The sequence below is a fragment of the Klebsiella electrica genome, assembly GCF_006711645.1.
Classification (GTDB): Bacteria; Pseudomonadota; Gammaproteobacteria; order Enterobacterales; family Enterobacteriaceae; genus Klebsiella; species Klebsiella electrica.
In genome coordinates this window covers 114350-345035 of sequence record NZ_CP041247.1, presented here as the reverse complement: position 1 = coordinate 345035, position 230686 = coordinate 114350, and the positions used below count along the sequence as shown (strand labels likewise).

General features: G+C 57.1%; 190 protein-coding genes, 1 tRNA gene, 6 pseudogenes and 1 riboswitch (2 of these 198 cut by a window edge). Of the genes and pseudogenes, 96 read left to right on the top strand and 101 right to left on the bottom strand.

Annotated features, from left to right (window positions below):
* Nucleotides 1-1083 carry the 3' portion of a glycerol-3-phosphate dehydrogenase gene (gene glpD, locus Electrica_RS01550; RefSeq protein WP_131049149.1) on the top strand. The gene continues 426 nt to the left of window position 1, outside the view, so 1083 of the gene's 1509 nt are visible here — the last part of the coding sequence; its start codon lies off the left edge, out of view; its stop codon occupies nucleotides 1081-1083.
* A gap of 68 nt (nucleotides 1084-1151) precedes the next feature.
* On the opposite strand, the gene Electrica_RS01545 is transcribed toward glpD, so the two are convergent.
* On the bottom strand, nucleotides 1152-2276 hold the full coding sequence (locus Electrica_RS01545) for a glycerol dehydrogenase (protein WP_100684456.1): 1125 nt from the start codon (nucleotides 2274-2276) through the stop codon (nucleotides 1152-1154).
* Between the two features lie 328 nt (nucleotides 2277-2604).
* Between Electrica_RS01545 and Electrica_RS01540 the strand changes: the two genes are divergently transcribed.
* Genes Electrica_RS01540 through Electrica_RS01530 form a run of 3 tightly spaced genes read left to right on the top strand, consistent with a single transcriptional unit; the run spans nucleotide 2605 to nucleotide 6600 of the window.
* Entirely contained in the window at nucleotides 2605-3939 is a 1335-nt protein-coding gene (locus Electrica_RS01540; RefSeq protein WP_100684457.1) for an MFS transporter, read from the top strand.
* On the top strand, nucleotides 3936-5651 hold the full coding sequence (gene ilvD, locus Electrica_RS01535) for a dihydroxy-acid dehydratase (RefSeq protein ID WP_100684458.1): 1716 nt from the start codon (nucleotides 3936-3938) through the stop codon (nucleotides 5649-5651). Before Electrica_RS01540 ends, ilvD begins: the two co-directional genes overlap by 4 nt.
* A gap of 43 nt (nucleotides 5652-5694) precedes the next feature.
* Complete coding sequence (locus Electrica_RS01530; RefSeq protein WP_131049151.1) at nucleotides 5695-6600, top strand: dihydrodipicolinate synthase family protein; 906 nt, start codon at nucleotides 5695-5697, stop codon at nucleotides 6598-6600.
* A gap of 179 nt (nucleotides 6601-6779) precedes the next feature.
* On the opposite strand, the gene Electrica_RS01525 is transcribed toward Electrica_RS01530, so the two are convergent.
* From Electrica_RS01525 to asd, 7 genes are all read right to left on the bottom strand, one after another.
* A complete protein-coding gene (locus tag Electrica_RS01525; protein WP_100684460.1) occupies nucleotides 6780-7535 on the bottom strand; it encodes an IclR family transcriptional regulator in 756 nt (251 codons plus the stop codon).
* A 189-nt stretch (nucleotides 7536-7724) separates the two neighbouring features.
* A complete protein-coding gene (glgP, locus tag Electrica_RS01520; RefSeq protein WP_131049152.1) occupies nucleotides 7725-10172 on the bottom strand; it encodes a glycogen phosphorylase in 2448 nt (815 codons plus the stop codon).
* A gap of 17 nt (nucleotides 10173-10189) precedes the next feature.
* Nucleotides 10190-11623, bottom strand: coding sequence for a glycogen synthase GlgA (glgA, locus tag Electrica_RS01515; RefSeq protein ID WP_100684462.1), 1434 nt, complete (start codon nucleotides 11621-11623; stop codon nucleotides 10190-10192).
* On the bottom strand, nucleotides 11623-12918 hold the full coding sequence (glgC, locus tag Electrica_RS01510; protein WP_100684463.1) for a glucose-1-phosphate adenylyltransferase: 1296 nt from the start codon (nucleotides 12916-12918) through the stop codon (nucleotides 11623-11625). The genes glgA and glgC overlap by 1 nt, the downstream gene beginning before the upstream one ends.
* 80 nt (nucleotides 12919-12998) lie before the next feature.
* Nucleotides 12999-14975: a glycogen debranching protein GlgX gene (gene glgX / locus Electrica_RS01505; RefSeq protein WP_131049153.1), complete on the bottom strand. Its 1977-nt coding sequence runs from the start codon at nucleotides 14973-14975 to the stop codon at nucleotides 12999-13001.
* Nucleotides 14972-17158: a 1,4-alpha-glucan branching enzyme gene (glgB, locus tag Electrica_RS01500; protein WP_131049154.1), complete on the bottom strand. Its 2187-nt coding sequence runs from the start codon at nucleotides 17156-17158 to the stop codon at nucleotides 14972-14974. Before glgB ends, glgX begins: the two co-directional genes overlap by 4 nt.
* Nucleotides 17159-17405: 247 nt before the next feature.
* Nucleotides 17406-18512: an aspartate-semialdehyde dehydrogenase gene (asd, locus tag Electrica_RS01495; protein WP_100684466.1), complete on the bottom strand. Its 1107-nt coding sequence runs from the start codon at nucleotides 18510-18512 to the stop codon at nucleotides 17406-17408.
* Between the two features lie 104 nt (nucleotides 18513-18616).
* Here asd and Electrica_RS28625 point away from each other — a divergent pair, with 104 nt between their 5' ends.
* On the top strand, nucleotides 18617-18940 hold the full coding sequence (locus Electrica_RS28625) for a hypothetical protein (RefSeq protein WP_208764235.1): 324 nt from the start codon (nucleotides 18617-18619) through the stop codon (nucleotides 18938-18940).
* Here the strand turns inward: Electrica_RS28625 and gntU are convergent.
* The 5 genes from gntU to Electrica_RS01465 all read right to left on the bottom strand — a co-directional run bounded on the left by gntU (nucleotide 18937) and on the right by Electrica_RS01465 (nucleotide 23969).
* A complete protein-coding gene (gntU, locus tag Electrica_RS01485; protein ID WP_100684467.1) occupies nucleotides 18937-20277 on the bottom strand; it encodes a gluconate transporter in 1341 nt (446 codons plus the stop codon). The genes Electrica_RS28625 and gntU overlap by 4 nt on opposite strands.
* Nucleotides 20277-20807 (bottom strand): gluconokinase, encoded by a 531-nt coding sequence (gntK, locus tag Electrica_RS01480; RefSeq protein ID WP_004868532.1) that lies wholly within the window; start codon nucleotides 20805-20807, stop codon nucleotides 20277-20279. The genes gntU and gntK overlap by 1 nt, the downstream gene beginning before the upstream one ends.
* A gap of 185 nt (nucleotides 20808-20992) precedes the next feature.
* A complete protein-coding gene (gntR, locus tag Electrica_RS01475) occupies nucleotides 20993-21988 on the bottom strand; it encodes a gluconate operon transcriptional repressor GntR (RefSeq protein WP_100684468.1) in 996 nt (331 codons plus the stop codon).
* A 126-nt stretch (nucleotides 21989-22114) separates the two neighbouring features.
* The gene (yhhW, locus tag Electrica_RS01470) at nucleotides 22115-22810 is read right to left on the bottom strand and encodes a quercetin 2,3-dioxygenase (RefSeq protein ID WP_100684469.1); all 696 of its coding nucleotides are present in this window, start codon (nucleotides 22808-22810) and stop codon (nucleotides 22115-22117) included.
* A 121-nt stretch (nucleotides 22811-22931) separates the two neighbouring features.
* Nucleotides 22932-23969: an oxidoreductase gene (locus Electrica_RS01465; protein ID WP_131049155.1), complete on the bottom strand. Its 1038-nt coding sequence runs from the start codon at nucleotides 23967-23969 to the stop codon at nucleotides 22932-22934.
* Nucleotides 23970-24311: 342 nt separating this feature from the next.
* On the opposite strand from Electrica_RS01465, the gene yhhY reads away from it, so the two are divergent.
* Entirely contained in the window at nucleotides 24312-24800 is a 489-nt protein-coding gene (gene yhhY, locus Electrica_RS01460; protein WP_100684471.1) for an N-acetyltransferase, read from the top strand.
* Nucleotides 24801-25063: 263 nt separating this feature from the next.
* Here yhhY and ggt read toward each other — a convergent pair whose 3' ends face one another.
* Complete coding sequence (gene ggt, locus Electrica_RS01455; protein WP_141963194.1) at nucleotides 25064-26806, bottom strand: gamma-glutamyltransferase; 1743 nt, start codon at nucleotides 26804-26806, stop codon at nucleotides 25064-25066.
* Between the two features lie 116 nt (nucleotides 26807-26922).
* On the opposite strand from ggt, the gene Electrica_RS01450 reads away from it, so the two are divergent.
* The gene (locus Electrica_RS01450) at nucleotides 26923-27246 is read left to right on the top strand and encodes a DUF2756 family protein (protein WP_100684473.1); all 324 of its coding nucleotides are present in this window, start codon (nucleotides 26923-26925) and stop codon (nucleotides 27244-27246) included.
* Between the two features lie 18 nt (nucleotides 27247-27264).
* On the opposite strand, the gene ugpQ is transcribed toward Electrica_RS01450, so the two are convergent.
* The 10 genes from ugpQ to livK form a co-directional block, all read right to left on the bottom strand.
* Entirely contained in the window at nucleotides 27265-28005 is a 741-nt protein-coding gene (gene ugpQ / locus Electrica_RS01445; protein WP_100684474.1) for a glycerophosphodiester phosphodiesterase, read from the bottom strand.
* Nucleotides 28002-29072, bottom strand: coding sequence for a sn-glycerol-3-phosphate import ATP-binding protein UgpC (locus Electrica_RS01440; RefSeq protein WP_141963192.1), 1071 nt, complete (start codon nucleotides 29070-29072; stop codon nucleotides 28002-28004). Before Electrica_RS01440 ends, ugpQ begins: the two co-directional genes overlap by 4 nt.
* A 269-nt stretch (nucleotides 29073-29341) precedes the next feature.
* On the bottom strand, nucleotides 29342-30187 hold the full coding sequence (ugpE, locus tag Electrica_RS01435) for a sn-glycerol-3-phosphate ABC transporter permease UgpE (protein ID WP_100684476.1): 846 nt from the start codon (nucleotides 30185-30187) through the stop codon (nucleotides 29342-29344).
* Complete coding sequence (gene ugpA, locus Electrica_RS01430; RefSeq protein WP_131049159.1) at nucleotides 30184-31071, bottom strand: sn-glycerol-3-phosphate ABC transporter permease UgpA; 888 nt, start codon at nucleotides 31069-31071, stop codon at nucleotides 30184-30186. The genes ugpE and ugpA overlap by 4 nt, the downstream gene beginning before the upstream one ends.
* Nucleotides 31072-31174: 103 nt before the next feature.
* Nucleotides 31175-32491, bottom strand: a complete 1317-nt coding sequence (gene ugpB / locus Electrica_RS01425) for a sn-glycerol-3-phosphate ABC transporter substrate-binding protein UgpB (protein WP_141963190.1) — start codon at nucleotides 32489-32491, stop codon at nucleotides 31175-31177.
* A gap of 270 nt (nucleotides 32492-32761) precedes the next feature.
* Nucleotides 32762-33475, bottom strand: a complete 714-nt coding sequence (livF, locus tag Electrica_RS01420) for a high-affinity branched-chain amino acid ABC transporter ATP-binding protein LivF (protein WP_004868545.1) — start codon at nucleotides 33473-33475, stop codon at nucleotides 32762-32764.
* Between the two features lie 2 nt (nucleotides 33476-33477).
* Nucleotides 33478-34245, bottom strand: a complete 768-nt coding sequence (livG, locus tag Electrica_RS01415) for a high-affinity branched-chain amino acid ABC transporter ATP-binding protein LivG (protein WP_032690417.1) — start codon at nucleotides 34243-34245, stop codon at nucleotides 33478-33480.
* Nucleotides 34242-35519, bottom strand: a complete 1278-nt coding sequence (gene livM, locus Electrica_RS01410; RefSeq protein ID WP_131049160.1) for a branched chain amino acid ABC transporter permease LivM — start codon at nucleotides 35517-35519, stop codon at nucleotides 34242-34244. Before livM ends, livG begins: the two co-directional genes overlap by 4 nt.
* A complete protein-coding gene (gene livH, locus Electrica_RS01405; RefSeq protein WP_004868550.1) occupies nucleotides 35516-36442 on the bottom strand; it encodes a high-affinity branched-chain amino acid ABC transporter permease LivH in 927 nt (308 codons plus the stop codon). Before livH ends, livM begins: the two co-directional genes overlap by 4 nt.
* 53 nt (nucleotides 36443-36495) lie before the next feature.
* Complete coding sequence (gene livK / locus Electrica_RS01400) at nucleotides 36496-37605, bottom strand: high-affinity branched-chain amino acid ABC transporter substrate-binding protein LivK (protein ID WP_100684480.1); 1110 nt, start codon at nucleotides 37603-37605, stop codon at nucleotides 36496-36498.
* Nucleotides 37606-38025: 420 nt separating this feature from the next.
* Between livK and panM the strand changes: the two genes are divergently transcribed.
* Nucleotides 38026-38415, top strand: a complete 390-nt coding sequence (gene panM / locus Electrica_RS01390) for an aspartate 1-decarboxylase autocleavage activator PanM (RefSeq protein ID WP_131049162.1) — start codon at nucleotides 38026-38028, stop codon at nucleotides 38413-38415.
* 104 nt (nucleotides 38416-38519) lie between these two features.
* Here the strand turns inward: panM and livJ are convergent, their stop codons facing one another.
* Together livJ and Electrica_RS01380 are read right to left on the bottom strand one after the other, a co-directional pair.
* Entirely contained in the window at nucleotides 38520-39623 is a 1104-nt protein-coding gene (gene livJ / locus Electrica_RS01385) for a branched chain amino acid ABC transporter substrate-binding protein LivJ (RefSeq protein WP_015585591.1), read from the bottom strand.
* 404 nt (nucleotides 39624-40027) lie between these two features.
* Complete coding sequence (locus tag Electrica_RS01380; RefSeq protein ID WP_100686599.1) at nucleotides 40028-41293, bottom strand: 4-aminobutyrate--2-oxoglutarate transaminase; 1266 nt, start codon at nucleotides 41291-41293, stop codon at nucleotides 40028-40030.
* Between the two features lie 118 nt (nucleotides 41294-41411).
* Here Electrica_RS01380 and pdxR point away from each other — a divergent pair, with 118 nt between their 5' ends.
* Complete coding sequence (gene pdxR, locus Electrica_RS01375; protein ID WP_131049164.1) at nucleotides 41412-42935, top strand: MocR-like pyridoxine biosynthesis transcription factor PdxR; 1524 nt, start codon at nucleotides 41412-41414, stop codon at nucleotides 42933-42935.
* A gap of 51 nt (nucleotides 42936-42986) precedes the next feature.
* Here pdxR and rpoH read toward each other — a convergent pair whose 3' ends face one another.
* The 4 genes from rpoH to ftsY form a co-directional block, all read right to left on the bottom strand.
* Nucleotides 42987-43841 carry an RNA polymerase sigma factor RpoH gene (gene rpoH, locus Electrica_RS01370; protein WP_100686597.1) on the bottom strand — a complete coding sequence of 285 codons (855 nt, stop codon included), beginning with the start codon at nucleotides 43839-43841 and terminating at the stop codon, nucleotides 42987-42989.
* Between the two features lie 259 nt (nucleotides 43842-44100).
* Complete coding sequence (gene ftsX / locus Electrica_RS01365; protein WP_141963188.1) at nucleotides 44101-45162, bottom strand: permease-like cell division protein FtsX; 1062 nt, start codon at nucleotides 45160-45162, stop codon at nucleotides 44101-44103.
* On the bottom strand, nucleotides 45155-45823 hold the full coding sequence (ftsE, locus tag Electrica_RS01360; RefSeq protein WP_004868565.1) for a cell division ATP-binding protein FtsE: 669 nt from the start codon (nucleotides 45821-45823) through the stop codon (nucleotides 45155-45157). Before ftsE ends, ftsX begins: the two co-directional genes overlap by 8 nt.
* 2 nt (nucleotides 45824-45825) lie before the next feature.
* Nucleotides 45826-47397, bottom strand: a complete 1572-nt coding sequence (ftsY, locus tag Electrica_RS01355) for a signal recognition particle-docking protein FtsY (RefSeq protein WP_141963186.1) — start codon at nucleotides 47395-47397, stop codon at nucleotides 45826-45828.
* Nucleotides 47398-47588: 191 nt separating this feature from the next.
* Between ftsY and rsmD the strand changes: the two genes are divergently transcribed.
* Together rsmD and Electrica_RS01345 are read left to right on the top strand one after the other, a co-directional pair.
* Nucleotides 47589-48185 (top strand): 16S rRNA (guanine(966)-N(2))-methyltransferase, encoded by a 597-nt coding sequence (rsmD, locus tag Electrica_RS01350; protein ID WP_141963184.1) that lies wholly within the window; start codon nucleotides 47589-47591, stop codon nucleotides 48183-48185.
* The gene (locus Electrica_RS01345; protein ID WP_141963182.1) at nucleotides 48175-48453 is read left to right on the top strand and encodes a DUF1145 family protein; all 279 of its coding nucleotides are present in this window, start codon (nucleotides 48175-48177) and stop codon (nucleotides 48451-48453) included. Before rsmD ends, Electrica_RS01345 begins: the two co-directional genes overlap by 11 nt.
* Nucleotides 48454-48463: 10 nt before the next feature.
* Here the strand turns inward: Electrica_RS01345 and Electrica_RS01340 are convergent, their stop codons facing one another.
* Complete coding sequence (locus Electrica_RS01340; RefSeq protein ID WP_141963180.1) at nucleotides 48464-48823, bottom strand: DUF2500 domain-containing protein; 360 nt, start codon at nucleotides 48821-48823, stop codon at nucleotides 48464-48466.
* Between the two features lie 141 nt (nucleotides 48824-48964).
* On the opposite strand from Electrica_RS01340, the gene Electrica_RS01335 reads away from it, so the two are divergent.
* Together Electrica_RS01335 and zntA are read left to right on the top strand one after the other, a co-directional pair.
* Nucleotides 48965-49591 carry a lysoplasmalogenase gene (locus Electrica_RS01335; protein ID WP_100686592.1) on the top strand — a complete coding sequence of 209 codons (627 nt, stop codon included), beginning with the start codon at nucleotides 48965-48967 and terminating at the stop codon, nucleotides 49589-49591.
* Nucleotides 49592-49669: 78 nt separating this feature from the next.
* Nucleotides 49670-51868 (top strand): Zn(II)/Cd(II)/Pb(II) translocating P-type ATPase ZntA, encoded by a 2199-nt coding sequence (gene zntA, locus Electrica_RS01330; RefSeq protein WP_131049167.1) that lies wholly within the window; start codon nucleotides 49670-49672, stop codon nucleotides 51866-51868.
* Nucleotides 51869-52561: 693 nt separating this feature from the next.
* Here the strand turns inward: zntA and tusA are convergent.
* The gene (gene tusA / locus Electrica_RS01325; RefSeq protein WP_004868581.1) at nucleotides 52562-52807 is read right to left on the bottom strand and encodes a sulfurtransferase TusA; all 246 of its coding nucleotides are present in this window, start codon (nucleotides 52805-52807) and stop codon (nucleotides 52562-52564) included.
* A 212-nt stretch (nucleotides 52808-53019) separates the two neighbouring features.
* On the opposite strand from tusA, the gene Electrica_RS01320 reads away from it, so the two are divergent.
* Together Electrica_RS01320 and Electrica_RS01315 are read left to right on the top strand one after the other, a co-directional pair.
* A complete protein-coding gene (locus Electrica_RS01320) occupies nucleotides 53020-53685 on the top strand; it encodes a 7-cyano-7-deazaguanine/7-aminomethyl-7-deazaguanine transporter (protein ID WP_141963178.1) in 666 nt (221 codons plus the stop codon).
* 73 nt (nucleotides 53686-53758) lie between these two features.
* Nucleotides 53759-54316: a DcrB family lipoprotein gene (locus Electrica_RS01315; protein WP_131049169.1), complete on the top strand. Its 558-nt coding sequence runs from the start codon at nucleotides 53759-53761 to the stop codon at nucleotides 54314-54316.
* On the opposite strand, the gene Electrica_RS01310 is transcribed toward Electrica_RS01315, so the two are convergent.
* The 9 genes from Electrica_RS01310 to Electrica_RS01270 all read right to left on the bottom strand — a co-directional run bounded on the left by Electrica_RS01310 (nucleotide 54317) and on the right by Electrica_RS01270 (nucleotide 64301).
* The gene (locus Electrica_RS01310; RefSeq protein ID WP_141963176.1) at nucleotides 54317-55537 is read right to left on the bottom strand and encodes an MFS transporter; all 1221 of its coding nucleotides are present in this window, start codon (nucleotides 55535-55537) and stop codon (nucleotides 54317-54319) included.
* A 507-nt stretch (nucleotides 55538-56044) separates the two neighbouring features.
* Nucleotides 56045-56428, bottom strand: coding sequence for a 4-amino-4-deoxy-L-arabinose-phosphoundecaprenol flippase subunit ArnF (gene arnF / locus Electrica_RS01305; RefSeq protein WP_131049171.1), 384 nt, complete (start codon nucleotides 56426-56428; stop codon nucleotides 56045-56047).
* On the bottom strand, nucleotides 56428-56766 hold the full coding sequence (gene arnE / locus Electrica_RS01300) for a 4-amino-4-deoxy-L-arabinose-phosphoundecaprenol flippase subunit ArnE (RefSeq protein ID WP_131049172.1): 339 nt from the start codon (nucleotides 56764-56766) through the stop codon (nucleotides 56428-56430). The genes arnF and arnE overlap by 1 nt, the downstream gene beginning before the upstream one ends.
* Nucleotides 56763-58418 carry a lipid IV(A) 4-amino-4-deoxy-L-arabinosyltransferase gene (gene arnT / locus Electrica_RS01295; RefSeq protein ID WP_141963174.1) on the bottom strand — a complete coding sequence of 552 codons (1656 nt, stop codon included), beginning with the start codon at nucleotides 58416-58418 and terminating at the stop codon, nucleotides 56763-56765. The genes arnE and arnT overlap by 4 nt, the downstream gene beginning before the upstream one ends.
* A complete protein-coding gene (gene arnD, locus Electrica_RS01290; protein WP_141963172.1) occupies nucleotides 58415-59317 on the bottom strand; it encodes a 4-deoxy-4-formamido-L-arabinose-phosphoundecaprenol deformylase in 903 nt (300 codons plus the stop codon). Before arnD ends, arnT begins: the two co-directional genes overlap by 4 nt.
* Nucleotides 59314-61299 (bottom strand): bifunctional UDP-4-amino-4-deoxy-L-arabinose formyltransferase/UDP-glucuronic acid oxidase ArnA, encoded by a 1986-nt coding sequence (arnA, locus tag Electrica_RS01285; RefSeq protein ID WP_131049175.1) that lies wholly within the window; start codon nucleotides 61297-61299, stop codon nucleotides 59314-59316. Before arnA ends, arnD begins: the two co-directional genes overlap by 4 nt.
* Entirely contained in the window at nucleotides 61296-62279 is a 984-nt protein-coding gene (gene arnC / locus Electrica_RS01280) for an undecaprenyl-phosphate 4-deoxy-4-formamido-L-arabinose transferase (protein WP_100683031.1), read from the bottom strand. Before arnC ends, arnA begins: the two co-directional genes overlap by 4 nt.
* A 1-nt stretch (nucleotide 62280) precedes the next feature.
* Nucleotides 62281-63420: a UDP-4-amino-4-deoxy-L-arabinose aminotransferase gene (gene arnB, locus Electrica_RS01275; RefSeq protein ID WP_131049176.1), complete on the bottom strand. Its 1140-nt coding sequence runs from the start codon at nucleotides 63418-63420 to the stop codon at nucleotides 62281-62283.
* Between the two features lie 353 nt (nucleotides 63421-63773).
* On the bottom strand, nucleotides 63774-64301 hold the full coding sequence (locus Electrica_RS01270; protein ID WP_160704471.1) for a phenolic acid decarboxylase: 528 nt from the start codon (nucleotides 64299-64301) through the stop codon (nucleotides 63774-63776).
* A gap of 96 nt (nucleotides 64302-64397) precedes the next feature.
* Between Electrica_RS01270 and Electrica_RS01265 the strand changes: the two genes are divergently transcribed.
* From Electrica_RS01265 to Electrica_RS01230, 8 genes are all read left to right on the top strand, one after another.
* Nucleotides 64398-65258 carry a LysR family transcriptional regulator gene (locus Electrica_RS01265; RefSeq protein ID WP_141963170.1) on the top strand — a complete coding sequence of 287 codons (861 nt, stop codon included), beginning with the start codon at nucleotides 64398-64400 and terminating at the stop codon, nucleotides 65256-65258.
* A gap of 196 nt (nucleotides 65259-65454) precedes the next feature.
* On the top strand, nucleotides 65455-67023 hold the full coding sequence (gene nikA, locus Electrica_RS01260) for a nickel ABC transporter substrate-binding protein (RefSeq protein WP_141963168.1): 1569 nt from the start codon (nucleotides 65455-65457) through the stop codon (nucleotides 67021-67023).
* Nucleotides 67023-67967: a nickel ABC transporter permease subunit NikB gene (gene nikB / locus Electrica_RS01255; RefSeq protein WP_100683026.1), complete on the top strand. Its 945-nt coding sequence runs from the start codon at nucleotides 67023-67025 to the stop codon at nucleotides 67965-67967. The genes nikA and nikB overlap by 1 nt, the downstream gene beginning before the upstream one ends.
* On the top strand, nucleotides 67964-68797 hold the full coding sequence (nikC, locus tag Electrica_RS01250) for a nickel ABC transporter permease subunit NikC (protein WP_141963166.1): 834 nt from the start codon (nucleotides 67964-67966) through the stop codon (nucleotides 68795-68797). Before nikB ends, nikC begins: the two co-directional genes overlap by 4 nt.
* A complete protein-coding gene (gene nikD, locus Electrica_RS01245; RefSeq protein ID WP_141963164.1) occupies nucleotides 68797-69561 on the top strand; it encodes a nickel import ATP-binding protein NikD in 765 nt (254 codons plus the stop codon). The genes nikC and nikD overlap by 1 nt, the downstream gene beginning before the upstream one ends.
* Complete coding sequence (gene nikE / locus Electrica_RS01240; RefSeq protein WP_141963162.1) at nucleotides 69558-70349, top strand: nickel import ATP-binding protein NikE; 792 nt, start codon at nucleotides 69558-69560, stop codon at nucleotides 70347-70349. The genes nikD and nikE overlap by 4 nt, the downstream gene beginning before the upstream one ends.
* Nucleotides 70337-70753, top strand: a complete 417-nt coding sequence (nikR, locus tag Electrica_RS01235) for a nickel-responsive transcriptional regulator NikR (RefSeq protein ID WP_131049182.1) — start codon at nucleotides 70337-70339, stop codon at nucleotides 70751-70753. Before nikE ends, nikR begins: the two co-directional genes overlap by 13 nt.
* A gap of 115 nt (nucleotides 70754-70868) precedes the next feature.
* Nucleotides 70869-71052: riboswitch (M-box (ykoK) riboswitch) on the top strand.
* 56 nt (nucleotides 71053-71108) lie between these two features.
* On the top strand, nucleotides 71109-72125 hold the full coding sequence (locus Electrica_RS01230) for a magnesium transporter (RefSeq protein WP_131049183.1): 1017 nt from the start codon (nucleotides 71109-71111) through the stop codon (nucleotides 72123-72125).
* Nucleotides 72126-72166: 41 nt separating this feature from the next.
* Here the strand turns inward: Electrica_RS01230 and Electrica_RS01225 are convergent, their stop codons facing one another.
* Nucleotides 72167-73360: a BaiN/RdsA family NAD(P)/FAD-dependent oxidoreductase gene (locus Electrica_RS01225; protein WP_141963160.1), complete on the bottom strand. Its 1194-nt coding sequence runs from the start codon at nucleotides 73358-73360 to the stop codon at nucleotides 72167-72169.
* Between the two features lie 230 nt (nucleotides 73361-73590).
* On the opposite strand from Electrica_RS01225, the gene pitA reads away from it, so the two are divergent.
* On the top strand, nucleotides 73591-75090 hold the full coding sequence (gene pitA, locus Electrica_RS01220; protein ID WP_131049185.1) for an inorganic phosphate transporter PitA: 1500 nt from the start codon (nucleotides 73591-73593) through the stop codon (nucleotides 75088-75090).
* 76 nt (nucleotides 75091-75166) lie between these two features.
* Here pitA and uspB read toward each other — a convergent pair whose 3' ends face one another.
* A complete protein-coding gene (gene uspB, locus Electrica_RS01215; protein ID WP_100683018.1) occupies nucleotides 75167-75502 on the bottom strand; it encodes a universal stress protein UspB in 336 nt (111 codons plus the stop codon).
* Nucleotides 75503-75879: 377 nt separating this feature from the next.
* Here uspB and uspA point away from each other — a divergent pair, with 377 nt between their 5' ends.
* Nucleotides 75880-76317, top strand: coding sequence for a universal stress protein UspA (gene uspA / locus Electrica_RS01210; protein WP_141963158.1), 438 nt, complete (start codon nucleotides 75880-75882; stop codon nucleotides 76315-76317).
* Nucleotides 76318-76376: 59 nt separating this feature from the next.
* On the opposite strand, the gene rsmJ is transcribed toward uspA, so the two are convergent.
* From rsmJ to Electrica_RS01195, 3 genes are all read right to left on the bottom strand, one after another.
* Nucleotides 76377-77138, bottom strand: coding sequence for a 16S rRNA (guanine(1516)-N(2))-methyltransferase RsmJ (rsmJ, locus tag Electrica_RS01205; protein ID WP_141963156.1), 762 nt, complete (start codon nucleotides 77136-77138; stop codon nucleotides 76377-76379).
* Nucleotides 77139-77145: 7 nt separating this feature from the next.
* Nucleotides 77146-79188: an oligopeptidase A gene (gene prlC, locus Electrica_RS01200; RefSeq protein ID WP_141963154.1), complete on the bottom strand. Its 2043-nt coding sequence runs from the start codon at nucleotides 79186-79188 to the stop codon at nucleotides 77146-77148.
* Nucleotides 79189-79446: 258 nt separating this feature from the next.
* Nucleotides 79447-80718 carry an acid phosphatase gene (locus tag Electrica_RS01195; RefSeq protein ID WP_141963152.1) on the bottom strand — a complete coding sequence of 424 codons (1272 nt, stop codon included), beginning with the start codon at nucleotides 80716-80718 and terminating at the stop codon, nucleotides 79447-79449.
* 193 nt (nucleotides 80719-80911) lie between these two features.
* On the opposite strand from Electrica_RS01195, the gene Electrica_RS01190 reads away from it, so the two are divergent.
* Both Electrica_RS01190 and gorA read left to right on the top strand, forming a co-directional pair.
* Nucleotides 80912-81754, top strand: coding sequence for a 23S rRNA (adenine(2030)-N(6))-methyltransferase RlmJ (locus Electrica_RS01190; RefSeq protein ID WP_100683014.1), 843 nt, complete (start codon nucleotides 80912-80914; stop codon nucleotides 81752-81754).
* A 97-nt stretch (nucleotides 81755-81851) separates the two neighbouring features.
* Nucleotides 81852-83204: a glutathione-disulfide reductase gene (gene gorA / locus Electrica_RS01185; RefSeq protein WP_141963150.1), complete on the top strand. Its 1353-nt coding sequence runs from the start codon at nucleotides 81852-81854 to the stop codon at nucleotides 83202-83204.
* Between the two features lie 75 nt (nucleotides 83205-83279).
* Here gorA and Electrica_RS28740 read toward each other — a convergent pair.
* Nucleotides 83280-83414, bottom strand: a pseudogene (locus Electrica_RS28740) (serine hydrolase domain-containing protein); the annotation flags it as partial.
* A gap of 305 nt (nucleotides 83415-83719) precedes the next feature.
* Nucleotides 83720-84343, bottom strand: a complete 624-nt coding sequence (locus Electrica_RS01175; protein WP_141963148.1) for a glutathione S-transferase family protein — start codon at nucleotides 84341-84343, stop codon at nucleotides 83720-83722.
* A gap of 122 nt (nucleotides 84344-84465) precedes the next feature.
* Between Electrica_RS01175 and Electrica_RS01170 the strand changes: the two genes are divergently transcribed.
* From Electrica_RS01170 to Electrica_RS01160, 3 genes are all read left to right on the top strand, one after another.
* A complete protein-coding gene (locus Electrica_RS01170; protein ID WP_131049190.1) occupies nucleotides 84466-85614 on the top strand; it encodes an iron-containing alcohol dehydrogenase in 1149 nt (382 codons plus the stop codon).
* Nucleotides 85615-85861: 247 nt separating this feature from the next.
* Complete coding sequence (locus tag Electrica_RS01165) at nucleotides 85862-87514, top strand: alpha,alpha-trehalase (RefSeq protein WP_141963146.1); 1653 nt, start codon at nucleotides 85862-85864, stop codon at nucleotides 87512-87514.
* Nucleotides 87515-87582: 68 nt separating this feature from the next.
* Nucleotides 87583-88122, top strand: a complete 540-nt coding sequence (locus Electrica_RS01160) for a GNAT family N-acetyltransferase (protein ID WP_131049192.1) — start codon at nucleotides 87583-87585, stop codon at nucleotides 88120-88122.
* Between the two features lie 42 nt (nucleotides 88123-88164).
* Here the strand turns inward: Electrica_RS01160 and Electrica_RS01155 are convergent, their stop codons facing one another.
* Nucleotides 88165-88923 (bottom strand): SDR family NAD(P)-dependent oxidoreductase, encoded by a 759-nt coding sequence (locus tag Electrica_RS01155; protein ID WP_141963144.1) that lies wholly within the window; start codon nucleotides 88921-88923, stop codon nucleotides 88165-88167.
* A 119-nt stretch (nucleotides 88924-89042) separates the two neighbouring features.
* Here Electrica_RS01155 and Electrica_RS01150 point away from each other — a divergent pair, with 119 nt between their 5' ends.
* From Electrica_RS01150 to Electrica_RS01140, 3 genes are all read left to right on the top strand, one after another.
* Nucleotides 89043-89942, top strand: coding sequence for a LysR family transcriptional regulator (locus Electrica_RS01150; RefSeq protein ID WP_131049194.1), 900 nt, complete (start codon nucleotides 89043-89045; stop codon nucleotides 89940-89942).
* Between the two features lie 107 nt (nucleotides 89943-90049).
* On the top strand, nucleotides 90050-91081 hold the full coding sequence (yhjD, locus tag Electrica_RS01145) for an inner membrane protein YhjD (protein ID WP_100683006.1): 1032 nt from the start codon (nucleotides 90050-90052) through the stop codon (nucleotides 91079-91081).
* Between the two features lie 269 nt (nucleotides 91082-91350).
* Nucleotides 91351-92673: an MFS transporter gene (locus tag Electrica_RS01140; protein WP_100683005.1), complete on the top strand. Its 1323-nt coding sequence runs from the start codon at nucleotides 91351-91353 to the stop codon at nucleotides 92671-92673.
* A gap of 44 nt (nucleotides 92674-92717) precedes the next feature.
* On the opposite strand, the gene Electrica_RS01135 is transcribed toward Electrica_RS01140, so the two are convergent.
* Nucleotides 92718-94769 carry an AsmA family protein gene (locus Electrica_RS01135; protein ID WP_141963133.1) on the bottom strand — a complete coding sequence of 684 codons (2052 nt, stop codon included), beginning with the start codon at nucleotides 94767-94769 and terminating at the stop codon, nucleotides 92718-92720.
* Between the two features lie 194 nt (nucleotides 94770-94963).
* Here Electrica_RS01135 and kdgK point away from each other — a divergent pair, with 194 nt between their 5' ends.
* Nucleotides 94964-95893 carry a 2-dehydro-3-deoxygluconokinase gene (kdgK, locus tag Electrica_RS01125; RefSeq protein ID WP_141963131.1) on the top strand — a complete coding sequence of 310 codons (930 nt, stop codon included), beginning with the start codon at nucleotides 94964-94966 and terminating at the stop codon, nucleotides 95891-95893.
* Nucleotides 95894-95947: 54 nt separating this feature from the next.
* Here kdgK and Electrica_RS01120 read toward each other — a convergent pair whose 3' ends face one another.
* From Electrica_RS01120 to bcsR, 9 genes are all read right to left on the bottom strand, one after another.
* Nucleotides 95948-97441 (bottom strand): M16 family metallopeptidase, encoded by a 1494-nt coding sequence (locus Electrica_RS01120; RefSeq protein ID WP_131049197.1) that lies wholly within the window; start codon nucleotides 97439-97441, stop codon nucleotides 95948-95950.
* A gap of 220 nt (nucleotides 97442-97661) precedes the next feature.
* Entirely contained in the window at nucleotides 97662-98948 is a 1287-nt protein-coding gene (locus Electrica_RS01115) for a dicarboxylate/amino acid:cation symporter (protein ID WP_141963129.1), read from the bottom strand.
* 156 nt (nucleotides 98949-99104) lie between these two features.
* Nucleotides 99105-101114 (bottom strand): biofilm formation regulator HmsP, encoded by a 2010-nt coding sequence (hmsP, locus tag Electrica_RS01110; protein WP_131049198.1) that lies wholly within the window; start codon nucleotides 101112-101114, stop codon nucleotides 99105-99107.
* Between the two features lie 299 nt (nucleotides 101115-101413).
* Entirely contained in the window at nucleotides 101414-104893 is a 3480-nt protein-coding gene (gene bcsC, locus Electrica_RS01105) for a cellulose synthase complex outer membrane protein BcsC (protein ID WP_141963127.1), read from the bottom strand.
* Nucleotides 104875-105981, bottom strand: a complete 1107-nt coding sequence (gene bcsZ / locus Electrica_RS01100; protein ID WP_131049200.1) for a cellulose synthase complex periplasmic endoglucanase BcsZ — start codon at nucleotides 105979-105981, stop codon at nucleotides 104875-104877. Before bcsZ ends, bcsC begins: the two co-directional genes overlap by 19 nt.
* A gap of 6 nt (nucleotides 105982-105987) precedes the next feature.
* Complete coding sequence (bcsB, locus tag Electrica_RS01095; RefSeq protein WP_131049201.1) at nucleotides 105988-108351, bottom strand: cellulose biosynthesis cyclic di-GMP-binding regulatory protein BcsB; 2364 nt, start codon at nucleotides 108349-108351, stop codon at nucleotides 105988-105990.
* Nucleotides 108352-108361: 10 nt separating this feature from the next.
* The gene (gene bcsA / locus Electrica_RS01090; protein ID WP_141963125.1) at nucleotides 108362-110980 is read right to left on the bottom strand and encodes a UDP-forming cellulose synthase catalytic subunit; all 2619 of its coding nucleotides are present in this window, start codon (nucleotides 110978-110980) and stop codon (nucleotides 108362-108364) included.
* Nucleotides 110977-111714 (bottom strand): cellulose biosynthesis protein BcsQ, encoded by a 738-nt coding sequence (bcsQ, locus tag Electrica_RS01085; RefSeq protein WP_141963123.1) that lies wholly within the window; start codon nucleotides 111712-111714, stop codon nucleotides 110977-110979. Before bcsQ ends, bcsA (Electrica_RS01090) begins: the two co-directional genes overlap by 4 nt.
* 11 nt (nucleotides 111715-111725) lie before the next feature.
* Nucleotides 111726-111914, bottom strand: a complete 189-nt coding sequence (bcsR, locus tag Electrica_RS01080) for a cellulose biosynthesis protein BcsR (protein WP_131049204.1) — start codon at nucleotides 111912-111914, stop codon at nucleotides 111726-111728.
* A 165-nt stretch (nucleotides 111915-112079) separates the two neighbouring features.
* On the opposite strand from bcsR, the gene bcsE reads away from it, so the two are divergent.
* The 3 genes from bcsE to bcsG are packed head-to-tail and all read left to right on the top strand — an operon-like array spanning nucleotide 112080 to nucleotide 115497.
* Nucleotides 112080-113636, top strand: coding sequence for a cellulose biosynthesis protein BcsE (gene bcsE, locus Electrica_RS01075; RefSeq protein WP_141963121.1), 1557 nt, complete (start codon nucleotides 112080-112082; stop codon nucleotides 113634-113636).
* A complete protein-coding gene (gene bcsF / locus Electrica_RS01070; RefSeq protein ID WP_131049206.1) occupies nucleotides 113633-113830 on the top strand; it encodes a cellulose biosynthesis protein BcsF in 198 nt (65 codons plus the stop codon). The genes bcsE and bcsF overlap by 4 nt, the downstream gene beginning before the upstream one ends.
* Nucleotides 113827-115497 (top strand): cellulose biosynthesis protein BcsG, encoded by a 1671-nt coding sequence (gene bcsG / locus Electrica_RS01065; protein ID WP_141963119.1) that lies wholly within the window; start codon nucleotides 113827-113829, stop codon nucleotides 115495-115497. The genes bcsF and bcsG overlap by 4 nt, the downstream gene beginning before the upstream one ends.
* Before the next feature lie 133 nt (nucleotides 115498-115630).
* On the opposite strand, the gene Electrica_RS01060 is transcribed toward bcsG, so the two are convergent.
* The 16 genes and pseudogenes from Electrica_RS01060 to Electrica_RS00980 all read right to left on the bottom strand — a co-directional run bounded on the left by Electrica_RS01060 (nucleotide 115631) and on the right by Electrica_RS00980 (nucleotide 138391).
* On the bottom strand, nucleotides 115631-116623 hold the full coding sequence (locus tag Electrica_RS01060; RefSeq protein ID WP_141963117.1) for a glycosyl hydrolase family 8: 993 nt from the start codon (nucleotides 116621-116623) through the stop codon (nucleotides 115631-115633).
* 11 nt (nucleotides 116624-116634) lie between these two features.
* Nucleotides 116635-117111, bottom strand: coding sequence for a cellulose biosynthesis protein BcsD (gene bcsD, locus Electrica_RS01055; RefSeq protein WP_160704469.1), 477 nt, complete (start codon nucleotides 117109-117111; stop codon nucleotides 116635-116637).
* Nucleotides 117111-121163: pseudogene (locus Electrica_RS01050) on the bottom strand (cellulose synthase subunit BcsC-related outer membrane protein). The gene bcsD and the pseudogene Electrica_RS01050 overlap by 1 nt, the downstream one beginning before the upstream one ends.
* Nucleotides 121160-123640, bottom strand: a complete 2481-nt coding sequence (gene bcsB, locus Electrica_RS01045; protein ID WP_141963113.1) for a cellulose biosynthesis cyclic di-GMP-binding regulatory protein BcsB — start codon at nucleotides 123638-123640, stop codon at nucleotides 121160-121162. The pseudogene Electrica_RS01050 and the gene bcsB (Electrica_RS01045) overlap by 4 nt, the downstream one beginning before the upstream one ends.
* Entirely contained in the window at nucleotides 123637-125748 is a 2112-nt protein-coding gene (gene bcsA, locus Electrica_RS01040; protein WP_141963111.1) for a UDP-forming cellulose synthase catalytic subunit, read from the bottom strand. The genes bcsB (Electrica_RS01045) and bcsA (Electrica_RS01040) overlap by 4 nt, the downstream gene beginning before the upstream one ends.
* Before the next feature lie 19 nt (nucleotides 125749-125767).
* A pseudogene (locus Electrica_RS01035) lies at nucleotides 125768-126560 on the bottom strand (cellulose synthase operon protein YhjQ/BcsQ).
* Between the two features lies 1 nt (nucleotide 126561).
* Nucleotides 126562-127134: a cellulose biosynthesis protein BcsO gene (gene bcsO / locus Electrica_RS01030; protein WP_141963107.1), complete on the bottom strand. Its 573-nt coding sequence runs from the start codon at nucleotides 127132-127134 to the stop codon at nucleotides 126562-126564.
* A gap of 492 nt (nucleotides 127135-127626) precedes the next feature.
* Complete coding sequence (dppF, locus tag Electrica_RS01025; RefSeq protein WP_131049367.1) at nucleotides 127627-128640, bottom strand: dipeptide ABC transporter ATP-binding subunit DppF; 1014 nt, start codon at nucleotides 128638-128640, stop codon at nucleotides 127627-127629.
* Nucleotides 128637-129620: a dipeptide ABC transporter ATP-binding protein gene (dppD, locus tag Electrica_RS01020; protein ID WP_141963105.1), complete on the bottom strand. Its 984-nt coding sequence runs from the start codon at nucleotides 129618-129620 to the stop codon at nucleotides 128637-128639. The genes dppF and dppD overlap by 4 nt, the downstream gene beginning before the upstream one ends.
* A gap of 10 nt (nucleotides 129621-129630) precedes the next feature.
* Nucleotides 129631-130533, bottom strand: a complete 903-nt coding sequence (dppC, locus tag Electrica_RS01015; RefSeq protein WP_100682983.1) for a dipeptide ABC transporter permease DppC — start codon at nucleotides 130531-130533, stop codon at nucleotides 129631-129633.
* A gap of 9 nt (nucleotides 130534-130542) precedes the next feature.
* Nucleotides 130543-131562 carry a dipeptide ABC transporter permease DppB gene (dppB, locus tag Electrica_RS01010; RefSeq protein WP_004868763.1) on the bottom strand — a complete coding sequence of 340 codons (1020 nt, stop codon included), beginning with the start codon at nucleotides 131560-131562 and terminating at the stop codon, nucleotides 130543-130545.
* A gap of 107 nt (nucleotides 131563-131669) precedes the next feature.
* Nucleotides 131670-133277, bottom strand: a complete 1608-nt coding sequence (dppA, locus tag Electrica_RS01005) for a dipeptide ABC transporter periplasmic-binding protein DppA (protein ID WP_131049366.1) — start codon at nucleotides 133275-133277, stop codon at nucleotides 131670-131672.
* 805 nt (nucleotides 133278-134082) lie between these two features.
* Nucleotides 134083-134159: transfer RNA gene (locus Electrica_RS00995), tRNA-Pro, on the bottom strand.
* 91 nt (nucleotides 134160-134250) lie between these two features.
* A complete protein-coding gene (eptB, locus tag Electrica_RS00990) occupies nucleotides 134251-135942 on the bottom strand; it encodes a kdo(2)-lipid A phosphoethanolamine 7''-transferase (protein ID WP_100682979.1) in 1692 nt (563 codons plus the stop codon).
* A 362-nt stretch (nucleotides 135943-136304) separates the two neighbouring features.
* Nucleotides 136305-137507 carry an L-lactate MFS transporter gene (locus Electrica_RS00985; protein ID WP_131049365.1) on the bottom strand — a complete coding sequence of 401 codons (1203 nt, stop codon included), beginning with the start codon at nucleotides 137505-137507 and terminating at the stop codon, nucleotides 136305-136307.
* 239 nt (nucleotides 137508-137746) lie between these two features.
* Nucleotides 137747-138391: an autotransporter outer membrane beta-barrel domain-containing protein gene (locus tag Electrica_RS00980; protein ID WP_131049364.1), complete on the bottom strand. Its 645-nt coding sequence runs from the start codon at nucleotides 138389-138391 to the stop codon at nucleotides 137747-137749.
* 229 nt (nucleotides 138392-138620) lie between these two features.
* Between Electrica_RS00980 and tag the strand changes: the two genes are divergently transcribed.
* Nucleotides 138621-139202, top strand: a complete 582-nt coding sequence (gene tag / locus Electrica_RS00975; RefSeq protein WP_100682976.1) for a DNA-3-methyladenine glycosylase I — start codon at nucleotides 138621-138623, stop codon at nucleotides 139200-139202.
* Complete coding sequence (locus Electrica_RS00970; protein WP_100682975.1) at nucleotides 139180-139620, top strand: N-acetyltransferase; 441 nt, start codon at nucleotides 139180-139182, stop codon at nucleotides 139618-139620. Before tag ends, Electrica_RS00970 begins: the two co-directional genes overlap by 23 nt.
* Here the strand turns inward: Electrica_RS00970 and Electrica_RS00965 are convergent.
* On the bottom strand, nucleotides 139589-141919 hold the full coding sequence (locus tag Electrica_RS00965; RefSeq protein WP_141963103.1) for a molybdopterin guanine dinucleotide-containing S/N-oxide reductase: 2331 nt from the start codon (nucleotides 141917-141919) through the stop codon (nucleotides 139589-139591). The two genes, Electrica_RS00970 and Electrica_RS00965, sit on opposite strands and share 32 nt — an antisense overlap.
* Before the next feature lie 166 nt (nucleotides 141920-142085).
* Between Electrica_RS00965 and Electrica_RS00960 the strand changes: the two genes are divergently transcribed.
* The 6 genes from Electrica_RS00960 (at nucleotide 142086) to ghrB (ending at nucleotide 148051) form a co-directional block, all read left to right on the top strand.
* Nucleotides 142086-142748 carry an OmpA family lipoprotein gene (locus tag Electrica_RS00960; RefSeq protein ID WP_100682973.1) on the top strand — a complete coding sequence of 221 codons (663 nt, stop codon included), beginning with the start codon at nucleotides 142086-142088 and terminating at the stop codon, nucleotides 142746-142748.
* Nucleotides 142749-142871: 123 nt separating this feature from the next.
* Nucleotides 142872-143888: a LacI family DNA-binding transcriptional regulator gene (locus tag Electrica_RS00955; protein WP_131049362.1), complete on the top strand. Its 1017-nt coding sequence runs from the start codon at nucleotides 142872-142874 to the stop codon at nucleotides 143886-143888.
* Nucleotides 143889-143998: 110 nt separating this feature from the next.
* Nucleotides 143999-144748, top strand: coding sequence for a sugar phosphate isomerase/epimerase family protein (locus Electrica_RS00950; protein WP_141963101.1), 750 nt, complete (start codon nucleotides 143999-144001; stop codon nucleotides 144746-144748).
* A gap of 3 nt (nucleotides 144749-144751) precedes the next feature.
* The gene (locus Electrica_RS00945; protein WP_141963099.1) at nucleotides 144752-145690 is read left to right on the top strand and encodes a sugar kinase; all 939 of its coding nucleotides are present in this window, start codon (nucleotides 144752-144754) and stop codon (nucleotides 145688-145690) included.
* Nucleotides 145691-145774: 84 nt separating this feature from the next.
* On the top strand, nucleotides 145775-147055 hold the full coding sequence (locus Electrica_RS00940) for an MFS transporter (protein WP_141963097.1): 1281 nt from the start codon (nucleotides 145775-145777) through the stop codon (nucleotides 147053-147055).
* A gap of 24 nt (nucleotides 147056-147079) precedes the next feature.
* Nucleotides 147080-148051, top strand: coding sequence for a glyoxylate/hydroxypyruvate reductase GhrB (gene ghrB / locus Electrica_RS00935; RefSeq protein ID WP_141963095.1), 972 nt, complete (start codon nucleotides 147080-147082; stop codon nucleotides 148049-148051).
* Nucleotides 148052-148108: 57 nt separating this feature from the next.
* Here ghrB and Electrica_RS00930 read toward each other — a convergent pair whose 3' ends face one another.
* Nucleotides 148109-148819: a DUF3053 domain-containing protein gene (locus Electrica_RS00930; RefSeq protein WP_100682967.1), complete on the bottom strand. Its 711-nt coding sequence runs from the start codon at nucleotides 148817-148819 to the stop codon at nucleotides 148109-148111.
* A gap of 440 nt (nucleotides 148820-149259) precedes the next feature.
* On the opposite strand from Electrica_RS00930, the gene Electrica_RS00925 reads away from it, so the two are divergent.
* The 3 genes from Electrica_RS00925 to cspE all read left to right on the top strand — a co-directional run bounded on the left by Electrica_RS00925 (nucleotide 149260) and on the right by cspE (nucleotide 151624).
* Nucleotides 149260-150618 (top strand): MFS transporter, encoded by a 1359-nt coding sequence (locus Electrica_RS00925; RefSeq protein ID WP_141963093.1) that lies wholly within the window; start codon nucleotides 149260-149262, stop codon nucleotides 150616-150618.
* A gap of 241 nt (nucleotides 150619-150859) precedes the next feature.
* Complete coding sequence (locus Electrica_RS00920; RefSeq protein WP_100682965.1) at nucleotides 150860-151150, top strand: HTH-type transcriptional regulator; 291 nt, start codon at nucleotides 150860-150862, stop codon at nucleotides 151148-151150.
* Between the two features lie 261 nt (nucleotides 151151-151411).
* Nucleotides 151412-151624 (top strand): transcription antiterminator/RNA stability regulator CspE, encoded by a 213-nt coding sequence (cspE, locus tag Electrica_RS00915; protein WP_000014594.1) that lies wholly within the window; start codon nucleotides 151412-151414, stop codon nucleotides 151622-151624.
* A gap of 101 nt (nucleotides 151625-151725) precedes the next feature.
* On the opposite strand, the gene Electrica_RS00910 is transcribed toward cspE, so the two are convergent.
* Nucleotides 151726-153345: an ABC-F family ATP-binding cassette domain-containing protein gene (locus Electrica_RS00910; protein WP_141963091.1), complete on the bottom strand. Its 1620-nt coding sequence runs from the start codon at nucleotides 153343-153345 to the stop codon at nucleotides 151726-151728.
* Nucleotides 153346-153725: 380 nt separating this feature from the next.
* Between Electrica_RS00910 and Electrica_RS00905 the strand changes: the two genes are divergently transcribed.
* Both Electrica_RS00905 and Electrica_RS00900 read left to right on the top strand, forming a co-directional pair.
* Nucleotides 153726-153935 (top strand): YdgH/BhsA/McbA-like domain containing protein, encoded by a 210-nt coding sequence (locus Electrica_RS00905; protein ID WP_131049357.1) that lies wholly within the window; start codon nucleotides 153726-153728, stop codon nucleotides 153933-153935.
* Nucleotides 153936-154010: 75 nt separating this feature from the next.
* Complete coding sequence (locus Electrica_RS00900) at nucleotides 154011-154199, top strand: hypothetical protein (RefSeq protein WP_100682962.1); 189 nt, start codon at nucleotides 154011-154013, stop codon at nucleotides 154197-154199.
* A 98-nt stretch (nucleotides 154200-154297) separates the two neighbouring features.
* Here Electrica_RS00900 and glyS read toward each other — a convergent pair whose 3' ends face one another.
* The 3 genes from glyS to Electrica_RS00885 form a co-directional block, all read right to left on the bottom strand.
* Complete coding sequence (glyS, locus tag Electrica_RS00895; RefSeq protein WP_141963089.1) at nucleotides 154298-156367, bottom strand: glycine--tRNA ligase subunit beta; 2070 nt, start codon at nucleotides 156365-156367, stop codon at nucleotides 154298-154300.
* Between the two features lie 9 nt (nucleotides 156368-156376).
* On the bottom strand, nucleotides 156377-157288 hold the full coding sequence (gene glyQ / locus Electrica_RS00890) for a glycine--tRNA ligase subunit alpha (protein ID WP_004205014.1): 912 nt from the start codon (nucleotides 157286-157288) through the stop codon (nucleotides 156377-156379).
* 137 nt (nucleotides 157289-157425) lie between these two features.
* The gene (locus tag Electrica_RS00885; protein WP_141963087.1) at nucleotides 157426-157731 is read right to left on the bottom strand and encodes a YsaB family lipoprotein; all 306 of its coding nucleotides are present in this window, start codon (nucleotides 157729-157731) and stop codon (nucleotides 157426-157428) included.
* Between the two features lie 179 nt (nucleotides 157732-157910).
* Here Electrica_RS00885 and Electrica_RS00880 point away from each other — a divergent pair, with 179 nt between their 5' ends.
* Nucleotides 157911-158906 carry an acyltransferase gene (locus Electrica_RS00880; RefSeq protein ID WP_100682959.1) on the top strand — a complete coding sequence of 332 codons (996 nt, stop codon included), beginning with the start codon at nucleotides 157911-157913 and terminating at the stop codon, nucleotides 158904-158906.
* A 38-nt stretch (nucleotides 158907-158944) separates the two neighbouring features.
* Here the strand turns inward: Electrica_RS00880 and xylB are convergent, their stop codons facing one another.
* Both xylB and xylA read right to left on the bottom strand, forming a co-directional pair.
* The gene (xylB, locus tag Electrica_RS00875) at nucleotides 158945-160402 is read right to left on the bottom strand and encodes a xylulokinase (RefSeq protein ID WP_131049354.1); all 1458 of its coding nucleotides are present in this window, start codon (nucleotides 160400-160402) and stop codon (nucleotides 158945-158947) included.
* Nucleotides 160403-160490: 88 nt separating this feature from the next.
* On the bottom strand, nucleotides 160491-161813 hold the full coding sequence (xylA, locus tag Electrica_RS00870) for a xylose isomerase (protein WP_131049372.1): 1323 nt from the start codon (nucleotides 161811-161813) through the stop codon (nucleotides 160491-160493).
* A gap of 374 nt (nucleotides 161814-162187) precedes the next feature.
* Here xylA and xylF point away from each other — a divergent pair, with 374 nt between their 5' ends.
* From xylF to xylR, 4 genes are all read left to right on the top strand, one after another.
* On the top strand, nucleotides 162188-163180 hold the full coding sequence (xylF, locus tag Electrica_RS00865; protein ID WP_131049353.1) for a D-xylose ABC transporter substrate-binding protein: 993 nt from the start codon (nucleotides 162188-162190) through the stop codon (nucleotides 163178-163180).
* Nucleotides 163181-163244: 64 nt separating this feature from the next.
* Entirely contained in the window at nucleotides 163245-164786 is a 1542-nt protein-coding gene (locus Electrica_RS00860; protein ID WP_131049352.1) for a xylose ABC transporter ATP-binding protein, read from the top strand.
* Entirely contained in the window at nucleotides 164764-165945 is a 1182-nt protein-coding gene (gene xylH, locus Electrica_RS00855; RefSeq protein WP_131049351.1) for a xylose ABC transporter permease XylH, read from the top strand. Before Electrica_RS00860 ends, xylH begins: the two co-directional genes overlap by 23 nt.
* A 125-nt stretch (nucleotides 165946-166070) precedes the next feature.
* Nucleotides 166071-167249, top strand: a complete 1179-nt coding sequence (xylR, locus tag Electrica_RS00850; protein WP_100682953.1) for a D-xylose utilization transcriptional activator XylR — start codon at nucleotides 166071-166073, stop codon at nucleotides 167247-167249.
* Nucleotides 167250-167310: 61 nt separating this feature from the next.
* Here the strand turns inward: xylR and Electrica_RS00845 are convergent, their stop codons facing one another.
* Nucleotides 167311-168129, bottom strand: a complete 819-nt coding sequence (locus tag Electrica_RS00845) for a protein bax (RefSeq protein ID WP_100682952.1) — start codon at nucleotides 168127-168129, stop codon at nucleotides 167311-167313.
* Between the two features lie 315 nt (nucleotides 168130-168444).
* Between Electrica_RS00845 and Electrica_RS00840 the strand changes: the two genes are divergently transcribed.
* Together Electrica_RS00840 and avtA are read left to right on the top strand one after the other, a co-directional pair.
* Nucleotides 168445-170478 (top strand): alpha-amylase, encoded by a 2034-nt coding sequence (locus Electrica_RS00840; protein ID WP_141963085.1) that lies wholly within the window; start codon nucleotides 168445-168447, stop codon nucleotides 170476-170478.
* Between the two features lie 174 nt (nucleotides 170479-170652).
* Entirely contained in the window at nucleotides 170653-171909 is a 1257-nt protein-coding gene (gene avtA, locus Electrica_RS00835) for a valine--pyruvate transaminase (protein ID WP_141963083.1), read from the top strand.
* Nucleotides 171910-171932: 23 nt separating this feature from the next.
* Here avtA and Electrica_RS00830 read toward each other — a convergent pair.
* A pseudogene (locus tag Electrica_RS00830) lies at nucleotides 171933-172418 on the bottom strand (4Fe-4S dicluster domain-containing protein); the annotation flags it as partial.
* 121 nt (nucleotides 172419-172539) lie between these two features.
* Nucleotides 172540-173355, bottom strand: a complete 816-nt coding sequence (gene yiaJ, locus Electrica_RS00825; protein ID WP_100682948.1) for an IclR family transcriptional regulator YiaJ — start codon at nucleotides 173353-173355, stop codon at nucleotides 172540-172542.
* Nucleotides 173356-173578: 223 nt separating this feature from the next.
* On the opposite strand from yiaJ, the gene Electrica_RS00820 reads away from it, so the two are divergent.
* The 12 genes from Electrica_RS00820 to araD all read left to right on the top strand — a co-directional run bounded on the left by Electrica_RS00820 (nucleotide 173579) and on the right by araD (nucleotide 185886).
* On the top strand, nucleotides 173579-175099 hold the full coding sequence (locus tag Electrica_RS00820; RefSeq protein ID WP_141963080.1) for a sugar ABC transporter ATP-binding protein: 1521 nt from the start codon (nucleotides 173579-173581) through the stop codon (nucleotides 175097-175099).
* Between the two features lie 13 nt (nucleotides 175100-175112).
* On the top strand, nucleotides 175113-176183 hold the full coding sequence (locus tag Electrica_RS00815) for an ABC transporter permease (RefSeq protein WP_131049347.1): 1071 nt from the start codon (nucleotides 175113-175115) through the stop codon (nucleotides 176181-176183).
* 63 nt (nucleotides 176184-176246) lie between these two features.
* Nucleotides 176247-177314 (top strand): ABC transporter substrate-binding protein, encoded by a 1068-nt coding sequence (locus Electrica_RS00810; protein WP_224742589.1) that lies wholly within the window; start codon nucleotides 176247-176249, stop codon nucleotides 177312-177314.
* A 1-nt stretch (nucleotide 177315) separates the two neighbouring features.
* Complete coding sequence (locus Electrica_RS00805) at nucleotides 177316-178179, top strand: SMP-30/gluconolactonase/LRE family protein (RefSeq protein WP_100682944.1); 864 nt, start codon at nucleotides 177316-177318, stop codon at nucleotides 178177-178179.
* A gap of 113 nt (nucleotides 178180-178292) precedes the next feature.
* Nucleotides 178293-179291: a 3-dehydro-L-gulonate 2-dehydrogenase gene (gene yiaK / locus Electrica_RS00800; RefSeq protein ID WP_100682943.1), complete on the top strand. Its 999-nt coding sequence runs from the start codon at nucleotides 178293-178295 to the stop codon at nucleotides 179289-179291.
* Nucleotides 179292-179302: 11 nt separating this feature from the next.
* Nucleotides 179303-179770 (top strand): YhcH/YjgK/YiaL family protein, encoded by a 468-nt coding sequence (locus Electrica_RS00795; RefSeq protein WP_100682942.1) that lies wholly within the window; start codon nucleotides 179303-179305, stop codon nucleotides 179768-179770.
* 45 nt (nucleotides 179771-179815) lie between these two features.
* Complete coding sequence (locus Electrica_RS00790) at nucleotides 179816-180751, top strand: DUF4862 family protein (RefSeq protein WP_141963075.1); 936 nt, start codon at nucleotides 179816-179818, stop codon at nucleotides 180749-180751.
* Between the two features lie 53 nt (nucleotides 180752-180804).
* Entirely contained in the window at nucleotides 180805-182124 is a 1320-nt protein-coding gene (locus tag Electrica_RS00785) for an MFS transporter (RefSeq protein ID WP_141963073.1), read from the top strand.
* Nucleotides 182125-182178: 54 nt separating this feature from the next.
* Nucleotides 182179-183684 (top strand): FGGY-family carbohydrate kinase, encoded by a 1506-nt coding sequence (locus tag Electrica_RS00780; RefSeq protein WP_141963071.1) that lies wholly within the window; start codon nucleotides 182179-182181, stop codon nucleotides 183682-183684.
* Nucleotides 183681-184334 carry a 3-keto-L-gulonate-6-phosphate decarboxylase UlaD gene (gene ulaD / locus Electrica_RS00775; protein ID WP_141963069.1) on the top strand — a complete coding sequence of 218 codons (654 nt, stop codon included), beginning with the start codon at nucleotides 183681-183683 and terminating at the stop codon, nucleotides 184332-184334. The genes Electrica_RS00780 and ulaD overlap by 4 nt, the downstream gene beginning before the upstream one ends.
* 2 nt (nucleotides 184335-184336) lie before the next feature.
* The gene (locus Electrica_RS00770) at nucleotides 184337-185197 is read left to right on the top strand and encodes an L-ribulose-5-phosphate 3-epimerase (protein ID WP_131049343.1); all 861 of its coding nucleotides are present in this window, start codon (nucleotides 184337-184339) and stop codon (nucleotides 185195-185197) included.
* Entirely contained in the window at nucleotides 185191-185886 is a 696-nt protein-coding gene (gene araD / locus Electrica_RS00765) for an L-ribulose-5-phosphate 4-epimerase (RefSeq protein ID WP_100682936.1), read from the top strand. Before Electrica_RS00770 ends, araD begins: the two co-directional genes overlap by 7 nt.
* Nucleotides 185887-185968: 82 nt before the next feature.
* Here araD and Electrica_RS00760 read toward each other — a convergent pair whose 3' ends face one another.
* Nucleotides 185969-186787 carry an AraC family transcriptional regulator gene (locus Electrica_RS00760; protein ID WP_131049342.1) on the bottom strand — a complete coding sequence of 273 codons (819 nt, stop codon included), beginning with the start codon at nucleotides 186785-186787 and terminating at the stop codon, nucleotides 185969-185971.
* Between the two features lie 261 nt (nucleotides 186788-187048).
* On the opposite strand from Electrica_RS00760, the gene Electrica_RS00755 reads away from it, so the two are divergent.
* Together Electrica_RS00755 and Electrica_RS00750 are read left to right on the top strand one after the other, a co-directional pair.
* The gene (locus Electrica_RS00755) at nucleotides 187049-188449 is read left to right on the top strand and encodes an MFS transporter (protein ID WP_100682934.1); all 1401 of its coding nucleotides are present in this window, start codon (nucleotides 187049-187051) and stop codon (nucleotides 188447-188449) included.
* 10 nt (nucleotides 188450-188459) lie between these two features.
* Nucleotides 188460-190421, top strand: a complete 1962-nt coding sequence (locus Electrica_RS00750) for a glycoside hydrolase family 127 protein (protein ID WP_141963067.1) — start codon at nucleotides 188460-188462, stop codon at nucleotides 190419-190421.
* Between the two features lie 85 nt (nucleotides 190422-190506).
* Here the strand turns inward: Electrica_RS00750 and selB are convergent, their stop codons facing one another.
* The 4 genes and pseudogenes from selB to Electrica_RS00730 all read right to left on the bottom strand — a co-directional run.
* Complete coding sequence (gene selB, locus Electrica_RS00745) at nucleotides 190507-192345, bottom strand: selenocysteine-specific translation elongation factor (RefSeq protein WP_141963065.1); 1839 nt, start codon at nucleotides 192343-192345, stop codon at nucleotides 190507-190509.
* Nucleotides 192342-193726, bottom strand: a pseudogene (gene selA / locus Electrica_RS00740) (L-seryl-tRNA(Sec) selenium transferase). Before selA ends, selB begins: the two are co-directional and overlap by 4 nt.
* Before the next feature lie 105 nt (nucleotides 193727-193831).
* Entirely contained in the window at nucleotides 193832-194440 is a 609-nt protein-coding gene (locus Electrica_RS00735; protein ID WP_141963063.1) for a glutathione S-transferase, read from the bottom strand.
* Nucleotides 194441-194516: 76 nt separating this feature from the next.
* A pseudogene (locus tag Electrica_RS00730) lies at nucleotides 194517-194699 on the bottom strand (hypothetical protein); the annotation flags it as partial.
* Between the two features lie 376 nt (nucleotides 194700-195075).
* Between Electrica_RS00730 and Electrica_RS00725 the strand changes: the two are divergent.
* The 3 genes from Electrica_RS00725 to mtlR all read left to right on the top strand — a co-directional run bounded on the left by Electrica_RS00725 (nucleotide 195076) and on the right by mtlR (nucleotide 198867).
* A complete protein-coding gene (locus tag Electrica_RS00725) occupies nucleotides 195076-196986 on the top strand; it encodes a PTS mannitol transporter subunit IICBA (protein ID WP_141963061.1) in 1911 nt (636 codons plus the stop codon).
* Between the two features lie 136 nt (nucleotides 196987-197122).
* Nucleotides 197123-198271 carry a mannitol-1-phosphate 5-dehydrogenase gene (gene mtlD, locus Electrica_RS00720; RefSeq protein ID WP_141963059.1) on the top strand — a complete coding sequence of 383 codons (1149 nt, stop codon included), beginning with the start codon at nucleotides 197123-197125 and terminating at the stop codon, nucleotides 198269-198271.
* Nucleotides 198268-198867: a mannitol operon repressor MtlR gene (gene mtlR / locus Electrica_RS00715; protein WP_100682926.1), complete on the top strand. Its 600-nt coding sequence runs from the start codon at nucleotides 198268-198270 to the stop codon at nucleotides 198865-198867. Before mtlD ends, mtlR begins: the two co-directional genes overlap by 4 nt.
* Before the next feature lie 6 nt (nucleotides 198868-198873).
* Here mtlR and Electrica_RS00710 read toward each other — a convergent pair whose 3' ends face one another.
* Complete coding sequence (locus tag Electrica_RS00710) at nucleotides 198874-199080, bottom strand: hypothetical protein (protein ID WP_100682925.1); 207 nt, start codon at nucleotides 199078-199080, stop codon at nucleotides 198874-198876.
* A 275-nt stretch (nucleotides 199081-199355) separates the two neighbouring features.
* Here Electrica_RS00710 and Electrica_RS00705 point away from each other — a divergent pair, with 275 nt between their 5' ends.
* The 5 genes from Electrica_RS00705 to trmL all read left to right on the top strand — a co-directional run bounded on the left by Electrica_RS00705 (nucleotide 199356) and on the right by trmL (nucleotide 204320).
* Nucleotides 199356-199718, top strand: a complete 363-nt coding sequence (locus Electrica_RS00705; protein ID WP_100682924.1) for a YibL family ribosome-associated protein — start codon at nucleotides 199356-199358, stop codon at nucleotides 199716-199718.
* Between the two features lie 426 nt (nucleotides 199719-200144).
* On the top strand, nucleotides 200145-201800 hold the full coding sequence (gene lldP, locus Electrica_RS00700) for an L-lactate permease (protein ID WP_131049336.1): 1656 nt from the start codon (nucleotides 200145-200147) through the stop codon (nucleotides 201798-201800).
* The gene (lldR, locus tag Electrica_RS00695; RefSeq protein ID WP_100682921.1) at nucleotides 201797-202570 is read left to right on the top strand and encodes a transcriptional regulator LldR; all 774 of its coding nucleotides are present in this window, start codon (nucleotides 201797-201799) and stop codon (nucleotides 202568-202570) included. The genes lldP and lldR overlap by 4 nt, the downstream gene beginning before the upstream one ends.
* The gene (gene lldD, locus Electrica_RS00690; RefSeq protein ID WP_100682920.1) at nucleotides 202570-203754 is read left to right on the top strand and encodes an FMN-dependent L-lactate dehydrogenase LldD; all 1185 of its coding nucleotides are present in this window, start codon (nucleotides 202570-202572) and stop codon (nucleotides 203752-203754) included. Before lldR ends, lldD begins: the two co-directional genes overlap by 1 nt.
* Before the next feature lie 92 nt (nucleotides 203755-203846).
* The gene (gene trmL, locus Electrica_RS00685; RefSeq protein WP_100682919.1) at nucleotides 203847-204320 is read left to right on the top strand and encodes a tRNA (uridine(34)/cytosine(34)/5-carboxymethylaminomethyluridine(34)-2'-O)-methyltransferase TrmL; all 474 of its coding nucleotides are present in this window, start codon (nucleotides 203847-203849) and stop codon (nucleotides 204318-204320) included.
* A 160-nt stretch (nucleotides 204321-204480) separates the two neighbouring features.
* Here trmL and cysE read toward each other — a convergent pair whose 3' ends face one another.
* The 5 genes from cysE to Electrica_RS00660 all read right to left on the bottom strand — a co-directional run bounded on the left by cysE (nucleotide 204481) and on the right by Electrica_RS00660 (nucleotide 207719).
* Nucleotides 204481-205302, bottom strand: a complete 822-nt coding sequence (cysE, locus tag Electrica_RS00680) for a serine O-acetyltransferase (RefSeq protein ID WP_004106845.1) — start codon at nucleotides 205300-205302, stop codon at nucleotides 204481-204483.
* An 80-nt stretch (nucleotides 205303-205382) separates the two neighbouring features.
* Nucleotides 205383-206399 carry an NAD(P)H-dependent glycerol-3-phosphate dehydrogenase gene (gene gpsA, locus Electrica_RS00675; protein WP_100682918.1) on the bottom strand — a complete coding sequence of 339 codons (1017 nt, stop codon included), beginning with the start codon at nucleotides 206397-206399 and terminating at the stop codon, nucleotides 205383-205385.
* Nucleotides 206399-206866: a protein-export chaperone SecB gene (secB, locus tag Electrica_RS00670; RefSeq protein ID WP_004868904.1), complete on the bottom strand. Its 468-nt coding sequence runs from the start codon at nucleotides 206864-206866 to the stop codon at nucleotides 206399-206401. Before secB ends, gpsA begins: the two co-directional genes overlap by 1 nt.
* A 58-nt stretch (nucleotides 206867-206924) precedes the next feature.
* Complete coding sequence (gene grxC, locus Electrica_RS00665; RefSeq protein ID WP_100682917.1) at nucleotides 206925-207176, bottom strand: glutaredoxin 3; 252 nt, start codon at nucleotides 207174-207176, stop codon at nucleotides 206925-206927.
* Nucleotides 207177-207287: 111 nt separating this feature from the next.
* The gene (locus Electrica_RS00660; protein WP_100682916.1) at nucleotides 207288-207719 is read right to left on the bottom strand and encodes a rhodanese-like domain-containing protein; all 432 of its coding nucleotides are present in this window, start codon (nucleotides 207717-207719) and stop codon (nucleotides 207288-207290) included.
* A 245-nt stretch (nucleotides 207720-207964) separates the two neighbouring features.
* Here Electrica_RS00660 and gpmM point away from each other — a divergent pair, with 245 nt between their 5' ends.
* From gpmM to Electrica_RS00645, 3 genes are read left to right on the top strand one after another with little or no spacing between them, the layout of a single operon-like run.
* Nucleotides 207965-209509 carry a 2,3-bisphosphoglycerate-independent phosphoglycerate mutase gene (gene gpmM / locus Electrica_RS00655; RefSeq protein WP_141963057.1) on the top strand — a complete coding sequence of 515 codons (1545 nt, stop codon included), beginning with the start codon at nucleotides 207965-207967 and terminating at the stop codon, nucleotides 209507-209509.
* A 9-nt stretch (nucleotides 209510-209518) separates the two neighbouring features.
* Nucleotides 209519-210790: a murein hydrolase activator EnvC gene (gene envC, locus Electrica_RS00650; RefSeq protein WP_131049334.1), complete on the top strand. Its 1272-nt coding sequence runs from the start codon at nucleotides 209519-209521 to the stop codon at nucleotides 210788-210790.
* Between the two features lie 3 nt (nucleotides 210791-210793).
* Nucleotides 210794-211744 carry a divergent polysaccharide deacetylase family protein gene (locus Electrica_RS00645; RefSeq protein WP_160704216.1) on the top strand — a complete coding sequence of 317 codons (951 nt, stop codon included), beginning with the start codon at nucleotides 210794-210796 and terminating at the stop codon, nucleotides 211742-211744.
* A 136-nt stretch (nucleotides 211745-211880) separates the two neighbouring features.
* Here Electrica_RS00645 and tdh read toward each other — a convergent pair whose 3' ends face one another.
* Together tdh and kbl are read right to left on the bottom strand one after the other, a co-directional pair.
* Nucleotides 211881-212906, bottom strand: a complete 1026-nt coding sequence (gene tdh / locus Electrica_RS00635) for an L-threonine 3-dehydrogenase (RefSeq protein WP_100682912.1) — start codon at nucleotides 212904-212906, stop codon at nucleotides 211881-211883.
* Nucleotides 212907-212915: 9 nt separating this feature from the next.
* The gene (kbl, locus tag Electrica_RS00630; protein WP_141963053.1) at nucleotides 212916-214109 is read right to left on the bottom strand and encodes a glycine C-acetyltransferase; all 1194 of its coding nucleotides are present in this window, start codon (nucleotides 214107-214109) and stop codon (nucleotides 212916-212918) included.
* Nucleotides 214110-214322: 213 nt separating this feature from the next.
* Here kbl and rfaD point away from each other — a divergent pair, with 213 nt between their 5' ends.
* From rfaD to Electrica_RS00600, 6 genes are all read left to right on the top strand, one after another.
* Entirely contained in the window at nucleotides 214323-215255 is a 933-nt protein-coding gene (gene rfaD / locus Electrica_RS00625; protein ID WP_131049332.1) for an ADP-glyceromanno-heptose 6-epimerase, read from the top strand.
* Between the two features lie 8 nt (nucleotides 215256-215263).
* The gene (gene rfaF, locus Electrica_RS00620) at nucleotides 215264-216322 is read left to right on the top strand and encodes an ADP-heptose--LPS heptosyltransferase RfaF (protein WP_100682909.1); all 1059 of its coding nucleotides are present in this window, start codon (nucleotides 215264-215266) and stop codon (nucleotides 216320-216322) included.
* A gap of 3 nt (nucleotides 216323-216325) precedes the next feature.
* Nucleotides 216326-217288 carry a lipopolysaccharide heptosyltransferase RfaC gene (gene rfaC, locus Electrica_RS00615; protein ID WP_141963051.1) on the top strand — a complete coding sequence of 321 codons (963 nt, stop codon included), beginning with the start codon at nucleotides 216326-216328 and terminating at the stop codon, nucleotides 217286-217288.
* Nucleotides 217288-218451 carry a glycosyltransferase family 4 protein gene (locus Electrica_RS00610; RefSeq protein ID WP_141963049.1) on the top strand — a complete coding sequence of 388 codons (1164 nt, stop codon included), beginning with the start codon at nucleotides 217288-217290 and terminating at the stop codon, nucleotides 218449-218451. The genes rfaC and Electrica_RS00610 overlap by 1 nt, the downstream gene beginning before the upstream one ends.
* A 109-nt stretch (nucleotides 218452-218560) precedes the next feature.
* Complete coding sequence (locus Electrica_RS00605; protein ID WP_228267383.1) at nucleotides 218561-219694, top strand: O-antigen ligase family protein; 1134 nt, start codon at nucleotides 218561-218563, stop codon at nucleotides 219692-219694.
* Nucleotides 219687-220670 carry a glycosyltransferase family 2 protein gene (locus tag Electrica_RS00600; RefSeq protein WP_141963045.1) on the top strand — a complete coding sequence of 328 codons (984 nt, stop codon included), beginning with the start codon at nucleotides 219687-219689 and terminating at the stop codon, nucleotides 220668-220670. Before Electrica_RS00605 ends, Electrica_RS00600 begins: the two co-directional genes overlap by 8 nt.
* A 1-nt stretch (nucleotide 220671) precedes the next feature.
* On the opposite strand, the gene Electrica_RS00595 is transcribed toward Electrica_RS00600, so the two are convergent.
* Entirely contained in the window at nucleotides 220672-221625 is a 954-nt protein-coding gene (locus Electrica_RS00595) for a polysaccharide deacetylase family protein (protein WP_141963043.1), read from the bottom strand.
* Between the two features lie 111 nt (nucleotides 221626-221736).
* Here Electrica_RS00595 and rfaQ point away from each other — a divergent pair, with 111 nt between their 5' ends.
* From rfaQ to coaD, 8 genes are all read left to right on the top strand, one after another.
* Nucleotides 221737-222813 (top strand): putative lipopolysaccharide heptosyltransferase III, encoded by a 1077-nt coding sequence (gene rfaQ, locus Electrica_RS00590; RefSeq protein WP_141963041.1) that lies wholly within the window; start codon nucleotides 221737-221739, stop codon nucleotides 222811-222813.
* Nucleotides 222810-223937, top strand: a complete 1128-nt coding sequence (locus Electrica_RS00585; protein WP_141963039.1) for a glycosyltransferase family 4 protein — start codon at nucleotides 222810-222812, stop codon at nucleotides 223935-223937. Before rfaQ ends, Electrica_RS00585 begins: the two co-directional genes overlap by 4 nt.
* A 2-nt stretch (nucleotides 223938-223939) precedes the next feature.
* On the top strand, nucleotides 223940-225034 hold the full coding sequence (locus Electrica_RS00580; protein ID WP_141963037.1) for a glycosyltransferase: 1095 nt from the start codon (nucleotides 223940-223942) through the stop codon (nucleotides 225032-225034).
* A 30-nt stretch (nucleotides 225035-225064) separates the two neighbouring features.
* Nucleotides 225065-226051 carry a glycosyltransferase gene (locus Electrica_RS00575; RefSeq protein WP_141963035.1) on the top strand — a complete coding sequence of 329 codons (987 nt, stop codon included), beginning with the start codon at nucleotides 225065-225067 and terminating at the stop codon, nucleotides 226049-226051.
* 51 nt (nucleotides 226052-226102) lie between these two features.
* Nucleotides 226103-227203: a glycosyltransferase family 9 protein gene (locus Electrica_RS00570; protein WP_100682899.1), complete on the top strand. Its 1101-nt coding sequence runs from the start codon at nucleotides 226103-226105 to the stop codon at nucleotides 227201-227203.
* A 66-nt stretch (nucleotides 227204-227269) separates the two neighbouring features.
* Nucleotides 227270-228544 carry a lipid IV(A) 3-deoxy-D-manno-octulosonic acid transferase gene (gene waaA / locus Electrica_RS00565; protein WP_100682898.1) on the top strand — a complete coding sequence of 425 codons (1275 nt, stop codon included), beginning with the start codon at nucleotides 227270-227272 and terminating at the stop codon, nucleotides 228542-228544.
* Entirely contained in the window at nucleotides 228544-229314 is a 771-nt protein-coding gene (locus Electrica_RS00560; RefSeq protein ID WP_131049321.1) for a glycosyltransferase family 2 protein, read from the top strand. The genes waaA and Electrica_RS00560 overlap by 1 nt, the downstream gene beginning before the upstream one ends.
* A gap of 2 nt (nucleotides 229315-229316) precedes the next feature.
* On the top strand, nucleotides 229317-229793 hold the full coding sequence (coaD, locus tag Electrica_RS00555) for a pantetheine-phosphate adenylyltransferase (RefSeq protein ID WP_100682896.1): 477 nt from the start codon (nucleotides 229317-229319) through the stop codon (nucleotides 229791-229793).
* A gap of 120 nt (nucleotides 229794-229913) precedes the next feature.
* On the opposite strand, the gene mutM is transcribed toward coaD, so the two are convergent.
* Nucleotides 229914-230686: the 3' portion of a bifunctional DNA-formamidopyrimidine glycosylase/DNA-(apurinic or apyrimidinic site) lyase gene (gene mutM / locus Electrica_RS00550; protein WP_100682895.1), read on the bottom strand. The gene runs 37 nt beyond the window's last position; only the last 773 of its 810 coding nucleotides appear in the window; its start codon lies beyond the right edge, outside the window; its stop codon occupies nucleotides 229914-229916.

Genomic DNA, 230686 nt, shown 5'->3' with positions numbered 1-230686 from the left:
GACTGCTGGGTAGACGATGCGCGTCTGGTACTGGCTAATGCGCAGATGGTGGTCCGCAAAGGTGGCGAGGTCCGGACCCGTACCCGGGCAATTTCGGCGAAACGCGAAAACGGCCTGTGGATTGTCGAGGCGGAAGATATTGATACCGGCGAGAAATTCAGCTGGCAGGCCCGTGGCCTGGTCAATGCGACCGGCCCGTGGGTCAAACACTTCTTTGACGAAGGGATGCATCTGCGCTCGCCGTACGGCATCCGCCTGATTAAAGGCAGCCACATCGTGGTACCGCGCGTGCACACCCAGAAACAGGCCTACATTCTGCAAAACGAAGACAAACGTATTGTGTTCGTGATCCCGTGGATGGATGAGTTCTCGATAATCGGTACCACCGACGTTGAGTACAAAGGCGATCCGCAGAAAGTGGCGATCGATGACCAGGAGATTAACTATCTGCTGAACGCCTATAACGCGCACTTCAAAAAGACGCTGTCCCGCGACGATATCGTCTGGACCTACTCCGGCGTCCGTCCGCTGTGCGATGACGAATCGGATTCGCCGCAGGCGATTACCCGCGATTACACCCTGGATATTCATGACCAACAGGGCCAGGCGCCGCTGCTGTCGGTCTTTGGCGGCAAGCTGACGACCTATCGCAAACTGGCCGAGCACGCGCTGGAAAAACTGACGCCCTACTACAAAGGCATCGGTCCGGCCTGGACCAAAACGGCCGTGCTGCCCGGCGGCGATATCGACGGCGACCGCGACGATTACGCGGCCAAACTGCGCCGCCGGTTCTCATTTATCAGCGAATCGATGGCGCGTCACTATGCCCGCACCTACGGCAGCAACAGCGAGCTGATCCTTGCAGAGGCGGCCTCGATAGCGGATCTGGGCGAAGATTTTGGCCATGAGTTCTATGAAGCCGAGCTGAAATACCTGGTGGAGCATGAGTGGGTACGCACTCTTGAGGATGCCATCTGGCGGCGGACGAAACAGGGAATGTGGCTGAATGACCAGCAGCAGGCGCGAATCGGCGCATGGCTGGCGCAGCACACGGGAAAGTCTGAGCTTTCGCTGGCGTCGTAAATTGACATCACACGCGATATAAGGGGGGAATCACCCCCCTTATGCGCATTAACGGACGCTTTCCTCAATCACTTTCCGCCAGAGGCCGCAACGCCAGCCGCTTTTTTCCGCGCCTGACCAACGGCATCAGCGGCTCGCAATGCCGCCAGCACCGCCTCCGGGGTGATGGTAAACGGCTCGTTATGTATCGTTTCCCCCGTCTGACAAGACGCCCGGGCAACGGCCAGCAGTTCATCATCGCTAACGCCGGCCAGACCAATATCGGCCAGCGTAGTTGGCAAGCCGATATCTTCGCAGAACTGATACACCTCCTCGATCAGCTCAGGCGCTCTATCGGTGAGCATGAGCATTGCCAGCGTGCCAAAAGCGACTTTTTCACCATGCCAGTATTTGTGCGTGGCGGGTAGCACGGTCAGACCGTTATGAATGGCGTGTGCGGCCGCCAGCCCGCCGCTTTCAAAACCGAGCCCGGATAACAGCGTGTTCGCTTCAATAACGTGTTCGAGCGCTGGGGTAACCTGATGTTGTTCGCAGGCCAGTTTCGCCAGACGCCCATAGCGCATTAACGTAGAGTAGCAAAACCGCGCCAGCTCAAATGCGGTCATCGGCCCTGGCCTGGTCGTCATATTCCCGGCCCCTTTGATCCGACAATCTTCCGCTTCAAACCAGGTTGCCAGCGCATCGCCGATCCCAGAAATCAAAAAGCGTACCGGCGCGGCGGCAATAATGCCGCTGTCCACCAGCACAAGCGTCGGGTTACGCGGAATCATCAGGTAGCGTTTGAATTTCCCTTCCGGCGTATAGATAACAACCAGTGAACTGCATGGCGCATCCGTTGAGGCCAGCGTCGGAACCACAGCAATAGGCAGCCGCAGGCTGGCACCGGTCGCTTTCGCCGTATCCAGGGTTTTTCCACCTCCCATACCGACAATCACATCGGCACCGATTTCCTGCGCGCGTGCGCAGATGCGAGCAATTTCCTCATCGCTGCACTCGCTACTGAACACCTCGATATCAAAATCAATCACCCCGTGGAGTGCCGTTGCAACCGTATCCCGGTAGCCATTATGGACAACAGGATCCTGCAAAATCAGTGCCTTATGACCGAGCGCGGCCAGTTCCTGCGGGAGATGCGTTGTCAACGCCCCTTTTCCCTGCACATATCGTGACGGAAAGATCGCGGTAGTAACCATTGTTTCTCCTTAAAAGACAATAAAGTTCAATATATGGAACAATATTTCCATATAAAGAATTTAATGCCGTTTACTCTGAACATACAATGACCAGGTGAGAGCATAATTTTATCCTGTGAGGCAGCGCACAATTTCAGGCCAGCAGGCACTATTCACTAGCTTACCCACTCTTTTTCACCCTGTTTCCGCTCATTTTTGAAGCAAATCACAAAACATAACCTTACTTAATATATGGAATTGACGCTATATGAATACATCATCATATTATCAATATACAGAACATAAGTTCTATATACAGAACAATAATTTTTAATACTAAAGGGATGCAATGATGAGCATTGAAACAGAGAAACCGACCACACGAGGGCGCTGGCTGCATATTATCCCAGCCACGATCCTCGTTTATATCGTGGCCTATATGGACAGGACCAATATCGCCATTGGGATCGCAGGCGGCATGGATGAAGATTTAGGCATGACCGCTTCTTTTGCCGGTCTGGTCGCCGGGATCTTCTTCATTGGTTATATCTTCCTGCAAATTCCCGGCGGTCAGATAGCCGAGCGTCTCAGCGCCAAAAAATTAATTGCCTGGACTATTGTCGCCTGGGGCGGTTTTGCACTGCTGACCGGCTTTGTTCAGACGCCAACGCAGCTGCTGATTATTCGCTTTGTGCTCGGCGTGGCGGAAGGCGCTGTATACCCCGCTATTCTGGCGCTGATTGGCCACTGGTTCCCCAATGAGGAGCGCGCCAGGGCCATCGCCTATTTCCAGATGAACCTGGCCGCCGCCTCCATCATTACCGGGCCGCTTTCCGGCTGGCTTATCGAAACTTACGGCTGGCGGGAGATGTTTATCATCGAAGGTTTGCTCTCTCTGGGGCTGCTTTTTGTCTGGCTGCCTCTGGTTTCCGATCACCCGCATCAGGCGAAGTGGCTGGATCCGAAAGAGCGCGCCTGGATCGAACAAAAGCTGCTGGCCGATCGCGCATTGAGTATTGGCGGCGAGCAAAGCAGTGTTCGCGGAGTATTAAAAAGCGTCAATCTGTGGAAGCTTGTCGGTATCTATTTCTTCGTACAGGTCGGCTTCTATGGCTTCGCGCTGTGGATGCCTAATCTGATTAAACACCTGACCGGCAGCGGCATGACCATCGTTGGGGCGCTTACCGCAGCGCCTTATGTTCTGTGCATTATCGGTCAGTATTACATTGCCAAATGGTGTGATAAAACCATGAATCGCCGCCTTTACACGGCTATTCCTCTGCTGGGTTTCGCGGTCTGTCTCGCCCTGTCCTTATTACTGAAAGATAACGTCTGGCTCGCCTACGGCATGATGGTGATTTGCGGATTCTTCCTGCAAGCCTATGCCGGCCCATTCTGGACGCTACCCCCCTTACTCTTCGCCCCCAACGTACTCGGCGGCGTGCGTGGCACCATCAACGCGCTCGGCAATATCGGCGGCTTTATCGGGCCCTACCTCGTAGGGCTGTTAACGGTGACGTTCTCGCAAACGGCAGGGATGACCGTACTGGTTGCCGCTCTGCTTATCGCCGTCGGACTGCTTTTCAGCTTGCCTTCTGTTACCGCACGCCCTGCTGGTAGCAGCAACACACCTGACACCCCGACGCCGGGTGCCTCACTTAAACAGGAAGGAATCGCCAAATGAGCCAGAAATGTCAGCATGCTCGCGACCTGTGGTCACAGCTTGACGCCCTGCGTCTTGGAATGAATTACAGCAAAGAAGATGTCAATAAACGACAAATCCTTGTCGATGACTGCTATGGCGAAAGCCATCCTGGTAGCTTCCATCTTAACCAACTGGGTGATGAAGCCGTACTGGGCGTGCATGAAAGCGGGGGGCGTGCGGTCCGTCACCATGTGACGGATATCTGTGATGGCTGGGGCCAGGGCCACGATGGGATGAACTACATCCTGGCGTCTCGCGAAGCCATTGCCAACATGGTCGAAATTCATGCCTCAGTGGTGCCTTATGATGCCGCGATTCTGATCTCAAGCTGCGATAAATCGATCCCGGCACATCTGATTGCCGCCGCACGCCTCAATCTGCCGCTGCTGCATATTCCCGGCGGCTCCATGCGTCCTGCCCCGAATATGAGTACTTCTGACCTCGGCGGGATCACCGCTAAGTTGAAGAAAGGCGAAATCAGCATTCAACAAGTGGAAGCGATGCAGCAATGCGGTTGCCCTACCGCCGGAGCCTGCCAGTTTATGGGAACCGCCAGCACTATGCAGTGTATGTCGGAGGCATTGGGGCTGGCCCTGCCTGGCAGCGCTTTGCTGCCATCGACCCTGGCGGAAATTCGCCGCGTCGCCCGCACCGCAGGCCACCAGGCGCTGTATCTGGCGGAGAAAAATATCACCACCCATAAGATTCTGACCCCTGCGGCGTTTGAAAACGCGATCAAAGTCCATGCGGCGATCGGCGGCAGCACCAATGCGATGATCCACCTTCCGGCTATCGCTCACGAACTGGGATGGGAGCTTAAGCCTGAACTGTTTGATCGGATCAATAATGAAATCCCTTATCTGACCAACATTCAGCCCAGCGGCGAGTACGTTACCGAAATGATGTGGTTTGCGGGCGGCGTGCCAATGGTGCAGTGGTATCTGCGCGATTATCTGGATCTTGATGCACTTACCGTGACGGGCCGTACGCTCGGTGACAATCTGGAAATGCTCCATCAATCCGGCTTCTTCACCCGCAATCACGGCTACCTCAGCAATTACAAAGTCAGCCCGGAAGAGGTGATTCGGCCACCCGAAAATGCCACTAAGAAAGGGTCGATTGCGGTACTGAAGGGCAACATCGCGCCTGAAGGAGCAGTCATTAAATATGCCGCCTGTGCGCCGGATATGCACCACCATACCGGCCCGGCCCGCGTCTTTAACTCCGAAGAAGATGCCCAGCAGGCGATCATTCATAACCATATCGAACCCGGCGATGTCATTTTTATTCGCTACGAGGGGGCAAAAGGTTCTGGCGCCCCGGAAATGCTGATGACCACCGATGCCATTGTGTATGACAAGCGCCTCGACGGAAAAGTCGCGTTGATTACCGACGGTCGTTTCTCCGGCGCTACCAGCGGGCCATGCGTCGGACACGTTTCGCCGGAAGCGGCCGACGGCGGGCCGATTGCCCTGGTGGAAGATGGCGATTTAATCGAAATGGATGTCAAAGGCCGCAGGCTCAATATCGTTGGCATCGACGGGGTGCACAAAACGGAAGAAGAAATACGCCGCTGCCTTGAAGACCGGCGGGCAAACTGGCAGAAACCCGATTATTCGAACCGTCGCGGTGTCTTTAAACAATTCACTGCTAACGCCGCATCATTAATGGCCGGAGCCTGGCTTAAATAATATCCCTGGCGGGCTTCGGCTCGCCTGTTTTAAGGATCGATACATGACTCAGATTACGAAATTTCACGGCGTATTTCCGCCAGTCCCGACTATTGTTAATGCGCAAGGAGAGTTAGATAAAACCGGTATGGCGACGTTGCTCGATCATCTTATTGCAAGCAAGGTCAACGGCGTATTACTGCTGGGCAGCGGGGGGGAGTTTTGTCATATGACCAAGGCACTGCGCCTGGAAACCGCAGAGTTTTGCGTTCGTCATATTAACCGCCGTATTCCGGTGCTGCTCGGCATTAGCAGCACCAGCACGCAGGAAGTGATTGAGTATGGTCAGCATGCCGACCAGCTCGAAGTCGATGCGGTCCTGGTACTGAATCCGTACTATGCCAGATTAACCGATGAGTATATTTATCATCATTTCAGCACCGTGGCTAATCACAGCAAAAGCCCGATCATTCTCTATAATTTCCCGGCGTTAACGGGGCAGGATCTTAGCGTTGATTTAATTACCCGGCTGGCGCAAGACCACCCCAATATTATCGGCATTAAGGATACCGTTGATAATATTAGCCACATCCGTGAAATCATCAATAATGTCAGGCCAGCGCGTCCGGATTTCGTTATTTTCTCCGGCTATGATGAATATATGATGGATACGCTTATTTTAGGCGGCAACGGCGGGATCCCGGCGACGGCGAATTTTGCGCCGCAGCTCACCTGCGGGATCTACCGTGCGTGGTGTGAAAAAGAGTACGAGACGATGTTTGGCTTACAGCGCAGACTGTCCGCACTTTCTACTATTTACAGCCTGGATTCACCTTTCTTCGGGATAATCAAAAAGGCGATTCAGCTGAGCGGAGTTGATATTTCTCCCCACGTGATGCCGCCCGTTTTACCGGCAAATGAAGGTCATATTGTTAATCTGAAGCAGGTATTGCTGCGTGCGGGGTTATAAAAGCCTGTATTCGATATCGGGCTGATATTTCTGCCGGGTGGCGGTTGACCCCTTACCCGGCTATCAACATGCGATAAGGTATCTGTAGGTTCATGTAAGCGAAGCGTCGCGGGCTCATTCCTGAGAAGCACGCTTCCTCAGTGCTCTGGGCGGGCTTTACTGTCCGCGCTATGATGATTTCAGCACAGCAGGTGAGTCAGGCTACGGCTGGCATCCATCATTAATGTCGCGAGCGACTCGCGTTTATCGTCAGGGATCTGGAACGCAACGCCTGATACGCTCAACGCGGCAATCACTTTCCCCTGCGCATTGAATACCGGTACCGCAATACAGCGCACGCCAAGGGAGTCCTCTTCGTTGTCATAACCCCAGCCGCGGCGGCGGATTCCAGCAAGCTCCTGCTTGAGGATATTCACGTCCGTGATCGTCGTCTGCGTAAAACGCGTCAGTATTTGATCCGAAGGCAGCAGCTCTTCCAGCTCCTCCTCGCTCAGCCATGCAATCAGCACTTTTCCCAGACCTGAGCTATGTAATGAGAGACGCTTGCCTTCCCAGCTTCGTATCACAATAGCCTGCGGACTTTCGACTTTCAGAAGATAAATTGGCGCATCGCCTTCCAGCACGCCAAGATGGCAGGTCAAGCCGGTGTTATCGCGGATCTCTTCGAGAATCGGTAAAGCGATTTTTTTAATGTCATACTGTTCCGCCGCTTTATTACCTAATTCATACAGGCGTAACCCCAGATAATACTTATCTTTTTCCTGGCGTAATAACCCATGTTCCACCATGCCATTCAGCAAAGATGAGGTGCTGCTTTTCGCAATCCCTGAATTTTGATGGATCTGGGTAAACGTTGCGCCGCCGCACTCCAGAAGATAATCAAATACACGCATGGTTTTATCGAGGGCCGGAATAGATGTGGTAATTTTTTTCATATTATTATCAATTAATTATGAATTGTTCTGCTAATACTATACACCAGTACTCAACCCTTTTTCCATCACAGCAGCCAAATGCCGCCGACAGATTCAGCAGACGAATAACCAGCAGCCCGACGTCAAACGCATATTTATAGACCGCGATAAAAAACGGGGCCAGTGGCCCCGTTGTGACTGCGTGACCGGCTACAGCCGTACCGGGTCGATATGCCAGATATGATCGGCATATTCCTGAATCGTACGGTCAGAAGAGAAATAGCCCATATTGGCGATATTATGCATCGCCGTCATCGCCCACTCTTCCGGATGACGATACAACTCATCCACCTTATCCTGGCAATCCACATAGCTCCGGTAATCAGCCAGCACCTGATAATGGTCGCCAAAGTTGATCAGCGAATCCAGCAGGTCGCGATAGCGGCCCGGCTCCGACGGACTGAACAGCCCGGTGCCAATTTGTGTCAGCGCCTGATGCAGCTCCGGATCCTGCTCGTAAAATTCCCGCGGCTTATAGCCGTTACGACGCAGCGCCTCAACCTGTTCCGCGGTATTGCCGAAGATAAAGATATTATCCTCACCCACGTGCTCCAGCATCTCGACGTTCGCGCCGTCCAGGGTACCGATGGTCAAGGCACCGTTAAGCGCGAATTTCATATTACTGGTTCCGGAAGCTTCGGTACCCGCCAGCGAGATCTGCTCTGAAAGATCCGCCGCCGGAATAATCAGCTGTGCAAGGCTAACGCTGTAGTTCGGAACAAAGACCACTTTGAGCTTCTCGCCAATCTGCGGATCGTTGTTCACCACCGCCGCCACGTCGTTAATGAGGTGAATAATGTGCTTGGCCATGTAATAAGCCGAGGCGGCTTTACCGGCAAAGATATTCACGCGCGGCACCCATACGGCGTCGGGATCGGCCTTAATACGGTTGTAGCGGGTAATGACGTGCAGGATGTTCATCAGCTGACGCTTGTACTCGTGGATACGTTTGATTTGCACGTCAAACAGCGCTTTCGGGTTCACCACCACATTCAACTGATGGGCGATCGCGTTTGCCAGCCGCTGCTTGTTCTCCAGCTTCGCCTGACGCACAGCCTGATTCACCGTCGGATAGTCAATGTGCTGCTCCAGCTCCTTCAGCTGGCTCAGGTCGGTACGCCAGGTACGGCCGATGTTCTCGTCCAGCACCTTTGATAAAGGCGGATTCGCCAGCGCCAGCCAGCGGCGCGGCGTCACGCCGTTGGTGACGTTTGTAAAGCGCATCGGGAAAATCTTCGCGAAGTCGGCAAACAACGACTCCACCATCAGTCGGGAGTGCAGTTCGGAAACGCCGTTTACTTTATGACTAATCACCACCGCCAGCCACGCCATGCGCACGCGACGGCCGTTGGATTCGTCGATAATCGATGTGCGGCTCAGCAGCGCGGTATCATTGGGATACTGCTCCTGTAGCGTCTTCAGGAAGTAGTCATTGATCTCGAAAATAATCTGCAAATGGCGCGGCAGAATTTTGCCCAGCATATCGACAGGCCAGGTCTCCAGCGCTTCGCTCATCAACGTATGGTTGGTGTAGGAGAACACCTGGCAGGTGACTTCAAACGCTTCATCCCAGCCGAACTTATGCTCATCAATCAGCAGGCGCATCAGCTCCGGGATCGACAGCACCGGATGGGTGTCGTTGAGGTGAATCGCTATTTTGTCTGCCAGGTTAGCGAAAGATTTGTGCAGTTGATAATGGCGGCTGAGAATATCCTGCACCGTAGCGGAGACGAGGAAATATTCCTGACGCAGGCGCAGCTCGCGCCCGGAGTAGGTCGAGTCGTCCGGATACAGTACCCGGGAGACGTTTTCAGAATGGTTTTTATCTTCTACCGCCGCGAAGTAATCACCCTGATTAAATTTACCAAGGTTAATCTCGCTGCTGGCCTGAGCGCTCCACAGACGGAGCGTGTTGGTCGCATCGGTATCAAAGCCCGGGATAATCTGATCGTAGGCTTCCGCGAGGATCTCTTCGGTTTCAACCCAGCGCGACTGTTTGCCTTCCTGCTGAATGCGCCCGCCGAAGCGCACTTTGTAACGCGTATTATGCCGCTCAAACTCCCACGGGTTGCCGTACTCAAGCCAGTAATCCGGGGACTCTTTCTGCCGCCCGTCAACGATGTTTTGCTTAAACATCCCGTAGTCATAGCGGATACCGTAGCCACGACCAGGCAGGCCTAACGCCGCCAGCGAGTCGAGGAAACAGGCGGCCAGGCGCCCAAGGCCGCCATTGCCCAGCCCCGGGTCATTCTCTTCGTCAATCAGCTCTTCAAGGTTCAGCCCCATCTCTTCCAGCGCGCAGTTCACATCCTCATAGATGCCCAACGACAACAAGGCGTTAGAGAGCGTACGACCAATCAGAAACTCCATCGACAGGTAATAAACCTGGCGAACCTCCTGAGAAAGCTGAGCGCGATTAGAGCGCAGCCAGCGCTCCACCATACGGTCGCGAACGGCAAACAACGTGGCGTTGAGCCACTCGTGCTTATTGGCAATAGCGGGATCTTTACCAATGATAAACATCAGCTTATAGGCAATAGAGTGCTTTAACGCCTCAACGCTCAGCGTGGGTGATGCGTAGCTAAAGGGTACATTCATCGCAATGACTCCTGTGGTTACATCAAGCGTTGATAAAGTTCTCGATAAGAGTTCGCCGCGACCTGCCAGCTAAAATCCATATTCATCGCCTGACGCTGAACGTAACGCCAGAGCGACGGGCGCGACCACAGCACGAACGCGCGCCGAATAGCCCGCAGCAGCGATAGCGCATTGCTGTCTTCAAAGACAAAACCGCTGGCTACGCCATCGGCCAGGTTTTCCAGCGAACTGTCGGTCACGGTATCCGCCAGCCCCCCGGTACGCCGCACCAGCGGCAACGTGCCGTACTTCAGGCCATACAGCTGTGTTAAGCCACAGGGCTCGAAACGGCTGGGAACCAGAATCACGTCGGCACCGCCCATAATGCGGTGTGAGAAAGCCTCGTGATAACCAATCTGCACACCAACTTTGCCCGGATGCTCGGCGGCCGCGGCCAGGAAACCTTCCTGCAGTACCGGATCCCCTGCGCCAAGCAGCGCCAGTTGCCCACCCTGCTCAAGCAGGCCCGGCAGCGCTTCGAGAACTAAATCCAGCCCTTTCTGGCTGGTCAGACGGCTGACCACGGCGAACAGCGGGGCTTTGTCGTCGACTTGCAACCCCATCGCAATTTGCAGCTGGCGCTTGTTCTCCGCTTTGTCTTCAAGGCAATCGCGATCATAACGCGACGCCAGCAGCAGGTCGCTTTCCGGGTTCCAGATACCCGCATCCACGCCGTTCAGAATCCCCGATAGCCGCCCCTCGTGCTGACGCTGACGCAGCAGCCCTTCCATGCCGTAGGCAAATTGCGGTTCGGTTATTTCACGCGCGTAGGTCGGGCTGACCGCCGTAATATGATCGGCAAAATAGAGGCCAGACTTAAGGAACGAGATCTGGCCGTTGAACTCCAGACCATGCATGTTATAGAACGACCACGGCAGCTCTATCTCATTCATATGCCATGAATAGAACATGCCCTGATAAGCCAGGTTGTGTACCGTAAAGACCGATTTCGCCGGTCGTCCACGCGCTGCCAGATAGGCAGGAGTCAGGCCCGCATGCCAGTCGTGAGCATGCACGACATCAGGACGCCAGAAAGGGTCCAGCCCGCAGGCCATCTCGCTACCTACCCAACCCAGCAGCGCAAAACGCAGCACGTTGTCGGTGTAAGCATGTTGGTTAGTGTCGTGGTAAGGGCTCCCTGGGCGGTCGTAGAGATGCGGGGCATCAATCAAATAGATCCCCACGCCGTTATAGTGACCAAACAGCAGCGTCATGCGTCCGGCAAAGGTCTCTCTGCGCGTCACAACCTGCGCATCGGTGACGCCACGGCGAATATCCGGGAACGCCGGCAGCAGCACGCGCGTATCAATACCCTCAGCGATTTGCGCCGCAGGCAGCGCGCCGATTACATCCGCCAGACCGCCGGTTTTTAACAGCGGGAACATCTCTGAACATACATGTAAGACCTGCATTATCGCTCCTGTTTATGCCCCAACTTCCGCAACATATCACGCGTAACCAGCACGATACCTTCCTCCGATCGGTAGAACCGACGCGCATCCTCTTCCGCGTGTTCGCCAATCACCATGCCCTCAGGAATCACACAGGCGCGATCGATTATGCAGCGGCGCAGGCGGCATGAGCGCCCCACCCACACTTCTGGCAATAAGACTGCCGAATCAATGTTACAGAATGAATTCACGCGCACGCGCGGGAACAGCACCGATTGCACCACCACCGAACCGGAGATAATACAGCCGCCGGAAACCAGCGAGTTCAAGGTCATACCGTGACTACCAGAGCGGTCCTGAACGAACTTCGCGGGCGGCAGAGACTCCATATGGGTCCGAATCGGCCAGTTCTGATCATACATATCCAGCTCCGGCGTCACCGAGGCCAGGTCAAGGTTCGCTTTCCAGTAGGCTTCAAGCGTCCCCACATCGCGCCAGTACGGTTCCGCATCCGGATCAGACTGCACGCAGGAGAGCGGGAAAGGATGTGCATAAGCCATGCCAGCTTCGGTTATCTTAGGAATAATATCTTTGCCGAAATCGTGGCTGGAGTTTTCGTCGTCGTCATCTTCAGTCAGTAGTTCATAAAGATAATCAGCATCAAAGACATAGATCCCCATGCTGGCCAGCGATTTGGTCGCATCGCTCGGCATCGCGGGCGGAGTCGCGGGTTTTTCGACGAATTCGATAATTTTATCGTTTTCATCCACCGCCATGACGCCAAAGGCGGATGCCTCTTCAATGGGCACCGGCATACAGGCCACGGTGCAGCGAGCTCCTTTTTCGACGTGATCGATCAACATGCGCGAGTAGTCTTGCTTGTAAATATGATCGCCGGCGAGGATCACCACATACTCCGCTTTATAGCGGCGAATGATGTCGAGGTTCTGCGTCACCGCATCAGCCGTGCCGCGATACCAGTTTTCGCCATGTACCCGCTGTTGCGCTGGCAGTAAATCCACGAACTCGTTCATTTCTTCGCTAAAAAATGACCAGCCGCGCTGGATATGTTGTACCAGAGTGTGCGATTGATACTGGGTGATAACGCCGATACGGCGAATACCTGAGTTAATGCAGTTAGATAATGCGAAATCGATTATGCGAAACTTACCGCCGAAATGGACAGCCGGTTTTGCACGCTTAATAGTTAAGTCCTTAAGCCGGGTACCGCGCCCACCCGCAAGAATCAATGCAACGGTTTTGATGGGGAGCTGACGCGCCAGCATCAACGGATCGTTCTTTTCTAGCCTAACCATGATTAACTCCTTTTTACATCCCAGCCTTCCTGTCCCTCTCGCCGCGCAGCGGCCGCGAGAGCAACCGGAAGCTTCAGGGCTTACGACCTTTGAAATACGCACACTCCGTGCGCGGGCCCGTGCCAGACAGCCATGACGACCGGATTATCCTCTCCGGCGAAAGGAGGAACGGCATGCCACTCCCCCTCAGGTAATTCCATATGCGCCACCTCAGCGGTGGCATTCACCGTCATTAACCAACGGCCAGACAGCAAAATTTGCAGACGCGCGGTGCCATGCTGCCATTCATCAGCAGTTAACGGTTGCGCATACTGGTTTAGCCAAACAACGTTATCATCCCCTTCCTGCCACCAGCGATTGCTGGTTAATGCCGGTATGCATCGACGCAGGTGAATAAGCGCAGCGGTAAATGCCGTCAGCCCGCTATTTGCCTGGTTCCAGTCAAGCCAGGTCAATGCGTTGTCCTGACAATAGGCGTTATTGTTGCCGTGCTGGCTATGACCATGCTCGTCACCCGCCAGCAGCATCGGCGTGCCCTGTGCCAGCAGCAGCGTCGAGAGCAGGGCATGAACGCTGTCCCGACGCCGTTCAAGCACATCAAGACTGCCTCCTGTTCCCTCTATACCATGATTGCTGCTGTAGTTATTGTTAGTCCCATCGCGATTCTCTTCACCATTCGCCTCATTATGCTTCTGATTGAAGCAAACGCAGTCACGTAGGGTGAAACCATCGTGGGCGGTGATCAGATTCACCGCCGCAGCGGGCTGGCGACCGTTACGCGAAAAGAGATCGCTGGAGGCGGCAAAACGCCGGGCAAACTCGCCCAGCGACACGCTTTGCTGTAACCAGAAGCGCCTCGCGACATCGCGAAAATGGTCATTCCATTCGGCAAACAGCGGCGGGAAGTTCCCCACCTGATAGCCGCCGGCGCCAATATCCCAGGGTTCAGCAATCAGCTTCACCGCCGCCAGATGCGGATCGTTACGGATCGCTTCAAACAGCGGCGCATCCTGGCGAAATTCCGGCGTGCGTCCCATCACCGAGGCTAGATCAAAGCGAAAGCCATCGACATGGCACTCATCGACCCAAAACCGCAGACACTGGCGGGCATACTCCACCACGTTCGGCTGACTGAGATTGAGCGTATTGCCGCAGCCGGTCCAGTTGTAGTAATCCCCGTCTTCTCTGATCCAATAATAGTTACGGTTATCGATTCCGCGCAAAGAGAAGGTCGGCCCCTCAAGGTCAATTTCGGCGCTGTGGTTCAGCACTATGTCGAGGATCACTTCGATACCCGCCGCATGCAGCGCCTTTACCGCATCGCGAAACTCATCCAGCGCACGCGCAGGCTCGCTGGCATAGCGCGGATCGAGCGCGTACATCGCCATCGGGTTATAGCCCCAGTAGTTGCTTAATCCCATTCTCTGCAAGCGCGGTTCACTGGCAAACTGCGCCACCGGCATCAGCTCCAGCGCCGTAATGCCAAGGGTCCTGAAGTAATCGATCATCACCGGATGGCCCAGCGCTTTATAGGTGCCGCGAATAGACTCCGGCAACCCGGGATGCAGCCAGGTCAGCCCTTTGACATGGGCTTCATAGATAACCGTCTGGCCCCAGGGCGTTCCCGGCGGCGCATCGTTCTGCCAGTTGTAATACAGATCCACCACCTGCGACTTTGGCGCAATCGCCGCGCTGTCGCGACGATCGGGAGAAAGATCGCCGCCGTGGAGGCGCTCATCATCGTGCAGTTCGCCCTCAACCCGATGACAGCACGGGTCGAGCAGCAGTTTGGCCGGATTAAAGCGGTGCCCCTGCGCCGGATCCCACGGCCCATGCACGCGGTAGCCGTAGCGCAGACCCGGCCCGGCGGCAGGAAGCCAGCCGTGCCAGATATCGCCCGTGCGCGCGGGTAAATCGAACCGCTGCTCATTGCCTTGCGCATCAAACACGCAGAGCTCCACCCGTTCGGCATGGGCGGAAAAGAGCGTGAAGTTCACGCCCTTTCCGTCATAGCTTGCGCCCAACGGCGAGGGTTTTCCGGCCGCCAGTGTCGTCATTCTGCCTCCCGTACCAGCCAGACGGTCGCCAGCGGCGGTAGCGTAATTGAGAGAGAATGTTCCCGCCCGTGGCTGGCGATAGCCTCGCTTTCCACGATGCCGCCGTTACCGGTATTGCTACCGTGGTAGTGCATCGAGTCGGTATTCAGTTCTTCTCGCCAGCGTCCTGGCTGGTTAATCCCGAAACGATAGTCGTGGCGCGGCACCGGAGTGAAGTTGCTGGCAACGATGATTTCATTCCCGGCTTTATCGCGACGTACAAAGATAAAGACCGAGCGCTCGTGATCATCCACCACCAGCCATTCAAAGCCGTAGGGGTCAAAATCCAGCTCGTGCAGCGCTTTATGGTGACGATAGGTATGGTTCAGATCGCGAACCAGACGCTGGACGCCGTGATGCCAGTTATCGCCGCCTTCCAGCAGATGCCAGTCCAGGCTGCCGTCGTGGTTCCACTCCCGCCCCTGGGCAAATTCATTGCCCATAAACAGCAGTTTTTTCCCCGGGAAGGCAAACATCCAGCCGTAGTAGGCGCGCAGGTTGGCAAACTTCTGCCAGGCATCACCGGGCATCCGGTCAAGAATCGATTTTTTGCCGTGAACCACTTCATCATGTGACAGCGGCAGCACGAAGTTTTCGGTGTAGTTGTAGAGCATCCCGAAGGTCATCTTGTCGTGATGATGACGACGATAGATGGGATCGAGCTTCATGTAGTCGAGGGTGTCATGCATCCAGCCGAGGTTCCATTTGAACCAGAAGCCAAGACCGCCCGTCGAAGAAGGTCGTGAAACCCCGGCGAAGTCGGTAGACTCCTCGGCCATCGTGATTGCCCCCGGCGTCTGTTCGCCGAGCACGCGGTTGGTATTACGCAGGAACTCAATCGCTTCGAGGTTTTCCCGACCGCCGTACTCGTTGGGCACCCACTCGCCCTCCTTGCGGCTGTAGTCGCGGTAGATCATTGACGCGACTGCATCCACCCGCAGAGCGTCGATACCAAAACGCTCAATCCAGTACAGCGCGTTCCCGACCAGGAAGTTGCTGACTTCACGGCGACCGTAGTTGTAGATCAGCGTATTCCAGTCCTGGTGATAACCTTCTCGCGGATCGCTGTGTTCATACAACGCGGTGCCGTCAAACGATGCCAGCGCAAAGTCATCCGACGGGAAATGGCCCGGCACCCAGTCAAGGATCACGTTCAGACCCGCGGCATGGGCGGCGTTCAGGAAGTAGCGGAAGTCTTCACGAGTACCGAAGCGGCGGGTCGGCGCGTACAGGCCGGTCGGCTGATAGCCCCAGCTGCCGTCGAACGGATGTTCGTTTACCGGCAGCAGCTCCAGATGGGTGAAGCCCATCCACTTCGCGTAGGGCACCAGTTGATCGGCCAGTTCGCGGTAGCTTAACCAGAAGTTGTTATCGGTATGGCGGCGCCAGGAACCCAGATGGACTTCATAAATCGAAATCGGCGCATCAAACTGATTGGCCTGCTTGCGGGACTCCGGCTGTTCGACCTTTTCCGGCAGACTACAGATAAGCGATGCGCTTTCCGGGCGCATCTGCGCTTCAAAGGCATAAGGGTCGGACTTCACACGCAGGTGGCCGTGGGCGTCAATCAGCTCAAATTTATACAGCTGGCCGTTATGCGCGCCGGGCACAAACAGCTCCCAGATGCCGGACTCTTTGCGCAGGCGCATCGGATGACGGCGGCCATCCCAGTAGTTGAACTGCCCGACCACGGAAACCCGGCGGGCGTTTGGCGCCCAGACAGAAAAGCGCGTACCGGTGACGCCGTCCATCGTGTCGGCGTGCGCTCCCAGCGTTTCATAAGGCCGTAGATGAGTCCCTTCCGACAGCAGCCAGACATCAAGATCCTGCAGCAGCGGCCCAAAGCGATAAGGGTCGTCAATCAGGTTTTGCTGGTCGTGCCAGGTGACCGCCAGCTGGTAACGAAAAGTATTTTTGCGACGCGGCAGAACGCCGCTGAAGAATCCGCGTGAGTCGAGGCATTCTAGTTTGCCGACTTTGCGCCCGGTTTTCGGTTCAATAACCCAGACATCGGTGGCATCGGGTAATAATGCGCGTACTTCCAGCCCGGCAGCGGTTTGATGCATACCCAGTACGGAAAAGGGATCCGCAAAATGGCCGGAGATAAGCGCATTAATCACGTCTCTATCGATACGATTAGACATGGTTTCATCCTGTTGTAAGTGTCGCCCTTTCCTGTAGCTGACGACTTTTTTTGACCTGAACGGTGCAGCACACCGTGCTTTCTCCTGCTCCGTCCCACCTTCAGGTAAGGCAACGTTATCGTTCCTTACTTAAAGCATAGCCAAGGCTGTCTTACCTCCGTTGGAAAAAATCTAACATCCGCGTTTACTCCTTGTATTACGCAAAAAAAAGGAGGTGTAAGACACCCCCTTTTTGTTCATCCAGTTATCAAGCCAGCTGGCGCAGCATGCGTCGCAGCGGCTCGGCGGCGCCCCACAGGAGCTGGTCACCGACGGTGAAAGCCGACAGGTATTCCGGCCCCATATTCAGCTTACGCAAACGGCCCACTGGCGTGGTCAGGGTGCCGGTAACGGCAGCCGGGGTCAGTTCACGCATCGTAATATCACGATCGTTTGGTACCACTTTGGCCCACGGGTTGTGTGCGGCCAGCAGTTCTTCAACGGTCGGGACAGAGACATCTTTTTTCAGTTTGATGGTAAATGCCTGGCTGTGGCAACGCAGCGCGCCAACGCGGACGCACAGACCATCGACCGGAATAACGGACGAGGTGGCCAGAATTTTGTTGGTCTCAGCCTGACCTTTCCACTCTTCACGGCTCTGGCCGTTGTCCAGCTGCTTGTCGATCCAGGGGATCAGGCTGCCTGCCAGCGGCACACCAAAGTTATCCACCGCCAGATCGCCGCTGCGGGTCAGCGCCGTCACTTTGCGTTCGATATCCAGAATGGCGGATGCCGGGTTCGCCAGCTCAGTCGCCACGTGGCTATGCAGCTGGCCCATCTGAGTCAGCAGCTCGCGCATGTGACGCGCCCCGCCGCCAGATGCCGCCTGGTAAGTGGCCACGCTAACCCACTCCACGAGATCCTGGGCAAACAGGCCGCCGAGGGACATCAGCATCAGGCTAACGGTACAGTTGCCGCCAACAAACGTTTTCACGCCGTTATTCAGGCCAGCGGTAATCACGTCCTGGTTTACCGGATCAAGAATAATGATGGCGTCGTCTTTCATGCGCAGCGAAGAAGCGGCATCAATCCAGTACCCCTGCCAGCCGCTCTCACGCAGCTTCGGATAAACGTCGTTGGTATAATCCCCGCCCTGGCAGGTCACAATAATGTCCAGTGCCTTCAGCGCGTCCAGGTCAAAGGCATCCTGAAGCGTACCGCCGGCGCTGCCACCAAAGGATGGAGCCGGCTGCCCCAGCTGAGAGGTGGAGAAAAAAACAGGGCGAATGGCGTCGAAGTCGCGCTCTTCAACCATGCGTTGCATGAGTACAGAGCCGACCATTCCGCGCCAGCCGATAAAACCAACATTTTTCATAACGTATTTCCTGGGAGATGTGTGCTGTTTGTGCCTAGCCAGTTTCCTGCTGGATCATCTCTCACATTACAAAATGCTGCTAAAGTCGCAAGTGAAATTAATCAATGATTGCACGGCAATCAGAAAAGCAACTTATTGAACGCAGCTTCTGTCGGTATCAGTCTCCAGAAAAACCTCGAAGATTATCGGGGGAATTGCCTCAGGAAGGGAATATTTTCCGCCGCTTTTTTATTGATCTGGATTATGGATCTGCGCAGAAATCTAGCGATATCGCGCCGGGGAGGAAAGCGGAGGAAACCAGGCCTGATGCGGCCTTACGAGGCGTAATCCTTTTGTCTTATCGCTCAGCAGAGAGGGATTTTGCCGGTATCAGGCGGGTGATATGCCCGGCCTCGCGTCGCTCGGCCGGGCAATATTTCGCCGTTTAGCTTAACAGCGTAAACGCGATCATACCAACGATGGCACCGGTGGTGCCGAGGATAGTTTCCATCATCGTCCAGGTTTTCAGCGTCTGCGCTTCGCTGGCGCCGGTAAATTTCCCGAACAGCCAGAAACCCGCATCGTTGACGTGGCTCACTACGATGGAACCGCCCGCGATACAGATGGAGAGCGCCGCCATCTGCGCGCCGCTGTAGTTCAGCTGCTCGATGACCGGCATCACCAGCCCGACGGCGGTTAAGCAGGCGACGGTTGCGGAACCCTGGATAATACGTACCGCGGCCGCCAGCACGAAGCAGGTAATAGCGACAGGCAGACCCATGCCCGTCAGCGCTTCGCCGAGCGCCGGCCCCACGCCGGAGTCAACCAGCACCTGTTTGAACACGCCGCCAGCGCCGATAACCAGCAGGATAATCCCCGCAGGCTGCAGCGCATGACCGCAGATCTCCATCACCCGATCTTTCGCCATCCCCTGACGTACCGCCAGGCCATAGATAGCCACCAGACAGGCTATCAGAATCGCGGTGAACGGATGGCCGATAAACTCAAACCATTCGTAAGCGCTGGAGCCAACCGGCACAAAGCGCGCGGCGATTGTTTTCAGCCCCACCAGCACCAGCGGCAGGAGAATCAGCGACAGGCTAAAGGCAAAGGACGGCATCTTGCCTTCACCGAGGCTTGGTTCGCTAATATCGTCAGGAATATGCAGCTCAACGTAGCGGCTGATGAAGTTGCCCCACAGCGGCCCGGCGATAATCATGCCCGGAATCGCCGCGCACAGGCCAATCAGGATCATCCAGCCAAAATCAGCGTGCATTTGCGATGCCAGCAGCATCGGCGCCGGTCCGGGCAGCAGGAACGCCGCCGCGGCCGCCACGCCCGCAAACAGCGGGATAACCAGTTTCACCAGGTTAGTACCGGTATGGCGCGCCATGGAGAAGGCCACGCTGATCAGCAGCACGATCGCCACTTCGAAAAACAGCGGCAGCGCACAGATAAGACCGGCGAGGCCAATCGCGTAATGGGCGCGGCTGTGGCCGAAAGATTTCAACATCTTCACGGCAATCTGATCGACAGCGCCGGTTTCATGCAGGATCTTGCCGAACATCGCTCCGAGTGCCACGACGATCGCCAGGAAGCCCAGCGTCCCACCCATCCCTTTTTCCATCGTCGCCGCGATTTTATCCAGCGGCATTCCGGAAAAGAGACCCGCGCCAATAGAAACCACCATCAAAGCCACGAAAGCATGCATACGCGCCTTCATGACTAAAAACAGCAGCAGCAAAACGGAGCCAACTGCTGTTAAAACAAGCGTTAATGTACTCACTAGTTACTGCCTTTGTTGATCACCTCAATGGTGCTCGCGACCACGCCTTCCAGCGATTGATCAATATCGACGATTAAAACGTCGCCTTCGTCTGCGCCAGGTTCCTGCAGCGTTTCAAACTGGGTCACCAGCATCTGGGTTTTAAAGAAATGGCCTTTACGCGCCTTCAGACGGCTTTCGATCAGGTCAAAATCGCCTTTCAGGTAGACGAAAGAGAGATTCGGGTTGCCCTTGCGGAGAATATCGCGATAGCTCTTTTTCAGTGCGGAACAGACGATCAGCGAGACTTTATTTGTACGCTGCATGGCAAAAGCGGCGTCGTTCAGCGCCTGCAGCCACGGCGTACGGTCATCGTCGTTTAACGGCTCGCCGGAGGCCATCTTGTTGATGTTGCTACGCGGATGCAGAAAGTCACCATCGAGAAACGCGGCATGCAGCTGATGCGCCACTTCGCTGGCGACAGCGGATTTACCACTGCCGGAAACGCCCATCAGGACATAGACGTGGTGATCATGGTTAGTCGTGCTCAAAGCTTCCTCCCACTGGACACATATACGAAGCCGTACTGGCTGCAAGAATACAGCGTGAAGGCTCGTATGCAGATTGATTGTTACGGGTAACTGTTATCGGTAACATTGTCATGCCGGATTTAGGGATAAGCAATCACCATTCGTGCCAGAAATGAATATGTGTGATCTACTTCAAACTTGTCAGTCTAAATTGATCCGCCCGGTGACAATGTGAAACCTAAATCTAACATCTTAGGCGTCACAACTTCACCCCGAATGCGGGCCAGCAGCCGCTCGGCACCAATGCGCCCCATTCGCTCGCGCGGAGTCAGCACGCTGGCCAGTCGCGGCTCCATCACCTGACCAATATCATGGCCGTGGAAACCGGCTATCGCCATATCGTGCGGAATTTTCAATCCCAGGCGCTGGCACTCAAAGGCGGCGCCGACCGCAAGGTCATCGTTGGTACAGAAGATGCCATCGAGCTGCGGATATTCGCGACGCGCCTGGCGCATCAGCTCAATCCCTGACGAATAGGATGAAGATTGTTCAACCATCACGCTATACGGCGTCATGCCGGCATCGCGCATCGCCTGTTCGTATCCCTTTTGCTTGATGATAGTACGTTCATCGAGGCGCGCCCCCAGATACGCCACGTGGCGATGGCCGCGAGCAATAATCGCTGCGGTCATCTGGCGCGCGGCATCGAAGTTATCAAAACCGACGGCGATATCGAGGCACGGCGACTGGCTGTCCATCAGTTCCACCACCGGGATACCGGCAACTTCGATCATTTTCAGCGTGCGAGGAGTATGGGTACGTTCGGTGAGAATCAGGCCATCAATGTTCCATGAGAGCATGGATTCAAGACGCTTTTCTTCCATTTCCGGCTTATAGCCGTAGTGCGCCAGCATCGTCTGGTAGCCGAAGGCATCGGTGACGCTTTCAATTCCGCGCAGCACTTCCGAGAAGACCTGGTTGGTTAACGAGGGCAGCAGCACGCCAATGGCGCGACTGGTGGCATTAGAGAGGATATCAGGCGCACGATTGGGGATATAACCCAGTTCATCGAGAGCAGCGGCAATCTTGCCACGCAGGGCCTCGGAAACCTGTTCCGGGTTACGTAAAAAGCGACTGACCGTCATTTTGGTCACGCCGACAAGATCGGCTACATCCTGAAGTACGGGTCTTTTCTTTTTCATCGTCCTGACTGTGATTCCTGACTGTGATAACGGGGAGACATTTTCTCAGTTTATCACGGACAAAGCGCAACCTTCCCAAACATCCGGGAAGGTTGCGCAATTTATTTAAACATCTTCAGAACCGCATCAGACCGGCGGCAGATCGAACAGCAGGATCTCACTATCGCTGTCGGCGTGAACCGAAATCGCCTGCTCGTCCCAAATCGCCAGGCCATCGCTGGTGGTCGCTTTGGTACCGTTAATCGTCACTTCGCCTTTCACCACCTGAATCCACACGCGGCGTTCCGCGGCAATCTGATGCACCGACTGTTCATCTTTCAGCAGCGCCCAGCGGTACAGTTCCATATCCTGGTGCACTTTTAGTGAACCGTCACGGGCATCCGGCGACAGCACCAGCTGTTTGCCCTGCAGAGCATCAAAGCGACGCTGTTCGTAGCGCGGAGTGATGCCGTTTTCTTCCGGCATAATCCAGATCTGATACAGATGCAGTTTTTCCGTGTTGCTTGGGTTGTACTCGGAGTGACGGATCCCGGTACCGGCGCTCATGATCTGGAACTCGCCCGCCGGAACCTGCTCTTTGTTACCCATGCTATCCTGGTGCTCCACCGCCCCTTCCAGCACGTAGGTCAGGATTTCCATATCTTTGTGCGGATGGGTACCGAAGCCCTGGCCGGCATCAATCACGTCATCGTTAATCACGCGCAGCGCTGAGAAGCCCATAAAGTTCGGATCATAATAGTTCGCGAAAGAGAAAGTATGCCAGGAATCCAGCCAGCCATGGTTAGCGTGACCGCGTTCGTTAGCTTTGCGTAAGTAGATCATGTTGCACCCCCGTATGTTTTCGATGGAGTCAGTGTGGACTCAATCCACTCACGATCATAGAGGGTGAAAATTGACTCCTCTGTTCAAAAAATATGAACAATTGCAGAGGAGCCAGGAGGGCTTATTTATCGAGGGTTATTGTGGCCGGAGAGGGCTGTTCAAACCCGCGTCCGAGGATCTCCATATTCGTGAGAACGTCAGATTCCTTGACGTAATTTGGCTGACCGTTAACGAGGGTTTCATGCAGCGCATCATAGACCCGCCCATAGTCACCGGTTTCAAGCGGGATCTCTTCCCGCACGGTTTCACCCGCCTCATTGACGTACTCCAGCAGGCCAAACGTATCGTCCGCGCCGAATCCCGGCTCACCCGGCATAATATTGGCTTTCAGGCTGGTTTCCTGCCGATCGATACCGTATTTGATAAATGAGCCTTTATGGCCGTGGACGATAAACTTCGGATACGGCAGCTTCACCAGGTAGCTGGTTTTGACAATCGCCTTCAGGTCGCCGTAGAACAGCTGGGCTTCAAACGTATCGTCCGGATTGGCTTTGTTACGCAGGCTGCGGATGTCATAGGTCACGCGGTCCGGGCGGCCAAATAACGAGATAATCTGATCCATCGTATGCACGCCAAGACCGTAGAATGCGCCATCCTGCGGCACTCCGGGCTGCGTTTCTGCGACCGGGCGATAGAGGTCAAAATGGCTCTCAACCTCCACGATCTCGCCCAGTTTGCCGCTCTCAATCACCTTTTTCATCGTCAGGAAACAGGAATCAAAGCGGCGGTTCTGGTATGGCGTCACGGTCAACCCCCGGCTTTTCGCCAGCGCAAACAGCGCTTTCGCCTCGGCTAACGTCGAGGTAAACGGTTTTTCTACCAGCACATTTTTACCGGCCTCTAGCGCGCGCTTTGCATACTCAAAATGGCTATCCGCATGGGTACAGACAATGACCAGCTTCACCTGCGGATCATTGAGCACCTCATCAAGTTCGCTGGTGAAATGGATATGTGAGTACTGCGGCGCTTGCTCCTGCGGCTTCGCGCTACGACGATAGATATGCGCGACGTGCCAGTGGTCTTTACGGTGCAGAACATACGGAAGGTGGTAGCGGGTAGTGCTTTTGCCAAATCCAATAAATGCGCAGTGCAGAGTCATAACGCCGTCCTGTGTTGAGGTTTCTGCTGCTAACCATAGCGCACCCCGGCGATGAACTTAACGCCTGACCCATTCAGGATGGTGGAAACGGCCGGCAAAAAAGCAAAAAAAAGCCAGCGCGTGGCTGGCTAAAGTAATACTGGAAGCAATGTGAGCAATGTCGTGCTTTCAGGCTTTCCGCAAGGGTCTCCCTGAATGCAGTACAATAATAATCATTCTCATTCGCACTTGTCTACCCCTTTTTGCAAAAATTAGGCATTGACGCATTTTTTAAAGCCAGGGATGTTTAAAAGACCCATAAAGTAGATCAAGACCGCGATGCCGCGGCACAGGAGAAGAGGAATGAGTGATATCGTGATACGCCACGCTGAACCGCGTGATGCAGAACCTTTACGCCAGCTTACTGCGCATCCGGAGGTCTATCACGACACGCTACAGCTACCTCATCCCTCGATGGAAATGTGGCAGGAACGCCTGCTACCGAAACCCGGTAGCCGTCATCTGGTCGCCACTGTCGACGAACAGGTGGTGGGCCACCTCAGGCTAAGCGTCGAGCCCAGCCCTCGTCGCAGCCACGTAGCGACCTTCGGTGTGAGCGTTGCGGCGCAGGCGCGCGGTCGTGGCGTCGGCAGCGCGCTGATGCGCGAGATGGTTAATCTGTGTGATAACTGGCTACGCGTCGATCGCATTGAGTTAACCGTGTTTACAGACAACCCCTCCGCGATAGCGCTTTACCGCAAATTTGGCTTTATTGTGGAAGGGACCGGTAAGAGATTCGCCCTGCGCAACGGCGAGTATGTGGATGCGCATTTTATGGCGCGCCTCAAGTAAGCGCTAAGTATTGCCCGGCGGCGCAACGCTTGCCGGGCCTGAGACCCCGCATCATCCTGTAGGCCGGGTAAGGCGTCAGCCGCCACCCGGCATTTTATCCGCAGCTTCCCGCCATCTCCTGCGCTACCGGCCCATCGATAAGCCGGAGGAGGGTAAATACCCCCGTTCAGCCCATCGGGGATTTGCCCGGCGGTGCAACGCTTGCCGGGAGACCCCGCATCATCCTGTAGGCCGGGCAAACGCAGTGCCGCCCGGCAAATAAATCAGTACCCCGCCGTCAAATCACCGGGCGAGCGCGGATCGGAGGCGCCATACAGCGTCCCGTCCGGGCCCACCATAATGCTCTGGGTACTGCCCATCGCCTCTTTCAACGCCACTTTCTGCCCTTTCTGCTCCAGCAGCTTCAGCGTATCCGGGCTAAACCCCTTCTCCACCCGCAGCTCATCCGGCAGCCACTGATGATGGAAGCGCGGCGCATTGGTGGCTTCCGCCACGTTCATACCGAAATCGATGGTGTTGACCACCATCTGCAGTACGGTGGTAATGATACGGCTACCGCCCGGGCTGCCGGTCACCAGCCAGGTTTTCCCCTCTTTCACCACAATAGTCGGCGACATCGACGACAGCGGACGCTTTTTCGGCCCGACGGCGTTGGCATCGCCGCCCACCAGCCCGTAGACATTGGGCACGCCCGGTTTCGCCGAGAAGTCATCCATCTGGTTGTTCAGCATGATCCCGGAACTCCCCGCCACAATACCGGTCCCGAAGGTGGTATTCAGCGTATAGGTCACCGCCACCGCGTTACCCTCTTTATCCACTACTGAGAAATGGGTGGTCTGGTTACTTTCATACGGCGCCAGTTTACCCGGACGAATCTGGCTCGAAGGTTTGGCTTTGTTGATATCAATCTGTTCAGCAATCGATTTGGCGTAGGCTTTGTTGGTCAGCGCCTGCCACGGCACTTTGACGAAGTCCGGATCGCCGAGATACTCCGAGCGGTCGGCATAGGCATGTTTTTCAGCTTCCGCCATCACCTGCATGGCGTCTGCGCTGCCGAAGCCATATTTATGCATGTCGAAATTTTCGAGGATATTGAGGATCTGTACGATGTGGATCCCTCCGGACGAAGGCGGTGGCATCGAAAACACCTGATAACCGCGATATTCGCCGCTTATCGGCGTACGCTCGACCGCCTTATAGCCGGCAAGATCGGCTTTGGTGATAAGCCCACCGTTTTTGTGCATTTCATCGGCAATCTGCTCGGCAATCGCCCCTTTATAAAACGCATCCGGACCGTGCTCCGCGATCAGCTCAAGACTTTTGCCCAGCTGTTTTTGCACCAGCTTGTCGCCTTTCTGCAACGGCTCGCCGTTTTTCCAGAAGATGGCTTTACTGTTCGGGTGGCTGGGGATGACTTCGCTCCCGTAGGTCTTCAGATCGTCGGCCAACGCATCGTTCACCGTGAAGCCCTCTTCCGCCAGCTTAATCGCCGGACGGATCACCTTGTTCAGCGGCATGGTGCCGTATTTTTCCAGCGCTAATGAGAAGCCCGCTACGGTACCCGGCGTACCAGAGGCCAGATGTGAAGTGAGCGATTTTTTGCTATCCGGGTTGCCCTGATCGTCAAGGAACATATCCCGGGTAGCCTGCTCAGGCGCCATTTCGCGAAAATCAATTGCCGTCGTTTTACCGTCTTTGGTGCGCAGCATCATAAACCCGCCGCCGCCAATATTACCGGCCTGCGGATGCGTGACCGCCAGCGCATAGCCCACGGCCACCGCGGCATCGACCGCGTTGCCGCCCTGGCGCAAAATATCCACCCCGACACGGGTCGCCATCGCATCCACCGAGGCAACCATCCCCTGCCGGGCACGAACCGGGTGAAAGACATCTTCTTCTACACCATAAGAAACGGGCGGCGGGGCGGGATTTGCCGCGGCGGTAAAACTTCCGCCGGCCAGCAAAGCAGCGATGACCACCTGACGCCATGAACGTGTGTTTATCATTGTCTGACTCCTGAAGTATTTTTCCCCGCTTAAGCCTGGCTGATAAGTCCTAAAAAATCATTGTTATGCTGAAAAGGAGGTACACTTAAGTGATCCCACGCAGGGAGGAGAGAACCATGAAAGCACTGTTATTTCTGGCGGCGCTGATGCCGCTGAGCGTTCTGGCGCAGCCGCTCAATACGGACAACAACCCCAACCAGCCGGGGTACGTCATCCCCAGCCAGCAGCGGATGCAAAATCAGATGCAGGTCCAACAGCAGCAACAGCAAAGCATGTTGAAGCAGGATATGCAGAACCAGGCGCGCGCCCAGCAGCAGCAACTCCAGACGCAGCTCAACAACAACCAGCAGCGGGTCATCCAGAGCGGTAATTTGAATTCGTCACAGCAGATGTTGCCGAATACCAACGGAGGGATGTTACAGCGGCAGACGACGCCATAGCGGTCGTCTGCCGGCGGATCAGGCCTGGAAGTCAGGACCGATGACATCAATGGCATCGGTACAAATGCAGTCCACGCCCCAGCGCAACAGCTCAGCCGCCCGCTGGGGTTTATTGACGGTATAGACGAGAATGTGCAGACCCGCGGCTTTCAGGCTTGCTACTCGCGGCTCATCCAGCAGTTGATGGTTAAGGTGGATCGAAACGCACCCCAGCCGCGTGGTCAACTCGCGCCAGTCCTCGCGCCACTCATCCAGCAGCAGCCCGCGCGGCAGCTCGGGTACCGCCTGCTGCGCCGCCTCCAGCGCGTCAATTTCAAACGATGAGAGCAGCGGCGGCGTCATGCCCTGCCACAGCTCACGAGCCGCCAGCGCCACCGCTTTCCCGGTGAGCGGCCCGGTGCCGGTCGTCGGTTTAATCTCGATATTCGCCATCATGCCGTGCTGACGACAACGATCGGCAACCTCGGCCAGCAGCGGCAGCGGTTCGCCTTTGAATTCATGGCTATACCAGCTGCCGGCATCGGCTTTCAGCAGTTCGCTCCAGGCCAGCTCGCCGGCGACGCCCCAGCCGTTGCTGGTGCGCTCAAGGTTGTCATCGTGCAGCAAAAAAATCTGTCCGTCTTTCGACAGCTTGGCGTCAAACTCGATCATCGTATGCCCGAAACGGGCGCCGACATCGATGGCCGCCAGCGTATTTTCCGGCGCCAGTTTCCCGCCGCCACGATGGGCGACGATGTGAGGATAAGGCCAGTGGCTCATGCGCGTTGTCCTGTTTCACCATCAAAGAGGTGCAGATGATCCTCGGGCAGATGCAGCCACAGCGTGCTGCCTGCCGGCGGACGCTGCTGATGCGGCAGCCTGACCACCAGTTTCTGCTCGCCCCAGCGACCGTGGGCAAGGTTATCGGCACCTAAAATTTCCAGCGTATCCATCACCAGCGGTACGCCACCTTCCGCCTGGGAGTTTAATGCAAAATGCTCCGGGCGGATACCTAACGTCATCTTACGCCCGGCATGCCGGCGATGCTCGCCATTCATCGGTAAACGCAGACCGCCTTCCAGTTCAAAACGACGACCATCTTCACTGATGCGCCCGTCCAGCAGGTTCATCGCCGGACTGCCAATAAAGCTCGCCACAAATCGACTGGCCGGTTTCTCGTACACCTCGACCGGGGTGCCAATTTGTTCGGCAATGCCTTTGTTCATCACCATCACCCGCTGGGCAAGCGTCATCGCCTCCACCTGGTCATGCGTGACGTACAACGAGGTGGTTTTCAGACGACGATGCAGCTGCTGGAGTTCAAGACGCATCTGGACGCGCAGCTTGGCATCGAGGTTCGACAGCGGTTCATCAAACAGAAAGACCGCCGGGTCGCGCACGATGGCGCGTCCCATCGCCACACGCTGGCGCTGACCGCCGGAGAGCTCGCGCGGACGGCGCTTGAGCAGGCCATCCAGCTCCAGAATACGTGCCGCTTCCTGCACCCGTTCGTCGATCAGGCCTTTGCCCATACCGCGTATTTTTAGCCCCCAGGCCATGTTCTCTTCCACGCTCATGTGCGGGTAAAGCGCGTAGTTCTGAAACACCATCGCGATCCCGCGATCCTTCGGTTCCATCTCGGTCACGCGCTGGCGGTTAATCCAGATATCGCCGCTGGTCACCCGTTCAAGCCCGGCCACCATGCGCAGCAGCGTTGATTTGCCGCAGCCGGATGGCCCGACCATGACGATGAACTCGCCGTCGGCGACATCCAGCGTCAGCGGTTGAATCACCTGGGTTTTGCCATCCCAGCTTTTGGTTACAGCTTGTAGTTTTAAACCTGCCATAAAAGGTTGAATCCCTTAATTGTTCATGAACGTCGCTGGCGGCTATTTTTGCTCGGGGCAAGGCGCAAACGTCGCAGTTTGGTGGGCCCAAATAAGACGCGAGTAACGCGGTACCGGGCAAAAATGGCCCCAGCCCTTCGGGACGCGTGCCGAAACCGCGTACTCTGCGTTGTCGGATTTGGACATAGGCCCACTATGTCCATCATCCTCCGCCTTGATTACGCGGTTTCGGCTCAGCGTCGACGCCACGAATAATCAAGGGATACAACCTACTTCTCACTGTCCACTAAACCACGCACAAACGCACGCTGCATGGCTAAAACGATAACAACCGGGGGAATCAACGTCAGCAGCATCGCGGCCATCACCTGGTTCCACTGCGTGGTGCCTTCTCCGATGGCGATCATGCCTTTGATACCCGCCACTGCGGTGCCAAGATTCACATCCTGAATAATCAGCAGCGGCCACAGATACTGGTTCCAGCCGTAGATAAAGGTGATAACAAACAGGGCCGCAAGATTGGTTTTCGACAGCGGCAGCACGATGTCGCGGAAAAAGCGCATCGGTGAGGCGCCGTCGATACGCGCCGCTTCAATCAGCTCGTCCGGCAGCGTCATAAAGAACTGGCGGAACAGGAAGGTGGCGGTCGCCGAGGCCATCAGCGGCAGCGTCAGCCCGGCATAGCTGTCGAGCATCTTCAGGTTCGCGATGACTTCCACGGTGGGAAAGATACGTACCTCAACCGGCAGCATCAGGGTAATAAAAATCATCCAGAAGAACAGGTTACGCAGTGGGAAACGGAACCAGACGATGGCGAACGCGGAGAGCATCGAGACCACGATTTTCCCGACCGTGATACCGAAGGCCATGATGAAGCTGTTCAGCATCATCAGCCAGAATGGCGCGCTGTTCGCACCAACGCCCTGGGTCCAGATAGTCGCCATATTTTCCAGCAGATGGCCGCCGGGAATCAGCGTCATCGGCGTCTCAAAAACGGCTTTGTTATCCAGCGTCGCGGCAACAAACGCGACATACAGCGGGAACAGGATGACGGCGATCCCCACAATCAGCATGATGTGGCTGAAAATCGTCAGCCCGCGACGGTTCTCAATCATTGGTAGCGCACCTTACTTTCGACGTAGCGGAACTGAACGACTGTCAGCACAATCACCAGCAACATCAGAACTACCGACTGGGCGGCGGACGCCGACAGATCGAGCCCGGCGAAACCTTCGCGATAGATCTTATAAATCAAGGTCGTGGTCGCCTGTACCGGGCCGCCACCGGTGGCGGCATCGATCACCGGGAAGGTATCGAAGAAGGCGTAGACCAGGTTGACCACCAGCAGGAAGAAGCTGACCGGCGCAATCAACGGCAGCGCCAGTTTAAAGAAGCGGCGAATCGGCCCAGCGCCGTCAATGGCGGCCGCTTCGACCAGCGAGCGCGGGATCGACTGTAATGCGGCGAAGAAAAACAAAAAGTTATAGCTTATCTGCTTCCACACCGAGGCAAAGACCACCAGGAACATCGCCTGGCCGCTGTTTTGCGCATGGTTCCAGTCGTAGCCCATCTCGCCGAGGAAATGGGTTATCAGTCCACGGCCGGGGTTAAAGAGGAAAATCCATAATACCGCCGCCACCGCTGGCGCCACGGCATAGGGCAGCAGCATCAGGGTTTGATAAAAGCGGCTGCCGCGCACGACATAATCCACCAGCGCAGCAAAGAACAGAGAAATAATCAGCCCGCTGAAGGTCACCATGCTACTGAACTTGATAGTGGTCCAGAATGAGTCCAGATAGTACGGGTCGTGGAACAGGGTCACGAAGTTGTCCAGGCCAACGAACTGGCTGGAAAGGCCAAAAGGATCAACGCTTTGTAGCGAATACCACAGCGCTTCGCCCGCGGGCCAGATAAAGAAAATAATCGTGATAATCAGCTGCGGCGCGACCAGCACATAAGGCAGCCAGCGCGAGCGGAATACCGGACGGGATGATGACATAGATGGACTCTTTTCCAGACATCGCCGGGTGGCGACTGCGCTCACCCGACCTACATATGACACGTCGTAGGCCCGGTGGATGAAGCGCCACCGGGCATTGCTATTACGATTTAGTGGATTGCTCGAAGCGGCGCAGCAGCTGGTTACCACGTTCAACCGCTGAATCCAGCGCCTGTTTTGGCGTCTTCTTCCCGGTCCACACGCTTTCCAGTTCCTCATCCACAATGGTGCGGATCTGCGGCATATTGCCCAGACGCAGGCCTTTGGTGAACGGCAACGGCGGCTTGTTCAACATCTGACGAGTGGCAATATCCGCGCCCGGGTGCTTATCGTAGAAGCCCTGCTGACGGGTCAGGTCATAAGCGGCGGTGGTAATCGGCAGGTAGCCGGTTTTCTGATGCCATTCCGCGGCAATTTCCGGTTTAGCGAGGAATTCGAGGAATTTCGCCACGCCGGTGTAAGTCTCTTTATCTTTACCCTGCATCACCCACAGGCTGGCCCCGCCGATAATGGCGTTCTGCGGCGCGCCCTTCACGTCGGCGTCGTATGGCATCATCCCCACGCCATAATTGAACTTCGCGTACTGGCGAATATCGGCCAGCGAGCCGGAAGAGGCGGTGGTTATCGCGCAGTCACCGTTATAGAACTTCTCGGTAGACTCATCTTTACGCCCGAAGTAGCTGAAGTCGCCCTTCTTGTTCATCGCTTCCAGCATGGCGATATGTTTGATCTGCTCCGGCTTGTTGAACTCCAGAACCGCGTCGGTACCGTCAAAGCCGTTGTTTTTGGTTGCCACCGGCAGACCATGCCAGGCGCTGAAGTTTTCAATCTGAATCCAGCCCTGCCAGCCGCTGGCGTAACCGCATTTCATTCCGGCGGCTTTCAGCTTATCGGTATAGGCAGCCAGCTCCTGCCAGGTTTTCGGCGGCTGATCCGGGTTTAAGCCAGCTTTTTTGAAGGCATCTTTGTTGTAGTACAGCACCGGCGTGGAGCTGTTAAACGGCTGGGAGAGCAGATGGCCGCTTTTGGAATCGGTGTAGTAGCCGGAAACGGTCGGGACGAACTGCGACTCATCAAACTTGATACCCGCATCGCTGAACACCTGATACACCGGTTTAATGGCTTTGGAAGCCATCATTGTCGCGGTACCCACTTCATAAACCTGCAGGATAGCCGGCGCGTTACCGGTACGGAACGCCGCAATGCCGGCGCTCAGGCTCTGTTCATAGTTACCTTTGTACACCGGCGTAATTTTATAATCCGGATTGGCCGCGTTGAAACGTTGCGCCAGAGAATCAACTTCTTTACCCAACTCCCCTTCCATTGAATGCCAGAACGGAATATTGGTCACTGCCAGCGCCTGACCGGCACATGCCAGGCTGAGCGCCAGTCCTAAAGCTGTATGTCGTAACGATATCATCGGTTATCTCTCTTGTTGTTCCAGATGCGCGATTTCACGCGTTTTATGTTCGCGGGGGTAACATGACATGCTCGAATTACAGAAAAATAACTCTTTTATTACAAAAAAAAGATAGTAACGCGTCAGAGAGATGGCAAGACGATGAAGGATTGGAGACAGGAAAGTGGGCGCTGAGGCACATACAGGGGATAATTCCCGGCCAGCGGCGTCAACACTCCGTTCTGGCTAAGGAATATCCCGGCCGGGCGGCCGGGAATAAGAGCGAGGTGATTAGCCTCCCAGATAGGCGCTACGCACCGCCTCGTTCGCCAACAGCGCATCGCCGGTGTCTTCCAGCACCACGTGACCGTTTTCCAGCACATAGCCGCGGTCAGCCAGCTTCAGCGCCTGGTTAGCGTTCTGCTCGACAAGGAAGATAGTCATCCCCTGCTCGCGCAGCTGTTCGATGGTGTTGAAAATCTGCTGAATGATGATCGGCGCCAGTCCCAGAGAAGGCTCATCAAGCAGCAGCAGGCGCGGCTGGCTCATCAGCGCCCGACCAATCGCCAGCATCTGCTGCTCGCCGCCGGACATGGTGCCCGCGCGCTGAATACGGCGTTCAAGCAGGCGCGGAAACAGTTCGTAGACCCACTTAATACGGGTCTGGAACTGGTCTCGATCGGCAAAAAAACCGCCCATCGCCAGATTCTCTTCCACCGTCATGCGCGAAAAGACCCGCCGCCCTTCCGGAACAATCGCCACCGCTTCGCGCATGATTTTTGCGGTCTGCCAGTCGGTGATATCTTTACCATCAAAGACCACTTTCCCGCTGGAAGCTCGCGGATCGCCGCACAGGGTGCCCAGCAGCGTGGTTTTCCCCGCGCCGTTGGCGCCAATCAGGGTCACAATTTCTCCCTGATTAATATGCAGACTGACGTTATGCAGCGCCTGAATCTTGCCGTAGTGGGCGCTTACGTTGTCAAAAGATAACATCACTTTTTCCATACTTATGCCTCACCAAGGTATGCGCGGATCACGTCCGGGTTATTGCGGATCTCTTCCGGCGTACCGTTAGCCAACGGCGTGCCCTGGTTTACCACATAAATACGATCGGAAATGCCCATCACCAGCTTCATATCATGCTCAATCAGCAGGATGGTGGTGTTGTGATGACTGCGCAGCTCGGCGATCAGCTCGTCCAGCTCTTTGGTCTCTTTCGGGTTCAGACCCGCAGCGGGTTCATCGAGCATCAGGATTTCCGGCTGGGTGACCATGCAGCGGGCAATCTCCAGACGCCGCTGGTCGCCATAGGCCAGGTTGCTCGCCTGACGGTTCGCATGCTCCAGCAGGCCGATGCGCTCAAGCCAGGTCGCGGCGCGATCCAGCGCTTCGCTCTGCGCGCGGCGGAATGACGGAGTTTTCAACAGCCCGGAGAAGACCCCGGTTTTCAGCTGCTGATGTTGCGCCACCAGCAGGTTTTCAATCACCGTCATTTCGCGGAACAGACGCACGTGCTGGAAGGTACGAACAACGCCCATCCGGGCGATCTGCTGACCCGGCAGCCCTTCCAGGTGCTGATCGCGCAGCATGATGGTCCCGCCGGTCGGCTTGTAAAAACCGGTCAGGCAGTTGAAGACCGTGGTTTTCCCGGCGCCGTTAGGGCCTATCAGCGACACGATCTCCTGCGGGCGCAGCTCCAGCGACACGTTGTTGACCGCCAGCAGGCCGCCAAAGCGCATCATCAGGCCGCTGACGGATAATAATGGCTGACTCATGCCTGCTCTCCTTTCGCCTGACCTTTTTTCAGCTTCAGCTGCGGACGCGTCATCGGCAGCAGACCCTGCGGACGCCAGATCATCATCAGTACCATCAACCCGCCGAGCATCAGCATGCTGTATTCGTTGAAATCACGCATCAGCTCGCGCGATACCACCAGCAGCACCGCGGCGAGAATGACCGCAAACTGCGATCCCATCCCGCCCAGAACCACAATCGCCAGCACGAAAGCCGACTCGGCAAAGGTGAAGGATTCCGGGCTGACAAAGCCCTGGCGCGCGGCGAACAGCGTACCGGCAAAACCGGCAAACGCGGCGCTGATGGTAAAGGCGGTCAGCTTGATGCGCGTCGGGCTCAGGCCCAGAGAACGGCAGGCGATTTCGTCTTCACGCAACGCCTCCCATGCCCTGCCCAGCGGCATACGCAGCAGGCGGTTGATCACAAACAGCGACAGCACAACCAGCAGCAGCGCCACCAGGTAGAGGAAAATAACCCGATCGCCCGGGTCGTACTTCAGGCCGAAGAAGTTACTGAAAGTATCCCAGCCGCCTTCGCGGGCGCTGCGGCTAAACTCAAGGCCAAACAGCGTCGGTTTAGGGATCTGGCTGATGCCGTTGGGGCCGCCGGTGATGTCGGTGTTATTAAGCAGCAAGATACGCACGATTTCGCCGAAGCCAAGCGTGACGATCGCCAGATAGTCGCCGCGCAGACGCAGCACCGGGAACCCCAGCAGGAAGCCCGCGGCTGCAGACACCAGCCCGGCCAGCGGCAGACAGGTCCAGAAGCCAAGACCGTAATAGTGGTTCAGCAGCGCAAAGGTGTAGGCGCCGATGGCGTAGAAGCCGCCATAGCCCAGCACCAGCAGGCCGGACAGCCCCACCACCACGTTAAGCCCAAGGCCGAGAATGATATAGATCATAGTCAGCGTGGCGATATCCACCGTCCCGCGCGACACCATGAACGGCCACGCCACGGCGATGACCAGCAGCGCCATCAGGAACAGCTTCTGCTTGACCGTCGAACCGTCGATGGCCGGCATAATAAACTTCGGCCCGGAGACGTTTTTCAGGGTTTTCTGGAACAACGGACGCATCAGCTGGAAGAAGAAGACCACCGCGGTGCCGATGAAGATCCACTGCCAGCGGATATCGGCTGCGGTATCGACAACCAGTTTGGTGCCGTCCAGCTCCAGCTGCACGCCCATAAACACACCGGCGAGGACAAAGAACATCGCCGCTGACAGCAGCGACATAGCAATATGCATCGGTTTCATACTTTCTCGACCTCCGGGCGGCCCAGAATGCCGGTAGGCATCACCAACAGCACCAGAATCAACAGGGCAAAGGAGACGACGTCTTTATATTCCGTGCTGAGGTAGGCGGACGAGAGCGCTTCGGCAATACCCAGAATCAGGCCACCGATCATCGCGCCAGGAATGCTGCCGATACCGCCCAGTACCGCTGCGGTAAAGGCTTTCATCCCGGCCATAAAGCCGATATACGGGTTGATGACGCCGTAAAACTGGCCCAGCAGCACGCCCGCTACCGCCGCCATCGCCGCGCCGATAACAAACGTCAACGCAATCACCCGGTCGGTATTGATACCGAGCAGGCTCGCCATTTTGAGATCTTCTGCGCAGGCGCGGCAGGCGCGGCCCATGCGTGAATAGCGGATAAACAGCGTCAGTGCCAGCATCGCAACAAAAGTCACGACCCAAATCACCAGTTGCATTGTGGTCACGGTGGCGGCGAAGTTTTCGCTGCTGCCGATAATCCACTGGCCATTAAACAGACTCGGCAGCGCGATATCGCGCGAACCTTCCGTCAGGCTGACATAGTTTTGCAGGAAGATGGACATCCCGATGGCGGAGATCAGCGCAATCAGGCGCTTGGAGCTGCGCACCGGTCGATAGGCCACGCGCTCAATGCTCCAGCCGTAGGCGCTGGCGATAATAATCGCCCCGATAAACCCGGCGGCCACCAGCAGCCAGCTGGTATCAATCCCCATCATCATGAGGGCGGCGATGATCATGAAGGAGACGTAGCTGCCAATCATGTATACCTCGCCGTGGGCGAAGTTAATCATGCCGATAATGCCGTACACCATCGTATAGCCGATGGCGATCAGCGCATAGGTACTGCCCAGCGTGACGCCGTTAAACATCTGCTGCAGAAAGTAGAGAAACTGCTCGGACATAAGGTAACCTTTTTCATGCCGCCCGCTTCACACGGGCGGTGGGATAACGCATCTTATTTTGCGACAGAGGATGATCCATCCGCATGCCACTGGAAGACACCAAACTCAAATCCCTTCAAATCGCCTTTTTCGTCCCAATTCAGCGGCCCAATCACGGTTTTCGCCCCGTGAGCTTTCAGATCTTTGATTAAGTCCAGCGGCTCCTGGCTGCTGCTTCTGTCCATCGCCTGCGCCAATGACTGCACGGCAGCGTAGGTGATCCAGACATATGGACCGCTCGGATCTTTTTTCTCTGCTTTCAGCGCGTCAACGATAGCGCTGTTGGCCGGATCCTGGTCATAACGTTTCGGCATTGTTACCAGCATGCCTTCCGCCGCTGCGCCGGCAATATTCGACAGCGATGCGTTGCCGACGCCTTCAGGCCCCATGAAGACAGTTTTCAGCCCTACGGAGCGTGCCTGACGCAGCATCTGCCCCATTTCAGGGTAGTAGCCGCCGTAATAAACGAAGTCGATATTTTCTTTTTTCAGACGTGCCAGCAGCGCGGAGAAATCTTTCTCCCCGGCGGTGATGCCATCAAAGAAGACGATATTCGCCTTGCCTTTCTTCAGGCTCTCCTGGACGGAGCGCGCCAGACCTTCGCCATACTGCTGTTTGTCATGAAGGATGGCGATACGCTGCGGTTTCACTTTTTCGAGGATGTATTTGGCGGCGGTCGGCCCCTGTGCGGAGTCCAGGCCAGCGGTACGCATGATGTACTGATAGCCACGTTGGGTCAGTTCCGGGTTCGTCGCACCCGGAGAGATCATCAGAATGCCTTCGTCTTCATAGATATCGGAGGCAGGCTGGGTAGAAGAGGAACACAGATGGCCGATGACGTACTTGATGCCTTCATTCACAATTTTGTTGGCGACCGCCACGGCCTGTTTCGGGTCGCAGGCATCGTCGAACTCAACGCCAACCAGCTTATCGCCTTTAATGCCGCCCTGCGCGTTAATGTCTTTAATGGCCTGCCGCGCGCCGTTGAACTCCATGTCGCCCCACTGAGCTACCGGGCCGGACATCGCGCCAACGACGGCAACTTTAATATCCTTAGCCATGACCGCGTGCGACATCGTCAGTGCAACGAATCCCGCAATAATGGTTTTTGCGTTCCTTTTCATGCTTCAGAACCCCGTTCGTGATGTGGTGTAAATATTTTGTATTTTTATGGTTAAAAAGCATTCTGTGCTTTTATTAAACAACGCTACTTTTACCATTATCTTTAATGGTTTAGCGATGTTTTTTACCTGAATTTAGATTAAAATCTCTATTTTTCAGGCGATTAAGCAAATATAATATTCTGTATTCAAGCGAAGATAAACAAAAAAAGTCCTCTTCACAGCATAAAATAACGATACATAAGGCGGAATAAAACGCTACGCATTAGGCTAAAATCCTGCTTATTTTTCGATCCGTGACGTATTGCTCTACTCTGAACTCGCCAGAAGAACGAATCCCCTAATGAACGGATAAAAAACAGCGCCCTGCAGACAGCAAATTTGGGTACACTGCCCTATTCGTTCTGACTGGACTTGTCGCGCATGAAACTGACCATTATTCGATTACCGCTTTTCAGCGATCAGGATCGCATCGACTTAGGGAAAATCTGGCCGTCGCAGGATCCCGACGCGATCCCTCTGGACGATCATCACCGACTTTACGCCGCCCGTTTTAACGAACGTCTGCTGGGCGCCGTGCGCGTCACGCTGCACGGCAATGAAGGCGAGCTCAGCGCGCTGTGCGTACGCGAAGTCACCCGTCGGCGCGGCGTCGGGCAATATTTAGTCGAAGAAGTGTTGCGCAATAATCCGGAAATCAGCCGCTGGCAGGTCAGCGATGCGGGGGTGGAAGATAACGCGGTGATGTCCGCCTTTATGCAGGCGCTGGGTTTTAGCGCCCGACAGAATGGCTGGGAAAGGTCGCTCCGCTAAACGCCTTACCCGGGCTACCTCTGACCGTAGCCCCGGTAAGCGCAGCGCCACCGGGGTTAAGTCACGCAGCCAACACACCCACCGCGTAAAAGACGACGGTTAAGTTATTTGGCGTCGGTTGCCGTACCATCAGCATGCCAGGTAAACACGCCGAACTCGAAGCCTTTCAGATCGCCTTTCTGATCCCAGGACAGCGGTCCCATAACGGTATCGACGGAGTTGGCCTTCAGGTATTTCGCGATCGCCGCCGGGTCTTCGGACTGATTCAGGCCAGCCTGCAGCGACTGGATTGCCGCGTAGGTTGTCCAGACGAAGGCGCCGCTCGGATCCTGTTTCTTCGCTTTAATCGCGTCAACAATCGGTTTGTTCGCCGGGACCTGATCGTAGTTCTTCGGTTTCGTCACCAGCATGCCTTCCGCAGACTGACCGGCAATGTTAGACAGGGAGACGTTAGCGACGCCCTCCGGCCCCATAAACTGCGTTTTCAGACCTGCCGCGCGGGACTGACGCAGAATCTGCCCCATTTCCGGGTGGTAGCCACCGTAATAGACGAAGTCGATATTTTCTTTCTTCAGACGCGCGACCAGGGTAGAGAAATCTTTCTCCCCGGCGGTGATGCCATCAAAGAACACCACGTTAGCGCCGCCCTTCTTCAGACCATCCTGCACCGCGCGCGCCAGGCCTTCACCATATTGCTGCTTGTCGTGCACGATAGCGATACGCTGGGGTTTCACCTTCTCGATGATATATTTTGCCGCCGTCGGACCCTGGTCAGAATCCAGACCGGTGGTACGCAGAATCATTTTATAGCCGCGTGCGGTCAACTCCGGCGCGGTGGCGGCCGGGGTGATCATCAGAATGCCTTCGTCTTCATAGATATCGGACGCCGGCTGGGTAGAGGACGAGCACAAATGGCCGATAACGTACTTAATGCCATCATTAACCACTTTGTTGGCGACGGCCACCGCCTGTTTCGGGTCGCAGGCATCATCATATTTAACGATCTGCAGCTTATTGCCCTTGATCCCACCCTTCGCGTTAATATCAGCAACCGCCTGCTCAGCACCGGTAAACTCCTGGTCACCGTACTGTGCCACCGGGCCAGACATCGCGCCAACTACGGCAATTTTGATATCTTCCGCCAGCGCGGCATTGCTCATAATTAAGGCGATACATCCTGCCAGTAACGCTTTACCCTTCATGTTCATCCTGAGGCTCCCCATTATTATGGTTTTTTGCATTCGTTGTGATGTTGTTTATTAGCGCATTATTCTAATTTACGTCATAAAAAAAGCATATGACATCTACTTTTAGGTTTGCCGCCTGCGCTTTTGCAGCACACTATGCTAAACATACCGCCATTCAGGAGAATTTGAAATGACAAAATTGGGGTTATGTAACAGATAAGTGACAAATAAAAAACCGCGTCAGGATGAACCGGACGCGGGAGAGTCAGGAGCCAGATTAGCCGCCAGCAGATGGTCTATCCACGCCGGACGGGTCCAGCCAGGCGTGATATCAGGGTGATACAGCACTCACGCTGAGTATAAAAACTCGTGTGCGGCATCCGGTTTTTTCTGGCTTCCCGGTCGCCGCACAGGAGTCGGGCGCATCACCCTTTCAGGATGCGCGCCAGAATATCCAGCGCTTTTGTAAACTGCGCATCGGGGATAGTTAACGGATACAGGAAACGGATAACGTTGCCATAGACGCCGCAGCTCAGCAGCAGCAGACCATTTTCCTGCGCCTTTTGCTGAATGTGGCGGGTGAACTCCGGTGACGGCGCGCCGGTCTGCGGATCGTTAAACTCCACGGCCACCATCGAGCCCTGCCCGCGGATATCAACAATCGCCGGGCAATGCTCACGCGCCTGGTTCAGCACTTCTTTCAGATGGCGACCAAGCTGTTCCGCACGCTGACACAACTGCTCTTCTTCAATGACATCAAGGACGGCATGAGCCGCCGCCACCGCCAGCGGGTTACCGGCATAGGTGCCACCCAGCCCGCCCGGCGCCGGGGCGTCCATCACCTCGGCACGCCCCACTACGCCGGACAACGGAAAACCACCGGCAAGGCTTTTCGCCATCGTCATCAGGTCCGGTTTGACATCATAGTGCTGCATGGCAAACAGCTTGCCGGTGCGGGCAAAGCCGGTTTGCACTTCATCGGCAATCAGCAGGATACCGTGGGTATCGCACAGCGTACGCAGCGCCTGCATAAACCCGGCAGGAGCAACGTTAAAACCGCCTTCGCCCTGAATCGGTTCAAGGATAATGGCCGCCACCTGATCCGGCGCGATATCGGCTTTAAAGATACGCTCCAGGCTTTTCATCGCCTCATCGGTGGTAATGCCGTGGACAGCATTCGGGTAGACCCCGTGGTATACCGATCCAGGAAACGGCCCAAAACCAATTTTGTAAGGCGCGACCTTACCGGTCAGCGCCATGGTCATAAAGGTACGGCCATGAAAACCGCCGCCAAAAGTAATCAGCCCCGGACGGCCGGTATAAGCGCGGGCAATCTTCACCGCGTTTTCGACGGCTTCCGCCCCGGTGGAGAAGAAAGCGGTTTTGGCTGGTCCCTCAACCGGCGCCAGCGCGTTAATGCGCTCCGCCAGCGAGACATAGCTTTCGTAAGGGACGATCTGATACGCCGTATGGGTAAAGGCCTCCAGCTGCTGCGCGACGGCGGCAACAATTTTCGGGTGGCGATGGCCGGTATTGAGCACGGCAATTCCCGCAGCAAAATCAATCACCTCGTTGCCTTCCACATCCCACAGCGTGGCATTCTCCGCCTTCGCAACAAAGTAATCGCACATTACGCCTACGCCGCGCGGCGTCGCCTGCTGGCGACGTTGATTCAGTTCTGAACTTTTCACCCTCGAATCTCCTGTCATGTATGTCACGCTATCGCAACAATATCGAAACGATGACGTTTATTTACACAGGAGTTGGCTCTATAATCGAGTACCAATTCAGATTATCTGAGGGATCCAATTGCGTTCACTCGTCGGTGACCTTGTGCTGGTCAGATTGCAGGAAGAGACAGACCCGCTGTTGCATAAACGCTTATATAACGCGGTTCGTCGCTCGATTCTGGACGGTTCTTTAGCGCCCCATAGCCGCCTGCCCCCTTCACGAGATCTGGCCGGGGAGCTCGGCGTTTCAAGAAACACCATATTAACAACTTATGAACAACTGCAGGCGGAAGGATATGTGGTTTCCCGTCGCGGCAGCGGCACATTCGTCGCGAAAACCGCGCCGGATATTGCTCTTTCTGCTGGCAGTGTCACCGAAAACAGCAGCGATGTGACGGCAACACAATTTTTATCCCGTCGCGGCCAACAGTTGCTCAGCCGCGTCAGCGCCAGTCCGCGCCAGTGGGGGGCCTTTATTCCCGGCGTGCCGGACGTCAATGCCTTTCCCCACCCGCTGTTCAGCAAGATTCAGGCCCGTATCAGCCGCCGCCCGAAACCCGAGCAGTTAAGCTACAGTTGTAACGGCGGCACGCCGGAACTGCAGCAGGCGTTGGTGGATTATCTTCGCGTGTCCCGCGGCGTCCATTGTCAGGCAGATCAAATTCTTATTACGGAAGGGATCCATCAGGCAATCGACCTGGTGACGCGCATGCTCTGTGATGGCGGCGATCTGGCGTGGGTCGAAGAGCCCTCCTACTGGGGGATCCGCCACGTGCTGGCGATGAATGATATACGGATCAATCCGATTACCGTCGATGCCAACGGCCTGCGCCCGCCTGAGACGGTTGAGGAGGCGCCGCAGCTGATTTTTGTCACCCCATCGCATCAGTATCCGCTGGGGGCGGTGATGAGCCTGGAGCGCCGTCAACGTCTGCTGGCCCTGGCGCGCCAGCACGGCAGCTGGATCGTCGAGGATGATTACGACAGCGAGTTTCGCTTTTCCGGCCAGCCGATTCCGGCGCTACAGGGACTGATTGCCGACTCGCCGGTGGTCTATATCGGCACGTTCAGTAAGACGCTCTATCCGGGGCTACGGCTGGGGTATGTCGTGTTGCCGCGCCCGCTGGTCGGCTATCTGAAAAGCGCCCATGCCGAGCTCTATCGCGGCGGCCATTCGCTGATTCAGATGGCGCTGGCGGAATTTATCAACGCCGGCCATTACTCCGCCCATATCCGCCGAATGCGCCTGCTGTACAGCCGCCGTCGCGCCTGCCTGACCGAACTGATTCAGCGTTATTGTCGTCCGCAGGCGCTGTCAGATTTCAGCGATAACGCCGGCCTGCATCTGATTCTCAACCTGCCTGATGACGCGGACGATGTCGCGATCGCCAGACAGGCCAACGCGCACAATATTCTGGTGCGCCCGCTCTCACGCTACTATCTGACGCAAGAACGTAAGCAGGGACTATTGATGGGCTTTGCCAGTCTGGCAGAGACACAAATGGAGCCGGCCTTCCATATCCTGCTGGCATGTCTGCAGACGTTATGCCCGCAGGTGCTGGTCAAAAGAGAAGGCGCAGAAAAACAAAACGCCCCAACGTAATGTGGGGCGTTATCAGGTGCCTGCACAGAGGCGGGCATGCAGATTGCTGCGTTATGCTTCGATGGCAGTACGCAGTTTCTTCATCGCGTTCTTTTCCAGCTGGCGCACACGCTCAGCCGACACGCCATAGCGATCCGCCAGTTCCTGCAACGTCGACTTATTGTCTTCGTCCAGCCAGCGGGCGCGAATGATGTCCTGGCTACGCTCGTCCAGGCCCTGCATCGCGTCAGTCAGCTTGTTGGCCGCCTGCTCTTCCCAGTTATCATCTTCAATGCCATCGGCAAAGTTAGACGTTTTATCCTGCAGGTAGAGCACCGGCGCCATCGGCTGGCTATCGGACTCGTCATCCGACGACATGTCGAAGGTCATGTCCTGCGCCGCCATACGGGATTCCATTTCACGTACGTCTTTGCTCGTCACGCCCAGCTCGCGGGCCACCATCTCGACTTCATCCTGGTTAAACCAGCCCAGACGCTGCTTAGTTTTACGCAGGTTAAAGAACAGCTTACGCTGTGCTTTGGTGGTGGCGACCTTCACAATACGCCAGTTACGCAGCACGTATTCGTGAATTTCAGCCTTAATCCAGTGCACGGCGAAGGAAACCAGACGCACGCCCACTTCCGGGTTGAAACGACGCACGGCTTTCATCAGGCCAATGTTGCCTTCCTGAATCAGATCCGCCTGCGGCAGGCCATAGCCCGAGTAATTACGAGCAATATGAACAACAAAGCGCAGGTGAGACAGGATCAGCCTTTTCGCTGCTTCCAGATCGCCCTGGTAATGCAGCTTTTCAGCAAGCTCCCGCTCTTCATCAGCCGATAACATCGGCCAGCTGTTCGCAGCCCGGATATACGATTCCAGGTTACCAACGGGGGCTAAAGCTAAAGTTTGCATATCTTTGGTCATTCAAATCCTCTCAATCGATATCGTCTGACGTGATGGTTCCCATGAGATGAGCAACAAACATGCCAGCGTTTATGAGCAACGAGAATATCACCCACATTAATATCAGACAGTGATTTTATCCACAAGTTCCATGCAACGATGTGAATAGATTACGCACAAAATGTGACATGGAAATGAAAACACAGGGAAGAGACAACAGGGACTCTTTCCCTGCAGAGAGACATTCATCAGTGCAGGGAAAGATTATACCAGACTTTTTTTAATCGGGGGTAAAGTGACGTAAATGTTGAACCGTAGCCAGCCAGGCCGCAACCCAGCCGATCATCGAGCAGACAATCAGCATCAGCAGACACTCGTCGAAACCTAACCCGCTGAGTTCAAACCTGGTTCCAAACACCTGCGCGACTTCCGTCACCGCGGACGACAGCCGCATCACCATAATTTCCGATAAAATCAGCGACAAAAAGGCACCGCAGAAGCCCAGCAGCGCACCGCCATACAGGAACGGACGCAGAATGAAACCGTCGGTCGCGCCAATCAGTTTTTGCACGTTAATGGTATCGCGACGGGCAAAAATGCTCAGGCGTACGCTGTTGCCGATAACAAGGAACACAGCCGCCACCATCAGCACGCCAATCAGCGCCGACACGCGGCCCACCAGCCCGGTCAACGAGGAGAGGCGGGCAAACCAGCTGTCATCCATACGCACTTCGTCCACGCCCTGAATGTGCGTCACGCGATCGCGCAGCGTATTCAGCGCATTGGTGCTCTGGAAGTCCAGCTTCGGCACCACAATCGCGACGGCCGGCAGCGGGTTCTCTTCCAGCATATCCAGCGCGCCACCAAAACCAGACCAGTTGCGGAACTCGCCAAGCGCCTCATCCCGCGACAGGTAGTTTACCTTCTCCACGCCTTGTTCCGCCTGGAGCTGACCAACTACCCGCGCCGCCGCGTCATCATCCAGCGTTTTCTCAAGGTAAACGGTGATCTGCGGCGACGGATAGTACTGCGCCGCCGCGCTGTTGACGTTTTTGTACACCATGTAGCACACGCTGGGCAGCGTCAGCGAAATGGCGATAACCATAATGGTCAGGAAGGTCGCCAGCGGCGTATTTTTTAAATCCTGGACCGCGCCATGCCAGGCATAGCGGACCTGTTCGTTAAAGACGTTGCTCTTACGGGAAGCCGGGCCCGGTGCCGCTTTTGGCCGCTTCGGCGCATTACGCCCGCCGCTACCACCGCCCGCGCCTGCGCCATTGCGGAGGCGATCGAGCCGGCTACCGAACTGGCGAATCTGGTTTATTGCGTCGCGCTTATTCACCCCAATGGCCTCCATGCATATGACCGTCGCTCAGGGTCAGCATGCGGTACGAGCGGCTGGAAATCAGCCCCAGGTCGTGCGTCGCCATCAGAACCGTGACCCCTACGCGGTTAAACTCTTCAAACAGGCGTAAAATCCCTTCCGAGAGCGCCTCATCGAGGTTACCGGTGGGTTCATCCGCCAACAACACCGCAGGCTTGTTGACCACCGCGCGGGCAATCCCCACGCGCTGCTGTTCACCGCCGGAGAGTTGGATTGGCAGGTTTTTCGCTTTGTCCAGCAGCCCGACCTTGTCCAGCGCCGCCGACACGCGACGGCGAATGTCATCGCCGCTGGCGCCGGCAATAATCAGCGGAATAGCGACATTATCAAACACCGTACGGTCCATCAGCAGGTGGTGATCCTGGAAAATCATGCCGATCTGACGGCGCAAAAACGGCACCTCACGGCTTTTCAGGCGGCTGATATCGTGGCCGCCGAACAGGATTTTCCCGGCGCTCGGCCGTTCAATACCGCAGATAAGCTTAAGCAGGGTACTTTTCCCCGCGCCGGAGTGGCCGGTCAGAAATGCCATCTCGCCCGACTGCAGGTGGAAATTCACCCCCTGCAGCGCTTGTCTCCCACCGAGATAGGCTTTGCTGACTTGTTCAAAGCGAATCATGATTAATCCTCTCGGGCAAAAAGTGCCTCAATAAAGTCGCCCGCATTAAACGGACGCAGATCCTCAATACGTTCACCGACGCCAATGTAGCGAATCGGAATACCGAACTGGTCGGCGACCGAGAAGATAACCCCACCTTTCGCGGTGCCGTCCAGCTTAGTCAGCGTGATGCCGGTCAAGCCAACGGCCTCATGGAACAGTTTGGCCTGGCTAATTGCGTTCTGCCCGGTGCTGGCATCGATGGTCAGCATGACCTCATGCGGCGCATCTTCGTCCAGTTTTTTCATCACCCGGACAATTTTCTTCAGCTCTTCCATCAGGTGCGATTTGTTCTGCAGACGACCCGCCGTATCGGCGATCAGCACGTCAACGTTGCGCGCCTTCGCGGCCTGGATGGCATCGAAGATAACCGATGCCGAGTCCGCGCCGGTATGCTGAGCAATCACCGGAATGTTGTTACGCTGACCCCAGACCTGCAGCTGTTCTACCGCTGCGGCGCGGAAGGTATCCCCGGCCGCCAGCATCACCGATTTACCCTGCTGTTCGAACTGACGCGCCAGCTTGCCGATAGTGGTGGTTTTACCCACGCCGTTCACGCCCACCATCAGGATAACAAATGGCGTTTTCCCTTCAACATTCAGCGGCGCATCCACTTTCGCGAGGATATCGCCCATCTCTTCTTTCAGCAGGCCATACAGCGCTTCCGCGTCACGTAGCTGTTTGCGGCTGGCGCCTTCGGTCAGATTGGTAATGATCTTACGGGTCGTTTCCACGCCGACGTCGGCAATCAGCAGCTGTTCTTCCAGCTCTTCAAACAGATCATCGTCGATTTTTTTGCCGCGGAACAGACTGATAAATCCGGAACCGAGGTTCTGTTTGGTTTTAATCAGGCTGCGTTTCAGGCGGGCGAAAAAGCCCTCCTTCGTCGGTTTTTCCTGCTCCAGTTGGGCAGCGTCATCCGGCTGGCTTTCTTCTTCCTCTTCAATAACCGCTTCATCATCAAGAGGTTGTGAGGCCAGCGCCAGAGCTTCAAGCTCCTCATCAGACAGTGCAGGTTCCTCACCGCGCGTCTCATCACTCAGCGTATCGTCCCCGGCAGCGACTTGCGGCTCATCCGTCAGCGCTTGCGGCGTCTGCCCGGCTACCGCTTCCGCGACAACCGGTTGCGCGATAGCTTCTTCGACCAGCGGCTCCGTGGCGGCCACCTCTTCCGCCGGCAGCTCTGCAGCGACAGCCTCTGCAATCGCCACGCGAGGGGTTTCTTCGGCTTCGGCCGGGACTTCAACCGCAGGCGTCACCGGCGCAGAATGCGGTAATTCGCTCTCAACAACCTGTTCAGTCACCTCAACGACATCGGCCGCAAAAGCTTCCGCGTCCTCTTTCTCCACCGGAGAAGCGCTGACCGTATCCGCTTCTGGTGCCGCCACCGACTCAGCAGGCAACTCTGCGGCCGAATGCTGTTCGGCAACCTCGGTTTGCCCTTCTACTTTCTGTTCGGTCTCGGTTTCCTGCGCCTGTTCTTTTTGTCCAAAGCCCAGCCAGGAAAAGAAGCCACGTTTTTTCTCTTTTGCCATTTGCGACGACACTCCCGCTGTTTATTCATGGCACAGCTTCGGCATAACAATAGCGGAAGCTGAAAAATGATGAAATTAGTCGGATAGTCTATCACTTAACTTAACTCGCATCACCGCCCCCGGATTAAGGTTTCGTCATCCGCGTTCGATCGCTAGAATAGCGGGCTGAAAGTGGAGACCTGAGCAAAGAGATGAAGAAACCAAACCACACGGGCAGCGGCCAGATCCGTATTATCGGTGGGCAATGGCGGGGCCGGAAATTACCGGTGCCGGAGAGCCCGGGCCTGCGCCCGACCACCGACCGGGTCCGTGAAACCCTTTTTAACTGGCTGGCGCCGGTTATGGTCGATGCGCACTGCCTGGATTGCTTTGCCGGCAGCGGCGCCCTCGGGCTGGAAGCGCTGTCGCGCTATGCGGGCAGCACCACGCTGCTGGAAATGGAGCGCGGCGTCGCCCAGCAGCTGCAAAAAAACCTGGCGACCCTGAAAGCCAGCCATGGCAAAGTGGTCAATATCAATACGCTCAACTACCTTAATCAGCCCGGCACACCGCACCATATCGTGTTTGTCGATCCGCCTTTCCGTAAAGGTCTGCTGGAAGAGACGCTGCGTCTGCTGGAAAATAACGGCTGGCTCGCCGATGAAGCGCTTATCTACGTTGAGAGCGAAGTCGAAAATGGTTTACCGCCGGTGCCGGCATGCTGGCAGCTGTATCGTGAGAAAGTGGCCGGACAGGTCGCCTATCGTCTCTATCAACGTGAGGTAAAAGGAGAAAATCGTGCTGATTAATTTTGGCCGCGTGTTGATGCTGTGCGTCTGGGCACTTTTGCTGTTAAACCTGTTTCAGCCTTTCCCGAAACCGCTGAACATCTTTGTTAACGTTGCCCTGATCTTTATGATCCTGATGCACGGCCTGCAGCTGACGCTGCTGAAGGCCACGCAACCGAAAGATGCCCCGCCGCTGAGCCGCTTCGAGCAGATTCGCATTTTTGTCTTCGGCGTGTTCGAACTGGTGGCCTGGCAGAAAAAGCTCAAGGCCACGCTGCGTAAGAAGTAATCCCGTGGGCTCAAGGTTCTGGCGTAAACGCGACAAACCTTGAGCCTTTGTAGCTCAGCGTTCCCCGATCGCCGACGCTCAGCGCATGATATTGCGCCGCCTCTAGTCGAAAACTAACCTCCATGCCACCGGCTTGTGGCCTGAAGCTCGCGTCATAACGCATATCGCTACCGGCGGGCGCAACGCTTTGCTGGCGCGAACGGCGATCGTTGAGCACTTTCTCCCGCTTGTTACTCACTACCACCCGCTTTTGCAGCAGCGGCGCGGCGTCGTTATCCATATTTTCCCGGCGTTGCTGCATATAGCGCACCGAGGCGGCTACCACAATGAGGGCAACGACGATAATAAAAAACAGCGGAACCTTGCTCATTCATCTAACCCATAAAAATTCTCAGGAATAAGCATACCGCGCCTTGATTAACATTGTCATCTGCCCACCCGAACCACTACACTAAGTTTTAGCACCGCCAATACACTACTCACTTAATAATAACAGATACAAGGACTTACTATGCTTTGGTCGTTTATTGCTGTCTGTTTCTCCGCATGGCTTTACGTCGATGCATCCTATCGCGGCCCCGCGTGGCGGCGCTGGGTTTTTAAACCCGTCACGCTGATCCTGCTCCTGTTGCTGGCCTGGCAGGCGCCAAAGTTCAACGCTATCAGCTACCTGGTCCTCGCCGGGCTGTGCGCTTCGCTGCTGGGCGATGCCTTAACACAGCTGCCGCGCCAGCGGGTGATGTATGCGGTGGGGGCCTTTTTCCTGTCGCATCTGCTGTATACGATCTGGTTTGCCAGCCAGATGACGATGTCATTTTTCTGGCCGCTGCCGCTGGTGCTGCTGGTTATCGGCGCGCTGCTGCTGGCGGTTATCTGGAGTCGGCTGGAAGATCTGCGCATGCCGGTCTTCACCTTTATCGGCATGACGCTGGTTATGGTCTGGCTGGCCGGCGAGCTGTGGTTCTTCCGCCCGACGGATACCGCGCTCTCAGGCTTCGCCGGCGCGACATTCCTGCTGTTGAGTAATATCGTCTGGCTGATCAGCCACTATCGCCGTCGCTTCCGCGCCGATAACGCTCTCGCCGCCGCCTTCTACTTTGCCGGCCACTTCCTGATCGTCCGCGCGCTGTATCTGTAATTTTGCGCTTGACTCTGGAGTCGACTCCAGAGTGTATCCTTCTGGTAATGAGAAAATTATCATTACCGGGAGGGTCCCATGTCGACTCCAGAAACGCAGGATAAAAAAGTCCCACAGTTCTCGTCATTCAAATTAAAGCCGGTTGTCGCGCAGGCTGACAGCTGCTGCACCGAGTCTGGCTGTGCTACCAATAACGCCGCCGACAACGAGGCGTTAAACGAGGCGCGCTATAGCTGGCTGGTTGAAGGCATGGACTGCGCCGCCTGCGCCCGTAAAGTCGAAACCGCGGTGCGCCAGGTACCGGGCGTCAGCCAGGTACAGGTTCTGTTTGCCACCGAAAAACTGCTGGTCAACGCCGATGCCGATATCCGCACGGCCGTCGAAAGCGCGGTACGTGCCGTGGGCTATACGCTGCGCGATGAAAGCGCCCCGCCGCCGGAAACCTCGCCCCTGCGCGAGAACCTGCCGCTGATAACCCTGGTGCTACTGATGGCACTGAGCTGGGGTCTGGAACAGTTCAACCACCCCTTCGGCGAGCTGGCATTCATTGCCACCACGCTTGTCGGCCTGTGGCCCGTCGCTCGCCAGGCTCTGCGCCTGATCCGCAGCGGCAGCTGGTTTGCCATTGAAACACTGATGAGCGTCGCCGCCATCGGGGCACTGTTTATCGGCGCCACGGCCGAAGCCGCGATGGTGCTGCTGCTGTTTATGGTTGGCGAGCGCCTTGAAGGCTGGGCCGCCAGCCGCGCCCGCCAGGGGGTCAGCGCGCTGATGGCGTTAAAACCCGATACCGCCACTCGCCTGCGTGATGGCGTGCGGGAAACCGTCGCCCAGCGCGATCTCCGCCCCGGAGACGTGATTGAAGTCGCAGCAGGTGGTCGCCTGCCCGCCGATGGCCAGCTGCGCACGCCGTTCGCCAGCTTCGATGAAAGCGCCTTAACCGGTGAGTCGGTGCCGGTCGAGCGCCGGTCTGGTGAACGCGTGGCGGCAGGCGCCACCAGCGTCGATCGCCTGGTGCAACTGACGGTCATTTCCGAGCCGGGCGACAGCGCCATTGACCGTATTCTGAAGCTGATTGAAGAGGCGGAGGAACGCCGGGCGCCGATTGAGCGCTTTATCGATCGTTTCAGCCGGATTTACACGCCGGCCATTATGGTCGTTGCCCTGCTGGTCGCCATCGTGCCGCCGCTGTTCTTTGCCGCCGCCTGGCTGCCGTGGATCTACAAGGGTCTGACGCTGCTGCTGATCGGCTGTCCTTGTGCGCTGGTGATTTCCACTCCGGCGGCCATCACTTCCGGGCTGGCGGTGGCATCACGCCACGGCGCCCTGATTAAAGGCGGCGCAGCGCTTGAGCAACTGGGTCGCATACGTCAGGTGGCTTTTGATAAGACCGGGACGCTAACCGTTGGTCAACCGCGTGTTACCGCCGCCATCGCCCTGAATGACGTGGATGAAAATGGCCTGCTGGCCCTGGCGGCGGCAGTGGAACAAGGCTCCAGCCACCCGCTGGCGCAGGCTATCGTGCGCGAAGCCCGGCAGCGCCAGCTGACGATTCCGTCTGCCCACGGTCAGCGCGCACTGGCGGGTTCGGGCATTGAAGCCGAGGTCGACGGCCGTCGGATACTGATTTGCGCGGCGGGCAACGACGCTGCGGCAGAGCATGAGGCGCAGATTCAGCAGCTGGAGAGCGCGGGTCAGACGGTGGTGCTGGTACTGCGCGAACAGTCTCTGCTCGGTATTCTGGCGCTGCGGGATACGCTGCGCGACGACGCCCGCCAGGCGGTCGACGATCTGCATCGTCTGGGGGTCCAGGGGGTCATTCTGACCGGCGATAACCCGCGTGCGGCGGCGGCCATTGCCGGGGAACTGGGGCTGGAATTTCGCGCCGGGCTGCTGCCGGCCGATAAAGTCGAGGCGGTCACGGCGCTCAATGCCGCTGCGCCGCTGGCGATGGTCGGTGACGGTATCAACGATGCGCCGGCGATGAAAGCGGCGACCATTGGCATCGCGATGGGCAGCGGCACCGACGTGGCGCTGGAAACCGCCGATGCGGCATTGACTCACAATCGCCTGACCGGGCTGGCGCAGATGATTTCGCTGGCCCGCGCCACCCACGCCAATATCCGGCAGAACATCGCCATCGCGCTGGGCCTGAAGGGGATTTTCCTCGTCACCACCCTGCTCGGCCTGACCGGCCTGTGGCTGGCGGTACTGGCGGATACCGGGGCGACGGTGCTGGTCACCGCCAACGCGCTGCGGCTGTTACGTAAGAAATAAGCGCAAAGCCCCGGTGCTTACCGGGGCTACGGGAGCGTGTGGTCTCTGGCATTCGTCGCCCGGACAGGGGCGCAGCCCAGCCTCCGGGAGGACGGTCTGCGGCAATCGCTCCGTTTATCCCCCGGTGGCGCGTTGCTTACCGGGGCTACGGGAACGTGCGGTCTCTGGCATGGGTAGCCCGGACAAGGGGCGCAGACCCGCCTCCGGGAGGACGACTTGCGGCAATCACACTGTTTATCCCCCAGTGGCGCGTTGCTTACCGGGGCTACGGGAGCGTGTGGTCTCTGGCATGGGTAGCCCGGACAGGAGCCCAGCCTCGCCTCCGGGAGGACGACTTGCGGCAATCGCACTGTTTATCCCCCGGTGGCGCGTTGCTTACCGGGGCTACGGGAGCGTGTGGTCTCTGGCATGGGTAGCCCCGCCTCCGGGAAGACGGTCTGCGGCAATCGCTCCGTTTATCCCCCGGTGGCGCGTTGCTTACCGGGGCTACAGGAGCGTGTGGTCTGGCATGGGTCGCCCGGACAAGGGGCGCAGCCCCGCCTCCGGGAGGACGGCCTGCGGCAATCGCTCCGTTTATCCCCCGGTGGCGCGTTGCTTACCGGGGCTACGGGAGCGTGTGGTCTGGCATGAGTCGCCCGGACAAGGGGCGCAGCCCCGCCTCCGGGAGAGGCAGTGAGGCACGCAAACCCGTGCTTAATGGCTTTTACGAATCAGATAGCGGTAGGGCAGCGCCGCGGTTTCTTGCGCCAGCAGCTCATGCTCCATAAAGCGGCAAAAACCCGGGATATCGCGGGTTGTCGCCGGATCGTCGGCGATAATCAGCAGCGTTTCACCCACCGGCATGGTACGTACGGTCTTACGCACCATCATTACCGGCTCCGGACAACGCAGGCCCTGAGCGTCCAGAGTGTGGTCAGGGCTGGAGAAAAGTTCGGTCATTTTCATCTCACATCAACAAAACGGCCCTAGTTTACCCCCACTTTTGCGCTACGCAAGTCAGGTTAACGTTTGCGTGAAAAACAACCATTGCAATACTCGCTCAACGCAGTATCATTCTGCCGCTTCAAACTGGTACTCGCGTATTGGCAATGCCACAGCGCGAGTATTGATTTATTGGGTTCCCTCACCCCAATCACTAAAAAGGTCACAATATGAGTCCATTTACAACGTCACAGCGTCAAAAAGCGCTGGTCTGGCTTTCTCTTTTCCATTTGCTGGTGATCACCTCCAGCAACTATCTGGTGCAGCTACCGATCGCCATTTTTGGTTTTCATACCACCTGGGGCGCGTTCAGCTTTCCGTTTATCTTCCTCGCCACCGATCTGACGGTGCGGATTTTCGGCGCGCCGCTGGCACGACGCATTATCCTGGCGGTGATGATCCCGGCACTGCTGATCTCCTACGGCATCTCGTCCCTGTTTTATATGGGCGAGTGGCAAGGCTTTGCCGCGCTGACCCACTTTAACCTGTTCGTCGCCCGTATCGCCGCCGCCAGTTTCATGGCCTACGCGCTGGGCCAGATCCTCGATGTCCACGTCTTTAACCGCCTGCGTCAAAACCGCCGCTGGTGGCTGGCGCCGACCGCCTCGACCCTGTTCGGCAACGTCAGCGATACCCTGGCCTTTTTCTTTATCGCTTTCTGGCGGAGTCCGGACCCGTTTATGGCGGCGAACTGGGGCGAAATCGCCATTGTCGACTACAGCTTTAAGGTACTGATTAGCATTGCTTTCTTCCTGCCGATGTATGGCATGTTGTTGAATATGCTGCTGAAAAAACTGGCAGATAAATCTGATTTATCCGCATTGCAGCCAAGTTAAGAGTACTCGCAGATTGATGTGATAAGATAAGCGCATGAGCCGTTAATGGCCGTTTATCGAAAGGAAGATGTCAATGCGCAATTTGGTTAAATATGTCGGTATTGGCCTGCTGGTGATGGGGCTTGCTGCCTGTGATAACAGCGATACAAAAACGCCGACTGCCGGGGCCGCTGCGGAAAGCAACGCCAGCGGACAGAATATCAGCCTGCTGGACGGTAAGCTGAGTTTCTCCCTGCCTGCAGGAATGACCGACCAGAGCGGCAAGCTGGGTACCCAGGCCAACAACATGCACGTCTATTCCGACGCCACCGGGCAGAAAGCGGTGATCGTGATTGTTGGCGACAGCACCAATGAAGAATTGAGCGTGCTGGCCCAACGCCTGGAAGATCAGCAGCGCAGCCGCGATCCGCAGCTGCAGGTTGTCACCAATAAATCGATTGATATCAAAGGCCACACGCTGCAGCAGCTGGACAGCATCATCTCCGCCAAGGGCCAGACCGCGTGGTCTTCCGTCATTCTCGGCAAGGTTGACGATAAACTGCTGACCCTGCAGATCACGCTGCCGGCAGACAACCAGCAGCAGGCGCAAAGCGCAGCTGAAAGCATCATCAACACCCTCGTCATCCAGTAACTACTGACCTGACGCTGCGGCCTCCGGCGCAACAACCGGGGGCCGTTTTTTTAACCGCCAGCACAGCAGCAGCGCCACCGCCACCAGTCCCGCCGCCGCCAGATAAATCGTCGAAATCCCGGCCCACGCCATCAGCAGCCCGGCCAGCGGACCGGTAATGCCTAAAGACAGATCCATAAATACCGTATAGGTCGCCAGCGCCGAGCCCTGATTCTGCTGCGGCACCGCCTTCACCGCCACCACCCCCAGCGCAGGGAAGACCAGGGAAAAACCGGCGCCAGCGAAGAAGGTGCCGACTTTGGCGATCGACGAAGTCTCAGCCAGCCCCACCAGCAGAAGCCCGATAATCTCAACGCTAAAGCACAGCATAGCGACATTCAGTCCCCCCAGACGATGAATGCCGTTGGGGAACAGCAGACGCGCGCCAACAAACGCGCAGCTGAATAGCGTCAGCGCGAACGCCGCGCCATCCCAGCCTTTGGCGTCGTAAAACAGGGTAATAAACGTCGCGATGGTGCCAAACCCGGCGGACGCCAATGCCAGCGCCATCCCATACAGCCAGACCCGGCCCAGCACGGCGCGAAACGTCATCGCTTTGCCCTTCGTCGCCTTAACCGCCGCCCTCGGCAACGCGCACAGAATAGCGACCAGCGCCACGGCCATAATCGCCCACGCCAGCCCCGATAACCCGACAAGGGAATAGCAGAGCACGCCAAGCGGCGCCCCCATCGCCATCGCCCCGTAAGTCACGATGCCGTTCCACGAAATCACCCGCCCGATATGCAGCGACCCCACCACGCCCACGCCCCATAGCGTTGAACCGGTGCCAGCAAAGCTTTGCCCGATGCCGAGAATCACGCGGCCAAGGCACAACAGAGCCAGGCTAAGGATCGGCCAGCCGCTTCCGGCGGCCGCCAGCAGATAGCTCAACCCGCTGAGAAAACAGCCGCACAGCCCGAAGATTACGATCTTTTTCGGACCAAGGAGATCGGCGTAGCGTCCGGCATGAGGGCGACTGAGGAGCGTGGCAAAATACTGCAGGCTAATGACCAGGCCGGCCCAGAACGCGCTGAATCCCATCACGTCATGGACATAGCCCGGCAGAACGGCCAACGGCAGGCCAATTGTCAGGTAGCTGGCAAAATTAAACATCACCACGGAGACAATCCGCAGATTAAGGCGCAGTCCATTGAGCGCCGGTTCGTCAACGGGTTCGGGCATGGGGTCCACCAGACTTTTACAACAGTGTTTCACTATTATCACGTCGTCTGCGCAAAAGCAGCCTGCCGCGACAAAAATCACGCTGTTCGACTCGCCGGAGGCGATATTTATCGGTCAGCAAATTCGCGGCCGTGTCTGGCAACCGCCTCCCGATCTCTTCGTTGAAAAGCTATTTTGATCATGCGCCGGCGCCGGAACCCTGGATGGGCCTGCAAATGGTCTGGGAAGGCTGCTTTGCCCCTGCGCTCAACTTGCCACCCGGCCCCACGGTGCAGAGAGCCGGATTACATTATGGGAGAGGCCCACCAGATTGACGGCGAATTTTTACCGGTAATCCCTCCGCTTTTGGCAGGATAATATATCAATCAGTATTCCGCGCTGATCCTGATATATCGAATCGGCATGATTCGCCACAACCAACTGGCGCAGGCTGGCTACCGCCGTATTCCGTCTCGGGGAACATGCGGAGGTGAAAGCAGAGCATTCGGGCCGACGGGATTCGCTGACTCAGGTTTTGCGCTTCGCCGGCCAGAAGATAGTCAGCACGCCGGCGATGATAATCAGCACGCCCAGCAGAGAACGCCAGTGGAAAGGTTCATGCCAGCCGGGCAGCCAGATAGCGGCGGCCCAGACCAGAATGTAGCTCAGGCTGAGCAGGGCGTAGGCTTTGGCCAGCGGCAACTGGTGCAGCGCAAAGTACCAACAGACCATCGACAGCAGATAGCCGCTCAGCCCCAGCACCAGGCCGGGAGTTCCGGCCCGCAGATGGAAAAGATGATTCAGAAACGCGAACAGGTCACTCAGCGGCGGCAGCTCGACCATCGCCCCGCGCAGCAGAAGCTGTGCGGCGCTGACCAGCCCGACGCTGAATAACGCCCAGATTAACCCCATCAGACGCTACTCCCGAGCACCACGATGCCGACCACAATCAGCCCTACGCCAACCCAGTGCCGCCCGGCCACCGGCTCGCGCCAGATCCCCCAGGCCGCTAACGTCACCCAGACAAAATTGAGGCTCAGCATCGGATAGGCGACGCTCACCGGAATGGATTGCAGCACGCTCAACCACAGCAGCATACCGCCGCCAAGCGCCAGTAGCGCAAGGCCCAGCCAGCCGAGAATATGGCGACCGCGCCGCCGTGACTTAGACGGGCGCGTCGCCTGTTTCTGGCACAACTGCCCGACGCAGCTTAACAGGCTCGCCAGCGCCAGGCAGATCCAGGTACTCATTGCGGCAGATACTGGAGAAACACAACCCGCTCTAACACATAGGCGTTGTCAGGTTTCGGTAGGGGTAAATCGGCCATGTTTTCTCCTTTGTCCATCAGCAGCACCAGCGATATCGGTCCTTCCTGGCGATGCGCTGCCAGCCAGCCGGCAAACTCACCCTGGCTCACAAAGCTATTCTTCGCATCCGGCCAGTCTAAACCGTACTGCAGCTCACCCTGCTTATCATACATGATGATATCGTTACGCTTGAGTTCCCACGCCAGACCGGCGGCAATACCGACGTTGTTGCTCAGCACATAGCGGCTTGGCGCCAGCGATTCACTAATAATATCCACCATGAACTGCGGCTGCTTGCTATCGATCACCCGGTCAGGAATGGCAAAGCCAACCAGCAGCGCCAGCCCCAGGGGACAGCAGGCGGCTAATGTCCAGCGCCGACCGTTATCTTTCATCGCCAGCCAGCCCATCAGCGCCCAGACGGCAAACGCAATCGCCGCCAGCAGACATTTATACAGCTCAATCTGCGTCCAGACCGGTTTATGCATCACGCCCCACGGCGACACCACCAGCACGGCGATCAGACCAACCAGACCAAAGATGAGGTTGATAAGGCCGTTAATGCGCAGCGCCTTCGCTCCCGCCTTCGCCGCATCCAGCGCATAGCGGGCCATCAGAATCGACAGCGGCCCGAAGCACGGCAGAATGTAGGTCGGCAGTTTCCCTTTGGCGATGCTGAAAAACAGGAACGGCATCGCCACCCAGCCCAGCAGATACAGCGCGCCGCGCGCGTCATCGCGCTCGCTCCAGCCGCGCTTCAGCGCTCCGGGCAGCAGCGCCAGCCACGGCAGACTTCCGGCGATCAGGAACGGGATGTAATACCAGAACGGCGCCTTGTGCTGGGCATCTTTCTCGGCAAAGCGTTGAATATGCTCCACCCAGAAGAAGTAGCGCCAGAAGTCCGGTTCGCGTTTGGCGATAGCCAGGCCCCAGGGCAGGACCACCAGGACGCAGACGCCCACTGCCAGCCAGCCGTAGGTCAGCACTTCACGCCAGCGTTTGCGGGCAATCACCCACGGCAGAACCCCGATAACCGGCACCGCCAGCGCCAGGAAGCCTTTGGTCATGACGCCCATGCCGCAGGCCGCCCCCAGCAGCGCGTAGCCGATGATTTTACCGCTTCGGCTCTGCGCCTGAGCGACGCCCCAGAAACTGCACATCGCCAGCGCCATCCACAGGGTGATCATCGGATCCAGCACCGCATAGGTGCCAATACTGTAGACCAGCAGCGCGGTCAGGAAGATCACGGCGGACAGAATCGCCACCCGTTTGTCCTGCCAGATTCGCCATGCCAGCCACGCAATCAGCAGCGCGGTGACGCTGATGGAGAAGACCGAGCCAAAGCGCACGGCAAAGTTATTGTGACCAAACAACCACTGCCCGATGCTGTTAATCCAGTATCCGGCAATCGGTTTTTCAAAATAGCGCAGCCCAAGAAAATGCGGCACCACCCAGTCACCGGACGCCAGCATCTCGCGGCTGATCTCCGCATAGCGCGTTTCATCAGGCTGCCAGAGCAGGCGAAAATTCAACGGCAGTAGGTAATACAGCGCAAATAACACCACTAAAGAGACGCTATAACGAATGCTTTTCATACGTCCTGACTCAATAATTGTTCACGCCCAAGCCAGCCTTCCCGGCCAGCCAATTCACCGCGAACCACTTTACCCAGCGGCAGCTCGCTAAAATCTGCGGGCAGCAGTTGGCTCAGCGGGCAAAACTGGATTTCTTCCTGTGCCGCCATCGTCAGCAGTTGATCAAACTGCTGGGCGAAGGCAATCCCTTCCACTTCAGCATGAATGGTGTAGACCGGCGTACCGCTATCCCGGTGAATGCAATCCAGCAGATAGCGATTGAAGCCCCCGGCATCGACGCTACTGCCGACCACTTCATCCCAGGTAGGCAGCGTAACGGGGATCTGCACCGTACCCGTCATCTTGTCGCCCAACAATGGCAGGAAGGGACGCGAGCCACGACAGTCGCTGTTGTAGAGGAAATTGAAGGACTCTTTGGCTTTAATCACCCGCTGATCCGCGCGCCAGCCCGCCACGGCGGAACAGGTGACCGACCGGCCGATGATCCGCTCCAGCTCGAGCAGGCCGCGTTCGACCTCCAGCGCCAGCCGCTCCTGTGGCCAGACGCCGCTCCATGCCTGCCAGCTGTAATGATCCCAGGCATGCAGACCTACTTCATGCGTCTGCGCCGTCGCACGGATAACCTCTTCATTACCCGCGCCAATCCGTCGCCCAGGCCAGGCGGTGCCGGCCAGCAAAATATCCCAGCCGTACAGCGAAGCGGCGTTTGAACGCAGCATCTTCCACAGAAACTTCGGTTTTATCAGGCGCCATAAATGGCGCCCCATATTGTCCGGCCCAACGCTGAAGAAGAAGCTTGCCTGAACCCCGTGCTGGCCCAGCAGACTCAGCAGGCGCGGTACCCCGTCCCGGGTACCGCGAAAGGTATCGACATCTATGCGTAAGCCGACCTGTTTCATGATGTCTTGTCGTCCACCAGCTCAACCGTGCGCAGGAAGAAGTCGAGCGTATGCTCCACGGTTTCTTCCATCGGCACCGTCGGCGTCCAGTTCAGGCAGCGCTTCGCGTTACGAATGCTCGGCTTACGATGCTCCACATCCTGGTAGCCTTTACCGTAGTAATCGCTGCTCTCAACATCGCGGAAACCGGCGAACGGCGGGAAGTTGTTGCGCAGCGGATGACGCTCGAAGCACGCCAGCAGCATCTCCGCCAGCTCTTTGATGCTGGCTTCGTTTTCCGGGTTACCGATGTTGATAATCTGCCCGTCGCAGCGGCCATCTTTGTTCTCGATAATGCGGAACAGCGCTTCGATACCGTCGCTAATATCGGTGAAGCAGCGTTTTTGTTTACCGCCTTCAATCAGTTTGATCGGCGAACCTTCAACCAGATTCAGGATCAGCTGGGTAATCGCCCGGGAGCTGCCGATACGCGCGGCATTCAGGTTATCCAGACGCGGTCCCATCCAGTTGAACGGGCGGAACAGCGTGAAGCGCAGGCCGGACTTGTCGCCGTAGGCCCAGATAACGCGGTCGAGCAGCTGCTTCGATACCGAGTAAATCCAGCGCTGTTTGTTGATCGGGCCGACCACCAGGTTTGAGGTGTCTTCGTCAAAGTTGTTGTCGGTGCACATGCCGTACACTTCGGAGGTCGACGGGAAGATAATGCGCTTATCGTATTTCACGCAGTCGCGGATGATCTTCAGGTTCTCTTCGAAGTCGAGCTCGAACACGCGCAGCGGATTGCGGGTATATTCGATTGGCGTCGCGATGGCCACCAGCGGCAGTACCACGTCGCATTTCTTAATGTGGTATTCGATCCACTCGGAGTGAATGCTGATATCGCCTTCAACGAAGTGGAAGCGCGGGTTGCCGAGGAAACGACCGATCGCGTCCGACCCGATATCCAGACCGTAGATTTCGTAGTTGTCGTCGGCGAGCAGACGCTCGGTCAGGTGGTTACCGATAAAACCGTTGACGCCAAGAATCAGCACGCGGGTACGGCGTTTAATCGCCACAACCGGTTTGCTGCTTATTACCGCGCCGGATACCAGCCCCAGCGCCTGCGCCAGCTGCGTACCCTGCATGTAAACGCCGCGCTCGGTTTGACCGGTGACTATCTCCAGCGCGCCATCCTGACAAGCGACCACCAGCGGAGAGGTGGAAATGACCGTTCCCGGCTTCGCCGCGGCCAGGTCCTGGCGCACGCGGGATTTCCAGACGATAAATTTATTCGCGCCGGCATAGCCAAACGCCCCCGGCCACGGATCGGACACCGCGCGAACCAGGTTATGCAACGTCAGCGCCGGTTTTTCCCAGTCGAGACGGCCATCTTCCGGCGTGCGGCGACCAACGTAGGTGGCCTGGCTTTCATCCTGGGCACGCTGCTGGGTTTTCCCTTCACGAATCGCCGGCAGAGCCTGACTCAGCAGCTCTGACGCCGCGGCGCACAGCTTGCGATGCAGGGTCAGCGCGGCATCATCAGCGCCGATAGCAACCGTCTGCTGCGCCACGATATCGCCGGCATCCGCACGGCTGACCATGCGATGCAGGGTCACGCCGGTTTCCGTTTCACCGTTGACCAGCACCCAGTTCAGCGGCGCGCGGCCGCGATATTTCGGCAGCAGAGAACCGTGCAGATTAAAGCCGCCTTTTGGCGCCAGGCTGAGGATATCGTCGCCCAGCATGTTGCGATAGTAGAAAGAGAACAGGACGTCCGGCTTCATGTCGCGGATGCGTTCGATCCACAGCGGGTGGTTAACATCTTCTGGTGCCCACACCGGGATACCTTGTTCCGCAGCAATACGCGCAACCGAGCCAAAGAAATGGTTTTCGCCAGGGTTATCCGGATGGGTGAAAATAGCGGCGATTTCATACCCGGAATCCAGCAGAGACTGAATGCCGGCACAACCCATATCGTGATAAGCGAAGACTACAGCTTTCATGAACGATCTTCCTCTTGAGACGCCGTTTCCGGCTGACGTACAACACGTTGAATAAAGTAGCGGGGACGGGCGCGGACATCGTTATAGATGCGTCCGATATACTCCCCGAGTAGCCCCATGCCGACAAACTGTGCACCGATGAACATGAACAGCACGGCAAACAGCATGAATACCCCTTCCGCCGCCCACTGTGGGCCAAATACCAGGCGCAGGAACACCAGCAGGAAGGCAAAAGTAAAGCCCAGCAGGGCAATCACGCTGCCAAAGACGCTAAGCAGACGCAGCGGCGTGGTGGTCAAACAGGTCACCAGGTCGTACATCAGATTAATCAGGCGCATAAAGCTGTATTTGGAATCGCCAAATTCACGCTCCGCGTGCATCACCGGGATCTCAACCGCCCGCCGCGCGAAGGTATTCGCCAGAATCGGGATGAACGTGCTGCGCTCATGGCAATTGAGCATCGCATCGATGATGTGGCGACGATAGGCGCGCAGCATGCAGCCGTAGTCCCCCATCGCTTTACCGGTGGTACGCTGAATCAGGCGGTTGATCATCTTCGACGCGCTTTTGCGAAATACGGTGTCCTGGCGGTTCTGCCGCACGGTACCAACTACGTCGTAGCCTTCGTCCGCCTTCGCCACCAGGCGCGGAATCTCTTCCGGCGGGTTTTGCAGGTCGGCATCAAGGGTAATAATCAGATCGCCGGTCACATGGCTGAAGCCCGCCATAATGGCCGAGTGCTGGCCATAGTTGCGGTTAAGCAACACCGCGACCACATGGCTGCCTTCGGCTTCTGCAGCCTCGGTCAACATGCGGGCAGAATCATCGCTGCTGCCATCGTCGACCAGCAGAATTTCATACTGGCGACCCAGCGTCGCGCAGGCGGTATCCGTACGGCGAATCAGCTCGGGCAGGCTCTCCTGTTCGTTATAAACTGGAATAACGACCGAGACCTTTTTCACGGGAGAGTAAGTAAACATATCAACATCCTGACAGCTGGTGCAGCGCAGAAATGACCCGAGTGACGTCATCGTCGGTCATATCCGGGAACAAAGGGAGTGAACAGATACGTGCGCTGTTCCATTCCGTATTCGGTAAGGAAAGCGTCGGGAAACGCTCGCGGTAGTATTTTTGCGTGTGCGCTGCGCGGAAGTGCAGGCCGGTGCCGATGCCCATGGCTTTCAGTTTTTCCATTAACGCATCGCGGCTGATCCCGCAGGTGGCTTCATCCACGCGGATAATAAACAGGTGCCAGGCGTGCTGGTGTTGCCACTCCGGTATCGCCAACGGCTTAAACGGCGTATCCGCCAGCTCGCGCAGATAGCGCTGGGCAATCTCGCTCCGACGCTGGTTGGCATGGGCCAGTTTATCCAGCTGCACCAGCGCCAGCGCGGCGTTAATATCAGCCAGATTGTATTTGAAGCCCGGCGAAATCACCTCCGCCTGCGGCGCCCGACCATGCGTCTGGCGGTCATACGCATCGACGCCAAGGCCGTGGAATTTCAGGCTACGTATGCGCGATGCCAGCGCATCGTCATCGGTGACGATCAGTCCGCCTTCGGCGCAGGTCATATTTTTGATGGCGTGGAAAGAGAAGATCGCGCAGCCGCGTCCACCCACGTGTTTGCCCTTGTAATAGGTCCCCGCCGCATGCGCGGCATCTTCAATCACCGGGATACCGTGACGTTCCGCCACGGCGCGAATCGCGTCGATATCCGCAGGCGCGCCCGCGTAGTGCACGGGAATAATCGCTTTGGTGTTGGGGGTAATCGCCGCGGCAACCGCCTCGGCGGTAATCATCAGATTGTCGCGATCGACATCGATCATCACCGGTGTCGCGCCCAGCAGACAGATCATGTTCAGCGTGGAAACCCAGGTCTGGGAGGGCGTGATGACTTCATCGCCAGGGCCAATGCCCAGCGCCATCAGCGTAACGTGCATGCCGCCAGTCGCCGAACTCACCGCCACGGCGTGACGGTTGCCGGTCAGCGTGCAGAATGCCTCTTCCAACGCCTGGTTTTTCGGTCCGGTCGTGATCCAGCCCGATTGCAAAACTTCACGCAGCGCAGCCAGCTCTGCGTCGCCCATCGACGGGCGCGAAAACGGCAAAAATTCGCTCATCATTTTCCTGTTCTGTATATGACCCTTTCAGGGTTACGGGTCGATAGAAAAAATATCCTGCGCCAGCGGACTTAAACAAAATGAAAATGGAATCTCTTCAATGCCACTTTTCATTCCAGGGTATTTGACGTTATTAAATTTAGACGGAGTTGCTTAGGATAATCTTAAGAAATTAATATAATTTACCAGAAGGAAAATAATCAATTGTTTTTAAAAGAAATTTACAGGAAATGAGGCAGGGGTAAAGCGGGAAAATGGCCCCCGTTTATGGGCAAAACAGGAGCGCGGTGCAGTAAAGTAAACAAACATTAAACAGTCAAACAACAAACAGAATTTTAAAAACCTACCTTAGATCACAAATCATTTCCGGAAGATGACAAATTTGCAGGAAAGTCAGTCGCTAATTGATTAGCAGGGCAATTAATGACGCTGTTATTATCTGCACCGCAATCGCGTATGAAGGTGATCGTGGCGAACTCGTCAATCACTTCCGTCGGATAAGCCGGTCCGGCTTCACGGTAAGAAACCATCAGCGGGATGTGTTCGTTCTGGAAGCAGACGGTTTTTTCCGGGTTGTTGATCACCCAGCGGGGGAAAAAGATGGTGCCATGGAACAGCTTATCGCCCAGGTTCACAATCAGACTCACGTCGGTACCGGTCGGCTCCGTCCACGAAATTTTATAAATGCTCTCCCCTACCCGCACAATCCAGGCCTGCTGATCCTTCACCCAGCGGTTCCCGACAATACCGCTGTGAATCCGGTAATCCAGGGTGTTGCCGTTTTTGACGTAAATTTCGTAATTCCACCCGTTATCGTAGGTATAAACCAGATGTTTGCCGATAAAACCGCGCAAATCATGTTTATCAAAAGTGCTCATAATGATTTCTCCTTTGCTGTTGAGACTCAGCATACGGCTTTAAAAAATGAATGAATAACGCTATGTTTTGATGAAATTCATTCACTTTTTCGATAAATAATGCACAAAACGACGCTGGAACAATGGTCCTTGCTGGAAAAAGTCATTGAGCTGGGTAGCTTCGCCAAAGCGGCAGAAGAGACCCATCGCAGCCAGTCTTCGGTGAGCTATAACCTCGCCCTGCTGCAGGAAAGGCTGGGCGTCGCGCTGCTGCACCCTGCTGGCCGCCGCGCGGTACTCACCCCGGCCGGGGAGCTGCTGCTAAGCCAGGTAAAACCGCTCCTGCAAGCGTTTTCATACGTTGAAACCCGCGCGGCGACCCTGCGCAACGGCGCGCGGACCCGTCTGGACCTGGTTGTGGATAGTATTTTCCCCCGCCAACGACTGTTTGCCATTCTGCGCCAGTTTCAGCAGCGCCATCCGCAGACTCAGGTGAGGCTGACCGAAGTCCTCGAAAATATGAAAGATGAGCAGGAGGCCCGCAGCGAGGCCGACGTGATGGTACTCACCCGCCGCCAGGATATTAGCGGACGCGGCGAATGGTTGATGAACATTGATTTTGTCGCCGTTGCCCACCGGGACCATCCGCTTGCCAGGCTGAGCGGCCCTCTCGACGACAGCGCGCTGGCCCCCTGGCCGCTGGTGCGTATCGCCGATCGCAGCGACGACCCGCAGACAGGCCGCGATGCGTGGACATTTTCCACCATTGATGCCGCTATCGATGCCGTGCTGTATCAGGTCGGCTTCGGCTGGCTTCCCGAAGAGCGCATCCGCTCCCGGCTGGAGCAGGGTGTGCTGAAAATCTTGCCGCTCAGCCACGGCGCCCGACGCGCCACGCCGCTGCATCTGATCGTCAAGCGCGTTCTGGCTCCCCTCGATGAACAGCTCGAAACGCTGCTGGCGCTGTTCAGGACACCGTGAATCGCCCGCGTGCGCGGGCCTGCGGGCACACGAATCCTTCAGGCTATCGCGACCCGGCTAACCGGCAGACAACCGGAAGCACGACGTGTATATATGAAATTCTTATACTTTCCGGTCTGACATTGATCCAGGTTAGGCCTGAAGTATGATGAATTATTAAAATCATCATACCTTCCGTCCAGTTGAGATAAAGACCTTGTCTATTTTCCGCACCGCGCTGCTGGCGCTTCTCGCCTGCGCACCTCTGCTGACCGCCGCCGCCTCATACGATGTCACTACCGCCTGGCCGGTGAACGTGGGTCCACTGAACCCGCACCTGTATACCCCCAACCAGATGTTTGCCCAAAGCATGGTGTATGAGCCGCTGGTAAAGTATCAGGCGGATGGCTCGGTAAAACCGTGGCTGGCCACCCACTGGGGCCACTCTGCGGACGGGAAAGTGTGGCGCTTTACTCTGCGTAACGACGTGCAGTTTTCTAACGGCGAGCCGTTCAATGCGCAGGCCGCGGTCGCCAACTTCCAGGCGGTACTGGCTAACCGACAGCGCCATGCCTGGCTGGAGCTGACCAATCAGATTACCGACGTGCGGGCGCTCAGCGATACGCAGCTGCAGATTACGCTCAAAAGCGCCTACTCCCCTTTCTTGCAGGAGCTGGCGCTGCCGCGCCCGTTCCGTTTTATCGCCCCTTCGCAGTTTGTTGAAGGGGGAACGCAGCACGGCATCAAAGCGCCGGTCGGCACCGGCCCCTGGGTGCTGAAAACCTCGAAACTTAACCAGTATGATGTGCTGGTACGCAACGACCGCTACTGGGGCGACAAACCGGCAATCCGCCAGGTGACCGTGAAAGTGATCCCGGACCCGATGACCCGCGCCGTCGCCTTTGAAACCGGCGAGATCGATCTGCTTTACGGTAACGAGGGCCTGCTGCCGCTGGATACCTTTGCCCGTTTCAGCCATAACCCGGCCTGGCGTACCCAGCTCTCTCAGCCTGTCGAAACGGTGATGCTGGCCCTGAACTCCGCCAGAGCCCCCACGAACGAACTGGCGGTGCGTGAAGCGCTGAATTACGCGGTGAATAAAAAATCGCTGATCGACAATGCGCTGTACGGTACGCAACAGGTGGCCGACACGCTGTTTGCCCCCTCCGTGCCGTACGCCGATATTGGCCTCAAACCACGCCACTACGACCCGCTGCGGGCCAACACCCTGCTGGAGAACGCCGGTTGGATCCGCCCTGCCGGCAAAGCGATTCGCGAGAAAAACGGCCAACCGCTGCACATCGAACTGTCGTTTATCGGCACCGATGCCCTGAGTAAGTCGATGGCGGAGATAATCCAGGCGGATATGCGCCAGGTCGGGGTGGACGTGGCGCTGGTCGGTGAAGAGGAGAGCAGCATTTACGCCCGCCAGCGCGACGGCCGCTTTGGCATGATTTTTAACCGTACCTGGGGGACGCCATATGACCCGCACGCGTTTATGAGCTCAATGCGCGTCCCCTCGCACGCCGATTATCAGGCCCAGCAAGGGTTAGCAGACAAGCCGCTGATCGATAAAGAGATTGGCCAGGTGCTGACCACCAGCGACGCAACGCAACGTCAGGCGCTGTATCGCGATATTCTGACCCGTCTGCACAACGACGCGGTCTATCTGCCCGTCAGCTATATCTCGATGATGGTGGTGGCGAAACCCGAACTGGGGCCGATTCCTTACGCGCCGGTTACCGCTGAAATTCCGTTCGAACAGATCCAGCCGGTGAATCCCTGATGCAACGCTATCTGCTGCGGCGCATTCTGCTGCTGATTCCGATGATTTTTGCCGCCTCGGTGATTATCTTCCTGATGCTTCGCCTCGGCACCGGCGACCCGGCGCTCGACTACCTGCGGCTGTCAAACCTGCCGCCGACGCCGGAGATGGTGGCCTCTACGCGAACGATGCTCGGGCTGGATCAGCCGCTCGTCGTCCAGTATGGCCACTGGCTATGGCGCGCGCTACATCTCGATTTTGGCGTATCATTTGCCACCCAGCGTCCGGTGCTTGACGATGTGCTGCGCTTCCTGCCCGCAACGCTGCAGCTGGCGGGCGCGGCGCTGGTGCTGATCCTGCTGACCTCCGTACCGCTGGGCATCTGGGCCGCACGCCACCGCGAGCATTTGCCGGATTTCATCGTGCGGCTCATCGCCTTTCTTGGCGTGTCGATGCCAAACTTCTGGCTCGCCTTTTTACTGGTGCTGTTCTTCTCGGTCTATTTACAGTGGCTGCCCGCTCTCGGCTACGGCGGCTGGCAGCATATCGTCCTGCCGGCGGTGTCGATTGCGTTTATGTCGCTGGCGATTAACGCCCGTCTCCTGCGCGCCAGCATGCTGGACGTGGCCGGACAGCGCCATGTCACCTGGGCGCGCCTGCGCGGCCTGAATGCCAGGCAAATCGAACGTCGCCACATTCTGCGCAACGCCTCGCTACCGATGATTACCGCCGTGGGCATGCACATTGGCGAACTGATCGGCGGGACGATGATCATCGAAAATATCTTTGCCTGGCCGGGCATCGGCCGCTATGCCGTCTCGGCGATCTTTAATCGCGATTATCCAGTGATTCAATGCTTTACGCTTATCATGGTGGTGGTATTCGCCCTGTGCAATCTGGCGGTCGATCTGCTCAACGCCGCGCTGGACCCGCGTATTCGTCGTCATGAAGGAGCGCACTCATGAGCTTTTTCTTCTCAGCGCGCGGTTCGGTGCGCGCGGCGCTGGTCATCATCGTCCTGCTGACGCTGGTGGCGCTCACCAGCCAGTGGTGGCTGCCGTATGATCCGCAGGCCATTGATTTACCTTCCCGTCTGCTGTCGCCGGACGGCCAGCACTGGCTGGGGACCGACCATCTGGGCCGCGATATTTTCTCCCGTCTGCTGGCGGCGACCCGGGTGTCGCTGGGAGCGGTGATGGCCTGTTTACTGCTGGTTCTGGCGCTGGGGCTCCTCGTTGGCGGCTGTGCCGGACTCATGGGCGGGCGGGTCGATCAGCTCACCATGCGGGTGGCCGACATGTTTATGACCTTTCCAACCTCCATTCTGTCGTTTTTTATGGTCGGCGTGCTGGGAACCGGGTTGACCAACGTCATTATCGCCATCGCGTTGTCTCACTGGGCCTGGTACGCGCGCATGGTTCGCAGCCTGGTGGTCTCCCTGCGCCAGCGCGAGTTTATTCTCGCCGCACGGCTGAGCGGAGCGAATCGCTGGCGGCTTTTCCTCGATCACCTGGCCGGCGCGGTAGTGCCTGCGCTGCTGGTTCTCGCCACCCTCGATATCGGTCATATGATGCTGCATGTCGCCGGGATGTCGTTCCTCGGCCTTGGCGTCAGCGCGCCGACGGCGGAATGGGGGGTGATGATCAACGATGCGCGGCAGTTTATCTGGAGCCAGCCGCTACAGATGCTGTGGCCCGGTCTGGCGCTGTTTATCAGCGTGATGGCCTTTAACCTGGTGGGCGACGCACTGCGCGATCGTCTCGATCCTCACCTGATCGCGGAGCACAGCCACTGATGCCGCAAAAGATCCAGTTAGAACAATTGACGCTGTGCGCCGGTCAGCCGCTGGTCACGGACCTGTCGTTAACCTTACGTCGCGGGCAGGTACTGGCTCTGCTCGGCAGCAGCGGTTGCGGGAAATCGCTGACCTGCGCCGCCGCGCTTGGCGTGCTGCCCCCCGGCGTCCGGCAAACCGCCGGGCATCTGCTGCTGGACGGCATTCCGGTGCACGGCGAGCAGCTGCGCGGCGGCACCGTTGCCACGATTATGCAAAATCCACGCAGCGCCTTTAATCCGCTGTACACGATGGCGACCCATGCACGAGAAACCTGCCGCGCCGCCGGCCAGCCGGCGGATGATGCGGCGCTGATTGCCGCCATGGCCGCCGTCGGTCTGGAAAACCCGTCTCAGCTCCTGAAACGCTATCCCTTCGAGATGAGCGGCGGAATGTTACAACGCATGATGATCGCCCTCGCCCTGCTGAGTAAGGCGCCGTTTATCTTCGCCGATGAACCCACCACCGACCTCGATACCGTGGCGCAGGGGCGCATTCTGGATCTGCTGGAAGAGATTGTCTCCAGCCGCGGCCAGGGCCTGCTGCTGGTCACTCACGACATGGGCGTAGTGGCGCGACTGGCGCACGAAGTCGCGGTGATGGACCACGGGCGCATCGTCGAGCATTGTGACGTCAACACCCTGTTCAGCGCTCCCCGGCATCCGGTGAGTCAACGGCTGCTGGCGGCACACCTGGCGCTGTACGGAATGGAGTGTGCAGAATGAGCCTACTGAACGTGACCGACGTCAGCCACGATTACCCGCACCAGTCGGGCGTGCTGCGCGACGTCAGCCTGAGCATCCAGACGGGTGAAACGGTAGCGCTGCTTGGACGCAGCGGCTGCGGCAAAAGCACCCTGGCGAGGATGCTGGTCGGCCTTGAGACACCGGATAACGGCGAGATAACCTGGCGCGGGACGCCGATTCAGACGCTAAAAGGCGACGCGCAGCGGGCGTTTCGTCGCGATATCCAGCTGGTTTTCCAGGATGCTCAAAGCGCCGTGAACCCGCGTAAAACGGTGAATGAGATCATCAGCGAACCGCTGCGCCATCTGTTTCGCTTCACGCGCGATGAGCGCCAGGCACGAGTCGAAGCGATGATGCAGGCGGTGGATCTTTCCCCTCTCCTGCTCGACACACGTCCGCAGCAGCTTAGCGGCGGGCAGCTACAGCGCGTTTGCCTGGCGCGGGCGCTGGTTGTGCGTCCCCCGTTACTGATCCTCGATGAGGCCGTCTCGAATCTTGACCTCGTTTTACAGGCGGAGATCGTTGCATTGCTGAAGCGTCTGCAAGTACAGTTTTCTACCGCCTGCCTGTTTATCACGCACGACCTGCGGCTGGTAGAGCGCTTTTGTCAGCGGGTGATGGTGATGGAGAGTGGGCAGATTGTTGAAACCACCGCGGTCAACACACCGCTGCGTCTGCAGTCAATGGCGGGCCGGACACTCCAGCGTGCGGTCCTTCCCGCTTTTCCACCTACCCTTTCTAAAGAGAAACGACCATGCAGCGCGTAACCCTGACTCTTGATGACGATCTTCTGGCCACTCTGGACGCGCTGAGCGCCCGGCGCGGCTATCACAACCGTTCGGAGGCGGTGCGCGATATCTTGCGCAATACGTTGATGCATGAGCATGCGCAACAGCCCGAACAGCGCGGCTACGCGGTGCTTTCCTATGTCTATGAACATGAAAAGCGCGAGCTGGCAAGCCGACTTATCGCCACGCAGCATCACCACCATGACCTGTCCGTTGCGACGCTGCACGTGCATATCAGCCACGACGACTGCCTGGAGATTGCCGTCCTTAAAGGCGAGATGGGCGAGGTGCAGCATTTTGCCGATGCGGTGATTGCCCAGCGCGGCGTACGTCATGGTCATTTGCACTGCTTAACGGCTTCAGACGAGCATACGCCGCGCTGAAGGGCGATACCGTTCTGAAAAACCACGATATTTATCGTGGTTTATCAACAGTTGATAAACCACGTAAATGATACGCTTTCACCGCCCCCCGGCTTCCCTATAATGGCCGCTCATTTAACGATCTCGTTATGGCGAGGCTCCTGCACAAATACAAGTTACCGCCCTGCTGGTATCGAGAGAGACCACTCAGGGAAATACAGGCATCCATCGAATCAAGGTGTTGCCAAGGTAACTTCTGACGGCGTTCATGCCGGACAGATACGTTGTGCAGTGCTAAAACCAGGACGTAGGGATCTGCCTGTGCTCATCCTGTCTTGTTCGCCCCTATGAGTGATTTTTTATAGGGAATTACACCATGTCTTCAATGCAACACTGCGCCGCACACCTGGCTACCGCCGCCTTCGATGGCGATGCGATCGCCCAGTATATGCGTACCGATTTTATCACTCTGCCCGAGCACCTCAGCGTCTATGAAGCGCGGGAGCTCTTTGTCTCGCAGCTCGCCAGCGATGATATTCCAGGCCAGGTCTTTGTGGTGGCCGGAAAGAAGCTGCGCGGCAGTTTATCGATTAAAAAGCTGCTTCAGGAGAGCGATACGGCGCAATCCATTCGCTATTTAATGGACAGCTGCCTGTTCCGCGTGAAGCCCGATGATGAGCGCCAGGAGGTGGTCGCCGAACTGAGCGAACGCGGCCTCGATCTGGTGCCGGTGGTGGAAAAAGGTGAACTGGTCGGCTGCCTGATGGAAAAAGAGATTGCCCATCTGCTGGCAGATGACGTCACCGAAGATGTTCATCGCCAGGGCGCCACGCTCCCGCTGGAGAAGCCCTATCTGGAGATCAGCCCGTGGACGCTGTGGAAGAAACGTTCGGTATGGCTACTGCTGCTGTTCGTGGCGGAAGCCTACACCAGCAGCGTGATTCAACATTTTGAAGAGGCGCTGGAATCCGCCATTGCGCTGGCCTTCTTTATTCCGTTGCTGATCGGCACCGGCGGCAACAGCGGGACGCAGATCACCTCCACGCTGGTCCGTTCCATGGCGCTCGGCGAAGTACGCCTGCGCGATGTGGGGCGAGTGATTCGTAAAGAGATGACGACATCGCTGCTGATTGCCCTCACTCTCGGTCTGGCGGGCTGCCTGCGTGCCTGGATGATGGGTATCGGCCTGGAGATCACCCTGATTGTCAGCCTGACGCTGGTCTGCATTACGCTGTGGAGCGCGGTGGTCTCGTCAGTGATCCCGCTGACGCTCAAGCGCGTGGGTATCGACCCGGCGGTGGTCTCCGCGCCGTTTATCGCCACGCTGATTGATGGTACCGGGCTGATTATCTACTTCAAAATCGCCCAGTATTTTCTGGGTCTGAACGGATAAACCGGAGGGCAGCCTGCCGTCACCGGAGGCTGCCCTCTGTTTTACGCCTCTGCCAGCGCCTGGGCGCAGGCCCAGGCGGAAGACCAGGCCCACTGGAAGTTATAGCCGCCCAGCCAGCCGGTCACATCCATCACTTCACCGATAAAATAGAGCCCCGGTACCTTGCGCGCTTCCATGGTCCGCGACGACAGTTCGTGAGTATCTACGCCGCCGAGCGTCACCTCCGCCGTACGGTAGCCTTCGGTGCCGTTGGGCTGCACGCGCCAGGCGGTCAGCGTCTCCACCAGCATTTCCTGCTCGCGCACGTTGAGCTGTTTTAGCGTGACGTCCGGAATTTGTCCCAGCTGCTGCAGGCACTCCACCAGCCGCTTCGGCAGCTGCATGGCGAGGGTGTTTTTCAGGCTTTGATTCGGATGTTCGCTACGCTGCGCGTTAAGGAAATCATCAAGATGGCAATCCGGCAGCAGGTTGATGGTGACAAACTCGCCCGGCTGCCAGTAGCTGGATATTTGCAGCACCGCCGGCCCGGAGAGCCCGCGGTGGGTAAACAGCAGATTCTCGCGAAACAGCGTGCCGTTTTCCGCGGTAATGGTCGCAGGTACCGACACGCCGGAGAGCACCTGTAGCGGCTCAAGCAGCGGTTTGTGCAGCGTAAAAGGCACCAGCCCGGCACGGGTCGGCAGCACCTTGAGGCCAAACTGCCCGGCAAGTTTATAGCCAAACGGCGACGCACCAAGGCCCGGCATCGACAGGCCGCCGGAGGCCACGACCAGTTTTTTCGCCGCCACCTCGTCGCCGTTGAGCTGTAACCTGTAGCCTTCATCGTCGCGTTCTACGCCGATAATTTCGCTACGCAGGCGAATTTGCACGCCGCCTTTCTCGCATTCGGCCAGCAGCAGGTTGACTATCTGCTCCGCGGAATCATCGCAAAACAGCTGGCCGAGGGTCTTCTCATGCCAGGCAATGCCGTGTTTGCCCACCAGTTCGATAAAATCCCACTGGGTATAGCGCGCCAGCGCAGATTTGCAAAAATGCGGGTTCAGGCTGAGATAGGCTGCCGGCTCAATATACATATTGGTAAAGTTGCAGCGGCCGCCGCCGGACATCAGAATTTTACGGCCCGGCTTTTTGCCATTATCCAGCAACAGCACGCGCAGCCCGGCCTGGCCCGCCTGCGCCGCACAAAACATTCCCGCCGCCCCGGCGCCGATTACAATGGCATCAAACCTTTCCACACAACCTTCCTCATATCCCGATTGTCGGGAATTGTAAATTTTTCACGCTGGTCGCACCAGCACGAAAATCCATGTATTCATGTACCTTATTGAAAGATATAGGATTACTCTTAAGTGGGTAAAATACAGACCGGAAGAAAATCAAAAAAATTCCATATTTCACTTTGCCCACGCCGCTAAAGTCACTGATAATGCGCCGCGTTCATGTCCTCAAAATGGCGTAACGTCCTATGCTACATTTATTTGCCGGTCTGGATTTACATACCGGGCTATTACTATTGCTTGCTTTAGCTTTCGTGCTGTTTTACGAAGCGATTAACGGTTTTCATGATACCGCAAACGCTGTTGCTACTGTGATTTACACACGCGCAATGCGGTCACAACTTGCTGTTGCGATGGCGGCCCTCTTCAACTTCTTCGGTGTTCTGTTGGGGGGTCTTAGCGTCGCTTATGCCATCGTGCATATGCTGCCGACCGACCTGCTGCTTAACATGGGTTCCGCACATGGCCTCGCCATGGTGTTCTCTATGCTGCTGGCAGCGATTATCTGGAATCTTGGTACCTGGTATTTTGGCCTTCCGGCCTCCAGTTCGCACACGCTGATCGGCGCTATCATCGGGATTGGTTTAACCAATGCGCTGATGACCGGGACATCCGTGGTTGACGCGCTGAATATCCCGAAAGTCATCGGTATTTTCGCCTCACTGATCGTTTCACCTATTGTCGGTCTGGTGATCGCTGGCGGCCTGATTTTCATTTTGCGTCGTTACTGGAGCGGTACCGTAAAACGCGCCCGTATTCACATGACGCCCGCAGAACGCGAGAAGAAAGACGGTAAGAAAAAACCGCCATTCTGGACCCGTATTGCCCTGATTCTGTCCGCCATTGGCGTATCGTTCTCCCACGGCGCTAACGACGGCCAGAAAGGCATTGGCCTGGTCATGCTGGTACTTATCGGCGTGGCGCCGGCAGGTTTCGTCGTGAACATGAATGCCTCCGGCTATGAGATTACCCGGACCCGCGATGCGGTGAACAACGTGGAAACCTTCTTCGAGCAGCGCCCTGAGCTGCTGAAAAAGGTCACCGGCGTTGAGCAACTGATTCCTTCTCCGGAGGCCGGAACGGCCGCCAGCGGCGGTGAGTTCCATTGCCATCCGGCGAATACCATCAACGCGCTGAGTCACGTGAAAACGGCGCTGACCGGTATTGAAAGCTATGACTCGCTCTCCGTGGATCAGCGGAGTCAACTGCGTCGCATCATGCTGTGCATTTCCGACACCACCGACAAAGTCGCGAAGCTACCGGAAGTGAATGCTGACGATCAGCGCCTGCTGAAGAAACTGAAAATCGATATGCTGAGCACCATCGAGTACGCGCCAATCTGGATCATTATGGCCGTGGCGCTGGCGCTGGGTATCGGCACCATGATCGGCTGGCGTCGCGTGGCGACCACTATCGGCGAGAAGATCGGTAAGAAAGGCATGACCTACGCGCAAGGTATGTCCGCCCAGATGACCGCGGCGATTTCGATTGGCCTGGCGAGTTACACCGGTATGCCGGTATCGACCACCCACGTGCTCTCCTCCTCCGTGGCGGGGACGATGCTCGTCGATGGCGGCGGCCTGCAGAAAAAGACCGTCACCAGTATTCTGATGGCGTGGGTGCTGACCTTGCCGGCAGCAATCCTGTTGTCAGGCGGGCTGTACTGGCTAGCCCTCAAGATTATCTAAGTTCAGGTCATTACCGCTGAGCGAGCAACCCTAAACGGGTCAGGAAACTGGCCCGTTTTTTTTACCTGTCATCCGGCTAGTGCCAAATCAGTAACGCGATCAGACTCACCACCACCAGGCCGCACAGGGCGCTGGTCAGGATAAACAGCCGCCGAACCCGCTCGCAGCGACGAATAAATTCATCATCGTGATGATCGCGATAACGTTGGGCGTAGATGTACCAGACCAGGCGCACCTGTTTGCCCGGCTGCCCATGCGAAGTAAAAAAGCCTCCGCCATCAACATATTGATAAAGCAAGGGATCGCAACCACGTAGCACAACCAATAATGCACGCAATGAAGAGAAGTAACGTGCCATATTCACCACACAAACGATACACAGGGCCCAAAACAGCGCAATAGTGCTGATCATACGTCCTCCCCGGCGACCCGCCCTCGGAGACATCTCCGGAGCTAGCGCTTCCCAATACCCAACCCAACACAATACGAGAGTGCGATTCCGATCACGTTTATTTATCCGATCGGCTCATTAAATAGTGTAGGAGATCAGTCAATTTTTTTACCACAAGGTTAATCGTTATCAATGCGTAAGATGAATATATTTGTTTAACTTTTGGTGAATCAGGTGCATTGACGGAGCATGAGGGGCGCTATAAGGTAGAAATATCTTCTACAATTAAGTCCTTAAAGGACTGTACCCCCGCGGATTAGCACGCAGGACGCGGGCGAAGCAGCAGCACCCGCTGTCTGGTCCAATGGTCATCGACAACTTATGGAAGGAGTAACACTATGGCTTACAAACATATTCTTATCGCAGTAGACCTCTCCCCGGAAAGCAAAGTTCTGGTAGAGAAAGCCGTTTCTATGGCGCGTCCTTATAATGCCAAAGTCTCTCTGATTCACGTGGATGTTAATTACTCCGACCTGTACACCGGTCTGATCGATGTCAACCTGGGCGACATGCAGAAACGCATTTCCGAAGAGACGCACTACGCCCTGAGCGAACTGTCCACCAACGCGGGCTATCCGATTACCGAAACCCTGAGCGGCAGCGGCGATCTCGGCCAGGTACTGGTTGATGCGATTAAAAAATACGATATGGATCTGGTGGTTTGCGGTCACCATCAGGATTTCTGGAGCAAGCTGATGTCTTCCGCGCGTCAGCTCATCAATACCGTTCACGTCGATATGCTGATTGTGCCGCTGCGCGATGAAGAAGACGAATAACCGTTCGCGCGGTTAACCAGCAGAATGCCAACGCCCGCCTTTGCGGGCGTTGTTATTTTTCACCAACGCGACTCGGGCGTCCCGGCGTAAATATCGAAACGGTGGCCTTTGGTGACCACCGCGTTCGGCGTATCGACATCCGCCAGCGGCGGCGCATAGTCCGGACGTTTCACCACCACCCGTTTGGTCGCCAGCTGACGCGCTGGCTCCAGCAGGCCGTCGGCATCCAGATCCGGCCCGACCAGCGACTGAAACACGCGCATCTCTTTTTTCACCAGCGCACTTTTCTGCTTATGCGGGAACATCGGATCAAGATAGACCACCTGCGGGCGCGGCGTAATGTCGGTCAGCGCCGTCAGGCTGGAGGCATGGATCAGCTGCAAACGCTCGCGCAGCCACGGGCCGATTTCCGGGTCGGCGTAGCCGCGAGCCAGCCCGTCATCAAGCAGGGCCGCCACGACCGGATGACGTTCCAGCATGCGTACGCGGCAGCCCACCGAGGCCAGCACGAAGGCATCGCGCCCCAGTCCCGCCGTCGCATCCACCACATCCGGCAGGTAGTCGCCTTTGACGCCCACCGCTTTCGCCACCGCCTCGCCGCGACCGCCGCCAAATTTACGCCGGTGGGCCATCGCCCCGCCGACGAAATCGACGAAGATGCCGCCAAGTTTTGGCTCGTCGCGTTTACGCAGCTCGAGATGCTCGCAGGTCATGACCAGCGCCAGCGGATTGTCATCGTCCTGCATCAGGCCCCAGCGAGCGGCAAGAACAGATAAGGCGCCGTCTCCGGCGCCCGTTTCATCAATTAAGCAGATCTTCACAGCGGACTTAACCCTTAATACCGTAATGCTCCAGCATCGCATCCAGCTGCGGCTCGCGACCGCGGAAGCGTTTAAACAGTACCATTGGCTCTTCGGAACCGCCGCGGCTCAGGATGTTATCGAGGAACGACTGGCCGGTTTCACGGTTGAAAATCCCCTCCTCTTCAAAGCGCGAGAAGGCGTCCGCCGCCAGGACATCGGCCCACAGATAGCTGTAGTAACCTGCCGCATAGCCCCCGGCAAAAATATGGCTGAAGGCATGCGGGAAGCGGCCCCAGGACGGACCCGGCACCACGGCGACCTGCTTTTTGATTTCCGCCAGCGTTTCGAGGATTTTCGCCCCTTGCTCCGGCTGGTACTCCGCGTGCAGGCGGAAGTCGAACAGGCCGAACTCCAGCTGACGCAGAATGAACAGCGCGGCCTGATAGTTTTTCGCCGCCAGCATTTTTTCCAGCAGCGCCTGCGGCAGCGGTTCGCCGGTTTCATAGTGACCGGAGATAAACGCCAGCGCTTCCGGCTCCCAGCACCAGTTTTCCATAAACTGGCTCGGCAGCTCGACCGCATCCCACGGTACCCCGCTGATGCCGGAGACGCCGGCGGTATCGATACGGGTCAGCATATGGTGCAGACCGTGACCAAATTCGTGGAACAGGGTGATCACTTCATCGTGGGTGAACAGCGCGGGTTTGCCGTTCACCGGGCGGTTAAAGTTGCAGGTCAGGTAGGCGACCGGCTTTTGCAGTGAACCGTCGAGTTTACGCATCTGCCCGACGCAGTCGTCCATCCACGCCCCGCCGCGTTTGTGCTCGCGCGCATACAGATCGAGATAGAAGCTGCCGCGCAGTTCGTTGTGCTCATCATACAGCTCGAAGAAACGCACTTCCGGGTGCCAGACATCCACATCGGCGCGCTCTTTCGCGGTAATCCCGTAAATACGTTTCACCACTTCAAACAGGCCGTTAACCGCTTTATTTTCCGGGAAATAAGGGCGTAGCTGCTCATCGCTGATGCTGTAGAGATGCTGCTTCTGTTTTTCACTGTAGTAAGCGATATCCCACGGCTGGAGTTCGTCGACGCCAAACTCCGCCTGCGCAAAGGCGCGCAGCTGAGCCAGCTCTTTCTCCCCCTGCGGACGAGCGCGTTTCGCCAGGTCGGTCAGGAAGTCGAGCACCTGCTGCGGGTTTTCCGCCATTTTGGTCGACAGCGATTTGGAGGCATAGCTGTCAAAGCCCAGCAGCTGGGCCAGTTCGTGGCGCAGCGCGAGAATTTCCGCCATCACCGGGCTGTTATCCCATTTGCCGGCATTCGGCCCCTGGTCTGACGCGCGGGTGGAGTAAGCGCGATACAGCTCTTCACGCAGCGCCTGGTTGTCGCAGTAGGTCATCACCGGCAGATAGCTCGGAATATCCAGCGTCAGTAGATAGCCTTCCTGTTCTTTCGCCTGGGCCTGAGCCTCGGCTGCCGCCAGCGCGCTTTCCGGCATCCCGGACAGCTCAGCGACGTCGGTCACCAGCTTGCTCCAGCCCATGGTGGCGTCGAGCACGTTGTTGCTGTACTGGTTGCCAAGCTCAGACAGGCGCGCGGCGATTTCGCCGTAGCGTTTCTGCTGCTCTTTCGCCAGGCCAATCCCCGACAGCTCAAAATCGCGCAGCGCGTTATCCACCGCTTTTTTCTGCGCGGTGTTTAGCGTGGCGTAATGGTCGCCGTCGCGCAGATCGCGATACGCCTGATACAACCCTTCATGTTGACCGACCCAGGTGCTGTATTCCGACAGCAGCGGCAGGGTTTGCTCGTAGGCTTCACGCAGCTGGGGGCTGTTCTTGACCGAGTTCAGATGGCTGACCGGCGAGAAGATACGTCCCAGCACATCATCCACTTCAGCCAGCGGCTGGCAGAGCGTTTCCCAGCTGTACGGCGCGCCTTGCGCCACCACGCTTTCTACCGCCGCCCGGCAGTCGTCCAGCGCTTTGGTCACCGCAGGGACGACGTGTTCCGGCTTGATCGCAGAAAAAGGCGGCAATGAAAAAGGCGTCAATAATGGATTGGTCATATGCGCAGTCCTGTTGAAAAGGGTGAATGAAGCGCGCGGTCTGGCGCTTTAGCATGAGATCTAGAATGGGGGATCGTAACGGGAATTTCAATGTCACACCGTGCCAGGTGCCGGGTATTGCTGCAATAAGCATTTGCCGGGCATCGGCCGAAGGAGACGCCAGGCGCCCCGCAGGCAGGGGCGACGCCGCATATGACGCATTGCAGGGGCGATGGCGACGCCTTCCTGCAACGCGAAGGATTTACGCGACGGGTGCCATTAGCGCGTTTTCTGCGCCATCTGCCAGGCCGCAGACAGATTCACACGCTGCCAGAACTGCTGGTCGGCGGTCTCGCCCGACAGCGGATAGCCTGCCGGCAGCGCGGTTTTCACCAGCAGCGCCCGGCGCTGGGCGGCGGACAGATGAGGCAGCGCGGTTTCCAGCAGGACTTCCGCCCCTTCCGGCACTTTCAGGCTCTGCTTCTCGCCCTTCTGCTGCGGCAGGTCATAGGTCATCGTGAAACGGTAGAAATCGCGCATCGCCGGATCGCGATACGGGTCGTCTTTTCCGGCCGGCTTCGCGCATTCCGCCAGCGAGGTACCGCACTCTTTTTCCAGCGCGGCGCGCAGCTGATCGCGCGCCTCATTAAACAGCGCACGGTACTTCGCGTCGTTGAGGTAATGCGCGACGTTGCGCTGCGCCACCATCCGTGATCCCATGACATCCAGCGGGTAGTGAACGCCAAGCACGATGCGGGAATAGCCGTAGCGCGCGCCGCGGGTGACCAGCGCATCAAAGCGTTCCGGGATCATTTCCGCCATCAGCAGCGCATCGGTGTAGCCGGTGTTGGTGTGTCCGCTGGGGAAGGAACCGCCGTCGGCGGTGTAAGGCTGGTTGTCCTTGATAACCACATCGTCCGGCACCAGATGAATGGTATTGCCCTGAATCAGAAACGGACGCGGGTTGTTAAAATGCTTTTTCGCCGCCCCGGTGCTGACTTCACTGGCCTTAATCAGCGCCGCGGCTTTCCCCAGCTCACCTTTGTCGTAGGCCGTGAGGAACGCTTTGCCGAGCCGCGGGCCCAGCGCATCGCTGAGGAAATAGAGATAGCTAATCCCCTCCGCATCCGCCAGCGCCTGATGGCGGGTAGCCTGCGTCGCATCGCGGTTAATCGCGGTCACCGTCGCCAGGTTATCCTTCACCACCGAATCCGGGAGCTTGCTGAAGGCGCCAAGCAGCGCGATGCCCGCCTGCTGATTCGCTTTCTCCTGGAAGTCATAGCCGCTGGCCTTCAGCCAGGCCTTATCCGCCTGGGTTTTGCTCTGTTTCGCATGGGCGAGCTGACCGCGGGTGAGCGTGGCGGCATCGCCCTTCAGCGCAGCGCGCAGCTGCGCCAGCGCCTGACCTTCGAGACCGTCAAACGCCGGGCTGGCCGCCGCGGGCGTCACGCTGGCCGCGATCGCCGCCGCCTGATTCAGCGGAACCTCTTTCGCCAGAGCCGGCAGCGCCAGGATTAACGCCGGGGTCAGGAGTGTTATTTGCAGTTTCATTATTTTTCCTTTTATTCAAACAATTACCTTGTCTTCACGCGACGCTAGCGCTGATATTTGACGTTTTTATGACACGGTCATGTTTTGCAACGCTTTTGACCTCATTGAAACAGCTCGGCGCTACAGCGGTAATCTGCACGGATCTGCGGTAAACTATCGGTCATCTTGTTTAATTCCCGGAATCTCTGCATCCATGCTCAGTTATCGCCACAGCTTTCACGCAGGCAACCACGCCGACGTCCTTAAACACACCGTTCAGAGTCTAATCATTGAATCGCTGAAAGAGAAAGAAAAACCGTTTCTCTATCTGGACACTCACGCCGGCGCGGGCCGCTATCAGCTGAGCGGCGAGCACGCCGAGCGTACGGGTGAATACCTGGAAGGCATTTCCCGTATCTGGCAGCAGGACGACCTGCCGGCCGAGATGGCAGCCTACATTTCCGTCATCCAGCATTTCAACCGTAGCGGCCAGTTGCGATACTACCCGGGCTCTCCGCTGATCGCCCGCCAGCTGCTGCGCGAGCAGGACAGCCTGCAGCTGACCGAGCTGCACCCGAGCGATTTCCCGCTGCTGCGCTCAGAATTCCAGAAAGACGCGCGCGCGCGCGTGGAAAAGTCCGATGGTTATCAGCAGCTGAAGGCTAAGCTGCCGCCGGTGTCCCGTCGCGGCCTGATTCTTATCGATCCGCCGTACGAGATTAAAAGCGACTACCAGGCGGTCGTGACCGGTATCCACGAAGGCTACAAACGCTTTGCCACCGGCACCTACGCGCTGTGGTATCCGGTGGTACTGCGCGCGCAGATTAAGCGCATGATCAAAGATCTGGAAGCGACGGGCATTCGCAAAATCATGCAGATTGAACTTGCCGTGCGTCCGGACAGCGACCAGCGCGGCATGACCGCTTCCGGGATGATCGTCATTAACCCACCGTGGAAGCTGGAACAGCAGATGAACAACGTTCTGCCGTGGCTGCATAAGAAGCTTTCGCCGACCGGCATCGGACACGCCACCGTCGGCTGGATCGTACCGGAGTAATCACAGCCATCGGTGGAACCTTTTACGCCTCGCGCTACAATCGCGGTCATTTAACGATTAAGGGCCTACCAGGATAGGTCTTCTAAGGATACAGGCTATGAGCAAACATTATGATTACATCGCTATCGGCGGCGGCAGCGGCGGCATCGCCTCCATCAACCGTGCGGCAATGTATGGCCAGAAGTGCGCGCTGATTGAAGCTAAAGATCTCGGCGGCACCTGCGTCAACGTCGGCTGCGTGCCGAAGAAAATCATGTGGCATGCGGCGCAAATCCGCGAAGCTATCCATCTGTATGGCCCGGACTACGGTTTCGATACCACCATTAACCACTTCGACTGGGACAAACTTGTGGCCAGCCGCAGCGCATATATCGACCGGATCCACACCTCCTACGACAACGTATTAGGCAAAAACAAGGTGGATGTCATCAAAGGCTTCGCCCGTTTTGTGGATGCCAACACCGTGGAAGTGAATGGCGAAACGATCACCGCCGATCATATTCTGATCGCCACCGGCGGCCGCCCGAGCCATCCGTCTGTTCCGGGTGCTGAGTACGGCATCGACTCCAACGGCTTCTTTGAGCTACCGGCTCTGCCGAAGCGCGTCGCCGTGGTGGGCGCGGGCTATATTGCCGTTGAGCTGGCGGGCGTGATTAACGGCCTCGGCGCCGAAACGCACCTGTTCGTGCGTAAACATGCGCCGCTGCGCAGCTTCGATCCGCTGATCGTCGATACCCTGGTGGAAGTGATGAACACCGAGGGGCCGCAGCTGCACACGCACGCCATCCCGCAGGCGGTGGTGAAAAACGCGGACGGCAGCCTGACGCTACAGCTGGAAGATGGCCGGAGTCAGACCGTGGATTGCCTGATCTGGGCCATTGGTCGTGAGCCGGAGACCGATAATTTCAACCTCGCAGCCGCTGGCGTAAAAACCAACGACAAAGGCTATATCGTGGTGGATAAATTTCAGAACACCAACGTACCAGGGATCTACGCCGTGGGCGATAACACCGGGGCGGTGGAGCTGACGCCGGTGGCGGTAGCCGCGGGTCGCCGGTTGTCCGAACGCCTGTTCAACAACAAGCCGCAAGAGCATCTGGATTACAGTAATATCCCGACCGTGGTCTTCAGCCATCCGCCGATCGGCACCGTTGGTTTAACCGAGCCGCAGGCGCGCGAGCAGTATGGCGATGACGCCGTGAAGGTGTATAAATCGGCCTTTACCGCGATGTATACCGCCGTCACCTCGCACCGCCAGCCGTGCCGCATGAAGCTGGTATGCGTCGGTCCTGAAGAAAAAATTGTCGGTATTCACGGCATCGGCTTCGGCATGGATGAAATGCTGCAGGGCTTTGCGGTAGCGCTGAAAATGGGCGCGACCAAGAAGGACTTCGACAATACCGTGGCGATTCACCCGACCGCTGCGGAAGAGTTCGTGACCATGCGTTAATCTCTTCGGCCCCGTGTTCTCACGGGGCTTTTTTATGCGCTCATCGCCTGCCGTCCAGGTCGATTTCGCGCCCTGGTGTTGCAAAATCGCGTGCCCGATGTAGTTACTCCAGTTAAAGCTGTTTTGCAGTACCACCACCGCATTCTGATTCGCCTTATCAAAACCGATATAGCCCACCTGGTAGGTGATTTTTTGCCCGCCGAGCGTATCCGCCGTGATGGGATAGCGGTTTTTGGCGTCGGTCACGCCGTAGCAGTGAAACTCCGCCCGACCAGCGCAGTCGCCTCAGAGGGGGCGCTCATTTGCGAGAGTGTTCCGGAGCATCCTACAAGCAGCAGAGACGCCAATAGCACAGGGCTCAACTGCCTGTTCAAACCATACCTTCCTGTGGTACTGAAACCAATGAGGGGAATTAAAGACGCCGGGATCGTAGCGGCTGTCAACGATCATTGCAAAGCGAACAGGCTGAAATCATCCGCGCAATGACGCCCGTCCGGCCATCTTTACCTTCGCCCTCAGGCGGTACCATTATTGCCATGACGCATAAACGCCGGTCGCTGATTGAGCGTCCGGTACCAGCGCTCAACCGCCGGCAGCTCCGGATGGGCAAACGGCGTCATTTTCCAGCGGTGCACCGACAGACCCAGGACGATATCCGCCAGCGTAAACTGCGGGCCGGCTATCCATGCGCCGGTACGTTGCAGCTGTGATTCCACGATCTGTACGCAGCGGGTCCAGGCGGCAATACTCTCCTTCATCGCCGCCGGGTCCTGAAAACGCGGATCTTTGCGCACCAGGCCCATAAAAGCATAGCGCCAGGCATTGTTAAACTCCGTGGCCTGCCAGTCCATCCAGCGCTCGATATCCGCTGCGCCCTGTGGCGTAAACGGTAGCAAATCCTCACGCCCGGCTTTACGCGTCAAATAGCGGCAGATGCTGTTTGACTCCCACAGCACGAAATCATCGTCCAGCAGCACCGGCACCAGGGCGTTTGGGTTCAGGGCACGAAATTCGGCGGTATCGACCGGCTGGAAACCGCTGCCGTAATCCTCCTGCTGATAAGTCAGACCGACTTCATCGCAGGTCCATAACACTTTACGCACGTTAATTGATGAGCGTTTGCCCAGTATTTTTAGCATCGTGACATCCTTAAGCGAAGGAACGTGACTTCCACCCTACTCTATCCGGCGACAAAGAGGCAGCCTGCCGGATAATGTGTATAGTTGATTGCAGCCTTTTTTGCTGACACAGGGAACCCGCCATGCTGACTCCGTTTACTGTTTTCACTCCGGGCAACATCCGTTTTGGCCGGGGTCTTGCCGGGAGCGCCGCCCCTTGGCTGGCCCAGCGCGCCGCGAAAGTGCTGCTGGTCCACGGCGCCAGCCCGCAACGGGCCGCATTGTTGCTGGCCGAACTGCGCGCGCATCATCTGGCGGTCGTCACACTCGCCGTTGCCCATGAACCGACGCTGGAAGATATTGAGCAGGGGGTGCGTCTGGCGCGCGAGCATGCCATCGACGCCGTCCTGAGCCTTGGCGGCGGCGCCGTTATCGATGCCGGCAAGGCTATCGCCGCGCTGGTGCCGGCATCGGGGCCGATCGTTGACTATCTGGAAGTGGTGGGCAATGGCCGGATACCCGAAGCGCATCCGCTGCCGTTTGTCGCCATCCCGACCACCGCCGGTACCGGGGCAGAAGTGACGAAAAATGCGGTGATCAACGTCACGCAGCAGCGGCGGAAAGTCAGCCTGCGCGACGATCGGATGCTGCCGGACCTGGCCATCGTCGACCCGGCGCTGACCGACAACGCTCCGCGCGCGGTGACGCTCGGCTCCGGCCTTGACGCGATAACCCAGCTCATTGAGCCCTGGCTCTGTACCCGCGCCAATCCTTTTACCGATGCGCTTTGCCGGGCCGCTATTCCACGGGGAATCAAAGCGCTGCGCACGCTGATGGAAAAAGAGTGCCCGGACAGCCGCGATGAGATGGCCTGGGTCAGTCTGTGCGGCGGCCTGGCGCTGGCCAATGCCGGTCTTGGCGTCATTCATGGACTGGCTGGCCCGCTGGGGGGGCTGAGCAATGCTTCCCATGGCGCGCTCTGCGGCAGCCTGCTGCCTTACGGCCTGGCGCTCAATGAGTCACAGGTCAGCAACAGGGCTATCCGCGGGCGCTTCGCTGAAGTCCGCCAGTGGCTGGCGGACGGGCTTGACGTCGAGCCGGCGACCGCCTGGGATAGCCTGCGCGAATGGAGCCGCGGCGCCGGGCTGGGGAATCTGCGCGAACTGGGCGTGCCGCACGAGGCCCTGGAGCCTGCGGCGCTGGCAGCCAGCAGCTCCTCCTCAATGAAAGCGAATCCGGTGCCGCTGGATAGCGAGCAGTTGCTGGAGATGCTGGAAGCGGCGTGGGAGTAACGCCGCTCTACCCGGCAGTATTAGATTTTGTTGCAAAACGATTGCTCCGAATTTCTCTCTTTGCTTCGGGGCAATTTACTTTAAAAAATCAATAAATTAATAATCCTGGCACGTCAATGCACCGTTAAAAATCGTGACCTGACGCACACTTTTATTTCCAGACACCGAAGCGAGTGACTACGCTTAATAGTCAGGCCGGGAGAGGCCCGGCGCCCTGAACTGACGCGATCCGGAGGTCCATATCACGATGTCCAGCCAGATATTACGCAACGATAATGGCGATAAACCGAAGATCGAGCGCGATCTGTGCTATGAAGCCGATCCGTATGAGTTAAAACTGGATGAAATGTTCGATGCCGAACCGGAGCCGGAGATCATCGAAGGCCTGCCGGCCTCTGATGCTCTGACGCCTGCCGACCGCTATCTGGAACTGTTTACCCACGTGCAGAAATCGCGGATCTTCGCCGACAGCAAAACCTTCCCCGACTGCGCGCCAAAGCAGGATCCGCTGGATATCTTGATCCACTACCGGCGGGTGAAGCACCAGCCAGGATTCGACCTGCGCCAGTTTGTTGAAGAGCACTTCTGGATGCCGGACAACCGCACTGACGACTACGTGTCCGATCCCCGGCTATCGCTGAAAGAGCATATCGATAACCTCTGGCCCGTTCTCACCCGCGAGCCGCAGGATCATATTCCCTGGTCATCGCTGCTGGCGCTGCCGCAGTCCTATATCGTGCCCGGCGGACGCTTTAGCGAAACCTACTACTGGGACTCCTACTTCACGATGCTGGGGCTGGCGGAAAGCGGCCGCGAAGACCTGCTGAAATGTATGGCGGACAACTTCGCGTGGATGATTGAGACCTACGGCCATATTCCCAACGGCAACCGCACCTACTATCTCAGCCGCTCGCAGCCACCGGTGTTTGCCCTGATGGTAGAGCTGTTTGAGGAGGATGGCGTGCGCGGTGCGCGGCGCTACCTCGATCATCTGAAGCTGGAGTACCAGTTCTGGATGGACGGCGCTGACTCATTGATCCCCAACCAGGCCTATCGCCACACGGTACGTATGCCGGACGGCTCGTTACTCAATCGCTACTGGGACGACCGCGATACGCCGCGGGATGAATCGTGGCGGGAAGATGTCGAAACGGCAAGACACTCGGGCCGCCCGGCCAACGAAGTGTACCGGGACCTGCGCGCCGGCGCGGCCTCCGGCTGGGACTATTCCAGCCGCTGGCTGCGTGATATCACCCGGCTGGCGAGCATCCGTACCACCCAGTTTATTCCGATCGATTTAAACGCCTTTTTATTCAAACTGGAAAACACCATCGCCAATCTTTCCGGCCTGAAAGGCGACCGGGAAACGGAAGCGGCTTTTCGCCAGAAGGCCAGCGATCGCCGGTCAGCGGTAAACCGCTATTTATGGGATGAAGAGGGCGGCTGTTTTCGTGATTACGACTGGCGACGCGAACAGCAGGCGCTCTTCTCCGCCGCCAGCATCGTCGCGCTGTATGTCGGCATGGCCACGCACCAACAGGCAGAGCAGCTCGCCGATGCGGTACGTGCTCGTCTGCTGACCCCCGGCGGCATCATGGCCACCGAATATGACAGCGGCGAACAATGGGATAAGCCCAACGGCTGGGCGCCGCTACAGTGGATGGCGATCCAGGGGTTTAAACTGTACGGCCAGGACCCGCTCGGCGACGAAATTGCCCACAGCTGGCTGCAAACGGTGAACCATTTTTACAAGCAGCACCATAAGCTGATTGAGAAGTATCATATCGCCGGCGGGGTGGCCCACGAAGGCGGCGGCGGCGAATATCCGTTACAGGATGGCTTCGGCTGGACCAACGGCGTGGCGCGTCGGCTGATAGGACTGTACGGGGAACCCTTATAACCAGGTGCTGTTCCGACCATTCATGTCCTGCTATGGTCATAGCATCTCACTTCGCAGGAATTGTTTTCATGACCGAATTGCTTACGCCACGGCTGCACTGTTCACAGCTGAAGCAGGAGGACTGGTCTTTTTTTCTCGCTCTGCAAAGAGATCCGCAGGTGATGCTGTATATCGCCGATTCACGCCCGCTGTCTGAAATACGCGAGGCCTTCGATTCGCGTATTTTACCGTGGTCGCCAGGGGCAAAACAGTGGCTGAGCCTGGTCGTGCGCGACAGGGTAACCCGCATACCGCTGGGGCTGACCGGCTACCAGCACCATGAAGGCGGTTGTGCCGAAGTGGGTTTTTTATTTACTCCGACCGCGCAGGGATGCGGCTATGGTTATGAATCCCTGCGCGCGCTCTGTGATTTTGCCTTCAGCACCGGAGGCGTGCGTAGACTGACCGCCACGGTCACCGCCGGAAACTTAGCGTCGCGAAATCTGCTGCAGAAAACCGGTTTCCTGCAGGAGGGTGAGCTGCGCGAATGCTACTGGCTGAACGGACGCTGGCATAATGACTGGCTGTTTGGCCTGCTGCGTCGCGATTATCACACGCTGAACCTATAAGCGGGACGCAACGCCTCTTCGCAGCGGGAGAGGCGGTTACGATTACAGGAACATGCCGCCGGAAACTTCCACGCGCTGCGCGTTCATCCATCTCAGGTCATCGCTCAACAATGCCGCAATCGCATCGCCGATATCATCTGGCAACCCGACCCGTCCCAGCGCCGTTTGCGCCGCAATATGCTGATTAACCTGAGCATTATCGCGCACCATTCCGCCGCCAAAATCGGTTTCTATCGCCCCTGGCGCGATAATGTTGACCGAAATCCCGCACGCGCCCAGCTCCTTCGCCTGATAGCGGGTCAACACCTCCATCGCCCCTTTCATCGCCGCATAGGCGGCATAGCCCGGCAGCGCGAAACGGGCCAGCCCGCTCGACACGTTAAGGATACGTCCCTTATCCGCCAGAAGCGGCAGCAGGCGCTGGGTCAGGAAGAACGGGCCTTTAAACTGAATGTTCATCAGCTCATCAAATTGTGCTTCGCTGGTCTCAGCAAAGGGGACGTTTAAACCGATTCCGGCGTTGTTTAATAAATAATCAAAGGTGTCGCGCTGCCAGCGCTGTTGCAGCAGCTGAGCCACATTCTGCGCGAAAGTGTCAAAGCTCGCCGTATCACCGACGTTCAATGCCAATGCCGCCGCTTTTACCCCTTGTTGCTCAATTTCATCCACCACTTGCTGGGCAGCCTGCGGGTTGCTGTGCCAGGTGAGAATAATATCGGTTCCCTTCTCTGCCAGCTTCAGCGCTGCATTTTTTCCCAGTCCACGGCTGCCGCCGGTCACTAAAGCGATACGTTGTGTCATCAGAAAGCCCCTTCTCAGTTGCGTTTGTCTGGTTAAAGAGCTTATTAGCTGCCAGTAAAACAATAAATGCGCTAAATTACGTTTTACTGTTCCAGTATTAACAATAATAGAGTTTCGGTATGGATAAAATTCACGCAATGCAGCTGTTCATCCGCGTCGCGGAGCTGGAGAGTTTTTCCCGCGCCGCCGAAACCTTAAGCCTGCCGAAAGGGAGCGTCTCGCGCCAGGTTCAGGCGCTGGAAAACCATCTCGGCGTGCGCCTGCTGCACCGCACCACGCGCCGGGTACAGCTCACCCAGGACGGAATGGTCTATTACGAACGCGCCAGGGACCTGCTCAGCAACCTCGATGAACTGGACGGCATGTTTCAGCACGATCCGGCGACCATCAGCGGTCGCCTGCGGGTGGATATGCCGGTCGGACTGGCGAGGAAACTGATCATTCCGCGCCTGCCGGCTTTTTTGCAGCAGTACCCGGGTATCGAGCTGGAGCTGAGCAGTAGCGACCGGCTGGTGGATGTGATTCGCGAGGGATTTGACTGCGTGGTGCGCGTCGGTACGCTGAAAGACTCCGGCCTGATCGCCCGCCCGCTGGGTAAGCTGACGCAAATTAACTGCGCCAGCCCGCACTATTTATCACGCTTCGGCTACCCGACCACGCTCGACGATCTGGCCGATCACGCCCTGATCCACTATGCCAGTACTCCCGGCGCCCGCCCGCTGGGGTTTGAGGTGATGAGAGATGGCGTCGTCCAGTGGGTGAAAACCGGCGGTACGCTCACCGTTAACAGCACGGAAACCTATCAGGCCGCCTGCCTGGCCGGGCTGGGCATTATCCAGGTTCCGCGCACCGGCGTCCGCGAGGCGCTGCGTACCGGCGAGCTGATTGACATCCTGCCGCAGTACCGCGCGGAACCGCTGCCGGTATCGTTAATCTATCCGCACCGACGCAACCTTTCCCGCCGGGTACATCTGTTCATGGAGTGGCTGGGGAGCGTGATGAAAGAGTACGTCGATTAAGCGATGCCGCCCTTTACCGACGGCGTCTGGACGCTTCGCAGGTCTATGAAGGATTTTACGTATATAATTTTGAAGAATCTCGCTGTAAAGAAAGGAAGAAATTACTCATGACATCGGAAAACGACGCCAAACGCCCGACCCAGGATCCGGGCCAGCCGCCGGAAAAAAGCAAAAGCCCACTGGCCGCCATCAACGACTCTGCCGTAGCGCAGAAGGCGAATCAGGCGTTAAAAACCGTCACCGGAACAGCAGAAAAAGTCCAGCGGAACCCGATTATTGCGCACCTGCTGCGCGCCGCCGAACGCTTTAACGACAGGATGGGAAACCAGTTCGGCGCGGCCATCACCTACTTCTCGTTTCTGTCGATGATCCCGATTCTGATGGTCTCCTTCGCCGCCGCCGGTTTTGTGCTGGCCTGGCACCCGACGCTGCTGCAGGATATTTTCGATAAAATCCTGCTGAATGTCAGCGACCCCACGCTGGCCGCCACCCTTAAAAACACCATTAATACCGCCATCCAGCAACGTACCGCCGTTGGCCTGGTCGGTCTGCTGGTCGCGCTCTATTCCGGTATTAACTGGATGGGCAACCTGCGGGAGGCGATTCGCGCCCAGTCGCGCGATGTCTGGGAGCGAGCGCCGCAGGACCAGGAAAAGATCTGGATGAAATACTTCCGCGATTTTATCTCGTTGATCGGCCTGCTGGTGGCGCTGGTGGTGACGTTATCGATAACCTCCGTCGCCGGTTCCGCGCAGCAGATGATCATCTCCGCGCTCTATCTCGATAATATTGAATGGTTGCAACCGGCCTGGCGACTGATCGGCCTCGCTATCTCCATCTTCGCCAACTATTTGCTGTTTTTCTGGATCTTCTGGCGTCTGCCGCGCCACCGCCCGCGGCGCAAAGCGCTGATTCGCGGTACCCTGATTGCGGCTATCGGTTTTGAAATCATAAAAATGATCATGACCTGGACACTGCCCGCGCTGGTGAAATCGCCTTCCGGCGCCGCCTTTGGCTCCGTATTAGGCCTGATGGCCTTCTTCTATTTTTTCGCCCGCCTGACGCTGTTCTGCGCGGCGTGGATAGCCACGGCCGACTACAAGGATGACCGTCGCATGCCGGGCAAAGTCCACGATTGATGCCGTATCGGGCTGAAGAAAGGGACAAAATTCAGCCCGAATCATCATTTCAGCAGATAAATCCAATATGTAACTTTTATTTAACTAAATACTGGTTTTATCTACTATAATTTTATTTATGTGAAGCATTTCATAGAAGTTATTTTTCCGGCACGCAAATTATCCGCTTTTTGACCATTTTTTCGCCTCTCGCGCGCTCTGTTACAGATTGAAATGTCCCTTTTGCTGTGGCTATATGGCCTTTCGTTCGCTAAAAATAAGAAAGATCTATGCAAGCCACAGCCAGCACACTCGACAAGACCCAGGAAACCGCTCCGGTTAACTCGCGCAATAAAGTCGTCGTCGCCTCCCTCATCGGCACCGCCATTGAGTTCTTCGACTTTTATATCTATGCCACCGCCGCGGTGATCGTCTTCCCGCATATTTTCTTCCCGCAGGGTGACCCGGCCGCAGCCACGCTACAGTCGCTGGCGACGTTCGCCATTGCCTTCATTGCCCGTCCGATTGGTTCCGCCTTATTCGGCCACTTCGGCGATCGCGTCGGCCGTAAGGTCACGCTGGTCGCTTCGCTGCTGACTATGGGGATCTCCACGGTGGTTATCGGCCTGCTGCCCGGTTACGAGAGCATTGGTATTCTTGCGCCGATGCTGCTGGCGCTGGCGCGCTTCGGCCAGGGTCTGGGGCTGGGCGGTGAATGGGGCGGCGCGGCGCTGCTGGCGACCGAAAACGCCCCGCCGCGCAAGCGCGCGCTGTACGGTTCTTTCCCGCAGTTGGGCGCGCCAATCGGCTTCTTCTTCGCCAACGGCACCTTCCTGCTGCTCTCCTGGCTGCTGACCGACGAGCAGTTTATGGCATGGGGCTGGCGCGTACCGTTTATCTTCTCCGCCGTACTGGTGATTATCGGGCTGTATGTACGCGTGTCGCTACACGAGACGCCGGTGTTCGCCAAAATCGCCGCCGCGAAGAAACAGGTCAAAATCCCGCTGGGTACCCTGCTGACAAAGCATGTGCGCGTCACCGTCCTCGGTACCTTTATCATGCTGGCGACCTATACCCTGTTCTATATCATGACCGTCTATTCCATGACCTTCAGTACCGGCGCTGCGCCGGTGGGTCTCGGCCTGCCGCGTAATGAAGTGCTGTGGATGCTGATGATGGCGGTGATTGGCTTCGGCGTGATGGTGCCGGTGGCGGGTCTGCTGGCCGATGCGTTTGGTCGCCGTAAGAGCATGATCGTGATTACCTCGCTGATCATCCTCTTTGCGCTGTTCGCTTTTAAACCGCTGCTGGGCTCCGGCCAGCCGGCGCTCGTCTTCGCCTTCCTGCTGCTGGGCCTGAGCCTGATGGGGCTGACCTTCGGTCCGATGGGCGCGCTGCTGCCGGAGCTGTTTCCGACGGAAGTTCGCTACACCGGCGCATCGTTCTCGTATAACGTGTCGTCGATTCTCGGCGCCTCCGTCGCGCCGTATATTGCCGCCTGGCTACAGGGTAATTATGGCCTGATGGCGGTCGGCCTCTACCTCGCGGCCATGGCCGGGCTGACGCTGATTGCGCTGCTGTTGACCCACGAAACTCGCCATCAGTCGCTGTAGTCCCTTGCTGCCCGGCGCGATGCGCCGGGTACGCTTCTTACGCTTTACTTTTTCATCTGCGCTAAAATCTCCCGACACTGATTCGCATCCCCTTGCGCTGGCGATACCAGCGCCAGCAGCGCTGCCGCCGGCGTGACTAATGTTGCCAGCGCCGCCGCTACCGCGCCGCGCGCAATCAGCGGGCCAGCCTTCACTCCGGCATTCGGCGATTGAAAGGTCCCGCGCACGTACAGCGGAGAGCGTAGGGTAATAATACGCACCCCCTTACTCTCCGGGTCGATGGTCAGGTCGAGCTGTTCCGTAGCGAAGCTGGCGGTGCCGGTGACGTTAATCAGCGCATTTTCGGTATCAAAGGCAAAAATCTGCGGCCGCGCCACGCCGTTCGTCACATTGATGTTCGCCGCCGCGCAGTTCACCCGGACCTCATCATCGCCAAATATCTGCCCGATAACATAGTTACCGACGTTCAGGCCGAGGATTTCCATCAGGTTACGGCTAATCAGACCGTCGTTCATCAGCAGCTTCAGATTGCCGTTGCTGTTGCCCAACAGCGCCGCCACCGAGTTACCGCTCCCACGTAGCTGTACGTCGCCATTCATCTCCCCGAGCGTCTTCTGCATCATCTCGACTTTCGGCATCAGGGCCTTCAGCTTCAGACGCCGCGCCTGCAGACTGGCTTCTCCCTGCAGCGGTTTTTTATTGCCCTGCAGATGGACGCTGCCGGCAATGGTGCCGTTCGCCAGGCCAAAGCGCAGCGGCTGCAGGCGCAGATCGCCCCGTTCAAGCAACACATGGGTAGAAAGGTCGCTAATTGGCAAGGTGCCGCCGTGCTCAATCCGCCCGCCCTTAAAGCGTACATCGGCGTCCATCAGCTGCCATTTATCGGTGTCAAAGCGATCGTACGGCAGCACTTTCCCGGCAGGCTGCGGCGAAGCCGTGCCTTTACGCTGCTCGCTTGCGGCAGCTTTTGTGCCCGCATTCACGCCAATGAGCGGGCCGAGATCCGCCAGCCGCAGCTGTTGTGAAGCGACATCGCCCTCCAGCTTCGGCCGCGGTTTGCCGGTACTGTAGGTTAAGGAACCGTGGATATCACTCTCGCCAATACGACCGTTAAAATCACGGTAGGCGAAACGCGCGCCGTTCGCCCCCTGGAAAGTGGCTCGCAGGTGGCCGTCGGTCGAGAAGGCCGGCGTATCCGGCAGCACCACCCCGGTCAGCTCGTACAGGTCGCGCAGCGACGCCCCGGAGAACTGCAAGCGCAGATCCACGCCCCCGAGATTGAGGGGATCGCTGACCGTGCCGCTAAAGGCGACCCGGGTACTGCCGGAGCGAAAGTCCCCCTGCAGCGGGAACGGTTGCCCCTCGCTGCGCAGCGCCAGCATACCGCCGATTTTACCGCTGCCCTGAAGCAGCTGCCCGTGATAGGTCCCCTTCGCCTGCAGGCCAAAAATATAGTCTCCGGCTGCTGGCGCCCCCTCTTTGCCCTTCTCACCGCTGACCTCGCTGAAGGGCAGCGGCTTGCCGAGCGGATCGACCTGGATCGTGATATCCGCACGCGTCACCTTGTCATCAATGGCGATCCGCGCGCGATCGAACAGAATATTATCCAGGCGCAAAGACCAGCCGGAAGAGGCGGGCCGTTCGGTAGCAGCGGCGTCGGAGGCCAGCGTAAAGGTCCAGTTATTGTTTTTTTCCGACAACCGGATCAGGCGGGCATCGGGCTGTTCCAGCTTAATCCACGGCAGATAAACGGTTCTGGTAAGCAATGCCAGCGGCGCCAGGGTGGCTTCGACCCGCGGCAGATGCACCATGGTGACCTGAGGGATAGCCGGCGGGTTGCCGAGGACGATATCTTCGGCATGGACGTGCGGCCAGGGGATCCAGCGCCGCCAGCCGCGCTCATCAGGCTGGCGCGCCCAGACAACGCCGAGGTCGCCGCGAATCGCGAACGGACGATTCAGCTCGGCTGAGACCTTCTGGTTGATCGCCGGTTTCAGGCGATTCCAGTCAAAAGTCGCCAGCACGATGAACAACAGAACGATCGCGACGAGTATCGTTCCCGAGATAATGGCAATCGTTTTACGGGTTCTGGTCATTCCCTCTCCGCTCCTTTTGCGTCTCGTCAGTCCTGAATATAGTCGAAAAGCCCATCTTGCTCTGACAAATGCGCTTTTCGTCACATTCCACGCGTCAGGTCAAAAAAATAATGGAACATTGTTTTAATATAATTGACCATAAAAACAGCCCGGCGCACACTAGCGCTCATTCGATTCCATCTCAGGTCATGATTATGTCTAAAAAAATTGCCGTCATTGGCGAATGTATGATTGAGCTGTCAGAGAAAAACGCGGCGGTAAACCGCGGATTTGGCGGCGATACCTTAAACACTTCCGTCTATATTGCGCGTCAGACCGACGCCGACGCGCTCGCCGTCCACTACGTTACCGCGCTGGGTACGGATGGATTCAGCCAGCAGATGCTGGACGCCTGGCAGCAAGAGAACGTCCACACCACCCTGATTCAACGCATGGCCGATCGTTTACCCGGCCTGTACTACATCGAAACCGACGATACCGGCGAGCGCACGTTTTACTACTGGCGCAACGAGGCAGCGGCAAAATTCTGGCTGGAGAGCGAGCAGGCTGACGCAATCTGCGAAGAGCTGGCCACCTTTGACTATCTCTATCTCAGCGGAATCAGCCTGGCTATCCTCAGCCCGGCCAGCCGTAACAAGCTGCTGACGCTGCTGGGCGCATGCCGCGCCAACGGCGGGAAGGTCATTTTTGATAATAACTACCGTCCACGTCTGTGGGCCAGCCAGCAAGAGACCCGCCAGGTCTATCAACACATGCTGGCCTGCACCGATATCGCCTTCCTGACGCTGGATGACGAAGATGCGCTGTGGGGTGAAAAGCCGGTCGAGGAGGTAATTGCCCGTACTCATGCCGCAGGTGTGCAAGAGGTGGTGGTCAAGCGCGGCGCGGATTCATGCCTGGTGGCGATCGCCGGGCAGCCGCTGCTGGAGGTACCGGCCGTGAAGCTGGCAAAAGAGCGCGTAGTGGATACCACCGCGGCGGGCGATTCGTTTAGCGCCGGCTATCTGGCGGTGCGTCTGACCGGTGGCGATGCGGAGTCTGCCGCCAGACGCGGCCACCTGACGGCCAGCACGGTCATTCAGTATCGTGGGGCGATTATCCCGCGCGACGCGATGCCGCAGTAATCCCGGAAGGGGCTTCACGCCACGGCCCGGAGACATTTCCGGGCCGTGAACGACTTACTGCGCTGGGGGAATATCCGAAGCGTCGTTACGCGCTTCAGCCGCGCCGCCGCTGGTTGCCGCAGCCGGAGCTGGCGCCATCAGCCTTTCCCATGTCGCCTTCAGATCCTTCATATTGTATTCCGGCTCACCCTGCGGCTGTTGCAGCACCAGCGCCATATCCTGCGACAGCTGCTGGCGCAGATACTGGTTCAGCATGTCCGCGGTCAGAGAGTCCAGAAACTCCTGACGCAGCTTCTGATACTGCTCCGGCGCGATATCCACCACCTGGTTTTGCAACGAACGGATACGCTGGCTAATCAGAATGTCGGTATCGGTGCGCGCATAGGTGGCAAACAGCTTTTGCAGCTCCAGGCTTTTCTGCGCAATCAGCGCATCAAACTCTTCTTCCGGCAAGCCGTTATCACGTACCTTCGCCAGCTCGCGGGAGACGGTGGTCAGGTTTGCGTTGAGTTTGTTGCCCGGGGATTCAATATTAATGGCGCACTGGGCGCGCTGATACAGCACCCGGCAATCAAAGCCGAGGTTCACGTCTTTGGCGTTGCTCCTGCTCAGGCTCTGTTGCACATGCCAGAACAGCGCTTCGCGCGCCAGGTCGTCACGCCAGTAGCGCTGCAGGGCCACCGAGTCGCGAATCGGCTGCCACGGGGAATCCCACATGATCGACAGCTTGTCCTGACGCACCGTCCTGGTCATGATGCTCACAGGCCTGGTCGGGAGCGGCGCCAGCGTCGGCACCGCCGCCGGCGTTTCGCGTTTGCCTTTCAGCTCGCCGAAGGTCTTGTTGATCTGCTCTGCCACGCCGCGGCTGTCGACATTACCCACCACGATCAGCGTCATGGCGTCCGGGGTATACCATTTCTGGTAGAACGCCTTCAGCTGCGCGATATCGACCGGTTTTTTCAGCGCGGCGCCAGGATCATGGCCCAGCATCGTGGAGCCTTTCAGACGATAGCGCCACCAGCCATCTTTGGTGTCCAGCGGCCAGGTCGCCACCATGTCTTCCCCCAGCAGGGCATGGTTCACCGATTCCGGCGTCACGACCAGCTTGCCGCTGGTATCCGACAGCCAGTTCAACGCCTCTTTCAGCAGATCATTGCGGTTATTCGGCAGGCTAAGATTAAACATGGTGTAGTTATACGAGACAATCGCGGGCGGCATCGGACGGTTGGGGTCGATGCTTTGCTGCCATAGCGAACGCGCCTGCATTGTCGGCAGACTGCCGCTCTGGGTCAGCGCCAGACGAGGGATAAAGTGGCTAAAGCCGCTCTGCTGAGTGCTTTCACTCAGCGAGCCAATATTGACGAACAGACGGACTTCAATACGATCGCTAGGGCGCTGCGGCGTGGCTAAAACCTGCCACTGAAGTCCATTAGCGAGAGTCCCCTGTTGCCAGGCCGGGTCCGGCTGGAGCGCTTCTGCTTGCACATAACCGGCTGCTGCCATCATCAGCAAACCACCCGTTAACAGTCGAATTTTTGTGCCCTGCATGTGAACCCCTGATGAACATTCCTGGTTACAAAAGCAACCCGCGCACGGGCTGCCAAAAAAGATGGTGAGCAAAGTACGTCGGTTAGACCACGCGGAGATAAAAATGTCGCACGGAGACGTAAAATAATCATTTAGTATCATTCCCCTGCCTCGGGGAATGATACCTAATTATGCGCAGGAGCCCGGAGTCCAGCAAGGACAACGGGCCTAACAGAAGGATTTAAGAGGATAATTCGTGCGATTTGTTGGCTGGCTCGCGGTTATTCAGGACATCGTCCAGCTGCTTGCTGTCCAGCTCTTTCACCCATTTTGCCACCACGATAGTCGCCACGCCGTTGCCCACCAGGTTGGTCAATGCGCGGGCTTCTGACATAAAGCGGTCAATCCCGAGGATGAGCGCCAGCCCGGCAACCGGCAAATGCCCGACCGCAGAAATCGTTGCCGCCAGAACGATAAAGCCGCTTCCCGTTACCCCCGCCGCTCCTTTTGAGGAGAGCAGCAGCACAACCAGCAGGGTAATCTGGTGGAAAATATCCATATGGCTGTTCGTCGCCTGAGCGATAAAGACCGCCGCCATCGTCAGATAGATCGAGGTGCCGTCAAGGTTAAAGGAGTAGCCGGTTGGAATGACCAACCCCACGACCGATTTACGACAGCCCAGCTTCTCCATTTTGTCCAGCATACGCGGCAGCGCCGATTCGGACGAAGAGGTGCCAAGAACAATCAGCAGCTCTTCACGGATGTAGCGGATGAACTTGAAAATGCTGAACCCGGTCACCCGGGCGATAGAACCCAGTACCACCACCACGAACAGGATACAGGTGATATAGAAACAGACGATCAGCTGACCCAGTTGCACCAGGGTGCCGACACCGTATTTCCCGATGGTGAAGGCCATGGCCCCGAAAGCACCGATTGGCGCAAGGCGCATAATCATGTTGATGATGCCGAAGATCACCTGTGAGAAACTTTCGATGACGTTAAAAATGAGCTGGCCTTTGCTGCCGAGGCGATGCAGCGCAAAACCGAACAGCACGGCAAACATCAGCACCTGCAGGATATTACCGCTGGCGAAAGCGCCAATCACGCTGCCGGGGATAATATCCAGCAGGAAGGCGACAATGCCCTGATCTTTTGCCTGCTCGGCGTAGATCGCCACGGCCTTCGCATCGAGGGTCGCCGGATCGACGTTCATGCCAGCGCCGGGTTGCACCACGTTAACGATAATCAGGCCGATAATCAGCGCAATGGTACTGACCACTTCGAAATAGAGTAGCGCTACCGCCCCGGTACGACCGACGGCTTTCATACTTTCCATCCCGGCAATGCCGGTCACAACCGTACAGAAAATAACCGGCGCGATAACCATTTTTATCAGTTTAACGAAGGCATCGCCGAGAGGTTTCATCTGCGCGCCCAGTTCCGGGTAGAAATGGCCCAGCAGAATACCGATCGCAATGGCCGACAAAACCTGCACATAGAGGCTTTTGAAGAGAGAGGTTTTCATAGGGTGTCCTTTGGGTAAAACCACAGATCCTGAAGGGGTATGGGCTATCTGTGGCTTAAAAGTAACACCCTGTAAACATTTCAGAAATAACTAAGCGTAAAAGTGCAACGGAATTGTTAAAAACTTTGAGCTGACACGCACAAGTTCGCACTCGCGTTACAAGCTTGCACCCGCTTCATCCTTGCCTCGCAGGAACTGCGTCATAAAGGATTCCTGCGACAAGGCGCAACCAAACAGGCCCCCCTGGACGACATCCACGCCGGCCGCCTGCAACCAGTGATACTGCGGCGCCTTTTCGACCCCTTGCGCCACGATGCGCAGATTAAGACCGCGCGCCAGCTGGATAATCGCCGGAACCATGCGGGTATCCTCGGGCAACATATCAATAAACGCTTTATCGATTTTCAGAATATCGACCGGCAGCGATTGCATATGCTGGAGCTGACGCAGACCGGCGTAACCCATGCCAAAATCATCCAGCGCGATCCGCACGCCGGCCTCATGCAGCGGACGCAGCAGCGCCGCCACCGTCTGCGGGTCGTCCAGATGGCGGCTTTCCGTCATCTCCAGCACCAGCGTCCCAGGCGCGATGCGATAGCGATCGAGTAACGTCAGCATCCCGGTGCCGCGATCGTGGTGCAGCAACTGCAGCAGCGAAACGTTCACCGACAGCGGCAACATGATGCCCAGGCTTTGCCATGCGGCCAGCTGACGACAGGCTTCTTCCATCACCCAGTAACCCACCGGCACCATCAGCCCGCAGGCTTCAATGCGTTCAGTCAGATCCGCAGGGAGCAACCAGCTACCGTCAGGCTGGCGTTGCCGCAGCAGCACTTCCGCGCCGCAGACCTCGCCGCTGGCGGCATCAACCTGCGGCTGGAGCCAGATTGCGAACTGATGATTATCCAGCGCGGTGAGGATGTCGTGTTCTTCCATCAGCCGACGCTGGGCTTTTTCCATCTGGGCCGGATCGAAGAATTCAATCTGGTTTTTACCTTTGTGCCGCGCGGCGGTGGCGGCAGAAAATGCCCGGCGATAGAGCTGTTCCGCACTCAGCTCGCCGTTAAACATCGCAATACCCACGCTGGCGCAGGGGCGCAGCTGGATCCCCTGCAACGGCAGCCGTTCATTTATGACAGTGAGCACTTGCTTACTTAATGTCACCGCGTGCCACGGCTCGCTCATCCCGTGGGCCAGAATCGCGAAGTCATAGCCGCTAATCTGGGCCAGCACCATCCGCGACGGGATAATCCCCCGCAGCTTCTCCACCAGCGTCAGCAGCAGGATCTCGCGCTGGGTCTCTTTCAGCACCCCCGCGGTATCCTGCAATGTTTCGCAGGCGATAACCAGCAACGCCGCACTTTGCGGCCGGGCGACGGTTTGCTCCAGCAGAGCCATCAAAAAGGCCTTATTCGGCAGCTCGGATACCGGGAAGCGGGTGGACTGTAACGTCAGTTCATCGTGCTGGCGCAGCAGGGTCTGCTGATTCCGGTTATAACTGCGCACCAGCAGGCCAATTTCATCATCATGGTGCAGACGCGGCAGCGTCAGCTGGTGCCCGAGCCGGTCCTGCGGGGCGACGTCATCGAGCTCACGAGCCAGCTTGCGCAACGGGCGGACGATCAGACGGTTGATACACCATGTGATAGCCACCGTCAGAACAAGCACCAGCAAGAAGTAAGCAGTCACTAACGTAGAAAGTACGCTCATGACGAATTTGTAGGTCTGCCAGGAGTCCGCCTGCAGCACCAGATAGGCGATCGGCTGCGGGTTGGCGGGCCTTTCCAGCGAGTAAACCGGCAGCGAGATCTGTACCGGGAGCTCGAAAATGCGGGTGACCATCACCGGTACCGGACGCTCCGGAATAAAACGCATCCGCAGCGCCTGAAATTGGTTGGGCAACACCACATCGGCCCGGCTGACAATACCAGCAGGCTGAATACGCCCCAGAATGGCTTCCGCCTCGGGGATATCCGCTTTCAGGATAGCCGCCGACAGGGGTTCGCGAACGGAACGAGCGATACTTTCTAATTGCGTGGCCGTAATGAAGCGACTCTGTTGCACAAAGTGAAACAGCAAAATAGAACAAAACACCAATACAAACGCCATGGACACGCCCGCGACCATCGCCATCTGTTTAATTGTAAGTGAGCGGCTGACGCGCAACTGGGTTCTCCACTGATACTTAACGCCTACCCGGTTTCATTCCATCAACACCGGTCGTTTTCAGGCTGATTATATACTCAAATCCTTCGCCCACGTCCGCAAGGCGTGACGCTTCTCTGCGGGTTATTTTCCCGGATTGCCGCTGACCCCTTACCGGGGTCAGGCGACTGTATCGGTCTGTCGCCCCGGCGCATAGCGCTACCGGGGGAGAGAGAATTGACACAGACGGGCGAAGTTTGACGAGTATACGCGAACCGGCGGGTGGAGTGACGCCAGATCGCGTAATTCAGGCTATTCTGCTACCAGTCCGCATAAGGCACCAGCGGCTGTGGCGGCATATCCATGTCGCCCTGCCAGCCGGCGGCCGAATAGCGTACGTAGAGCAGCGCATGGCTCGGGGTATAATCCTTCGCCTGTTGAATATCCACCGCCGCCCCCACGAACCAGTTGCCGGTAACTCGTCGCTCAACCAGCGCCCGGGCGGTGTAACCAAAGCCCTGACTGCTGCCGCCTTGTTCCGTCAACGGACTGGCATCGGCCCGGTAGTCCGCGGGAATCAAATTCAGCAACGGATAGCGCGGCATGGTTTTGGTACGCGAGTGGGACCAGGAGACGGACCCTCCCAGTTCCCATGACCAGTTTTCCGTGCGCTGACGCCAGGTGACCGGTACCGCGAACGAGAGATACTCCTGCGGACTATAGTAGCCGCCCTGGCCGAGGGTATAGCCGCTCAGGTCTTTGTCATAGTGCCAGAGCATATTGTTCAGGCCCACGGTGACGCGGCGGTTATCTTCATTGATGACTTTATAGTAGTAACCGCTCATCCAGCGCACGCGCCAGTTGTCGGCCACGTTTTTCCCCGTGAGCCGATCGACGCCCAGCGAAGACCAGACGCCGTTAGCCTCGCCCTTATCGTAGCTCATGCTCACGCCGCCGCCGTCAGCGCGGACGCCGCCCCAGGTTGTCCCGGTATGGCTGCTGCTGTCCTGCTGTCCGCCAAAAGCGAGTAGCGAGCTGGAAACCGGCCGGCGATGCATATTGAGGGTGTAGCCGAACGGCCCGAGATCGTTGCTGTAGCTCAGTCCGCCCACCACATCAACCACGTTGAAACCCATCGGCGTCGTGCCGATATCCGCGCTCCAGGTCTCATTCTTCCAGCCTACCGCGACGCTGGCTCCCCCGTCGGTCTGGTTCTTGCTACCGCTGGTACAGGCGATTTCCCCGCAGGTTCCCCAGTTTGGCGAATAGCTGCCGTCGCTTTTCGTCGCGAAGCTACCGGCATCCATATTAACCAGGTCGGTGCGCAAGAACATGCGTCCATCGGCGAGCGGCGCCTCCACATGCAGCATCGTGGTGTGCGCTTTAAGATCGGAATAGCCGCCGGTACCGCTCGAGCCCCAGAAATCATGTTCGAGGGTGACGTTAAGATCCTGCTGGCGATAGAGATCCGCGGCGTCGCTGCGGATCCCGCGCTTCAGCCAGTCATCGCTGCTGTCGTTGCGGGTCAGGCGGGTAAAGGCATCGTTATCCTGCGGGCGGACCGGGGTCACGCCAGAAGCCACCATGGCATCTTTATAACTCTCCAGCGCCACCTGCGGCTGGCCGCTCCGGGCCTGGAATCGGGCGGCATCACGTAGCACCAGCGCGCTTTCCATAGACGGCGGCTGCGCTTTAGCTTGCGGGATGATGCGGTCAAAAATGTGTCGGGCCTGGGCGATATCGCCCAATCCCGCGTTCGCCAGGGCCACCCGCCGCTGCATATTGATGGAATCGCTCTCCCCGCCTTTCAACTGGCTGACCTGGGCGCGCGCGGCATTTTTATCGCCTTCGGCAAGGTAGACTTCCGCCAGTCCCAGACGGGCATCGCCGTTATCGGCCTCTTGACTCAGCACCGCGTTATACTGCGCAATCGCCGTCTGGCTATCGCCGCGCTGCTGCGCCCAGTCCGCCAGCGTCAGCCGGTAGCGAACCAGCGGCGGCTGCTGTTGAATGAGGGCGATAGCCCGTGCTTCCTGGCCGCTGTCGCGCAGCTGGTTAGCCTGGCGTATCACCTTAGCGCTTTGCAGACGCGCGTCCAGCTCACGAATGTTATCCGTCCATTGGCTGCGCGGCAGGGCAGCAAGCTGCGCCAGCGCCAGATCGTCCTGATTATTACCGGATAAATAGAGACCCCAGGCATAAACCCGCTCGGCATCTCCCGGCTTGCGGCTGACCATATTACGCATCAGCGTATCGGCCTGTGCCCGTTCGCCTGCGCTGACTAAATCACGGGATAAACGGTAGGTAATCCACACGCTATCCGGGTCAAGCGCCAGACGCCGACGCTGAATTTCCGCCGCCTGCGCCCAGTTGCTTTGGCTCTCCAGCGCTTCGGCCTGTTTTTCCAGGCGTTCATTGGTCAGGCTGCGCTCGATATCATCAATGCTGCGCCGCTGGGCAGGCGACAGACTGGCGATGTAAGCGCTGGCTTTTTCCGGCGATTGCGCACGATAAAGGTTAGCCAACCCGCGCACCGCGAGGTTGTTGCCACGATCCATCCGCAGGGTGCGCTGGTAGTCGCGTTCCGCTGCCGCATTATCTTTGCGCGCCGCCGCCACATCCCCGAGCCCGAGCACCGCATAGCTATCGCTGCCGTCGACCCGTTGAGCCTGCGCATAATAGTGTTGTGCCCGATCCAGCTCTCCGGCCTTCAGCGCGTTATCGCCCTGTTTGATCAACAACCAGTAGCGGTTGGTCTGTAGCAGGCTGTCCCATTTATCGCGATTCGGGCTTTTCGGATCCATCGCGATCGCTTTGTTCAGCTGTGCGACGGCACGGGCTCTGTCGCCACGCTGCGAATAGGCCTGGCCCAGCGCGCCCACCGCGTCGCTGTCCCTGGCATCGGCTCGTACAGCCTGCTGTAAATTGGCCACGGTCTGGGCGGAGTTATCATTTTTGGCCGCAGCCAATCCCTCAGCCCGCAGGCGAAACGTCGGATCCTGCAACTGAGCCTGTTGCTGAGCCAGCAACAGGCGGGCATTCGCTGCCGATTCCCCGGTGGCGAACAGGACCAGGAAACGCTGTAGTTCCTGCACGCTGGTCCGGCTGACCGGTATATCTTTGATTTCGCTGAGCCACATATCGGCCGCGGTGCCGCGACCGGCGGCCGAGCGCGCCATTTGTTCGAGATAAGCAAACCCTTCCTCCGGCTTATCGTCGGCAAACATCTGTTTGGCCAGCGACGCCTGCAGGTCGGCATTGCCCGGAGAGCTGGCATCCAGTTTCTTCATCTGAGCGACGGCTTCTTTATGCCGCGCCGGGAGTCGAGCCACCAGCGTCCAGTATTCAATCGCGAGGGCCTGATCGGGCGGCACGCCACCGAACAATTTTTCAAAGGCGGCCACGCCCTCTTCTACATGCCCCGATACCCCCAGCAAGCGCGCCTGCTGAAGCTCCTGCCTCCCGTCGCCGGTGCTGAGGTTCATTTCGCTACGGGAGGATTTCAGCTCTGCGGAATCGGGGGCCAGCTTCGCCAGCCTGTCGAGCTGTTTTTTAGCGCCGTCGGTGTCGCCCCGGCGCAACAGATAACGCATTCGCGCGGCAATTAACTGCGGGTTATTGGGGTCAATCAGCTCCAGGCGATAAAGGGATTGCTTAACCAGATCTTCACGCTGGCTCGCCTCACCCAGCCGGACCTGCTCCAGCAGATGCTCCTCGGCAGGGGTGGTCGCCGCCTGCGCCTGCGGCAGCAGGCCGACCCCGAGAGACAGCGCGATAATACTTAATCTGAACTTACGCATTGCTGGTCCCAGTCAGGTCGTAATTCGCCATCCGCCGTGAAACGGAAACGGTGTTGATCCCATCCCTGGCCAAAAAGAGTCAGGACCACGTTATAGTAGGCATCGGCGCCAGGATAGTGGTCCGCAACGCGCTGGCGCTGTATCGCCCGGGCGTCGTCATTGTGTAAAAACGGCAGCATCGACGCTGAAAATCCGACCGGGCCATTGCCGGTCGTTTTACCGGTCGCGATATTCACTTTTTCCGGCGGTACGCCCTGGCGAATCGTCTGCGTTTCCATCGGTTTAAAACGAGCCAACAGCCGCGCTTTCTGTGTATCCCCATCATCGAGCATCCCGACCCACAGATAGACGCGAATCGCGTCGTAGCTGCCGATTATCGGTTTGTCCGCATTCAACTGCCAGCCTTGTCCTTTTTCGTAACGCACCCAGTCAGGAGAAAAACCTTTCGGCGCCGTCTCCAGCAGAAAACGCAGATTGCTGTCGCGCAGTTTCGGCCACGGGGCGCCAAAACGGCTGAAGTAGCTGGCAAGCTGCGGCGGAAGATAGCTGGGGTTAAAACGCCAGCCTTTATCGTCGGCAAAACCAACTTTGCCGGGCAGCACCATCGGTCCGAACCCCGGCACATCCGCGACTTCTTCCCCGGCGATACGCGCCAGGAGCGCTTTGCCCATCTCGGTGTACTGCGGCACCTGCCACAACCGCCCCGCTTCCAGCAGCGACCAGGCTATCCATAAATCGGAGTCAGACGCGGAGTTGCTGTCCAGCAGCGTCCACTCATCTTCGCTTTTCTTGCCCCACAGCCAGCCCGGCAGGCGCGCACGCAGGTCGCCCGCCGCCAGATTGTTCTGGGTCCATTGCAACAGCTTGCCGAAAGCGTCGCGATCGTTTGCCGCCAGCGCGAAGAACAAGGCATAGCTTTGCCCTTCGGAGGTGGTGATTTTACGCGAATCGGCGGGATCAACCACCCGCCCTTCGGTACTCACATACTCATTTTTAAATTGCTCCCAGGCCGGCCACTGGCAGGCGGCGCTCACCTGCGCTGCCGCCAGCATCAGAACCGACAGGATAACTGCGCGAATCGGGTTCATGATCGCTTACTCATCATCAAGGTGGAGACGACGACGGCTGAGAATACGCAGCATGCGCCACAGTACCCATGCCAGAAGCACAATGCTCACCGCAGCCAGAATCGCCAGCAGCACCGGGTGGTTGGACAGCGCAAACCAGATACGCTCAAACCACGGCAGGTGCCCGACATAATAGATATCGCCCACGCGCAGGCTGTTCACCCCGGATTCGCGAATCACCGAGGCGGAACCAAACATCGCCGCCCGCTTACCGCTGTCGTTCAGCGCGCCGTTCAGCAGTTCGTTACCGCGCGGGCTGTCCGCCAGCAGCGCCACGACGCTGCGTTGATCGTAATACGGCGACTGGAAGCTGATAATGGCCGCCATTGGCCCGGAGGAGGTGATATCCGTGCGCGTATTGGGCGTTCTGGCCTCATCGTCCGGATAAATGCCCGGCAGGTCGTAATGACGCATCGGCATCTTCACCCAGCTCTTTGTCGCATCGACCAGCAGGCTAATTTTGGTGTCATCTTTCAGCGCTGGCGGAATCGAGCCAATCAACAGCAGATCGGCGTCTTTATCCTTAATTTTGCTGCCATCATCGGTGATCTGCATATTGATCCCCGCCAGACCGGTCTGCGCGCCGATACCGGCAACGGATTCCAGTAGCGTCGCCACCTGACCCTCCGTCGGCGCGGGCGGCACCACAATCAGCGTGTCAGACAGGTCGGCCATCCGGCTAAACGGGAAGCCGGCACTGGCGAACACGCGCAGATCCGGCATGGCAATAAAGTGATAATACTTCGAGAAGTCAATCGTCGAATCGTCACCAATAACCACGTGGTTCTGCACCGGCTGGAAGGTAATACAGTTATCGATAGAGCCGCCCGGCATCGGGTTCATGTACTGGAAATCAAACCGCAGCTGGTTTATCGCCCCGAGACGCAGCGCCGGGATACTGACGTTGGTCTTACCGTCCAGCAGCCCCTGTAGCACCGGCAGGTGCAATATCAATTTATCCACGTCCTGAGAGCTGTTCAGGCTGAAGGATTGCAGGAACTGGTCGTTGAGGCTGATATCCATGCGCGAGCTGTCTTTGATAGGCGGCATGGTGTAGCGATAGTTCAGCCGCATATCGATGCCGTTGGCGCGCAGCAAATAGAGGTCCGGCGGCAGACTCAGCGCCACGTTAATGGAATCCGGCACCAGGCCGCTGGACTGCAGCTGCTGGGCATAGGTTTTCAGTTCGCCGAAGGTGACTTCACGATCGGTACGCACCCAGTTCGGCGCGTCATAAGGTTTACGCGCCTGCAACTCTTTGACGTCGTCGACCACCACGCTGCTGCCACGGAACAGAATATTGCCCTGCGCAATGCCCCTGGCGGCCAGCAGCAGATCGTTGTCATCGCGGCCAAAAACCACCAGCAGCTTGACGTAAGGGTTGTCAGGATGGTCGATCATTTCGATGGTCGGCGCCTTCACCGGCGGATGTTCCCGCAGGAAGTCCGGGCGCTTATCGTTGGTCGCAAACACGATGGCGTTGCGATCCGGCAGTGTGTTGAACAGCACCGGGAACGCCTGGCCGCGCCAGCCGGCTTTACTGCCGAACCAGGAGGCGACAATCGCCGCCGCCTGCTGCTGCCGGGCATCCGGCGAGGCGGCAAAAACCATCGGCAACATCAACGAACGGTTATCCCGGGGGTCATAGAACGGTACCGGGAAATGGGACAGATCGTTACGCACCGCCAGCGCCTGATAGGTCAGGTCCAGGTTGCTGTCACGCCCGACGTCCAGCCATAGCGTACTGCTGGCCGGGTTCTCACACACATCGCGATAATGGCCGACAAACACCAGCCGCACGCGGTTAAAGTCGGTGATATACAGAGGATCGATAGGGATCTGCGCGCTGACTTTTTTACCCAGCTGCTCTTTGGTGACCGGCAGGACGCCCATCAGCTCATCATTGAGGTACACCTTCAACTGCGACTGCACCGGCAGCAGCGAAGGAGACGGCGTATAGTCGAGATTCAGCAGGGCTTTCGTCACAACCTCATCGCTGCGCATGCCAAACTCTACCGAGCCGTCGGGGTGCGCTCCGCGCAGCACCATACTGCCCGGCGCCGGAGCGATACTGGCAAAAGAGAGCTTCACGTCGCGGGTCGGCACATTCTCCATGACGACCGCCGGCGCCGGCGGCGCGGCAAGGGCTGCCGTCGGCTGGCTGTCGGCAATGACCGGGGCCGGGGCCGTCAGCCCACCGGCTAGTGGATCCGTCGCCGCAGGGGCTGGCGCCGCCGCAATGGCGGTCGTCGGCTCCGCAAAAGAGGCGAAGGATGACCAACCAGCCATTCCCACAGCCACTGCACAAATCAAGGAGAGTTTTCTTTTCATCGCATTATCATCATTGTTGAGCCATTTCTGGTTCCGAAGAGAGTATCGCCGCGGCACGTTGAGGCCGACGGGGAACAAACGAGACTACCCAGGCAACCAGCATGGTGAGCGAGCGGAAAATAACCTTCACCGACGGCGGCGAGAACTCCGCCAGGTGACGATATCCACGGAACCCCAGCTTCAGGATATCCAGCAGGCTTTCCATCGGTTTATCTTCCGGGAAGCTATCCTGCCAAAGCGCCCACGTATCAGCACGGGCAAACGTACACTGTACAAAATCAATATGTTGTTGATTGGTCAACGGCATCAGCTGCAAACCGACCTCGCTGCCATTCACGCGCGCGACCCTGACCGGGAAGGCATATTCCTGCTGGCCGCGTTTGAGCAGCAGATTCACCTGCTGCCCTTCCAGCACCTGCGCCTTACCGTGAATATTGATCCCCAGCCCGCCATCGGAATAGTCATGCACGGTACAGGAGAACAGGTGGCCATCTTCGCGCGCAATTGCCGCCGGCATGCTCATTTCGACGCGGTGCGAACGGCGGACCTGTTTACTTTCCACCGAGACCGCCACCGCGCCGCCAAGGATAACCAGGTTATAGAACACCCAGACGATACTGACCCACACGGTCAGGATCTCGTTTTCCGGGCCGTAGAGGTAACGCCAGACCCCCGCAGCCACGCCCACCAGATTGAGCAGCACCAGGTAGATATAGGGGCGGGAAATGACCCAGTCGACGTACTCTTCCTCCACCAGCCCCCCTTTCGCCGTCACGTTGAACTTGCCTTTATGCGGGTTAATCAGCGCGACAAAGGTCGGCGGCGCGATATACCAGGCCAACGTCGTTTCGTAGATTTCGCTCCAGAAAGAGTGGCGATATTTACCCTGAATTTTCGAGTTCGTCAGGCTCGCGTGAATCATATGCGGTAAGACGAAAAGCGCGATCATCAGCGCCGGCGCATAGATGATATAGGCGTGCAGCAGTAAAAACGCCAACGGCGCGACGAGGAAGATAAGCCGGGGAATACCGGATAAAAAGTGCATCATCGCGTTGACGTAACAGAGCCGCTGGGCAAACTTAAGTCCTTTACCAAACAAGGGGTTATCCAGGCGGAAAATCTGCACCATGCCACGCGCCCAGCGAATACGCTGGCCAATATGCGCCGAAAGGCTTTCGGTCGCCAGGCCGGCAGCCTGCGGAATGCGCATATAGGCAGACGTGTAACCGCGACGGTGCAGACGCAGGGAGGTGTGGGCATCTTCGGTCACCGTTTCCACAGCGATACCGCCAATCTCATCCAGCGGGACGCGACGAATCACCGCGCAGGATCCGCAGAAGAAGGTGGCGTCCCACATATCGTTACCATCCTGCACCAGGCCGTAAAACAGGGTCCCCTCGTTCGGCGTTTTCCTGAAACGTCCCAGGTTGCGTTCAAACGGGTCGGGCGAGAAGAAATGGTGCGGCGTCTGCATCATCGCCAGCTCTTTCTCTTTCAGGAACCACCCCATGGTCATCTGCAGGAACGAGCGCGTCGGCACGTGGTCGCAGTCGAAGATCGACACAAATTCGCCTTTGGCGTACTTCAGCGCGTTGTTGATATTCCCGGCTTTGGCATGCTCGTGAGTCGTGCGGGCGATGTAATGCACGCCGACGTCTTTGGCGAACTGACGAAACTCATCGCGCCCGCCGTCATCAAGGATCCAGATATTGAGCTTATCTTTCGGCCAGTCGATGCCTTGCGACGCATAAATGGTGTTTTTCACCACGTTAAGGTCTTCGTTGTAGGTGGGAACGAAAATATCCACCGTCGGCCACTCGGCCATATCTTTGGGTAACGGGACCGGCTGGCGGTTCAATGGCCATATCACCTGGAAATAGCCCAGCACCAACACCAGCCAGGCGTAGGTTTCAGCAAACAGCAGCACAACGCCGCACACCAGGCTGACAGGATCGTCCCAGTTCAGCGTCGAGGTATAGCGCCACCAGATGTAGCGGCAGGAGACGGTCAGCGAGAGGACAATCAGCATCAGGGCCGAAAAACGTCCGGGAATACGACGTACCAGCAGCGCCACGCCCCACAGCAACAGCAGGAAAATAAGCTGCGAAAGCGGGTTAAAGGGCTGGGTAATACACAGCAGCGACAGCAGCAGCGAGAAAGTGACGACCACGCCGAGAATCGCCTTGCGCAGCTTCGGGCTGACGTGCGCCAGCTCTTTGTGTTTATTCAGATGGGCGGTTCGGCTGTTCATCCGTTCGGGAAGCGTATCCAGCCACTGGGTGTAGCGTCCGTGCACCCCTTCGATGGCGACAAACGAACGCCAGTTCGCCTTTTTATCTGCCCCGGGTACATGCGTCACCAGCAGCCACAGGGACTGTAGCAGATAGCGCAGCGGATCCAGCAGCCGCGGGCGATGGGGATTGATATGCGGGAAGTAGTCACGATGGTTGTTCAGAATCGCCTGCCAGCGCGGTGTTTCCAGCGGCATCAGCGCCCAGACCAGCGACGCCCACAGGCAGCCCAACGATGCGGACAGCCACGATGCGCCATGCTGGCGATAATCGCTGTAGCGTTCGCTCAGGCGTTGCGCCACCGGGGGCGCCAGTAACAGGGTGCTCAGGCGCATCATGGCGTCCCCTTGCCGGAATAGTGCAGCAAGCACCAGTTGGCGAGGGTCAGGATCTCCTCGGCGGCCAGCGAATCAGAACGGTATTCCCCCAGCGGCTGCTTCGCCGCCAGACACTCCGCCATCGCCTCATCACGATGGGCCGCGACCGGCAAAATACGGCGCTGGCTCTCCAGCCACAGCTGATGTAAATCTGCCTGTAGCTGGCTGCCGACGCGCAGATCGTTAATCAGAATATCGCCCTTCGCTGGCAGCGCCTGTTGATGCAGGCGAATATGGCTGTTGCCGTCCGGATGCACCACCACCAGCGTGCGATCGCAGGCGCTCAGCAGCGAACGAGTCAACGGGGAATACCCTTCCGGTAAATCCAGCAGCAGCCAGCGATGATCGCCCTGTTGAGCCAGTTTCGCCACCATGCCGACAAAGGACTCCAGCATCGGACAGAGCTTATCAACGTTCTCTCTTTCGCCAGGTGAGAGCAGGCCGAAAGGCAAAATATCAATATGCGAGGTATAACGGATACCGGCGTCACGCCAGTCGCCACCATCAAGCAACGAGCGCGCCCAACCGTCGCGATGCGTCGCATCAACGTTGAAAAAATAGCGCAGCATATTATCCGGGCTGGCGTCGATCGCCAGAACCTTCTCCCCGAGAAGCTGTAACGCCCAGGCGAGTGCAGCGGTAATCGACGTGGTGCCCACACCACCGCGGATACCCTGTAATCCAAGAATAGCCATCGACGGCGTCCTTACTTTTTCTCGGCGAATTCCGCCAATAATGGCCAGCGTTGCAGCGCCGCGGCTAACTGCTCGCGCCGGGAAATGTCGTGGTAATCAATTTCGGGCAGGGAAAATGCCCGGCTTAACGCCAGGAAATCATTTTGAAAGGTATAACCCAGCGTTGCATCTGAGGGTACTAAAGGCTCTTTTCCTGGCATTTCGCTGTCCATTCAAAAAACACATAAATAAAACCCAATGTGCAATAGGCTCATTCTCAAGCCGCCCATGCTAAAACTGATACCCTTTAAATTCAATGTTAGGTTTACTCTGACGCTTTCGCTAGTAAACTGATCCAGTATGAATCAGGGCTCGCGAGGAACGACGTGAATATCGTTTATACTTTAGGTATTTCATCACTATGGGACGAAGTCTGTCATATGCCCGTCGGGGGCGTGTGGTGGCTGAACGTCGATCGCTATCCTGACGCGGTAAGCCTGCTCAATCAAACCCTGGCGGCCCAGGAGAAAGAATGTAAAGTCGCTGCCATTGTCATGGGTGAAAAACCAAATAAAATCATATCATTAAAAAAGGGGCGCGGCCCGGAAAAAGTGGCGTTATTCAGTATGCCTGACCTGACGGCCGGGCTGGAAGAAATGCATCGTGATTTACTGTGCTCCGTCGATCCAGCCAGTTACTTTTTTATTTTGCTATGCGCTGAAAATGCATGGAAAAAAATAAAAAGCGAGAAGATGATCGCGTGGGTAGAAAAATCTCACCAGTGGGCTAAATATCATAAGTGTTCCTTATTAATACTTAATTCCGATAATGATATAGACAAGCAGCTTTCGCCATTATTACGCGAGTACCGGGCGCTTTCCGGGCTGGCGAGCATTCGTTATCAGGGCGATAGTTTTCTGTTTGATATCGTCTGGTGGGGCAGTGAAAAAGGAATGAGCGCGCAACAGCAACTGACGCTCATCCAGGATGAGGACGGCTGGCGACTGGCTGAAGAAGAAGAGGCCATGGTGCAGCCGCGCAGCGATGAGAAGGTCGTCCTGAGTAACCTGCGAGTGCTGGAAGGCGCGCCAGCCCTGTCCGAATACTGGACGCTGTTCGATACCAATGACGGCGTATTTAACGCCGCCCGCACCGCGCAGGCGGCAACGCTGTTATTTTCCCTGACGCAGAACGAACAGATTGAGCAACTGGGTCGCTATATTCACACGCTGCGCCGCCAGCGCGGCAGCGCGTTGAAAATTGTCGTGCGCGAACAGCGACCTAGCCTGCGGACGACCGATGAGCGACTGCTACTCAGCAGCGGCGCGAATATGGTTATCCCCTTCAGCGCACCGCTTTCCCGCTGTCTGACGTTAGTGGAAAGCGTGCAAAAACAGAAGTTCACCCGCTATATCCCGGAAGACTTCACCACCCTGCTGACCTGGAGCCAGCCGCTCAAGCTACGCGGTTACCAGAAGTGGGGGGATTTCTGCGCCGCGGTACATAACATGATGACCAACACCATGCTGCCTGCGGACAGCAAGGGCGTGATGGTGGCGCTGCGCCCGGCGCCGGGGCTGCGCGTCGAGCAGGCGCTGACGCTATGCCGACCGAACCGTCTGGGCGATATCATGACGATCGGCAACAACCGGTTAGTGCTGTTTCTGTCATTTTGTCGCGTAAACGACCTCGATACCGCGTTAAACCATATTTTCCCGTTGCCCACCGGCGATATTTTTTCCAACCGCATGGTCTGGTTTGAAGATAAACAAATCACTGCGGAAATTGTGCTGATGCGGGGTATTTCACCGGAACAGTGGAACACGCCGCTGCCGGTTACGATGGAGAAAAATCTCCCGATTAATGCGACCCATGACGGGCGCAGCTGGCGACGCATTCCTCAGCCGCATCGCTTGTCTACCGACGGGGAGAAAACGTCATGATGTCCATCAGCGATATTCTTCAGCTGATCGTACTCTGTGCCCTGCTGTTTTTTCCGCTGGGATACCTGACGCGCCATTACCAGCGCCGAATTCGCACCACCTTACGCTTAATGTTCTTTAAACCTCGTTATGTCAAACCGGCTGGCGTATTACGCCGGGAAGCAACAACTCAGCAAGGCAAAGTGAATAAATGACGAATCCAAAAACAAATGCGACGCCATTGCCGCTTTGGCAATACTGGCGTGGCCTGGCCGGCTGGAATTTTTACTTCCTGGTGAAGTTTGCGCTGCTTTGGGCGGGATATCTTAATTTTCATCCGATGCTCAACCTGGTCTTTCTCGCGTTTTTACTGGTCCCTGTGCCGAAATATCAACTTCACCGGCTGCGACACTGGATAGCTATTCCTATCGGCATTGGATTGTTCTGGCATGATACCTGGCTGCCGGGGCCGGAAAGTATTTTCAGCCAGGGCTCGCAGCTTGCCGGCTTCAGCGCCAGCTATATCTGGGATCTGATAACCCGCTTTATTAACTGGAATATGGTCGGCGCCTTCTTCCTGCTGCTGGTACTGTGGATGTTCATCAACCAGTGGCTGCGCGTCACAGTGGTCGTCTGCGCCATTATGCTGTGGCTGGCGATCGGCCCGCTGCTTCCGGCCTTTACGTTATGGCCTGCGGGCCAGCCGACGGCAGCGGCGACTACCGTGAAGACGACAACCGCGACGGTGGCCCAGGCGGGCGCCCCTGCTGCCAGCGGCGATATTCCGCCACAAACCGAACCGCCCACCCCGGAGAATTTGACCAACTGGCTGAACGCGTTCTATGCCTCAGAACAGAAACGCAAAACGCCGTTCCCGGAGCAGCTCCCGGCCGATGCCCAGCCATTTGACCTGCTGGTTATCAACATTTGCTCGCTGTCGTGGTCCGATATTGAAGCCGCCGGGCTGATGGATCATCCGCTGTGGAAGCATTTTGATATTGTGTTCAAAAACTTTAACTCGGCGACCTCCTACAGCGGCCCGGCGGCGGTACGACTGCTGCGCGCAAGCTGCGGCCAGCTGTCGCATTCCAACCTCTATCAACCGTCGGGCAACGACTGCTACCTGTTCGAAAATCTGGCAAAACTCGGCTTCACCCAACAGCTGATGCTCGGCCACAACGGCCAGTTTGGCGACTTCCTGAAAGAGCTGCGTAGCTTAGGCGGGATGCAAAGTCCGCTGATGGACCAAACGGGGCTGCCGGTCAGCCTGCAGGCTTTTGATGGCTCGCCGGTCTATGATGACTTAGCGACCCTCAACCGCTGGCTGGAAACCGAAAATAAACAGGGTAACGCCCGCAACGCCACCTTCTACAACACCCTGCCGCTGCACGACGGCAACCACTTCCCGGGCCAGAGCAAAACGGCGGATTACAAAGTTCGCGCGCAGAAACTCTTCGACGAGCTGGACAGCTTCTTTAGCGAGCTGGAAAAATCGGGCCGTAAAGTGATGGTCCTGGTCGTACCGGAGCACGGCGGCGCGCTGAAGGGTGACAAAATGCAGGTTTCTGGCCTGCGTGATATCCCGAGCCCGTCCATTACCAACGTGCCGACGGCGGTGAAATTCTTCGGGATGAAGGCGCCGCATCAGGGCGCCCCGCTGATTATCGACCAGCCAACCAGCTATCTGGCCGTGTCGGAGCTGGTGGTTCGCGCGCTGGATGGCAAGATGTTTACCGAAGATAACGTGAACTGGCAGCAGTACACCGCCAATCTGCCGCAAAGCGCCGCGGTATCGGAAAACGCCAACGCCATCGTTGTGCAGTACCAGGGGAAACCCTACGTTCAGCTGAACGGCGGAAGCTGGGTACCGTACCCGCAGTAACCCCGTTAATGGCCGCAGGGGGTTCTCTGCGGCCATGACTCGCCAGTCCCCTCGCCACTTCGCTCATCTCCTGGCGCGGCGTCGGCCAGGAGATGCAGACTGCACTGCGGCAAGCCGGGCGAAGACGGTACGCTTACCGATTGCGCCCTGCCAGCCAGACCAACAGTTTCAGGCTGGCGGAGTAGTAATCATCCTGAGCGGTAATTTGCGGATCCTCCGGCGTCTCGCCCATGGTCAGGTCGCGAACCGCCAACAGGCCGCCGGTCATGAACCACGGGGAGACGTTATTGGTGCTGACGTTAATCCACGCGGGGGTTTGCAACCGCTGATAGCTCTGGAACCAGTTTTTCCACGGCGTCAGCAGGGGGCTCTGCGGATTGGCCCAGGCGAGATACAGCGGGATGCGAATCGCGTCATAGCTCATCCGCGGCGGCCACTCTTTCGCCGGCTCCATCCTGCCGTCGGCTTTCAGCGCAACCCAGTCGGTAGGGAGCTGCGTTTTGCCCCATGCCATTTTGCCCAACAGCGCCTGCCCATCGCTTTGCAACTTACGCCAGGCTACCAGATGCGTACGCGCGGCAAACGCCTGCCATGCCGGGAAGATAAAGTAGGAGGGGTTAAGATTAAGATGGTCGTTGCGGTTAAAGCCTGTGGCGCCAGGCAGCATGACCTGATAACCGGCAAAGGTCACCACCGTATTTTTCAGCAACGATGCGGTAATGGCGTCAGACGCGTTGCCATAGGATTTGTCCCCCCACTGCTGCTGCGCACGCAGCAGCGCCCATGCAATCAGGGTATCGCCGTCGGTCGCATCGTTCTTGTCGGCAATAGGGTCCGGCGCCACAGGGTTATAGCGCCAGTAAAAGAGCCCGTTGTCTTTATTGCGCAGCGTTTTATCGGTCCATTGCCACAGCTTGTCGAAGGCGGGCCGATCGTTTTTGGCCACGGCCAGCAGCATCGCGAACCCCTGGCCTTCGGTATGCGAAACGTTACCGTTGCCGGTATCCACAATTCGCCCGTCAGCCATCATAAAACGTGATTTATAGCTTTCCCAGGCGGTGTCTGCCCACGCGCGGGGCAGCAGCACCATCGTCACCATAACAGCGATTACAGCACGCAAAGACATATGTTCACCCGTTATGGATGGAAGTAGAGAAACTGAACATCAGAAACCGAGAACAGCCGCTCACGCTGTAACACCACATGCGCGCCGCCCCCTTGTCCCTGTAGCCAGCGAGAGTAAAGCCCCTCGAGTATGGCACAAAACGCATTGCACCAGGGCACACGACGCGCATCATCACGACTCACCGGCAGCGCGCGATGACGTAAACGCAGACCGTCATCGCCCACATCCACGCTGACGAACCCCCACTGAAAGCGGCTGAGCAGCTGGTTGATGTTGACCTCCAGCTGGCCGACGGTTTCTGACTCCGGCAGCGGGTAGCGATCGGCCAGGGCTTCCCCCATCTGACGTAAAAATGGCTGACTCTCCAGCTCGCCGGCGTTGTTCAGCATCCCGTCAATCATAATGAGCAGCAGATCAAACCATCCCGCGGGGGTTTGCTGCTGCTGAAACCAGGCCATGACTTCCGCGTTGTTTTTGTCCGTCATGATCAGTTATCTCCCAACATATAGCGGATATAGAGACCGGCGGTGCTCTCGTTGTAATCACCGAAGGTGTCGTAGCCAATCTGGCCGCCCAGCGTCATCTGTTTGTTCACCTTGTAATCCGCCCCGGCACGCAGCGTGTAGCCAATGCCGCTCTTCGAGGTCGCTGAATAGTATGCCTCTTTGGCAAAACCATTGGTTACCGCGGTCTCCAGGGTCTGCTGCCATTCAGGATTGGTCGGGAAGTAGGCGCTCTTATCCTGGCTATAGGATTGATAACCCACCGAGCCGCCAAGCTTCATCGTCCAGTTGTCATACTTCTCCGTCAGGTTAACCGGCAGCGAGACGCTTACGTAGTTCTGCGGGCTGAAGTAGCCCCCCTGACCATAGGTGAAGTAGCTCAGGTTTTTCGAGTAATCCATGTAGCTCATACTCAGACCGGCCTGCAGCTGACGATATTCATCATGGTAAGGTCGCAGATAGACCCCGGCGTTGGCGTTGATACTGGTGTTGCTGGCGACATCGCTGCCAATGTAGCTGTAGCCGCCGCCACCGACGTAGAAACCGGCGTCGCCATCGTCGTAGCTGAGCTGCAGGGTTCCGCCATTTTTCGTCACCTGCCCCCAGGTTTTCCCGGAGTAGGTATCTTTCAGCCCGACGTAAGAGAGCAGGCTGTCGGTCAGCGAACGGCGCTCACCGGTAAAGATCAACGACAGGTAGTTGGTGAGTTTCGGCGACCACTTCACACCCCCGACCACGGTGTTGAGATCCTGGCCCAGCGGCGTACTGCCAATGTCCACCCGATAATCATCGCCGCCCAGCGCCAGGGCTAATTCGACGCCATTTGCCTTCTGCGCATCCGTCGAACCGCTGGTCTGATCGACATTCGGTTTCTGGTTGGACGAAGCCAGATAGCCAGCGACCCGTCCGGAGTCATAGGTACCAAGTTTCGCCAGATTCTCCATCCCGCTGCGGGTCGTGGCGTTAAAATCTGACGCATCCAACGTCCCCAGCGAACTCAAGGCCAGGGCCCCCGGATGGCTGGCAAAGTACGCCGTACGCTCCGTCTCGGTCATCCCCGTAATCGCCGCCTGCGCGCTGGTGGCGGTGGAAACCATGTTGGAGACCGCATTGGAGAGCGGGTTCGCACCGTAGCGTCGCCAGGCGTCGCCGCTGGCGGTGCCGGCATTCAGCGAAACCGGCGTCACGGTAAAGTCAAAACGCGAGTCGCCGAACGGCGATGAGGACCAGGTCAGCGGCGTTTTCATCTCGGTCAGCTTACTGGTCCCGGATTCGCCGTCGCGGCCACGCACTTCCATGCCGCCCTGCAGCCAGGTGCCGGTTTTATCCTGTAGCGACTCCATCATAGTATCGACCTGGCGCAGCATACGGGTTTGCGCGGTCTCCAGCGGAAGGTCGGAACGCTGGATGCCGGGCAGCGTGGTTCCGCTGCCTGTCGACACCTAGGAAACCTGCCACGGCATATACTGCCCGTAGGCCGACGCCGTTCGCGTCGTGGACGGTGTACGGGAGACGCCGACAAAGGGGTTATCCGCCGCCAGCACGCCGCCAACGGTCGGCGTTTGCGCGCTGTTGCTGCTCTGCAGCCCCAGCAGTTTGCCGCGCGCGCTGCGCAGATACGTCATCGCCTGCTGATGGTGCCCCTGCGCTTCCGCGACGCGCGCCAGCAGCAGCAGGCGATCCGGCGTGTTGTCCTGACGCAATCCGCCGGCCAGCTGCGCTGCCCGGTCGTTATTGCCGGCCGACAGCGCGACATCGATAGCGCCGGAGCGCGCCGCCTGATCCGGCGTATCGCGGGTCATCAGGTAGTCATAAACCACCCCGGCTTCTTTGTTCATTTTGCCGCTCTGGTAAAGACGCGCCATCGCGAACATCAGATCGGTATTTTGCGGGTCGCTTTGCATCGCGCCCATCAGCTTGTCATACGCCGCGGCGTAGTTGCCCTGCTCCCGCAGACGATCGGCCTCGTTGATCACGTAACCATTGCGGATGCTCGCCAGTTGCGTCGGCGTACTGCTTGCCTGAAGCTGCGGGTTCGCCAGCAGCGTTTGCGCTTCATTGGTCAGCCCCGCCTGATTAAGGACCGCCACCTGATCGGCATAGTCGCCGGCGTTGCCGCTGATTCCGCCGCTGATATTGTTGCGCACCAGCGTTACCGCCGTGGCAACATCGCCGCTCTGCGCCAGCAGTCGCGCCAGTTTACCCACGTCAGCCGGTGCTTTTGGCGGCGTGGCCGACATCGCTTTCAGGGTATTCGAGGCCGCCACCGTGTTGCCCTGGGCGAGATAGTCTTGCGCGGTGGTCAGCTGCAGGTTGTAGTTGACCCGCTGACGCAGGTCGCGCATCTGGCTGGTCTGGCTGGCGGCGGGGATCCGCCCCAGCAGCGTCTGCGCCTGCTGCCAGCCGCCGTTCTCACTGGCAAACAGCGCGGCGGCATAGAGAGCGTTACTGCTGGCGCCGGGGCGATACGCGGCGGCCATCGTTGACGCGGCCTCACTGTCATTGCCGGATTTTTGCAGCAGGCGGGCTAAGTCGAGACGCATCCAGGCGTCATCCGGGTAGCGGGAGACCCCCTGGCGCAATGTCGCGATAGCGCCGTTGACGTTGCCGCTGTTGGCCTGCTCTTGCGCCTGCCGGCGTAGCGAATCTCCCGGCATACCGGTCACGATGCGCGGCTGTAGCTTTTGCTGCAAACTCTCCGGCAGCGTGCGTAACATCGCCTGCGCTTCCGCCGTTTTATTTTGCTCGCGCAGGATGTAGTAAAGGTTCTCGCGCGCCGGGCCATTTTGCGGCTGCTCGCTGAGCAGCGAGCGCAGCGTTTGTTCCGCCTGAGGGAGATCTTTGTTATGGCGCAGCACATCGGCACGGAACAGTTTGGCCGATGCACCCCGCGCCCCACTCTGCTGAACCAGCGGCGCAGAGAGCGCCAGCGCCTGGCTAATATTGCCCTGTTTGTACGCCTGCTGGGCCTGCGCCAGCTGACCGTAGAATAGCGCATCCGCCGCCTGCTGACGGCGCGCCGCCGAATCATTACCGCCGAGATCCGCCGCCCGGCTTAAATACTGCGATGCGGCCTGGAAGTCACCGTTGCGCTGGGCGATATATCCCATCCCGGCCAGCGCGTCCGCATCCTGCGGGTTGGTTTGCAGCACCTGTTCAAACTGCTGTTTCGCCGCCGTGGTATTGCCGCTATTGAGGTTAGCGAACCCCTGACCGCGCGCCTGGCCGCTTATCTGCTGGCGATAGTAATTCTGTACTTCGGTATCCTGCGGGTGACGCTGCATCCAGGTATCGTAAAACGCCTGATCGCCCTCCTGCGGCCCCAGCCACAGCAGCGCCTGGCGTAGACCGCTGTCGGCATCTTTACTGCCGCTGGCCATCGATTCCAGCATGGAGATCCCTTCCCGCCGGGTATCTTCCCGCCAGGTCAGCGCCTTGCCTAAGGCGACGCGCGGGGCGTTTTCCTGCGGATGCTGCGCCACGTACTGACGCAGCTCATTAACCGCCTGCGGATAGAGCGTCTTGTCGCTGGCCATGGTCATGTAGTACTCGCCAGCCAGCCCCGGCGGCGGCGTGTTGCCGTTGAACATGCTGCGCCAGGTCGCCAGCGCCGCCGGAATATTACCGCTGCGCGCCTGCTGTCTGGCCAGACTCAGCTGCCCCTGCGGCACCTGAGACAATTTTTTGGCGTTATCCAGCTCCTGCAGGTTCGGGCTGTCTGGCGACGCTTTCGCCAGCCGCGCCCGCCACTGGGCGGCCGTCTGAAGGTCGCCGCCCTGCTGGGCCCACAGCGCCATCAGATACATGGCCTGCGCGTTGTTGGCGTCAACCAGCAGCACTTTCTGCAGCGACTCCATCGCCAGCTCATCGTGCGATTTTTCATGCCAGTAGTTCGCCTGGGCAAACAGCGCCTGCAATGCGGCATCATTGCCCGCCGCCGTGGCATCGCCGAGGGCGCCAAGGGTCAGCGCGCCGGACAGGCAAAACGTTGATAATCTGCGGGTCGCCCTGCTCTTCATTTTAATGGCTCGTTTCATTGGCTGTCCCCCGAATTCAGACGCTTGCGTGCATGGCGTTTAAACATGGCGGTAAGCGCCAGGCCGATTATCGTTGTCGCGAGCAGTCCCAGCAGCGCAAGCAGACCGGAGTGCTGGTTGGCATACCAGACGGCCATCATGTACCACGGCATCTGCCCGCTGGGGAATGGCGTGCTCACCTGGAAGCTGCGAACGCCATTGTCGCTGGTGATAATCGCCGTATCGCCACGGATACCGGCGTTGATTCGCGGTGAATCAAGGTCGCTTTCCAGCTTCGTCAACTGATCATCGGTGCTGGCCATCGCCACCACCACCGTCCGCTGCGGGTTCCACGGCGAACGGTAGCTAATAAAGCCACGCCAGGCGCTGCTGGAGGAGAGATAGCGATCGGCATCGAGGCTGGCGGATGTCCAGTCGCCGGCCAGCCAGCGCTGTATTTTTGAACTCAGTCCCGACTCGCGCACGCCCAGCTGATTATCCGTCTGATAATAAGGAGAATCTTCTAACAAGCGCTGGTTAAACGTTTTCTGATCGAGGGTGCTGACCACCAGCACATCGCGATCGCGCAGGTACTGAAGGCCCGCCCCGCCGCTGGGGACGCCTAAAACAACCCGGTTGTTCGCCAGCGCCGTGCCGGTGGCGTTACCCGAGCGAGCCGCCAGGTTTAACAGCGTGGCGACCTGCGTTTCCGACGGTTTTTCCGCCAGCAGCAGCGTGGTTTGCGAATAATCCGCCAACCGCGAGAACGGGAACGACGCACCGACGAAATAGGAGAGGTTCGGTAGCAGCGAGAAGTGGCGCGTATTGCTTAAATCAATCCACGAATCATCGGTAATCCGGCTCTTGATATTGCTATTGAGCACCACCGAACAGGGGGCGTTTTGCTTCGGCACCACGTTGAAATAGAGCGACAGTTGGTTATCCCCGTAGATCAGATAGGGCGCCAGCGCAATGGTAAACCGCTCCTGACGCACATCGCCGCCCAGCTGACGCCATGCTTTCTCCAGCGGCCCCTGCTTATTGAGCGGCAGATTGTGCAGGAAGGTGTTATTGAGCGTCACGCTTAATAACGACTGATCCTCATCAATCCAGTTTTCCGACGGGAAACGGTAGCCAATCTGCAAAGGAATGGTTTGCCCGTCCCACAGATAGAGATCCGGCGCGGCGCGGAAAGCCACGCGCAGCGGTTCATGCCAGACGCCGCTTACGGTCATACTCTGATCTTTACGCAGCAGCTCGCTGATTTTTACCGGCCGATCGGTCGGGATCCAGCGCGGGGCATCATACGGCTTGTCGATAGGGATCGCCTGCGGATCCACGCTCAGGCTCGCGGTCTGCGGGGCGATATTACCGCGGGTCAGCCGCCAGGCTGCCGCACGGAGGTCCGCATCGTTTTGCCCGACAATCAGCAGCAGTTTGTAGGTGGGGTTACCCGGGTTATCGACAATCTGCAGCAGCGGTTTATCGGTTTGCGGCAGCGTCAGCCCGCCGACCTGGTCGCCCGGATGGCCGATAATAATGCCGTGGCGCTCCGGTAAACGGTCGCGCAGCGCGCTAAAAGCAATCCCGCGATAATCCGCCTGAATACCCAGCCACGACGAGATCAGCGCTGCGGCGCTGAAGATATCCGCTGCCGATTTCTCCGGATAGGCCACCGCGATATCCGCCGGGGTCATCTGCATGCTGTCAAAGAAGGGACGCGGGAAATGGCTCAAATCATTGCTGAGATTCAGCGGCTGGCTTTCCCACTTAAAACGCGAAGCCGGTAAAATCGTGACTCCCGACGTGTCAGGCGTATTGAGCAGGCACTGCATGTTGTCGCCATCATTCACTTTGAAGCTCAGGTTGTTGCTGGAGACCATCAGCGCCGCTGGAATATCCAGCTGATAATGCGAAATATCCGCCTCGTTGGTGCCCAGCGGCACCGTACCTAAAGGCTGGCCGTTGAGCATCAATTGCAGCGTGGCGTTGCGGGCGGCCATATCCGGCGAAACCTGAACATCCAGCATCAGTTCCGCGTGGGTCACCACCTGGTCTGAAGGCAGCGTAAAAGAGGCGCCACCCTGCTGTTGACCGCCGCTGAGGATAATGCCATCCGGCATCCCCATCTGAGCCAGATTAAGACTGCCCCCGACTATTGAGGTTAACGGCGCGACATCCGCTACTGCCGTTTTGGCCGGTGGGGGCATAACGGGGAGTGAGGCGGCCGGATCCGCCACCGGTTCGGTTGTCGCGGGGGTCGATGCGATCGATGACTCTGACGCGGCAGAGGGGTCTGCCGTCACCGGAACATCTGGCGCGGCCGACGACTCCGCCCCGGCGCTCGACGCGGATTCATTGGCGGGGATGCCACCCGTGGTCACGCCCGGTAACGGGAAATTCAGCGGCGCAGAGCGATCGGCCGGCGCCTCTTCACCGTGCAGCGCCGGTATAGAAAACATGCCAGCCAGCAGCGCAAGCGTGGTTAATCGTTTCATAATTGGCCATCCTCCTGCGCGGTACTCGCAACAGGTTTCTGCTGGCGGCGGCTGCGACGTGTTTTCCAGCTCAGCCAGAACAGTTCAAATACACAGCGTAAGATGGTGACAAACGAACGGAACGGGTTGTCCTGCGGGCGCGGCGGCTTAATCCATGCATCGGCGCGCGCCAGCACCACTCGCACCAGTTCACGGCGCAGAGAGAGAGGAATGTTTTCATCAAACTTAAGGCGAATAAAGCGTTCGTCCGCGATAACCTGTTCGGCCGGAATACAAATCGCGCCGGATTGCAGAATCAGTTCAATCTCTTCGATATCATCCTGCAGATGACGATCGTCCGGGACCGCGACACGGCATCCGCCCATCGACAGGTCTGCGGTATGGCTGCGCGAAACGATGCCGCTGGCGTAGTGAATTAATACCGGAATATTGACGTCGATGCGGATCGTTTTCCGCACCTGGCGGGTTTCCCGCGCGACGGCAATCGCCGCCAGCAGGAAGATCAGGCTGTACAGCCCCCAGCCGACGTTCAGCGCGATAACGTTAGGATCAGAGCCGAAATAGTCATGACCAATGGCCCTGACGATACCGACAATCACGCCAGCCGCGAGCAAACACGCCACCACCAGATGCGGCCTGACGACGGTAAAGTCGAAGTAACCCACATCCAGCAGCCCGCCTTTGTCGGTCACGTTGAATTTACCGCGTTTGGGGAAGATCATCGTCACCAGCGTCGGCAGCACCAGGTGGAATGCCAGCACGATGTCATAGATTTCCCCCCAGAAGCTGTAGCGATAGCGGCCGTTCATCCGCGAGCCGACATAAATCGCGAGGAACAGATGCGGTAGCGCATACGAGACGATCAGGCTCGCCGAGGAGTAAATAATATTCAGGTTAAACAGCAAATAAGCTAACGGGGCGGTCACAAACACCACCCGCGGCAGGGCAAACTGGTAGTACATCATCGCGCTGAGATAACACAGGCGCTGCTGGAAGGTCAGTCCGCGACCCAGTAGCGGGTTATCGAGACGGAAAATCTGCGTCATGCCACGCGCCCAGCGGGTACGCTGAATGACGTGCACAACTAAACGTTCGGTGGCTAAACCCGCGGCCAGTGGAATGTCGAGAAACGATGATTTCCAGCCCAGACGTTGAAATTTAAGCGCGGTGTGCGCATCTTCGGTGACGGTTTCCACCGCAAAGCCGCCGATATCTTCCAGCGCCTTACGGCGAATCACGGCGCAGGAACCGCAGAAGAAGGTCGCATTCCAGTTATCGTTGCCCTGCTGAATCGGGCCATAGAACAGCATCCCTTCGTTCGGAATATTGCGGCCAACGGAAAGGTTACGCTCGAACGGGTCCGGCGAGTAGAAGTAGTGTGGCGTCTGTACCAGCGCCAGCATCGGGTCCTTGAGGAACCCGCCAACCGTCGCCTGCAGGAATACGCGGGTCGCGACGTGGTCACAGTCGAAGACACAGATGAGCTCACCCTGGGTGATGGTCATCGCATGGTTGAGGTTACCCGCTTTGGCGTGTTTATTATCATTACGGGTGATATAGCCAACCCCAACGTCGGCGGCGAATACCGCGAACTCGCTACGTTTACCATCATCCAGCAGGTAAATTTTCATTTTATCCGCCGGGTAATCGATACACTGCGCCGCCAGAACGGTATCGCGCACCACCTCCAGCGGTTCGTTATAGCTCGGAATATAGATATCAACCGTCGGCCATGTGCTCATATCATCCGGCAACGGGACAATTTCGCGCTTCAGCGGCCAGACCGTTTGCAGGTAGTTCAGCAGCAGCATCACCCAGATATAAACTTCCGCCAGAAACAGCCCCATCCCCAGCACCGTCTCAATAGTAGAGTTAAAATGCAGGGTCTGCGTCAGGCGAAAATACATATAACGGGTAGACATCAGCAGCGAAGTCACGACCATAATGACCGAAATGCTGCGCTTTTTGCTAAATCCCATTAAAAACAGAATACCGATGCTTAGCAGACCAAAAAGATACTGCTTTTGGCTGTCCATCGGCGTAATAATGACCAGAACGGCAACAGGCGATAGCACCAGTACCAGCAACCAGAAAAGAGACTTTTTCATTCAGCAGCCCTGCAATAAGTTAAAGCCCTGACATACGAGGCTGGCTGTGCACCGTGCCGTCGCCAATTTTAATACCCAACAGCGCAGAGATTTTTTTTGCCATGATTTCAATATCAAAGGCGGCTGCAGAGGAAGAGCTAAAGTCGAGAATCGACTTCTGGGAAGCGTTCGCTTCAACGACGCTCTCATCACGATGGATAATACCCAACAGACGATCGCCCAGTTTATCCTCCATCAGCGCGGTGACGTCACGGCTGACCTGACGGCGATTATCGCTCTGATTCAGCACGAAAAAGTGCCCAAGTTTGTGGTTGAGCTTACCGCCGGTTAAACGCTGCTTTTCCACCTGCGACAGCGTCGACATCGAGGCGGTATCCGCCAGCAGCGGGATCAGGTGCAGATCGGCCAGCGGCGTTAATGCCGTCAGCGCCGGTGAAGGGCCTGGAGGCAGGTCGGCGATGATAACTAACCCGGGGTAATTCAATAAGGCCGCCAGCCCACGGGTGAGGAAATGGGGGTCGCTGGTCAGGTGTTCGTCAAAAGCCTGACGCTGTGCGTCGCTGACGTCGCCATAGGGCAGAACAAAGATATTGCTGCCCGCACTCAGCACGCACTGGCTCCAGTCGTGAAGCTCCAGCGCTTTCGCGACATAGCCGCGATCATCGCTCAGAGGGACGCCAAAATGCAGGCGTAGCGCATTTTGCACATCAAAATCGATCGCCAGAACTTTGCTGCCGGCGCGAGCTAACGAATAAGCCAGATTTGCCGCGAGGGTCGTTTTTCCTACGCCGCCTTTGGGAGAACACACGCAAATCAACGGCATGTCGCAATCCTTTCTAAAAGTGATTTCAGCGGCTGATCTTTATTTTTCGCCACCGGTTCAACGGCTTTTACCGCAAATAAATGAGCATAGCCTTCAGCCGCCTGCGCAGACGGTACGACCGGACGAACAGCGACCGGTGGTGCTGGCGCGACGACTGGGGCGGGTGCAACGACTGGAGCGGGCGCAACGGACGCGGCCATTGTCGGCGCAGGTTCCGCTGCCAGCGTATTTTCTACAGCCGGAAGAGGGTCATGCGGAGCAGAGACGGACACCGGGGATGGTATTACCGGAGCCGGGGTTGCAGGCGACAAGGATAACGGCGAGTGCGCGGGTTCAGCTTCAACCCAATGAAACATATCCGTAGGGACCGGCTGTGGTATCGGCAACGATACCGACCCTCCCATGGCCAGAGAAGACTCTTTGCTTTCCCCAGGCGAAAGCTGATTGAGAATAACCCAATCTCCCTGTTCTCTGGCGGCGGCGTGTGATGAAAGGTCCTTGAAATCCAGACTTTGCGTACGAGTCTTTTCCTTGAAGCGCTGCAAATCATCATAATGGGTCATGGATAACCTCATGATTCTAAAAAATAATATTTTAGCTGTTTTTATTTTAATACTACGCCTTTAGAGCATAGTTTATTTTATTGTTTTTCATCAACTTAAGTTGGTCAGAATGACCAACAATGCAATGACGTTATAGGGGGGTATCGAACAAGGTAGCGTAAATCACTGATAGTTTTGTGGTTACCCTACCATTTCTTATAAAAAATGATAGCTCCATTTTTTAGGAGGTCCAGACGCCACCCGGCCAGAACTTGCGGTGCCACTGAAATAATCCGTTTTTTATCTCATTAATCTTGAGGTGATGAGCAGAACAAATAGCTATGACGCTTGATGGGATATATTTTAGTCTTTTTATATCGTTGTAGAAATAGGTCGAATAAATTATTTAAGCTAAAAACATCGGCCAGGTACTTTCTTAAGCCTTACTCTTCTCCGGGCATAATAAGCGGCTGCTGTCGAAAGTTTTGGCGCCTTCGACAGCAGCGGGGAACATCAGGCGAGCGGTTTTTGCTGGTTTTCATCCTGGTCGACGGCAAAGCAGGCCACTAGCTGTCCACCATAGTCCTTCAGCTGCGGCTGCAGTTGCGTGCACGGGCCGAAACGACGACGACAGCGGGCATTAAAGGCGCAGCCCGGCGGCGGATTCAACGGACTCGGCAGCTCGCCGGTCAGCTTAATACGTTCGCGGCGATCGTCCGGGTTCAGACGGGGGGTGGCCGACAGCAGAGCCTGGGTATACGGATGACGCGGATTGTTGAAGATCTGGTCCTTAGACCCTTTCTCCACGCAGCGGCCGAGATACATCACCATCACTTCATCCGCAATGTGCTCCACGACCGACAGGTCATGGGAGATGAACACATACGACAGCCCCATATCCTGCTGCAGATCCATCATCAGGTTCAGCACCTGCGCGCGAACCGACACGTCCAGCGCCGAGACGGGTTCATCGGCAATCACCACGTCCGGGTCCAGCATCAGACCACGGGCAATCGCAATACGCTGCCGCTGACCGCCGGAGAACATATGCGGATAGCGATCGTAATGCTCGGTTTTCAGCCCGACCTTCGCCATCATCGCCAGCGCTTTTTCACGGCGCTGTTCTTTGCTCAGTGACGTATTGATCTGCAGCGGCTCTTCCAGAATCTGTCCCACTTTTTTGCGCGGATTCAGCGAGCCGTAGGGGTTCTGGAACACAATCTGGATTTTCTGCCGCCGCAGCTTTTGCGCCGTGGCGTCTGGCTTTAACAGGTCCTGCCCCTGATAGTAAAGTTCGCCGCCGGTCGGGATCTCTATCATCGTCAGCAGACGGCCCAGCGTCGATTTTCCGCAGCCGGACTCGCCGACCACCGCCAGCGTCTTTCCGCGTTCAAGGTTAAACGAGACGCCGTCCAGCGCCTTAACCAGCCGTTCAGGGGCAAACAGCCCCTTCTTCACCGGGTAATATTTTTTCAGATCAATGGCCTGCAACAAAAACTGTTGCGTGGTGGCCTCATGGGTACTCATAGCATAGGCCTCCCGGCATCATCCAGTGGGTAGTGGCATTTCGACTGACGGGTGCCATCAACGCGGTTCAGCTCCGGCTCCTCGCTGCGACACTTATCCGTGGCATAGGGGCAACGTGGGTTTAGCAGACAGCCGTTGGGGCGGTCATATTTCCCGGGCACCACGCCAGGCAGCGACGCCAGCCGCGCTTTATCCTGGGCAAACTCCGGCAGCGCGCGCAGCAGCGCCTGAGTATACGGATGGCGCGGTGCGCGGAAGATATCCTTCGCATCGCCGGCTTCCACCACCTGACCGGCGTACATCACGATAATCTTGTGCGCGGCTTCCGCCACCAGCGCCAGATCGTGAGTGATCAGGACCAGCGCCATGTTCTCTTTTTGCTGCAGCTCCAGCAGCAGCTCGATGATCTGCGCCTGGATGGTCACGTCCAGCGCGGTGGTCGGTTCATCGGCAATCAGCAGCTTGGGTCGGCAGGCTATCGCCATGGCGATCATCACGCGCTGACTCATCCCCCCGGAGAGCTGGTGCGGATAGACATCAAGACGTGATGCCGGGTCAGGAATGCCCACCAGCGTCAGCAGATCGATAGCCCGCTGAATACGGGTTTTCTTATTGCCGCCCTGATGCACCTTAATGGCTTCCATAATCTGGTAGCCGACGGTGTAGCAGGGATTGAGGCTGGTCATCGGGTCCTGGAAGATCATCGCCACTTCCGCCCCCACCAGCTGGCGGCGCTCTTTTTCTGAAATACGCTTCAGATCGCGGCCATTAAATTCCAGCTTTTCCGCCATCACGCGGCCGGGGTAATCAATCAGCCCCATGATAGCCAGGGAGCTGACCGATTTACCGGAGCCGGACTCGCCGACAATGCCAATCACTTCACCCTGGTTAACGCTGTAGCTCACGCGGTCTACCGCGCGAAACGGTGTCCCTTCGTCGCCGAAGTGCACCGATAATTTATCAACATTCAATAACGCCATCTCGAACCTCTTACTGCTTCAGTTTGGGATCGAGCGCGTCACGCAGACCGTCACCCATCAGGTTAAATGCCAGCACCGTCAGCAGAATCGCGACACCCGGGAAGGTGACGACCCACCAGGCGCTCTGCGCGAACTGCAGCACATCGGAGAGCATCGTGCCCCACTCCGGTGTCGGCGGCTGCGCACCCATGCCAAGGAAGCCAAGAGCGGCCATATCGAGAATAGCGTTAGAGAAGCCCAGCGACGCCTGAACGATCAGCGGCGCAAGACAGTTAGGCAGAATGTTGATGAACATCTGACGCATCGCCCCCGCGCCTGCCACCCGTGAAGCGGTGACGTAGTCGCGGTTCACTTCCACCAGCACCGCGGCGCGGGTCAATCGCACGTAGTGCGGCAGGGCGACAAAGGTCAGCGCCAGCGAAGCATTCACAATCGAGGGGCCGAAGATAGCCACCAGCACCAGCGCCAGCAGCAGGCTCGGCAGCGCCAGCATAATATCGACAACGCGCATAATGATGGAGTCAACAACGCCGCCAAAGTAGCCCGCTACCAGGCCGAGCACCACGCCGAGAATCAGCGACAGCACCACCACCAGACAGCCAACCAGCAGCGATAAGCGCGCGCCGTACATCAGGCGCGACAGAATATCGCGGCCCACGTCATCGGTACCCAGCAGATGCGCAAAGCTTCCCCCTTCCTGCCAGGCCGGTGGCGCCAGCAGTACGTCGCGGAACTGATCCGCCGGGTTATAGGGGGCAATGAAGTTAGCGAACACGGCGATAATAATCATAATCGCCACGTAGACCAGGCCGACAACCGCCCCTTTGTTGCGTTTGAAATAGTGCCAGAACTCCTGCAAAGGGGTCATTGGCACCGGTGCGGCGACAACTTTATTTTCAGTAATTTGTGACATGATGGCCCCTTACTTCTTATGCCGAATACGCGGGTTCACCACGCCGTACAGCAGATCGACCAGCAGGTTGACGAGGATAATCATCGTCGCGACCAGCAGTACCCCGCCCTGCACCACCGGGTAATCGCGGCGTTGCAGCGCATCGATCAGCCAGCGCCCTAAACCAGGCCAGGAGAAGATCGTTTCGGTCAGAATGGCGCCCGCCAGCAGCGTCCCGACCTGTAGCCCAATCACCGTGACCACCGGCAGCATCGCGTTACGCAGCGCATGGACCACGATGACGCGCATCCGGGTCAGCCCCTTGGCGCGCGCGGTGCGAATATAATCTTCGCCCAGCACTTCCAGCATCGACGAACGGGTCATACGTACAATTACCGCCAGCGGAATGGTGCCCAGCACCACGGCAGGCAGGATCATGTGCATTAAGGCATCAATAAAATCGCCCGGCTCGCCCCAAATCGCGGTATCGATCAGCATAAAACCGGTCAGCGGCAGGGTATCGTCAAGGAATACGGTGTCGCTGATGCGTCCGGAAACCGGCGTCAGGTTGAGCTGTACCGAAACCAGCATGATAAGCATCATGCCCCACCAGAAGATCGGCATGGAATAGCCAGTCAGCGCGAGGCCGACGGAGGTGTGATCGAAGATAGAGCCGCGTTTGACCGCCGCCAGTACGCCCACCGGAATACCGACGATGACGGCGAAAATCATCGCGCACACGCCCAGTTCCATCGTAGCTTTAAAGCGCGGCACGAACTCCTGCCACACGGGAATGCGGCTTTTCAGCGAGATGCCTAAATCCCCATGCAGCACACCCCAGATATAGTGGGCATACTGCTGCCACATCGGCTTATCAAGGCCCATTTCAGCCAGCAGCTGAGCGTGACGTTCAGGGGAAATACCACGTTCGCCCGCCATAATCATCACCGGGTCACCGGGAATCATATGCACAAAGGCAAAGGTGAGAAGGGTAATACCGATAAATGTCGGGATGACAAGTCCCAAACGTCGGAGGATGAACTGCAACATAACCCGGATTCTCTATAGTGACGCCCCGCCTGGTGACCGGACGTCTGTATTGCTCACAAATGTCAATTCCCTCTCCCCAAGGCGGGGAGAGGGGGAACACACTGTTATTATTCGATAGAGACGTTATCGAAGTGGTGTTTACCTAATGGATCGACCACGTAACCTTTGACTTCTTTACGCACCGGCTCATAGACGGTGGAGTGAGCGACGATCAGCGCCGGAGCCTGGTCATGCATCACCACCTGAGCCTGCTTGTAGAGCTCGATACGTTTGTTGTGGTCGTCGGTCGCACGTGCCGGCTGAATCAGATCTTCAAACGGCTTGTAGCACCAGCGAGAGTAGTTCGAGCCGTCTTTTGCCGCCGCACAGCTGAACAGGGTGGCGAAGAAGTTATCCGGATCCCCGTTGTCGCCGGTCCAGCCCATCATGACGGTCTGGTGCTCGCCTGCTTTCGCACGCTTCAGATACTCGCCCCACTCGTAGGTGACTATCTTGGCCTGCACGCCGATTTTGGCCCAGTCAGCCTGAATCATCTCCGCCATACGGCGCGCGTTCGGGTTGTACGGACGCTGTACAGGCATCGCCCACAGATCGATGGAGAAGCCTTTCTCCAGACCCGCTTCTTTCAGCAGCGCTTTCGCTTTTTCCGGATCGTAAGTGTAGTCTTTAACGTCGTCGTTATAGCCCCACATGGTCGGCGGAATCAGGTTCTTCGCCGCCTGGCCTGCGCCCTGGTAAACGGCTTTGATAATCGCTTCTTTATTGACCGCATAGGTCAGCGCCTGGCGGACCTTGACGTTATCCAGCGGTTTCTTCTCGGTGTTGAAGGAGAGATAGCCGACGTTCAGGCCCGGCTGTTCCAGCAGGGTAATGTTTTTATCTTGTTTCATGCTCGCGATATCTGCCGGGTTCGGGTACGGCATGATCTGGCATTCATTTTTCTGCAGTTTCGCGTAGCGCACGGAAGCATCAGGGGTGATAGAGAAGACCAGGCGATCGATTTTCGGCTTGGTGCCCCAGTAGCCCGGGAAGGCTTTATACAGAATACGGGAGTCTTTCTGATACTGCAGCAGCTGGAACGGGCCGGTACCGATTGGGTTCAGGTCCACTTTCTCCGGCGTACCGGCTTTCAGCATGTTGTCAGCATACTCTTTTGACAGAATAGAGGCGAAGTCCATGGCGAGATCGGCAAGGAACGGCGATTCCGGGCGGGTCAGCACAAACTGGACGGTTTTATCGTCAACTTTCTTCACTTCGCTAATCAGGTCAGGCAGGCCCATGCCTTCGAAGTATTCATAGCTGCCGCCAGACACTTTATGGTACGGGTTTTGCGCGTTTTTCTGGCGATCGAACGAGAATACCACGTCGTCAGCATTCAAATCGCGAGTAGGTTTAAAGTCTTTATTATCCTGCCACTTCACGCCCTGACGCAGGTGGAACGTATAGGTTTTGCCGTCCGCGCTCACTTCCCATTTTTCCGCCAGGCCTGGAATAACTTCCGTAGTACCGGTTTTAAATTCCACCAGACGGTTATAGATGGGTACCGAGCTGGCGTCATAGGTGGTACCAGAAGTGAATAGCTGTGGGTTAAAGCCTTCCGGCGAACCTTCAGAACAATAAACCAGGGTCTTAGCCTGAACGCTTGCAGCAACGGTCAGGGCGACCAGGCTCAGACCAAGCTTCAGCATCCCTGACTTTTTCAAGGAAATACTCATTATTCTGCTCCAAATGTGATGTTGTTTGCATATATCCGCCAGGCCTTTATTTATTTTTATTCATCATATTTCGCACTACGGATGCGTTGGCTACGCCCGATAGCCCCAGTCACATAGTTATCTATGCTGCCGGGGATGCTCAGCTTGCCGCCTTCCCGTTGCTCGAACTATTAGAATATACCCGGTCCGGTCGGTGGTGCCCGAAGGCATTGAGAGAGATGGGGATTCCTTTCACAAAAACGCCTGAGTTGCAGTGCGGATTCTCCATGAAATGCCCCTCATGCCCTACAATCTGTCAACAGAATGCGTAAACGTCAATACAGCTAACCGGGTTTTACATCCGGGGTGAGAATCAGCAGGCAAAGATTAAAAAAACTTCAGGACGCTATTTTCAGCAGAGAAATTTATGCTAGCAGCAAGCAGGCAGCATAAATAACTTAATACCCGATAACAGCCAGTGATAAGCAATTCTGGTAAATGGTGAAAATTTATTGCGATGTGGCCAATATGTGAGCGATTAATAGCGCGAACGTTAAAACGCACAGCGGAAAATGCTGCCGTTATCCATAAGCTTCGCGAAAAAAGAGCCTTAGAGATATAAAAAAATACAATGGAAGATGTCACAAAATAGTTAACAGGCAACATGAAACAAGGATTCGTGCCTTTTTTGTGACTTTGGTTAACTATCACCCCCCGGCATCGTTGCGCCCGACCCGCAGCTCAACGTCATTCTGCCCCCGGAAGTTCTCATCCTCGTCGGCCGCAGATGCAAAAAAGCCTGCTCGTTGAGCAGGCTTTTTAAATTTGGTCGGTGATAGAGGATTCGAACCTCCGACCCCTTCGTCCCGAACGAAGTGCGCTACCAGGCTGCGCCAATCACCGAATGCGGGGCGCATCTTACTGCTGAGACTCACACCCGTCAATGCCTTATTTGGAAAAAATAGCTCAAGCGGCGAGAAACTCGCCACTCCCGCTATTTCGCCACGGTTTTCCCCGCGTCGGCAACGCGGCACCAGTTGTTATTCTCATTAATCCCGCCGTCCGGCGAGGTATAGCCCAGGCAGCCCATGATGGTGTCATACAGCTCAACGTGACGACGCGGAACTTTCATCGCCGCCTGCTCTTTGAGGCGGGCAAACGCAGCGGCATGATCTGGCGCAGCCAGATACTTATCCGACATCCACACCATCATCGGCACGCGGAACTGTTCCGGCGGCGCCATCTTACGCGGCGTACCGTGCAGGTGCTCATGCTCGTTGATAGACTCTCCGTGATCGGCGGCATAGAACACAATCGCCTTCTTATCACGCAGCTGATCCAGCACGCTCACGATAAAGTGATCGACGTAGGTCACGCTATTATCATAAGAGTTGATCAGCTCCGCTTTCGAGCATTTGTTGTCCACCCCCACACACTCCGGCTGCCATTGCGCAAAGCTGCGCGGGTAACGCTGGGTATAGTTAAAGTGCGAACCTTTGGTATGGAGAATAATCAGGTGCTTACCATGATCATTCTTCATCAGAGAACGCTTAACCTCATCCACCAGCAGCATGTCGTCCACGCTTTTGCCGCGGTTACGCGGCTCCGCGCCAATCTGCTCGCGATAGGCGATGCTGTTCGCCATGGTATTGCTGTAGAACCACATCTCGCTCTGCATCGCATACAGATCGCCGGTAAAGCCGAGCTGGTGCAGGACAGCAAAGACGTTTTGCTCTTTCAGCGTTCGCTGCGGATTGTCTTCCGCCCCGCCCTCACGCACAAACATGCAGCGCAGAGAGAGTTTGGTCGCGGTATCGCAGGAGTAGCCGCGGAAGGCCACCAGGTTTTTCTCCTGCGCCAGCTTCGGCGTGGTATTGCGGTTATAACCCAGGATTCCCATATGGTCCCAGCGGGTAGTTTCACCGATAATGAACACCACGTAGGTATCATCCAGGCCCTGCGGCTCAACATAGGTGAATTTCTTTGCCGGGTTGACCAACGACTTGTTATCTGAGGACTCATCCACCTGCGCCCAGGCGTACAGCCCCAGCGCGGAAAGCCAGTTCGATGGCAGATACGAGTTGGCGATCACCCCGCCGTAGCTCGGCATATCAACTTCAGAGCTACGCTCAATGTCCTTCTGCCGCAGTTCGAGCAGACGAATCGGCCCCCAGACCATCAACCCGGCGAGGGCAACGATAGCGATATTTTTTACCCGCTGGCCCGGCGTCCGAATTTGCCGCAGCAGCGTGTGTTGACAGCGGTTGCTCCAGATAAGCAGCAGCGGCGGTGCGCTGACCAGGGTCAGCCACAGAATCAAATACCAGCCAACCACTTCCTGAGACAGGTCGATATCCGTGGTCATGACCGACGCAATGATGCCGTAACCAATCACCACGTTCAGGAAGGTCATGTAATAGCTGGCGGCAGCGGAGAAAATCACCACCAGCGTGGCGAGTATTCGCCAGACGCGTCGGCCCAGCAGCGACAGAATACGCAGCAGGAAAAATGTCACCAGCACGGTGGCAACCAGTTCCACAATCCCGGAAAGCCCTTTCCAGAGGGTAAATTCCTGCGCATAACCATCAAGGCGACGGAACAGCACAGCAACGTTCATAAACCAGCCGATGTACAGCGCCAGCCAGAGACTGACTTTCTGCTGTGTCATCGTTCTAATATAATTCATGCATGAAACCTGGAAAAAGAAGAGATAAAACCGCCTGACTCACGCAATATAAGCGGGCAGGTTAATAGGGTGCGTTCAGGTTGATTAACGACTCAACCCCATTCGAGATGCCTTGAGGCGACAGGCTCGTGATCCTCTGGTGCTTACTCAAGCAGTGACTGAGGCGAACGAGCGCAGTCAACAATAAGGCAGTTTGAAGGGCGGTGAGTATAAGAAACCTCTATAAAGCGCGCTAAGTAGACCACAGAGAAAGAAAAAAGTATCAGGCGGGAATGTGATCCAACCAAACATTTACAAAATATTTGGTTGGACAGGCACGAATAGCTCAGGAAATGCCGGTATGACGTCGCAAAGATGGCGTATCAGGCGTGGGCTGCGTTGTAGGCTTCACCTTTCGGCTGGCGAATCGTTGTGGAGAGCGCCAGGGAGAGAATCAGCAGGGCAAAGATAACGCAGAAGGTCACGTAGAAGCCGCCGAACAGCGAGGCAATCAACGATCCGCAGATGCTGCCGATACCAAAGCCCAGATAGATGACGCCGTAGTTTTTTGCCAGGTTATTCAGACCGAAGAATTCACTGACCAGCGACGGGAACACGGTAATCGTTCCACCGAAGTTAAAGGCGACGCAGGCAATCGCGGCAAAGAAGGTTGTGGCGTTCAGCGGGGCAAACAGCAGCGCAGCCATGCCGACCAGTGAAACCACCTGACCGATAGTAATGACGCGGATACGGGAAATTTTATCCGACAGAATCCCCAGAACCAGACGTCCGCTCAGGTTGGCGATAGAGATAACGGTGACCGCATTCGCCGCCGTCGCGACATCCAGATGCACCATCCCTTGCGCGATATCTTTTGCTACGCCAATAACATACAGGCCACTCATGCAGGCAGTCAGGAACATCACGGCGAGCATCCAGTACTGCGGTTTACGCATCGACTCGGCCAGCGTGAAGTCATTCTCCACCACGCCATTACGAGAAGCGGCGGTATGATTCGGCGCATCTTTCATTAAGGTGGCGCCGAAAATAATCATCACCAGGACAATGGCGCCCCAGATAATAAAGGTTTTCTCCAGCCCGACGGTGGCCAGCAGGTGGGTATCAATAAATTTGAACCCGAGGCTACCGAGGCCATAGGAACCAATGGAAAAGGCGGAAATCAGTCCTTTACGCTCCGGGAACCACTTCACGCAGTTGGAGAGCGTCAGCAGATAGCCCGCGCCATCCGCCAGCCCCACCAACAGGCCCGCGCTCAGCCAGAGCATCATCAGGCTGTTGGCGTGAGCGGTAAGGAAAAAGCCAAGCCCCAGCAAAATACCGGAAGCCATGGTGACGCGTCTGACGCCAAAGCGTTCCTGCAGTTTACCGGCGACGGAAGAGGATAGCGCCAGACCGAGGCTTAACAGACCGAAAGAGAAAGCCACCTGGCTTACCGGTTCGTCCAGTTTTGCGGAAAGGGAACTGTTGAACAAACTCCATGTATAAACCGATCCCAGCGCGAATTGTGTGACGATCGTGCCGGCCAGCGTAAGCCAGCGGGTATATTGACTGTTTGCAGCGTTCATAGCAGATATCCTGAATAATTAACTGTCGCCACAATAGCGAAGCCAGCCGAACGCCAGGGTAAAAAAGGCATGAAATGCCATCAGCAGGGAATGAAATGCATGTAAGCCGGAATGAATGACATCGAAAAAGATAGGGACATGGCAGCAGCAGAAATAAGTTAGTGATTACTATCTTACAACAATGCGCCATTACTGTGTTTATTAGGTAACAATAACGTTTCACGCATGCTAAAAAAAGGCTAAAAGTTGGCGCTCACCCCCATCACATAGAGATAGCTGGCGCCCGCTGCCGTATTCTCCGCCTGCGATAATGCCGCCCAGGCCGCAAGGTGTGAACTGAGCGCCATATCCGCCCCGAAGGTGACATCGCGCCAGGCGCCATCCTGCCCGCGATTAGGCCCAGTCAGATCCGCAGAGAGCGGCTGGTTATAGCTCACTTGCGCCCACGGATGGACGCCCCATAGCGCCTGATAATCCATCCGCCAGCCAAGCGTATTTACGTAGGGGTTGTCTGACGCGCGGCGCGCGGGAGCGGTCGATATCACCTCGCTACGCAAACTCGCCACCGGGCCGGAAGTGATACCGTTGCCCAGCGTAAAATTCCACCCCACGCTCATCCCGCGGCCGCTATCCGGCGGTACCACCGCCTGATTCAGCGCAATACCGGGAAGATCGCCGGACGCATTCATACGCTCTGCCAGAATATCTTCATAGCGCGGTTGGCGATCGCTATCCCACGTATAGCGTTCAGGGGTATTACTTTTGGTATCGATAGCGATATATTCCTGTTGCCAGGCATGCGCGTCACTGGCAAACGAGCCCCAGACGACCACACACGCCGGCAGAATCATCCCCCGAAGGCCATTGCATTTCTTTATTATCATTAATGCGACTCCAGAAAAGAGCCAACCTGGCATTATTGCTGTGTTTTTATGGAACGGGATTCACCTGAATACCCTGAATAATGTGATTGGGCGAACGAATACAGCCAATGCACATGCAACCTGAATAATGGCAGGTATATTTGAGGGTAGTATCCCTGTATTAACTATTATCTTTATCTTTCAGCCGTCAAGGCGAACACGTAAGTTTTATGACTAAAGGGAGAGAGACATGCAGCGTTGCGGATGGGTAAGCCAGGACCCGCTTTATATCCAGTATCATGATAACGAGTGGGGCGTTGCGCAAAGAGATGCCGTTAAACTGTTCGAAATGATCTGCCTCGAGGGCCAGCAGGCCGGGCTGTCGTGGATTACGGTCCTGAAAAAGCGTGAAAACTACCGTCAGGCCTTTCATCAGTTCGATCCGCTTCGCGTCGCCGCCATGAATGAGGCCGATATTGAACGCCTGCTTCAGGACGCCGGAATTATTCGCCACCGCGGGAAAATTCAGGCCATTATTGGCAACGCCCGCGCCTTCCTGACCATGGAAGAGAGCGGCGAATCCTTCACCGATTTTGTCTGGTCTTTCGTCGATAATCAGCCACAGATCTCCCATGCCGCCACGCTGGCGGAGATCCCCACCACCACACCAGCGTCCGACGCGCTCTCAAAGGCGCTGAAAAAGCGTGGTTTTAAGTTTGTCGGCTCCACCATCTGCTACTCCTTTATGCAAGCCTGCGGCCTGGTCAACGATCATGTGACGAGCTGCTTCTGTCACCCGGGAGGCGATGATGATCCGCAAGTGGGACGCTAAAGAGATCGGCCCGCTGCTCGCCCTGTGGCTGGAGAGCACGATTCATGCCCATCCCTTTATCGACGAAACGTACTGGCACGAGAGCATCGCCGTCGTGCGCGATGTCTACCTGCCCGCCGCCAGCACCTGGGTGTGGGAAGAGGACGCGACGATAAAGGGTTTTGTCAGCGTGATGGAATCCCGCTTTATCGGTGCGCTGTTTGTCGCGCCGGACGCTATCCGCCGCGGCATCGGCAGCGCGCTGCTGAACGAGGTCAAACAGCACTACCTCTGGCTCAGTCTTGAGGTTTACCAGAAAAATATTCAGGCGGTGAATTTCTACCATGCGCAAGGCTTCCGGATAGAAGACTGCGCATGGCAGGACGATACGCTACAGCCGACCTGGATTATGCGTTGGCCGGCGGATCAAACGCCGTAAGCGTCAGCGCGGGGCCGTCATATTTTTCCAGCCACGCCAGCGCCGTATTCCCGGCGCAGCCGTTGCCCAGTCGCGAGGTCGGAATATCTTTGGTCAGAACATTCACCGCGCCGTTTTTGCAAATACCGGCCTGCGGGTCAATATCGGGCCAGGCCCCTTCGTGTAAACAGATAACCCCTGGACGAATGCCCTCCGTCACCACGGCGCCAGCCAGCACCTGGCCGCGCGCGTTCCATACGCGCACGATGTCGCCATCGGCAATATTGCGCGCCTGCGCGTCCCGCGGATGAAGGGTTAACGGCTCGCGCCCGGCAACAGCGTACTTTTCGCGCAGCGACGTATGGTTGAGCTGGCTGTGCAGACGATGCGCCGGATGAGCGGACAGCACCTGCAGCTGTCCGGGCTGAGCATTGCCGTGCCACTCGTCCGGCTCCAGCCACATCGGGTGCGGTGGGCAGTCCGGGTAGGCAAAGCCGGCAATGGTTGGAGAGTGAATCTCCATTTTGCCGCTGGCGGTTTTTAGCGGATTAGCTTGCGGATCGGCACGGAATGCCGCAAAGCGGGCAAAACGGGCATTTTCCGGGTTTTCCGGCATTTCAATCAGCTGGTTAGCCTGCCAGAACTGATCAAATGGCGGCAGCGTCACCTGCTGGCTCGCCCCGCGTTGCGCGGCGATCTGATAGAAGGTCTCCAGCCACTGCAGATCGGTTTTCCCTTCGGTAAAACGCGCGCGCCCGCCCTCTTCCCAGCGCTCGCTGAGATCGGCAAAGACGTCAAAATCATCCCGGGCTTCATCGCGGGGCGCGACCACGCGTTTCATCGGCACCAGGTGTTGGTTACTGTAATCGCCGGTCATGGTCATATCGTGCCGTTCAAACGAGGTGGTCGCCGGCAGGACAATATCGGCATGGCGGGCGGCGGCGGTCCAGAAGCACTCCGAAATGACGATAAGCTCCGGTTTCTGCCAGGCCCGAATCAGGCGGTTGGTATCCTGATGATGGGTAAAGTTCGCGCCGCCGCACCACCAGACAAAGCGAATATCCGGGAAATGCCGGTCCATTCCGTTGTGTTGATACGGCGCGCCGGGGTTTTCCAGCGCTTCCACAATACGCGCCACCGGTATTTTTTCGACCGCCTCGGTGCCGCCCGCCACACAGCCTTGCATCGACGCCAGCACCGCCGCCCGGCGGGTCGGATTGCCGCCGTTGGCAAAGTGGTAGGAAAGGCCGAAACCGCCGCCGGGGGTACCAATCTGCCCCAGCATCGCGGCAAGCGTCACCAGCATCCAGTGCTTCTGCTCGCCAAACTGCTGGCGCTGCATCCCCCAGCCGGACATCAGCATGGTGGTATGGTTGTGGAAGAGCGCCGCCAGTTCGCGGATCTTGTCCGCGCTAACGCCGCAAATCTCCGCCGCCCACTCTGCGGTTTTCGGCGTGCCATCGCTTTCACCGGTCAGATAGCGGGCAAAAACGTCATAGCCGCTGGTACAGCGGGCGAGAAACTCATCATCCTGCCAGTGGTTTTCGACCAGCGTATGGGCAATGCCGAGCATCATCGCGACGTCCGTCCCCATATGCGGAGCGATCCATTCGCCCGCCTCGCCAAAGAACTCCGCCGTTTCCGATCGCATCGGATCGATACAGATCACCCGCTTCCCGCTCTGACGCAGGCGGTCAAACCACGGGATCCCCTGCTCATCGGAAGCATTCCAGGCAATTTTTAGCGTATTCAGCGGGTTGGCACTCCACAGCACCACTACATCGCTGTGCTCCAGCACCATCGGCCAGCTGGTCTGCTGCTGATAAACTTCATTGCCGCCAACCACATAGGGCATGATCGCCTGCGCCGCGCCGGTGGAATAGTCCCCCAGATGCCCGGTATATCCGCCTGCCAGGCTCATATAGCGCTGCAGCAACGTCGCCGCCTTGTGGAGCACGCCGTTAGAGCGCCAGCCGTAGGAGCCGGCAAAAATCGATGCCGGGCCGTAGCTTTCCCGAATCCGCCGATGCTGCGCGTGGATAAGATCCAACGCCTCCTGCCAGCTCACCCGCACAAACTCGTCCTGGCCGCGCACGCCCTGCGGACTCTCCGGCGCGGCAAGGAAACCTTTACGTACCATCGGATAGCGGACACGGGTTTTGCTGTGTACCTGCTCGCGCACGGCGGTTTGCAGGGAGTTGGCGAAAGCGGTCTCCAGCGCACCGCGGGAAGAGAGGATATTTTCACCATCCGTTTCAACCAGCATAGGCCCCCAGTGAGCCGCGGTTAAGATGGTTTTGGTTGCAGATGAGGTTGGCAAAGCGAGCTCCTGGTCAGCGAATGCAGGGTTGTGACGGCCTGTGACATGACCGTTCAATGTTATTTACAAAAAGAGTGCCGGTCCGGGGAATTTTCTACGTAACGGGACGTCATAATCAACCGTCACGCACGCTGTGACAAAGAATAAAAAGGATTAAGGAAAGAAGATGAAAAAACGCGTACTCATGATTGCGGCTGTGGTTAGCGGCACCCTGGCGATTTCTGGCTGTACCACCAACCCGTATAGCGGCGAACGTGAAGCCGGGAAATCCGGCATCGGCGCCGGGATCGGCTCGCTGGTCGGCGCGGGCGTCGGCGCACTCTCCTCGTCGAAAAAAGATCGCGGCAAAGGCGCGCTGATTGGCGCAGCGGCCGGTGCGGCGCTGGGCGGCGGCATCGGTTATTACATGGATGTGCAGGAAGCAAAACTGCGCGAGAAAATGCAGGGAACGGGCGTCAGCGTGACGCGAAATGGCGATAACATCGTGCTGAACATGCCAAATAATGTCACCTTTGACAGCAGCAGCGCCAACCTGAAACCGGCCGGAGCAAACACCCTCACCGGCGTGGCCATGGTGCTGAAAGAGTATGAGAAAACCGCGGTTAACGTCGTGGGCTATACCGACAGCACCGGCAGTCAGGAACTGAATATGCGCCTGTCGCAGCAACGTGCCGACAGCGTGGCCAGCGCCCTCATCACCCAGGGCGTGACGGCAAACCGTATTCGCACCAGCGGCATGGGCCCGGCGAACCCTATCGCCAGCAACAGCACGACGGAAGGGAAAGCGCAAAACCGTCGCGTAGAAATCACCCTGAGTCCGCTCCAGTAAGTCCGGCAGTCGACCGCGACCGCCGTCTCCTTCGCCCGGTAAGCGCCGCTTGCCGGGCAAAATGCTTGATATAGCAGATTTTCGCGCTAAGGTGTTCTCCAGATTTCAGCAAAGGAAGCCATCATGGCGAAAGCGGCGCGAGCAACCATTAGCGATGTGGCGAAAGCCGCAAACACCGGCAAAACCAGCATTTCACGCTACCTCAATGGCGAGAAGCACCTGCTTTCCGATGACCTGCTGGCGCGCATTGAAAAAGCGATTGCCGAACTCAACTACCGCCCCAGCCTGATGGCCCGCGGCCTGAAACATGGTCGTACCCGGCTGATTGGCCTGATCATCGCCGATATCACCAACCCCTACTCGGTCAATGTTCTCAGCGGCATCGAAGCGGCCTGTCGTGAAAAGGGCTTCACTCTGCTGGTGTGTAATACCAATAACGAGCTCAACCAGGAGCTGCACTATCTCGACCTGCTGCGCAGCTACCAGGTTGAGGGGATCGTGGTCAACGCCGTCGGAATGCGTGAAGAGGGGCTGAATCGCCTGCAGCAGTCGGCGCTGCCGATGGTGCTCATTGACCGCAAAATCCCGGACTTCGCCTGTGATGTCGTCGGTCTGGACAACACCCAGGCCGCGACCACCGCCACAGAACATCTGGTGGAGAAAGGATTTGAAGCCCTGCTGTTCCTCAGCGAGCCGCTCGGTTCGGTGAACACCCGTCGCGAACGCCTGAGCGCGTTTCGCGCCACCCTCCAGCGCTACAGCGGCATCGTCGCGGAAAACGCGGAAGTTCCACTCAACGACGGCGCCATGCTCGATACGGTGCTGCGCCAGTTCCACTCCCGCCACCGCGGCATGCGCAAGGCGCTGATTTCCGCCAACGGCGCCCTGACGCTACAGGTTGCGCGCGCACTCAAGCGAATCGACCTGGTCTGGGGCAGCGACATCGGCCTGCTCGGCTTCGATGAACTGGAGTGGGCGGAGCTGGCGGGCGTGGGTATTACCACGCTCAAACAGCCCACGTGGCAGATTGGCTATGCCGCGGTTGAGCAGGTGGTGCGCCGGATTGAAGGCACTACCGACCCCATCTGCGAACGGGTCTTCTCCGGCGAGCTGATCGTGCGGGGATCGACCTCCCGCTAACCTTCCTTCGTGATGGTGATCATAAATTAGACATCCTCTGCTTTTCTTTGGAACCGGTACCATCTAGCGTAATAGTGTGATTCGCTACAGCGCTACCGGGAGTTTGTCAGATGGCCAGAAAAATTATTGTCGTGACCGCCGCCTATGGTCATGATTGCCTTAAAGAACTTGGCGGTCAGTCCGCCGTACTGCCGTTTATCGCCGGATCCGGCGCCGATGGCGTGGAGATTCGCCGCGAGCTATTCAGCGCCGACGAGCTCAAGCAGTTGCCAGCGCTGGCCGCCACCATCGAGCACCACAACCTGCTGACCTGCTACTCCGCACCGGAAGCCTTGTTTGAAGCGAATGGTGCGCTTAACCCGCGTCTGCCGACGCTGTTGCAGGAAGCGCAGACCCTTAACGCCCTGTGGTTAAAACTGTCGCTCGGCCATTTTACCCATAACAACAGTCTGGAATCGCTGCGCCGCATCCTGCAGGAGAGCGGCATGACGCTGGTGGTAGAAAACGACCAGACCGACTGCGGCCAGCTTGCGCCAATGCAGCGCTTTAAAGCCGCCTGTCGGGTGAATCAGCTGCCCGTCACGCTGACCTTCGACATGGGTAACTGGCTGTGGGTCGGCGATTCGCCGGAAGAGGCCGCACGTCATCTGGCGCCCGCCGTCAGCTACATCCACGTCAAAGCCGCAGAGCCGCATCATGCGCACTTTCGCGCCGTCCCTCCTGACGAGGCCCCTGCTCGCTGGCTGGCGCTGCTCGCCAACCTGCCTGCCGATGCCCCACGCGGGATCGAATTTCCGCTGGTGGGTCACGATCTGACGGCCGTCACCCGTCGCTATGTGAATTTGTTACGCGAGGAATAAGTCATGGAAAACACATTAGATGTCGTCACCATCGGCGAAGCGATGGCGATGTTTGTCGCGACGGAAAGCGGCGATCTGGCCGAAGTAGAACACTTTATGAAACGCGTCGCCGGCGCGGAGCTGAATGTCGCCACCGGCCTGGCTCGTCTGGGGCTGAAAGTCGGCTGGGTTAGCCGCGTGGGTCAAGACAGTTTCGGCCGCTTTGTCCTTCGTTCGTTGGCCAAAGAAGGGATTGATGCGCGCGGCGTCCGTGAAGACAGCCGCTACGCAACCGGCTTTCAGATGAAATCTAAAGTTGAAAATGGAACCGATCCCATTGTGGAATACTTCCGCAAAGGTTCCGCCGCCAGCCATCTGTCGCCAGAGGATTTTCGCGCCGATTACTTCGCCAGCGCTCGCCATCTGCACCTCAGCGGCGTGGCCGCCGCGCTGTCGGAGAGTTCATACGCTCTGCTGGAGCAAGCCGCCGCCGCCATGAAGGCCCAGGGGAAGACTATCTCGTTCGATCCGAATCTGCGCCCGGTGCTGTGGAAAAGCGAAGCCGAGATGGTGGAAAAACTCAATCACCTCGCCTTTCAGGCCGACTGGGTTCTGCCGGGCATCAAAGAAGGCATGATCCTCACCGGCCAACAAACTCCGCAAGGGATTGCCGATTTCTATCTCACGCGCGGCGTTCAGGCCGTGATCATTAAAACCGGCAGCGACGGCGCCTGGTTCAAAACCGCCGCGGGCGAACAGGGCGCCGTCGCAGCCGTCAAAGTCGATAACGTCGTCGATACCGTGGGCGCCGGCGATGGTTTTGCCGTCGGCGTGATTAGCGCTCTGCTGGAGGGCAAAACGCTGCAACAAGCGATACGGCGCGGCAACAAAATTGGCGCGCTGGCCATTCAGGTCCAGGGCGACAGCGAAGGATTACCCACACGCGGGGCGCTGGGCGAATAGCCCGGACCGGCGTAATAATAACGGCCTCCTCTGTACCCTACATACGGCGGCGGCGTCATGAACCTCAACTTTAGAGGCAAGCCTATGAACAGCTCTACCAATGCAACCAAACGCTGGTGGTACATCATGCCTATCGTGTTTATCACGTATAGCCTGGCGTATCTTGATCGCGCAAACTTCAGTTTTGCTTCGGCAGCGGGCATTACGGAAGATTTAGGCATTACCAAAGGTATCTCATCGCTTCTTGGCGCCCTTTTCTTCCTCGGTTATTTCTTCTTCCAGATCCCGGGGGCGATTTATGCTGAACGCCGTAGTGTACGTAAGTTGATTTTCATCTGCCTGATCCTGTGGGGCGCCTGCGCCTCGCTGACCGGGATGGTGCACAATATTCCGGCGCTGGCGGCGATCCGTTTTATTCTCGGCGTCGTTGAAGCGGCCGTCATGCCGACGATGCTGATTTACATCAGTAACTGGTTTACCAAATCAGAACGTTCACGCGCCAACACCTTCTTAATCCTTGGGAATCCGGTCACGGTACTGTGGATGTCGGTGGTCTCCGGTTACCTGATTCAGTCCTTCGGCTGGCGTGAAATGTTTATTATTGAAGGCGTTCCGGCCGTCCTCTGGGCCTTCTGCTGGTGGGTGCTGGTCAAAGATAAACCGTCGCAGGTGAACTGGCTGTCGGAAAACGAAAAAGCCGCGCTGCAGGCGCAGCTGGAGAGCGAACAGCAGGGTATTAAAGCCGTGCGTAACTACGGCGAAGCCTTCCGCTCACGTAACGTCATTCTGCTGTGCATGCAGTATTTTGCCTGGAGCATCGGCGTGTACGGTTTTGTTCTGTGGCTGCCGTCAATTATCCGCAGCGGCGGCGTCAATATGGGGATGGTGGAAGTCGGCTGGCTCTCTTCGGTGCCTTATCTGGCCGCGACGATTGCGATGATCGTCGTCTCCTGGGCGTCCGATAAGATGCAGAACCGTAAACTGTTCGTCTGGCCGCTGCTGCTGATTGGCGGGCTGGCTTTTATCGGCTCCTGGGCCGTCGGCGCTAACCATTTCTGGGCCTCTTATACGCTGCTGGTGATTGCCGGCGCGGCAATGTACGCCCCTTACGGCCCGTTCTTCGCCATCATTCCGGAAATGCTGCCGCGTAACGTCGCCGGCGGCGCAATGGCGCTCATCAACAGCATGGGGGCATTAGGTTCATTCTTTGGCTCGTGGTTTGTAGGCTACCTGAACGGCACCACCGGTAGTCCGTCAGCCTCATACATTTTCATGGGAGTGGCGCTTTTTGCCTCGGTATGGCTTACTTTAATTGTTAAGCCTGCTAACAATCAAAAGCTCCCTATCGGCGCTCGTCACGCCTGACCTTTACTACTTACGGAGATCCGCATGAAGCCGTCCGTTATTCTCTATAAAACGCTTCCCGACGACCTGCAGCAACGTCTGGAAAAACACTTTACCGTCACTCGGGTGAAAAACCTGAGCCCTGACACCGTCCAGCAGCATGCGGAAGCCTTTGCCCAGGCGGAAGGTCTGCTGGGGTCGAGCGAAAAAGTTGACGCCGCGTTACTGGAGAAAATGCCCAGGCTTCGTGCGACCTCCACCATTTCCGTCGGCTATGACAACTTCGACGTTGGGGCGCTGAATGCGCGCAAGGTGCTGCTGATGCATACGCCGACCGTGCTGACCGAAACCGTTGCCGATACGGTGATGGCGCTGGTGCTCAGCACTTCCCGTCGGGTGGTGGAGGTGGCTAACCGGGTGAAAGCCGGGGAGTGGACGAAAAGCATCGGCCCGGACTGGTTCGGCAGCGATGTGCACCATAAAACGCTGGGGATCGTCGGCATGGGCCGTATCGGGATGGCCCTGGCGCAGCGCGCGCACGCCGGTTTTGGCATGCCGATTCTGTATAACGCCCGCAGCCGCCACCCGCAGGCGGAAGAACGTTTTAACGCGCGTTACTGCGATCTGGATACGCTGCTGCAGGAAGCCGACTTTGTCTGTCTGATTCTGCCGCTGACCGCCGAAACTCACCACCTGTTCAACGCGGAAAAATTCGCCAGAATGAAGCCCTCCGCCATCTTTATCAATGCGGGGCGCGGCCCGGTTGTCGATGAGAAGGCGTTGATTGCCGCGTTGCAGAATGGCCAAATCCACGCGGCGGGTCTGGACGTTTTCGAGCAGGAGCCACTGGCGAAAGAGTCGCCGCTATTAAGCCTGCCGAACGTCGTCGCGCTGCCGCATATCGGTTCTGCCACTCATGATACCCGCTACAATATGGCGGCTTGTGCGGTAGACAATTTGATTGATGCGCTGAATGGCAAGGTTGAGAAGAACTGCGTCAACCCGCAGGTGAAGTGAGGGTAAGCTGAAGCGACCCGGGTCGAGGTCAACGCCTGACCCGGGTTGGCGAACCGGTTAACGCGTTGCGTTAACCGCCGCCGTCCACGCCTGGTTGAAAGCCTGATGCTGGGCAGCCAGCGGGCCAATCAGAGCGTTATACTGGCTGGCCTGCTGCGAGGTCGGGAACTGAATCCCGTTTGCCACGAAGCTCACCTGAGCATTTTGCTGAGCGATAAAATCACCCACCTGCACCAGTTGCTGAGTAAAGACCTGCGCAGCAGGAATCAGCGGCTGCAGTGCGTTCGCTGGGGCGGTCACGACTTTGCTGTAAACCTGGTCAAAGACCGGTTTCAGATCGTCGCTCTGCTTCAGCGCGCTATGTGCGCCATCGGCCTGCATTTTCGCATTTTCCAGCTGCTGGCTCAGCACGCCCAGCGCGCCGTTTGCCTGACGCAGCGGTTCACGCTGAGTCACATAATCCTGCGCCACGCGAATCGCATTCACGCTGTCTACGACCGGACGCAGACCCGCATCCATAGCCTGACTTACCTGCTGTGAATAGCCGTAAATCACCGCGTAATCGGAAACAAAAGGACCAAACTGTTTTTTCTGATCGGCAGTCAGCGTCGGCAGACGTTCGCCGCTACGCATTGCCGTATTTTGCAGGAAGTCGATAAACGCTTTGCGCTGATCGCCTTCTTTATCGAAACACCCACTCAGGCTAACCACCATTAATAAGGCCGCAATAGCCGCAAACCAGCGAGAGCAGGACTTTCCTGTCGCCATTTTTTTACTCCTTTCAGCCAAAAAAAGCGCACGCGGACACGCGCGTGCCAGACGCTGACAAGGATAGTCCAGGTCGGCCTTGCAGGATACTCTTTCCTGACAATCTTACGCAGGAAAAGCACCGTTCGCGGCGTTTGACGGGCGATCGCCAGCGTCTGTTAAGCCCATCACAATTAACGCCATAACTCGCCCGGCGAGAATAGTCAGTAACATCATGATTTTAATGTAAATAAAATAATTCTTGCGCGTCGAACCCGTGAAAGCGAACGATAATCGCACGCTTCCTGGGCCAGTTGCGTTGCCTGAGGCCAGGTTCAGTGGTTTGATAAATGAGCGATTAACGGCGATGCGTTCGATTATCGCACAAATCACATTAACGACAGCGAGAGAGGCGGCAATTGCCCGACACCGTCCCCCGCTCCGGCTGCCAGGAATGCTGTATGAATAAGACAACCATCGATATTCAGGCTTTTATCAACGAACATCCGTTTACGAAGTACCAGTGGATGATTCTGGCCCTGTGTTTTATCACCGTCGCGATGGACGGGTTTGATACCGCCATCATCGGCTTTATTGCCTCTGACCTGGTACAGGAATGGGGTGTGGAAAAATCCGCGTTAGGCCCGGTGATGAGCGCTGCGCTCGTCGGTCTGGCGGTGGGGGCGCTGACCGCAGGCCCGTTGGCCGACCGCATTGGCCGAAAAAAAGTTCTGCTCATGTCAATTGTGGTTTTCGGAAGCTTTAGTCTGTTGACCGCTTTCGCCACCAGCCTCAATCAACTGACGCTGCTGCGCTTTCTGACCGGCCTCGGGCTGGGCGCCGCCATGCCAAACGCAGCAACGCTGATGAGCGAGTATGCGCCGGAACGCCGTCGCGCTTTGCTGGTCAATCTGATGTTTGTCGGGTTCCCGATGGGCTCTTCGCTGGGTGGATTCCTCTCGGCCTGGATGATCCCGCACTACGGCTGGCAAAGCGTCCTGATTCTGGGCGGCGTGATGCCTCTGCTGCTTGCCGTCGCGCTGGTGTTCTTACTGCCGGAGTCGGCGCGCTATCTGGTGGTCAAGCGCCAGCCATCGCAGCGTATTGCCGCCATTCTGCGTCGTATCGCCCCGCTGCCTGAACAGGTTGAGTTTGAGCTGCGTGAAGTCGGCCAGGTGAAAGACAAATCGGCCCTGGCCGTCATTTTCTCCCCCCGTTATCTCGTCGGTACCATGATGCTGTGCATGACCTACTTTCTGGGGCTGCTGATTTTCTATTTATTGACCAGCTGGCTTCCGCTGCTGATTCGCGAAACCGGGGCGTCAATGAGCCAGGCTTCGATTATCACCGCGCTCTTCCCGCTGGGCGGCGGTATCGGGGTGCTGATCCTCGGCGCTCTGATGGACAAAATGAACCCCAATAAAGTGGTCGCCGTAGGCTGGCTGCTGACCGGTATTTGCGTCTTTCTGGTCGGCTTCTCCACCAACAGCCTGGTGCTGATGGGCGTAATGGTCTTTATTGCCGGCAGTATTATGAACGGCGCGCAGTCATCAATGCCGGCCCTGGCCGCCGGATTTTACCCCACCCAGGGCCGGGCGACCGGCGTCGCCTGGATGCTGGGCCTCGGCCGGTTTGGCGGCATCCTCGGCGCCTTCAGCGGAGCCTTCCTGATGCAGGCGCAACTCTCCTTCGTGACCATCTTTACCTTGTTGTCGATTCCGGCGTTTTTATCCGCCATCGCGCTGCTGGTGAAATATAAGATAAGCAAGAGCCAGCCGATACCTGCGCAGGCAAAAACCGAAAATATGCAAAAAGCCTGACCCTCAGGCCAGCGGGCAACTGCTGGCCTGGCGGATTTTTCATCTGTTTACAAAAATTTTCCATTGCGACACGTCTGATGATTAATCATCACCTTATCTGCCGTTTTCATCCCCGAATATCCGTTAAGACGATAGGCTGCCTGCACATAATAACCACCGTGACTATTCTTTGTGTTTTTTCTGACTATTCTTAACAGGCTTGACTAAATTTTCTTTTGCTGTGTGACAGAAGGAGTTCTCAATGGAATATAAAGATCCGGTGTTTGAACTGCTTAGCAGCCTGGAACAAATTGTTTTCAAAGATATTTCCCAGACGATCGCCCAGCCTCGTAAGCAGACCGCATTTAGCGAGTTTGAACAGCTTCGCAAAGGCACTGGTCTGAAAATTGATGATTTTGCCAATGCCATGGGCGTCAGCGTGGCGATGGTACAAGAGTGGGAATCAAGACGGGTGAAACCCTCATCCACGGAGCTCAAATTAATGCGCCTGATTCAGGCAAACCCGCAGCTTTCAAGGCAGATTATCGACTAAAGCTCTATAATAAGAATCAGGTCTGGTTACGGTCCTTATATCGGGACCGTTTTTATTTCTATGAAAAAAGGTTTGCTATCACACCGCAAAAATGAGTTAATGCTCGCAGGTTTGATGTACAGACCACAGAGCATTAGTATAGAGTAGTCCTTGAGCGGTTATCATAGATACCCCGGTAGTGAACTTTCCCTTTATAGCTTCAAATCTGTAGTCCAGACCGTACCGCCGAAAGGTTCATTTATTATTTAAAGGTATTTCGCTATGTCCGGTAAAATGACTGGTATCGTAAAATGGTTCAACGCTGACAAAGGCTTCGGCTTCATCACTCCTGACGATGGCTCTAAAGACGTGTTCGTACACTTCTCTGCTATCCAGAACGATGGCTACAAATCTCTGGATGAAGGTCAGAAAGTTTCCTTCACCATCGAAAGCGGCGCTAAAGGCCCGGCAGCTGGCAACGTAACCAGCCTGTAAGCTTAAATTAAGCTCAGAATTCAAGATCCCTGCCTCGCGGCGGGGATTTTTTTTATCTGCTAATAAAAAACCGCCGCTCATCAGAGGGCAGCTTTTTGTCTTCACCGCGCTGAGAAATGCCAGCCATCCTCCTGCCACGTCAAAGAGTGGGTCAGCCGCAGTCCCCGCAGAAAATCCTCATCATGAGAGACGACAATCATTGCGCCAGGAAACGCGGCTAAAGCCGACTCAATAGCCTGAACGGCAGCCAAATCAAGATGGTTTGTCGGCTCATCCAGCAGCAGAAGCTGCGCGGCTTCTCGCCGCCATAGCACGCAGGCCAGCGCGGCTTTTAGCCGCTCGCCGCCGCTTAAAGCCGACAGCGGCAGATTGATTTTATCCGCGCCCAGCTGCAGCCGGGCAAGACGGCTGCGTAATACACCCGCCTCCAGCGGCGTATCATCAAGATTAAGGTGCGCCATGACCGACAGCGACAGGTCCAGCTGCGTGAGATGCTGATCCAGCCAGGCCGTCTGCACCGACACCCGGCACTTGCCGGACAGTGGCGATTCCAGACCGATCAACGTTTTCAGCAGCGTGGTTTTGCCACAGCCGTTGGGGCCACGCAACGCCACGCGCAGCGGCCCGTCAAGACGCCAGTCGAGCGGCGGTATGGCGGAGAAAGCCAGCTGCAAAGCCTCCAGGACCAACACCTGTTTACCGGCGGCAACCTGGCTTCCCGGCAGAGTGAACATCACCGCGGCCTCCTCCTCTACCCGCTCACGGGCCTGGAGAACCGCGGCGTTCAGCGCGCAATTTTGCTCCTGGTGCTGGCGATGCAGTGTACCGGGCCGCTCCTTCGCCGCTCCTTTATATTTTACCCGTTCAAAGGAGGCGATATTCAGCGTATCCACCACGCGCAGCGTCTGAGCAGAACGCCGCTGACTGGCATCGTGCTCTTTTTGCATCCGCGCCCGCGTGCGACGGCGCTCGGTGGCGGCATGGTCTAACGCCGCGCGCGCGGCCTGCTGCTCCGCGTCGCGCTGCTGCTGATAAGCGGCATAGTGACCGCCGTAGCTGCGCAACGCGCCGGGCGTCAGTTCGAGTATGCGCGACATGCGGGATAACAGCGCGCGATCGTGGCTGGCTATCAGCGCCCCGCCGGGCCAGCATTCAAGCTGGTGATACAGCCAGTCGCGACCCTGCCTGTCCAGGTGATTGGTGGGCTCATCCAGCAGCAGATAATCGGCCGCGGACAGAAAAGCGCCGCATAGCAGGGCCTTCACCCGCTCACCGCCGCTCAATGATGATGCGGGGCGCTCGGGATCAAAATCGGCTAAACCCGCCTCGCGAAAACCTGCGCGCAGGCGATCCGGGAGGTTCCAGCAGCCCTCGAGGCAATCGACATCGTCAGCCAGAGCCTCACCGCGCCCGAGGCGCTGCAAGGCCGCAAAGTAGGGCCCGTAGCCCAGCAGCCCGGCCAGCGTGGTCTGCGGGGTTATCGCGTGCTGCTGCGCAACACAGGCCAGAGAAACAGGCCGTTCGATATGCCCGCCAGAAGGCGTATCGATACCGGCCAGCAGGCGCAGCAGACGGGTTTTCCCGACGCCATTACGTCCGACCAGGCCACTGAGGGCATTTTCCAGCGAGAGATTCAACGGGCCAAATAGCGTCTCTCCCGTCGCAAACTGACAGGTGACCTGATGCAAAATAAAAGAGGGGGATTGGGCACGATGGGCCATAAGCACTCCTGAATGAAATTCATATTTCCCCTACAGACGCAGTGCGCCAGCAAGGATCCGAATTCAGCAGGTATATTGGTCCATTTTCAGTGTGCTCTCTGTGAGACGAGGGATTCGTCGGGGCACAGGATAGCCATACTCGTCCTTGCATTTCAAGATTAATTTTTCCGCAAACGCCTGCGGGTTGAGCGACTCTCCCGCGGCTAAAACGTCAAACCGCCCCGAAATCATCCCCGTTTTATATGCGCATTTTTTATTCTATTTTTTTGAATGAGATGCGCAAATTGTTCCAGTTTTAATCGATCAATAATCGTCCTATCATTTATCACATCGGAGCAACAACGCTCCATACCAAACAAAATCACTTAAGGAATACGACCATGAAATCTATCAAAACTTTCGTTGCAGTTTCTGCTCTGTCTCTGATGTCTTTCGGTGCTTTCGCTCAGAGCATCAGCGCCACCGCCTCCACGCTGGATCGTGCTGAAGCCAAAATTGCCGCCCAGGCCGCTGAACAAGGCGCGTCGTATAAAATCACCAGCGCCCAGTTCAACAACCGCGTGCATATGACCGCAGAACTGAACAAATAACGCAATCTCTCTTGCCGGGCCGCCGGACGTTAACCAGACAGGCGACGACGACAACACGATGAAAAGGAAGATAAAATGAAAAATATCAGCGTGATAACCGCCCTGTTTCTGGCCGCTTCATTATCATCTGGCGCCATCGCCGCAGAGCATCGTCCCGCACAGCCGGAAGCCGGTTCCAACATGGACACCGCAGTGCATCAGAACCGTATTAACGTCAGCCACGCTTTTGATAAAGAGAGTCTGACCGCGGGGAATTTGCAGTAAATCTGGCCGCCGCAAGGCGTCCGGGTAGGCGAGAGAGTCGCTGAGCGCTATAAAAAAACCTGCCCCAGGGCAGGTTTTTTGTTATGCAAAACAAACGATTATTGCAGCAGGGAAATATCCGCTACCTGCAGGAACAGGTCACGCAGTTTCGACAGCAGCGTCAGACGGTTGATACGGACGTCTTTATCTTCCGCATTCACCATCACGTTTTCGAAGAATTCATCTACCGGTTCACGCAGGGAGGCCAGTTCGATCAGCGCTTCCTGATAGCGGCCTTCGGCAAAGAACGGCTGCAGCTTGTCGCGCAGGACCACCAGATGGGTCGCCAGCTTAATTTCTGCCGCTTCTTTCAGCACGGAGGCATGAACGGCATCGTTCAGCGTCTCTTCGGATTTCGCGAGGATGTTAGATACACGCTTGTTGGCTGCTGCCAGCGCGGCCGCTTCTTCCAGGGTGCGGAAGTGAGATACCGCTTTCATACGCGCATCGAAATCAGCCGGACGCGTCGGACGACGTGCCAGTACCGCCTGGATGGTGTCGACGGTGTAGCCTTCATCCTGATACCAGGCGCGGAAGCGACCGAGCATGAAGTCAATGACGTCATCGACGACGTTGGCGTTAGTCAGCTTATCGCCGTACAGACGCACCGCTTCTTCGGTCAGCGTTTGCAGATCGAGGTTCTGGTTCTTCTCAACGATAATACGCAGCACGCCGAGCGCGGCACGACGCAGCGCAAACGGGTCTTTATCGCCTTTTGGATGCTGGCCGATACCGAAGATGCCCGCGAGGGTATCCATCTTATCGGCAATCGCTACCGCACAGGCTACCGGATTAGACGGCAGATCGTCGCCGGCAAAGCGCGGCTGATACTGCTCGTTCAGCGCCACCGCCACATCTTCGGCTTCGCCATCGTGACGCGCATAGTGCATGCCCATGATGCCCTGAGTGTCGGTAAACTCGAACACCATGTTGGTCATCAGGTCACACTTGGAGAGCAGACCCGCACGCGTTGCGTGATTGACGTCGGCGCCAGTCTGCCCGGCGATCCAGCCCGCCAGGGCCTGAATGCGATCGGTTTTGTCGCGCAGGGTGCCGAGCTGCTGCTGGAACAGCACGGTTTGCAGACGCGGCAGATGATCTTCCAGACGCTTTTTACGGTCGGTGTTGAAGAAGAACTCGGCATCCGCCAGACGTGGGCGAACCACTTTTTCGTTCCCGGAGATAATCTGCGCCGGATCTTTCGACTCGATATTGGTGACGAAAATAAAGTTCGGCAGCAGTTTGCCGTCATTACCGTAGACCGGGAAGTACTTCTGGTCGCCTTTCATGGTGTAAACCAGCGCTTCTGCCGGCACCGCGAGGAATTTCTCTTCGAATTTCGCGGTCAGCACCACCGGCCATTCCACCAGCGAGGCCACTTCTTCCAGCAGGCTTTCGCTCAGATCGGCGTTGCCGCCAATTTTGCGCGCCGCGTCTTCGGCATCGGCTTTGATTTTGGCTTTACGCTGCTCGTAGTCAGCAATGACTTTGCCGCGCTCAACCAGAATTTGCGGGTATTGATCGGCGTTGTCGATAGTGAATTCCGGCTCGCCCATAAAGCGATGGCCGCGAATCACGCGATCGGAGGCGATGCCCAGAATGGTTGCCGGGACGACTTTGTCGCCCAGCAGCAGGGTCACGGTGTGAACCGGACGCACGAACTGCACGTCGGAGGCGCCCCAGCGCATCAGTTTCGGGATCGGCAGTTTTGCCAGCGAGGTCGCCACCATGTTCGGCAGCAGCGCTTCCGCGCTTTCGCCCTTGACGTGCGCGCGATACAGCAGCCATTCACCTTTGTCGGTGACCATACGCTCGGCCTGGTCAACGGTGATACCGCAGCCACGCGCCCAGCCTTCGGCCGCTTTGCTCGGTTTGCCTTCCGCGTCGAACGCGGCAGAAACCGCCGGGCCGCGTTTTTCAACTTCGCGATCCGGTTGCGACGCCGCCAGATTAGCGACTTTCAGCGCCAGACGGCGCGGGGCAGCAAACCACTCGACGTTGCCGTGGGCGAGGCCAGCGTTATCCAGCTCCGCGGTAAAGTTCGCAGCAAAAGATTCCGCCAGGCTGCGCAGGGCTTTTGGTGGCAGCTCTTCGGTGCCGATTTCCACCAGGAAAGTTTTTTCAGACATGGCCGCCTCTTATTTATTCTTGTTGCACATCGGGAAGCCCAGGGCTTCACGGGAAGCGTAATAGGCTTCTGCCACGGCTTTGGTCAGGGTGCGAATGCGCAGAATATAGCGCTGACGCTCGGTGACGGAGATGGCTTTACGCGCGTCCAGCAGGTTGAAGCTGTGGGCGGCTTTCAGAATGCGCTCGTAGGCAGGCAGCGGCAGCGGGGTTTCCAGCGCCAGCAGCTGCTGCGCTTCTTTCTCATACTGCTCGAAGCAGGAGAACAGGAAGTCGACGTCTGCGTATTCAAAGTTATAGGTGGATTGCTCCACTTCGTTCTGATGGAACACGTCGCCGTAGGTGGTTTTACCCAGCGGACCGTCGCTCCAGACCAGGTCGTAAACGCTGTCAACGCCCTGAATGTACATCGCCAGACGTTCCAGACCGTAGGTTATCTCGCCGGTCACCGGCTTACATTCGAGGCCGCCGACCTGCTGGAAGTAGGTGAACTGCGTCACTTCCATCCCGTTCAGCCACACTTCCCAGCCCAGACCCCAGGCACCCAGCGTCGGGTTTTCCCAGTTGTCTTCCACGAAGCGGATGTCGTGAATCGTCGGATCCATGCCCAGCTCTTTCAAAGACCCAAGGTACAGCTCCTGAATGTTATCCGGCGATGGCTTAATGACCACCTGGAACTGATAGTAGTGCTGTAAGCGGTTCGGGTTTTCGCCGTAACGGCCATCGGTCGGGCGACGAGAAGGCTGCACATAGGCAGTCGCCATCGGCTCTGGCCCCAGCGCACGCAGGCAGGTCATTGGATGAGAGGTGCCGGCGCCGACTTCCATGTCCAGTGGTTGAACAATGGTGCAGCCCTGACGAGCCCAGTAATCCTGTAAGGTCAGGATCAGGCCCTGGAAGGTCCTGGTATCAAACTTTTGCATATTATTTCGTGCTGGATACGTGTGGATTTAAAGGAAGGGATCAGTATACCCGCTGGCTGCGAGATATACAGTACGAAACGGCGTTGTTTAAATAAAATTGCGGGAATTAACGCCATCGCGCGGCATCAGGTGCCGATTTAACGCATAGAAAGATGTAAAAACTGACCCTCTGGATCAAAAGAACAGATAAAGCGCTCATTCTGCGATGTCAGACCCGACAGCTCATAGCTCCCCTGGAACTGCTCGAAGTGGCTAATGTCCACCATGCGGGGCCCGGTGCTGTAGCGTTTTGCCGCCTTATCCTTGCACAGTTGCGCCATATTGAGGGTAATTTGCGGCGTAATCCGCGCACGTTGCGCTTTTTGCACCGTCTGAGGCGGCTGTTGGCTGCATCCCGCCAGCAGGAGCAATAACAGTCCAGAAAAGAAATATTTCATCACCATTTTCCTCAACCGCCTTGTTAGCAACTCGTTATCGTGCAGGTTACGTGAAATTGTCCGGGCATTGTGCGAATCTCTGCGCATCTCGACAAGAGCGTCGCGATAAACTCGGAATTTTCCATTGCGACATGGCCGGCCAGGAGGAGTCAGACCCTCTTTAAGCAGGAGCAACTGAGGTACCGATGCAGGAAAAAATAAACTGGATAACAAGTTTGCGCGGCATCGCATGCCTGATGGTAGTGATGATTCACAGCACCACCTGGTATATCACCCACCCGCATATCATCAGCTTGCTGGACTGGGATATCGCCAACCTGCTTAATTCGGCTTCTCGCGTCAGCGTCCCGCTGTTTTTCATGATATCCGGCTACCTGTTTTTCGGTGAGCGCAGCGCCCAACCACGGCATTTTCTACGGATCGTACTGTGCGTGGCGTTTTATAGCGCCCTGTCCCTGCTCTACATCACGTTGTTCACCCATATCAACGTGGTGCTGTCACTCAAGCACTTACTGCAAAAACCGGTGTTCTATCATCTGTGGTTTTTCTTCGCGATTATCGTCATTTACCTGCTCTCGCCGCTGCTGCAGGTTAAACAGGTCAGCGGCAGGATGCTGTTGATTCTGATGCTGGTAGTAGGCCTTCTGGCCAACCCCAACATGGTGTCGGTCAAGGCTGGCGGCATCGAGTGGCTGCCGCTCAATCTCTATATCAACGGCGATACGTTTTACTATGTTCTGTATGGCGTACTGGGGCGGGCGATCGGCATGATGGACACCGATAAAAAGTGGCTCACGCTGCTGTGCGCCGCGCTTTTCGCTGCCACGGTGTGGGTGATTTCCCGCGGGACATTGCACGAGCTGAAGTGGCGCGGCGACTTCGGCGATACCTGGTACTTATATTGCGGGCCGGCGGTGTTTGTCTGCGCGATAACCCTGCTCACGCTGGTGAAGAATACCCTCAACGCACGTCCGATCCCTGCCCTGGCGCTGATTGCACGCCATTCGCTGGGGATCTACGGATTTCATGCCCTGATCATTCATGCGTTACGGGCCAGCGGAGTGGAACTGACGCGCTGGCCGCTGCTGGATATCTTCTGGATATTCGGCGCGGCGTTGGGGGGGAGCCTGCTGCTGTCGACGCTGGTACAGCGCCTGGATACCCGACGCCTGGTCAGCTAGCGCGGCAAAAATTAATCCGCCCCATTCGGGGCGGACGCTTATGACGACATCAGCGGCAGCAGCTGCTGATAAATCTGCCGGAACGTTTCGCGACGCGGCGCATAGCGAGCAAAGCGCTCGGCATCCGGTCGATGGGCCTGTTCCAGCGGCAGCTGCGGCAGCAGTTCTGAAAAAACCGCCTCTTTATGCTGCGCCAGCTGCGCTAACCGGGCAGCCCCGAGCGCAGGCCCAACGTCGCCGCCGGTACGGTAATCCAGCTGCTGGCCGCTGATATCAGCCAGCATCTGCCGCCACCAGGCGCTGCGCGCGCCGCCGCCAATCAGAGTGATGCTCTCCGGCGTCACGCCGCAGGCATGCACCACATCCATTCCATCCGCCAGCGCGTAGCCCACGCCCTCCAGTACCGCACGTGCCAGTTCTGCCGGGCCGTGCTGATGCGTCAGGCCGAAAAAGACCCCTTTAGCATGTGGGTTGTTATGCGGCGTGCGCTCGCCGGAAAGATAGGGTAAAAACCAGATGGGATCGGCGTTTTCGCTCGCCGATTCCGCCGCCGCCACCAGCGCAGGAACCGTGCCGAGGCCGGTCAGTTTTGCCGCCCAGTCGAGGCAGGAAGCGGCGCTCAACATCACCGACATCAAATGCCAGCGTCCCGGCAGAGCGTGACAAAAGCTGTGTACGGCGCTTTCAGGTTTACTGAGAAAACCGTTGCTGACGGCGAAATAGACCCCGGAGGTTCCCAGGGACAACATCGCCTGCCCCGCATCCGCCATGCCGACGCCTACCGCACCGGCAGCATTATCGCCGCCGCCAGCGACCACCAGCGCCTGCGGCATATTCCACGCCTCGGCGATGGCGGGACGCAGCGTTCCCGTCACTTCGCAACCTTCGAACAACGCCGGCATGTTATCGCGGCTCAGGCCGCAGGCGGCGAGCAGCTCATCGCTCCAGTCGCGTTTGGCCACATCCAGCCACATCGTCCCAGCGGCGTCAGACATATCGCTGGCAAAGTCACCGGTCATACGCAGGCGGAGATAATCTTTCGGCAGCAGCACCTTGTCCACCTGGCGGAAGATCTCGGGTTCATGGTGCTGGACCCAGAGCAATTTTGGCGCCGTAAACCCCGGCATCATCAGGTTACCGGCAATTTGTCGCGAGCGGCTTACCGCTTTTTCCAGCTGGACGCACTCGTCGCCGCTGCGGCCGTCATTCCACAAAATAGCCGGGCGAAGCACCCGCTGGTGTTTATCCAGTAGCGTTGCGCCGTGCATCTGCCCGGCTATCCCCACTGCTTTTACATCGCGCAGCGTGTGTTGTTCACCCAACGCTTTCATTGCGCGGTCCGTCGCCTGCCACCAGTGCTCGGGGTCTTGCTCGGACCATAGAGGGTGTGGCCGCGATACGGTGAGGGGCGCAGTGTGCGAAGCCAGCACCTCACCTTGCTCATTGAGCAGAATGGCCTTTACGCCCGAGGTGCCCAAATCAATCCCGATGTACATACGGTCTCTCCTTAAACAGTGCGCCACGGTTAACCGTGGCGCGAGAAAGCGTGCTCTCACTCACGCCCGACACTGCCGGGCATCCTTATTACTTATCAAAGAGATAATGGTTAACCAGGTTTTCCAGCTGCTCCTGATGGCCGCTCTGATGCTGAGGAGCCAGATTATGCTGCGCCGCGTAGTGCGCAATCTCCGTCAGCGTCATCTGCCCTTTCAGGATTTGCTGACCCAGGTCGCCATTCCAGCCGGCATAGCGTTTCGCGACTCGTTTATCCAGCTCGCCCCCTTCGATCATACGGGCCGCCACTTTCAGCGACAGCGCCATCGTATCCATCGCCCCAATATGACCATAGAACAGATCGTATTTATCGGTGCTCTGGCGACGAACTTTGGCATCAAAATTCAGCCCGCCGGTGGTAAAGCCGCCGGCCTTGAGAATTTCATACATCACCAGCGCATTCTCTTCCACGCTGTTCGGGAACTGATCGGTATCCCAGCCCAGCTGCGGATCGCCGCGGTTGGCATCCACGGAGCCGAACAGACCCAGCGCAATGGCGGTTGCAATTTCATGGTGGAAGGAGTGTCCGGCCAGAGTCGCATGGTTGGCTTCGATATTCAGTTTGATCTCTTTTTCGAGGCCAAACTGCTTGAGGAAACCGTAGACGGTAGAGGCATCATAATCGTACTGATGTTTGGTCGGTTCCTGCGGTTTTGGTTCAATCAGCAGCGTGCCCTGGAAGCCGATTTTATGTTTGTGTTCCACCACCAGCTGCATGAAGCGGCCAATTTGCTCGCGCTCCTGGCGCAGATCGGTATTAAGCAGGGTTTCGTAGCCTTCGCGACCGCCCCACAGGACATAGTTTTCCCCGCCCAGCTTGTGTGTGGCATTCATGGCGGTCACCACCTGAGTCGCCGCCCAGCTGAAGACCTCCGGATCCGGGTTGGTCGCCGCCCCTGCGCCATAGCGTGGGTTGGTAAAGCAGTTTGCCGTCCCCCACAGCAGCTTCACGCCGCTCTGCTCTTGCTTCGCCGCCAGTACATCAACCATCCGGGCAAAATTGTCCAGATACTCCTTCAGCGACGCCCCTTCCGGAGAGACATCCACATCATGGAAGCAGTAGTACGGCACATTAAGCTTATGGAAAAACTCAAAGGCGACATCCGCTTTACGCTTCGCCATTTCCAGCGCGTCGCCCGGTTGCTGCCACGGACGATTGAAGGAGCCCACGCCAAACATATCTGCCCCGTTCCAGCAGAAGGTATGCCAGTAGCAGGCGGCAAACCGCAGATGCTCTTCCATGCGTTTGCCCAGCACCAGCTCGTCCGGGTTATAGTGACGGAACGCGAGCGGGTTAGTGGTTTTTGGGCCTTCATAACGAACGCGATCGAGTTGATCGAAATAGGTTTGCATAATGAACTCCATATTCAGGGGTGCGGCGGGTAATAAGTCATAAGCCAATATAGAATTCATGTTTTACTTTCCTCAATTACGTTATTTCACACCGTGATTGAGAGAATCCACAAACGTGCGCCAGATCGCACAACTGAATATTACTAATACTACTCACGCTATCGTTTCAATGACATATCAATGATATAGCGATTTTATTTATTTTTAAAAACCAGATCGCGGTCATAAATCAGAAAACAAACTAAATTTCGTAATCCAGAAATAAGAACAGATAATTGCCAGTCTTCCTTTAGCTGTTAAGAATTTACTACGTACCAGGCCGTTTCTTTACCCCGTTCGTCTTATCCTGCACTTTACAAAAAAGGCTGATTATTATGAAGATAAAGAACCTTTGCCTCACGCTCTGTGCTTCACTCCTGCTGACCAGTATGGCGGGGATTGCGAAAGAAGTTAAGATTGGTATGGCCATTGACGATCTCCGCCTTGAGCGCTGGCAAAAAGACCGCGATATATTTGTCAACAAAGCTGAATCATTAGGTGCCAAAGTATTTGTTCAGTCTGCTAATGGCAATGAAGAAACGCAAATGTCGCAAATTGAAAATATGATAAACCGCGGTGTTGATGTCCTGGTTATCATTCCCTACAACGGCCAGGTATTAAGTAATGTGATTAAAGAAGCCAAACAGGAAGGTATTAAAGTTTTGGCCTACGATCGTATGATAAATAATGCAGACATTGATTTCTACATTTCCTTTGATAATGAAAAAGTGGGCGAAATGCAGGCCCAAAGTCTGGTAGATAAAGTCCCTCAGGGGAATTATTTCCTGATGGGTGGTTCCCCGGTAGATAATAACGCCAAACTGTTCCGCGCCGGGCAAATGAAAGTTCTCAAGCCTTATATTGACTCCGGTAAAATTAAGATTGTTGGCGACCAGTGGGTTGACGGCTGGCTGCCGGAAAACGCATTAAAGATTATGGAGAACGCCCTCACTGCTAACAATAACAAAATCGACGCGGTGGTCGCTTCCAACGATGCCACCGCCGGCGGCGCGATTCAGGCATTAAGCGCGCAGGGTCTGGCGGGTAAAGTCGCCATTTCCGGCCAGGATGCCGACCTTGCGGGCGTGAAGCGGATTATTTCCGGTACGCAGACCATGACCGTCTATAAACCGATTACCACGCTTGCCACCACCGCCGCTGAAATTGCCGTCGAGCTCGGCAATGATAAAGCGCCGCATGCTGATACTACGTTGAATAACGGACTTAAAGATGTCCCGTCCCGCCTGCTCACCCCGATCGAAGTGAATAAAGACAATATTGAACAAACGGTTATCAAAGACGGTTTCCACAAAAAGAGCGATTTATAATTCCTGACGCCCCTCGCCGGGGCGTCATTCTCGTCCAGCTGGATATCGCTTATGCGGAGCATCTATGTCCTGGTTACTTGAAATGAAAAACATCACCAAAACCTTCGGGACCGTGAAGGCGGTGGATAATATCAGCCTGCGGCTTAACGCAGGTGAAATTGTCTCACTCTGCGGCGAAAATGGTTCTGGTAAATCCACGCTCATGAAAGTCCTGTGCGGAATTTATCCTCACGGCAGCTATGACGGTGAGATTATTTTTGCCGGTGAAACGCTTAAGCCCAGTCATATTCGCGACACCGAACGCAAAGGTATCGCCATTATTCACCAGGAGCTGGCGCTGGTTAAACACCTGAGCGTTCTGGAGAATATTTTTCTTGGCGCGGAAATCTCCCGCTATGGTCTCCTTGATTATGAAACCATGACTCTGCGCTGCCAGAAGCTGCTGGCACAGGTGAATTTGACCATTTCACCCGATACCCGTGTCGGCGATCTCGGCCTTGGGCAACAACAGCTGGTTGAAATTGCCAAAGCGCTCAATAAGCAGGTGCGGTTATTAATCCTTGATGAACCCACCGCCTCTCTCACCGAGCAGGAAACGGCCATTCTGCTGGATATCATTCGCGATCTGCAGGCCCACGGCATCGCTTGTATTTATATCTCCCACAAGCTGAATGAGGTGAAAGCCATCTCCGACACCATCTGCGTCATTCGCGATGGCCAGCATATTGGCACCCGCGATGCCAGCGGCATGAATGAAGATGATGTGATAACCATGATGGTTGGCCGCGAACTCACCGCTCTCTACCCGAACGAGCCGCACGACTGCGGCGATGAAATTTTACGCGTCGAGCATTTAACCGCCTGGCACCCGGTCAACCGGCATATTAAGCGGGTCAACGATATCTCTTTTTCACTGCGTCGCGGTGAAATCCTCGGCATTGCCGGGCTGGTCGGCGCCGGGCGTACCGAGGCCGTCCAGTGCCTGTTTGGCGTCTGGCCGGGGCGCTGGGAAGGGAAAGTGTTCATTGACGGTCAGCCGGTGGCGATTCATCACTGCCAGCAGGCTATCGCCCACGGTATTGCCATGGTCCCGGAGGACCGCAAGAAAGACGGTATCGTGCCGGTGATGGCGGTGGGTAAGAACATCACTCTGGCGGCGTTAAATCAGTTTACCGGCCCGCTGAGCAGCCTCGATGACGCCGGGGAGCAGCACTGCATCCAGCAATCCATCCAGCGGCTGAAAATCAAAACGTCATCGCCGGAGCTGGCCATTGGTCGTCTGAGCGGCGGCAACCAGCAGAAAGCGATTCTGGCCCGCTGCCTGTTGCTGAATCCGCGCATCCTGATTCTCGATGAACCCACACGCGGCATCGATATCGGGGCGAAATACGAAATCTACAAACTGATTAATCAGCTGGTGCAGCAGGGGATCGCCGTCATCGTCATCTCGTCCGAACTGCCTGAAGTTCTCGGGTTAAGCGATCGGGTGCTGGTGATGCATGAAGGCAAGCTGAAAGCCAATTTAGTCAATCATCATCTGACCCAGGAGCAGGTGATGGAAGCCGCGTTGAGGAGCGAACACCATGTCGAAAAACACGTCGTCTGAGATAAAAATTATCCCGCCCGCCCCTGCCGGTATGGCTGGACTCAAAGGGCTGAACCTGCAGGTTTTCGTGATGATCGCCGCGATTGTGGTGATTATGCTGTTCTTCACCTGGGCCACCGAAGGAGCCTATTTAAGCGCGCGTAATATTTCTAACCTGCTGCGGCAGACGGCGATCACCGGCATCCTGGCGGTCGGGATGGTGTTCGTCATTATTTCCGCCGAGATCGATCTTTCCGTGGGCTCGATGATGGGGCTGCTCGGCGGCGCAGCGGCGATTTTTGACGTCTGGCTCGGCTGGCCGCTGCCGCTGACCATTGTGGTCACGCTGGCGATGGGGCTGATTCTCGGCGCCTGGAACGGCTGGTGGGTCGCCTACCGCAAAGTCCCGTCGTTTATCGTCACCCTCGCCGGGATGCTGGCGTTCCGCGGCATTCTGATCGGTATCACCAACGGCACCACCGTCTCGCCCACCAGCCCGGCGATGTCGCAAATTGGACAAAGCTATCTGCCTGACGGTCTGGGTTTCGGCATCGGCGTCATTGGCATGGCGGCCTTTATTGTCTGGCAATGGCGCGGTCGCCTGCGTCGCCAGTCTCTGGGATTAACCACGCCCGCGCCAACCTCGACGGTGGCTCGCCAGAGCATCACCGCGGTTATCGTGCTCGGCGCCATCTGGCTATTAAACGATTATCGCGGCGTCCCCACGCCGGTTCTCATCCTGGCGGCCCTGCTGCTGGCGGGGATGTTTATGGCCACCCGCACAGCCTTCGGCCGGCGAATCTATGCCATTGGCGGCAATCTGGAAGCCGCACGTCTGTCCGGAATTAGCGTTGAGCGTACCAAGCTGGCCGTTTTCGCCATCAATGGTCTGATGGTGGCCATCGCCGGTCTGATCCTCAGCTCGCGGCTGGGCGCCGGCTCGCCTTCAGCCGGTAACATCGCCGAGCTGGATGCTATCGCCGCCTGCGTCATCGGCGGCACCAGCCTCGCTGGCGGGGTTGGTAGCGTCGCCGGTGCGGTCATGGGGGCATTTATCATGTCGGCGCTGGATAATGGCATGAGCATGATGGACGTCGCCACGTTCTGGCAGTACATCGTCAAAGGCGCCATTTTACTGCTGGCGGTATGGATGGATTCGGCGACGAAGCGCAGAGCGTAAGTCTGCCGAATTAAGAATGCCCGAATTCTTTGCGCTACCGCCAGCTTTACGCATAAGAGGCTTGCCATGTTTCGGGCATTGGCCGGTATTGTATGGCCAGAAAGGGAAAACTAGGAAAAGAGACTATGTTTGCAAAGCGCCACCGTATTACGCTGCTATTCAATGCCAACAAAGCCTACGACCGGCAGGTCGTCGAAGGGGTAGGAGAATATTTACAGGCATCGCAACAGGAATGGGATATCTTCATTGAAGAGGATTTTCGGGCGCGTATCGAGAATATCAGGGAGTGGCTGGGCGACGGCGTGATTGCTGATTATGACGACCCGGAAATCGAAAGACTGCTGGCCGACGTCGAGGTCCCGATTGTCGGCGTCGGCGGCTCCTATCATCGCCCCGAATGCTATCCCCCGGTGCACTACATTGCGACGGATAACGCCGCGCTGGTCGAAAGCGCCTTCCTGCATCTGAAAGAAAAGGGCGTCCAGCGCTTCGCCTTTTACGGGCTGCCCGCTTCCAGCGGAAAACGCTGGGCGGTCGAGCGCGAACACGCGTTTTGCCAGCTGGTCGCGAAGGAGAAATATCGCGGCGTGGTTTACCAGGGGCTGGAGACCGCGCCGGAAAACTGGCAACACGCGCAAAACCGGCTGGCGGACTGGCTGCAAACGCTCCCCCCGCAAACCGGGATTATCGCCGTGACCGATGCCCGCGCCCGCCACGTGCTCCAGGCCTGCGAGCTGCTGCATATTCCGGTGCCGGAAAAACTGTGCGTCATCGGCATTGATAATGAAGAGTTGACCCGCTATCTGTCGCGCGTCGCGCTCTCCTCAGTGGCACAGGGGACCCGGCAGATGGGTTACCAGGCGGCCAAGCTGCTGCATCGACTGCTGGATAAAGAGCCGCTCCCGCTACAGCGTCGGCTGGTGCCGCCCATGCGCGTTGTCGAACGGCGCTCCACGGATTATCGCTCGCTCAGCGATCCGTCGGTCATTCAGGCCATGCACTACATCCGCAATAACGCCTGCAAGGGCATCAAGGTCGAACAGGTGCTGGATGCCGTCGGTATTTCCCGTTCTAACCTCGAGAAGCGCTTCAAGGAGGAGGTCGGCGATACCATTCACTCCATCATTCACCGCGAGAAACTCGAAAAGGCCCGCAGCCTGCTGGTGTCCACCACGCTGTCGATTAATGAAATTTCGCAAATGTGCGGCTATCCGTCGCTGCAATATTTCTATTCGGTATTTAAGAAAGAGTACGACGTGACGCCGAAGGAGTACCGGGACAGGCACAGTGAAGTGATGATGTAGCGAATAGAAAGTGAGACCACAAAGAAAAATGCCCGGGGCTGACGCTCCGGGCATTTTTTTATTACATATGGGCAGCAATCAGCCGCTGGTTGTCCTGATACATCGCGAAGAGATAGTTGTTATAGCTCGACCCTTTCGTCGAATAACCCTTCAGCTTATGAATCATGGTGCTGGCCGTCAGTTCCTGATCCGCTTTACGCAGCTGCGCGCGTGATTTACGGAAGGAGCTGTATGCCGGATGCGTGTTCAGGTTCGTCACGTAAGCCTGTACCGACTCCTCCACAGAATCAAACTGGGAGTAGCCTTTCATCGCGCCGCTGCAGTTCCCGCCACCGCATTTCATACCAAACAGATTGTTGTTCATCCGCGCCAGTCTGGAGGTACCCCAACCGCTTTCCGCCGCCGCCATGGTCGCCACCATACTGTTCGGAATGATGTCAACGCGTTCCATCAGCGTACTCCATGGAATATGACGCGTATTGCCAGACCATTTCACCTTATAGCGTGCCGCAATATCCTTCAGACGCGTGCGCTCTGTCGGTGACCAGCGCGAGTCGTATTGTTTGGCGACAAGCCAGTTACGATCGGCGGTGATCACCTGATTCTGTTTAGTAATATAAGGCATTACCGTCCGGAGAAACGCTTTTTTCCTTGGGGTTCCGGAAGGGTATTTTCGCAAATCAGGAAGTGAACTACTCTTTACACTATTGCGAGAATACTCTTGTTTACTGCTTACCTTAACCTGACTACTTTTCTTTACTTGTGAGGCTTTATGACTCGTTGTTGCTATGTGGGTTGTTGCCAACACACTCCCTGAAAATATACAGGTAAGTAACATGAGTATCGCAGCCCCATATCGTCGCATGGGAATCGATATCATTAGGTCTCCTGGTCGGATTTAATCATTCCAACACCTTGTTTTACGCAAAAAAACGTTAATTGAATCGCGAATAGTATCAAAAATACCCAGTGAGAGCACTAACAGAAATAGTCCAATTCCTAAAAGCTGTCATCTGAAATCGGTTTCTGCACGGTCACCAGAGAACGAAAATGCTAGTGCCCTCTAATTTTTCGCCTGTTTTTTGACCTCTGTCACTCAGCCCTTTTTGTCCTCCCTGCAAAAGCGCAGACGGGATGAGTTTATTATCCGGGTTAGCGGGCAAACTGAACAAAAAACCGCTGACAGGACTCCAGAATGAAACTCGCTGCGCTAGCGTCGCTGTTGTTGCCAGGAATGGCCTTCGCCGCCTGGACCACCCCCGATTTTCCGGCCTTTACCGAAGAGGGCACCGGCAGATTTATCAGTCAAAATGAGGTGGCGAAGGGAACGCGCCCGCTACAAATTAATTTTGGCCAACAGTGCTGGCAGCCTGCCGGGGCGATCAAACTCAACCAGATGCTGTCCATGGAGCCCTGCCGCGGCGCCCCCGCGCAGTGGCGGGTCTTCCGCGAAGGTCGCTACACGCTTGAAGTGGATACCCGCTCCGGTACGCCAACGCTGATGCTCTCGCTGGAGGAAAAAGAGGCGGCGACGGTTTCCGCGCCGCAGCTGCGCCAGTGTCCAAAATGGGATGGCAAGCCGCTGACGCTGGATGTCAGTCAGACCTTTGCCGAGGGCAGCAAAGTCCGTGATTTCTACAGCGGCAATCTCGCCACGGTCAGCGCCGGGAAAATTACGCTGCAACCGGCCCCCAACAGCAACGGTTTACTGCTCCTTGAGCGGGCAGACACCCCCGCCGATGCTCCTTTCAACTGGCATAACGCCACCGTCTATTTCGTGCTGACCGACCGTTTCGTCAACGGTAACCCGGCCAACGACAACAGCTATGGGCGGCACAAAGACGGGATGCAGGAAATCGGCACCTTCCACGGCGGCGACCTGCAAGGGCTGACCAGCAAACTCGACTACCTGAAAGCGTTAGGCGTTAACGCGCTGTGGATAAGCTCGCCGCTGGAACAAATTCACGGCTGGGTCGGCGGCGGAACCAAGGGCGATTTCCCGCATTACGCCTATCACGGCTACTACGCTCAGGACTGGACCAGACTGGATGCCAATATGGGGAGCGAGGAAGATTTGCGTCGTCTGGTTGATGAGGCGCACAAGCGCGGCATTCGCATCCTGTTCGATGTGGTGATGAACCACACCGGCTACGCCACTCTCGCCGATATGCAGGCGTTCAAATTCGGCGCGCTGTATCTGCAGGGCGAGGAGCTGAAAAAGACCCTCGGGGAACACTGGACCAACTGGAAACCCGGCCCGGGCCAGACCTGGCACAGCTTCAACGACTACATCAACTTCAGCGATAAAGCCGGCTGGGAAAAGTGGTGGGGCAAAAAGTGGATTCGCACCGATATTGGCGACTACGACAACCCCGGCTTTGACGATCTGACCATGTCCCTGGCCTTCCTGCCGGATCTGAAAACGGAATCAACGGTCCCTTCCGGGTTACCAAACTTCTATCGCAACAAGCCGGATACGGCGGCGAAAGAAATTCCCGGCTATACGCCGCGCGATTATCTGACCCACTGGTTGAGTCAGTGGGTGCGTGATTACGGCATTGACGGTTTCCGCGTCGATACCGCCAAACACGTCGAACTGGCCGCCTGGCAACAGTTAAAAAACCAGGCCACCGCGGCGCTGGCGGCATGGAAAAAAGCCAACCCGGAAAAAGCGCTGGATAACGCGCCGTTCTGGATGACCGGCGAGGCCTGGGGCCACGGCGTCATGCAGAGCGATTACTACCGCCACGGTTTTGATGCGATGATTAACTTCGACTACCAGGATCAGGCGGCGAAAGCGTCAGGCTGTCTCTCCAGTATTGACCTGACCTGGCAGCAGATGGCGGATAAACTGCAGACGTTTAACGTCCTGAGCTATCTCTCATCCCACGACACGCGTCTGTTCCGCGAAGGCGGCAGCACCGCGGCAGAACTGCTGCTGCTGGCGCCAGGCGCGGTACAGCTCTTCTATGGCGATGAGTCCGCGCGGCCGTTCGGACCTACCGGCTCAGATCCGCTGCAGGGGACGCGTTCGGATATGAACTGGCAGGACGTCGCGGGTAAAGCCGCGCTCAGCGTCAGCCACTGGCAGAAACTCGGCCAGTTCCGCGCCCGCCACCCGGCGATTGGCATGGGTAAACAGACCACGCTCTCGATGCCGCAGGGTTACGGTTTCGTCCGTGAAAACGCCGATGACAAAGTGATGGTGGTCTGGGCGGGTCAACGATAGCCCCCCTTCTGATGGCTCCCCGATCGCTTCCGGGATCCTTTTTAGAATAAAAAACTAATAAAAATCGATAATCCAGCATAAAAATGAAATCTTAGACTTTCCTGCCGATTTGCACCGCGTCGAGGCTGGCGTTATGGTTATCCACTTTCCAGGAAGACCGACAGATTATCCGCAATGACATTTTCACTTTTCGGCGACAAATTCACCCGTCATTCAGGCATTACCCGCTTGATGGAAGACCTCAATGACGGCCTGCGCACTCCGGGCGCAATCATGCTGGGCGGCGGTAATCCCGCGCAGATCCCGGAAATGAACGACTACTTCCAGAACCTGCTGGCCGACATGCTCACCAACGGCAAAGCCCTTGATGCGCTTTGTAATTACGACGGTCCGCAGGGAAAAAGCGAACTTCTGAGCGCGTTGGCGCAGATGCTGCGTGAAGCGCTGGGCTGGGAGATCGAACCACAGAATATTGCACTAACAAATGGCAGTCAGAGTGCATTTTTCTACTTGTTTAACCTCTTTGCCGGGCGCCGTGCGGATGGCAGCACCCGCAAAGTCCTGTTCCCGCTAACGCCGGAATATATCGGCTACGCCGACTCGGGCCTCGAAGAGGATCTGTTTGTCGCCACCCGCCCGAATATTGAGCTGCTGCCAGAAGGCCAGTTTAAATACCACGTCGATTTTGAGCACCTGCAGGTCACGGAAGAGACGGGGATGATTTGCGTCTCTCGCCCGACCAACCCGACCGGTAACGTGATTACCGACGAAGAGCTGATCAAACTGGATGCGCTGGCCCACCAGCACGGCGTCCCGCTGGTGATTGATAACGCGTATGGCGTGCCTTTCCCGGGGATTATTTTCAGCGACGCCAGACCGCTGTGGAACCCGAATATTGTGCTGTGTATGAGCCTGTCCAAGCTGGGCCTGCCGGGCAGCCGCTGCGGGATCATCGTCGCCAATGAGAAAATCATTACCGCCATCAGCAACATGAACGGGATCATCAGCCTTGCGCCGGGCGGAATGGGGCCGGCAATGATGTGCGAAATGATCAAACGCAACGACCTGCTGCGCCTGTCGGAAACGGTCATCAAACCGTTCTACTACCAGCGCGTACAGGAAACTATCGCCATTATTCGCCGCTATCTGCCGGAAGATCGCTGCCTGATTCATAAACCTGAAGGGGCGATTTTCCTCTGGCTGTGGTTTAAAGATCTGCCGATCTCCACCGAGCTGCTGTACCAGCGGCTGAAAAAACGCGGCGTGCTGATGGTGCCGGGCGACTACTTCTTCCCGGGCCTTGATAAGCCCTGGCCGCACACCCACCAGTGCATGCGCATGAACTACGTGCCAGACCCGGAGAAAATTGAAGCGGGCGTGAAAATCCTCGCCGAAGAGGTTGAACGCGCCTGGGGTGAGCAGGGCGCGTAATCGCGCGTTTTGTCGCCCGTCTGAATCGCCAGCGCCGTCCGCAGACGGCGCTCGCCGCTTAATCTCTCCAGCTCCGCCGGCGTGATGCAGTACAGCGCCTGGGTCGGACAGGCCGCCACACAGGCCGGGCCGTCTTCGCGATGGCCGCACAAATCGCATTTCAACGCCTGCACGCCATTGTCGGTCATCATCACGGATATCGCGCCGTACGGACAGGCCAGCATGCAGCTTTTGCAGCCAATACAAAGGGATTGTTCAACGTACACCCTACCGCTGACCCGGCTAATCGCCCCCGCCGGGCAGACGTTGGCGCAGGGCGCGTCTTCGCAATGATGGCAGGTCACGGCGGTGGTAAAAGACCCGCCCTTCACCACCCAAATGCGTGCGCTGAAGGCTTTTGGAGAAAGTGCGGCGCAATCCTGATTTGCCTTGTGTGACACCACGCAGGCGACTTCACAGGTACGACAGCCAATGCATTTGGCCGAATCCGCAATGATAAAACGGTTCATTTTCCACCCCCGCCTGACGTTGATTAGCGTCAGAGTGCCAGAAAACGAACCGCCTTCGCTTTGATCCTGGCGGGGATTGTTGCCAGATCTGTCATCTGCCCAACCGCATCGGGCTTTTTGCCTACACGCGTAAGGTAAATCCCAGTTCGTTAGAGATGGCCTGTGCCGTGTCGCGCAGCGGCTTAAGCAAATTTTTCTCGCCAATCTGTTTCAGACGTGACGTCGAGAGTGAGATGGAGATGGCATACGGTACACGGTGTTGAATATCAAACACCGGAACAGCAATGCAGGAAACGCCAAGCTCATTCTCTTCACGGTCCATCGCCATCACGCTTTCACGAATTTGCGCCAGCTCATCGTACATCGCAGGCAGCCCCGTAATGGTGTTGCGCGTCAGAGGCTGAATCTGCTCCTGATGCGTTTCCCAGTACTCTTTCACATATTCCTGCTGACCAAACGCCATGTAGATCTTACCCATTGCCGAACAGTACAGCGGCATATGTTGGCCGATATACGCGCGGGTACGCAGCATCCCGGTCGTCGGTTCCAGCTTATAAATCAGAATGGCGTGATCGTCCTCACGGCTGGAGAAGTTGATGGTTTCCCCGGTAGAGAGGTTTAGCGCTTCCAGATGCGGCGCCGCCACATGGATAATATTCAGCGACGTCAGGGCTTTTTGTCCGACGGCAATAAATTTGGTGGTTAAACGATAGCTCCCGGCGGCGGGTGCGGGAGTGACGTAGCCACAGGATTGCAGCCCTTGTAGTAATCGGTGCACGGTGCTTTTGTTCAGCCCGGCCAGTTCTGAAAGATGCGCCAGCGGGCAACCGTTCGGGTAATTGCTTAAGATTTCTATCAACATCAAACCGCGAAACAAACTTTGGCTTCCAGCCGGCCGCTCTTTCTCCGGCGCGTTTTCACTCTCTTTTGTGTTCATCGCTTCCGCTCTCCATTCAGTGGCGACCTGATGGTAGCGCAAAGTGTGTTTCACTTCACGATCTGAACATAAATTTTGTAATTAACTGATTTTATTGAATTTCAAAAACATCCTCACCGATTGCTTTGTGAAATCATGATCGATATATTTGAAATCAGATTTCGCATAGTGAAATTTATAGCTTGTAAAACGTTCTCACCCCCTCATCGGGAGGTCACCTTAAATGACAGAAGCAGCAGTGTTGTCTCCGTTGTTATCTATGCGCCACATCATCAAGCGTTTTGGTGGCAATGTGGCGGTCAATAACGTCAGTCTGGATATTTACCCGGGCCAGGTTGTGGCGCTGTTGGGAGAAAACGGCGCTGGCAAATCGACGTTGATTAAGGTGCTGGCGGGCGTCTATTCCCGTGATGGCGGCGAGATCCTGTTTCGCGGTCAGCCGGTGGATTCTGCCGCCGCGTTACGTCAGGGCAACGAACAGCCTATCGCCTTTATTCATCAGGATTTAGGCCTGGTAGAGTGGATGACCGTCGCCGAAAACATGGCGCTGGTGATGGGGTTTCCCCGTCGCTTCGGTCTGATTGACTGGGCGGCCACCAAACGCCAGGCGCAAAAAGCGCTGGAAGATATCGGCATTCAGATAGACCCGGATGACCGCGTGTTTGACCTTTCCCGCACCGAAAAATCCCTGCTGGCGATTGCCCGCGCGGTGGCAGTTGACGCCTCGGTACTGGTGCTCGATGAACCGACCGCCTCACTGCCTGCCGACGATGTACGCCACCTGTTCCGCGTCATGAACATCCTGCGCGAGAAGCAGGTAGGCATGATTTACATCACCCACCGCCTGGATGAGGTGATGGAGATGGCGGATACCGTTTGTGCGATGCGCGATGGTTGCTACGCCGGAGGCGGCGATATCAGCCGCTACAGCCTGCGTGGTCTGGTCGAACTGATTGTGGGCGAAAACCTGCGTGATGACCAGCGCCAGCCCTTACCCGATGCCAGCGCGCCGGTGCTGTTGAAAATGGACCACGTCAAAGTGGGCGATACCGGGCCGGTCTCCTTCGAGCTGCGTGCCGGAGAGATGGTGGCGCTCGCCGGTCTGCGTGGCGCCGGTCAGGAAGAGATTGGACGTTTACTGTTTGCCTGCAGGACGCAGGAAAGTGGACAAATCACCTTAAATGGCGTGCCGTTTACGGCGACAACACCAGGGGAGGCGATGTCCGCCGGCGTCTCTTTTGTCGCCGGCGACCGTCTTCATGAAAGTCTGATTCCGGGCATGATGGTGCGTGAAAACCTGTTTATGAACCCCTGTAAACACGGTCATGCGCCGCTTTCCCGCTATAACGAAAAAAGCGAAGCGCCGCTGAGCTGGGAGAAAATCCGCCAGTTCGACGTGCGCCCCTCGCAGATAAATATTGAAATCAGTGCACTGTCGGGCGGCAACCAGCAAAAAGTGGTCATGGCACGCTGGCTCTCGCTCAATGCCCCTCTGCTCATTCTGGAAGACCCTTCTGCAGGCGTTGACGTGGGCGCACGCGCAGAAATTTACGATTTACTCAATCAGGCGCTGCAAAACGGCGTTGCCATTCTGGTCATTTCCAACGACCTGGAAGAGGTGGCGCACATCTGTAACCGGGCGCTGGTATTTAACCGCGGGCAGATCGTCGGCGAACTGCTCAACCAGGATGTCACCTTTGCCAGATTGCTTGAGCTGGCATCGGGCAGCGGCACCATACATTAAGTCGGAGTGCGTTATGGCTAAAACATCAATGAAATCGACGGCCCTGGAATCACGCGTATCACTTCATGAACACGGTGTGGCCACCTGGCTTGGACAATTAACCACCCGTTACGGTTTACCCGCGATCTGTGTGGTGCTGGTTATCGTTTTTTCACTGACAACGCCTTCGTTTGCTTCCCTGTTGACGTTGCAGGCGATCCTCGACAGCAAATCGAAAATCGCCCTGCTGGCGCTGGCGGCGACCATCCCGATGATTGTCGGCAAAATCGACCTCAACGTCGGCTTCGGCATCGTGCTCTGGCATATCCTCGCCATTACTTTGCAGGTCGAATATGGTTTCTCCTGGCCCGCCGCTGTGGCGATCGTGCTGGTGCTCTCTGCGCTCTACGGTTTGCTGAACGGTATTCTGGTGGCGCTGGCGGATATCGACAGCTTTGTTGCGACCCTGGGTTCCGGTACGGTGCTGTACGCCATCGCGCTCTGGCACTCTGGTGGTCGGCAGATCGTTGGTGACTTACCGGACGCCTTTATCGCCCTGCATCACTCCGACCTGTTCGGTATTCCGGTGGTGGCCTTCTACGTCCTTTTTGCCGCCGTGGTGCTGTGGATTATCACCGAACATACCCCGATTGGTCGCTGCATGTACGCGGTGGGCGGTAACCCGGTCGCCGCAGCGCTCAACGGCATTTCCGTTAATCGTTACATCATCGGGGCATTTATCACTTCCAGCACTTTAACCGGCTTTACCGGGGTGATCATCGCCGCCGAGCAGGGCGTGGGCCAGGCCAGCGTTGGTATGGATTATCTGCTCCCGGCGCTGGTGGGCGCGTTCCTTGGCAGCACCACCATTCGTCCCGGCCGGGTGAACGTCTGGGGCACGGTGGTCGGTATTGCGGTGCTGGCGATCGGTATTGCGGGCATCCAGCAGTTCGGCGGCGCGTTTTGGGTCGAACCGCTGTTCAACGGTGCGACGCTGCTGCTGTCGATTACCCTGGCGGGCTATGCTCAACGCCGTCGGGCATTAAATAAAAAACTGGTGCAGCGGGCACAATCGCCAGCATCAGGCTCCTCCGTTACCCAATGACTCTCGCGTAAGGAACTGAAAATGAATAACAAAATAGTTCAGTACTGTCTGGCTGCCGGGTTGATGATGGCAAGTGGTTTCAGCCTCGCCGACGATACCTTTGTTCAGCAGGCGAAAACGGCGATTGCCAAAGCCACCGCGCCAGTCACCGACTGGGATGGCCCAACCCAGGGTCCGACGCTGCAGCCTGGTAAGAAGATCATTTTCATCGCCTCGGACATGAAAAACGGCGGCGTGCTGGGGGTTAAAGAGGGGCTGGAAGAAGCGGCGAAAGCCGCAGGCTGGCAGCTGGATGTGCTGGATGGCGCAGGTTCGGTGAAAGATCAACTGGCGGCGCTTAACCAGGCGATCGCCCGCAAACCGGACGGTATCGTCATTGGTGGCTGGAACCCCAACGTCGCCAAAATTCCGCTGAAAAAAGCCGTGAAAGAGGGCATCGTGCTGACCGCCTGGCACGCGGTGCCCGCGCCTGGCCCGGTTCCGGCTTACAACATTTTCTACAACGTGACCTCCGACTCGAACGAAGTCTCGCGCATGGCGGCGCTGTATGCGGTGGCGAAATCCAACGGTACCGCCAAAGTGCTTATTTTCACCGACTCGCTGTACCAAATCGCGCTGGATAAAGCCAACGCGATGAAGAAGGTGATTGAGCAGTGCAGCGGCTGCCAGGTAGTGGAATTTATCGATACCCCGCTTGCCGACACCTCCAACCGCATGCCGGGCATGACCTACAGCCTGATCCAAAAATATGGCGACAGGTTCGAATACTCGCTGGCAATTAACGATCTGTACTTCGACTTTATGGCTCCAGCCCTGCAAACCGCGGGCAAAGGCACCGGAGATAAGCCGCCGTACAACATCTCCGCTGGCGACGGTTCCGTCACCGCCTACCAGCGCGTGCGTGAAGGCAAAGCGCAGGTAGCAACCGTACCCGAGCCGTTGAAACTGCACGGCTGGCAGCTGCTGGATGAATTAAACCGCGCCTTCGCCGGTAAAGAGCCGTCTGGCTATGTCACCCCGGCGCATCTGGTGACCAAGGAGAACATCGGCGCCGACGGCGGCCAGAACAACGAATTTGACCCGGACAACCATTATCGCGATCGCTACAAAGCCATCTGGGGAGTGAAGTGAGATGTTAGTCGTCACGGGAAGTTTTGCATGCCTGTGCTCACCGGCGATCTGGGCAGAGGGCCCGGTGTGGCTGGCAGACCAGCAGTGCCTGATTTTCAGCGATGTGAAGGGCAACAGAATGTTCCGTTGGGATGCGCAAAATGGGGTCAGCGTGTTCCGCGCCGAATCCCACTATGCCAACGGCAACGCGCGGGACTTGCAAGGGCGTTTGTTGACCTGCGAGCACGGTCGGCGCGGTATCAGCCGTACCGACGCCGCAGGCAATCACACTCTGCTGGTGGATAAAGTCGACGGGCTGCGTTTTAACTCCCCCAACGATATCGCGGTGCGCCAGGACGGGTCGATTTGGTTTACCGATCCGCCCTACGGCATCATCAGCGACGAAGAGGGCTATCGCGCCGCAAGCCAGGTCATTGGCTGCTACGTCTACCGATTTGATGAAGCGCGAAACCAGGTCGCTATTGCCATCAGCGATACCCAGCGCCCCAACGGGCTGGCCTTTTCGCCGGATGATAAATGGCTATACGTGGCAGATATGTCGGTTATTGATTTTCCGAGCCAGGGCCGCCGGGAAATTCGTGCTTACCGCCTTGAAGGCGATAACGCGTTATTTTCCCACGTCGTAACCCAGGTTAAACCGGGTATTCCGGACGGATTTTGCGTCGACCGGGACGGGAATATTTACTGCAGCTGCGAGACAGGGATTTTGATTTTCTCCGCCGCAGGCGAATTACTGGACACCATTGCGGTCCCCGAGCGCGTCTCTAACTGCACTTTTGGCGGCCCCGACGGGAATACGCTTTTTATTACGGCGACGACATCGCTGTACCGGGTGACCCTCGCCCCATCCCGCCTTCAGGGATAAACCGGAGTAACGCCGAAACACACCGGTCCTGCCGGCGTGTTTTTGCAACCCAGCACTATTTAGTGGAATAAAATTCCACTATGTGAAACGAAAAGTTGTCATGGAGAAAGCGTATGTTATTGAGTTTTTCTGACCTTAAAAATGAGTTTAACCGCGTCCTGCTGGCACGCGGTGTGGCGGCTGAAACCGCCGATGCCTGTGCGGAAATGTTCGCCCGCACCACCGAGTCAGGGGTCTATTCACACGGCGTAAACCGTTTCCCACGCTTTATTCAGCAACTGGAAAACGGCGATATCATCCCTGAGGCCCTGCCAGAACGCACCGCTTCACTGGGGGCGATTGAACAGTGGGATGCCCGGCGATCTATCGGCAACCTGACCGCCAAAAAAATGATGGACCGGGCAATTGAACTGGCTTCTGACCACGGTATTGGCCTGGTTGCTGTGCGCAACGCCAACCACTGGATGCGCGGCGGCAGCTACGGCTGGCAGGCGGCGGAAAAAGGCTACATCGGCATCTGCTGGACCAACTCCATTGCCGTGATGCCGCCGTGGGGCGCCAAAGAGTGCCGCATCGGGACTAACCCGCTGATCGTCGCCATTCCGTCTACGCCGATTACCATGGTGGACATGTCCATGTCGATGTTCTCCTACGGCATGCTGGAAGTGAACCGCCTGGCAGGCCGTCAGCTGCCGGTTGACGGTGGCTTCGATGACGAAGGCAACCTGACCAAAGACCCGGCGCCCATCGAGAAAAACCGCCGTATTCTGCCGATGGGCTACTGGAAAGGTTCAGGCCTCTCCATCGTGCTGGACATGATCGCCACCCTGCTCTCCGATGGCTCTTCCGTTGCTGCGGTCACTGAAGACAACAGCGACGAGTTCAACATTTCGCAAGTCTTTATTGCTATCGAAGTGGACAAGCTGATCGATGGCGCCACCCGCGACGCCAAGCTGCAACGCATCATGGATTACATCACCAGCGCCGAACGGGCCGACGAAAACGTGCCGGTGCGGTTGCCCGGTCATGAGTTTGCTCGTCTGCTGGAAGAGAACCGCCGCAACGGAATCACCGTTGATGACAGCGTGTGGGCAAAAATCAAAGCGCTGTAAGGAATATCATCATGATTTATGGACATATTTCTCAACCTAACGCCTGCCGGTATCCGGCAGCGATTGAAAAAGCGCTGGAATTTTTGCGCACCACGGACTTCAGCAAGCTGGAGACCGGGGTGGTCGAAATCGAGGGGCGCACGATCTTCGCGCAGATCCTCGACCTGACCACCCGTCCGCACGATGAACTGCGCCCGGAGGTGCACCGCCGTTACCTCGATATCCAGTATTTATATTCCGGTGAAGAGCAGATCGGTGTCGCTATCGATACCGGCAATAATGTAGTAAGTGAAGAATTACTTGAGCAGCGGGATATTATTTTCTATCACGACAGCGAAAACGAATCGTTAATAGAAATGAGACCGGGGAACTATGCCATATTTTTCCCGCAGGATGTTCACCGTCCGGCCTGTAAAAAACACCGGGAAACGGAAATCAGGAAAATAGTGGTTAAAGTTGCTATTTCCGCTTTAGATTAATCCGTCATTTATTTATCGAACACCGATAAATAAAAGGAGTGAAAAATGGAAAGAAATGACGCCGGTTATATCATCGGCGCATACCCTTGCGCGCCCTCATTTCACCAAAAGAGCGAACAAGAAGAGACGGAATTCTGGCGCTTACTCGCGGATACGCCCCACATCCGTGGGCTGGAACAACCATGCCATGAGCACTTTCATCCCTATGGCGATGAGTGGTTGCTCCAGCATACGCCGCAGGAGTGGAAGATGGTGGTGACGGCCATCCCGGAAACGATGCGTCGCCGCGGCGGCGGCAACACGGCTTTCGGCCTGGCCTCCAGCGATGAAGAACAGCGTCTGGCATGCGTCGCATTCCATCGTCATTTACACAACAAAATCAATGCACTAAACAAACGTTTTGCCGGCAAGGTCATCTCCCTTGAACTGCAGGCTGCACCGCTTGTGGGTAATGCGAGCGTAGAGCAGGCAACCGATGCCTTCGCGCGCTCCATCAAAGAGATTGCGGACTGGGACTGGTCATGCTCACTCATGCTGGAACATTGTGATGCCATGAACCAGCCTGCGCCACGCAAAGGCTTTCTGCCGCTGGAAAACGTGCTGCAGGTGCTGGCGGGTTACCGCATTGATATCTGTATCAACTGGGCGCGTTCAGCGATTGAAGGGCGTAACGCCGCCCTGCCGCTGGCGCATACTCAGGCGGCACGTGCCGCGGGCAAACTGGGGGCGCTGATGTTCTCTGGCACCGCGACCGAAGGGCCGTACGGCGAATGGACTGACCTGCACGCACCGTTCGCCCCGTTTTGCCCGCAAGGCCTGTTAACAGCGGCTCACGCAAAAGAATTATTTAATGTGGCTGATTCAGCACAATTACAGTTTGCCGGTATTAAGTTACTGGAAATTGATGCGAATGCTGATGCGAATCATCGCATAGCCATATTACGCGATGGCATTCACGCGCTAAACATAGCCCGACAATAAATATAAAGCGTCAATTTCATCGCAAGGTCAGTCAATTTAAACACGAGATTAATATGAATACTTCCTCTTACGCTACAACCGCGGATATTCCGCGCCAACGCTGGTTAAGAATTATTCCTCCGATTCTTATCACCTGTATTATTTCTTATATGGACCGCGTGAATATTGCCTTTGCTATGCCCGGCGGGATGGATCAGGATTTAGGCATCACCGCGACGATGGCAGGCCTGGCTGGCGGTATTTTCTTCCTCGGCTATCTCTTCTTACAGGTTCCCGGCGGCAAAATCGCCGTTCACGGCAGCGGCAAAAAATTCATCGGCTGGTCGCTGGTCGCGTGGGCGGTAATTTCCGTGTTTACCGGTCTTGTTACCAACCACTACCAGCTGCTGGCGCTGCGCTTTCTGCTGGGTGTGGCAGAAGGCGGTATGCTGCCTGTGGTACTCACCATGATCAGTAACTGGTTCCCGGATGCCGAACGCGGTCGCGCGAATGCCATCGTCATCATGTTCGTGCCGATCGCCGGGATCATCACCGCCCCACTCTCCGGCTGGATAATCACCGCCCTCGACTGGCGCTGGCTGTTCATCATCGAAGGTCTGCTCTCCCTCGTCGTGCTGGTGATGTGGGCGCTGACGATTTATGACCGCCCGCAGGAAGCCCGCTGGATTTCTGACGCGGAGAAAAAGTACCTGGTGGAAACCCTGGCCGCTGAACAGCGCGCCATTGCCGGTAAAACCACGGTGAATGCCTCTCTGAGCACTGTGTTGTCTGACCGCACCATGTGGCAACTGATTGCCCTGAACTTCTTCTACCAGACCGGGATTTACGGCTACACCCTCTGGCTACCGACCATCCTGAAAGAGCTGACCCACACCAGTATGGGCCAGGTCGGGATGCTCGCCATTCTGCCTTACGTGGGGGCGATTGCCGGGATGTTCCTGTTCTCTTCCCTGTCTGACCGCACCGGCAAACGCAAACTGTTCGTCTCCCTGCCGCTGATTGGTTTCGCCGCCTGCATGTTCCTTTCCGTTGTGCTGAAAGAGAGCGTCTGGCTGTCGTACACCGCGCTGGTCGGTTGTGGCTTCTTCCTGCAGTCCGCTGCCGGGGTGTTCTGGACCATCCCTGCCCGTCTGTTCAGCGCCGAAATGGCCGGCGGCGCACGCGGTGTGATCAACGCCCTCGGCAACCTCGGCGGCTTCTGCGGCCCGTATGCCGTGGGCGTGCTGATCACGCTTTACAGCAAAGATGCGGGCGTTTACTGCCTGGCGATTTCACTGGCGATTGCCGCGCTGATGGCGCTGCTGCTGCCGTCCCGGTGCGATGCCAACAGTGCGTCTATCGGCGCGGTCAACGCACCGAAACGCGCGATCTGACGCCTTCACCCCAACCCTCTCCCACCGGGAGGGGATGCAAACCAGGAAAAAAAGATGAGTGAAAAAGAGACCTTCTGGCTGGGTATCGATTGTGGCGGTACTTATCTGAAAGCAGGCCTGTACAACAGCCAGGGTAAAGAATTTGCTATTGAACGCCGGTCCATTCACACCCTCAGCCCGCAGCCCGGTTGGGCGGAGCGCGACATGACGGCATTGTGGCAGCACTGCGCGGCAACCATTTCCCGTCTGCTGCAACGCACCGGCATTCGCGGTGAACAAGTCGATGGCATCGGGATTTCCGCTCAGGGCAAGGGGCTGTTTTTGCTGGATAAAAATGACCAGCCGCTGGGCACCGCGATCCTCTCTTCCGATCGCCGCGCGATGGAGATCGTCACACGCTGGCAGCAGGACGGCATTCCGCAAAAGCTCTACCCGTTAACGCGCCAGACCTTATGGACCGGGCACCCGGCTTCACTGTTGCGCTGGGTGAAGGAGCACGAGCCGCAGCGTTACGCGCAAATTGGCTGCGTGATGATGGGCCACGATTATCTGCGCTGGTGCCTCACCGGCGTGAAAGGCTGCGAAGAGAGCAATATCTCTGAATCCAACCTCTACCATATGACCTCCGGGCGGTACGATCCCCGCCTGACGCAGTGGCTTGGCATCAGCGAAATCGACGCTGCGCTGCCGCCCATTGTCGGTTCATCCCAAATCAGCGGTGAAATCACCTCTCAGGCAGCCGCCATGACCGGTCTGGCGGCGGGAACTCCCGTTGTGGGCGGTCTGTTTGATGTGGTTTCTACCGCGCTCTGCGCCGGGCTTGATGACGAGTACACGCTGAACGCCGTCATGGGAACCTGGGCGGTCACCAGCGGCATCGCTGAAGGGCTGCGCGATAACGAAGCGCACCCCTTCGTCTACGGACGCTACGTGAATGCTGGCCAGTACATTGTCCACGAAGCCAGCCCTACCTCCTCCGGCAACCTCGAATGGCTGACCGCACAACTTGGCGACATCAGCTTTGATGAAATCAACAAGCTCGTCGACAGCCTGCCGAAAGCCGCCAGCGATGTCTTCTTCCTGCCCTTCCTGTACGGCAGTAACGCCGGGCTTGAGATGACCAGCGGCTTTTATGGCATACAGGCGCTGCATACCCGCGCGCACCTGCTACAGGCGGTCTATGAAGGGGTCGTATTTAGCCACATGACGCACCTCAACCGCATGCGCGAACGCTTTACCGAGGTACGTTCCCTGCGCGTCACCGGCGGCCCGGCGCACTCTCCCGTGTGGATGCAAATGCTGGCGGACGTCAGCGGCCTGCCGGTTGAACTGCCGCAGGTGGAAGAGACCGGCTGCTTTGGTGCCGCCATTGCGGCTCTCGTCGGCACCGGCGTTTACGCAAACTTCACCGATGCCCAGCAGACCTTCAGCTACGAAATACGCACCCTGACGCCGGACATGAACGCCCACGCGGCCTACCAGCGCAAATACCGCCGTTACCAGATGTTAATTGAAGCACTTCAGGGCTTTCACGCCCGTATTAAGGAGCACTCTTTATGAGCCGACCATTACTGCAGCTGGCGCTCGATCACACCGACCTTGCCGCCGCCCAGCGCGATGTTGCGTTGTTAAAAGACCGTGTGGATATCGTAGAAGCGGGCACCATTCTCTGCCTGAGCGAGGGGCTACATGCCATTCGCGCCCTGCGCGCCCAATGCCCGGAAAAACTGATCGTCGCCGACTGGAAAGTCGCCGACGCCGGGGAAACCCTGGCCCGGCAGGCGCTGGACGCGGGGGCCAACTGGATGACCATCATCTGCGCCGCGCCGCTGGCCACCATCGAAAAAGGTCACGCCGTCGCTGCTGCGCGCGGAGGCGAAATCCAAATCGAGTTGTTTGGTAACTGGACCTTCGACGATGCGCGCGACTGGTACAGCGCCGGCGTGCGTCAGGCGATTTATCACCGTGGGCGCGACGCTCAGGCGAGCGGCCAGCAGTGGGGTGAAGTGGATCTGGCGCGCATGAAAGCGCTGTCGGATATCGGCCTGGCGCTCTCCGTCACCGGGGGCATCACCCCTGCCGACCTGCCGCTGTTCAAAGAGATTAACGTGAAGGCCTTTATTGCCGGACGCGCCCTTTCCAGCGCCGCCGATCCGCAGCAAGTGGCTGAAGAGTTCCACGCCCACATTCGCGACATCTGGAGAGCGTAATTATGCGTAACCATCCATTAGGCATTTATGAAAAAGCGTTACCGAAAGACTTATCCTGGCCGGAGCGTCTGGTTCTGGCGAAAAGCTGCGGATTCGACTTCGTGGAGATGTCCGTCGACGAAACCGATGAGCGCCTGTCGCGACTCGAATGGACCACCGCCCAGCGCGCCTCGTTAGTGGAAGCGATGCTGGAAACCAATGTGTCGGTTCCGTCGATGTGCCTTTCCGCACATCGCCGTTTTCCGTTCGGCAGCCGCGACGAAGCCGTGCGTGAGCGGGCCAGGGATATCATGAGCAAAGCCATCAAGCTGGCGCGCGATTTGGGTATCCGCACCATCCAGCTCGCCGGTTACGACGTCTATTACGAGGAGCATGACGCGGGCACTCAGCAGCGTTTCGCCGAAGGGCTGGCGTGGGCCGTTGAACAGGCTGCAGGGGCTCAGGTGATGCTGGCGGTGGAGATCATGGACACCGCGTTTATGAACTCCATCACCAAGTGGAAAAAATGGGACCAACTGCTCGCCTCGCCGTGGTTCACCGTCTACCCGGACGTGGGCAACCTCAGCGCCTGGGGTAATGACGTCCCGGCGGAGCTGGCTCTGGGTATCGACCGCATCGCCGCGATTCATCTGAAAGACACGCAGCCGGTCACCGACACCAGCCCAGGCCAGTTCCGTGATGTGCCGTTTGGTGAAGGATGCGTCGATTTCGTCAATGTCTTCAGCACATTACAGAACCTGAACTATCGCGGTGCATTTCTGATTGAGATGTGGACTGAAAAAGCCAAAGAGCCGGTACTGGAAATCATTCAGGCCCGCCGCTGGATTGAAGCCCGTATGGAGGAAGGAGGATTCGTATGTTAGAGCAACTGAAAGCCGAGGTGCTGGCGGCAAACCTGGCGCTGCCCGCTCACGGGCTTGTTACCTTCACCTGGGGGAACGTCAGCGCAGTGGATGAAAGCGGCAAACTGATGGTGATTAAACCTTCTGGCGTGGAGTACGCCGTGATGAAAGCCGAAGATATGGTGGTGGTGGATATCGCCAGCGGCAAAGTGGTGGATGGCAGCAAGAAACCCTCTTCCGATACGCCAACGCACCTGGCGCTCTATCGTCGCTTCCCGGAGATCGGCGGCATTGTGCATACTCACTCCCGCCACGCCACCATCTGGTCGCAGGCCGGGCTGGACCTGCCCGCCTGGGGCACCACCCACGCGGACTATTTCTACGGAACGATCCCGTGCACCCGCCTGATGACCGCTGAAGAGATCGGCGGCGAGTACGAGTACCAAACCGGCGAGGTGATCGTCAAAACATTTGAGGAGCGCGCCCTGAACCCGATGCAGGTTCCGGCGGTACTGGTGCACTCCCACGGCCCGTTTGCCTGGGGTAAAAATGCCCATGACGCGGTGCACAATGCGGTGGTGCTGGAAGAGTGCGCCTATATGGGCCTGTTCTCGCGCCAGCTGGCCCCACAGCTGCCGGATATGCAGGCTGAATTGTTGGATAAACACTACCTGCGTAAGCACGGAGCAAATGCCTATTATGGGCAGTGAGCGACGCCTCTGCGGCCCCCTGACAAGCTTCCGCCGGGAGAGCGTCGGGGGTCAGGGTATCAGACCACGCAATGCCAGAGCCTTATTCCGAATTAATATGCTCCTTACAATACCGCCGCTTCCATGCGGCGGGCGTTATGCCGGTATGCTTGCGGAAAATCTGCCGAAAATAGCCCACATCGTGAAAACCGCACTGCTCCGCCACCTCTTTTAGCGACAGCGAATCGCTGATCAACAGCTTCTCCGCTGCCCGTACACGCTGACGGTGAATGGCTTCGGTTAACGTCAGACGAAAGGCCCGTCGGTAAACCCGACCTAAATAATCCACATTGCAATGCAACTCTTTCGCCAGCAGCGACGCCGAAATGGGCAGATGAAAGTGCGTACCGATCATCTGGCGAGCTTTCCAGGCCAGCGCAATACCCGGGTTATTCCCCGCGCTTTCGCTTAAAGCAGAGGCGGATATCTGCTGTAGAATCAGCAGCAAAATACATTCCAGCGCTACGCTACGATGCACATTTTCCTGCTCATTTAAGAATTGTCGAAATAACCCGGTCATATATTGTGGGTCACTTAACGTTGTGTGCTGCGGTAACATCAACACCGATTGATGCGCTTTTTTTTCCACCGCTGGTGTTAATTCAAAATGCAGCCAGTAAAACTTTAAATCTGCCGGAAATTCCCCCACACCGACATGACGGCGTTGCGGCCAGAGTAATAAACTTTCTCCTGAATTTACCGTGAAAATCTTATCCTCTTCACGGATCGTTAATGTCCCCTTTTCAACAAAAATAACTTCCCAGGAATGCAGGGTACGCGACGGGTGGCTGCCCACGCCGCGAGAAATAAATAACCCTCCGTTTTGCACCCGGATCGGAAGCGCTATGGATAATTCGAGCATAACTATGTCAACTCTCGCTAATACGTGATGAAAATAATCATCTTATTATTGATTATTAACGAAAACAGCCTGATTGAGCGGATCGAAATCACATTTTCTCAATCAGGTCGGAATCATCACCTTTTTGTACTTTTCCCTTCCCTTGTCGTGTGGTGAATTCAATGCAAAATAAAAAGGTACTTTGCAAACTACACAACAAGAGCCACAACCAGGCGGCTTATTTTCTGGAAACAAAATCTCCGAATACGTGAGGCGTTCTCCATGACTTCGACATTAATTTCCACTACCGATCCGGCGCAAAAAGCGCTGGACGATAAATTATCCGTACGTGAAAAAGTAGGCTATGGGCTGGGGGATGCAGGCGGAACGGTCATTACCTGCCTGATCATGAACTTTTTAACTTTTTTCTATACTGATGTCTTTGGGCTAACGCCCGCGCTGGTCGGGACCCTGTTCCTGGCCCTGCGCGTTTTCGACGCGATTTCCGACCCCATTATGGGCGTTCTCGCCGACCGAACTCAAAGCCGCTGGGGGCGCTTTCGTCCCTGGCAACTGTGGATTGCCGTGCCGATCGGTATTATCGGCGTACTGACGTTTACCGTGCCTGATGCCAGCATGGGGGTAAAAATCGCCTGGGCATTCGGCACCTATCTGCTGCTGTCGATGAGCTACACCGCGATTAACGTGCCGTACTGCGCGCTGATCAACACCATGACCACTCGCCATAGCGAGGTTATCTCGTGCCAGTCCTGGCGCTTTGTCCTGTGCGGCGTAGCGGGGTTTCTGGTCTCCGTCGGGCTGCCGTGGCTGGTAAAAGCGCTCGGTCAGGGCAACACAGCCCAAGGCTATCAGTATGGCGTCGGCGTACTCTGCGCCATTGCGGTGGTGATGTTCCTGTGCTGCTTCTTCTGGGTCCGCGAGCGCGTCTCGCTAGACATGATGGGTAAATTTACACTGCGGGAGCATATCGCCGGTCTGCGTAAAAACGACCAGCTGCTGCTGATGCTGGTGATGTCGTTCCTGCTGATCAACGTCTTTAATATCCGCGGCGGCGGCTATATGTACTTCATCACCTACGTCCTTGAAGGGTCTACCGGCTACACTTCGCTATTTTTCACCATGGTGACCTTCGCATCGATTTTCGGCTCCATCATCATCAACCTGCTTTCACGCCGCTTCGATACCATCAAGCTCTACTACTACACCAACCTGGTGCTGGCCGCCCTGGCCATCGCGATGTGGTTTTTACCAACCGGCCAGGCATACCAGACCCTGTGGCTGGTGGTTATCCTCAGCAACGGCATTATTCTCGGCTTCACCCTGCCGCTGCACTTCTCGTTGATGGCCTTCTCTGACGACTACGGCGAATGGAAAACCGGCGTGCGTTCTTCCGGTATGAACTTTGCCTTCAACCTGTTCTTCATCAAGCTGGCGTGGGCCTCCAGCGCCGGAATTATCAGCCTGATTTTTATCTACGTGGCCTATCAGCCTGGCGCCGGCAACCAAACGGCCCTGTCGTTGTCCGGGATCGCCTCAATGGAAACCCTGCTGCCCGCCCTGTTCCACCTGCTGCTGGCCTTTTCGATCCGCGTCTGCAAGCTCAATAATCCGATGATGGTGCGCATTGCCACCGACCTGCATGCGCGTCACGTTCAGCCTTAAGGAGTCCGTCATGTCTGTAATGGAAGTCAATCTACGCAAACTGAAAATCAGCGACCCGTTCCTCGGTCAGTACCAGCAGTTGGTGCGCGATGTGGTGATTCCCTACCAATGGGATGCACTGAACGATCGCATCGACGAAGCCGATCCAAGCCATGCGATCGAAAACTTTCGCATTGCCGCAGGGCTGCAGGAGGGGGAGTTTTACGGGATGGTATTTCAGGACAGTGATGTGGCGAAATGGCTGGAAGCCGTGGCCTGGTCGCTGTGTCAGAAGCCGGACGCCGGGCTGGAAAAAACCGCCGATGAGGTGATTGAACTGGTGGCCGCCGCCCAGTGTGAAGATGGCTATCTGAACACTTACTTCACGGTCAAAGCGCCTGCAGAACGCTGGACTAACCTCGCCGAGTGCCACGAACTATACTGTGCCGGGCACATGATTGAAGCGGGCGTCGCCTTCTTCCAGGCGACCGGTAAGCGTCGGTTGCTGGAGGTGGTTTGCCGCCTCGCCGACCATATCGACAGCGTGTTTGGCCCCGGAGAACATCAGCTGCACGGCTATCCAGGGCACCCGGAGATCGAGCTGGCGTTAATGCGCCTGTATGACGTGACCCAGGAGCCGCGCTATCTGGCATTGACGAACTATTTCGTCGAAACGCGCGGAACGCAGCCGCATTTTTACGATATCGAATATGCGAAACGCGGCAAAACGTCCTACTGGAATACCTACGGCCCGGCGTGGATGGTGATGGATAAGCCCTACAGCCAGGCGCACCAGCCGATTTCTGAACAGCCCGTCGCCATCGGTCATGCGGTTCGCTTTGTTTACCTGATGACCGGCATCGCCCATCTCGCCCGCTTAAGCCAGGACGAAGGCAAACGTCAGGACTGCCTGCGCCTGTGGAACAATATGACCCAGCGTCAGCTGTATATTACCGGCGGCATTGGTTCGCAGAGCAGCGGTGAGGCCTTCAGCAGCGACTATGACCTGCCAAACGACACGGTCTATGCCGAAAGCTGCGCATCCATCGGTTTAATGATGTTTGCTCGCCGAATGCTGGAAATGGAGGCCGACAGCCAGTACGCCGACGTGATGGAACGCGCGCTGTATAACACCGTGCTGGGAGGAATGGCGCTGGATGGCAAGCACTTCTTCTACGTTAACCCGCTGGAAGTGCACCCGAAGTCGTTAAAATTCAATCATATTTATGACCACGTGAAGCCCGTTCGTCAGCGTTGGTTCGGCTGCGCCTGCTGCCCGCCGAATATCGCCCGCGTACTCACGTCTCTGGGGCACTATATCTATACGCCGCGTGAAGAAGCGCTCTACATCAATCTGTATGTCGGCAACAGCGCGGAGATCCCGGTTGGCGATAAGACCTTGCGGCTGCGTATCAGCAGTAACTATCCGTGGCAGGAGCAGGTGAAAATAGCAATCGACTCACCCATCCCAATCGACCATACCCTGGCGTTACGTCTCCCGGACTGGTGCGAAAAGCCGCAGGTGACGCTGAACGGTGTGCCCGTTCCACAGGATGTACGCAAAGGCTATCTGCACATCATCCGTCGCTGGCAGGAAGGCGACACTATCCTGCTAACGCTGCCTATGCCGGTGCGTCGCGTTTACGGTAATTCGCTGGTGCGCCATCAGGCAGGCCAGGTCGCCGTACAGCGAGGCCCGCTGGTTTATTGTCTGGAGCAGGCGGACAACGGCGAGCAATTGCATAACCTACAGCTGCCGCGTCACGCACGGTTCAGCGCTTTTGAAGGCAAAGGGATTTTTGCTCACAAGATACTTCTCCAGGCGCCGGGCTATAAGCAAACGGCGGAGAATGCGGAACGTCAGGCGCTGTGGAATTACGACCGCACGCCAGCCTCACGCCAGCCGCAGACCTTAACCTTTATTCCGTGGTTTAGCTGGGCCAATCGCGGCGAAGGAGAGATGCGCATCTGGGTGAAAGAAACGGACGAATAAGCGCGGGAGGTATCGCAGCGCCCCGAGGGAGTTCAACCAGAGAATCCCCGTCGGCGCTGTGCTGTCCGAAAACGCCTGAAGAGACTTACAGGAACAACGCCTTATCGCGCAGAATATGGTCATTACCGCGCCGGCGGGTAAAGCCAGTCCGGTCAAAATATTCGAGGATTTGGATCGCCAGCTTTCTGCCGACGTTCAGCGTATCGCGGAAGTCTGCCGCGCAGGTCGAACCGCGCAACTGATCCAAATCGCGGATCATGCTGGCAAAGGTCACAATCCGATCGTTGCGATAATAACGATCTTTGACGATCGCGGTAATCATGCCCTGCTGCGCCGCCTGACGCAGCACCGCGCGCATCAGCGACTCTTCAACGCCCGCCTCTTTCGCCAGGTCGCGTACCCACCAGGGCTCATCGGCGAACAGGTCGGCAACCCGCAGCCAGATGGCCTGCTGCTCTTCGGTAAAGCCCGCTTTGTGTTCCGGCAGATGCAACCATCCGTGATGGCTGTCGATGGTCCCACTGGCGCGCATCTGTTCAATCAGCAGCAGCACCAGCGCTTCGTCCTCCATCGGCAGCGCAATGCGCCGCAGACGTTCGCGGCCCGGTCCAGGCTCCTCGCGATGCTGATCGTGATAGCGCGCCAGCGCATCAAGGAGTTTTGTCTGCCAGCACGCCGCCAGCGCAGGACTGAGCAGATTATGACCCGCCTGCAGATAGCCAGCGTTGCGGGTCAGCGCCGCCAGGCCATTTTCATTCAGCTGGCGGGCCCAGGCAAATTCATCCACACGTACCGCGTCGCGCTGCAGGTGCGTCTCCAGTGCCTGGGCGTCATCCGCAGCCGCCGTCAGCGCATGAAGCCACTGCAAATATTCCGCTTTCCGTTTCCCGCGCCGCGGCGGATTTAGCGTCACTACGCGGGCTCCCGCCAGGGTCGCGCGGGCGGAGATATCGCGCAGCACCAGGCGGTCGTTATCTGCCAGCCACAGCGGAGTATCGAGTACCAGTTCGGCGAGATCCCCCTCCAGCAGCGATACGCGTCCGGTAATATGGCTGGCGGCATGGTGGATATGCAAAGACTGCCACTGCGTCAACGGCGTGTGGCGCTGTAATTCAACAATCACCCGTCCGGACGGCTCGGGAGGCTGAACGGACAGCAGCCAGTCGCCGCGATTCAGCACCTCTTTCTGCGCATCGCCGACAATATTCAGCGCGATGCGCTGACCGGCCCGCGCCCGCTCGACCGGCTGGTTTTGTGCATGCAACCCGCGCACGCGCATCGGCTTATCCACCCCGGTCAGCCATAGCGTATCGCCGACGTTGACCTCGCCGCTGAGCGCGGTGCCGGTCACCACCAGGCCCGCCCCTTTTACGGTAAAGGCGCGATCGATAGCCAGGCGAAAACGCTGATGCTGCGGGTGGCTACGTTCAGGTAGCTGGCGCAGATGTTCGCGCAGCGCGTCAATGCCCCGGTTTTCCGGCGCCGCCGTAGCAAACAACGTCGCCTGGGTAAAGCCAAATTCGGCCAGCACCGCCACCACGTCGGCATGCACCTCGCTCACGCGCGCCGCATCAACGCGATCGGCCTTGGTCAATGCCACGGTCAGCGACGGCTTTCCCGTCAGTTGCAGAATGGCCAGATGTTCGCGAGTCTGCGCCATCACGCCATCATCGCAGGCCACCACCAGCAACGCGTGGTCAATACCGCCCACGCCCGCCAGCATGTTAGACAGAAACTTTTCGTGGCCCGGCACATCGATAAACCCCAGTACGCGACCGTCGGGCTGTGGCCAGTAGGCGTACCCCAGATCGATCGTCATCCCGCGCGATTTCTCTTCCGGCAGGCGGTCGGCATTAACGCCGGTGATCGCCTGCAGCAACGTCGTTTTGCCGTGGTCAACATGTCCGGCGGTGGCAATAATCATTGTAATAACATCTCCATAAACCGGGGTTCATCTTCAAGACAGCGCAAGTCCAGCCACAGACAGCCATCGTAAATCCGTCCGATAACCGGGATCGTCAGCCCACGCCAACGGGTCGCCAGCGCCTCCAGCTGACTGCCGCGACCATCGCGCGGCGTAAAGGTCAGCGCCGCCCCAGGCAGGCGATCCACCGGTAGCGAACCGCTGCCAATTTGCGACTGACACGGCTCCACCCGCACCTCAAACTGCGTGTAGTGGGCGGCCAGCAACGGCTGCAGGCGCCATGCCTGCGCCTGAATCGCCTCCGCCGTGCGGGTCAGCAGGCGCAGCGTGGGCAGCCGATCGGCCAGCGTTTCCGGATGCAGATAGAGCCGCAGAGTGGCTTCCAGCGCGGCAAGGGTCATTTTATCCGCCCGCAGCGCGCGCTTCAGCGGATGCTGCTGCAAACGAGCAATCATCGCCTTTTCGCCAACGATAATCCCCGCCTGCGGGCCGCCCAGCAGCTTATCGCCGGAAAAGCTCACCAGACTGACGCCCGCCGCAATCATCTCCTGCGGCATCGGCTCTTTCGGCAGGCCATACTGGCTCAAATCAACCAGCGAACCGCTGCCCAAATCGGCGATCACCGGAATACCCGTTTCGCGGCCAATCGCCGCCAGCCCGGCTTCATCGACGGCTGTCGTGAAGCCCTCGATGCTGTAATTGCTGGTATGGACCTTCATCAACAGCCCGGTATTGTCATTCACGGCCTGGCGATAATCTTTGGCATGGGTGCGGTTGGTGGTGCCGACCTCATGCAGGATGCAGCCCGCCTGACGCATCACATCGGGAATGCGGAATGCGCCACCGATCTCCACCAGCTCGCCGCGCGAGAGCACCACCTCTTTACCGCCGGCGGTGGCCGCCAGCATCAGCAGCACCGCCGCGGCGTTATTGTTGACGATACACGCATCTTCCGCGCCGGTGATGCGGCACAGCAGATCCGCCAGCGCCCGATCGCGATGCCCGCGCCCGGCATCATCCAGGCTGTACTCCAGAGTGACCGGAGCGCGCATCGCCTGTGCGACCGCTTCAACCGCCGCTTCCGCCTGGATAGCCCGCCCCAGGTTGGTATGCAGCACCGTGCCGGTGAGGTTGAACACCGGACGCAGCGCGCTTTGCCCGGTTTGCGCCAGCCGCCGCCCGGTCTCCTGCGGCCAGTCATCGCACCAGCCCGGCAGCGCCTGTTCCTGACGAATATATTCCCGCGCTCCAGCATCTGGCGCAGCAGCGCCACCACCTGAGCATGACCATAGCGGGCCAGCACAGCAGAAAAAGCAGGGTCGCGAAGCAAACGGTCGGTGGCCGGAAGCCGGGTGTAAAGCGCACGAATATCGGTAGTCATGAATGGACCTGGCGGTAAGTTATTTACCCCCTCCCGGCGGGAGAGGGAGTCAACAAATCAGCGCTGATTGTAACGTCTCCGGAAAGAAACTGTTACCTGCCTGGGTCAAGTCCTTGGCGGTTCGGTACGGGCGAAACTGGCGCGCTGAAACAGCGCGTCGACCAGCTTAATCAGCTGAGGCCGGGTCGCACACCAGCCGGGCGCAACCCGCCGAAAGTTGAGATAGGCAATCGCGCACGCCGCTGAAATCGTCGCCAGATTAACCTCATCGATCCGCAGGCTGCCATCGGCTACACGGGCTTCCAGTTCATCAAGGCCGCGGGCTACTTTCTCCCGCTGGCGCAGCAGCTCGCTTTCTGACTGCTGCGCCGCCGGACGGGTCTTTTCGCGTACCAGCGCCTGCGCCGCCTCCATTACGCCGTCGGCCAGCGCCTCCAGCTGGCGCATTTTCAACGCCGCGTTCGGGTCCGATGGCACCATTCCCGGCGCAGCGTCGAGCTGTTCAAGGTATTGCGCGATAATGGGGGAGTCATACCAGCATTCGCCGCTGTCCGTGACCAGCACCGGCACCTTACCCAAGGGATTGTATTTCCCGACGCCGTTCACCTCCTGGTAGGGAAATTCATTGACGAATTCGAAGGGGAGGTTTTTCTCCAGCAGAATGACGGAGATTTTACGCACAAAGGGACTGGTGTAGCTGCCGATCAGTTTCATTGCCTGCTCCTTTCGCCCACAAAAAGATAAGTATGGGTCAGGCGCAGGCAAAAGGCAGGTCAGACTTCACGTCAATCGCCTGGCTGACTTTCCGATAGCGCGGGTAGTCTTTGTAGAGCCGGTCGCGCTCGGCGGAAACACGCACCGTGTTCGCCTGCGCTTCAGAAAGCTGTGCCTTCAGGGTATTGATGCTGTGCAGCGCGGTCACCAGATCGGCCTGCAGTCTGTCGACCCGGGCCTGATAGCGCACGGGATCAATCGGGCGCGCAGAGTTTGTCGGCGATCACATCCGCAAAATTCAACCAGTTATTTTTTGTGAACAACATCACAATATAGAGACAAACCAGAAACAATATTATGTGATGTAATTCACATTAATTAACCTAATCGGGTTAATTTTGACCCGTTGCGTTTTTTTTGCACACCAATTTTGTGATGAGAATCACTATAAATAGCTATCAGATACCTATATTCATGTGATCAAGGTCACACAAAAACCCACCAACTGGACAGTTTAATGATTCAGTGCCAGATTCGCTTTATCAATCAGGGTCCGGCGACCTCTGCCGCCATATTCACAACAAGCCTCAGGCTTTTAGCCTACGCGATAAGCAAAACAGAAGAAGGGGTGTTTTATGTCATCCGATATCAAGATCAAGGTGCAAAGCTTTGGTCGTTTCCTCAGCAATATGGTGATGCCAAACATCGGCGCGTTTATCGCGTGGGGTATCATTACCGCATTATTCATCCCGACAGGGTGGTTACCAAACGAGACGCTGGCGAAATTAGTCGGCCCGATGATCACCTACCTGTTGCCGCTGCTTATCGGCTATACCGGTGGTAAGTTAATTGGCGGTGAGCGTGGTGGCGTCGTCGGCGCTATTACCACAATGGGCGTCATCGTCGGCGCGGACATGCCGATGTTCCTCGGCGCGATGATCGCAGGTCCGCTGGGCGGCTGGGCGATTAAACATTTCGATAGCTGGGTAGACGGTAAGATTAAGTCCGGTTTCGAGATGCTGGTGAACAACTTCTCTGCCGGTATTATCGGGATGATCCTCGCGATTCTGGCATTCCTCGGCATTGGCCCGGCGGTTGAGGTTCTGTCTAAAATTCTGGCGGCAGGCGTTAACTTCATGGTTGTCCATGACATGCTGCCGCTGGCATCAATCTTCGTTGAGCCAGCGAAAATCCTGTTCCTTAACAACGCCATCAACCACGGTATCTTCTCGCCGCTGGGTATCCAGCAGTCTCATGAGCTGGGTAAATCCATCTTCTTCCTGATTGAAGCCAACCCGGGTCCGGGGATGGGCGTGCTGATGGCATACATGTTCTTTGGTCGCGGTAACGCGAAGCAGTCCGCAGGCGGTGCCGCAATCATCCACTTCCTGGGCGGTATTCACGAAATCTACTTCCCGTATGTGCTGATGAACCCGCGTCTGATCCTTGCCGTGATTCTCGGCGGTATGACCGGTGTGTTCACCCTGACTATCCTCAACGGCGGTCTGGTTTCTCCTGCCTCCCCAGGTTCTATCCTGGCGGTGCTGGCGATGACGCCGAAAGGGGCGTACTTCGCTAACATCGCGGCAATTATTGCGGCCATGGTCGTCTCCTTTGTGATCTCCGCCATTCTGCTGAAAACCAGCAAAGTGAAAGAAGAAGATGATATCGATGCTGCGACCCGTCGCATGCAGGATATGAAAGCCGAATCCAAAGGCGCGGCCACACCGCTGTCTGCAGGTACCGTGGCTAACGATCTGAGCCATGTGCGCAAAATCATCGTCGCCTGCGATGCCGGCATGGGTTCCAGCGCCATGGGCGCCGGGGTACTGCGTAAAAAAGTGCAGGATGCGGGGCTGAGCAATATCTCCGTCACCAACTGCGCCATTAACAACCTGCCGCCGGATGTCGACCTGGTGATTACCCACCGCGATCTGACCGAGCGGGCGATGCGCCAGGTGCCGCAGGCCCAGCACATTTCGCTGACCAACTTCCTCGACAGCGGCCTGTACACCAACCTGACCGAGCGTCTGGTTGCGGCGCAGCGCCATACTGATAACGAAAAGAAAGTTCACGGTAGCCTGAAAGACAGCTTTGATGCACCGGAAACCAATCTGTTCAAGCTTGGCGAAGAGAACATCTTCCTCGGTCGCAAAGCGGCGACGAAAGAAGAGGCGATCCGCTTTGCGGGCGAGCAGCTGGTGAAAGGCGGTTATGTTGAACCGGAATATGTGCAGGCGATGCTGGACCGTGAAAAACTGACCTCCACTTACCTGGGCGAGTCCATCGCGGTACCGCACGGCACCATCGAAGCAAAAGACCGTGTCCTGAAGACCGGCGTGGTGTTCTGCCAGTATCCGGAAGGGGTTCGCTTTGGCGAAGACGAAGATGACGTCGCCCGTCTGGTTATCGGTATCGCGGCACGCAATAACGAGCACATTCAAGTGATTACCAGCCTGACTAACGCGCTGGATGATGAGTCGGTGATTGAGCGCCTGACCCACACCACCAGCGTTGAGGAAGTGTTGTCTCTGCTGAAAGTGTAACCTGGAGTCCGGATAAGGCGTTCACGCCGCAATCCGGGAACGCCCACCCTCTCCTCATGCGTGGGGAGAGGGTTCGGTTGAGGGACCCGCCTCACCCGAACCCTCTCAGGTAAAAACATTAATGAAGGCTAATACTATGAATGCATTACATTTTGGCGCAGGTAATATCGGACGTGGCTTCATCGGCAAATTGCTGGCTGACGCGGGGATCGCTTTAACATTCGCCGATGTGAATCAGGTGGTACTTGATGCCCTGAATGCCCGTCATAGCTATCAGGTTCATGTCGTCGGTGAAAACGAGCAGGTCGATACCGTCTCCGGCGTCAATGCCGTCAGCAGCATCGGCGATGAAGTCATTGACCTGATTGCCCGCGTTGACCTGATCACCACCGCCGTCGGCCCGGTGGTGCTGGAGCGCATTGCGCCGGCTATTGCGCAAGGACTGGCGCAGCGTAAAGCGCAGGGGATAACCGCCCCGCTAAACATCATTGCCTGCGAAAATATGGTGCGCGGGACCACACAGCTTAAAGGCCACGTATTTAACGCCCTGGCGGAAGAAGATAAAGCCTGGGTAGAAGCCAACGTCGGCTTTGTCGATTCCGCGGTTGACCGTATTGTTCCCCCGTCAGCCTCTGCGACGCATGACCCGCTGGAAGTGACCGTGGAAACCTTTAGCGAGTGGATCGTCGATAAAACCCAGTTTAAAGGGACCTTGCCGGCGATCCCTGGCATGGAATTAACCGACAACCTGATGGCATTTGTCGAACGTAAGCTATTCACCTTAAACACCGGACATGCTATAACCGCCTACCTCGGAAAACTGGCCGGGCACCAGACAATCCGCGAGGCGATTCTCGATGAGAACATTCGCGCCGTGGTGAAAGGGGCCATGGAAGAGAGCGGCGCGGTACTGATCAAACGCTACGGCTTTGATGCGCAGAAGCACGCCGCCTACATCCAGAAAATCCTCGGCCGTTTCGAGAATCCGTACCTGAAAGATGACGTTGAGCGCGTGGGCCGTCAGCCGCTGCGTAAACTGAGCGCGGGCGATCGTCTGATTAAGCCGCTGCTTGGTACGCTGGAATATGCTCTGCCGCATGTTAACCTGGTCAAAGGGATCGCGGCGGCAATGCATTTCCGCAGCGAAGAAGACCCGCAGGCGCAGGAGCTGGCAGACTTGATTAACGAGAAGGGTCCCCAGGCTGCGCTGGCACAGATTTCCGGTCTGGATGCAGCAAGCGCCGTGGTGACCGAGGCCGTTAACGACTACAACGCCACCAAATGAGGCAAGACCTGGCGCGGTACGAACCGCGCCCATTACTACTCCTGTCAGATATGCAGGCCATAATGGAAGAAACACAGGCATTTGAAAACCGCGTGCTTGAGCGTCTGAATGCTGGCAAAACCGTACGAAGCTTCCTGATCACCACCGTCGAGCTACTCACGGAAGCGGTCAATATTCTGGTGCTTCAGGTGTTCCGTAAAGACGACTATGCGGTGAAATACGCAGTGGAGCCCTTGCTGGATGGCGATGGGCCGCTGGGAGACCTTTCTGTACGCCTGAAGCTGATTTACGGCCTTGGGGTGATTAGCCGCGCCGAATACGAAGACGCCGAGCTGCTGATGGCTCTGCGCGAAGAGTTGAATCACGACGGAAATGAGTACGGTTTTACCGATGATGAAATTCTTGGGCCTTTCGGCGAACTGCATTGCGTGACCGCCCTGCCGCCGACGCCACTGTTTGATGAGAGCGACGAAGAACTGCTGGCAATGCAGAAGCTGCGCTACCAGCAGGTTGTACGTTCAACAATGATGCTGTCTCTGACCGAGCTGATTTCCCGAATCAGCTTGAAAAAAGCCTTTCAGAAATCAACGCTCTGACCCGGGTTACACCTGGTCACAAGTCGGCCGGTAAAGCTGCCTGTAATACTCCAGACGACTCAGGAACAGCGCCTCTTTGTTCTGCGGGATTTCCCGCGGCACGTGCTGCAAACGCGGGGATTTTTTCAAATACTCCATAAAAGCCTGGCTTGAAGCCATAAAATCAACTGTCTTGTCGATAATACGCGGTACGCCGTCACCGATTTTTGCCATCTCGCCCTCCTGTTTTCAGGGATTATCCTGTAAAGGATTAGCGAAAAATGAGGCCAGGGTTGAGGAAAACGTGCGGTATTGATGACAGACTTCACAGAGATGAAAAACAGGCGGCTATTAGTAATAATATTATTTACATTCATATAATTATAAATCATTACGCCTGAGACTTCCGCGGAAAAAACGTCGGGCTTTTGATAAATGACTACCCACAACAGAAGTCACAGCACATACTATATGTTGTCGAAATCCCTTTATTAATAGATTAAGTCATCATGAAAGAAGTCGAAAAGAATGAAATCAAGCGTTTGAGCGACCGCCTCGACGCCATCCGCCATCAGCAGGCAGACCTGTCGCTGGTGGAAGCTGCGGACAAATACGCCGAGCTGGAAAAAGAAAAAACCACCCTCGAAGCCGAAATTATTCGCCTGCGCGAAGTTCAGGGCCAGAAACTAAGCAAAGAAGCCCAGAAGCTGATGAGCCTGCCACATCGCCGCGCAATCACCAAAAAAGAGCAGGCCGATATGGGCAAGCTGAAGAAAAGCGTTCGCGGACTGGTGATTGTGCATCCGATGACCGCCCTCGGTCGCGAAATGAACCTCAAAGAAATGACCGGCTTCTCTAAAACCGAGTTCTAATCCTTTAGTCCCGAGAACCTCCCCGGTGGCGCTACGCTGACCGGGGCTACGGGTTCGTGCGGTCGGGTAGCCCGGATCAGGCGCTCGCGCCGCCATCCGGGAAAATCCCCGGCGGCGCTACGCTGGTCAGGGCGACGGAATCGTGTCCGCTGGCGGTTGGTAGCCGGGCAGGCGCTGATTCACATATCACTCACGTCCATGAACTCCCCTCTCTTATTGGCCCAACCAATTATTTCCTAAACCACTCAACGGTTCACATATCCATCATTTTTGGTCACAGACGTATTGCCTGATAATAACATTTGATTAACCATTCATTGTCGTTAACCCTACAACTCAATTTTGGCTGGGCCAGTTTTACAAAAGATGTGATCTGCAAGGAGCGCAGACTCAGCACCGCATCTTTGTGGCCCGATGGAGACCTGCATGAACCTCTGGCAACAAAATTACGATCCGGCCGGTAATATCTGGCTCTCAAGTCTTATCGCATCGTTACCGATTCTGTTTTTCTTTTTTGCCCTGATAAAGCTCAAGCTCAAAGGGTACCTGGCAGCGACATGGACCGTGGCCATTGCGCTATCGGTCGCGCTGCTGTTCTATAAAATGCCGGTGGACCGCGCGCTGACTTCTGTGGTCTACGGCTTCTTTTACGGCCTGTGGCCCATCGCGTGGATTATTATCGCCGCGGTATTCGTCTATAAAATTTCGGTCAAGACCGGGCAGTTCGACATTATCCGCTCGTCGATTCTCTCGATTACCCCTGACCAGCGCCTGCAGATGCTGATTGTCGGCTTCTCCTTCGGGGCTTTCCTCGAAGGTGCGGCCGGCTTTGGCGCGCCGGTGGCGATTACCGCCGCGCTGCTGGTCGGCCTGGGTTTTAACCCGCTGTATGCGGCGGGCCTGTGTCTGATCGTCAACACCGCGCCGGTTGCCTTCGGTGCGATGGGCATTCCCATTCTGGTCGCCGGCCAGGTGACCGGTATCGACAGCTTTGCCATCGGCCAGATGGTCGGTCGTCAACTGCCGTTCCTGACCATTATCGTCCTGTTCTGGATTATGGCGATTATGGACGGCTGGCGCGGTGTCAAAGAGACCTGGCCGGCGGTCATGGTGGCCGGTGGCTCGTTCGCCATCGCACAGTACCTCAGCTCCAACTTCCTCGGCCCGGAACTGCCGGACATCATCTCTTCCCTGGTGTCGCTGGTTTGCCTGACCCTGTTCCTCAAACGCTGGCAGCCGGTGCGTATCTTCCGCTTTGGCGATATGGGCGCCGCGCAGGTCGATCAAACGCTGGCGCGTACCCATTACAGCGCCGGGCAGATCGCTCGCGCCTGGTCGCCCTTCCTGTTCCTGACCGCCACCGTGACCCTGTGGAGCATTCCGCCGTTTAAGGCCCTGTTTGCCCCCGGCGGCGCGATGTATGACTTCGTCATCAATATCTCTGTCCCGTTCCTCGATAAGATGGTGGCCCGCATGCCGCCGGTTGTCAGCGCCGCCACGCCTTACGCTGCGGTGTATAAGTTCGACTGGCTGTCGGCTACCGGCACCGCCATCCTGTTTGCGGCTTTACTTTCCATCGTCTGGCTGCGCATGAAACCGAAAGACGCGCTGGTCACCTTTGGCAGCACGTTAAAAGAACTGGCTCTGCCGATTTACTCTATCGGCATGGTACTGGCGTTCGCCTTTATCTCTAACTATTCCGGGCTGTCGTCGACGCTGGCCCTTGCGCTGGCGCATACCGGCCACGCGTTTACCTTCTTCTCGCCGTTCCTCGGCTGGCTGGGGGTATTCCTGACCGGTTCGGACACCTCGTCTAACGCGCTGTTCGCCGCGCTGCAGGCGACCGCGGCACAGCAGATCGGCGTATCCGATATTCTGCTGGTCGCGGCCAACACCACAGGCGGCGTCACCGGTAAAATGATTTCGCCGCAGTCCATCGCCATCGCCTGTGCGGCGGTAGGGCTGGTGGGGAAAGAGTCGGACCTGTTCCGCTTTACCGTAAAACACAGCCTGATCTTTACCTGCATGGTTGGCGTTATCACCACGCTACAGGCCTATGTCTTAACCTGGATGATCCCATGATAGTGATGCCCCGGCGCCTCGCAGACGATGTCGTCCGTCGTGTGCGGGCGCTGATTGAAGAACAAAAGCTGGAGGCGGGCATGCGACTGCCCGCCGAGCGCCAGTTGGCCGCGCAGCTTGGCGTATCGCGCAACTCGCTGCGCGAAGCGCTGGCGATGCTGGTGAACGAAGGTCTGCTGGTCAGCCGTCGCGGCGGCGGGACCTTCGTGCGCTGGCAGCACGAGACGTGGTCGGAACAGAATATCGTTCAGCCGCTAAAAACGCTGCTCGCCGACGACCCCGATTACAGCTTTGATATTCTGGAAGCCCGCCACGCCATCGAAGCCAGCACGGCCTGGCATGCGGCGATGCGGGCAACCGATGCCGAAAAAGAGCGCATTCGCCTGTGCTTTGAAGCCACCCAGAGCGAGGACCCGGACCTCGCCTCGCAGGCCGACGTGCGCTTTCATCTGGCGATCGCCGAAGCCTCGCACAACGTGGTGCTGCTACAAACCATGCGCGGCTTTTTCGACCTCCTGCAATCCTCGGTCAAACAGAGCCGCCAGCGGATGTACCTTGTCCCGCCGGTATTCGCCCGTCTGACCGAACAGCACCAGGCCGTGATGGAGGCCATTTTCGCCGGTGACGCCGAAGGCGCACGGCAGGCGATGATGGCGCATTTAGGCTTTGTCCACGCCACGATTAAACACTTTGATGAAGACCAGGCCCGCCAGGCGCGAATTACCCGTCTGCCCGGTGACCACAATGAAAATGCCAGGGAGAACCCGTGATGATTATTTCAGCCGCCAGCGACTATCGCGCAGCCGCACAGCGTATCCTGCCACCGTTCCTGTTCCACTACATCGACGGCGGCGCCTATGCCGAACACACGCTGCGCCGCAACGTTGAAGACCTGTCTGATGTGGCGCTCCGCCAGCGGGTCCTGAAGAATATGTCGGACCTGAGCCTGGAGACGACGCTGTTCAAAGAAAAGCTCTCCATGCCGGTGGCGCTGGCGCCGGTCGGACTGTGCGGAATGTACGCTCGCCGCGGTGAAGTGCAGGCGGCAGGCGCCGCGGATGATAAAGGGATTCCGTTCACCCTCTCCACCGTTTCCGTCTGCCCGATAGAAGAGGTCGCGCCGACCATCAAGCGTCCGATGTGGTTCCAGCTGTACGTCCTGCGCGATCGCGGCTTTATGCGCAATGCGCTGGAGCGCGCCAAAGCGGCGGGCTGTTCCACCCTGGTGTTTACCGTTGATATGCCCACCCCCGGCGCCCGCTATCGCGATGCCCACTCCGGGATGAGCGGCCCGAACGCGGCGATGCGCCGCTACTGGCAGGCGATGACTCACCCACAGTGGGCGTGGGATGTCGGTTTAAACGGTCGCCCTCACGATCTCGGCAATATCTCCGCCTATCTCGGCAAGCCTACCGGTCTTGAGGATTATATCGGCTGGCTGGCCAACAACTTCGATCCGTCGATTTCGTGGAAAGACCTTGAGTGGATCCGCGAATTCTGGGATGGCCCGATGGTGATCAAAGGGATCCTCGATCCGCAGGATGCGCGGGATGCGGTACGCTTCGGCGCCGACGGGATCGTGGTCTCCAACCACGGCGGCCGCCAGCTCGACGGCGTTCTCTCCTCTGCCCGCGCGCTACCGGCGATCGCTGATGCGGTCAAAGGCGATATCGCCATTCTCGCCGATAGCGGTATTCGTAATGGTCTTGATGTGGTGCGGATGATTGCGCTGGGCGCCGATAGCGTACTGCTGGGCCGCGCCTATCTCTACGCGCTGGCCACCCACGGTAAGCAGGGGGTAGCCAACCTGCTGAATCTTATCGAGAAAGAGATGAAAGTGGCCATGACCCTGACCGGAACCAAAACCATCGGCGAAATCAGCCGCGATTCGCTGGTGCAGAACGCCGACGCGCTGCAAACCTTCAATGCGATTAAGCAGGGTAACGCTGCCTAACCCCCCGCCCGGCGCTCTCCCACGAGGATGAGGGCCGGGCAAATATCTGCTATTCTGCCCGCGCGATTAAGAGCCTAATGAGACAGGGCAGCATGCTGAACATTGTACTATTCGAACCTGAGATCCCGCCGAATACCGGGAATATCATCCGCCTGTGTGCCAACACCGGCTTCAATCTGCACATTATCGAGCCTATGGGATTCACCTGGGATGATAAGCGCCTGCGCCGCGCCGGGCTGGATTACCATGAATTTACCGCCGTTCAGCGTCATCGCGACTACGCGGCCTTCGTCGAAAGCGCCAGGCCGCAGCGCCTGTTCGCCCTGACCACAAAGGGCACGCCGGCTCACAGCGCGGTAAGCTATCAGGATGGCGATTTCTTGATGTTTGGCCCGGAAACGCGCGGCCTGCCGGCCAGCATTCTTGATGCCCTGCCAGCGCAGCAGAAAATCCGTATTCCGATGATGCCGGACAGCCGCAGCATGAACCTGTCAAATGCGGTGTCGGTGGTCGTGTACGAGGCCTGGCGCCAGCTGGGGTATCCTGGCGCGGTATTGCGCAGTTAGCCTCCGCGATTCCCGGATGGCGGCGCATCGCGCCTTATCCGGGCTACATACCAGGCCAGACCGTAGCCCGGATAAGCGCAGCACAAGCCGGGGAAACTCCCGGAAGCGGCGCATCGCGCCTTATCCGGGCTACATACCGGCACCAGACCGTAACCCGATTCTAGATACCGTCGCCGTACTCGAAGGTATGGTGAATACCGTTAAAGTGCTGATCCATATCCATCGCGGGTTTATCGCTCTCTGGCTTACCGACGATACGCGCCGGTACACCGGCTGCGGTGGTGTGCGGCGGTACGGGCTGTAACACCACGGAACCGGCGCCAATTTTCGCCCCCCGACCCACTTCGATATTGCCGAGGATCTTCGCACCGGCGCCAATCATCACGCCTTCACGGATTTTCGGGTGCCGGTCGCCGCTGGTTTTACCGGTCCCGCCGAGGGTGACGGACTGCAGAATCGACACGTCGTCCTCAATCACCGCCGTTTCGCCGACCACAATGCCGGTAGCGTGATCGAGCATAATCCCGCGGCCAATTTTCGCCGCCGGATGGATATCCACCTGGAAAGAAACGGAAACCTGGTTTTGCAGGAAAATCGCCAGCGCGCGGCGCCCCTGATTCCACAGCCAGTGGCCAATGCGATAGGCCTGCAGCGCGTGGAAACCTTTCAGGTACAGCAGCGGCGTCGAGTATTTATCAACCGCCGGATCGCGGGTGCGCACGGCCTGGATATCGCAGGCGGCGGAAGCGATCATTTCCGGGTCAGCGGCATAGGCCTCTTCCACCACTTCACGAATAGCGATAGCCGGCATAATGGGGGAAGCCAGCTTATTCGCCAGCATATAGCTCAGGGCGCTGCCCAGATTTTCGTGTTTGAGTAGCGTTGCGTGGTAAAAACTGGCGAGCATAGGCTCACAGTCGGCCAGAGCCCGGGCTTCGGCTTTAATATTATTCCAGACGATATCCAGTTCTTCACACGGCATTGCTGACTCCAGGCGATAGCAGAATGACCGGCCAGTTCTACGCTGACCGGGTCATCGAGGTGACAAAGGTTCCTTTAAGATTAATTGCTGCGCTCGTCCTTGCGCGCACGGCCTAATAAAGTCAATGCTGCCTCGCGCGCAATTTTTCCGCAATACAATACCTGATAAATTTCCTCGGTTATTGGCATTTCAACACCTAAACGCTGTGCCAGAACGCGAACTTCCCTGGTATTGCGATAGCCTTCAACCACCTGGCCAATCTTATCCTGCGCGCTTTGCACATCCATACCCTGACCGAGCATCATGCCGAAGCGGCGGTTACGCGATTGGTTATCGGTGCAGGTCAGCACCAGATCGCCCAGCCCCGCCATCCCCATAAAGGTTTCCGGATCGGCGCCCAGCGCGGTACCGAGACGAGACATTTCAACCAGACCCCGGGTTATCAGCGCCGTACGCGCATTGGCGCCAAAGCCGATGCCGTCAGACATCCCGGCGCCAATGGCAATAACGTTTTTCACCGCCCCGCCAAGCTGCACGCCGATAAAGTCCGGGTTGATATAGACGCGGAAGCTTTTACCGCAGTGCAGTAAATGCTGCAGGTCGTCGGCAAACTGCGGCTCCGTGGACGCCAGCGAAATGGCCGTCGGCAGCCCTGCCGCCAGTTCTTTGGCAAAGGTCGGGCCGGAAATGACCGCCAGCGGGATCGTGTCGCCCAGCGCTTCGCGCGCGACATCCTGCAACAGGCGACCGGTTTCGGCCTCAAGGCCTTTTGTCGCCCAGACCAGGCGCGCATCCGGGCGCATCAGCGGTTTAATCTGCCGCAGAACCTCACCAAAGACATGGCTGGGCACCACAACCAGAATATCGCGGCTGGCCGCCAGCGCGGCAGACAGATCGCTTTCAAGATGCAGCGTGTCAGGGAAAGGGACGTCAGGAAGGAAAGCGGCGTTGCAGCGGTCATGTTGCAGCGTCGCGATATGTTTCGGGTCATGGCCCCAGAGCACAACATCGTGGCCATTTCTTGCCAGGGTGATGGCAAGAGCGGTGCCGTATGAGCCGGCACCGATCACAGTCATTGCAGCATTAAGTGCGTTCATCAGGCATCCTGATGTTGTTCGGCACCTTCGCCAGCTTGCTGCTGCAGATAGTTCATGAACAGCGCATCGAAGTTCACTGGCGCAAGGTTCAGTTGCGGGAAGGTACCGCGAGACACCAGGCTGGTAATGCACTCACGCGCATACGGGAACAGAATGTTCGGGCAGTATGCGCCGAGGCAATGCGCCATCTGGTTGCCGTCAATGCCGTCGATGGAGAAGATGCCGCCCTGCTGTACTTCGCACAGGAATGCGGTTTCTTCGCCCAGCGCAGCGGTTACGGTTACGCGCAGCACCACTTCGTAGACGCCTTCAGCCAACTGGCTGGAAGCAGTGTCCAGATCAAGTTTAACTTCCGGCTGCCAGTCTTTCTGGAAAACTTGCGGCGCATTCGGCGCTTCAAAGGAAATATCCTTGGTATAGATACGCTGGATCTGGAACGTCATTTCGGTGCTGTTTTGTTCTGACATAGTAAAACCCTTTCGTGTTGTCCTTAAATACGCCTACCCGACCTGGGCGGACGCAAAATTAGCGCAGCAGGGGATCAAGTCCACCACGTGAATCAAGCGCATACAAGTCGTCACAGCCGCCAATGTGCTGCTCATCAATAAAAATCTGCGGAACCGTCGTACGACCGCTGCGCTCAATCATCTCTTCACGCTTCGCGGCATTGCCATCGATCGGCAGTTCATTGAACGTTACGCCTTTGCTGTTCAGCAGTGCTTTTGCACGAATACAGAACGGACAAGTCGCTTTGGTGTAGATATCAATATTGGCCATGACTTCACTCCTGTTTTTACCCGCAGGATTTTACGCCGCAGACAAGGCTACCCCCCCGACGGCTCGCCGCAGTGGGGGAAACCTGGCTACGTCATAAAGACGTGGGTAAATTTATTTGCCGCGTACCAGCGGAAGGTTTTCGCCGCTCCAGCCAGCAATGCCTTCTTTCAGTACAAAGACCTTTTCAAATCCGGCTTTATTCAGCGCGCTGGCAGGCTCTTGTGCCTGCATACCGGAACCATCTACCACTATAATGGGTTGTGCTTTGTGTTTTTCCAACTCACCAACGTTATTTGCCTTGATTTCGCTCGGCAGCAGGTTGATGGAGCCCGCGATATGGCCTTTACGGAAGTCGTCACGCTGACGCAGGTCGACAACCACGGCATCTTCTTTGTTGATCAGACGCGTCGCTTCGCCACGGGTAATGACTTTAACTTTCGACATCAGCCCCTTAAAGGTGGTGAACAGCACCGCCACCAGCAGCGCGATCCACGCGATGCTCAGGACGGGGTGACGGCCGACGAATTGCATAATTTCTTGCATGGGGGGTTACAACTCCCGACTAAGTGATAAAAAAACCAGGGAAGGAGTATACCTGTGCATTGCGGCAAATACAGCCAGTGAGCGCGATGTAATGTATTTTCTGCGGCCCGTCACGAAAAAATCCCCTTCCGACGACTTTCGCGCGGGCCCGACGCTCTCTTTCTTTGATCTTTTACGGTGCTTTGAACGATTCAGCTGTAGTAAAATTACGCAAATTTTCTGTCTTTGAGCATGAGGTTGTCGCAATGTCGAATTCTAAAAAGCCGATGGTACTGGTCATTCTGGATGGCTATGGCTATCGTGAAGACCAGCAGGATAACGCGATTTATAGCGCGAAAACGCCAGTCATGGACGCATTGTGGGCGAAACGTCCCCATACGCTGATTGATGCTTCTGGTCTTGAGGTCGGTCTGCCGGATCGCCAGATGGGCAACTCTGAAGTGGGTCACGTTAACCTCGGCGCCGGTCGTATCGTTTACCAGGATCTGACCCGTCTCGATGTCGAAATCAAAGAACGCACGTTCTTTGCAAACCCGGTGCTGACCGCCGCAGTCGACAAAGCCGTTGCTGCGGGTAAAGCCGTGCACATCATGGGCCTGATGTCCCCAGGCGGCGTTCACAGCCACGAAGACCACATCATGGCGATGGTAGAGCTGGCCGCCGAACGCGGGGCAGAAAAAATCTACCTGCACGCTTTCCTCGATGGTCGCGACACCCCGCCGCGCAGCGCTGAAAACTCGCTGGCAAAATTTGAAGAAAAATTTGTCGCGCTGGGTAAAGGCCGCGTGGCCTCCATTATTGGCCGCTACTACGCCATGGACCGCGACAATCGCTGGGACCGCGTTGAGCAGGCGTATGATCTGATGACCCTGGCGCAGGGCGAGTTCCAGGCCGACAGCGCCGTTGCCGGTCTGCAGGCCGCCTACGCCCGCGATGAAAACGACGAATTCGTGAAGGCGACCGTCATCCGTGCCAACGGCCAGGCCGATGCCGCGATGGAAGACGGCGACGCGCTGATTTTCATGAACTTCCGTGCTGACCGCGCCCGTGAAATCACCCGTGCCTTCGTAAACGCCGATTTCGACGGTTTCGCCCGTAAGAAAGAGGTCAAACTCGACTTCGTGATGCTGACCGAATATGCCGCCGACATCAAAGTCGCCTGCGCATATCCGCCAGCATCCCTGGCCAACACCTTCGGCGAGTGGATGGCGAAGAACGACAAGACTCAGCTGCGCATCTCCGAAACCGAGAAATACGCCCACGTGACCTTCTTCTTTAACGGCGGCGTTGAAGAGCCGTTCAAAGGCGAAGAGCGTATTCTGATCAACTCACCAAAAGTCGCCACCTACGACCTGCAGCCGGAAATGAGCTCCGCTGAGCTGACCGAAAAACTGGTGGCCGCCATCAAGGGCGGTCAGTACGACACCATCATCTGTAACTATCCGAACGGCGATATGGTCGGTCATACCGGCGTGATGGAAGCGGCAATTAAAGCCGTTGAAACGCTGGATAACTGCATCGATCAGGTCGCCAAAGCGGTAGAATCCGTCGGCGGCCAGCTGCTGATTACCGCCGATCACGGTAACGCTGAGCAGATGCGCGACCCGGCAACCGGCCAGGCCCATACCGCCCACACCAACCTGCCGGTGCCGCTGATCTACGTTGGCGATAAATCGGTGAAAGTCGCCGAAGGCGGCAAGCTTTCCGATATCGCGCCAACCATGCTGTCGCTGATGGGAATGGAAATCCCGCAAGAGATGACTGGCAAGCCGCTGTTCATCGTGGAATAATCCTTCCCCATGAGGGGAAAGGCGACTTATTCAAATACATGGATCGCAACGGCTGTTCGATCCGTCCTTTACGCCAGCGCACTCAGCGCTGGCGTATTGCTGTGCGCCGCACCCGCTCAGGCGGATGACCGCGACCAGCTCAAATCAATTCAGGCCGATATCGCCGCCAAGCAGAGAGCGATACAGCAGCAACAGCAGCAACGTTCTTCCCTGCTCGCCCAGCTCAGGGCTCAGGAAGAAGCTATCTCTGCGGCCACCCGCAAATTACGCGAAACTCAGGATACCCTGAACCAGTTGAACAGGCAGATTGACGAGATGAACGCGTCCATCGCTAAACTGGAGCGTCAGCGTGCCACTCAGGAGCGCAACCTGTCCGCGCAGCTTGATGCCGCGTTCCGCCAGGGGCCGCATACCGGGATGCAAATGATCCTCAGCGGTGAAGAGGGTCAGCGTAACCAGCGCATGCAGGTTTACTACGGTTACCTGAACCAGGCCCGCCAGGAGACGATCGCCCAGTTGAAACAGACGCGCGAAGAGGTCTCCGCGCAAAAAGCGCAGCTGGAAGAAAAGCAGAGCCAACAGCAAACGCTGGTTTACGAGCAGCGCGCACAGCAGGCCAAACTGGAACAGGCGCGTAACGAACGTAAGAAAACCCTTTCAGGCCTTGAATCGTCTATTCAGCAAGGTCAACAGCAGCTGGGCGAAATGCGGGCTAACGAATCGCGCCTGCGCGGTCGGATCGCGCAGGCAGAAGCCGCCGCGAAGGCCCGCGCTGAGAGTGAGGCTCGCGAGGCACAGGCCGTGCGCGATCGTCAGCAGGATGCCTCGCGGAAAGGCACCACCTACAAACCGACCGAAAGCGAGCGTTCGCTGATGTCCCGTACCGGCGGTCTCGGCTCTCCGCGCGGTCAGGCCTACTGGCCGGTACGCGGAACGTTGCTTCATCGTTATGGCGAACAGCTGCAAGGTGAACTACGTTGGAAAGGGATGGTTATCGCTGCGTCTGAAGGCACCGAGGTCAAGGCAATCGCCGATGGCCGGGTGATTCTCGCCGACTGGCTACAGGGCTACGGCCTGGTGGTGGTCGTTGAACACGGTAAAGGCGATATGAGCCTTTACGGCTATAACCAAAGCGCGCTGGTCAGCGTCGGCACTCAGGTCCGGGCGGGCCAGCCGATTGCTCTCGTAGGCAGCAGCGGCGGTCAGGGCCGTCCGTCGCTCTATTTCGAAATTCGTCGCCAGGGTCAGGCGGTCAATCCACAGCCGTGGTTGGGAAGATAAGTTTTGCTTCAATTTCGCAGAATTGCATTCGCGGTAGCCGGTACGCTGGCTATGGCCTCGCCAGCATTTGCCGGCAAACTCTCGATCGTTATTGACGACTTTGGCTATCGTCCACAGACCGAAAATCAGGTACTGGCGCTGCCAGCAACGATCTCCGTCGCCGTATTACCCAACGCCCCTCACGCCCGTGAAATGGCGAGCAAGGCGCATAATCTCGGTCACGAGGTCCTCATCCACCTGCCAATGGCGCCGCTCAGCAAGCAACCGCTGGAAAAAGACACCCTGCGTCCGGATATGAGCAGCGATGAGATCGAGCGCATCATCCGCGACGCCTATGGCAAAGTGCCGTACGCCGTTGGCCTGAACAACCATATGGGCAGCGCGATGACCTCCAGCCTGTTCGGGATGCAAAAGGTGATGCAGGCGCTGGAGCGCTACAATCTCTATTTCCTCGACAGCGTCACCATCGGCAATACCCAGGCCATGCGCGCGGCGCAGGGCACCGGGGTGAAGGTTATCAAGCGCAAGGTGTTCCTCGATGACACGCAGAATGAGGCCGATATTCGCGTCCAGTTCAACCGCGCCATCGCGCTGGCGCGCCGCAACGGTTCCGCGATTGCTATCGGTCACCCGCACCCCACCACGGTGCGCGTCCTGCAGCAAATGGTCTATAACCTGCCGCCGGATATCACCCTGGTGCGTCCGAGCAACCTGCTGAACGAGCCGCAGGTCGATACCTCAAGGCCGGACAGCGGGCTGCCGCCGTCGGCAACCACGCCGCCAACGTCGCCGCGTAATCCGTTCCGCGGCGTGAAGTTCTGTAAGACGAAGCATCCGCCGGAGCCGGTGTACGCCAGCCGCTTCTTCAGCGTCCTGAGCGAAAGTATCAGCCACAGCCCTCTGGTGCAGTACTACCAGTTGAAATGGCAGGGCTGGGACAACCCGACGAACTAAGCGGATCGGGAATCTGTTCGTTGTTCCGCGACAGATTCCCGTTTATCGTCAAAAGCATACCAGGCTTTCAAATACTTCATAACACTGTACAAGATTGCCTATAGCCCGGCCGCAGCCGGGCTGCCGTGTTCTGAGGTTAATCCCAGCTCAGAACCACTTTACCGGACTGGCCAGATCGCATCGCATCAAAGCCCTGCTGGAACTCATCAATGGCAAAACGGTGGGTGATGATCGGTGACAAATCCAGTCCAGACTGGATCAAGGCCGCCATCTTGTACCAGGTTTCAAACATTTCCCGGCCATAAATCCCTTTGATAAACAGCCCCTTGAAGATAACTTTGGTCCAGTCGATCGACATATCCGACGGCGGAATACCGAGCATCGCAATACGACCGCCGTGGTTCATGGTGTCCAGCATGGTGCGGAACGCCGGCGGCGCACCGGACATTTCCAGGCCCACATCGAACCCTTCGCTCATCCCCAGTTCGGCCATCACATCGGCCAGACTCTCCCTGGCGACGTTAACGGCACGCGTTACACCCATTTTACGCGCCAGGCCCAGTCGATACTCGTTAACGTCCGTGATAACCACATTACGTGCGCCGACGTGTTTAGCGACCGCCGCCGCCATGATGCCAATCGGTCCCGCGCCGGAAACCAGCACATCTTCGCCAACCAGATCGAAAGAGAGCGCCGTGTGAACCGCGTTGCCAAACGGGTCAAAAATCGACGCCAGATCGTCAGAAATGTTGTCGGGGATTTTGAAGGCGTTGAAAGCCGGAATCACCAGATATTCCGCGAAACAGCCCGGACGGTTAACCCCCACACCGATGGTATTACGGCACAGGTGCGTGCGCCCGGCGCGGCAATTGCGGCAGTGGCCACAGGTAATATGCCCTTCACCGGACACGCGATCGCCAATCTTAAAGCCGCGTACTTCCTGGCCGATACCCACCACTTCGCCAACGTATTCATGCCCTACAACCATCGGTACCGGGATGGTTTTTTGCGACCATTCGTCCCAGTTATAGATGTGTACGTCGGTACCGCAAATCGCGGTCTTGCGGATTTTGATCAGCAGATCGTTATGGCCGACTTCCGGTTCCGGTACGTCGGTCATCCAGATGCCTTCTTCCGCTTTCAGTTTGGATAACGCTTTCATCTCACGCCCTCAGGCAATCACGCCCAGTTGTTTACCGATGCGGGTAAAGGCTTCCACCGCACGTTCAATTTGTTCAGGGGTATGCGCCGCCGACATCTGGGTACGAATACGCGCCTGGCCTTTTGGTACCACCGGATAGAAGAACCCGGTCACGTAAATCCCTTCTTTTTGCAGCTCGCGCGCAAAGTTTTGCGCAATCACGGCGTCGCCCAGCATGACCGGGATAATCGCGTGATCGGCGCCGGCCAGCGTAAAGCCCGCAGCGGTCATTTTTTCGCGAAACAGGCGCGCGTTGGCCCACAGGCGATCGCGCAGTTCGGCGCCGGACTCCACCATCTCCAGCACTTTGATGGAGGCAGCGACAATCGCCGGGGCCAGCGAGTTGGAGAACAGATACGGACGCGAGCGTTGGCGCAGCCATTCAACCACCTCTTTACGCGCGGCGGTATAGCCGCCGGACGCGCCGCCCAGCGCTTTGCCTAATGTCCCGGTGATGATATCGACACGGCCCATCACAGCGCAGTATTCATGAGAGCCGCGACCGTTTTCCCCGACAAAGCCGACGGCGTGGGAATCGTCGACCATCACCAGCGCATCGTATTTATCCGCCAGGTCGCAGACGCCTTTCAGGTTGGCAATCACGCCGTCCATGGAGAATACGCCGTCGGTGGCGATCAACACATGACGCGCGCCAGCTTCACGGGCCTCTTTCAGACGCGCCTCCAGCCCCTGCATGTCGTTATTGGCATAACGGTAGCGTTTGGCTTTACACAAACGTACGCCGTCGATGATGGAGGCGTGGTTCAGGGCATCGGAAATAATGGCATCTTCCGGGCCTAACAGGGTTTCAAACAGACCGCCGTTGGCGTCAAAGCAGGAGGAGTAGAGAATCGCATCTTCCATGCCGAGGAACTCCGCCAGCTTCTTCTCAAGCGCTTTGTGGCTGTCCTGCGTCCCGCAAATAAAGCGCACCGAAGCCATACCAAAACCGTGGCTGTCCATCCCCGCTTTCGCGGCGGCAATCAGCTGCGGATGGTTAGCCAGACCCAGATAGTTATTGGCGCAGAAGTTAATCACGTTGCTGCCGCCGACGGTGATATCCGCCTGCTGCGCCGACGTAATAATGCGTTCTTCTTTAAATAACCCTTCCGCCCGAGCGGTCTCGAGGCTATTGATCAACTGTTCGTAAAAATCACCACGCATTGCAACTCTCCAGATTTGGCAAAATTTGGCACATATTACCCAAAGCTATACTCTGATACGAGATGATGCATTCCTGAATGAATTATTTGCAGCATAAATCACGCTCACCACCCCGCGTTACGGTGAATGGCTGAAGCCTGCTCCATGTGGTGATATGATATGAGTATCCGTGTCCGGATTGTCTCTGGACGCCATACTTCAAAGGTTACAGTTATGATCATCGTTACCGGCGGCGCAGGCTTTATCGGCAGCAACATCGTTAAAGCACTGAATGACAAAGGCATTACCGACATTTTGGTCGTAGATAATCTGAAAGACGGCACCAAGTTTGCTAACCTGGTAGACCTGGATATCGCTGATTACATGGATAAAGAAGACTTCCTGATTCAGGTGATGGCCGGGGAAGAGTTCGGCGAAATTGAAGCCATATTCCACGAAGGCGCCTGCTCTTCCACCACAGAGTGGGATGGCAAGTACATGATGGATAACAACTATCAGTACTCTAAAGAGGTGCTGCACTACTGCCTGGAGCGTCAGATCCCGTTCCTGTACGCCTCGTCGGCGGCCACCTACGGCGGTCGCACCAGCGACTTTATCGAATCCCGTGAATATGAGCAGCCGCTGAACGTTTACGGTTACTCCAAATTCCTGTTTGACGAATACGTCCGCCAGATCCTGCCGGAAGCCGACTCGCAGATCGTCGGTTTCCGCTATTTCAACGTCTACGGGCCGCGTGAAGGCCACAAAGGCAGCATGGCGAGCGTAGCTTTCCACCTCAACACCCAACTGAATAATGGCGAAAGTCCGAAACTGTTCGAAGGCAGCGATGGCTTCAAACGCGATTTCGTCTACGTGGGCGACGTGGCGGCGGTGAATCTGTGGTTCTGGGAAAACGGCGTATCCGGCATTTTCAACCTCGGCACCGGCCGCGCGGAATCTTTCCAGGCGGTAGCCGATGCCGCGCTGGCATATCACCAGAAAGGCAGCATCGAATACATCCCGTTCCCGGAGAAGCTGAAAGGCCGCTACCAGGCATTTACCCAGGCGGATCTGACCAACCTGCGCGCAGCAGGCTACGACAAACCGTTTAAAACCGTTGCCGAGGGCGTAACGGAATATATGGCCTGGCTCAACCGCGACGCGTAAGACATAACATGAAAATATTGGTGGTTGGCCCGTCTTGGGTGGGCGACATGATGATGTCGCAAAGTCTCTATCGCACGCTCAGGGCGCGCTATCCCCAGGCGATAATCGACGTGATGGCACCTGCGTGGTGCCGTCCGCTGCTGTCGCGCATGCCGGAAGTTAACGAAGCAATCCCGATGCCGCTCGGCCATGGCGCGCTGGCAATCGGCGAACGACGTAAGCTGGGGCACAGCCTGCGCGAGCGTCGCTACGATCGTGCTTACGTGCTGCCCAACTCGTTTAAATCGGCGCTGGTGCCGTTCTTCGCCAACATCCCGCACCGCACCGGCTGGCGCGGCGAGATGCGCTACGGTCTGCTGAACGACGCGCGGGCGCTGGATAAAGACGCCTGGCCGCTGATGGTTGAACGCTATGTCGCGCTGGCCTATGACAAGGGCGTCATGCGCAGCGCCAAAGACCTGCCGCAGCCGCTGCTGTGGCCGCAACTGCAGGTTCATGAAGGCGAAAAATCGCAGGCCTGTAGCGCGTTTAATCTCTCAGCCGATCGCCCGATGATCGGCTTCTGCCCCGGCGCAGAGTTTGGCCCGGCAAAACGCTGGCCGCACTATCACTACGCTGAGCTGGCGAAACAGCTTATCGACGACGGTTACCAGATAGTCCTGTTCGGTTCGGCCAAAGATAACGAAGCGGGCAAAGAGATCATCGCCGCGCTGAGCAGCGAACAGCAGGCCTGGTGTCGCAATCTGGCCGGGGAGACCCAGCTTGAGCAGGCCGTCATTCTGCTTGCCGCCTGTAAAGCGGTGGTCAGCAACGATTCCGGCCTGATGCACGTCGCCGCCGCGCTGGACCGCCCGCTGGTGGCGCTGTATGGCCCAAGCAGCCCGGACTTCACTCCCCCGCTGTCGCATAAAGCGCGGGTGATTCGCCTGATTAGCGGCTACCACAAGGTACGTAAGGGCGATGCCGCACAAGGGTATCATCAGAGTCTGATCGATATTACGCCGCAGCGCGTACAGGAAGAGCTAAACGCGCTCCTGCAGGAAAAAACCGATAAAGAGGAAGCGTAACGGATGCGGGTATTGATCGTAAAAACCTCGGCCATGGGCGACGTCCTGCATACGCTGCCCGCGCTGACCGATGCCGTGCAGGCGTTTCCCGGTATTCGCTTTGACTGGGTCGTCGAGGAGGGGTTCGCACAGATTCCGTCCTGGCATGAAGCGGTCGATCGGGTGATTCCCGTCGCCATTCGCCGCTGGCGTAAAGCCTGGTTTTCCGCGCCGGTGAAGGCCGAACGCCAGGCCTTTCGCGACGCCGTACGGGCGCACAAATATGACGCGATTATCGACGCCCAGGGTCTGGTCAAAAGCGCCGCGCTGGTCACCCGGCTGGCGCGCGGCGTGAAGCACGGTATGGACTGGCAAACCGCTCGCGAGCCGCTGGCAAGCCTGTTCTACAATCGCCGCCACCATATCGCGAAACAGCAGCATGCCGTTGAGCGCACCCGCGAACTGTTCGCCAAAAGCCTGGGCTACGCCAAACCCGACGCGCAGGGCGATTACGCCATTGCACGCCATTTTATGCACCTGGATAACCCCTCTGCCGAGCCGTATCTGGTGTTTCTGCACGCGACGACTCGTGATGACAAACACTGGCCGGAAGAAAACTGGCGGGCGCTGATCGACCTGCTGGCCGCCAGCGGGCTACGTATTAAGCTGCCGTGGGGAGCGCCGCATGAAGAAGCGCGGGCTAAGCGCCTGGCGGAGGGTCACGCCTTTGTCGACGTACTGCCGCGCATGAGTCTTGAGCAGGTCGCTCAGGTGCTGGCGGGCGCTCGCGCGGTTGTCTCCGTCGATACCGGACTAAGCCATCTTACCGCTGCGCTCGATAAACCCAACTTTACGCTGTATGGCCCGACCGATCCGGGGCTGATTGGCGGATATGGTAAAAACCAGCACACGCTCATATCGCCAACGAAAGCAACCAGCGATATAAGTGCAGAGACGATATGGCGGGCGATAAGAGGAGTGGTTTAATGCGCAAAATCCATGTGATTAATCTGGAAAAGATGGGGGGCGTCGAGCGCCTCTTCTTACAGTACATTCATGATATCACCGCCGGACAGGATCGTATTTTTTGCATCAGCAACAATATTGGTCCGGAAATCGCGCAGCATCTGAAGGGCCGTCATATCACCTTCGTAAACCGGATAATCAACAGCTGTCCGGTGAAATTTCCGCCGTTCCTGCGCAAGTATGCGTTGCAGACCCGGACCTGGCTGGCCAATGCAGACGTTATCATCGTCTGGGATCTGGTCCCCGTATTTGCTGCCAGACCGTCCCGGGGAAAGGTGATTTATTACGATCATGGCTGCTCCTGGCGCTACCCTCACAATAAAAAAACGTCCGGCTTCTTTGCCTCCCTGAGCGGCTATATTTCCGCATCCTATGCCTCTCAGCGGGTCATGACGTTACGCTTCAACCTGCCGTGTCCTTCCCGGGTGCTCACCAACCGCATTACGCCGCCTGACAATATTTTTACCGGCGATAAGCCCCTCTCTGCCCCCCTGCGTCTGGGCGTAGCGGCAAGGCTGGTTGGTCTGAAGGGGATAAGCGTCGCGCTGTTAACGTTAAAAAATCTTCTCGATCGGGGTACTAACGTCACCCTCGATATTGTCGGTAAAGGGCCAGATGAGCAGCAGTTTAAAGCGCTTGCCGAAAAGTCAGGTATTGCCGATCGCGTCAATTTTCTCGGTTTCCACGACGACTTAAGTCATTTTTTCAACAATATTCATATTTATCTCAGCACACCGGTTACAGAACCCTTTGGCCTGTCCTGCCTGGAAGCTCTGTTTTACGGCGTGCCGGTTATTTACCCGTTAATTGACGGGCAACCGGAAGTGGTTAAGAACGGATACTGCGGCATTGGTATTACGCCGGACGTGACGCCGGAGGACCATTTCAGACTCTGCGGTGTGAACGTCAACTTCCCCCACGATGTTTATTATCCGCAGCAAGACGCGCTACTTCCCCCGCGGCTGTTATCGCCGGAAAAATGCGCCGACGCGGTGCTATACATCGTGAATAACGACTACGAGCTTTTCCGCCAACATGCTTTTGAGCACGTAAAAGCGCATTTCGATGCCACGACCTTTGTCAGTGATTTTAACTCTACCATCAGCGAACTTGTGGATGCATAGCGTGACCTTAGACAGCTCAAAAATCAGAAAAACAATACTTAACCTGGTTGTTTCACTGTATCTCCTTGCTTTTGCACTGTATTACATTAATCCCGCAGAAATCAGAAAAGTGTACTACCTGGCTGGTTATCTGACGGTGTTAAGCGCATTGCTCAGCATCCGGACAACGAAAACCTGGACCCAGAATTGGGATCTTGCCGGTGCGCTAGCCCTCTTTGCCCTGGGGCTGTTTGCCTGGTACGGATTAAATTACGCGCATGGCGAGTACTGGGATATTTACGATTCCTACAAAGACACCGCCAAAGTGCTGGCGGTGAGCGCCATCGTGGTGTTTCTGCTCTCCAGTCTCCGGTTTACCTTTAACGCAACATGGTTCAACTACTTGCTTATCGCAGCGGGGCTGGTCACCAACTTCTATGCCATCTACCAGGGGCTGACGCTGCACGTTTTCCGGATTCAGATTACGCTCGAACGGGCCACGATCATCGCCTATATCTTCACCATGACCAATATCGTGCTGCTCGGAACCATTCTGGAACTGAAAAATAAATATCGTTACGTCCTGTTCCTGATTTGCGCGATGACCGGGCTGGCGGCGATTGCGTTTACCGAAACGCGAGCCGCGCTGCTGGCCTGCCCGGTACTGATTATCCTGCTGCTCTTTGTGCACCCGCAGGTGAGTAAACAGCAGTTGCTGAAGCTATGTGCGGCCTTTGTTATTGCACTGGTTCTGCTGACCGCCCTGTTCCATCAAAAACTGATCGCCCGCTATCAGGAGATGCAAACCGATATCACCCAGTACCAGGACCACAATAGTGTCTCCTCCGTCGGTTCGCGTTTAGTCATGTTTAAAACGGGATTACAGGCAGGTCTTGATGCCCCCTTCGGCGAGTCAGCGGAAAGACGCGGGAACGATATTAAGCAGCAAGTGCAGGCTAATCCTGGCCTTGCCGGGGCGCTGGATTTTATCAATGTCCATATGCACAACGAGTTTATTGAAAACTTCTCCCTGCGCGGCATTGGCGGCGTTGCCACGCTGATCCTTTTATACGCCGTATTATTGCTCAACGCCTGGCGCAAACGTAACGCGATACAAGGCGTTCTCACGCTAACGGTGATAGTTTACGGATTAAGCGACGTGATTTTCTTTAGTAAAGAAGCGGTGATTGTCTTCTCAATGGCCCTGATACTCTCCGTATTACAGCAGAAAATCGCCATCGGGCAGGATAAAGCGCATGCGTAAACCTCACTGCCTGTTCAGCGTTATTATCCCGGTCTTTAATAATGCGCCGTATATCAGGCAGACGCTGGACTCGGTGTTTGCCCAAATTGATAGCGATGTCGAAGTCATCATTAGCAATGACGGCTCGACGGACAATAGCAAAGCGGTTATCCAGCAGGCCATTGATGAATATCGCGGCGCGGGCCAGATCCATTTTTATAGCCACGAGAATACCGGCGTATCCAGCACGCGTAATCGTGCCCTGGATAAAGCACAGGGTGCCTGGATTGGCTTTATTGATGGCGATGACCTCTGGAGCCCTCATTTCTGGCAAACAATAAAACCACTCCTCCAGCAAGGCGATAGTGATTTAATCGACTTTCATTATCACTATTTTAAAGACCGGCTGCCTGCGCCCACGCAAACGGCACCAGGGCAGCAGACAACGATCGCCGATAAACAGCATGATGCGTTATATGCCGTCTTCCGCCGCTCCCACTGGCATATCTGGAGTCGGGTCTACCGGCGCGAACTCATCGGCAACCATCGCTTCCATGTTGGCCGTCGCTATGAAGATATGATGTTTACCCCCTGGTTATATCTCGAGGCCAGACGCATTATTTGCCTGGAGGAGACGCTCTACTGGTATCGCGATAACGCCTTCGGCATTACCCGCAATATTCAGACCTCGGATATCAGCGATATGGTCTTTGCACTCAATCAGCTGATTGAGAAGGTGGCCACGCAACCGCCATCTGAATTACCGCCGCGATTGATCACCGCGCTGATTAACAATTTATTCAATGAGATAAAAGGGTTGCACGACAAGATCTACGGATTTTATAACTACAGCGATGAGACAATGGCGGCACTCACCGCTGCCAGTAAACTCCTGACAGCGGACGGGATGTCTCTGAAGCGACGGCTTCATCTGCGATACCCGAACATCTGGAAGAAAACCTCCCGGCTCCGCCAGATGTTACGTAAAGGGCGATAAGCTAGATTTTGGTCTGATAATATTCAGCCAATGTCATCCCTTTTGCCTGCGGCGCCAGCCAGCTGAAAAAAGCCTCCAGATCGGCATATAAACGCTCGATATCCTGTTGGTTTTTAAACGTCGGGCTACCGCCTGGCATATATTCAGAAGAGTGCAGCATATATTCGACATAGTCGTTGCCCTGAGCCAGGGTCTGCTGCACCACTTTCTGCATGGTGTCGACATTTCCCCCCATCGGGCGCAGCCAGTGAACGGAAGGCGAGCGCACTTTACCGCGCAAGCGATCGTAGCCCTGCTTCACGCTGTTCATCCAGCCGGAGTGCTTATACTGAATACTCATCGGCACTTCCAGCAGCGAAGAGCGGCCTTCGCGGCTGATATCATTCTCATCGAGGAAATAGGCTTGCTGCGGGAAGCGGCGGTAATCGGTCCCGCCATCGCCCTGCGGGGCGCCTTTCGCCGTCTTCCAGTTGACGCGCGGCGTAACCGAACAGTCCACCAGATAGCCATGCTCCACCAGCAGACGGGCGTAGCGCTCATCAAACGCCCAGCGCCCGGCGCGATGGCTGACCATTTTCGTCTGGAAAGTGTCTTCCAGCAGGTGCGTCATATAAGCCACTTTTTCGCGCATCGCCGCCACGGGATATTCAATCAGATAGGGCTTATGGCGCCAGTCGTCATCGGTCAACGGGTCCGTCGGCGGGCTGTTCCAGGCATGGAGATGCATGCCGATTTCCGCCGTCCCACGGGCAATCACATCTTTGGCGAATTCGATATAGAAGGGATCCATCGCCATTTCATAGTTCGTTAAATAGACGGGTTTAAAGCCATACTTTTCGCAGAGCTGCTGAAAACGCGGTAAATAGCGCGCATTCTCGGTGGTAATGCTGTCATGTTTTTGCCAGAGGTTGTCGCCCTCTGTATCAATCGTGATGAGAAATGCGGGATTGTGCACGAAAACGTCCTCAGACCATACGTATCCAGTCATGGTAGAGCAATACAACGCTTCTCTCAATCTGTCTGATCCCCTAGAATCGGAAACCTGATATTGAATGAAGAACAGAGAATGACGTCTGAAACCCGCTCTTCCGGCCCTGTGACCCCGACGCGAATCCTGGTTATTAAGCTGCGCCATCATGGCGATATGCTGCTGATCACGCCGCTCATTCACACCCTCAAACAGCACTATCCCGCGGCCAGCGTCGATGTGCTGCTGTATGAAGAAACCCGGGATATGCTCGCCGCTAACCCTGATATCAACCAGATTTTCGCCATTGACCGGCGCTGGAAAAAACAGGGGAAAGGCCACCAGCTCAAGATGGAGTTCAGGCTAATCCGCACCCTGCGCCAGCAGCGCTACGATATGGTGCTCAATCTTGCCGATCAGTGGCCAAGCGCGATTATCACTAAACTGACCGGCGCGCCAACCCGCATCGGTTTTGACTTCCCGAAACGTCGTCACCCGGCATGGCGTTTTTGCCATACCGCCCTCGCCTCAACCGAGCAGCATAACCAGCTGCACACCGTGCAACAGAATCTGTCGATTCTGGTGCCGACGGGGCTGGATAGCCATGATGCGCCGGCGAAGATGGGCTACAGCGAACAGGACTGGAGCGCCAGCCGCGCGCTGCTGCCGGAAGGATTTCAGGACCACTATATCGTCATTCAACCGACCTCCCGCTGGTTCTTTAAATGCTGGCGCGAAGATCGGATGAGCGCCCTGATTAACGCCCTCTCTGCCGCGGGCCACCCGGTCGTGCTGACCTCCGGTCCTGATGCCAAAGAGAAGCAGATGATCGAAACCATTATGGCGGGCTGCCCCAACGCTCGCCTGCACTCGCTGGCCGGGCAGCTAACCCTTCGCCAGCTGGCCTCCGTCATCGACCACGCCCGTCTGTTTATCGGCGTCGATTCCGTGCCAATGCATATGGCCGCCGCGCTGGGCACGCCGCTGGTGGCGCTGTTCGGGCCGTCAAAGCTGACCTTCTGGCGTCCCTGGCAGGCCAAAGGCGAAGTCATCTGGGCGGGTGATTTCGGTCCCCTGCCCGACCCGGATGACATTGATACCGGCACGGAAGAACGCTACCTCGATTTAATCCCCACCGATGCCGTTATCGCGGCAGCGAAGAAGGTACTGGCATGAGCAAATTCAGGCTGGCCCTGGTGCGCCAGAAATATCGCCCGGACGGCGGCGCGGAGCGCTTTGTCGCCCGCGCGCTGGAAGCCCTTGATAGCAGCAATCTTGAACTGAACGTGATTACTCGCGAATGGCAAGGGCCGGTGAAATCCGACTGGAATATTCACATCTGCAACCCGCGTAAATGGGGGCGCATCAGCCGTGAACGCGGTTTCGCCGATGCCGCGCGTCAGCTGTGGCAGCGCGAAAACTTCGATCTGGTGCAGAGCCATGAGCGCATTCCCGGGTGCGATCTGTATCGCGCGGGTGACGGCGTCCACCGTCGCTGGTTGCAGCAGCGCTCGCGTATTTTGCCCGGCTGGAAAAGCCGCCTGCTGTTTGCCGACCGCTACCACCGCTATGTCATGCAGGCCGAACACGAGATGTATCGGGATTCACGCCTGCGCGGCGTCATCTGTAACGCGGAAATGATAAAACGCGAGATTATTGAAGACTTCGGCCTGCCGGCGGAAAAAATCCACGTTATCTATAACGCCATCGATAACCAGCGTTTCCTGCCGCCTACGGAAGCGGCCTTTGTCGCGCTCCGTAACCAATGGAATCTGCCGCTGCAGGCGACCTGCCTGATCTACGTCGGCTCCGGTTTTGAGCGCAAGGGGCTGGATGCGGCGATTCGCGCCATCGCGCCGACCAACCGCTATCTGCTGGTCGTGGGTAAAGATAAAGAGCAGGGCCGTTATCAGCAGCTGGCGAAAACGCTGCACTGCGAGGAGCGGGTGCGCTTTTTCGGCATGCAGTCGGAAACCCTGCCGTTTTATCAAATGGCCGACGGCCTGCTGCTGCCAACGTTGTACGACCCGTTCCCGAACGTCATTCTGGAAGCCATGGCCTGCGGCCTGCCGGTGATCACCACTACCGGCTGCGGCGGCGCGGAATTTATCGTCCAGGGAAGCAATGGCTTTGTCTGCGATGCGCTCGATATTCCGGCGCTTCAGCAAGCGGTGACGGCGCTTCCTGCCCGCGCGCTGGGCTCCGCAGAGGGGAATCGCGCCCGGGAACGCATTATGGACTGCACCAGCGCACGGTTATCGACTCAGCTGCTCTCCCTCTATCAGGATCTGGTGAAATAACGATGCGTATACTGTTTGTGATCGACGGGCTGCCCGGCGGCGGTGCGGAAAAAGTGGTGCTGACGCTGGCAGAGCATTTTCTGAGTCAGGGCGATCGGGTCTCGCTGTTTTCCCTGCGTGACGTCTGCGATTACCCCCTGCCGGACGGGCTGGATTATCAGGTCATTAGCGACCATTGCCGCAAACCGTGGCGCAAAATCACCGAACTTTCGCGCCGCGCCCGTCAGCTGGATGCGGCCATAGTCAAAGCCGAGCAGGCGGGCGAATTCGATCTGGTGCTCTCCAACCTGCATAAAACCGATCGTATTGTCGCCCGCAGCCGGTCGCTGAAAAACCGGAACGTCTGGTTCTGCCTGCATGGCGTCTTCTCCACATCGTATCTGGGCCATCGCACCGGCTTCGATCGCTGGATGAAGCAGCGGAAGATTAAGCGTGTCTACCAGGGACGCAATGTCATAACCGTCTCCGCGGCGGTTGGCGAGGATCTGGTGGAACAGTTCGCCATACGCCCGGCACAGTTAAAAACCATTTATAACCCGTTCGACATTCCCGCTCTGCGCGCCGGGGCCGAAGCGCCTGGCGAGCAGCCGGCGGGGGACTATATTATTCACGTCGGTCGCTTCCACCCAGGCAAACGCCACGATCGCCTGATCGAAGCCTACGCGCAAAGCGGTATCGATGCGCCGCTGGTGCTGCTGGGGCAGGGAAAACCGGAGCAGGAACAGCGCCTGCGCCAGCTGGCGCAGCAGCTACAGGTTGGCGACAGGGTTCTGTTTAAAGGCTTCCAGAAAAACCCGCTGCCGTGGATTAAACACGCGCGGATGCTGGTGCTCAGCTCCGACAGCGAAGGCTTTGGTAACGTGGTGGTTGAGGCTCTTCTGCTGGATACGCCGGTCGCCAGTACCCGCTGTCCTGGCGGGGTGACGGAAATCCTCACCGGCGAATTAGCCCGCGGCCTGGCCGATCTGAACAGCCCGGCGCTGGCCCGGACGATGCAAAGCATTTACCATAACCCACCAGCCATCGACCCTTCTGCGCTGGAAAGATTCAGCGTGGATGCGATTTGTCAGCAGTACCGTCAGCTGCGTCGCGGCTGATACGGCTATTTAACCAGGATCGAATGATTTATGAGTCAAACGCCTTTACTGAGCATTGTGGCTGCCGTTTATAACGGCGAAAAATTCCTTGCACAATTCTTTGCGTGCATTGAGCAACAGCAGCTGGAAAGCTATGAGCTGATCCTGGTCAACGACGGTTCGACGGACGGTAGCCTGGCGGTTATCAACGAATGGAAGACGCGCTTACCGCATATTATCGTGCTGGAGCAGGAAAACCAGGGCGTCTCGGTGGCGCGTAACACCGGCCTCGCCGTAGCAACGGGTCGCTACCTGACCTTTCCGGATATCGACGACAATATTTACCCCGGAATGTACCGCGCCCTGCTGGAGATGGCGGAAAAGGGCAACCTTGACGTGGCCACCTGCAACGGCCGCTACGTCTACGAGACGAAAAAAGATATCCATCCCATTTTTCCGCTGGACCGGCTGCAGTCGACCGGCGTTTTGCCCGGTCACGTGTGGTTAAAGCAGGCGCTGGATTCGCGTAAGTTCCTGCATGTGACCTGGCTGAATATCTATCGCCGCGAATTTATCATGCGGCACAAGTTCCGCTTCGAGCCCGGATTACGTCATCAGGACATTCCGTGGACCACGGAAGTGCTACTGGCGGCTGACCGCGTGCAGTACACCAGCGAACAGTTCTACGATTACTACATTCACTCGCAATCGGTGTCGCACAAACCGGACAACGACGACACGCTGATGCGCTCAGCGCGCCACTACATGAAAATTCTGGAGATGCTGGACGCTATCAACCAGCGCTACCCGGACAAGGTTCGCGATATTTCCGCCTGTCGCTGGCAAATAGCGAAAGAGGGGTTAGGGATCATCCATACGATAGACGAGATGAAAGATCGCGAAAAACAACGGCAGCTGATTGCCGAATTTTTTGCGCGCGGCATATGGCAGCTCATCTGGAAAAATGCCCACGACCTGCGCTTACGCTGGCGGCTGGGACGGCGTTATTTCCGTTTGAAGAAAAGGCTGGCAAACTAAGTACCGTGCCCCTTAACCCGCCGGAAAAAGAGCAGTATATTCTGGAGATGTATGAGTAAAATTGCGAAACAAGTCGCCGCTGGCGTCTTCCTCACTATCCTGAAGGCAACCGGCTATAGCGTAAAAAAAATTGCCCGTTTTTCAGCGCAGGAACGACTGAATACCATTGCGGTATTTTCGACAACGGCGTTAGGGGATTTCCTGTTAAATACGCCCGCCATCGGGGCCATAAAAGCCCGTTGGCCGGATGCAAAGCTGCTGTTGGTTATCAATCAGCGTAACAAGGACCTGGCCACCGGCAGCCCGCTCTTCGATGAGATTCTGTACTGGAACGGCAAAGTCAACGGCATGCTGCCGCTGGCAAAAACGTTGCGTCGCCATGGCGTTGATGCAACATTTATTCTGCATTCACACACCCCCTACGATATCATCGCCGCGTCTCTGGCTCGCTCCCGCTATATCCTGAAAGACGTGTATTACAACGATTATCAGGGAAGAGCGGATTTCCTCCTGGCGCCGTATCTGTCCGCGTTTTACGATAACAGGCAAAATGGCAATATCCATCTGATACATCAGAAAACCCAGTTGCTGAACGCCGTTGGCATCGACACGCCATCAGAAGAGATGTTTATTCCGGCACCCTTTACGCCTGAGCATCACGATATCCCCGTTATCGGGATTCATGCCGGGGCATCCACGCCTGAAAGATGTTGGCCGGAGGAAAATTTTTCACGGTTGATCGAGCAACTTATCAGCAATCATGACACTATTCAGATTGAGCTGATCGGCGCGGCGGGCGAGAAGGCCCTGAATCAGCGCATTATTGAAGGCATGTCGGTCGCGAGCGACAGAGTTAAAAATGTCGCCGGCACAACAAACCTTATCCAGCTGGCGGCAAAAGTGGCTGGGTTTAAGGCCCTGGTCGTCGGCGATACCGGCCCGTTACATATTGCCATTGCCGTGAAAACACCCAGCGTGGGGCTGTATGGAAGCCAGAGTGCTATCGATGGCGCCGCCCCGATTCAGGATCAGGCGATCCATCAGTTCATTCGCTCGCCAGAAGATCAAAGCGGGATAAAAGGCGTCAGCATTGCCGAGGTTTATGCTGCTACGGTAGATGCCCTGCGCTCACCGTCGGCAAAAGCGCCTTAAGAGATAGCTTTAAGCACACTAAATGCTTAGAATTTGCCCGCTGAAACAAAAAAACGGATATATCCTTTGGAATTGCTTTATACCACTTTACTCTACCTTATACAGCCGTTGGTGTGGCTGCGACTATTATTACGCAGCCGTAAAGCCCCTGCCTATCGTAAACGCTGGGCGGAACGTTATGGCTTCTGTCAAAACAAGGTAGCGCCGGATGGGATTCTGCTGCATTCCGTTTCCGTGGGTGAGACGCTTGCCGCTATCCCGCTCGTGCGTGCGCTGCGCCACCGCTACCCCTCGCTGCCGATCACCGTCACCACCATGACGCCGACCGGCTCAGAGCGCGCCATGTCCGCCTTCGGCAAAGATGTTCACCATGTCTATCTGCCTTACGATTTGCCCTGCGCAATGAACCGCTTCCTCAACACGGTGCAACCGAAGCTGGTTATCGTCATGGAAACCGAGCTGTGGCCGAATATGGTCGCCGCGCTGCACAAACGTAAAATCCCGTTGGTCATCGCCAACGCCCGTCTGTCGGAACGTTCCGCCAAAGGCTACGCCAGACTGGGGAAATTTATGCGTCGGCTGCTCAGTCGCATCACGCTGATTGCGGCGCAGAATGAAGAAGACGGCAATCGCTTTCTGGCTCTGGGCCTGAAGCGCAACCAGCTGGCGGTCACCGGCAGCCTCAAATTTGATATTTCCGTGACGCCAGAGCTGGCCGCACGCGCGATTACTCTCCGCCGCCAGTGGGCGCCGCACCGCAAAGTCTGGATAGCCACCAGTACCCACGACGGCGAAGAACAAATTATTCTGCAGGCGCACAGGAAGCTGCTCGATACCTTCCCTGACCTGCTGTTGATTCTCGTCCCTCGCCACCCTGAGCGCTTCGCCGACGCGCGAGGAATGGTGCAGAAAGCGGGGATGAGCTTCACGCTACGCAGCACCGGCGAAATCCCGTCGAACAGCACCCAGGTGGTGATCGGCGATACCATGGGCGAGCTGATGCTACTGTACGGCATTGCCGACCTCGCCTTCGTCGGTGGCAGCCTGGTTGAGCGCGGCGGTCACAACCCGCTGGAGCCGGCGGCGCATGCCATCCCGGTACTGATGGGTCCGCACACGTTCAACTTCAAAGATATTTGCGCCAGGTTGCAGCAGGATGATGGCCTGATTACGGTCACCGACGTCAATTCGCTGGTCACCCAGGTCTCCAATCTGCTCACCGATGAAGACTATCGTTTGTGGTATGGCCGCCACGCGGTGGAAGTCTTGCATCAAAACCAGGGCGCGCTCTCGCGTCTGCTACAGTTACTGCAACCCTATCTGCCGCAGCGGAGCCACTGATGTCGACCCGACTGTCCGTCGTGATGATCGCCAAAAATGCGGCGGATCTGCTGGCAGATTGCCTGGCCTCCGTAGACTGGGCCGATGAAATCGTACTGCTGGACTCCGGCAGTAGCGATAACACCGTCGAACTGGCCCGCAGCCTCGGCGCGACGGTCTACGTCAACAGCGACTGGCAAGGCTACGGTATTCAGCGTCAGCGCGCCCAGGACTACGCGAGCGGCGACTATGTGCTGATGATTGACAGCGATGAACGCGTGACGCCGGAGCTGGCCGACTCGCTTCGCCGCGTCCTGGAGGCCCCTCAGAGCGGCGCCGTCTACAGTATCGCCCGACGTAACTATTTCCTTGGCCGCTTTATGCGCCATAGCGGCTGGTATCCCGACCGCGTCATGCGTTTGTACGAACGCAGGCGTTTCCGCTATAACAATAATCTGGTGCACGAATCGCTTGATGCCAAAGGCGCGCAGGTTATCGAACTACCGGGCGATTTACTGCATCTGACCTGCCGCGACTTCTCCGGCTTCCAGCAAAAGCAGCTGGCCTATGCCTCTGCATGGGCTCGAGAGCGCCATCAGAAGGGGAAGACGACCTCTCTGGCGAGCATCTTCGGCCATACGCTGGGGGCTTTTGTCAAAACGCTGCTGCTGCGCGGCGGCGTGCTGGATGGTAAACAGGGCTGGCTACTCGCCGTGGTCAACGCGCAGTATACGTTTAATAAATACACCGAGCTGTGGGCGCTGAGCCGCGGCTATTCAGAGAAAGTGTAATTATGAGCACAAAAGCGATCTATCCGGGTACCTTCGACCCCATTACCAACGGGCATATCGATATCGTCACGCGTGCCGCCAGCATGTTTGACAAGGTGCTGCTGGCTATTGCCGCCAGCCCGAGTAAAAAACCGATGTTCACGCTCGACGAGCGTATTGCGCTGGCGGAGCAGGCAACGGCGCATCTGGTTAACGTCGAGGTGATTGGTTTCAGCGATCTGATGGCGAATTTTGCCCGCGCGCAGCAGGCGAATATCCTGATTCGCGGGTTACGCGCGGTAGCCGACTTCGAATATGAGATGCAGCTGGCGCATATGAATCGCCACCTGATGCCAACGCTGGAAAGCGTCTTCCTGATGCCCTGCAAAGAGTGGTCGTTTATCTCTTCATCGCTGGTGAAAGAAGTGGCGCGTCACCAGGGGGATGTGTCCCACTTCCTGCCGGCCAACGTACACCAGGCGCTGCTGAAAAAGCTGTAGGACCCGCTTCCCGGAGGCGGCGCTTGACGCGCCTTGTCCGGGCTATCCGTCCGCAGACGGCTGAAAACCTGCAGCCTGGCTAAGCACAGCGCGAGCCGGGCTCAACGCAACCACCACGCTTTACTTCTGGCACTGGCGGCAATAAAACGTTGCCCGCTGCGCATGTTTGCTGGCCGTAATCGGCGTACCACAAACGCGACAATGTTCGCCCTTGCGGCCATAAACCTGCAGCTCCTGGGCGAAGTAGCCCGGCTTACCATCGCTTTGCAGGAAATCCTTCAGCGTCGTGCCCCCCTGCTCAATCGAGCGTAGCAGCACCGCTTTAATCACTTTGACCAGCAGCTCGCACTCTTCGCGCGAGAGCGAAGACGCTAACCGATCGGGATGGATCCCGGCCGAAAACAGCGATTCGCTGGCGTAGATATTGCCTACCCCGACCACCAGCTTGTTATCCATCAGCCAGGGCTTAATGGCGGTTTTCTTTTTCGCGCACTTCTGCTGCAAATAGTCGGCAGTAAACTCATCGCTCAAGGGCTCTGGGCCAAGGTGCGCCAGCGCAGGATGCCCTTCCAGACTGCGGGTCCACAGCCAGGCGCCAAAGCGGCGTGGGTCGGTATAGCGCAGGACCTTGCCATTACTCATCACGAGGTCAACATGATCGTGCTTTTCTGCCGGCAGCTCTTCAATCAGGATACGCAGACTGCCCGACATCCCAAGGTGGATGATAATCCAGCCGCCGGGAAGCTCCAGCAGCAGATATTTGGCACGCCGCTGCACGCTCAGCACCGGTATGTCGCTCAGACGATAGATTTCTTCACTGACAGGCCAGCGCAGGCGCCCGTTGCGAATAACAGCATGCAGAATGGTCGCGCCCACCAGGTGTGGTTCGATGC

Coding starts and splice junctions, on each gene's coding strand:
- Electrica_RS01545 (WP_100684456.1), bottom strand. CDS start 2,276: ATGGTTACTACCGCGATCTTTCCGTCACGATATGTGCAGGGAAAAGGG.
- Electrica_RS01540 (WP_100684457.1), top strand. CDS start 2,605: ATGATGAGCATTGAAACAGAGAAACCGACCACACGAGGGCGCTGGCTG.
- ilvD (WP_100684458.1), top strand. CDS start 3,936: ATGAGCCAGAAATGTCAGCATGCTCGCGACCTGTGGTCACAGCTTGAC.
- Electrica_RS01530 (WP_131049151.1), top strand. CDS start 5,695: ATGACTCAGATTACGAAATTTCACGGCGTATTTCCGCCAGTCCCGACT.
- Electrica_RS01525 (WP_100684460.1), bottom strand. CDS start 7,535: ATGAAAAAAATTACCACATCTATTCCGGCCCTCGATAAAACCATGCGT.
- glgP (WP_131049152.1), bottom strand. CDS start 10,172: ATGAATGTACCCTTTAGCTACGCATCACCCACGCTGAGCGTTGAGGCG.
- glgA (WP_100684462.1), bottom strand. CDS start 11,623: ATGCAGGTCTTACATGTATGTTCAGAGATGTTCCCGCTGTTAAAAACC.
- glgC (WP_100684463.1), bottom strand. CDS start 12,918: ATGGTTAGGCTAGAAAAGAACGATCCGTTGATGCTGGCGCGTCAGCTC.
- glgX (WP_131049153.1), bottom strand. CDS start 14,975: ATGACGACACTGGCGGCCGGAAAACCCTCGCCGTTGGGCGCAAGCTAT.
- glgB (WP_131049154.1), bottom strand. CDS start 17,158: ATGTCTAATCGTATCGATAGAGACGTGATTAATGCGCTTATCTCCGGC.
- asd (WP_100684466.1), bottom strand. CDS start 18,512: ATGAAAAATGTTGGTTTTATCGGCTGGCGCGGAATGGTCGGCTCTGTA.
- Electrica_RS28625 (WP_208764235.1), top strand. CDS start 18,617: ATGATTGCACGGCAATCAGAAAAGCAACTTATTGAACGCAGCTTCTGT.
- gntR (WP_100684468.1), bottom strand. CDS start 21,988: ATGAAAAAGAAAAGACCCGTACTTCAGGATGTAGCCGATCTTGTCGGC.
- yhhW (WP_100684469.1), bottom strand. CDS start 22,810: ATGATCTACTTACGCAAAGCTAACGAACGCGGTCACGCTAACCATGGC.
- Electrica_RS01465 (WP_131049155.1), bottom strand. CDS start 23,969: ATGACTCTGCACTGCGCATTTATTGGATTTGGCAAAAGCACTACCCGC.
- yhhY (WP_100684471.1), top strand. CDS start 24,312: ATGAGTGATATCGTGATACGCCACGCTGAACCGCGTGATGCAGAACCT.
- ggt (WP_141963194.1), bottom strand. CDS start 26,806: ATGATAAACACACGTTCATGGCGTCAGGTGGTCATCGCTGCTTTGCTG.
- Electrica_RS01450 (WP_100684473.1), top strand. CDS start 26,923: ATGAAAGCACTGTTATTTCTGGCGGCGCTGATGCCGCTGAGCGTTCTG.
- ugpQ (WP_100684474.1), bottom strand. CDS start 28,005: ATGAGCCACTGGCCTTATCCTCACATCGTCGCCCATCGTGGCGGCGGG.
- Electrica_RS01440 (WP_141963192.1), bottom strand. CDS start 29,072: ATGGCAGGTTTAAAACTACAAGCTGTAACCAAAAGCTGGGATGGCAAA.
- ugpE (WP_100684476.1), bottom strand. CDS start 30,187: ATGATTGAGAACCGTCGCGGGCTGACGATTTTCAGCCACATCATGCTG.
- ugpA (WP_131049159.1), bottom strand. CDS start 31,071: ATGTCATCATCCCGTCCGGTATTCCGCTCGCGCTGGCTGCCTTATGTG.
- ugpB (WP_141963190.1), bottom strand. CDS start 32,491: ATGATATCGTTACGACATACAGCTTTAGGACTGGCGCTCAGCCTGGCA.
- livF (WP_004868545.1), bottom strand. CDS start 33,475: ATGGAAAAAGTGATGTTATCTTTTGACAACGTAAGCGCCCACTACGGC.
- livG (WP_032690417.1), bottom strand. CDS start 34,245: ATGAGTCAGCCATTATTATCCGTCAGCGGCCTGATGATGCGCTTTGGC.
- livM (WP_131049160.1), bottom strand. CDS start 35,519: ATGAAACCGATGCATATTGCTATGTCGCTGCTGTCAGCGGCGATGTTC.
- livH (WP_004868550.1), bottom strand. CDS start 36,442: ATGTCCGAGCAGTTTCTCTACTTTCTGCAGCAGATGTTTAACGGCGTC.
- livK (WP_100684480.1), bottom strand. CDS start 37,605: ATGAAAAGGAACGCAAAAACCATTATTGCGGGATTCGTTGCACTGACG.
- panM (WP_131049162.1), top strand. CDS start 38,026: ATGAAACTGACCATTATTCGATTACCGCTTTTCAGCGATCAGGATCGC.
- livJ (WP_015585591.1), bottom strand. CDS start 39,623: ATGAACATGAAGGGTAAAGCGTTACTGGCAGGATGTATCGCCTTAATT.
- rpoH (WP_100686597.1), bottom strand. CDS start 43,841: ATGACCAAAGATATGCAAACTTTAGCTTTAGCCCCCGTTGGTAACCTG.
- ftsE (WP_004868565.1), bottom strand. CDS start 45,823: ATGATTCGCTTTGAACAAGTCAGCAAAGCCTATCTCGGTGGGAGACAA.
- ftsY (WP_141963186.1), bottom strand. CDS start 47,397: ATGGCAAAAGAGAAAAAACGTGGCTTCTTTTCCTGGCTGGGCTTTGGA.
- rsmD (WP_141963184.1), top strand. CDS start 47,589: ATGAAGAAACCAAACCACACGGGCAGCGGCCAGATCCGTATTATCGGT.
- Electrica_RS01340 (WP_141963180.1), bottom strand. CDS start 48,823: ATGAGCAAGGTTCCGCTGTTTTTTATTATCGTCGTTGCCCTCATTGTG.
- Electrica_RS01335 (WP_100686592.1), top strand. CDS start 48,965: ATGCTTTGGTCGTTTATTGCTGTCTGTTTCTCCGCATGGCTTTACGTC.
- zntA (WP_131049167.1), top strand. CDS start 49,670: ATGTCGACTCCAGAAACGCAGGATAAAAAAGTCCCACAGTTCTCGTCA.
- tusA (WP_004868581.1), bottom strand. CDS start 52,807: ATGACCGAACTTTTCTCCAGCCCTGACCACACTCTGGACGCTCAGGGC.
- Electrica_RS01320 (WP_141963178.1), top strand. CDS start 53,020: ATGAGTCCATTTACAACGTCACAGCGTCAAAAAGCGCTGGTCTGGCTT.
- Electrica_RS01315 (WP_131049169.1), top strand. CDS start 53,759: ATGCGCAATTTGGTTAAATATGTCGGTATTGGCCTGCTGGTGATGGGG.
- Electrica_RS01310 (WP_141963176.1), bottom strand. CDS start 55,537: ATGCCCGAACCCGTTGACGAACCGGCGCTCAATGGACTGCGCCTTAAT.
- arnF (WP_131049171.1), bottom strand. CDS start 56,428: ATGGGGTTAATCTGGGCGTTATTCAGCGTCGGGCTGGTCAGCGCCGCA.
- arnE (WP_131049172.1), bottom strand. CDS start 56,766: ATGAGTACCTGGATCTGCCTGGCGCTGGCGAGCCTGTTAAGCTGCGTC.
- arnT (WP_141963174.1), bottom strand. CDS start 58,418: ATGAAAAGCATTCGTTATAGCGTCTCTTTAGTGGTGTTATTTGCGCTG.
- arnD (WP_141963172.1), bottom strand. CDS start 59,317: ATGAAACAGGTCGGCTTACGCATAGATGTCGATACCTTTCGCGGTACC.
- arnA (WP_131049175.1), bottom strand. CDS start 61,299: ATGAAAGCTGTAGTCTTCGCTTATCACGATATGGGTTGTGCCGGCATT.
- arnC (WP_100683031.1), bottom strand. CDS start 62,279: ATGTTTACTTACTCTCCCGTGAAAAAGGTCTCGGTCGTTATTCCAGTT.
- arnB (WP_131049176.1), bottom strand. CDS start 63,420: ATGAGCGAATTTTTGCCGTTTTCGCGCCCGTCGATGGGCGACGCAGAG.
- Electrica_RS01265 (WP_141963170.1), top strand. CDS start 64,398: ATGCACAAAACGACGCTGGAACAATGGTCCTTGCTGGAAAAAGTCATT.
- nikB (WP_100683026.1), top strand. CDS start 67,023: ATGCAACGCTATCTGCTGCGGCGCATTCTGCTGCTGATTCCGATGATT.
- nikC (WP_141963166.1), top strand. CDS start 67,964: ATGAGCTTTTTCTTCTCAGCGCGCGGTTCGGTGCGCGCGGCGCTGGTC.
- nikD (WP_141963164.1), top strand. CDS start 68,797: ATGCCGCAAAAGATCCAGTTAGAACAATTGACGCTGTGCGCCGGTCAG.
- nikE (WP_141963162.1), top strand. CDS start 69,558: ATGAGCCTACTGAACGTGACCGACGTCAGCCACGATTACCCGCACCAG.
- nikR (WP_131049182.1), top strand. CDS start 70,337: ATGCAGCGCGTAACCCTGACTCTTGATGACGATCTTCTGGCCACTCTG.
- Electrica_RS01230 (WP_131049183.1), top strand. CDS start 71,109: ATGTCTTCAATGCAACACTGCGCCGCACACCTGGCTACCGCCGCCTTC.
- pitA (WP_131049185.1), top strand. CDS start 73,591: ATGCTACATTTATTTGCCGGTCTGGATTTACATACCGGGCTATTACTA.
- uspB (WP_100683018.1), bottom strand. CDS start 75,502: ATGATCAGCACTATTGCGCTGTTTTGGGCCCTGTGTATCGTTTGTGTG.
- uspA (WP_141963158.1), top strand. CDS start 75,880: ATGGCTTACAAACATATTCTTATCGCAGTAGACCTCTCCCCGGAAAGC.
- prlC (WP_141963154.1), bottom strand. CDS start 79,188: ATGACCAATCCATTATTGACGCCTTTTTCATTGCCGCCTTTTTCTGCG.
- Electrica_RS01195 (WP_141963152.1), bottom strand. CDS start 80,718: ATGAAACTGCAAATAACACTCCTGACCCCGGCGTTAATCCTGGCGCTG.
- Electrica_RS01190 (WP_100683014.1), top strand. CDS start 80,912: ATGCTCAGTTATCGCCACAGCTTTCACGCAGGCAACCACGCCGACGTC.
- gorA (WP_141963150.1), top strand. CDS start 81,852: ATGAGCAAACATTATGATTACATCGCTATCGGCGGCGGCAGCGGCGGC.
- Electrica_RS01175 (WP_141963148.1), bottom strand. CDS start 84,343: ATGCTAAAAATACTGGGCAAACGCTCATCAATTAACGTGCGTAAAGTG.
- Electrica_RS01170 (WP_131049190.1), top strand. CDS start 84,466: ATGCTGACTCCGTTTACTGTTTTCACTCCGGGCAACATCCGTTTTGGC.
- Electrica_RS01165 (WP_141963146.1), top strand. CDS start 85,862: ATGTCCAGCCAGATATTACGCAACGATAATGGCGATAAACCGAAGATC.
- Electrica_RS01160 (WP_131049192.1), top strand. CDS start 87,583: ATGACCGAATTGCTTACGCCACGGCTGCACTGTTCACAGCTGAAGCAG.
- Electrica_RS01155 (WP_141963144.1), bottom strand. CDS start 88,923: ATGACACAACGTATCGCTTTAGTGACCGGCGGCAGCCGTGGACTGGGA.
- Electrica_RS01150 (WP_131049194.1), top strand. CDS start 89,043: ATGGATAAAATTCACGCAATGCAGCTGTTCATCCGCGTCGCGGAGCTG.
- yhjD (WP_100683006.1), top strand. CDS start 90,050: ATGACATCGGAAAACGACGCCAAACGCCCGACCCAGGATCCGGGCCAG.
- Electrica_RS01140 (WP_100683005.1), top strand. CDS start 91,351: ATGCAAGCCACAGCCAGCACACTCGACAAGACCCAGGAAACCGCTCCG.
- Electrica_RS01135 (WP_141963133.1), bottom strand. CDS start 94,769: ATGACCAGAACCCGTAAAACGATTGCCATTATCTCGGGAACGATACTC.
- kdgK (WP_141963131.1), top strand. CDS start 94,964: ATGTCTAAAAAAATTGCCGTCATTGGCGAATGTATGATTGAGCTGTCA.
- Electrica_RS01120 (WP_131049197.1), bottom strand. CDS start 97,441: ATGCAGGGCACAAAAATTCGACTGTTAACGGGTGGTTTGCTGATGATG.
- Electrica_RS01115 (WP_141963129.1), bottom strand. CDS start 98,948: ATGAAAACCTCTCTCTTCAAAAGCCTCTATGTGCAGGTTTTGTCGGCC.
- bcsC (WP_141963127.1), bottom strand. CDS start 104,893: ATGCGTAAGTTCAGATTAAGTATTATCGCGCTGTCTCTCGGGGTCGGC.
- bcsZ (WP_131049200.1), bottom strand. CDS start 105,981: ATGAACCCGATTCGCGCAGTTATCCTGTCGGTTCTGATGCTGGCGGCA.
- bcsB (WP_131049201.1), bottom strand. CDS start 108,351: ATGAAAAGAAAACTCTCCTTGATTTGTGCAGTGGCTGTGGGAATGGCT.
- bcsA (WP_141963125.1), bottom strand. CDS start 110,980: ATGATGCGCCTGAGCACCCTGTTACTGGCGCCCCCGGTGGCGCAACGC.
- bcsQ (WP_141963123.1), bottom strand. CDS start 111,714: ATGGCTATTCTTGGATTACAGGGTATCCGCGGTGGTGTGGGCACCACG.
- bcsR (WP_131049204.1), bottom strand. CDS start 111,914: ATGCCAGGAAAAGAGCCTTTAGTACCCTCAGATGCAACGCTGGGTTAT.
- bcsF (WP_131049206.1), top strand. CDS start 113,633: ATGATGTCCATCAGCGATATTCTTCAGCTGATCGTACTCTGTGCCCTG.
- bcsG (WP_141963119.1), top strand. CDS start 113,827: ATGACGAATCCAAAAACAAATGCGACGCCATTGCCGCTTTGGCAATAC.
- Electrica_RS01060 (WP_141963117.1), bottom strand. CDS start 116,623: ATGTCTTTGCGTGCTGTAATCGCTGTTATGGTGACGATGGTGCTGCTG.
- bcsB (WP_141963113.1), bottom strand. CDS start 123,640: ATGAAACGATTAACCACGCTTGCGCTGCTGGCTGGCATGTTTTCTATA.
- bcsA (WP_141963111.1), bottom strand. CDS start 125,748: ATGAAAAAGTCTCTTTTCTGGTTGCTGGTACTGGTGCTATCGCCTGTT.
- bcsO (WP_141963107.1), bottom strand. CDS start 127,134: ATGACCCATTATGATGATTTGCAGCGCTTCAAGGAAAAGACTCGTACG.
- dppF (WP_131049367.1), bottom strand. CDS start 128,640: ATGAGTACCCATGAGGCCACCACGCAACAGTTTTTGTTGCAGGCCATT.
- dppD (WP_141963105.1), bottom strand. CDS start 129,620: ATGGCGTTATTGAATGTTGATAAATTATCGGTGCACTTCGGCGACGAA.
- dppC (WP_100682983.1), bottom strand. CDS start 130,533: ATGTCACAAATTACTGAAAATAAAGTTGTCGCCGCACCGGTGCCAATG.
- dppB (WP_004868763.1), bottom strand. CDS start 131,562: ATGTTGCAGTTCATCCTCCGACGTTTGGGACTTGTCATCCCGACATTT.
- dppA (WP_131049366.1), bottom strand. CDS start 133,277: ATGAGTATTTCCTTGAAAAAGTCAGGGATGCTGAAGCTTGGTCTGAGC.
- eptB (WP_100682979.1), bottom strand. CDS start 135,942: ATGAATTATATTAGAACGATGACACAGCAGAAAGTCAGTCTCTGGCTG.
- Electrica_RS00985 (WP_131049365.1), bottom strand. CDS start 137,507: ATGAACGCTGCAAACAGTCAATATACCCGCTGGCTTACGCTGGCCGGC.
- Electrica_RS00980 (WP_131049364.1), bottom strand. CDS start 138,391: ATGATAATAAAGAAATGCAATGGCCTTCGGGGGATGATTCTGCCGGCG.
- tag (WP_100682976.1), top strand. CDS start 138,621: ATGCAGCGTTGCGGATGGGTAAGCCAGGACCCGCTTTATATCCAGTAT.
- Electrica_RS00970 (WP_100682975.1), top strand. CDS start 139,180: ATGATCCGCAAGTGGGACGCTAAAGAGATCGGCCCGCTGCTCGCCCTG.
- Electrica_RS00960 (WP_100682973.1), top strand. CDS start 142,086: ATGAAAAAACGCGTACTCATGATTGCGGCTGTGGTTAGCGGCACCCTG.
- Electrica_RS00955 (WP_131049362.1), top strand. CDS start 142,872: ATGGCGAAAGCGGCGCGAGCAACCATTAGCGATGTGGCGAAAGCCGCA.
- Electrica_RS00950 (WP_141963101.1), top strand. CDS start 143,999: ATGGCCAGAAAAATTATTGTCGTGACCGCCGCCTATGGTCATGATTGC.
- Electrica_RS00945 (WP_141963099.1), top strand. CDS start 144,752: ATGGAAAACACATTAGATGTCGTCACCATCGGCGAAGCGATGGCGATG.
- Electrica_RS00940 (WP_141963097.1), top strand. CDS start 145,775: ATGAACAGCTCTACCAATGCAACCAAACGCTGGTGGTACATCATGCCT.
- ghrB (WP_141963095.1), top strand. CDS start 147,080: ATGAAGCCGTCCGTTATTCTCTATAAAACGCTTCCCGACGACCTGCAG.
- Electrica_RS00930 (WP_100682967.1), bottom strand. CDS start 148,819: ATGGCGACAGGAAAGTCCTGCTCTCGCTGGTTTGCGGCTATTGCGGCC.
- Electrica_RS00925 (WP_141963093.1), top strand. CDS start 149,260: ATGAATAAGACAACCATCGATATTCAGGCTTTTATCAACGAACATCCG.
- Electrica_RS00920 (WP_100682965.1), top strand. CDS start 150,860: ATGGAATATAAAGATCCGGTGTTTGAACTGCTTAGCAGCCTGGAACAA.
- cspE (WP_000014594.1), top strand. CDS start 151,412: ATGTCCGGTAAAATGACTGGTATCGTAAAATGGTTCAACGCTGACAAA.
- Electrica_RS00910 (WP_141963091.1), bottom strand. CDS start 153,345: ATGGCCCATCGTGCCCAATCCCCCTCTTTTATTTTGCATCAGGTCACC.
- Electrica_RS00905 (WP_131049357.1), top strand. CDS start 153,726: ATGAAATCTATCAAAACTTTCGTTGCAGTTTCTGCTCTGTCTCTGATG.
- Electrica_RS00900 (WP_100682962.1), top strand. CDS start 154,011: ATGAAAAATATCAGCGTGATAACCGCCCTGTTTCTGGCCGCTTCATTA.
- glyS (WP_141963089.1), bottom strand. CDS start 156,367: ATGTCTGAAAAAACTTTCCTGGTGGAAATCGGCACCGAAGAGCTGCCA.
- glyQ (WP_004205014.1), bottom strand. CDS start 157,288: ATGCAAAAGTTTGATACCAGGACCTTCCAGGGCCTGATCCTGACCTTA.
- Electrica_RS00885 (WP_141963087.1), bottom strand. CDS start 157,731: ATGGTGATGAAATATTTCTTTTCTGGACTGTTATTGCTCCTGCTGGCG.
- Electrica_RS00880 (WP_100682959.1), top strand. CDS start 157,911: ATGCAGGAAAAAATAAACTGGATAACAAGTTTGCGCGGCATCGCATGC.
- xylB (WP_131049354.1), bottom strand. CDS start 160,402: ATGTACATCGGGATTGATTTGGGCACCTCGGGCGTAAAGGCCATTCTG.
- xylA (WP_131049372.1), bottom strand. CDS start 161,813: ATGCAAACCTATTTCGATCAACTCGATCGCGTTCGTTATGAAGGCCCA.
- xylF (WP_131049353.1), top strand. CDS start 162,188: ATGAAGATAAAGAACCTTTGCCTCACGCTCTGTGCTTCACTCCTGCTG.
- Electrica_RS00860 (WP_131049352.1), top strand. CDS start 163,245: ATGTCCTGGTTACTTGAAATGAAAAACATCACCAAAACCTTCGGGACC.
- xylH (WP_131049351.1), top strand. CDS start 164,764: ATGTCGAAAAACACGTCGTCTGAGATAAAAATTATCCCGCCCGCCCCT.
- xylR (WP_100682953.1), top strand. CDS start 166,071: ATGTTTGCAAAGCGCCACCGTATTACGCTGCTATTCAATGCCAACAAA.
- Electrica_RS00845 (WP_100682952.1), bottom strand. CDS start 168,129: ATGATATCGATTCCCATGCGACGATATGGGGCTGCGATACTCATGTTA.
- Electrica_RS00840 (WP_141963085.1), top strand. CDS start 168,445: ATGAAACTCGCTGCGCTAGCGTCGCTGTTGTTGCCAGGAATGGCCTTC.
- avtA (WP_141963083.1), top strand. CDS start 170,653: ATGACATTTTCACTTTTCGGCGACAAATTCACCCGTCATTCAGGCATT.
- yiaJ (WP_100682948.1), bottom strand. CDS start 173,355: ATGAACACAAAAGAGAGTGAAAACGCGCCGGAGAAAGAGCGGCCGGCT.
- Electrica_RS00820 (WP_141963080.1), top strand. CDS start 173,579: ATGACAGAAGCAGCAGTGTTGTCTCCGTTGTTATCTATGCGCCACATC.
- Electrica_RS00815 (WP_131049347.1), top strand. CDS start 175,113: ATGGCTAAAACATCAATGAAATCGACGGCCCTGGAATCACGCGTATCA.
- Electrica_RS00810 (WP_224742589.1), top strand. CDS start 176,247: ATGATGGCAAGTGGTTTCAGCCTCGCCGACGATACCTTTGTTCAGCAG.
- Electrica_RS00805 (WP_100682944.1), top strand. CDS start 177,316: ATGTTAGTCGTCACGGGAAGTTTTGCATGCCTGTGCTCACCGGCGATC.
- yiaK (WP_100682943.1), top strand. CDS start 178,293: ATGTTATTGAGTTTTTCTGACCTTAAAAATGAGTTTAACCGCGTCCTG.
- Electrica_RS00795 (WP_100682942.1), top strand. CDS start 179,303: ATGATTTATGGACATATTTCTCAACCTAACGCCTGCCGGTATCCGGCA.
- Electrica_RS00790 (WP_141963075.1), top strand. CDS start 179,816: ATGGAAAGAAATGACGCCGGTTATATCATCGGCGCATACCCTTGCGCG.
- Electrica_RS00785 (WP_141963073.1), top strand. CDS start 180,805: ATGAATACTTCCTCTTACGCTACAACCGCGGATATTCCGCGCCAACGC.
- Electrica_RS00780 (WP_141963071.1), top strand. CDS start 182,179: ATGAGTGAAAAAGAGACCTTCTGGCTGGGTATCGATTGTGGCGGTACT.
- ulaD (WP_141963069.1), top strand. CDS start 183,681: ATGAGCCGACCATTACTGCAGCTGGCGCTCGATCACACCGACCTTGCC.
- Electrica_RS00770 (WP_131049343.1), top strand. CDS start 184,337: ATGCGTAACCATCCATTAGGCATTTATGAAAAAGCGTTACCGAAAGAC.
- araD (WP_100682936.1), top strand. CDS start 185,191: ATGTTAGAGCAACTGAAAGCCGAGGTGCTGGCGGCAAACCTGGCGCTG.
- Electrica_RS00760 (WP_131049342.1), bottom strand. CDS start 186,787: ATGCTCGAATTATCCATAGCGCTTCCGATCCGGGTGCAAAACGGAGGG.
- Electrica_RS00755 (WP_100682934.1), top strand. CDS start 187,049: ATGACTTCGACATTAATTTCCACTACCGATCCGGCGCAAAAAGCGCTG.
- Electrica_RS00750 (WP_141963067.1), top strand. CDS start 188,460: ATGTCTGTAATGGAAGTCAATCTACGCAAACTGAAAATCAGCGACCCG.
- selB (WP_141963065.1), bottom strand. CDS start 192,345: ATGATTATTGCCACCGCCGGACATGTTGACCACGGCAAAACGACGTTG.
- Electrica_RS00735 (WP_141963063.1), bottom strand. CDS start 194,440: ATGAAACTGATCGGCAGCTACACCAGTCCCTTTGTGCGTAAAATCTCC.
- Electrica_RS00725 (WP_141963061.1), top strand. CDS start 195,076: ATGTCATCCGATATCAAGATCAAGGTGCAAAGCTTTGGTCGTTTCCTC.
- mtlD (WP_141963059.1), top strand. CDS start 197,123: ATGAATGCATTACATTTTGGCGCAGGTAATATCGGACGTGGCTTCATC.
- mtlR (WP_100682926.1), top strand. CDS start 198,268: ATGAGGCAAGACCTGGCGCGGTACGAACCGCGCCCATTACTACTCCTG.
- Electrica_RS00710 (WP_100682925.1), bottom strand. CDS start 199,080: ATGGCAAAAATCGGTGACGGCGTACCGCGTATTATCGACAAGACAGTT.
- Electrica_RS00705 (WP_100682924.1), top strand. CDS start 199,356: ATGAAAGAAGTCGAAAAGAATGAAATCAAGCGTTTGAGCGACCGCCTC.
- lldP (WP_131049336.1), top strand. CDS start 200,145: ATGAACCTCTGGCAACAAAATTACGATCCGGCCGGTAATATCTGGCTC.
- lldR (WP_100682921.1), top strand. CDS start 201,797: ATGATAGTGATGCCCCGGCGCCTCGCAGACGATGTCGTCCGTCGTGTG.
- lldD (WP_100682920.1), top strand. CDS start 202,570: ATGATTATTTCAGCCGCCAGCGACTATCGCGCAGCCGCACAGCGTATC.
- trmL (WP_100682919.1), top strand. CDS start 203,847: ATGCTGAACATTGTACTATTCGAACCTGAGATCCCGCCGAATACCGGG.
- cysE (WP_004106845.1), bottom strand. CDS start 205,302: ATGCCGTGTGAAGAACTGGATATCGTCTGGAATAATATTAAAGCCGAA.
- gpsA (WP_100682918.1), bottom strand. CDS start 206,399: ATGAACGCACTTAATGCTGCAATGACTGTGATCGGTGCCGGCTCATAC.
- secB (WP_004868904.1), bottom strand. CDS start 206,866: ATGTCAGAACAAAACAGCACCGAAATGACGTTCCAGATCCAGCGTATC.
- grxC (WP_100682917.1), bottom strand. CDS start 207,176: ATGGCCAATATTGATATCTACACCAAAGCGACTTGTCCGTTCTGTATT.
- Electrica_RS00660 (WP_100682916.1), bottom strand. CDS start 207,719: ATGCAAGAAATTATGCAATTCGTCGGCCGTCACCCCGTCCTGAGCATC.
- gpmM (WP_141963057.1), top strand. CDS start 207,965: ATGTCGAATTCTAAAAAGCCGATGGTACTGGTCATTCTGGATGGCTAT.
- envC (WP_131049334.1), top strand. CDS start 209,519: ATGAGGGGAAAGGCGACTTATTCAAATACATGGATCGCAACGGCTGTT.
- tdh (WP_100682912.1), bottom strand. CDS start 212,906: ATGAAAGCGTTATCCAAACTGAAAGCGGAAGAAGGCATCTGGATGACC.
- kbl (WP_141963053.1), bottom strand. CDS start 214,109: ATGCGTGGTGATTTTTACGAACAGTTGATCAATAGCCTCGAGACCGCT.
- rfaD (WP_131049332.1), top strand. CDS start 214,323: ATGATCATCGTTACCGGCGGCGCAGGCTTTATCGGCAGCAACATCGTT.
- rfaF (WP_100682909.1), top strand. CDS start 215,264: ATGAAAATATTGGTGGTTGGCCCGTCTTGGGTGGGCGACATGATGATG.
- rfaC (WP_141963051.1), top strand. CDS start 216,326: ATGCGGGTATTGATCGTAAAAACCTCGGCCATGGGCGACGTCCTGCAT.
- Electrica_RS00610 (WP_141963049.1), top strand. CDS start 217,288: ATGCGCAAAATCCATGTGATTAATCTGGAAAAGATGGGGGGCGTCGAG.
- Electrica_RS00600 (WP_141963045.1), top strand. CDS start 219,687: ATGCGTAAACCTCACTGCCTGTTCAGCGTTATTATCCCGGTCTTTAAT.
- rfaQ (WP_141963041.1), top strand. CDS start 221,737: ATGACGTCTGAAACCCGCTCTTCCGGCCCTGTGACCCCGACGCGAATC.
- Electrica_RS00585 (WP_141963039.1), top strand. CDS start 222,810: ATGAGCAAATTCAGGCTGGCCCTGGTGCGCCAGAAATATCGCCCGGAC.
- Electrica_RS00580 (WP_141963037.1), top strand. CDS start 223,940: ATGCGTATACTGTTTGTGATCGACGGGCTGCCCGGCGGCGGTGCGGAA.
- Electrica_RS00575 (WP_141963035.1), top strand. CDS start 225,065: ATGAGTCAAACGCCTTTACTGAGCATTGTGGCTGCCGTTTATAACGGC.
- Electrica_RS00570 (WP_100682899.1), top strand. CDS start 226,103: ATGAGTAAAATTGCGAAACAAGTCGCCGCTGGCGTCTTCCTCACTATC.
- Electrica_RS00560 (WP_131049321.1), top strand. CDS start 228,544: ATGTCGACCCGACTGTCCGTCGTGATGATCGCCAAAAATGCGGCGGAT.
- coaD (WP_100682896.1), top strand. CDS start 229,317: ATGAGCACAAAAGCGATCTATCCGGGTACCTTCGACCCCATTACCAAC.